Below are 224,833 nucleotides of genomic sequence, written 5' to 3'. Positions count from 1 at the left end.
TTTTTTTATGCATCGGAAAATCTTATTTCTTTTCGCGAATTATTTGCCCGAAATGTGAGGGTAGTCAACAAGCCAGGTCAATGAGAGACAATTTGAGTCTGTTCAGAATTATCCCCTGTCTGTACCATTGCGTATACTCACTCCAACGATAAACAACAGTACGCAAACTACCTGTCTGCCGGGACAGCGAGTCGAGTGAGAACGCGACGGCAGGTAGTCATACAAGAGGGAAATTACGATGGAAAAGAAACATATCTACCTGTTCTGCTCAGCGGGCATGTCAACCTCGCTTCTGGTGTCAAAGATGCGTGCGCAGGCTGAAAAGTATGAAGTCCCTGTGGTGATCGAAGCGTTCCCGGAAACGCTGGCGGGCGAAAAAGGTCAGACAGCCGATGTTGTTTTACTGGGACCGCAAATTGCCTATATGTTGCCCGAAATTCAACGACTGTTACCCAATAAACCGGTCGAAGTGATCGACTCGGGGCTGTACGGCAAGATTGATGGTTTAGGTGTTCTTAAAGCTGCTGTGGCAGCGATTAAAAAAGCTGCTAATTAATTTTTATTTTTCCCGTCAAAGAGTTATTTCACACACAATACGCCGTAACATGCGTTACGGCATTTAAGGGTATTTTCCTATGAGTAAAGTCATCGCTTCACTTGAAAAGGTACTCCTTCCTTTTGCTGTTAAAATAGGAAAGCAGCCTCACGTTAATGCCATCAAAAACGGCTTTATTAAATTAATGCCGTTGACGCTGGCCGGGGCCATGTTCGTTTTAATTAACAACGTTTTTCTGAGCTTTGGTGAAGGTTCCTTCTTTTATTCATTAGGAATTCGGTTAGACGCTTCCACAATTGAAACCCTTAATGGTTTTAAAGCCATCGGCGGCAACGTCTATAACGGTACGTTGGGGATTATGTCGCTGATGGCGCCTTTCTTTATTGGGATGGCGCTGGCAGAAGAGCGTAAGGTGGACCCACTGGCCGCCGGGTTATTATCCGTCGCCGCCTTTATGACAGTGACCCCGTACAGCGTCGGTGAAGCCTATGCTGTGGGCGCCAACTGGTTGGGTGGGGCTAACATCATCTCCGGTATTGTTATCGGCCTGGTGGTGGCAGAGATGTTCACCTTTATTATCCGTCGCAACTGGGTGATCCGCCTGCCGGATAGCGTACCGGCCTCCGTTTCCCGTTCATTTTCCGCGTTGATTCCAGGCTTCATTATTCTCTCTATTATGGGGATTATCGCCTGGGCGCTCTCTCACTGGGGCACGAACTTCCACCAGATCATCATGGACTCTATCTCTACGCCGCTGGCGTCTATGGGTGGCGTGGTCGGTTGGGCGTACGTGATTTTTACCTCTCTGCTGTGGTTCTTTGGCGTGCATGGTTCACTGGCACTGGCCGCGCTGGACAGCGGAATTATGACCCCGTGGGCACTGGAAAACGTTGCACTTTATCAGCAGTACGGCTCCGTTGATGCGGCGCTGGCAGCGGGTAAAACTTTCCATGTGTGGGCGAAGCCGATGCTTGACTCCTATATCTTCCTGGGCGGTACCGGGGCAACCTTGGGTCTGATCATCGCGGTCTTTATTGTCTCTCGTCGCGCAGACTACCGTCAGGTCGCGAAGCTGGCGCTGCCATCAGGCATCTTCCAGATTAACGAACCGATTCTGTTCGGTCTGCCAATCATCATGAACCCGGTCATGTTCATTCCGTTCATCCTGGTTCAGCCGCTGCTGGCCGCTATCACCCTGACGGCGTACTACATGGGCATCATTCCACCGGTCACCAACATTGCACCGTGGACCATGCCAGCGGGTCTGGGCGCCTTCTTCAACACCAACGGCAGCGTTGCAGCCTTCCTGCTGGCGATATTTAACCTCGGGATTGCCACCCTGCTGTACATGCCGTTCGTGGCGATTGCGAACAAAGCCGCCACCATCATTGATGAAGAAGAGAGCGAAGAGGATATCGCCCTCTCACTGAAATTCTAAGATTGACGGCGCGGGGAAACCCGCGCCAGCCATAAGGAGCTTAAAGATGTTAGATTTGGATAATATTGTCGCAGACGAAGCCGTCGAGAACGATCTCGAAGAAGTGGTGATGGGGCTTATCATCAACTCCGGGCAGGCCCGTAGCCTGGCCTACGCCGCGCTGAAGCAGGCCAAGCAGGGGGATTTCGCCGCGGCGAAAACCATGATGGAACAGTCCCGCACGGCGCTGAACGAAGCGCACCTGGTGCAGACAAAGCTGATTGAAAGCGATCAGGGCGAAGGGAAGATGAAGGTCAGCCTGGTGCTGGTCCACGCGCAGGATCACCTGATGACCTCGATGCTGGCACGCGAGCTGGTGGCGGAGCTCATTGAGCTTCACGAGAAGATGCAGTAAGTCAGACTGAGTAGCAGGAGGTCAGCACGATGGAAATTAAAACCGCACTTGAACAGCAGCTGTTTAATGGCAAAAATTTTCACGTGGTTATCTACAACAAAACGGAGAGCGCCAGCGGTCTGCATCAGCATGACTACTACGAGTTCACGATTGTTCTGACCGGCCGCTACTACCAGGAGATCAACGGTAAGCGCGTTCTGCTTGAACGAGGGGATTTTGTCTTCCTGCCGATGGGATCTTATCACCAGAGCTTTTACGAATTTGGTGCCACCCGCATTCTGAATGTGGGCGTCAGCAGACGTTTCTTCGAGAAGCACTATCTGCCGCTGGTGCCGTTCTGCTTTGTGGCCTCCCAGGTTTATCGCGTCAAAAACGAGTTCATGACCTGGATTGAAACGGTTATCGCCTCGCTTAACTTCCGCGACAATGAATTTGATGAGTTTATTGAAACGGTGACCTTCTACGTGATGAACAGGCTGCGCCATCATCGTGAAGAGCAGCAGGTGACGGATGATATTCCGCAATGGCTGCGCAGCACCGTTGAGCTGATGCACGATAAAAGCCAGTTCAGCGAAAATGCGCTGGAAAATATGGTCTCTCTGTCGGGCAAATCCCAGGAATATCTGACCCGCGCGACGCAGCGTTATTACCGTAAAACGCCCGTGCAAATTATTAATGAAATCCGCATTAATTTTGCTAAAAAACAGCTGGAAATTACCAACTATTCTGTCACCGATATTGCATACGAGTCAGGATACAGCAGCCCCAGCCTGTTTATTAAAACCTTTAAGAAATTGACGTCATTCACACCGAACAGTTACCGGAAAAATTTGACGGTAATTAATTAACTGTCGGCGGATTACCCGCCACGAATATTGCTTTAATGGCTTGCCCAAATAGCGGGAAGAGCACGCTATACCTTGCAGGCGATTAACCTGATACGCTAAGGGAGATATTATGCAGAAGAAATTAAAAGTCGTAACCATTGGTGGCGGCAGCAGCTATACCCCGGAATTACTCGAAGGTTTCCTGAAACGTTATCATGAATTACCGGTCAGCGAATTATGGCTGGTAGACGTTGAGGAAGGTCAGGAGAAGCTGAATATTATTTTCGACCTGTGCAAGCGCATGGTGGAAAAAGCGGGCGTGCCTCTGACCGTGCATAAAACCCTCGATCGTCGTCTGGCGCTGAAAGATGCGGATTTTGTCACCACCCAGCTGCGCGTCGGCCAGCTGAAAGCGCGTGAGCTGGACGAGCGTATTCCCCTGAGCCACGGGTATCTGGGGCAGGAGACCAACGGCGCGGGCGGTCTGTTTAAAGGCCTGCGCACCATCCCGGTGATTTTCGACATCGTCAAAGACGTGCAGGAGATCTGCCCGAACGCGTGGGTCATTAACTTCACCAACCCGGCCGGCATGGTCACTGAAGCGGTCTATCGTCATACGAACTTCAAACGCTTTATCGGCGTCTGTAATATTCCGATCGGCATGAAGATGTTCATCCGCGACGTGCTGGCGCTGACCGACAACGACGATCTCTCCATCGATCTGTTCGGCCTGAACCACATGGTGTTTATTAAAGATGTCATCGTGAACGGGGAATCGCGCTTTGCCGAGCTCCTCGACGGCGTGGCCTCCGGTCGTCTGACGGCGGCATCGGTGAAAAACATCTTTGACCTGCCGTTCAGCGAAGGGCTGATCCGCTCGTTGAATCTGCTGCCTTGCTCGTACCTGCTTTACTACTTCAAGCAGAAAGAGATGCTGGCCATTGAAATGGGCGAGTATTATAAGGGCGGCGCGCGTGCGCAGATCGTTCAGAAGGTCGAAAAGCAGCTGTTCGATTTGTATAAAGACCCGAACCTGAACGTCAAACCGAAAGAGCTGGAGCAGCGCGGCGGGGCCTACTACTCCGATGCGGCGTGTGAAGTGATCAACGCCATCTACAACGACAAGCAGGCTGAGCACTATGTCAACGTCCCGCATCACGGCCATGTCGACAATATTCCGGCTGACTGGGCCGTTGAAATGACCTGCATCCTGGGGCGCGAGGGGGCTAAACCGCATCCCCGTATCACCCACTTCGATGACAAGGTCATGGGGCTGATTCATACCATCAAAGGCTTTGAAGTGGCAGCAAGCAACGCGGCGCTGAGCGGGGAACTCAACGACGTGCTGCTGGCCCTGAACCTCAGCCCGCTGGTGCATTCTGACCGCGACGCGGAGCAGCTGGCCAGCGAGATGATCCTGGCGCATGAAAAGTGGTTGCCGAACTTTGCTGCCACGATCGAGAAGCTGAAGTTCAAACAGCAATAAGAGGACGCACAATGGAAAACCTGCTGATCGTTAATGCTGATGATTTTGGCCTCTCGAAAGGCCAGAACTACGGCATTATTGAAGCCTGTCGCCGGGGGGTTGTGACCTCTACAACAGCGCTGGTTAACGCTGAGGCGGTTGAACACGCGGCGCAGCTGAGCCGCGAGGTGCCGGAGCTGGGCGTCGGCATGCATTTTGTGCTGACGCTCGGGATGCCGCTTTCGCCAATGCCGGGCCTGACGCGCGACGGCCAGCTGGGTAAATGGATTTGGGAACGGGCGGAGCAGGGTGCTCTGCCGCTCGAAGAGATTGCCCGCGAGCTGGAGTGCCAGTTCAACCGCTTCGTTGATGTGTTTGGTAAAGCGCCGACGCACATCGACAGCCATCACCACGTGCATATGATCCCGGCAATTTTCCCTGTTGTCGCCGGGTTTGCGCAGCGCAAAGGCGTGGCGATGCGCGTGGATCGCGAGGTGCACGGATTGCCGGACTGCGCTGTTACATCCACTGAGGGGTTCAGCAGCGCGTTTTACGGAGAAGAGATCAGCGAAGCGCTGTTCCTGAAGGTGCTGGATGATTCCGCTGCCCGCGGTGAAACCTCGGTGGAAGTGATGGCGCATCCTGCCTTTGTCGATAACACCGTGCGTAAAAGTGCCTACTGCTGGCCGCGGCTGGCGGAGCTGGACGTGCTGACGTCGGCCTCGCTGAAATACGCGATTGCCGAACGCGGGTATCGGTTGGGGACGTTCAGGGAGCTGTAAGAGTTGCCGGGTGGCGGCTTCGCCTTACCCGGCCTACGAACGACCTGCTAACTCTTGTAGGCCCGGTAAGGCGAAGCCGCTACCGGGCTTTTTTTACGCCGGAATCTGATCGACCTTGCTGCTTCGCGACCAGACGCGGTGCGCGGCGAGCAAATCAAACAGCTTCGTCATGAAGGCATCGTCAACGCTATCGCCCTCGACAATGCCGTCCTCACCCTGATCGGCCACCTTCAGCTGCGCTTTAAACTGTCGCGCATCGCCGGACAGCGCGATCGGTTTCAGGTGCTTATAGGCTTCCAGCAGATAATAGACGGCGTCGCCGTTGGTCAGCAGACTGGCAAGATCTCCGCCCGGCACAATCACCGCATCGACGGTGAGCGATGGCGCACCGGCAAAGGTCGCCGCGACCGGCAGCACAGAACCATCGTCGGCCGTCACCTCACCCATGCGGGAATAGAGCAGTTTGGCATGCACGCCCTGGGTTTTTAGCGCCTGCATGATCCCCAGCACGTCGCTGGCGCGGGTTTTGTCGTTCAGCAGAATGGCAACCACGCGGCCTTTAATCGAGCCGCCCGGCACCGCATACAGGCTCAGCGACGGATCTTTCTTCACGCCGTTAACCTCTTTCGGCGGAGCGAGGTTACGCTGCTCGTCGGTCAGCGTAATGCCCAGGTTATCCGCAACGCTCTGGGCAAGCTGAACATCAATATGCGCCAGCTGATCGACCACGCGCTCGCGGATGTAGGTGCGCACCACTTTACTCAGCTCAAAGCTGAAGCCGCCGATGATGTGCTGTTGCTCAATCGGCGTCTGGCTGTTCCAGAACAGGCGAGGGTGGGCGTAATACTCGCCGAACGAGGGGCTGCGCTCGCGAATTTTATTGCCATCGATACGCTCCTGATAGGATTCGAATCCACCGCGTTTCGGTCCGGGAGGCGTTTCACGCGGCCAGTTATCGTTGATGGAGTTCGGCTCATAGTTCGCCGGGTTGGTATCAATATCCTGACGGTGCATCCCGTCGCGCTGGAAGTTGTGGTACGGGCAGGTTGGGCGGTTGATCGGAATTTCGTGGAAGTTCGGCCCGCCAAGACGGCTGATCTGCGTATCGGTATAGGAGAACAGGCGTCCCTGCAGGAGCGGATCGTTGGTGAAGTCCAGCCCCGGCACGATATGCCCCGGGTGGAACGCGGCCTGCTCGTTTTCGGCAAAGAAGTTATCCGGGTTGCGGTTGAGCACCATTTTACCCACCAGCTGCACCGGCACCAGCTCTTCCGGGATTAGCTTCGTCGGGTCCAGAAGGTCGAAATCGAACTTAAATTCGTCCTCTTCCGGGATGAGCTGCAGGCCCAGCTCGTATTCCGGGAAGTCGCCCGCTTCAATGGATTCCCAGAGCTCGCGGCGATGGAAGTCCGGATCGCGCCCGGTCAGCTTCTGCGCCTCGTCCCACACCAGCGAGGCTTTACCCGCCACCGGCTTCCAGTGGAAACGGACAAACATGGCTTTCCCCTCGGCGTTGATCATTCGGAAGGTATGGATGCCAAACCCCTCCATGGTGCGGTAGCTGCGGGGGATCCCGCGGTCTGACATCGCCCACATCACGTTGTGTAAGGTTTCAGGCTGCAGGGAGACATAGTCCCAGAAGGTGTCGTGCGCACTTTGTCCCTGCGGTATGGCCCAGTGGGGCTCCGGTTTTACCGCATGGACAAAGTCAGGAAATTTATGCGCGTCCTGAATGAAAAACACCGGCGTGTTATTGCCGACCAGATCGAAAATCCCCTCTTCGGTATAAAACTTGGTGGCAAAGCCGCGGATATCCCGGACGGTGTCTGCCGAACCTGCGCCGCCCTGTACGGTGGAGAAACGCACAAATACCGGGGTAATTTTATCCGGGTCGGAGAGGAAGTCCGCTTTGGTGATCGCCTTCAGGCTCTTGTAGGGCTGAAAATAGCCGTGCGCAGCGGAACCGCGTGCGTGGACGATGCGTTCCGGTATCCGCTCGTGGTCAAAATGGGTGATTTTTTCCCGCAGAATGAAGTCTTCCAGCAGGGTTGGCCCGCGCGAGCCTGCGCGAAGTGAGTTCTGATCGTCAGCGATGCGCACGCCCTGATTGGTGGTGAGCGCAAAACCTTCGCCGCCTTTACGGTGTGGCTCAAGCGATTTCAGCTTCTCGTTTCCCGTATCCGGGGATTTCATGCTTCCCGGTGCGGTAGGCTGTTCGCCTGGTGCGGAAGGGCCCGGGGAGGGGCGGTGAGAGCCGTCAGAAGGGGCGAGAGAGTCCATGCCCGGTTGAGATTCTTCAGTGCCATGAATGGGTGATTGATGTGTTTTATCTTTGTTCGACATTGCACGCTTCTCCTTTATTCATTGCTAAAAACCCTATTAAGGATAGAACAATGTCGTGAGATGGCTCGCGAACTAAGAGTTTTCACATGCCATCATTAACGAAAGGAGCCATCTCACCCACTCGGAGCGCGACGGAAGGCAGCAGGATCGGCTATGATAGAATTTTCCTGCTTCAAGAATTTGCTTTAGTGAATCCGTCGCTTATGAAACCTCTTCGTCAACAAAACCGCCAGGTTATTAGCTATGTGCCCCGCGTTGAGCCCGCGCCGCCAGACCATGCCCTGAAAGTGGAGGGTTTTCGCGATGTGTGGCAGTTACGGGGGAAATACGTGGCCTTTGTGCTGATCGGCGAGCATTTCCGTCGCTCTCCCACCTTTACGGTGCCGGAGTCCGCACAGCGGTGGGCGATACAGATCCGCCAGGATGAAGAGGTTGAAGAATAACAGCCATAAAAAAACCGCCTGTTGGCGGTTTTTTTATTTCTACAGCGATTAACGATGCGCCAGTTCGGCGTCGTCTTCACTTTCCAGAATCGCTTTGTCGGTCTGCTTCAGCCACTGGCTGGTCAGCGTACCGGCGGTCATGGAGCCGCTGACGTTCAGCGCGGTACGGCCCATGTCGATCAGCGGCTCAACGGAGATCAGCAGGGCAACCAGCGTCACGGGCAGACCCAGCGCAGGCAGCACAATCAGCGCGGCGAAGGTTGCGCCGCCGCCAACGCCCGCAACGCCTGCGGAGCTTACGGTAACAATCCCGACCAGCGTGGCGATCCAGACTGGATCCAGCGGGTTAATGCCGACTGTAGGAGCAACCATTACCGCCAGCATCGCCGGGTACAGACCCGCACAGCCGTTCTGACCAATGGTGGCACCAAAGGAGGCAGAGAAGCTGGCGATGGATTCAGGCACGCCCAGACGACGAGTCTGTGCTTCAACGTTCAGCGGAATAGACGCGGCGCTGGAACGGCTGGTGAAGGCAAAGGTCAGTACCGGCCAGACCTTACGGAAGTATTTCAGCGGGCTGACGCCGTTCACGCCCAGCAGGATGCCGTGTACCACGAACATAATGCCAAGGCCCAGGTAAGAGGCGACAACGAAGCTGCCCAGCTTAATGATGTCCTGCAGGTTAGAGCCGGCAACCACTTTGGTCATCAGCGCCAGCACGCCGTAAGGGGTGAGCTGCATGACCAGACGAACCAGCTTCATCACCCAGCTTTGCAGGGTATCAATCGCGGTCAGCACGCGTTCGCCTTTTGGCGCATCGTCTTTCAGCAGCTTCAGCGCCGCCACGCCCAGGAACGCGGCGAAAATCACCACGCTGATGATGGAGGTTGGGCTCGCACCGGTCAGGTCAGCAAACGGGTTCTTCGGAATGAAGGAGAGCACCATCTGCGGCACGGTCAGGTCAGCCACTTTACCGACGTAGTTGGTCTGAATCGCAGTCAGACGCGCCGTTTCAGCGGTACCCTGAACCAGACCTTCTGCAGTCAGGCCAAACAGGTTAGTGACCAGCACACCCACCAGCGCGGCAATCAGGGTGGTAAACAGCAGCGTGCCGATGGTCAGGAAACTGATTTTTCCCAACTGGGTCGCGTTATGCAGGCGGGCAACGGCGCTCAGAATAGAGGCGAACACCAGCGGCATAACGATCATCTGCAGCAGCTGAACATAGCCGTTACCGACAATGTTGAACCACTGAATGGAATCTTTCAGTACTGGATTATCGGAGCCATAAATAGCCTGTAATGCCAGACCAAATACGACACCCATGGCCAGACCAACCAGCACCTTTTTCGCCAGGCTCCACTGTTTATGGCGCGCCTGCGCGAGAAGCAATAGCAATACAACGAACACAACGACGTTCGCGATGAGTGGAAAATTCATCCCCGTTCTCCTGATTTATTATCGGGTCGGTTTTTACCGATCCTGTTGGCGGAAGGTTAGCAGAAGTGTGATGTCGCGCTTATATCCAAATGGAATGGGTTATGACAAATGGGATAGTTTTGTTGGTTTACTGTTCAATCTGGTGATGAATAAAGCGATTGAACTGAAATTGTAGCGAATTAATCATCTGGGAAGACCAGCGGACTGCACTGTTTTCGGGCAACGTTTGCGGCATCCAGACGGCGTAAGCAAACAGCGCCATGCACAAGACGCGCTCAAGCTGGTTCCCTTTCTGCGGTGCCAGGATAGGAAAACGGAAGCGCCAGCGGCAGGGCCACAGCAGCGGTACGCCCGCAGGCGTCAGCATATCGGCCAGAATATGGCTCAGATAGCCCAGCACCATCCCCTGAATGGCATCACCGGGGACGATCCAGCTTTCGGGCACTTTTAAATAGAAAAGCGTCAGCAGGCCAAACACGGCCAGCAGGCTGTGCGTAAACCCCCGGTGGCCGAACGCGCGGGCGATGGGTTTTGACACCCACTTCAGGCGCTGACCGAGGAAGGACTTGGGATGGTCAATATCGGGCAGCAGACAGGTCAAAACGGCGGAAGGGACGATATGCCACCAGTCCCCCTGTGCCAGCACGGGGGTGAGTTCAGCGTTTTTGGCAAATACTGCGCACGCGATAGAAAAAAGCAGGTGGCCTTCCGCCGTCATGATAAAACCCATAAAACTGTCAATTCATACAGTATAGGGTTTTTATACAGTAGGCGGAAGAGGTGACGGTGTAACTGTTTGTCACAAACTGCAGTAGGGTCTTAACCGCCCCGCAGGTGATGCGCCGTGAGTTCTGCCAGTGAAATCAGCTTCACATCGGCAAGGGCAAACCGGGGATCGTGGCGGCCTTCTTCCGCAGGCACCACAATGGAGCGCATCCGCGCGGCTTTAGACGCTATCATGCCGTTAACGGAATCTTCCAGCGCAACGCAGTTGAGGGGATCCACGCCGAGCTTAGCGGCACAGTCGAGATAGACCTGCGGGTGCGGCTTGCTGTAAGGCAATTTCTCAGCGGACGCCAGCGCGTCGAAACTGTCGCGCAGTTCAAACATGATGAGTACTTTTTCCAGCATATGCAGCGGTGACGCCGAGGCCAGGCCGACCTTGAGCCCCTGGGCTTTACACAGCGCGACGGCCTCACGTACGCCGGGCAGCAGCGGCTTGCTCTCTTCTACCAGCGAAATGGCGCGGCTGATAATGCGCGCGGTCACTTCATCACGACCCGGTCCAGCCCACGGCTGTTGGGCAAACCACAGGTCAACCACCATATCGATGCGCAGGCCCAGCGTATCGGGAAGTTCATTACGGCGGCTGATATCCACGCCCAGGCTGGCCATGACCTCCAGTTCGGCGCGATCCCACAACGGTTCGGAATCGATCAGTAATCCATCCATGTCAAAAATTGCGGCAAGAATTTGGCGCGGTGTCGACATCACAACGTCTCCTTATCCAGGGTGTTCGACAGACGATAAGTGCTAAGCACACTCTGCAATTTAGCATATTGCTTTTAAAGAGCGGGCGAAATTGACGACCAGCAGGTAGACTTAGGCACAAATAACGCGTCTTTATGAAGAGGAACTGATGACGTATCAACAAGCTGGACGCATTGCGGTCTTAAAACGTATTGCTGGCTGGGTGATTTTTATTCCTGCCGTCATTTCTACGCTGATTTCTGTACTCAAATTTATGTACGATCACAGCGAAAAACAGCCGGGTATCAATGCGGTTATGCTTGATTTTGCGCATGTGATGATTGAGATGATGCGTTTTAATACGCCATTCTTGAATGTCTTCTGGTTTAACTCACCGACCCCGGATTTTCAGCATCAGCTGAATATCGGCTTTTGGGTGATCTACGCCCTGATCTTTGTTGCGCTGGCGCTGCAGGCCTCTGGCGCGCGAATGAGCCGTCAGACGCGCTTCTTACGCGAGGGCGTCGAGGACCAGCTCATTCTGGAGCAGGCCAAAGGCCCGGAAGGCATGAGCCGGGAGCAGATTGAATCCCGCATTGTTGTGCCGCGTCACACCATTTTCCTGCAAATTTTCCCGCTCTATATCCTTCCCGTGATCATCATTGTGGCAGGATACTTCTTCTTCTCACTGCTCGGTTTTCTGTAACCGATACGGGTGGCGGCAAAGCCACCCGTTCGCGTCTCAGGCGGCAAGCATGCGCTCAAGCGCCCGCTGGGCGTTAACCAGGTGTTCCCCACCAAAAAGTATGGCGCGGTTCATCAGCGTATAAAGCTGATACACCGGTTGACGATCGAGGAAGCCGGGCGGCAGGGGAGAAACCGACTGATATCCGTCGTATATTTGCGGCGGTTGTTCAGGATGCAGCGGCAGCATGGCAAGATCGCACTCACGGTCGCCCCAGTAGCAGGCCGGGTCGAAGATATAGGGGCCGTTGGGGCCCAGCGCGCAGTTATCGGACCACAAATCACCGTGGAGCAGAGACGCCTGAGGCTGGTGGGAGGCCAGGCGCTGCTGCACGTGCTCGACGATGGCATCAATATTGCCAAACTCCAGCCCTTTCTCGGCGGCAAGCTCAAGCTGCCAGCCAATGCGCTGCTCGGCAAAAAACGTCGACCAGCGACGCTGCCAGGCATTGGGCTGTGGCGTGGTGGAGAGATCGTTGTCAAAATCAAGGCCAAACTGCGGCTGGTCGCTCCACTGATGGAGGCGCGCTAGCTGCTGGCCAAGAATGAAAGCGTTATGGGCATCCAGCGGACGGGCGGGGAGATATTCCATGACCAGAAAACTGTAATCGCGGTCGCTACCGACGGCCAGAACCTGCGGGACCGTCACCGTTTTACTGCGCGACAACAGCTCCAGCTGATCGGCTTCGGCGGTAAATATCGGAAGCAGCTCGCGTTCATCGCATTTTACGAAGAGATCGCGCCCTGCGTAGCGTAAATGCCACGCGGCGTGGATCTCTCCGCCTGGCAGTTCGTTACGCAGTTCAATTTCACCTTCACCCAGCTGCTCACTTAAAAGATGACTGATAGCCTGCCACATGTTGACTCTCCCATGTTGTCTGCCAGATCATAAAGTTAGCGCATTATTGCGGTAAAAAAATACGAACTAACGCACACCTGAGCGGTTTAATTTCATACAGGGCACTTATTGTTCTTTTTTCTGCCAGCTTTCCCAGGTGTCGACGTCAATTTCGGCTGGCTTGTCGGTCACACTTTCCACCAGGCTGGCGGCCAGCGCATGGACCTCTTCTTTATTAAGCGCGCCGATCAGGCCAAATGCCAGAGTGCCTAAATCATGAATATTGCCTTCGTCATCCGTCAGGGTGAGGAGAAAATTAGCCCGGGTAAACGCATTGTTGAGCTCATTCAGCTCGGTAAGCGATGCCTCATGAAGGTTGACGGTTACGACATAACGAGTGATGTCACCACTGCTCATAATTCACCTCATTGTTATCATGGAAGTTTTCTTAGCATAGTCGATAGTTTGCGTTTGGCGACTCGGGGATGACGTTCCCCTTCATGCAGATGAAGGGGAACAGACGTTAATTTCGGGACAGGTAATCGACGATTTTTTGCGTATCGGCCAGCGAACAGAGGCGCGTGCCCTGGTTGATGGTGGCGGCGCTACCCGCCGCCACGCCGTAGCGCGTCATCTCCAGCAGTGACGCACCCTGCGCCAGTTTAAGCGTCATCGCACCCACCATGCTGTCACCCGCGCCAACCGTGCTCTGGCTCTTCATCGGCGGTGGAACAACCTGAACGGACGACGTTTCATCGACGGCCAGTGCCCCCTGCGGACCGAGGGAAACCACCACGCGTCGCGCTTTGCCGCTGCGTACCAGCTCCTGCGCGGCGGTGCGCACATCGTCAGGCTGCGTCAGTTCGCGGTTGACCAGCGCGCTTAGCTCTTTCTGGTTGGGTTTGACCAGCTCAAGATTGCCCGGCACTAAGGCCGCCTGCAGAGCCTCGCCGCTGCTGTCAACGATGCATCGGATACCGCGTTGCTGCGCCGCCTGAATCAGCGCGGTTAATTTTTCCGTGCTGACGCCGGGCGGCAGGCTGCCGCTGACCACCAGCAGCGCGCCGCTTTCTATCGTCAGCACTTTCTCTTCAAGCTGACGAAACTCGTCATCGGTGAGTTTCGCGCCCGGCATGACAAACCGGTACTGCTCGCCGCTGGATTCCACGTGGACATGCAGGTTTTGCCGCGTCCAGTCTTTCGCCTCGACGGTCTCTACGGCCACCTGTTCATCTGCAAGCAGGGAAACCAGGTGTTCACCGGTAGCACCGCCTGCGGGGAAAATGGCCGTGGCTTTGCCGCCTAGGTGGGTAATGGCGCGCGCCACGTTGATACCGCCACCGCCGGGCTCAAAGACCGGGGCGCTACAGCGCAGTTTACCTTCCGGATAAATCTGCGGCGTCAGGGTGGCGGAATCAAGGGAAGGGGAGAGCGTCAGGGTGTAGATAGGAACCATCATTACCTCCTTTTAGCATGGGTTCCTTTTAGTCTGGCACCATTTGTCAGGAAGGCAATGTAAATAACAGTATGATTTTAAATATGAATAGTGAATAAAAGTGAGGCCGGAGACATATAAAATAAAACGCTTTTTGGGATCGTTCTTATTCAAAAAATGAAATAAGAAAACATTGCTATGTTATTTGCGGCTTTTTATAATTTGTTACCTTTCTCTGGACGCCTTGTCATTGATCCTCAAGAAAGATTCCGGGACCGTGTGGTCTCTTTTTTTGTTGTACGGACTCCTTAATAAAATGAAGCTTTTAAAGACAGTGCCCGCTGCACTGATGCTGGCGGGTGGCGTGTTTGCGGCTATGAACGCGACCGCCGATGATTCCGTTTTTACTGTCATGGACGATCCCTCCACCGCGAAAAAACCGTTTGAAGGTAACCTGAACGCGGGGTACCTGGCACAATCCGGTAACACCAAAAGCTCTTCTCTGACGGCGGACAGTACGCTCACCTGGTACGGTAATACCACCGCCTGGTCTCTGTGGGGTAATGCCAGCAATACGTCCGCTAATGACGAACGCTCTTCCGAGAAATATGCGGTAGGCGGACGTAGCCGTTACAACATGACCGACTATGACTACCTGTTTGGTCAGGCAAGCTGGTTAACCGACCGTTACAACGGTTATCGCCAGCGTGACGTGTTCACGGCGGGTTATGGTCGTCAGTTCCTGAACGGTCCGGTACACAGCCTCCGTTTTGAATTCGGTCCCGGTGTGCGTTACGACGAGTACACCAATGGCGATACCAAAACCCAACCGCTCGGTTACGCTTCTGGTACCTATGCCTGGCAGATGACTGATAACACCAAATTTACACAGGGTGTTTCTGTATTTGGTGCCGACGACACGACGCTGAACTCTGAGACGGCGCTCAACGTGGCCATCAACGAACACTTTGGTCTGAAAGTCGCCTACAACGTGACCTGGAACTCTTCACCACCAGAGTCTGCGCCGGATCATACCGACCGCAGAACCACGGTTTCACTGGGTTATAGAATGTAATAAAGACGGGCCGATGATAATGTCGGCCCGTTTATTCTCTCTGATCTTGTGACGTCCCTTCTGATGAGCTCTACTCGCCCCTAACCCCAAATCATCGCCGCCCAACGGAGTAACAGCATTGCGCCGCAGATGGCAATCAGCACCAGCACCATTTTCCAGTGTTTTACGGCAAATCGTTTTGTTGGCATAACCTAATCCTTGTTCGTTGATATCCACAGTCTACCAAACAGGGCCTGAATATGCCCCTTCGCAGGAACGATTGGGTTATGCCAGCGTAGGGGGCGGTTCAGAACCAGTGGAATCGTTCGGCGAGAATCAACAATAAACCTGTGGCGGAAAGGATGTTCAATATCACAACCGTTCTACTGGATACGTTCATGGTATGCACCTTTGGGTTTAAAGACCTGTTCAAGAGTAGCTCTGCATTTCTAAATTGCGAGCGCCGGGAATATGCAACCTGCAAATTCATGCGAAAGTGCCAGCACATCAATCTGCCAGCAGAGGGTGCAATCTCCCTTTTGTTAGTGTTAACATTGCAAGGCTTGCCGTATATCCGGCGTTGTCTGATTTTCCGGCAGGTGAATGATGACGAACCAATTTGACGATTGTTGGTCAGATGGTGTCGTAATCTATTGTCAAATCACGATTATTTTCTTTGTATATGCTCTTATGTGTGGGGCATCACTGCAAATAAGGATATAAAATGCCTGTAATTACTCTTCCTGATGGCAGCCAACGCCATTTCGACCGCGCTGTTAGCCCAATGGATGTTGCCCTGGACATCGGTCCTGGTCTCGCGAAAGCGACCATCGCCGGCCGTGTCAACGGTGAGCTGGTGGATGCCTCCGATCTGATCGAAAACGATGCGACGCTGGCCATCATCACCGCAAAAGATGAAGAAGGTCTGGAGATCATTCGTCACTCCTGCGCGCACCTGTTGGGCCATGCCATCAAACAGCTGTGGCCAAACACCAAAATGGCGATCGGTCCGGTTATCGATAATGGTTTCTACTACGACGTTGACCTTGACCATACCCTGACTCAGGAAGATATCGACGCGCTCGAAAAACGTATGCACGAGCTCGCCGAAACGAACTATGACGTCATCAAGAAGAAAGTCAGCTGGCACGAAGCGCGTGAAACCTTCGTGAAGCGCGGCGAGAGCTATAAAGTCTCGATTCTTGACGAAAACATTTCGCATGATGACAAGCCTGGCTTGTACCATCACGAAGAATACGTCGACATGTGCCGTGGACCGCACGTGCCGAACATGCGCTTCTGTCATCACTTTAAGCTGATGAAGATCGCAGGCGCCTACTGGCGCGGCGACAGCAACAACAAGATGTTGCAGCGTATCTATGGTACCGCATGGGCCGATAAAAAAGCCCTGAACGCTTACCTGCTGCGTCTGGAAGAGGCGGCGAAGCGTGACCACCGTAAAATCGGCAAGCAGCTTGACCTGTACCACATGCAGGAAGAAGCGCCGGGTATGGTGTTCTGGCATAACGACGGCTGGACCATCTTCCGTGAACTGGAAACCTTCGTACGCTCCAAGCTGAAAGAGTACCAGTATCAGGAAGTGAAAGGCCCGTTCATGATGGACCGTGTGCTGTGGGAAAAAACCGGTCACTGGGACAACTACAAGGATGCGATGTTCACCACCTCCTCTGAGAACCGTGAATACTGCATCAAGCCAATGAACTGCCCGGGCCACGTTCAGATCTTCAATCAGGGTCTGAAATCCTACCGTGACCTGCCGCTGCGTATGGCGGAGTTCGGTAGCTGCCACCGTAACGAGCCATCAGGTGCGCTGCACGGTCTGATGCGCGTGCGTGGCTTTACGCAGGATGATGCGCATATCTTCTGTACCGAAGATCAGGTCCGTGACGAAGTTAACGCCTGTATTCGTATGGTCTACGATATGTACAGCACCTTTGGCTTCGAGAAGATCGTGGTCAAACTCTCAACGCGTCCGGAAAAACGTATCGGTAGCGATGAGACCTGGGATCGCGCAGAAGCGGATCTCGCCGTGGCGCTGGAAGAGAACGGCATTCCGTTCGAATACCAACTGGGCGAGGGCGCATTCTACGGTCCGAAAATTGAATTTACCCTGTATGACTGCCTCGATCGCGCATGGCAGTGCGGTACTGTACAGCTGGACTTCTCCCTGCCGCAGCGTTTAAGCGCCTCTTATGTTGGCGAAGACAACGAGCGTCAGGTGCCGGTAATGATTCACCGCGCCATTCTCGGTTCTCTGGAGCGCTTCATCGGCATCCTGACCGAAGAGTTCGCCGGCTTCTTCCCAACTTGGCTTGCGCCGGTGCAGGTGGTGGTGATGAACATTACCGATTCTCAGGCTGATTACGTTAAAGAATTGACGCAGAAACTACAAAATGCGGGCATTCGCGTAAAAGCAGACTTGAGAAATGAGAAGATTGGCTTTAAAATCCGCGAGCACACTTTACGTCGTGTCCCGTATATGTTGGTCTGTGGTGATAAAGAGGTGGAAGCAGGCAAAGTTGCCGTTCGCACCCGCCGTGGTAAAGACCTGGGCAGCCTGGACGTAAGTGAAGTGATTGAGAAGCTGCAACAAGAGATTCGCAGCCGCAGTCTTCAACAACTGGAGGAATAAGGTATTAAAGGCGGAAAACGAGTTCAAACGGCACGTCCGAATCGTATCAATGGCGAGATTCGCGCCCAGGAAGTTCGCTTAACAGGTCTGGAAGGCGAGCAGCTGGGGATTGTGAGTCTGAGAGAAGCAATCGAAAAGGCTGAAGAAGCTGGAGTAGATTTAGTTGAAATCAGCCCTAACGCCGAACCGCCAGTTTGTCGTATCATGGACTACGGCAAGTTCCTTTATGAAAAGAGTAAGTCTTCTAAGGAACAGAAGAAGAAGCAAAAAGTTATCCAGGTTAAGGAAATCAAATTCCGTCCTGGTACCGACGATGGCGATTATCAGGTAAAACTCCGCAGCCTGATTCGCTTTCTGGAAGATGGCGATAAGGCCAAGATCACACTGCGTTTCCGCGGTCGTGAGATGGCCCACCAACAGATCGGTATGGAAGTGCTTAACCGCGTCCGTGACGATCTGAGTGAACTGGCAGTAGTCGAATCCTTCCCTACGAAGATCGAAGGCCGCCAGATGATCATGGTGCTCGCTCCTAAGAAGAAACAGTAAGGCCTTCAAGCAGCAAAATCTGTGGAGCCTTCGGGTTTCATAGGTTTTGTTCGCCTATGTTTCGTTTATTTAACAATGCGAAGTGGAAGTTATTAAAATGCCAAAAATTAAGACCGTACGCGGTGCTGCTAAGCGCTTCAAAAAAACCGGTAAAGGTGGTTTTAAGCACAAGCACGCTAACCTGCGTCACATTCTGACTAAGAAAGCTACCAAGCGTAAACGTCACCTGCGTCCAAAAGCCATGGTTTCTAAAGGCGATCTGGGCCTGGTCATCGCGTGCCTGCCGTACGCATAAGTCGTTTCGTTTAACTTTTTTAACTTAGAATAGATACAGGAGAGCACACATGGCTCGCGTAAAACGTGGTGTAATTGCACGTGCACGTCACAAGAAAATTTTGAAACAAGCTAAAGGCTACTACGGTGCGCGTTCACGCGTATACCGCGTTGCCTTCCAGGCTGTTATCAAAGCAGGTCAGTACGCTTACCGTGACCGTCGTCAGCGTAAGCGTCAGTTCCGTCAACTGTGGATTGCGCGTATCAACGCAGCAGCACGTCAGAACGGTATTTCTTACAGCAAATTCATCAACGGCCTGAAAAAAGCCTCTGTTGAAATCGACCGTAAGATCCTGGCTGACATCGCAGTATTCGACAAAGTAGCGTTCACCGCTCTGGTCGAAAAAGCGAAAGCAGCACTGGCATAAGCCAGTTGAGAGAGGGGGCCTGGCTCCCTCTTTTCATATAACCCTGTAAGAAGATTGACATTTACCCGTGCAGGCTTTTCAATAAGGTCTCAACGGTTTTTACCCAACAAGGTAACGCAAGCATGAATGCTGCTATTTTCCGCTTCTTCTTTTACTTTAGCACCTGACTTCAGGAGGCTAGCGCGTGAAAGATGAAACGAAAAACAGCGCCAGATAAGCCTCCCGATGGAGGCTTTTTTTGTGCCTGAATTTGAGAGAATAACTCCACCAAATCGGTGTCTGCACCGACATAATGAGGAAAATCATGTCACATCTCGCAGAGCTGGTTGCCAGTGCAACAGCCGCCATTAATCAGGCCTCAGATGTTGCCGCGTTAGACAATGTCCGCGTCGAATATCTTGGGAAGAAAGGGCACCTGACCCTTCAAATGACAACCCTGCGTGAGCTGCCGCCAGAAGAGCGCCCGGCAGCGGGGGCGGTGATTAACGAAGCCAAAGAGCAGGTACAGCAGGCGCTGAACGCACGCAAAGCCGAGCTGGAAAGCGCGGTGCTGAATGCGCGTCTGGCCGCAGAGACGATCGACGTTTCTCTGCCGGGTCGCCGCATCGAGAACGGCGGTCTGCACCCGGTTACCCGCACCATCGATCGCATTGAAAGTTTCTTCGGTGAGCTCGGCTTTACCGTGGCGACTGGCCCGGAAATCGAAGATGATTACCACAACTTCGATGCTCTGAACATTCCTGGCCATCATCCGGCACGCGCTGACCACGACACTTTCTGGTTCGACGCGACGCGTCTGCTGCGTACCCAGACCTCCGGCGTTCAGATCCGTACCATGAAGGATCAGGCGCCGCCAATCCGTATTATCGCGCCGGGCCGCGTTTATCGTAACGACTACGATCAGACCCACACCCCAATGTTCCACCAGATGGAAGGTCTGATTGTTGATAAAAACATCAGCTTCACCAACCTGAAAGGCACGCTGCACGATTTCCTGAACAACTTCTTTGAGGAAGATCTGCAGGTTCGTTTCCGTCCGTCCTACTTCCCGTTCACCGAACCGTCTGCGGAAGTTGACGTGATGGGCAAAAACGGCAAATGGCTGGAAGTGCTGGGCTGCGGCATGGTGCATCCAAACGTCCTGCGCAACGTGGGTATCGATCCGGAAGTTTACTCCGGCTTCGCCTTCGGTATGGGCATGGAGCGTCTGACCATGCTGCGCTATGGCGTCACCGACTTACGTGCATTCTTCGAAAACGATCTGCGTTTCCTCAAACAGTTTAAATAAGGGCAGGACAGAACAATGAAATTCAGTGAACTGTGGTTACGCGAGTGGGTGAACACCACGCTGGATAGCGACGCGCTTTCTAACCAGATCACCATGGCAGGTCTGGAAGTGGACGGCGTTGAGCCGGTTTCAGGGGCATTCAACGGCGTGGTCGTCGGCGAAGTGGTAGAGTGCGGTCAGCACCCTAACGCGGACAAACTGCGCGTAACAAAAGTAAACGTAGGCGGTGACCGTCTGCTGGATATCGTCTGCGGTGCGCCAAACTGCCGCCAGGGGCTGAAAGTGGCCGTGGCGACCGTCGGTGCGGTACTGCCGGGCGATTTCAAAATCAAAGCGGCTAAGCTGCGCGGCGAGCCGTCTGAAGGCATGCTGTGTTCCTTCTCGGAGCTGGGTATTTCCGACGATCACAACGGCATCATTGAGCTGCCGCTGGATGCGCCAATCGGCACCGACATCCGCGAATACCTGAAGCTTGATGACAACACCATCGAAATCAGCGTCACGCCAAACCGTGCTGACTGCTTAGGGATCATCGGCGTGGCGCGCGACGTTGCCGTGCTGAACCAGACCGAGCTGAACGCACCGGAGATCGTCCCGGTTGAAGCGACCATCAGTGACGTGCTGCCTATCCAGGTTGACGCTGCGGATGCCTGCCCGCGCTATCTCGGTCGCGTGGTGAAAGACATCAACGTGAAAGCGCCAACCCCGCTGTGGATGAAAGAGAAGCTGCGCCGCTGCGGTATCCGCTCTATCGACGCCGTGGTTGACGTGACTAACTACGTTCTGCTGGAACTGGGCCAGCCAATGCACGCCTTCGATAAAGATCGTATTGAAGGCGGTATTGTGGTGCGCATGGCGAAAGAGGGCGAAACCCTGGTTCTGCTGGACGGCACCGAAGCGAAACTGAACGCCGACACCCTGGTGATTGCTGACCACAGCAAAGCGCTGGCAATGGGCGGTATCTTCGGAGGCGAGCATTCGGGCGTCAACGACGAAACGCAAAACGTTCTGCTGGAGTGCGCGTTCTTCAGCCCGCTTTCCATCACCGGTCGCGCACGCCGTCACGGCCTGCACACCGATGCGTCCCACCGCTACGAGCGCGGCGTGGATCCTGCGCTGCAATACAAAGCGATGGAGCGTGCGACTCGCCTGCTGATCGACATCTGCGGCGGCGAAGCGGGCCCGGTTATCGACGTCACCAACGAAGCCACGCTGCCGAAGCGTGCGACCATCACCCTGCGTCGCAGTAAGCTGGATCGCCTGATTGGGCACCACGTTGCCGACGCGCAGGTGACCGATATTCTGAAGCGTCTGGGTTGCGACGTAACCGAAGGTCAGGACGAGTGGAAAGCCGTTGCGCCGTCATGGCGTTTCGACATGGAAATTGAAGAAGATCTGGTGGAAGAAGTGGCCCGTGTTTATGGCTACAACAACATCCCTGACGAGCCTGTACAGGCCGGTCTGGTGATGGGCACCCACCGTGAAGCCGACCTGTCCCTGAAGCGTGTAAAAACCATGCTGAACGACAAAGGCTATCAGGAAGTGATCACCTACAGCTTTGTTGATCCAAAGCTGCAGCAGCTGATCCACCCGGGTCAGGAAGCGCTGATCCTGCCAAGCCCAATTTCCAGCGAAATGTCCGCGATGCGTCTGTCCCTGTGGACGGGCCTGCTGGGCACTATCGTTTACAACCAGAATCGCCAGCAAAACCGCGTGCGAATTTTCGAAAGCGGTTTGCGCTTTGTACCGGATAATCAGGCAAATTTAGGCATCCGTCAGGATCTCATGCTGGCTGGCGCCATCAGCGGTAACCGTTATGAAGAGCACTGGGACCTGGCAAAAGGCACGGTTGATTTCTACGATATGAAGGGCGATCTGGAAGCGATTCTGGATCTGACCGGTAAATTATCTGAAATTGAATTCCGCGCAGAAGCCATTCCGGCCCTGCATCCAGGCCAGAGCGCCGCCCTCTATTTAGACGGCAAACGCATTGGTTTTATTGGGGTTGTTCACCCTGAGCTGGAGCGTAAACTGGACCTGAATGGCCGTACCATCGTGTTTGAGCTGGAATGGAACCTGGTGGCAGACCGCGTGATTCCTCAGGCTCAGGACGTCTCCCGCTTCCCGGCAAACCGCCGTGATATCGCGGTTGTGGTCGCGGAAAATGTGCCCGCAGCAGATATTTTGGCCGAATGTAAGAAAGTTGGCGTAAATCAGGTAGTTGGCGTAAACTTATTTGACGTGTACCGCGGCAAGGGCGTAGCAGAGGGCTTTAAAAGCCTGGCTATCAGCCTGATCCTTCAGGATACCAGCCGTACACTCGAAGAAGAGGAGATTGCCGCTACCGTCGCCAAATGTGTAGAGGCATTAAAAGAGCGATTCCAGGCATCATTGAGGGATTGAACCTATGGCGCTTACAAAAGCTGAAATGTCAGAATATCTGTTTGATAAGCTTGGGCTTAGCAAACGGGATGCCAAAGAGCTGGTAGAGCTGTTTTTCGAAGAGATCCGTCGTGCTCTGGAAAATGGTGAGCAGGTAAAACTCTCCGGCTTTGGCAATTTTGATTTGCGAGACAAAAACCAACGTCCGGGCCGCAACCCGAAGACGGGGGAAGATATTCCCATTACAGCCCGCCGCGTGGTGACCTTCAGACCCGGCCAGAAGTTAAAAAGCCGTGTCGAAAACGCAACGCCCAAAACAGAGTAATATGAACTAACTAAAAAGGCCGCCCACGCGGCCTTTTTTCTTTGCGCTCTCAGGCAAACCCGCCGTAAAATCAATTACATCTCTCGCTACGAAAACCATAAACATGCTTGATTATGTCCATCTCCAGCACCGTTCCGATCGGCGTCACCTGCTTTTTCTGGTGCTGCTGCTCATTGTCGCCGCAGGCGTTAGCCTCTGCGCCGGTGACCGGTGGATAGGGCCCGAAAGCTGGTGGGGACCTGACGGACAGCTCTTCGTCTGGCAAATTCGTCTGCCGCGTACCGTCGCGGTGATGCTGGTGGGGGCCGCGCTGGCGCTGTGCGGCACCATTATGCAGGCGTTGTTTGAGAATCCTCTGGCGGAGCCCGGGCTGCTCGGCGTGTCTAACGGTGCGGGCGTGGGGCTGATTGCAGCGGTGATGCTGGGCGGAGGAGAACTCTCCGGCTGGAGCATTAGCCTGAGCGCGATCCTTGGCGCATTACTGATAACGCTCATCCTTCTTCGTTTTGCCAGACGGCACTTATCGACCAGCCGTCTGCTGCTTGCCGGCGTGGCGCTGGGGATCATCTGTAGCGCGCTGATGACCTGGGCGGTCTACTTCTCGACCTCTTTTGACCTTCGGCAGCTCATGTACTGGATGATGGGTGGCTTTGGCGGCGTCGACTGGCAGCAGGGCTGGCTGATGGCGCTGCTGGTGCCGGTCATCGTGTGGGCTGCCCTGCAGGCGCAGCCGTTGAATATGCTCGCGCTGGGTGAAACCTCAGCCCGCCAGCTGGGCATGCCGATTGGGTTCTGGCGTAATGTGCTGGTCATCGCCATTGGCTGGCTGGTCGGCGTCAGCGTGGCTCTGGCGGGCGCGATTGGCTTTATCGGTCTGGTGATTCCGCATATGCTCCGACTGTGCGGAATCACGGACCATCGAACCTTGCTTCCGGCCTCGGCGGTTGCCGGGGCCGTCACGCTGCTGGTGGCCGACATCATCGCCAGGCTTGCCCTGACGGCCGCAGAGCTGCCCATTGGCGTGGTGACCGCCACGCTGGGCGCGCCGGTCTTTATCTGGCTACTATTAAAAGCTGGACGTTAAATCGACAACCTGAGGAAATGCTATGCAGTCAGATATCCTGAATACTGAAGTGACCACCATTGATGGCGATAAAACCACGCTGGAAGGCTACAAAGGCAATGTGTTGCTGATCGTCAACGTGGCATCCAAATGCGGCCTGACGCCGCAGTACGAGCAGCTGGAAAACATTCAGAAGGCCTGGGAGAAAGACGGTTTTACCGTGCTGGGCTTCCCCTGCAACCAGTTCCTGGGGCAGGAGCCGGGCAGCGAAGAGGAGATTAAAACCTTCTGCAGCACTACCTACGGCGTAACGTTCCCGCTGTTCAGCAAAATCGATGTCAACGGTGAAGACCGCCACCCGCTGTATGCGAAGCTGATCGCTGCCGCACCGAAAGCCGTCGCGCCGGAAGGCAGCGGTTTTTATGAACGCATGGCCAGCAAAGGCCGCGCGCCGCTTTATCCAGACGATATTCTGTGGAACTTTGAAAAATTCCTGATAGGTCGCGACGGCCAGGTCGTACAGCGTTTTTCACCGGATATGACCCCTGAAGATCCGATCGTCATGGAATCGATCAAGCTGGCGCTGGCGAAATAATGTCGCTGCTGATGCAGCTCACGGACGTTGCCGAGAAGGAACGTCTGGAGCCGATAACCGGCGCCGTCAATGCGGGAGAAATCCTGCATCTTGTCGGGCCAAACGGCGCAGGAAAGAGCACGCTGCTGGCACGGATGGCAGGCATGACTGCCGGAGAAGGGCAGATAATGTTGCTGGAGCATACGCTGGCCGAGTGGTCGCCGGTCTCGCTGGCGCATCGGCGCAGCTATCTCGTGCAGCAGCAGGTGCCCCCCTTTGCGATGCCGGTCTGGCACTATCTGATGCTGCATTTGCACAACAAACATTCTACGGCACTGCTGACGGACGTGGCCGCGGCGCTGGGGCTGGAGGATAAACTCTCCCGGCATGTCAGCCAGCTATCCGGCGGCGAATGGCAGCGGGTGCGTCTGGCGGCTGTCATTGTTCAGATCCACCCGTCCGGTAATCCTCATGGGCGGATGCTGCTTCTTGATGAACCGATGAGCGGTCTGGATGTGGCGCAGCAGGCGGCCCTGGATACCCTGCTAAGTGCGCTCAGCCGAAAAGGCATCGCCGTGGTGATGAGCAGTCATGACCTCAACCACACCTTGCGTCATGCCCACCGGGTGTGGCTGCTGTCGCAGGGGAAGATGATCGCCAGCGGTACGCGGGATCAGGTTCTTACGCCGCCCAATCTTGCCCGCGCGTACAACATGTCGTTCCGCAGGCTGGATATTGAGGGCCATAAGATGCTGATTTCGACCGGGCAGGAGTAAGCGTTTCTTGCCTGCGAGCACAATTGCACGCTAAATTACGAAAAGAACAAAAAAAGCAGAGGATTCGTCTGAAAATGCGATTCTGGTTTCTCCTGATGGCCGCACTTTTTCTTGCGGGATGCAGTAGCCATCGTGCACCGCCGCCTAACCCACGGCTTTCAGATTCGATCACCGTCATTGCCAGCCTCAACGATCAGCTGAGCAACTGGCGCGGCACGCCTTATCGCTACGGCGGCATGAGCCGTGGCGGTGTAGATTGCTCCGGCTTCGTTCTGATGACGTTTCGCGACAAGTTTGATTTACAGCTGCCGCGTGAAACGCGTAAACAGGCAGAAATCGGCACGGAAATTGATAAAGACGACCTCCTGCCCGGGGACCTGGTTTTCTTCAAAACCGGATCGGGGGAAAGCGGACTTCATGTGGGCATTTATGATACTGACAACCAGTTCATTCACGCCTCGACGAGCCGCGGCGTGATGCGCTCTTCTCTTGATAATGTTTACTGGCGTAAAAATTTCTGGCAGGCACGACGTATATAATCTTCGTCGTATACCTCTCTTATCACGGCATGGTAGCGAATAAACATGCCGTTTTTTCTCAAATAAGATGATTAAAGTTAAATTTACCTAAAATTAGCGAATCCCTCATGTATCTGTTTTATCTAAAACTGGCTATTATTTTGCAACCAGGATAAGATTATTTTAGATTCAGGGAAAAATCTGAAAATTAATACGGAACTAATGAAATTAATCTTATTAAAATCAAGACAGTGGAATTGTGTCGGCAATTGCTCCAGGATGTCCTCTCTCATCTTTAATGCGGGGCGAGTGCAATGATAATTACGCTAGATAATGCTTACCAGTCTGAACTGCTGCTTTTGCCTGCCCGTAATAGCGCAGGGGAGCTTAAAGGTTTAGAAATTCTGGTTAACTTTACTGGCGTCGACAGCGATGTGCGGATCCCCACTGAGCTTGTTATCCCACGACTTTCAGCGGCTGAAGAGTTAGCGCTGTTTAACGAAAAACTTCAATTGCTTGATACCTGCAAACTGTTTTTTATTCAGCATCAGTTAATTGCATGGATCAATATTACACCTGCAATAGTTGAATTTTTATTAAGTAATAGAAACGCTGTTTCAATTCTTGAGCGTTATCCGTTTCTTGAGTTTACTGTTAATGAGAATTATCCAGGTTTAAATAACGGAAAGGACGATCTTCAGCTGGCGAGAATGGCAATCCATTTCCCATTGGTGCTGGCAAACTTTGGTGCAGGCGCTGCATCGCTCAAGGCGGTCTACGATGGATTATTTAAACGGGTTGTTCTCGATAAAGGCTTCATTCAGCAGCGTGCTTCAGAGCTCTCTTTTGAGCCATTTATGCGCGCCATCCTCTGGCAAATCACGCCGCACTGCCAGTCTGTGATTGTCTCGGGCATTGACGACCACGGTCTGTTGCAGCGCGTGTTGTCCTTTAATTTTGGCGCCATGCAGGGAACACTCTGGCCTGCCGTCTCGGCGGAACACGTCACTACGCTGGTTCAGCAGCGATAACCCTTGCTTTCGCCCGTGTTTAAGTCCGGGTAAACCCTCTACACTAAAAGCAGGAGGACTTATGACCCTGTCTTTTACTGCTCACTGGCATGACGAGTTGCCGGGATTTTATACTGCACTCAAACCCACACCGTTACAAAATTCACGCCTTATCTGGCATAACGATCGGCTGGCAGAAGAGCTGGCCATTCCGCCTGAGCTGTTTCAGCGTTCAGGGAGCGCTGGCGTCTGGGGAGGCGAAACGCTGCTCGCCGGTATGCAACCCCTAGCTCAGGTCTATAGCGGGCATCAGTTTGGCGTCTGGGCTGGGCAACTGGGCGACGGCAGGGGGATCCTGCTCGGTGAACAACAGCTTCCCAACGGGGAGACGGTTGACTGGCACCTTAAAGGTGCGGGCCTGACGCCCTATTCGCGGATGGGCGACGGGCGTGCGGTTCTGCGTTCAACGATTCGCGAATGCCTGGGCTCCGAAGCGATGCATGCCCTCGGTATCCCCACCACCCGTGCGCTGTCGATCGTGACCAGCGACACGCCGGTTGCGCGCGAAACCGTGGAAAAGGGCGCAATGCTGATGCGCATTGCGCAAAGCCATTTGCGCTTCGGTCATTTTGAGCACTTTTACTATCGCCGCGAGCCGGACAAGGTGCGCCAGCTGGCTGACTTTGCCATTCGTCACCACTGGGCGCATTTGCAGGACGACGCGGATCAATACGTTCTCTGGTTCAGGGACGTGGTGGCCCGTACCGCAGCCCTGATTGCCCGCTGGCAAACGGTAGGTTTTGCCCATGGCGTCATGAATACGGACAACATGTCGCTTCTTGGGTTGACCTTTGACTACGGCCCGTTTGGTTTCCTGGATGATTATCAGCCAGGGTACATCTGTAACCACTCCGACTATCAGGGGCGCTACAGTTTTGACAATCAGCCCGCGGTGGGCCTGTGGAACCTGCAGCGGCTTGCGCAAACCCTGTCGCCGTTCATCGACGTTGATGCCCTGAATGATGCGCTCGACAGCTATCAGGCGATCTTACTGCGAGAGTATGGCTCGCTGATGCGCAACAAGCTGGGGCTAGTCACGCAGGAGAAGGGCGATAACGACATCCTCAATGGCCTGTTTGCCCTGATGGCGCGCGAGGGCAGCGATTACACGCGCACCTTCCGGATGCTGGGCCAGACGGAGCAGCACAGTTCCGCCTCGCCGCTGCGCGATGAGTTTATTGACAGACAGGCGTTTGACGACTGGTTTGCATCGTACCGCGCGCGGCTGCAGCAGGAGCAGGTGGATGATACGACCCGCCAGGCGCAGATGAACGCTACGAACCCTGCGATGGTGTTGCGCAACTGGCTGGCGCAGCGGGCGATTGAGCAGGCCGAGCAGGGCGAGTACGACGAGTTACACCGTCTGCACGTGGCGTTGCGCACGCCGTTTGCCGACCGGGATGATGATTACGTCAGCCGCCCGCCTGAGTGGGGCAAGCGGCTGGAGGTCAGTTGCTCAAGCTAGTGTCTGGCCGGAGTCGGCGTCATCAGAATCCGGACCGGTCAGGGGGCGAGAAACACCTGTGGCACGGCGTGAGCCGGATGCCTGCCGACGTGAACCTGTGCGCCGTACCAGCGCGCCAGCGCATCGGCCTGCAAAACGGTTTCCGGCTCTCCCTGGGACACGATCCTGCCGCTGTGCAGGAGCAGGATGCGATCCGCCCACAGCGCTGCCAGGTTGAGGTCGTGCAGCACCGCGCACACGTGCAGATGTCCCCGGCTGGTCAGGGATTTCAGCAGGCGCAGCAGATGCTGCTGGTGATAGAGATCCAGCGCGGACGTCGGTTCATCAAGAAACAGCCAGCCGCGCGGCGCACCGTCGCACCAGAGCTGAGCCAGCGCGCGGGCGAGCTGAACGCGCTGCTGCTCGCCGCCGGAGAGCGCGGCAAACTGCCTGCCCGCCAGCGGTAAACAGCCGGTGATGGCCATCACCTCCTCGATCACCGACGCTTCCGGCGTGCGTGTCCAGGGCGCACGCCCCATACCGACCACCGCCTCAACCGGCCAGTCAAATCCGAGCTGCGTGCTCTGGCGCATCACCGCCCGGTAGCGGGAGAGCCTTTCCGGCTGCCAGGCCGCAAGCGGTGTGCCCGCCAGGCTGCACCGTCCCCCAGCAGGTTTAAGATAGCCGGTAAGCAGTCGCAACAGCGTCGATTTCCCGGCGCCGTTGGGGCCAATCAACGCCACCAGCTCGCCCTGAGATAAGGTCAGCGACACGTCGTTAATCAGCGTGCGTTGCCCGGCGCGAAAAACAAGGTTTTCTGCACAATAGCGTTCAGCCATGCGCACCTCCACGACGAAAGATCAGCCACAGGAACCACGGCGCGCCGAGAAGGCTGGTCAATAAGCCAACCGGCATTTCCGCCGGAGCGACCACGCTGCGCGCCAGCGTGTCGGCCATCAGCAGGAGCAGCGCACCGGCCAGCACCGAGCCGGGGAGCGTGGCCCGATGGTCGGCTCCCAGCCACATGCGCACCAGGTGGGGCACCACCAGGCCAACAAAACCGATCACGCCGCTGATCGCAACGGCGGCAGCCACCAGCAGGGCGCTGCACAGCAGCAGGATCCGCTGCACGGCGGCCACCTCCACGCCGAGATAGTGCGCCTCTTCGTCGCCCAGCTGCAGCAGGTTGAGGGGCCCTGCCAGGCGCCAGATAACCAGCACGGTGGGGATCATCAGCGACGCGACGGCCAGCAGCGTCGACCACTGCGCCTGGCCAAGGCTGCCCATTCCCCAGAGTGAAAGCTGGCGAAGCTGGGCATCATTGCTGAGCCATGACAGCACGCCGACGGCCGCACCGCACAGGGCGTTGATGGCAATGCCCACCAGCAGCAGGCGCGACAGGGAAGCGTCACGCTGACGGCTGAGCAGGAAAATCACGAAGGTGGCGGCCAGCGCGCCGAGAAACGCCGCCAGCATCGGGGCATACAGCATCACCAGTGCAGGCAGCGAGAGCGGAAGCACCACCCACAGCGCGACGGCAAGTGCCGCGCCGCTGCTGATGCCGAGCAGGCCCGGGTCCGCCAGCGGGTTGCGGAACAGCCCCTGCATCACGCAGCCCGCGAGCGCCAGCGAACCGCCGATCGCCAGCGCCAGCAGCACGCGTGGCAGGCGGATCGTCAGCCAGATCTGACGCAGGGCCTCGTCGGTGCCGTTCCAAAGCAGGCTGATCGGCAGGCGCAGCGCGCCAATACCGCTGGCCGTCAGCGTCGTGACGACCAGCAGCGCGGCCAGCATCCACAATGACAGGGCGACTCGCCGGGACATCAGGGCAGTTGCTCCGCTTTTGTACGCAGCTGCCGGATGGCTTCCGGCGTTCGCACGCTAAAGCCCAGCAGCGCCATATCATCCATCGCCAGCACCTGCTTATTGCGTCCTGCCGGGGTTTGCGCCAGCCCGGGCAGCGTCCAGAGTTTCGCTTCGCCACCCAGAGCGTTGATGCCGTCCTGCGAAATCACCACCAGATCGGGCCGGCTGGCAATCACCCCTTCCTGAGACAGCGGCTGATAGCGGGTGAACCCCTGCATCGCATTCTGCAGCCCCGCCGCGCGAATGGCCGCGTCCGCGCCGGTCTGTTGTCCGGCAGCCATCGCGGTCATCCCGCCGTGGTTGAGAATAAACAGCACCCGTTTGTTGAGCGGCGATGTGGGCAGGGTTGACAGCGCCTGACGCAGCTTGCCGCGCAGGGCTTCCCCCTCGGCCTCCCGGTGCGTCGCTTCCGCCACGATCCGCACTTTTTCGTCGATGACGCTCAAATCGTTAGCGGCTGGAACCGCGATAACCCGGACGTGGCTTTGCTCAACCTGCTTTAGCGCCAGAGAGGGCTGCGCCTGGGCGCTGGCCAGCACCAGCGTGGGGCGCATGGACAAGATCCCTTCCGCGTTGAGCTGGCGCAGATAGCCCACGTCCGGCAGCATGTTCGCCGCCTGCGGCCACTGGCTGGTGCTGTCGCGGGCCACCAGGGAAGACGACGCGCCGAGGGCGTAGACAATCTCGGTGACGTCGCCGCCGAGCGTGACGATTTTCTCCTGCGGCGCAGCAAACGACATCAGGGGCAGGGCGCTGAGCAGGACAAGCCACCGTTTCATGCGGCCAGCCCTTTCGCCGTCAGGGCGTCTATCTGGCTGCGCCACTGGCTTTGCTCCGGCTCGCCTTCGGTGCGCTGGCCGTACAGCTGGGCGATTTGCGTCCCGTCGGCGGCAAACAGCTCCAGGCTGGTGACATGCCCGTCAGCGGTTGGTTTGCGCGTGACCCACGTCTCCGCAATGGCGTCTTCAAGCAGGTGCAGGGTAAAGGTTGAGTTGAAGATGTTCAGCCAGCCTTTCATCGGCGCCAGCTTTTCCACCACGCCGGTGAAAATCTGTACGCAGCCGCGGTTGCCGACGAAGACCATGATTTCATTGCCGTCCCGGCGCGCCGTCTCCAGCAGCTGCGCCAGCGCGCTGTTCTCTACCCGGCAGGCCAGATCGTCTCCGACCAGGCGAAACGCCTGCTGGCGGCTGAGGTTATGACGTTTCAGCAGGCTGAAGAACTGGTGCACGTCGGTCATGGCGCGCCACTCGTTGTCCACGAGGTCGGCTTGCGCATTTTCCGCGTGAGCAGGCATATCGGGCTTCTTCAACGCCAGCGGTGGATTATCGGCAAAGATAAAACGGGTCAGCACGTCGCCCCAGGCGGAAACGTCGGTGTTATCCGTGGCGTAGACCTTCAGCAGGGCATCGCCCTGGTGGTCGAAGAACTGAATGCTCTGCCGCTCGCCGCGGGCGGTGGCTTCACTGATGTGAAACGCGCTTGCCCACTGGTTGAGGAACAGGCGCAGATCCAGCGCGCGCGGGTTCAGCACCAGCCCGGCATGGCCGTTCAGGTGCTGGTTGGTGAAGCTTCCGACCTGCTCGTGAACGGCGTAGTTGTTGCGGCAGATGCATTTGGTTTCGCCCACCGCCTCCAGCGCGCCCAGGATCTCGCGGATCTCATCGCGCAGTCGCCAGGCGTCGTGACCCACGCGGGCAAAGGTCAACTCTGCTTCGCTGATATTCATTAACCCTGCGATGTCGCGCGCGTACTTACCCGGATTGTCTTCTTTCAGCTCAAGCCAGCGCGTGTAGTGATTCATTTTCTTATCCTTCTGAAGAGTTGCCCCGACGGGAATTACCACTGATAGCTTACGAAAATCTTGCCGTTACGGCCGTCCTGCGGAATGCCCTGAGGTGACCAGTATTCTTTGTCAAAGGCGTTGCCGAGCACCAGCGTCGTGGTCACGCCTTTGAGCTGCTCCTGGCCCTTATAGCTGACGTAGAAGTCATTGACCGCGTAGCCCGGCTGCTTGCTGTAGCTGCTGCTGATATGCGTTGAGCGATCGACAAAGGTGCCAATCCAGCCGACGGAAAAACCGCTCTGCGCCACCGGAATGTCCAGCTTGCTGGTGACGGTATCCGGGTTGATGCTGGAGATGTACTCGCCCGTATCGGTGTCTTTCCCGCGCGTGCGGTTATAGGCCAGGTCGAGGTTGAAGAGGTCGGCAGAGTATTTTGCCATCATGTCCCAGCCCCAGATTTTGGCGTTCGGAACGTTATAAGACATGGTTGTCGCGGCGGCAAAATTGACGGTGGTGGAGATATAGTCTTTGGCTTTGGTATCGAAATAGCTGGCTTTAAACTCCAGCGCATCGTTGGCAAGCAGCAGATCGTCAAAGCGCAGACCGAACCCAAACTCCTGCGTTTCGTTGGTTTCCGGGCGCAGGTTCGGGTTTGGCACCCAGTAGTTGGTATAGAAGCGGCCAATAGAGAAGTGTTTGGCGTCGTTGTACATCTCGCCCATGGTGGGCGCGCGGAACGCCTGCGCGTATGAGCCAAACAGCATCAGCCAGTCGGTCGGGCTGACGGTTAACCCGGCGCGGGAGGACCACTTGTCGGCATCCACGTCGTCGTAGCCATTGCTGCTGCCGCGGTAGTTGTCATACCGCGTGCCGCCCAGCAGGGTGACCGGCAGATCGCGCAGGGTGATCTCATCCTGCAGCCAGCCGGAGCTGAAGTCGATTTTCGCCTCCGGGAAGCCGGTGGTTGCCCCGCCCGGATGCTGCTCCTGACGATAATATTCCCCGCCGTAGGTCAGAAGGTGTGATGCTAAGGTGTCGCTGAACAGGCGGGTGCGGTTTTCCACCTTGCCGCCTTTGGTGGTCTGTTTGCGGAACTCACCGCTGTTGTCGATATTCTGGGCATTAATGCGCGCTTCGGACCAGTAGACCTTCGCGTCGGCGTTCAGCCAGTCGTTACCTTCCGGGGCGATGTGATAGCCCACCTGCGCGTCACGCTGAATGGTGGAGCGATCGGTCATCGGGTTGCTGCTGTCCGCCCCGGGGGTTTGCGGGTTTTTCGGTTCCTGAGCGTCGTTATTGTAGTAGCGCAGTGAGCCGCTCAGGGTCTGGGCCGGGTCGATTTTCCAGCTGCCTTTCGCCAGCATGTTATTGATGGATTCGTCGTTAGGGGCGGTTGCTCCGTCGCTCTGGCGAATATCACCGCGATCCCGGCTGGACCAGGCCACCAGACCGTCCAGGCTGTCGGTGCGGCCGTAGGCGCTGGCCCCCATGCCGAGACTGTGATCGCCCGTCGCGCCCGTCCCAAACACGCGGTAGCCGCTGTTCTTACCCGGCTCCAGCAGATCTTTCGCATCGGCGGTATCATAGGAAATCACGCCGCCCAGCGCGCCGCTGCCGTACAGCAGGGCCGACGGGCCGCGAACCACTTCGATACGTTTAATCAGCGCCGGATCGAGGAACGTGCTGTTCATGTGACCGGTGTCGGTGCCCTGACGCACGCCGTCAACCAGCACCAGCACGCCGCGACGATCGTAGCCGCGCAGGTTCACGTCCTGCCCGTTGGTGCGCCCGGTACCGTCCAGCGTCAGGCCGGGGACGTTACGCAACAGGTCGGCCGCCGAGCTGGCGGTTTGCTTCTCCGGCGCGCTGGCATCAATCACGCTCACCATCATGGGGGCTTCAAAGGCGCTGCGGGCGTTGCCCGTGGCGGTGACGGTAATGTCATCTGTGGCAGCAAACGCGACGCCCGGCAGGGTGCTGACAATCGCCAGCGCCAGAAGTGACGGGCGTAAAGACGCGGAAGGCAGGTGTGGCATAGCAACTCTCCATAAAGAATCGAAAGCGCTGGCTGCCTGGGGATCACCTGGGTGGCTGGCGAAGTTTTTGGTTTATTTTGTGAGGATCAGTTTTCCGGCATGGGTCTGGCGCAGCAGATAGCGCTGGCCGTCATGCTCGATAATGACCCGCCCCGCATCGCCGAGCAGGGTTTTGCTGTCAATCCGACGCTCGGTAGGGGCTGGTGCTGTGTCTGTTTTTGCTGGCGTTGCCGCGCTGTTATCCGTACGTGACATAATGTTTATAAATAACAATCAATGTAACAATGATAATCATTATCAATAAACTGCAAATTTACGGCAAGCGTTTTTGTGAAAAAAGGGTGAGAGGATCAATATTGTGCAATTAAAAGCCCGGTGGCGGCTTCGCCTTACCGGGCCTACAACGGCACGAATCGTAGGCCGGGTAAGGCGAAGCCGCCCCCCGGCAGGAAGTTAAAAGCGCGTGTCCACGGCTGCAGCCAGCTTCTCCAGCAGCAGCTCGCTGTCTTCCCAGCTCAGGCACGGGTCGGTGATCGACTGGCCGTACACCATCTGCTGGCCAGCAACGATTTTCTGCGTGCCTTCTTTGATAAAGCTCTCCGCCATAATCCCTGCAACGGCGGTTGAACCGCTGCGGATCTGCTGGCAGATCTCATCGCAGACGTCCAGCTGGCGGCGATGCTGCTTCTGGCAGTTGCCGTGGCTAAAGTCCACCACCAGATGTTCCGGCAGGTCGAATTCCGCCAGCGTTTCACAGGCCGCCGCAATATCTTGTGCATGATAATTGGGCTTCTTCCCGCCGCGCATGATGATGTGCCCGTACGGGTTACCGCTGGTCTGGTAGATGGTCATATGACCGCTCTTGTCCGGCGACAGGAACATGTGGCTGGCACGGGCCGCGCGGATGGCATCAACCGCAATACGCGTATTGCCATCGGTCCCGTTTTTAAAGCCGACCGGACAGGAGAGGGCGGAGGCCATCTCGCGGTGGATTTGGCTCTCGGTGGTGCGTGCGCCAATCGCGCCCCAGCTGATCAGATCGGCGATAAACTGCCCGGTCACCATATCGAGAAACTCGGTGGCGGTCGGCACGCCCAGCTCGTTGACCTGCAAAAGCAGCTTCCGCGCCAGCTCGATGCCGTGGTTCACGCGATAGCTGCCGTTGAGGTCAGGGTCGGAAATCAGTCCTTTCCAGCCCACCACGGTACGCGGTTTTTCAAAGTAGGTTCGCATCACAATCTCAAGGCGATGCTGGTACTTATCCCGCAGGCCCTGAAGCCGTTTTGCATAATCCATCGCGGCATCCAGATCGTGGATGGAGCAGGGACCAATCACCACCAGAAGACGCTTGTCTTCACCATTAAGTATTTTTTCAATGCGGCGGCGGGAGGCCGTCACGTGTTCCGCAACGGCAGCGGAAACAGGATGCCGCTGGGCCAGTTCAGCCGGCGTGACCAGGCTGTCAATGCGCGCAGTGCGGAGTTCATCGGTTTTATTCATGGAATGTCTCAGAAAATTTTTGCTTCATCGGCAGACTACCGGGAAGTGATGGGCATCACCTTAAACCAATCCCTGCTGATTTCAAGTTCGGGGCGACACCGCCCCGTGGTTGCCGATGATGATACCTGAATCTGAGCTAATGTACTAGCATATTAGTACATGCGGCGATTAAGCCCCATGATGTCGAGAATTTTGGTGGCAATTTCTTCCACAGAGTAGTTGGTGCTGTTCAGCCACGGGATCTGATTTTTGCGGTACAGGGCTTCCACTTCGGAGACCTCCATCCGGCACTGGCGCATGGAGGCGTAGCGGCTGTTCTCGCGGCGCTCTTCGCGGATGGCGGCAAGGCGCTCCGGATTGATGGTCAGTCCGAACAGCTTGTGCTGCAGCGGCTTCAGGGCGGCGGGCAGCACCAGGTTATCCATATCGTCAGCGATGAACGGGTAGTTGGCGGCGCGAATGCCGAACTGCATCGCCAGGTAAAGGCTGGTCGGCGTTTTGCCGCAGCGCGACACGCCAAGCAGGATGACCTGCGCCTGGTCGAGATTACGCAGCGAGATGCCGTCGTCGTGCGCGAGGGTATAGTCAATGGCGGCGATACGGGCATCGTACTTGGTCAGGTTGCCGGGGTTCAGCCCGTGGGTACGGTGGGCGATAGGCGTTGGGTCGAGCTTCAACTCGCTCTGCAGCGGAGCAACCAGCGCCTGCACGATATCCTGGCAGAAGCCTTCACTCTGCAGAATGATGGCGCGAATCTCGGGAATCACAATGGAGTAGAACACCAGCGGGCGGACGCCGGTCTGCTGGTAAATGGCGTCGATCTGGTCCTTCACCGCTTTGGCGCGGCTCTCATTTTCCACAAACGGCAGCGTAATGCTGTTGATCGATACGGGAAACTGCGACATCACCGCGTGGCCCAGCACCTCGGCGGTGATCGCCGTACCATCAGAAATATAAAAAACGTGACGATCGACAGCACTATCCATTTTACCCACCCTGAATATCAGACGTAATTGTCTGAAAGCATAAATTAAAAAAGTAATTTACACAGCAAAGAACTTATCCTAATTATGAATGAAACGCTGTTTTTGATTTTCCTGAAAAGTGGATTTCATTTTTCAAATAGCGACTTTATTTTTGGGGTTTCTGGCTGAATATAGAGGAATCATCGGGTTAATCGTTGATGGGAAAGTATCCGAAAAGTTGAAAATTTAAATTGCTTACACGATTCACCGTTTTTTTAGCGGAAATAATTATGCCAGTATAAATACGTAGTCAGGTGTTTCTTACTCCGATCAAATATCACAAAAGGATTGTTTCGATGTCCAACAATGGCTCGTCACCGCTGGTGCTTTGGTATAACCAACTCGGCATGAATGATGTAGACAGAGTTGGGGGCAAAAATGCCTCCCTGGGTGAAATGATTACAAACCTGTCGGGTATGGGTGTCTCCGTACCGAACGGGTTTGCCACCACCGCCGATGCCTTTAACCTGTTTTTAGACCAGAGCGGTGTTAACCAGCGCATTTACGACCTGCTGGATAAAACGGATATTGATGACGTGACCGAGCTTGCCAAAGCCGGGGCGCAGATCCGCCAGTGGATCATCGACACACCTTTCCAGCCGGAACTGGAAAAAGCCATTCACGACGCGTACAACCAGCTCTCCGCTGACGACGCGCAGGCCTCCTTTGCCGTGCGCTCCTCTGCCACCGCAGAAGACATGCCGGACGCCTCGTTTGCCGGGCAGCAGGAAACCTTCCTGAACGTCCAGGGTTACGATGCGGTGCTGGTGGCGGTGAAGCACGTGTTTGCTTCCCTGTTCAACGACCGCGCCATCTCCTATCGCGTGCACCAGGGCTACGACCATCGCGGCGTGGCGCTCTCCGCTGGCGTGCAGCGCATGGTGCGCTCGGACGTGGGCTCATCCGGCGTGATGTTCTCCATTGATACTGAATCCGGCTTCGACCAGGTGGTGTTTATCACCTCCGCGTGGGGTCTGGGTGAGATGGTTGTGCAGGGTGCGGTAAACCCTGACGAATTCTACGTCCACAAGCCTACGCTGGCCGCTGGCCGTCCGGCGGTGGTGCGCCGCACCATGGGCTCGAAAAAAATCCGCATGATCTATGCCCCGACCCAGGAGCATGGCAAGCAGGTCAAAATTGAAGACGTACCGCAGGAGCTGCGCGACCGCTTCTCCCTGACCGACGCCGAAGTGCAGGAGCTGGCGAAGCAGGCGGTGCAGATCGAAAAACACTACGGCCGTCCGATGGATATCGAATGGGCGAAAGACGGGAACACCGGCAAGCTGTTTATCGTGCAGGCGCGTCCGGAAACCGTTCGCTCACGCGGTCAGGTGATGGAGCGTTACACGCTGCACGCCCAGGGCAAAATCGTGGCGGAAGGCCGTGCTATCGGTCACCGCATCGGTGCCGGTCCGGTGAAGGTGATCCACGACATCAGCGAGATGAACCGCATTGAGCCAGGCGACGTGCTGGTGACCGACATGACCGACCCGGACTGGGAACCGATCATGAAGAAAGCGGCGGCTATCGTCACCAACCGCGGCGGGCGTACCTGTCATGCGGCGATCATTGCCCGCGAGCTGGGGATTCCTGCGGTCGTCGGCTGCGGTGACGCCACCGAGCGCATGAAGGACGGGCAGAACGTGACCGTCTCCTGTGCCGAAGGCGATACCGGCTACGTGTATGCCGATATTCTCGACTTCAGCGTGAAGAGCTCCAGCGTGGATACCATGCCGGATCTGCCGCTGAAGATCATGATGAACGTCGGTAACCCGGACCGCGCGTTCGACTTCGCCTGCCTGCCGAACGAAGGCGTAGGCCTGGCGCGTCTGGAATTTATCATCAACCGTATGATCGGCGTTCACCCGCGTGCGCTGCTGGAGTTTGACGACCAGGAGCCGAAGCTGCAGAACGAAATCCGCGAGATGATGAAAGGCTACGACTCGCCGAAAGAGTTCTACGTCGGCCGTCTGACCGAAGGGATCGCCACGCTGGGTGCCGCTTTCTATCCGAAACGCGTGATTGTGCGCCTGTCTGACTTCAAGTCAAACGAATACGCCAACCTGGTGGGCGGCGAGCGCTACGAGCCGGAAGAAGAGAACCCAATGCTGGGCTTCCGCGGGGCCGGACGCTACGTGTCCGACAGCTTCCGCGACTGCTTCGCGCTGGAGTGTGAGGCGGTGAAGCGCGTGCGCAACGACATGGGGCTGACCAACGTCGAAATCATGATCCCGTTCGTGCGTACCGTCGATCAGGCGAAAGCAGTTGTTGACGAGCTGGCGCGTCAGGGTCTGAAGCGCGGCGAGAACGGGCTGAAGATCATCATGATGTGCGAAATCCCGTCCAACGCCCTGCTGGCCGAGCAGTTCCTGGAGCACTTCGACGGCTTCTCTATCGGCTCGAATGACATGACGCAGCTGACGCTGGGTCTGGACCGCGACTCCGGCGTGGTCTCCGAGCTGTTCGACGAGCGCAACGAGGCGGTCAAAGCATTGCTCTCCCTGTCCATCCGCGCGGCGAAGAAGCAGGGCAAATACGTCGGGATTTGTGGTCAGGGGCCATCCGACCATGAAGACTTTGCCGCCTGGCTCATGGAGGAGGGGATCGATAGCCTGTCCCTGAACCCGGACACCGTGGTGCAAACCTGGCTGAGCCTGGCGGAACTGAACAAGTAACGCCACGCTGACCCGAAAAGGCGAGGATATTATTCCTCGCCTTTTTTATTTCCGCCCGAATATGCTCCCCATCACAAATAAAGTAAAAAACTAAATATCATAATTTGCCTGTCAATTTAGACAATTGTTAGCGCGCAAACCGTTGCTAATACTTGAGCCTTACATGCGCATTTCCTTTCTGATGATGCGCAACTGGTTGAAATACGTTTTAACCTGATAAAAAGGCAAATAACAATGACACTCTCCTCTGTATTGCGTACCAAAGATAAAATAGGTTATGGCTTAGGTGATATGGCCAGCGCGCTGGTCTGGCAAACGGCAACGTTATTTCTCGCCTATTTCTATACGGACGTTTTTGGACTGCCCGCCGCAATCATGGGCACCATGTTTTTAGTGGTGCGCGTGGTCGATGCGTTTGTCGACCCGTGCATTGGCGCGCTGGTGGATCGCACTCAAACGCGCCACGGCCGTTTCCGTCCCTGGCTGCTGTGGTTCGCCATTCCGTTTGGCGTAAGCTGCCTCATCACCTTCTATGTACCGGACGTGGGGCCGACGGCGAAAATCGTTTATGCCTGCCTGACCTACGCGATCTTAAGCCTGATTTACTCCGCGATTAACGTGCCTTACTGCGCTATGCCCGGTGCGCTGACGCTGGATCCGCGCGAGCGTCACTCCCTGCAGTCGTGGCGCTTTGGCCTGTCGTTTATCGGCGGGTTGATTGTGACGGTGATTGCCCTGCCGCTGGTCTCACTGTTAGGCCAGGGCAACGTGCAGAAAGGCTATTTCTACGCCATGAGCCTGATGGGGCTGCTGGGCATTGTGCTGTTTTTCTGTTGCTTCCTGATGACCCGCGAGCGTTATTCTCCGCGCAGTGATACTTCCGGCTCGATGCTCACCGATTTAAAACTGCTGGCCGGAAACAGCCAGTGGCGCATTGTTTTCCTGTTTAATATTTTGCTGTTAACGGCGGTGGTAACGCGCGGTTCCGCCACCATGTATTACGTGAACTATGTGCTGTTGCGCCCGGAACTGGTTTTTGCCTTTATTGTTTCCGGAATGGTCGCCTCCTTAAGCGGCGCACTATTATCTGAACGGCTGCTGGGGAAATTTGACCGCGTGCGCGCCTATCAGTGGACCATTATTTCCTTCGTCATTTTCGGGGCGCTGATTTTCTTCCTGCCGCCTTCGCAGGTGTGGCTGATTTTTGGCCTCAACATTGTCTTTAGCTTTGTGCAAAACCTCACCACGCCGCTGCAGTGGACCATGTTCTCCGATGTGGTCGATTACGAAGAGCATCGCAGCGGCCGCCGCCTGGACGGGCTGGTTTTCTCTACCGCGCTGTTTGCCATCAAATTTGGGCTGGCGCTGGGTGGGGCGGTCGTCGGCTGGGTGCTTGGCATGGTGGATTACGCCCCGGGACAGGCAGCCCAGGCGCCGCACGTGCTCTCTACGATCAACGCCCTGTTCACTCTTATCCCTTGCGCGCTGTTCCTCTGCATGGTCGCGCTGCTTTCAATCTACAAGCTTAACAGCCGGCTGGTGGATTCCATCGCCCGGGAGCTGGCCAGCAAGCGTGAGGTGAGACCCGAAGCAGGGCCGCTCAGCCCGGCAACCCCTTCCGCACTACAGGAGTAAAACATGACAGCTATCTATAAGGACGCGGGACGTCCCGTGCACGAGCGCGTCGCCGATTTACTGGCGCGTATGACCCCGGAAGAGAAGTTCGCCCAGATGCATGCGTACTGGCTGATCCTCGATGAAAACGGCAACCACCGCGAGCGCAGCGACCTCAGCGACGAATTCGCTGGCGTGAGCGAGCAGGCCGCGCTGAGCGAACGGCTGAAGCTGGGCGTCGGGCAGATCACCCGTCCGCTGGGTACCCATATCGTTGACGCGAAAACCGGCGTGCGCGCCGCTAACCGCCTGCAGCGCTTGATGATGGAAGAGACGCGACTCGGCATTCCGGCCCTGTTCCATGAAGAGTGCCTGGTGGGGCTGCTGTGCAAAGACGCCACGCTGTTCCCGTCGTCGCTGAACTACGGTTCGACCTGGGATCCGGAACTGGTGCAGCGCGCGGCAGAGCAGATTGGCAAAGAGGCGCGATCCGTCGGCTGCCAGCAGGGGCTGGCGCCGGTGCTGGACGTTTCCCGCGACGTGCGCTGGGGGCGAACCGAAGAGACCTTCGGGGAAGATCCCTGGCTGGTGGGCGTGATGGCGACCGCCTACGTGAAGGGCTTACAGGGCGATAAGCGCGATCTGCTGGCGACGCTCAAGCATTACGTGGGCCACTCGTTCAGCGAAGGGGCGCGCAACCACGCCCCGGTGCATCTGGGCTTTAGCGAGCTGAACGACACCTTCCTGCTGCCGTTTGAAATGGCGGTCAAGCTGGCAAACGCCGGTTCGGTCATGCCCGCCTACCACGATATCGACAATCAGCCGGGGCACAGCGACAGCTTCCTGCTGACCACCGTCCTGCGCGAACAGTGGGGCTTCGACGGCATTATTGTGGCGGACTACGGCGGCGTCAGCCTGCTGCACCAGCATCACGGCATTTCCCACGATGCGGCCGAATCCGCCGCGCTGGCCTTCAACGCCGGGCTGGACGTCGAGCTGCCGAAAGATGACTGCGCGCGGCATCTGGCAGACGCCGTTGAGCGCGGGCTGATCTCTATGGCGAAAGTGGATGAGATTGTGGGCCGTGTGCTGACCGAAAAATTCCGCCTCGGCCTGTTTGAGAACCCGTATGCCGATGAAAACGGCATCGATCTGCAAAATGAGATGACCCGCCAGGTGGCGCGGGAGGTGGCGACAAAATCGATCACGCTGCTGGAAAACAACGGCATTCTGCCGCTAAATGGTAAGCCCCGCGTGGCGCTTGTGGGACCGACGGCAGACGATCCGCTGGCGTTGCTCAGCGGCTACAGCTTCCCGGTGCATCTGATCATCAGCGATATGGTTGAGGAGACCTCGCAGGTGACGACCCCGCGCGCGGCGCTGGAACACTACCTCGGCGCGTCTCAGGTCCGTTACGCCAAAGGGTGTCACATCATCGAGAAACGGATGGCGGGTGCGCCGGTCTTCCCGGGCGACAGCGGCGGTAAGCCGATGCAGCAGTCTCCCGTGTCGCAAAGCACCGCGCTGATCCCCGAGGCGGTCAACGCCGCGCAGGAGAGTGACGTGGTGGTGGCCTGCGTGGGCGATCTCGCCGGGCTGTTCCAGAGCGGTACCGTGGGGGAAGGTTCCGACACCGATTCCCTGAACCTGCCGGGTGTTCAGCAGCAGCTGCTGGAGGCGCTGGTGGCGACGGGCAAACCGGTGATTGTCGTGATGACCGGCGGGCGTCCTTACACTCTTCAGGGCCTGGAGGACAAGGTGGCCGCGCTGATCGTGGCGTGGGCACCGGGGCAGGAAGGGGGCTGGGCGATTGCGGACGTGTTAACGGGACGGGCAGAGCCGCAGGGCCGTCTGGTGGTGAGCGTGCCGAAAAGCGCCGGGGCCATGCCGTATTACTACAATCACAAGCTCAAAAGCGGCGGCACGCCGTTTGCGTTCCACTTCGGTTCACGTTATCCGTTTGGCTTCGGCCTCGGCTGGACGACGTTTCGCTGGAATGCTGCCCGCGTCGCTGAAAGCAGCGTGCCGGTCGACGGCGAGGTGAGGCTGAGCGTGGATATTACCAATACCGGAGAGCGCAGCGGCAGCGAGGTGGTGCAGGTTTACGTCAGGGATAAGGTCGCCACCCAGGTGCGGCCGCTCCAGGAGCTGAAGGCCTTCCAGCGCGTCACGCTCTCGCCGGGCGAAACCGCCACGCTCAGCTTTACGCTGCCGGTGGAGATGTTCAACTTCACCCGTCGCGACGGGAAACGCATCGTTGAGCCGGGCGAGTTTGAACTGCAGGTTGGCGCATCGTCGGCGGATATCCGCCAGGTGGTGACGGTCAATGTGACCGGGGAAACGCGGGTGCTGCCTGCCGAGTGGCGGATGCTCAGTACCTGTGAGGTTACGCGCGCGTAGTCAGGATAAAAAAAAGCCCATCGTGGGAGATGGGCAAAGACTACACACAGCAATTCGTTGTTTCACTCAGGGGATTTCCATGCTTATAAATCAAGGTGTTGATTTATAACCGTGTGCTAATAGTAGGCATGTCCGCTTTTAGCGTCGATCGGATTCGTCTCAATAGTTAAAGAGATATAAAGATTTCTTGAGGTTATGAGCAGATTGAGTGCAGAAATTGCGGGTCTGACCAGTGTGCAACGAATAAATACTTTAGCAGCGTTAAAGTATTGGGTGGGGGAATGTAGGCCGGGTAAGCGTTAGCGCCACCCGGCAAAAACTTAATGCGTGTTCTTCTCTTCCAGCTCTTCCAGTTCGCTCAAAATCACGTCCGGGTCGGTTCCCGGCGGCGGAATTTCATGCACCCAGGCGGAGAACAGACGCCAGGTAACGGCGAGCAGCACCGGGCCGATAAACAGGCCAATCATGCCGAAGGCAATCAAGCCGCCAATCACCCCGGAGAGGATCAGGATCAGCGGCAGGTCGGCACCCATGCGGATGAGTATCGGACGAATGACGTTATCCATGGTGCCGACCACGCAGCTCCAGACCAGCAGCACCGTTCCCCATGTGGTATCTCCCGTCCAGTAGAGCCAGATAATGCAGGGCACCAGCACCAGCAGCGGCCCCAGTTGTGCAAGACAGGTCATCAGCATGACAACGGTGAATATCGTGGCATACGGTACGCCGGAAATCGCCAGACCAATACCGCCCAGCACCGCCTGCACCAGCGCGGTGACCACCACGCCCAGCGCCACCGCGCGTACGGCCTGCGCCGCCAGCAGTACCGCAGCGTCACCGCGTTTGCCCGCCAGGCGGGTGGCAAAGTGACGAACGCCCAAAGCCACCTGCTCACCGCGCCAGTAAAGCAGGGCGCTGAAGAGGAGCATCAGGGTACAGTGCATCATAAAGCGGCCAATATGCGCCGCCTGACCCACAAACCAGGTGGTGGTGGTGCCAATATATGGGCGCACTTTTGCCATCAGCGCGCTGCCGCCCATCTCCAGCAGGCTGTGCCAGCCGCTGTAGAGCTTGGCGCCCACGACCGGAATGCTGTTCAGCCAGGCGAGATCCGGCAGCGTGAGATCGCCGCTGGTCACGGCGCGGATCACCGGGCCGCTGGAGTCGACGAGACTGTTTACCAGCAGCGCAATGGGAATAATAAACAGCAGGAACAGCAGCAGCGTCATGACCAGCACCGCTAACCCGCGGCGGTCGAACAGCAGCTTCTGCAAGCGCAGCAGCAGAGGCCACGTGGCAACGACAACGGTCGCGGCCCAGGCGAAGCCAAGAATAAAGGGTTGAACAATCCACAGACACGCAATGATCATGAGGGCCAGGAACAGCACCGACAGCAAAATTTGCGCAACATCCCTGGGCTGGCGAAGATTGACCATAAATGAAACTTTCCTTAAAAGAACGCCAGCGCGGCTGGCGGGAACGGAAAACCGCATCTCTTTAATCATTAATGATCTCAGCGGTTTTTAACAGGCGGATTTTGCCCGTAATTCTACGAAGCACATAAGAAAAAAATGTGATAAAACTTTCCGGACACAACGCAAACGATTTCACATTACTCTAATTAGGGTCGACAGTCATGATCCCACAGATTTCCCAGGCACCCGGCGTCGTTCAGCTGGTGCTTAATTTTTTGCAGGCACTGGAGCAACAGGGTTTTACAGGTGATACCGCCACGAACTATGCCGACAGGCTGACGATGGCAACCGATAACAGTATTTACCAGCTTCTTCCCGATGCCGTCGTTTTCCCTCGTTCTACGGCCGACGTGGCGCTGATTGCCCGACTCGCCACGCAGGAGCGCTTTGCCTCGCTGGTCTTTACGCCGCGCGGCGGCGGCACCGGTACCAACGGTCAGGCGCTGAACCAGGGCATTATTGTTGATATGTCGCGCTATATGAACCGCATCATTGAGATCAACCCGGAAGAGGGGTGGGTGCGGGTCGAAGCGGGCGTTATCAAAGATCAGCTTAACCAGTACCTCAAGCCTTACGGCTACTTTTTTGCCCCGGAACTTTCCACCAGTAACCGCGCGACCCTCGGCGGGATGATCAACACGGATGCCTCCGGTCAGGGCTCGCTGGTCTACGGCAAAACCTCCGATCACGTGCTGGGCGTGCGGGCCGTTCTGCTGGGCGGCGATATTCTCGATACGCAGCCGATGCCGGTCGAACTGGCGGAAACGCTGGGTAAAGATAACACCGCCAGCGGACGCATCTACCGTACCGTGCTGGAGCGCTGCCGCGACAACCGCCAGCTTATTCTCGACAAATTCCCCAAACTGAACCGCTTCTTAACGGGCTACGACCTGCGCCACGTCTTTAACGACGACCTGACCCAGTTCGATTTAACCCGCGTGCTCACCGGTTCCGAAGGGACGCTGGCGTTTATCACCGAGGCGCGGCTGGATATCACCCGCCTGCCGAAGGTGCGTCGTCTGGTGAACGTCAAATATGACTCTTTCGACTCCGCGCTGCGCAATGCGCCGTTTATGGTGGAGGCGAAAGCGCTGTCGGTGGAAACGGTCGACTCCAAAGTGCTCAACCTGGCCCGGGAAGATATTGTCTGGCACTCCGTCAGCGATCTCATTACCGACGTGCCGGACAAAGAGATGCTCGGTCTTAACATCGTGGAATTTGCTGGCGATGACGCGGAGCTGATTGAGCGTCAGGTCACCACGCTCTGCCAGCGACTGGATGAGCTGATTTCGCAGGGCGAAGGCGGCGTGATCGGCTGGCAACTCTGTAACGATCTGGCCGGGATTGAGCGTATCTATGCGATGCGTAAAAAAGCCGTGGGTCTGCTCGGCAATGCGAAAGGGGCGGCGAAGCCGATTCCCTTCGCCGAAGATACCTGCGTGCCGCCTGAGCATCTGGCGGATTATATCGTCGAGTTTCGCGCCCTGCTGGACAGCCACGGCCTGAGCTACGGCATGTTTGGCCACGTCGATGCCGGGGTGCTGCACGTGCGTCCGGCGCTGGATATGTGCGACCCGCAGCAGGAGATCCTGATGAAGCAGATCTCCGACGATGTGGTGGCCTTAACCGCTAAATACGGCGGTCTGCTGTGGGGCGAGCACGGGAAAGGGTTCCGCGCAGAATACAGCCCGGCGTTCTTCGGCGAACAGCTCTATGCGGAGCTGCGCAAGGTGAAAGCGGCTTTCGACCCGCATAACCGCCTCAACCCGGGTAAAATCTGCCCGCCAGAAGGCGTGGACGCCCCCATGCTGCAGGTGGATTCCGTCAAGCGCGGCACCTACGACAGACAGATCCCGATTGCGGTGCGCTCCTCCTGGCGCGGCGCGATGGAGTGCAACGGCAACGGCCTGTGCTTTAACTTTGACGTGAAAAGCCCGATGTGCCCGTCGATGAAAATCACCAGCAACCGCATTCATTCGCCGAAAGGGCGGGCGACGCTGGTGCGCGAGTGGCTGCGTCTGCTGGCGGACCGTGGCGTCGATCCCCTGAAGCTGGAGCAGGAGCTGCCGGAAAAACGGGCCAGCCTGCGCTCGCTGATTGAGCGCACCCGCAACAGCTGGCATGCCAACAAGGGCGAGTATGATTTCTCCCATGAGGTGAAAGAGGCGATGTCCGGCTGTCTGGCCTGTAAAGCCTGCTCGACCCAGTGCCCGATAAAAATCGACGTCCCGGAATTCCGCTCGCGCTTCCTGCAGCTTTACCACACGCGCTACCTCCGCCCGGTGCGCGACCATCTGGTGGCAACGGTGGAAAGCTACGCGCCGCTGATGGCGCGCGCGCCGAAGACCTTCAACTTCTTTATCAACCAGCCGCTGGTGCGCAAGCTTTCCGAAAAGCATATCGGCATGGTCGATCTGCCGCTGCTGTCGGTGCCGTCTCTGCAGCGCCAGCTCGTCGGGCATCGTTCGGCGAACATGACCCTGGAGCAGCTGGAGGCGCTCACGCCTGAGCAAAAAGCGAAGGTGGTGCTGGTGGTGCAGGATCCGTTTACCAGCTACTACGATGCCCAGGTGGTTGCGGACTTTATCCGCCTGTCGGAAAAGCTGGGCTATCAGCCGGTTGTGCTGCCGTTCTCGCCCAACGGCAAGGCGCAGCACATTAAAGGCTTCCTGACGCGCTTTGCGAAGACCGCGCAGAAAACAGCTGACTTCTTAAACCGCGTGGCGCAACTCGGGATACCGATGGTCGGCGTCGACCCGGCGCTGGTGCTGTGCTACCGCGATGAATACAGGCAGACGCTGGGCGATAAGCGCGGTGATTTCCACGTCATGCTGGTGCACGAGTGGCTGCCGACGGCCCTGGAAGACAAAGCGGTTCAGGACGTCAGCGGTGAGCCGTGGTATCTGTTCGGACACTGCACGGAAGTCACCGCGCTGCCTGGTGCCCCCGCGCAGTGGGCGTCCGTCTTTGCCCGCTTCGGCGCGAAGCTGGAGAGCGTTAGTGTGGGCTGCTGCGGCATGGCCGGCACGTACGGACACGAAGTGAAAAACCACGCCAACTCGCTCGGCATTTATGAGCTGTCCTGGCATCAGGCGATGCAGCGCTTGCCGCGAAACCGCTGTCTGGCGACGGGATACTCCTGCCGCAGCCAGGTGAAACGGGTAGAGGGTAACGGCGTACGCCACCCATTGCAGGCTTTACTGGAGATAATTGGATGATCTGGAAACGTGCCGTGACGCTGCAGGCGCTGAACGCCATGGGCGAGGGGAATATGGTGGGGCTGCTGGATATCCTGTTCACCCGCATTGGCGACGATGACATTGAGGCCACCATGCCTGTCGATCATCGCACCCACCAGCCGTTTGGTTTATTGCACGGCGGTGCGTCCGTCGTGCTGGCCGAAACCCTGGGCTCGGTGGCGGGATATCTCTGTACCGAAGGGGAGCAGAAGGTGGTCGGACTCGAGGTGAATGCTAATCATATCCGCTCGGTACGCAGCGGGCGCGTGCGCGGCGTGTGCCGCGCGCTGCACGCCGGTAGTCGCCACCAGGTATGGCAGATTGACATTCTCGACGAGCAGGATCGCCTGTGCTGCTCTTCAAGGTTGACGACAGCGGTTGTGTAAAGTTTTCAGATGTTTTGCCTTTGGTCAAAAACTAGCCAGCGGGTTGTGATATACTGGTCAGGTTTTGTACATAAGCGAGGACATCATGGATACTGAAATAACCCCAACACAGCTGGCAATTGAATATTTACGTCGCGATAAGAGCAATCTGTCCCCGGCGCAGTACCTGAAAAAGCTGAAACAGCTTGAGCTGGAATTTACAGATTTGCTGGCGCTCTCTTCGAATGAGCTGAAAGAAGAGATCTACTTTGCCTGGCGGTTGGGCGTTCACGTCCATTGAGAGAGTAATGTTGAAAAGGCCGCAACTGCGGCCTTTTTTGTGTCTGAGATTCAGTATTTAGCGGGGAGCTTGTTGATTTTGATAAGCCTGCCTTCTTCCATTTCGATAAATCCGCCGGTTTTCAAATCCGCCAGAATGCGCATCACGCCGCTGCGGGAGAGGTGGGTTTTCTCCCTGATATACTTTTCCGCCGTCACGCTGAGCCGATAATCTTCCTCTTCCTCCGTCAGCTTTATTAACTGCTGGCGAATCATCTCATACGCCGTCGGCGCGCCCTGCGGCATCACGTTGTTATAGAGACGGCTATACACATACATGAGCTGTTGAGAGAGCAGTCCCCAAAGCGCCTTCTCTTTAATAATGGCATTCACCCTTTCTGTGGTGATCGTCCCGATCAGGCACGGGCTGACGGTCTTAAGATAATCACTAAAATAGATATCAGTGAGGTTAGCGAGGCCGAAAACAGCAGGGCTTCGGGCCGTAGACAGCATCATGTTATCGCTTCTTCTGTAGACGGCGATGGTTCCTTCAAGAATTAAATAGCACATACCCTGACCATTGACCTGCAGGTCCAGCCGCTCGCCGCGGGCGGTATGTCGCGTTGTGCAATCAGGTAACAGGTGTGAAATAAGCGCTTGCGCGTGGGGAGAACCCCGCTGAGACTTTTCTGGAAGGGACATGGTTGCCGACAGCCTTAAAAAAAACCTGGCTAATTATAGCGCTTCTCTTTGGGGCGGGTAAGCGAGTTGCTTGTTATTGCATGATACCGTACGCGATTGCCGGGTGGCGGTTACGGCACCCGGCATTTTCCTCAGACGTTCGCCGCACTTATCAGCCGCGACTTCATGGACTGATACGCCGATGCGGCATAGTCCTCTGCCCAGCGCTGGTCCTCAATCGCCTCCAGCTGCACCGCGCAGTACTTCGTTTCCGGGGTTTTGGAGATGGGATCGAGGTTATCCTGGGTTAGCTCGTTGCAGGCGCCAATCCACCACTGATAGGTCATATAAACGGCCCCGGCGTTGATGCGCTCGCTGATGCTGGCGCGGGAAATTACTTTCCCCCGGCGGGAGCGTACCCAGACCAGCTGTCCGTCAGTAATGCCCAGCTTGTCCGCATCGGCAGGGTTCATTTGCACCCGGCCCGGCTCGTCGGCCAGGCTTTGCAGCGCGGCACAGTTCCCGGTCATGGAGCGGCAGGAGTAGTGGCCCACCTCGCGGACCGTACAGAGCACCAGCGGGAAATCCGCATCCGGAGTTTCCGCCGGCGCGCGCCACGGTGCGGCAAAGAGCTGCCCTTTACCGCTCGGGGTATCGAACTGATTATCTTTGTACAGGTACGGCGTACCGGGATGATCCAGCGTCGGGCACGGCCATTGAACGTGACCCATCTCGCCCATTTTTTCATACGTCACGCCGTAGAAGAGCGGGCACAGCTCGCGCATCTCGTCCCAGATCTGCTGGTTGGAGTCATAATGCATCGGATAGCCCATCTCGGTGGCGAGCAGGCTGATGATCTCCCAGTCGCGCTTCACGTTGCCGCTGGCTTCAATGGCTTTGCCAAAACGCTGGAAGCCGCGATCGGCACAGGTAAAGACGCCGCCGTGTTCACCCCATGAGGTAGCCGGAAGCAGAACGTCCGCCACCTCTGCCGTTTTGGTCATAAAGATGTCCTGAACCACGACAAACTCGAGCGCTTCAAAACCGCTGCGCACCAGGCCGAGATCGGCTTCCGTCTGGAGCGGATCTTCTCCCATGATGTAATAGGCTTTGACCTTGCCTTCCAGCGCAAGATGCGGCACTTCGGTAATGCGCGTCCCGACGCGATCGTCCATTTTATTGACATCAATACCCCAGGCATCAGCGAACTTCTGCCGGACCGCCGGGTCGGTCACATCCTGATAGCCGGGGAACATATTCGGCAGTACGCCCATATCGCAGGCACCCTGGACGTTGTTCTGACCGCGCACCGGCCCGACGCCGACGGCAGGGCGACCGAGATTCCCGGTCAGCAGCGCCAGGCTGGACAGCCCTTTGACCACGTCAACGGCCTGACCAAACTGGGTCACGCCCATTCCCCACATCACGGTAGCGGAAGGAGCCGCCGCGAACGTGCGCATCGCCTGGCGGACATCACGGGCGGGGATGCCGGTAAGATGTTCGACCTTCTCAGGCGCATAGTCTTTTACCGTTTGCCGGTAGGCCTCAAGCCCTTCCGTAAAGCGCGCCACGTAGCTTTTGTCGTACAGCTCCTCTTCCAGCAGCACATAGCCAAAGGCGTTCACCAGCGCCATGTTGCTGCCGTTTTTCAGCTGAAGATGTTGGTCGGCAATACGCGCCGTTTCAATACGGCGCGGATCGCAGACGATAATTTTTGCGCCGTTTTCACGCGCTTTCAGCACGCGGCGGGCAACGATAGGGTGGGAGTCCGCGCAGTTATAGCCAAACACCAGCAGACATTTTGAGTTTTCAATATCGTTAATGGAGTTGCTCATCGCGCCGTTGCCGAGCGTTTCCTGTAAACCCGCCACGGACGGGCCATGACAGACGCGCGCGCAGCAGTCCACGTTGTTGGTGTTCAGCACCGCGCGGGCAAACTTTTGCATCACGTAGTTGGTTTCATTGCCGGTGCCGCGAGAGGAGCCGGTGGTCATGATCGACCGCGGCCCGTGCTGCGCTTTAATGCTGCTGAGCCTGTGGGCGGTGTAGCGGATCGCCTCTTCCCAGGTAACGGGGGTGAAGGCTTCGCCTTTGCGGTAGCGGATCATGGGCTGGGTAAGGCGGGGGGTGAGAAGACGGGTGTCGTTGAGGAAGTCCCAGCCGTAAAACCCTTTCAGACATAAGGTGCCCTGGTTTGTGACCCCCTCTGCCGCTTCGGCACGGATGATACGGTTATTTTCAACGACAAGGTTCAATTTACAGCCTGCACCGCAGTACGGGCAGACGCTGGCGATCTTTTTCATCAATAACAGACCTGTTAAGAAATGAAGCAAAGTTGACTGGAAACCCAGTCCCGTATACGGAGGTAAGCAGGAACCGTGCCAGGTTGGTTTTTCATGGATTACAGGGCGTTATGCGGGGAGGGCGCGTGTCATCGTCAGGCCGATCGTCAGTTTTGACGATGACACGTTAGGGGGCGTGGCGAGCAGGAACTCAGAGATCGTCCATCGTGTAACCCACCACGATTTCCAGCGTCTTGCGAATCACATCCGCCTGAACCACGTCATTGGTGGCTTCCAGCGTCTGAATGAGCCAGAGGATGATCGCCTTATTGGACAGATGCCCTTCGGAGGCCAGAACACAGCGTACTGCAGTAGAAAAAATAGCGGACTCTTCAGCAAAACGATCGCCTGCATGGCGGAAATACTCCGCCAGCGCACTGTCTAAAAAAGCAGAGTGATATTCGGGTTGAAGCTGAATATTTTGTCTCATTTGTTCTCACCGTAGCTGTTAAATTGCAGTCAATGTATTTTTTTGGGATCGGACGGTTTTCCACTTCCAAATAACGGCACTACATTGTCTCGGTTATCGTTGAGAGATCCCTCTCTTATTGTTCGTCCTTGCGCGGTTCTGCGACGTGTAAAGGCGATGCTGTTTGAGCCGATCTCGGCAATCACCATCGCAAGTGTCTCCCGCCGCTGGGGATCCTTTTCATGTTCTTTCATGACCCGCAGACGCTGTAGCAAGCCTTCTGTTGTCACCGGCCCCCGCTCTTTCAGAAGAGAGAGAACGGCTTCACCGATAAGCTGGTCTATCAATCGGTCTGCGTTACTGCGATTCATATCCTTACCGTTCGAAGAGCAGACCAAGCAGCATGTGGTAATGCTCTTCCTCTTCCGGCCCATCGGCCTTTTCGAGGCGGCTGAGCAATTTTGTACAAAGCGATTTGCGATTAAGGTTTCGCCCGTCGCTGAGAATTTCAACAACCACCTGGCCCAGCGTTTCCTGTTGGGTCGGAAGAGCGGCTTTTTCGAAGTACTGTGCGATTGCTGCTGCGGAATCTGCGACGTAACCTTTCTGCTGCATGTTTCGCTCCTGTAAAATTTTGTAATCAGTAACGTTACATTTAAGGTATACACAATTTCCAAATCTGTACATCTAAAATGTACAGATTTTTAGATTTTTTTCGATATATCTTATAAATCATTTATTTTTCATTGCGTTGGGTTGGCGTTGTGATGGGGGTAGAGTGCAGGATATATTGTACAAAAAGCGCAGGTGCTGGTAAGTTGTACAGCCGAGTCAAACGGTCTCATTAACTGCCGTAAATGGTTGAGATGTAAATTATTTGTCAGGCAATTAATGTGCTATAAATGAACATTCCCCACGTCTTTCGTGGCCAAAACCCTAACCCCCCAGGAATAGCATGCTCACAACCATCATTTACCGCAGTCATATCTGCGAGGACGTTCCAGTGAAAGCGCTGGAAGCAATGGTCGCTGCTGCAAATCGTAAAAATCGGCAATCCAATGTCACGGGGATCCTGCTGTTTAACGGCACACATTTTTTTCAACTGCTTGAAGGGCCGGTTGAGAACGTGTCGGCTATCTATGAGCAGATCTGCAACGACCCGCGCCACCATAACGTGGTCGAGTTAATGCGCGATCACGGCCCTGTCCGGCGTTTTGGCAACGTGGGTATGGAGCTTTTTGATTTGCGCCACTTCGACCGGGACGAGGTGCTGCAGCAGATACTTAATAAGGGGACGACACGCTACCAGCTGGCCTATAACGATCGCCCTCTGCAGTTTTTCCGCACCTTTGTCGAGGCCACGGAAAAAGCGAACTATTTTGAACTGCCGCCTGCGGATACATGGGATTTCGTACGCGAAGAGACGCGTTTGTCCGCACAGCCTGAGGTGGTCGCGAAAGGGGCGGATTGCAGCTTCGCGTTCCAGCCGATAGTCGATCCGTTTATGCAGCAGGTTGTCTCCTGGGAGGCGCTTCTCCGCACCCCGTCCGGCGACTCGCCGGGGGCCTATTTCGCCAGTCTTCCGCAGGAGGAAGTGTACACCTCTGATTTGCAGAGCAAGCAGGTGGCTCTGTCTATGGCCAGCGCGCTGGGGTTACAGGACCAGACGTTATCCCTGAACCTGCTGCCTATGACGCTGGTTAACATTCCCAACGCCGTGGATTTTCTGCTCACCGCGATTGAAGCAAACGGGTTTGTACCTGAGCAAATCGTGGTGGAGTTCACCGAGAGCGAAGCCATTTCCCGTTTTGATGAATTCACGGATTCGGTCAGGCAGTTAAAAAGCGCGGGTATCAGCGTGACGATCGATCACTTTGGTGCCGGTTTTGCCGGGCTGCAGCTGCTGGCCCACTTCCAGCCTGACAGAATTAAGATTAATCGCGATCTGGTCGCGAACGTGCATAAAAGTGGCCCCCGACAGGCCATCATTCAGGCGATCATCAAATGCTGTTCCTCGCTTGAAATCCAGTTCTGCGCGGTGGGGGTAGAGAAGGCAGAAGAGTGGATGTGGCTGGAATCTGCGGGAATTTCCCAGTTCCAGGGGCATCTTTTTGCCAGCCCCCGGCACGGCGGTATTCCAGCCATTGCCTGGCCGGAGAAAAAGTTCGAATTGTGATAAAGCTGTACACAATCGGACAGACGTAACTGTACGAACGGTAAATTTTATACAACAATGTATTAACAGGTGAATGGCGTCGTAAGCCATTCACCCGTTCAAAATGCGGTCTTAGTTATACAAATGGTGTGTACAATCTGATAAGGTTGGTGCAGTTAGGTATGGAAGTTCTGAGCGTGAGGGAGTTAATGGCCTATTACAGTATCGGCGAAGTGGCCGAACGATGCGGTATCAACCCCGTTACGCTGCGTGCCTGGCAGCGCCGTTATGGATTGTTGAAGCCGCAGCGCAGCGAAGGGGGCCATCGTCAGTTTGACGATGAAGATATCCTGCGTATAGAAGAGATCAAACGCCTGATGAAGAGCGGCGTTTCGGTCGGGAAAGTAAAAGCCTTGCTGGAAAACAAGGAAGTGTTGACTCAGGGTAACTGGGTCTCGTTCCAGGAAGAGATGATGACCGTTCTGCGCTACGCCAGCCCGGCAAAGCTGCGCGCCAAAATTGGTGAGTTCCGCCGAGATCACCCGATAGATTCCCTGATTGACAATATCATTTCTCCCGTCCGTCAGCGGATGAACCAGGACCAAAATACCGTGCGTCACATGGCGAGCCTGTTAGACGGAGTCCTGATTGAATTCGCGATTGCAAGCCTGGCGGAGTCCCGTAAGAAAGCCGGTAAAGACGCTCTCCTGATCGGCTGGGAGTGCGATGACCGCACCCATCTGTGGCTCGAAGCCGCGCGCTTAGCGCAGAAGGGCTGGCACATCGACGTCCTGGCAGAACCGATTGATTCGCCGCGTCCTGAACTGTTCCCGGGGCAAAAAATCTTCGTCTGGACGGGGAAATCGCCAACGCCTCGACAGCAGGAACAGCTCGACCACTGGCGTGAACAGGGGTTTGCTGTCTCATTTCATCATTAAGTGTAAGAGGCCTTGAGGGCCTTTTTTTATTTTTGTCACTTTCCACGCAAAAGCTATCTCAAAAATAGGCATTTCCAATGCATATTTTACGTTTCTCCTCTCCTGCCCAAATGCCACAACGAAATGCATTATTAATCAATGTATTGAACAATTGAATCCATCCTGCCTGCATCCTGCCACAGGGTCTATGCTTAATAAAAGTAGGCAAAAAGGGCGGTTTAGCCGAATGCCCCTGCTGACAGAGGGTTGAAGTGATAATCGTTATCACTAACATGGTGTTATGCCCTGATGGCTTATCAGATGAGGTGGACCTATGGAACTGCATTCAGAAACCTTTAATCCTGCCGATTTTGCCTGGCGCGGGTTAACGCTCACGCCAGCGGCGGCGGCACATATTCACGAGCTGGTGGCGAAAAAGCCCGAGATCCTCGGCGTGCGTTTAGGTGTCAAACAGACCGGCTGCGCAGGTTTCGGTTACGTGCTTGATACCGTCACCGAACCCGAGAAAGATGACCTGGTGTTTGAGACTGACGGCGCGAAACTGTACGTCGCGCTGCAGGCCATGCCCTTTATCGACGGCACCGAAGTGGACTACGTCCGCGAAGGCTTAAACCAGTTATTCAAATTTCATAACCCGAAAGCCCAGAACGAATGCGGCTGCGGCGAAAGCTTTGGGGTATAGGCGGAACTATGTCTCGTAATACTGAAGCAACGAGTGAAGTAAATACCTGGAGCGGCGGGCACCTCAACTATAAAGAGGGGTTCTTCACCCAGCTGCAGACCGATGAGCTGGCAAAAGGCATCAACGAGGATGTCGTGCGGGCGATCTCGGCGAAACGTAACGAGCCCGAGTGGATGCTGGAGTTTCGCCTGAGCGCCTACCGCGCCTGGCTGGAGATGGAAGAGCCGCACTGGCTGAAAGCGCATTATGACAAGCTGAACTACCAGGATTACAGCTACTACTCCGCGCCCTCCTGCGGCAGCTGCGATGACACCTGCGCCTCGCAGCCCGGCGCGGTGCAGCAAACCGGCGCAGAGAACAGTTTCCTCAGCAAAGAGGTGGAAGAAGCCTTTAACCAACTGGGCGTACCGGTGCGCGAAGGGAAAGAGGTGGCGGTGGACGCTATCTTTGACTCGGTCTCGGTGGCGACCACCTACCGCGAGAAGCTGGCAGAGCAGGGGATCATTTTCTGCTCCTTCGGCGAAGCGATTCACGATCATCCTGAACTGGTGAAAAAGTACATCGGAACCGTGGTGCCCTCTAACGACAACTTCTTTGCGGCGCTTAACGCTGCGGTGGCCTCGGACGGCACCTTTATTTACGTGCCGAAAGGCGTGCGCTGTCCGATGGAGCTTTCCACCTATTTCCGCATTAATGCCGAAAAAACCGGCCAGTTCGAACGTACCATTCTGGTCGCGGATGAAGGGAGCTACGTCAGCTACATCGAAGGGTGCTCCGCCCCGGTCCGCGACAGCTATCAGCTGCACGCGGCGGTGGTGGAGGTCATCATCCATAAAGACGCCGAGGTGAAATACTCGACGGTGCAAAACTGGTTCCCGGGCGACGGCAATACCGGCGGCATCCTGAACTTCGTGACCAAGCGTGCGCTGTGCGAAGGCGAAAACAGCAAGATGTCGTGGACCCAGTCCGAAACCGGTTCGGCCATCACCTGGAAATACCCGAGCTGCATCCTGCGCGGGGATAACTCCATCGGCGAGTTTTACTCGGTGGCGCTTACCAGCGGCCATCAGCAGGCGGACACCGGCACCAAGATGATCCACATTGGTAAAAACACCAAATCGACCATTATCTCGAAAGGGATTTCCGCCGGACACAGTCAGAACAGCTATCGCGGGCTGGTGAAAATCATGCCGACGGCGACCAATGCGCGAAACTTCACCCAGTGTGACTCGATGCTGATTGGCGCTGACTGCGGGGCGCATACCTTCCCATACGTCGAATGCCGTAATAACACGGCCCAGCTGGAGCACGAGGCGACCACGTCACGGATTGGGGAAGATCAGCTCTTCTACTGCCTGCAGCGCGGGATCAGCGAAGAGGATGCCATCTCGATGATCGTAAACGGCTTCTGTAAGGACGTGTTCTCTGAACTGCCGCTGGAATTTGCCGTTGAAGCCCAGAAACTCCTCGCCATCAGTCTTGAACACAGCGTCGGTTAAGGAAAGCACATGTTAAGCATTAAAGATTTACAGGTCAGCGTAGAAGATAAAGCCATCCTGCGTGGCCTCAATTTTGACGTCAAGCCGGGCGAAGTCCACGCCATCATGGGGCCGAACGGTTCCGGGAAAAGTACGCTTTCTGCGACGCTGGCGGGACGCGAAGATTATGAGGTGACCCACGGCTCGGTCGAATTTAACGGCAAAGATCTGCTGGAGATGTCGCCGGAAGACCGCGCGGGCGAGGGCATCTTTATGGCCTTCCAGTATCCGGTAGAAATCCCCGGCGTCAGCAACCAGTTCTTCCTGCAAACCGCGCTCAACGCGGTGCGGAAATACCGGGGGCTGGAGGCGCTCGACCGCTTCGACTTCCAGGATTTAATGGAAGAGAAAATCAAGCTGCTGAAAATGCCGGAAGATTTGCTCACCCGCTCGGTGAACGTCGGTTTTTCCGGCGGCGAGAAAAAGCGTAACGACATTTTGCAGATGGCGGTGCTGGAGCCCGAGCTGTGCATTCTGGATGAGACCGACTCCGGTCTGGATATCGACGCCCTGAAGATTGTCGCCGACGGGGTGAACGCCCTGCGCGACGGCAAGCGCTCGTTTATTATCGTCACCCACTACCAGCGCATTCTGGACTACATCAAGCCGGATTACGTCCACGTGCTTTACCAGGGGCGCATTGTGAAATCCGGTGATTTTACGCTGGTTAAACAACTGGAGGAGCAGGGTTATGGCTGGCTTACCGAACAGCAGTAATGCGCTCCAGCAGTGGCACCGGCTGTTTGAAGCCCAGGGCGGCACGCGCTCTGAGCAGGCGCAACAGCATCTGCAGCAGATGCTGCGTCTTGGCCTGCCGACGCGTAAGCATGAGAACTGGAAATACACCCCGCTTGATGGCTTGCTGAACGCTGAGTTTGTTACCCGTCTGGCGGATCTCACGCCTGCGCAGCGTGACGCGCTGGCAGTTGGCGTGGATGCCGTGCGCCTGGTGTTTGTCGACGGTCAGTTCCGCCCTGAGCTGAGCGACACGCTCCAGGAGAGCGGCTTTGAGATTGAGATAAACGACGATCGCCAGCGCCTGAGCGCCCCGGTTCAGCCTGAGGTCTTTCTGCACCTGACCGAAAGCCTGGCCCGCAGCGTGACGCATATCGGCGTGAAGCGTAACCAGCGTCCGGCCAAACCGCTGCTGCTGATGCACATCACTCAGGGTCTGGACGGCGCCGAAATCAATACCGCGCACTATCGCCACCATCTTGAGCTGGCGGAGGGGGCGGAGGCCACGGTCATCGAACACTACGTCAGCCTCAATGAGACACGTCACTTTACCGGGTCGCGACTGACGATGAACGTGGCGGCGAATGCCCAGCTACACCACATCAAGCTGGCGTTTGAGAATGCGCAGAGCCACCACTTTGCCCATAACGACATTGTCCTGGGACAGGATGCCGCCGCGTACAGCCACAGCTTCCTGCTCGGCGGGGCGGTGCTGCGCCACAACACCAGCACGCAGCTCAACGGTGAAAACACCACGCTGCGCATCAACAGCCTGGCGATGCCGGTTAAATCAGAGGTATGCGATACGCGCACCTGGCTTGAGCACAACAAAGGCTACTGCAACAGCCGCCAGCTGCACAAAACCATCGTGAGTGATAAAGGGCGCGCGGTGTTTAACGGCCTGATTAACGTGGCGCAGCACGCCATTAAAACCGACGGGCAGATGACCAACAACAATCTGCTGTTAGGTCGCCTTGCAGAGGTGGACACCAAGCCGCAGCTGGAGATCTACGCCGACGACGTGAAATGCAGCCACGGTGCGACGGTCGGGCGAATCGACGACGAGCAGATGTTCTACCTGCGCTCGCGCGGCATCGACCAGCAGGCGGCGCAGAAAATGATTATCTACGCGTTTGCCGCCGAACTGACGGAAGCGCTGCACGATGGTCAGTTAAAACTGCAGGTGCTGGATCGGATCGGTCAGCGCCTGCCTGGAGGCGAAGCATGAGTTTTCCCGTCGAAAAAGTACGGGCAGATTTCCCGGTTCTGACCCGTGAAGTAAACGGTCTGCCGCTGGCCTACCTGGACAGCGCGGCCAGCGCGCAGAAGCCGAATCAGGTGGTGGATGCCGAAGCCGAGTTTTATCGCCACGGCTATGCCGCCGTGCATCGCGGTATTCACACCCTGAGCGCCGAGGCGACCCAGCGTATGGAAAACGTGCGCACGCAGCTTGCTGCCTTCCTTAACGCCCGCTCGCCGGAAGAACTGGTCTTTGTTCGCGGGACCACCGAAGGGATCAACCTTGTCGCTAACAGCTGGGGCAACGCGCAGGTCCACGCGGGGGATAACATCATCATCACCCAGATGGAGCACCACGCCAATATCGTCCCGTGGCAGATGCTCTGCGAGCGCGTAGGGGCGCAGCTGCGGGTGATCCCACTAAACGCTGACGGGACGCTTCAGCTTGAGCAGCTTGACCTCTTGCTGGACGACCGCACGCGGCTGGTGGCGGTTACCCAGGTCTCCAACGTGCTGGGGACAGAAAACCCGGTGGCAGAGATCGTCGAGAAGGCCCATCAGGCGGGCGCAAAGGTCCTGATTGACGGCGCTCAGGCGGTGATGCACCACGCGGTTGACGTCCAGGCGCTGGACTGTGATTTCTACGTCTTTTCAGGCCACAAGCTCTACGGGCCGACCGGGATTGGCGTGCTGTATGTGAAAGAAGAGATCCTGCAGGCGATGCCGCCGTGGGAAGGGGGCGGGTCGATGATCGCCACCGTCAGCCTGACGGAAGGCACAACCTACGCGCGCGCCCCGTGGCGTTTTGAGGCGGGCACGCCCAACACCGGGGGCATTATCGGGCTGGGGGCGGCGGTCTCTTACGTCTCTGCCATCGGTCTTGATGCCATTCAGGAGTATGAACAGCTGCTGATGCACTACGCGCTTGCAGAGCTTGCCAGCGTGCCGGATTTGACCCTCTACGGGCCTGCCAACCGGCAAGGGGTAATCGCGTTTAATCTTGGGAAACACCACGCCTATGACGTGGGCAGTTTCCTCGATAACTACGGCGTGGCGGTCCGCACCGGGCACCACTGCGCCATGCCGCTGATGGCGTTTTACCAGGTACCGGCAATGTGCCGCGCATCGCTGGTGATGTACAACACGACGGAAGAGGTCGACAGGCTGGTGGCGGGGCTGAAGCGCATTCACCAGCTGCTGGGCTAACGGAGAGGCAAAAGATGGCAGAGCTGCCGGACAAAGATAAATTACTGCGCAACTTCTCGCGTTGCGCAAACTGGGAAGAGAAGTATCTCTATATCATCGAGCTGGGACAGCGTTTGCCGCCGCTCGGTGAAGAGGCGCGCAGCCCGGAGAACAGTATTCAGGGCTGCCAGAGCCAGGTGTGGATTGTGATGGCGCAGTCGGATGACGGCACGATTGAATTGCGCGGCGACAGCGATGCCGCCATTGTAAAAGGGCTTATTGCGGTCGTCTTTAGCCTTTACCAGCAGATGTCTGCGCAGGATATCGTCGCGTTCGATGTTCGTCCGTGGTTTGAAAAAATGGCCTTAACCCAACACCTCACCCCGTCCCGCTCTCAGGGACTGGAAGCGATGATTCGCGCCATTCGCGCCAAAGCTGCAATCCTTAGCTAGACTTACAGAACAGCATTCATTCTGTTTCGCGAGGTGGTTCCCGCCTCGCTGGTTTTTCAGCTTTCTGGCGTTCTGTCAGTGAATAAGGAATCTCAGCATGAAGCGCGCGTCTCTCATTACTCTATTACTCCTCAGTTCGCTCGGCGCCCTTCATTCGGCCCGCGCGATGGACTATCCGTTGCCGCCCGCAGGCAGTCGTCTGATTGGGCAAAATCAAACCTACACGATACAGGAAGGGGATAATAAGCTGCAGACCATCGCCCGCCGGTTTAATACGGCGGCGCAGGTGCTCCTGGAAACCAACAATACCATTGCGCCGGTAAACCCTGCGCCGGGCACCGTGATAACCATTCCGTCGCAAATGCTGTTGCCGGATACGCCCCGCGAGGGGATTGTGGTGAATCTTGCTGAGCTTCGGCTCTACTACTTCCCGCCGGGGCAAAATATTGTTCAGGTTTATCCTCTGGGCATTGGTCAGCTGGGGCTGGAAACGCCGGTGACGACCACGCGGGTGAGCCAGAAGATCCCGAATCCCACCTGGACACCCACGCCGGGCATACGAGCACGTTCTCTGGAGCAGGGCATTAAACTGCCTCCGGTGGTCCCTGCCGGGCCAAATAACCCGCTAGGACGCTTCGCACTGCGTTTAGGCGTGGGGAATGGGGAATATCTCATTCATGGCACCAGCGCGCCGGACAGCGTTGGCCTGCGTGTCAGCTCTGGCTGTATGCGGATGAACGCCCCGGACATTAAGGCGCTGTTCGAACAGGTGCGGGTGGGCACGCGGGTGCAGATTATCAATGAACCCGTGAAGTTCTCCGTGGAGCCGGATGGTAAACGCTATATTGAGGTCCACCGTCCGCTGGCGCAGGTAGAAGGGGAAAATCCGCAGGTCTCGCCAATTACCCATTCCGCCGACTTTGCGGCCTTTGTTTCTCAGGCAGGAAGCGATAAGGCGCTGATTGATAAAGCGCTGTCACGTCGTGCAGGGATCCCGGTTATTGTGTCGTCCGGTAGCGGCCCGTCAGCCAGCAATAGCGTGTTGTCGGTGCAGAACAGCCGGGTGTCTGCTGCGGTAGCGGAAGATGAAGGGGAGAGGGTGACGCAGTAGGCGTTTGACGCAGGCAAAAAAAATGGCGCACAATGTGCGCCATTTTATTAACAGGTACTATTACTTACGGTATTTAGTAGCCTGGTTGTCCAGACGCTGGTTAGCGCGAGCTGCGTCGTCTTTAGCAGCCTGAACGTCGGAACGCATTGCGTTCACGTCGTTGCTCAGCTGGTCAACTTTAGCGTTCAGAGTCTGAACGTCAGAAGACAGCTGATCGATTTTAGCGTTGCTGGAGCAACCAGCCAGCAGAGTAGAACCCAGGATTACCGCGCCCAGTACCAGTTTAGTACGATTCATTATTAATACCCTCTAGATTGAGTTAATCTCCATGTAGCGTTACAAGTATTACACAAAGTTTTTTGGGTTGAGAATATTTTTTTGATGGGAATACACCTATTTTTGATCGTTCGCTCAAAGAAGCACCGAATCAGCCGGTTTCGGGCAAAAATCTAAGGAAAAAAAGGCATTTATCATCGGATTCATCTTAGATAATTCGCAATTAAATAGAAAAACCCGATTTGCATTTTGAATGCGTTTGGCTAATGCCGGGAATAAAAAAAGCGCCCAATGGGCGCTTTTTATCCAAATTAATTCGTTCGGGAATTATTACAGCACGTGAACAGATGCGGTATTGGTGGTGCCGCTTGGTACCAGGGCGCCAGAAACCATGACCACAACGTCGCCTTTCTGTGCCAGACCGCTTTCCAGAGCCAGTGCTTTACCCTGAATGTAGAAATCGTCAGTAGAGGCGATCTCTTTAACCAGGTGCGCAACGACGCCTTTGCTCAGCACCAGCTGACGAGCGGTGGTTTCGTTGGTGGTCAGGGCCAGGATGGTCGCATCCGGGAAGTATTTACGCACGGCGCGCGCAGATTTACCGCCCTGAGTAGCAACCACAATCAGTGGTGCTTCCAGTTTCTCAGCAGTTTCTACCGCACCGCGGCATACTGCTTCGGTGATACGCAGCTTGCGGCTGTCGTTGTTGAAGTCCAGACGGCTGGTCATCACGCGGTCAGTACGTTCACAGATGGTCGCCATGATGCCGACCGCTTCCAGCGGGTATTTACCTTTCGCGGATTCACCGGACAGCATTACTGCGTCAGTACCGTCGAGAATGGCGTTTGCCACGTCGCCTGCTTCAGCGCGGGTTGGGCGTGGGTTTTTGATCATGGAGTCCAGCATCTGCGTGGCGGTGATAACCACTTTACGCGCGCGCACACACTTCTCGATCATCATCTTCTGCGCGAAGATCACTTCTTCAACCGGGATTTCAACGCCCAGGTCACCACGTGCAACCATGATGCCGTCAGACGCTTCGAGGATTTCGTCGAAGTTGTTCAGGCCTTCCTGGTTTTCGATTTTGGAGATGATCTGGATCTTCTCGCCGCCGTGTGCTTTCAGGTGCTCACGGATTTCAACCACGTCGGAACGCTTACGGATGAAGGAGGCCGCGACGAAGTCAACGCCTTGCTCGCAGCCGAAGATCAGGTCCTGTTTGTCTTTTTCAGCCAGGGCTGGCAGCGCGATGGAGACGCCCGGCAGGTTAACGCCTTTGTTTTCGCCCAGGTCGCCGTTGTTCAGCACTTTACAGATAACTTTGTTGCCTTCGATAGCGGTGACTTCCATACCGATCAGGCCATCGTCGACCAGCACGGTGTTACCGACGGACAGATCGCTGGTGAAGCCTTCGTAGGTCACTGCAACGATTTCGCTGTTGCCGACGACGGATTTGTCGGTGGTGAAGGTGAAGGTCTGGCCCGCTTTCAGAGAGACGTCGTTACCGCCTTCCAGCTTGATGGTACGGATTTCTGGACCTTTGGTATCCAGCAGGATGGCCGCTTTTTTACCGGTCTTGCTCATCACGTTACGCAAGTTCTGGATGCGCTGGCCGTGCTCTGCGTAGTCACCGTGGGAGAAGTTCAGACGCATCACGTTCATGCCGGCGTCCAGCATTTTGCTCAGCATCTCTTCAGATTCGGTTTTCGGGCCGATAGTACAAACAATTTTCGTCTTTTTCATGACAGTCTTAGTCTTTAAGTTGGGAAGGATATGGAAATCTCGCTCCGGGGGCGCACCGCCGCGGAGTCAAACCTGTGTTGCAAAAGAGTATATGACACGCACTAAGGATAGGAGACATCAAATGAGCGTGCAGAAGAAAGTGTGCCTGAGTGACAGCCCAACGAAGGAGAGGAGAAGTTGTACGTTGTTTTTTGTATTCCAAGCGCTGAAACCATTCACCAGGGATTAGGCGCGCATTATACGCTGATTTTAAGATAAAAGGAAAATGGAAACGGTGTTTCAGAAATAATCTGTGCTGTTTCACATAATATTGTTATCAAGGCGTTAAGCCATGATGACAACTTATCGCGGCAGGTGAGGGACCTGCCGCACTTTGCTTATTTTTGCAGCGCCTGGCTGAGGTCGGCAATCAGGTCTTTTGGATCTTCAATCCCCACCGACAGGCGGATCAGCTGCGGCACAATGCCGTTCGCCAGACGTTGCTCAAGCGGAATTGAGGCGTGGGTCATGCTATAAGGCTGGCTCACCAGACTTTCCACGCCGCCCAGGCTTTCCGCAAGGGTGAACAACTTCAGGTTGCGAATCACCTCGGTGGCGCGTTGCGCATCGCCTTTTACCACGACGGAAATCATGCCACCGGGCAGCGCCATCTGCGTGCGGGCAAGCTGGTACTGCGGATGCGATTCCAGTCCTGGATAGTACACGTTTTCGACCAGCGGATGCTGCTCCAGCCATTGCGCAATCGCCAGCGCGTTGGTGCTGTGCTTTTCGACCCTCAGCGCGAGCGTGCGAATACCGCGCAGCGTCAGGAAGCTGCTGAACGGATCCAGAACGCCGCCCACCGCGTTCTGCAGATAGCCGAGCTTGTCCGCCAGCGCCTTGTTATCGCCCACCACCGCCAGCCCGGCGACGACGTCAGAGTGGCCGTTAAGGTATTTAGTGGCCGAGTGCACCACGATATCGAACCCGGACTCCAGCGGACGGTGGATCACCGGCGACGCGAAGGTGTTATCCGCCACGCTGATGACGTTATGACGACGGGCGATCGCCGCGATGGCCGCCAGATCGGCCAGCTTCAGCAGCGGGTTGGTTGGCGTTTCGACCCAGACCATACGCGTTTCCGGGCGAATGGCGGCCTCGAGCCCGGCCAGGTCGTCCGGTTTGACCCAGCTGACCTGCAGCCCGGTGCTGCGCTTGCGCACGTTTTCAATCAGGCGGTACGTCCCGCCGTAAACGTCATCAATGGCGACAATATGGCTGTCTTTATCCAGCAGTTCGAGCACCGTGGAGATGGCCGCCAGACCGGAGGCAAAAGCGTAGCCGCGCGTGCCGCCTTCCAGTTCGGCAATCGCCGTTTCCAGCGCATGGCGGGTAGGGTTGCCGCTGCGGGAGTACTCGTAGCCGGTATGCTCCCCGGGCGCGGGTTGCGCAAACGTCGAGGTGGCGTAAATCGGCGGCATGACGGCGCCGTGCTGGTCGTTAAATTCGCCGCTGTGGACGCTGAGGGTGGCCAGATTTTTCATCATTGATTCCTTTATTGCTGTAGACGGTTGCGCCAGGCGGTCAGAACGTCGCTGCGCGTAATCAGACCGAGAAAATGGTCGTTGTCATTAATGACGGCCACAAGGCCGCGGTCGAAGATGGCGTGCAGGGCGCTTTCCGGCGCGTGCTTGTCAAGGAACTCGACCTGACGCGTCATGGCTGCCGTCACCGGCAGCGCGAAGCGATCGCCGTCGCCGCCGATATGCCGCAGGAGATCCCACTCGTCGATAATGCCCACCACCTTGCCGTCCTCCAGCACCGGCAGCTGGGAGATGTCATACAGACGCATGCGCGCCAGGACGGTGGAAAGCGTGTCGTCCGGGGCCGCGGTGACGGTGGCACCTTCGTCGTGGCGCAGGGCGATGTAGTCGGAGAGATCGCCGGCCTGAGGACGCGTGATCAGCCCCTGCTGTCGCATCCAGTCGTCGTTGAACATCTTCGAGAGATATTTATTGCCGCTGTCGCAGGCGAAGGTCACCACGCGCTTCGGTGTGCTCTGCGCCTGGCAATACTTCAGCGCGGCCGCCAGCAGCGTGCCGCTGGAGGAGCCCGCCAGAATGCCTTCCGTTTTCAGCAGCTCGCGCGCGGTGGTGAACGCTTCGCGGTCGGTGATGCGCCAGGCGCGATTCACCCCTTCAATGTGGGCCAGCGGAGGAATAAAGTCTTCGCCAATTCCCTCAACCAGCCAGGAGCCCGCGTCGTGGTAGCGTCCGGTTTCCACCTGGTCGGCGAGAACGGATCCGGCCGGGTCAGCCAGGACAAATTCCGTGTGCGGAGAGTGCTCGGCGAACCACGCCTGCAGGCCGCCCAGCGTGCCGCCTGAGCCGACACCCACGACGATGGCGTCGATCCTGCCGTCAAGCTGTTCATACAGTTCCGGCGCCGTGGTGGTGCGGTGCGCCAGCGGGTTGGCTTCGTTGTTGAACTGGTCGATGTAAAACGCGCCCGGCAGTTCGTTCGCCAGACGCTGGGCGTAATCCTGGTAATAGGCAGGATGGCCTTTGTTGACGTCGGAGCGGGTCAGCACCACCTGGGCACCCAGCGCGCGCAGGTGGAAAATCTTCTCGCGGCTCATTTTGTCCGGCACCACCAGGATTAGCGAGTAGCCTTTCTGGGCGGCAATAAGGGCCAGGCCGAGACCGGTATTGCCCGCCGTGGCTTCAATTATCGTGCCGCCAGGCTGCAGCTTACCGGTACGTTCCGCTTCGTTAATCATCGACAGCGCAACGCGATCCTTAATCGACCCGCCCGGATTTTGGTTTTCCAGCTTCAGAAAGAGCGAGCAGGGACCGGTATCAAGCTTATGCAGCTGGATCAGCGGGGTACGACCAATCAGTTCAGTGACGGAGTGATAAATCGTCATGATGTTTTCCTTTCTGGATGTCATGACGGGATGATAGGGCGGTGAAATTTTCTCAAGAAAGAACCATTCACTGCCTTTTAGAACAGAAAGGAATATAAATGATGTTTTTGGATGTCAGGACAGCAAGACGTAAAGTTGTCTGGATGTGAGGATGGCTATATCCGCATAAAATGCTGCAAAAATGAGCGTTTTTGCAGGGTGTCAGCCATCAAATATACATCAGGCAGATAATCATTGCTGAAATTCATCTAAATGCTTCCCACCCGGTAAATCCGCTATTTATTCCTCAAAGTTATAACACATTCTTTTTTGTTCATTTAAAAGCTGATAACGCCTGTTTACTATCGTTTGGACATCCATACTGCTAAACCGCCACGGGCGGCACGGATAACGAATAAGAATGATAGTTCTCAGCAATATTTCGAAGGTTTTTGACAACGGAAAGGTGGCGCTCACGGCCGTTGATAATGTCAATTTGACGATAGCACAGGGACAGATATACGGGATCATCGGTTACAGCGGCGCAGGTAAAAGTACGCTTATTCGCTTGCTGAATGGTCTGGAAAAACCGAGCAGCGGCAGCGTAACCATCAACGGGCAGAACATTTCTGCCGCAAAAGGTGAAGCCCTGCGCCAGGCGCGTCTGAAGATCAGCATGGTGTTTCAGCACTTCAACCTGCTGTGGTCGCGCACGGTCAGCGAGAATATTGCGTTCTCGATGCAAATTGCCGGCGTACCAAAAGCCGAAATAAAGGCCCGCGTGGCCGAGCTTATTGAACTCGTTGGCCTGAAAGGTCGCGAGCATGCCTATCCGTCACAGCTGAGCGGTGGGCAAAAGCAGCGCGTGGGTATTGCGCGTGCGCTGGCTAATCGCCCGGATGTGCTGCTCTGCGATGAAGCCACCTCCGCGCTTGACCCGCAGACCACCGATCAGATCCTCGATCTGCTGCTTGATATTAACCGTCGTTTCAGGCTGACCATCGTGCTGATCACGCACGAGATGCACGTGGTGCGCAAAATCTGCGACCGCGTGGCGGTGATGGAGAACGGTAAGGTGGTGGAAGAGGGAGACGTGCTGAGCGTCTTTACCCATCCGCAGCAGCCGATTACGCAGCAGTTTGTCCGTCAGGTGAGCCAGTACGCTGAAGAAGAAACCTTCAATACCGAACTGGCAAACGATCTGGAAGGCACGGTCATCAGGTTGACCTTTACCGGGCACAGCACGCATAAACCGATTGTGGGCGAACTGACGCTGCGCTACGGCCTGCCGTTTAACATTCTGCACGGAAAAATGACCCAAACCGCTCACGGCGTGTTTGGTCAGCTCTGGGTGCACGTCGTGGCATCTGATGAACAACTGAACAATATCCTCGCCGACCTGCAGCACAGCGATATTGAAGGCGAGGTGATTAAACATGGCTGAGAATCTCTTTCCGCATCTCAAGTGGGATCAGCTCTGGGCGGCGACGCTGGAGACGCTGTACATGACTGCGCTGTCCGGCGTGGCAACTTTCGTCCTGGGCATCGTGCTGGGTCTGGCGCTGTTTTTAACCGCGCGCGGCGGATTGTTCCACAACCGCACGGTGTATAGCGTCATTTCGATTGTGGTGAACGTGTTCCGCTCGATTCCGTTCATCATTTTGATTGTGCTGCTGATCCCGTTCACCAAGACCGTTGTCGGCACCATTCTTGGCGCCAACGCGGCGCTGCCGGCCCTGATTGTGGGTGCCGCACCGTTCTACGCACGCCTGGTGGAGATCGCCCTGCGTGAAGTGGATAAAGGCGTCATCGAAGCCACACGCTCGATGGGCGCACGACTGAGCACGCTCGTGTTTCGGGTTTTACTGCCGGAATCATCACCCGCACTGGTCTCGGGTATTACGGTGACGCTGATTGCGCTGGTGAGCTACAGCGCCATGGCGGGGGTGATTGGCGCCGGTGGTTTGGGAAATCTGGCTTATCTGGAAGGATTCCAGCGCAACCATGGTGACGTCACGCTGGTGGCAACGGTGACCATTCTGATCATCGTTTTCATTATCCAGTTCTGCGGCGATGTCATTACTTCACTGTTAGATAAACGCTAATAAATACACACAGGAACCACATCATGAAAAAGACACTGACACTGATCGCCGCTGCAACCCTGAGCGCCCTGAGCTTCGCCTCCTGGGCCGACACCCTGACCGTGGGCGCGTCCAACACGCCGCATGCGGAAATTCTGGAGCAGGCAAAGCCGATTCTGGCGAAGCAGGGTATCGACCTGGAGATTAAACCGTTCCAGGACTACATCCTGCCGAACACCGCGCTGGCGGGTCATGACATCGACGCGAACTATTTCCAGCACATTCCTTACCTGAACAGCGTGCTGAAAGATCATGCGGGCGATAAGGACTACGATTTTGTCAGTGCGGGCGCGATCCACATTGAACCAATCGGCATCTACTCCAAAAAATACAAGTCGCTGAAAGACCTGCCGGAAGGTGGCAAGATCATCATGCGTGACGCGGTTTCTGAAGAGGGCCGTATTCTTTCCATCTTCGAGAAAGAGGGCGTGATCAAGCTGAAGCCGGGCATCGATAAAGTGACCGCGCGCATCAGCGACATCGTCGAGAACCCGAAAAAGCTGAAGTTTACGCCTAACGTGGAAGCGTCTCTGCTGCCGCAGATGTACAACAATAACGAAGGCGACGCGGTGGTGATTAACGCCAACTACGCGATTGACGCGGGTCTGGATCCGGTTCATGACCCGATTGCGGTTGAGAGCGGTGAAAACAACCCGTATGCCAACATTATCACCGTGCATCGCGGTGACGAGAAGAAGAAGGACATCGTCGCGCTGGTGAACGTGCTGCACTCGAAAGAGATTCAGGACTGGATCCGCACCAAGTACAAAGGCGCGGTCATTCCAGTAAACAACTAATTGACTGATTTTACAGATGAAGCCCGGCGAGAGACTCGCCGGGCTTCTTTTTTGTATCCGGCAGGAGAATCATTTAAGCTCAACGTTTAACAGGCAATGGAGTGATGACGATGGGTAACGTGACCAAAGATGAAGCGCTGTACCAGGAGATGTGCCGGGTGGTCGGAAAAGTGGTGCTCGAGATGCGTGATTTAGGGCAGGAGCCAAAGCATATTGTCATTGCCGGTGTTCTGCGTACCGCGCTGGCGAACCAGCGCGTGAAACGCAGTGAATTGACAACCGAAGCGATGGAAACGGTGGTTAAAGCGCTGGCCGGGTAAGGCGCCAGCGCTTCGCAAGCTGCTCAAGCGAGCAGCAGAGCAGGTAATAGACCACGCCCGTAAAGATAAAAATGGCCGCCGGATAGATTTGCACCCGGTTGTTGACCTGTCCCGCCACCGTGGTCAGCTCCGGGACGTTCACGATAAACGCCAGCGACGTATCCTTCAGCAGGCTGATAAAAATCCCCACCAGAGACGGCAAAATATTCCCCAGCGCCTGCGGCAGCAGCACGCGCCTCAGGGTTTGCTGCGTGCTGAATCCCTGTGACAGCGCGGCTTCGTACTGCCCGGTCGGCAGCGCGCTCAGCCCGGCCAGGACCGAGTGCATCACGGTGGCCGCCGTAAACCAGGCCAGCGCCAGCGTGACGGTCAGCGCTCCCGGCAGATCGCCCCCGGTGATGAGCGGCAGGAGATACCACATCCAGAAAATCACGAAGATGAGCGGGATCCCGCGAATCAGCTCTGCCCATAAAAAGAGGGCTTTGCGCACGAGCCCGGTAAAGCGCCAGGCCAGGCACGCGAGCGCAATCCCAGCGGGCAGGGCGATAACGGCTGCTCCAGTCGCCATCATCAGCGAGAGCAACACGCCCCCCGGTTCACCGGCTGCCGCGCGTCCCCACAGCAGATAATCGAGGTTATCGGTGATGACATTAAGTCCGGCAATCATGTTTTTCACTCCCTGCGGTAGCGACGATCGGACGTTTACGTTTCGCCTGCGGCCCAAGGCGAACCAGCACCATTCCCATGACCAGACCGGTCAGGAGATAGAGTGCGGTACCGAGGGTAAATGCCTCCAGCGCGTGCGCGTTATAGCTTTCGATCTGCCTGACCTGGTAGGTGAGCTCGGCGAAGCCAATCCCGCTGGCGAGCGAGGAGAGCTTCATCAGGTTGAGATACTGGCCCACAACGGGCTGCCAGGCGTTAGCCAGCCCCTGCGGCAGCAGGATGTAGCGAAACACGCGCCACGTGGAGAAACCCTGGGCGAGCGCCGCCTCCCGTTGCCCGGCTGGCACAGACCGCAAGCCTGATTCCACTTCTTCGATTAAAAACGCCGAGGTAAATACGCCCAGCCCCCAGGCAGAACATAAAAATTCGGGCGTAAACCACCAGACGTCGCCGGGCAGAATGGACCAGCTGTGATCGGCGTTGACCGCGTCGCGAAACGCCTGCGGCAGGCCGTTCCAGGCGGCAAAATACCAGAACAGCAGCTGCACCAGCAGCGGGGTATTGCGAAACAGCGATACCCAGCCGCTGACGATCGCTTTCCCGACGCGTCCACCGGACAGGCGCAGGAGCATAAAGAGCAGTGCGAGCAGGCTGGCCAGCGCGATCCCCGCCAGCGTCACCCACAGGGTGGTGAGAAATCCGGAAAGTATCCACTGCAGAGGCTGTCCGGTCAGTACTCCCTGCCAGTCGAGCGCGGGCATTACAGATGCTCCTGATGCAGCGGGTCCAGCACCTTTTGCAGGAACCGCTGCGCGCGCGGATGCGCTGGCTGGCTGAAAAACTGTGCCGGCGGCGCGGTTTCCAGAATGTGCCCGCCGTCGATAAAGACAATCCGGTCGGCGATTTCCCGGGCAAACTGCATCTCGTGGGTCACCACGATCATCGTGATCCCGCTGTGGGCGAGGGCTTTCATCACAAACAGCACTTCACCAATCATCTCGGGATCGAGTGCCGACGTCGGCTCGTCAAAGAGAATGATTTGCGGTGACGAGGCCAGGGCGCGGGCAATCGCCACCCGCTGCTGCTGTCCACCGGAAAGCTCAGCCGGGTAATGGTGGGCTTTTTCCAGCATCCCGACTTTCTCCAGCAGGGCCAGCGCGCGCTCCTGAGCGGGGAGCGGCTTCCAGCCGTGGACGTGCTCAAGCGCCAGGGTGATGTTCTGGCTGGCGGTGAGGTGGGCATAAAGATTGAACTGCTGAAACACAAACCCCACGCGGCTTCGCAGCTGGCGCAGCCCGCTACCGGAGAGCTTTCCGGTAGGCTTGTTGTCGACCAGGATCTCCCCGCCGCTCAGGGGTTCAAGCTGGTTGATAAGACGAATCAGGGTGGATTTACCGGAACCCGACGGGCCGAGGATGGCCACCACTTCACCGGGCGTAATAGTGAGGTTAATGTCGTTCAAAACCTGATGGTCACCGTAGCGTTTGTCCACGTGGCGAAACTCGACGCTGGCCTGTTCCAGATGTGAAAAATCCGCGGCACCGGCCGCGGAGTGTGAAAATAAACCTGAGAGCATATTACTTAGCTTCTATTTTAAAGGCGCGAGGCTGTGGGGCTGGGGTGCCTGGACCAAACCAGACGTCGTAGATTTTTGCCGCCTGGCCGTTCTTCTCGAGATTGACCAGCTCATCGTTGACGGCTTTCAGCAGCGCCGTTTCACCTTTCTTCACCCCCACGCCAATCTCTTCTTTACTGAGCAGGTCGGGCAGGATTTTGAAGTTGGCTTTGTCCGGCGCCTGCGCCAGCAGACCGGCCAGAATGGTGCTGTCCTGAGTGATGGCCTGTACGTTGCCGTTGCGCAGCGCGGTCAGCGCCAGCGGAATATCGTCATAAGAGAGGACGCGGGACTGCGGGAAGCGCTGGTGCAGCGCCTGCTCGCCCGTCGTGCCTTTGACCGCGCCAATGCGCGCCCGGCTGTAGTCATCGAGCTTGTCCGGAGATTTCGCCGGAACGAGGAACTGCTGGCCGGTAACGAAGTAAGGCGTCGAGAAATCAATGACCTGTGCGCGTTCTGGGGTGATAGTAATATCCGCCACGATCAGGTCGGCTTTGCCGGACTGCAGCAGCGGAATGCGGTTGGCCGGATTGGTGGCAACCAGTTCAAGCTTCACGCCGAGCGATGTTGCCAGCGCTTTGGCGAAGTCCACGTCGTAACCCACGATCTCATGCGTTTTGGCATCAATCGAGCCAAACGGCGGGTTGGCATCAAACGTGGCGACTTTCACCACCCCTGCTGCCTTGATATCCGCCAGCTGATCGGCCTGCGCCTGCGCTGAAAACAGGCCCCAGGCTGCCACTACGCCCAGAACCAGCGTCCGTTTTTTAAACCCTTTCATTTTTGCTGCCATAGTCATACGCCATCCCGTTGTTTTTGTTTTACCCCGTTACGCTCCCATAAGGGAAAGCTATCGCCAAATAAGAAATCGTTCTTTGCTATGAGCAAAAAAGCATTAGTGAACAAGGTGTTAATGAAGCGTGAAAAGGACGGGGCGCTATTTGCAGATCCTGCACATCGACAGTGGATTTTGGTATTTCCCCTGCACGGGATTGGGGTGCTTAACTGAAGGCAGATACGGCGAGAGAGGGTAAGACGATGAAAAAATGGATCAGCACGTTACGGCGGTTTTTTGCGACCCGACCAGCGAATGCGGAGAACAGCGCGCAACGTGTTCTTGAGTCGATACTGCCTGTCGCCAGCCTGTATGGCGTAGACGTTGCCAACATTGACCCGGAGTGGTTCCATGATAAAACGCCACGCTGAACTGCGCCGCACGCGCGAAACGTACTGGAATGAGGTGTGCGTGACGTCTGTAAAGCCTCAAAAGACGGAAAAGTACGCTCTGAATCATTCGGTTAATTAGCCCGCTTTTGTTACCAATGTGTCCTTTCAGTCATGGAGAAAATGATGAAACGGACCACGTTAACACGCGCGCTTTCTGTCCCTGCGCTACTTTTCACAATTCATGCGGCACACGCCGCACCGCAGGCGCATGTTGTTTGCGGCTATTCCCATACCCTTGGCGATGACGCCATTATGATGTACGGCATGCCCAACGAGGCCATGCTGCACGACTTCTTCGGCAACGTGCAAACGGATGCTGACTCCAGCCGTGAATCCCTGCGCCGGGATGAAAAGACCACCTGCGATAACAAAGCCGACAGCTCTGCCTACTGGGCACCTTCGCTTCGCCTGCCTGACGGCACGGTCGTCAAACCGGCGTATCAAAAAACCTATTATCAGGCATCGAACGTGGACGCCTGGCCGCTACACCCTTTCCCGGCGGGGCTGTCGCTGCTGGCGGGCGACCATCACGGTAGTGCGCCGAATCCACATATCACCTTTTTATGTGCCAACGGCAAGGGTTACACCACCAAAGCCGGTGAGGTCTGCGGCTTGCGCAAGGCGAACGATGCCGTGCAGTTTAATATCGGCATTCAGTTTCCTAACTGCTGGGATGGAGTGAACCTGAAGCCTGCCCATGGTCTGATTAACGCCACCTACGACGTCAAGGGGCAGTGCCCGTCCACCTTCCCGGTGAAAATTCCCACCGTGAACATGAACATTGCTTACGTACTCCCGACGATTAGCTCGCTTGATACCAGCAAAGTGCAGCTCTCCATGGACCCCATCATACACGGCGATGAGCGAGAAGAGCGGTGGGGTAGCCTGTATACGGCGCATGCAGATTTTATGAACGGCTGGACGGAAGACGCCGCGCGCTTTATGACGGACCTGTGCATGAACCGCGGGTTAGATTGTGGCACCACCGTCCCGTATGGTTATTCCAGAGCGAAGGCCAACGTCTGGCTCAGCAGCCTGGAGCCAGACCTCTCCCAGCCCGAACCGCAGGTTTTACTGGTGCAGGATAACTGGCAGAACGGGGGACGCACGAAAAACAGCGAAACGCTGTCGCTGGTGAAGTTCCACATTCCCCCTCTGCCTGCCGGGCAGGATCCTTCGCAGTTTACATACCGCGTGCGGATTTATGGCGGCAAAGTGGAAACTAACGGTGCCGATCAGATCTTCTTCTATCCGGCCAGCAATGACTGGGATCCTGCTACCGTAAGATGGGCCTCGCGTCCGGCCTGTAACTATCGCTCCGACGCAGTGCTCTATCTGAACCATTCTCGTGAATACCGGATGGTGAACGTGGACAAAGCCGTGCGCAAGGCGCTGGCGGAAGGAAAAACCGAAATCTCGTGGTATATCGGCGGTGACCGCCAGGGGAATCATTACCAGTTCGAACCGGCGTCTTCATCAGAAAGCCTGGTTCTGATGCTAACGGGGTTTAAAAAGACGCCTGAGCTGTAATCTTCCCCGCAATGAAAAAAGCACCGGTTTTCCGGTGCTTTTTTATCAGATCTTGCAGGCGTCGCCGCAGTCGTCGTCGGCAATAATCGCCTGCGCTTTTTTATCCGCATCGTCCAGACGTTCTGCGTTACGCTCTTCCGCTTCATCCAGACCGTTAAAAACTAAGTTATCGAGATCAATTTCCATGTTGCACCTGCTCTGTTCGGTTTTTGATACTGGCACAGTATAGGGTAAAAAACGCCAGCAATGTACCTCGCAGCACATAAGGATAATCCCTGCCATACTCAGTGCTTTATCACTGAGGAGCGCTCATGATTACACTCTGTAGAACCTGCGGTACTTCCTATGAGGGAACGCCGGAGAGATGTGCCATTTGCGAGGATGAACGTCAGTATGTTCCGGCCAGCGGCCAGGCGTGGATCGATTACGCGACGGTAACGGCGACACACGCCAACAAATGGCAGCAGCTGGAGCCGCAGTTATTCAGTATCAAGACGGTACCCGCTTTTGCCATTAACCAGCGGGCACTCCTCCTGCGTACTCCCCACGGTAACATTCTCTGGGACTGCATCGCCAACCTTGATCCTGCAACCCAAACGCTCATCGCCGCACTCGGCGGCCTTCGCGCGATTGCGATTTCTCATCCGCACTATTACACCACGATGCAGGAGTGGGCCGCGGCTTTCGACGCGCCGGTCTATCTGCACGTGAGCGATAGCGAATGGGTGATGCGCGACAGCCCGGCGATTCATTTCTGGGATGGCGATGCGCTGGAGATAGTACCGACGGTTACGCTGCTGCGTCTCGGCGGGCATTTTGCGGGCGGAACGGTACTGCACTGGCAGGAGGGCGAGGGCGTTTTACTGGCGGGAGATATTTTGCAGGTGACCCCAGGGAAAGAGGCCGTGTCGTTCATGTGGAGCTACCCGAATATGCTTCCGCTGCCTGCCCGTACGGTTGAGGACGTTACCCGGCGCCTGGCGGGAAAATCGTTCGCCCGTCTTTACGGCGCGTTCGAAGGGCAGAACATTCCGGCAAACGCCGATGACATCGTGCAGCGGTCGGGCCAGAAATATATTGCTTGTCTCAAGTGAAGCACGGTGGGTAAACTTTGCGAGTGTGATCTCGATCATGCCTAAACGAAAACAGATAAAAGAGAAATTGCTATGCAACATATCATTGAAGGTTTTCTCAGCTTTCAAAAAGAGATTTTCCCGCAACGTAAAGAGCTCTTTCGCAGTTTAGCGTCCAGCCAGAATCCCAAAGCGCTGTTTATCTCCTGCTCCGACAGCCGTCTGGTCCCTGAACTGGTCACCCAGCAAGAGCCGGGACAACTCTTTGTTATTCGTAATGCTGGCAACATTGTTCCACCGTTCGGGCCGGAGCCAGGCGGCGTCTCTGCAACTATCGAGTACGCGGTAGTGGCGCTGGGCGTGACCGACATCGTGATCTGCGGTCACTCTAACTGCGGCGCGATGAAGGCGATTGCCGATAACGCGAACCTGGAGCCGATGCCTGCTGTATCGCACTGGCTGCGCTATTCCGACGCGGCAAAAGCCGTGGTAGAGAAAAAAAGCTGGGATAAGCCGATCGATAAAGTGAATGCGATGGTGCAGGAAAACGTCTTTGCGCAGCTCAGCAACATCAAGACCCACCCGTCCGTCGCGGTGGGCCTGCGTAATAACTCGCTTCGCCTGCACGGCTGGGTATACGACATTGAAAGCGGCAAAATTCTCGCCCTGGATAAAGCGACGAAAAGCTTCGTCTCGCTGTCTGAAAACCCGGAAGTGTTCTTCGAATAATCTCGCGTTGCAGGGCATGGAAGCCCTGTCAGTTCTCCACGTACGGTAACCGACGCCGTATACCTGAGGCCGGTTTTTCAGCCGCCTTCGCCATCGCTTCTGCAATCTCCGCACACTCTGCCAGCCCCTGAACGAAGGGACGATCGTGCATCAGCCACGGTATTGCGCCGAAGGCGATGCGCCCACGAACCGTTTCTGGCGCTTTTAACGTGTAATCCTCGCCGATGTCGGGGATCTCATCGCCCGTCTCCTCAAGCTGTCTGCGCAGCGATGGGAAAGGCAGATCGTTTGTTTTAAGCGGCTTTTGCCCGCGCGCATCAATAAAGACGTCGAAACGATAAACGGTCTCTTGTGTGGTGATGACTGTCCGATCGCTGCCGGCATCAAGCGTGTAATCATCGCCGAGCGCCGCCACGCTAATGATGCCGGCCTCGCGAAGCGCAAGCAGCCTGCGAATAGACTGCGGCGGGATGGCAGCATAATTGTCGATAAACACGCGAGCCAGGCCCTGCTTAAAGCGTTTTCTGTCCTGCTCGCTAAGATGGGGAACGATCTCCTGAACGACCTCATGCAGCCGAAGCACGGTGTAGCGCCACGCCACGGTACGGCGTTCGCGTTTATTGCGTTCAACCTCGTTGAGATTCTCTTCCGCCCAGGTAAAGGGCCCGTGGCGCTTACGATCCTCAAACCAGGCCTCACGAATGGTGTCCGCATTCAGCGTATGCAGAGACATTTTCTCGCACCACGCCGGGTCGGCGAGTTCAAGCTCTTTCGCCATCAGGGCAAAGACTCGGTCAAGCAGGCCATCCGGTCCTTTGGCTATCTCGCTTTCCACTACGAATTCGGTCAATACCGACAGCGGTTCATAAGGGATGGGGCAGTAAAAATCGGCTTCCGGGAGAATGCCCGTCCGTGACATCAGCGTAATGTTTAACCCTTCGCTGCCGCTGTCGAGGATGAATTTACCGTCACGAAACTCGCCGTGCTGCATCACCACCGCCATAGCCGCGTCCAGACCGCTCAACGAGGTGCCCATAATGCCCACGCGGCAAGGGGGAATGCGGGCGTCCATCAGGCCGGACCACGGGCTTGGGAAGAACGTGCGCGTGGCTTCATCCTCCTCTGGCCAGACGTGGCCGGTGGCAATAACCGCCAGGTCGAATTTATCCGCTAATGTGCGGTCATTGACCGAAATCGTCACGCCGTTTGTCGAAGGGTTGATGTCGGTGACCTTCGCAGATTCATGGACCTCAACCTGGAAGCCCAGCTTTTTCGCCTCTTTTACGATTGAACGAAAGCTGTCGCGAAAATACTCTCCCAACAGGATCCTGGGCAGGAACTGCCGATCGTGCAGGCTGGCTTTATCAACTTTAAAGTGCGCCAGATGGTCGTCGCTTTGCTCCTTAAGCCAGTCGAGGTAGGTCATAAAAATGGGCGGGATTTCAATGCTCGCAATGTTCGCCAGCATCAGCCGGGAATTATCGTCATCGTTATAGGGCATGCCCACGCCAGCTTCATCGGCCTGTTCAAAGACGGAAACGGAGAGTGGGGTATTGTTATTAAGCAGATGATAAAAGGTGTAAATTCCCGTGGGGCCGGAGCCGATAATCGCGATCTTCTTCATCAACACGTTTCCTGTGTTTCTTTCCATAGGAAAAGCGTAGCAGGAGAATAATGATGAAAATAAGGGATTAAGAAAATTCAGGATAACTGAAGAGAATTTGCACCATTTCAGGACTGAAATGGTGCGTCCGAGTGGACTCGAACCACCGACCCCCACCATGTCAAGGTGGTGCTCTAACCAACTGAGCTACGGACGCAGAATGGTGCGTTCAATTGGACTCGAACCAACGACCCCCACCATGTCAAGGTGGTGCTCTAACCAACTGAGCTATGAACGCAACGTGTTGTCGGTGACAACGGGGACGAATATTAGCGGCACAGCACCGAGGTGGCAAGAGGGAAAATGCAATTTTCTCTCTGATTTCACGCGATTGCTGTATTACCGCGCAAAGTGAAGAGAAAGTAGCCGCCGGGCGGCGGCTACTGCGTATTTAACGTGCAGCGCGTTGCAAAATGATCGTTGATGGCTGGCGCTGCAGGAAGCGCATGCGCAACATCATCATAATTGCCGCCGACGTCAGGCCGATGATAAAGCCCATCCAGAACCCCGCCGGTCCCATGCGGTCAACCACCAGGTCGGTCAGGGCCAGAATATACCCACACGGCAGACCCAGCACCCAGTAGGCGATGAAGGTGATAAAGAAAATGGAACGCGTGTCTTTATAGCCGCGCAGCACCCCGCTGCCAATCACCTGGATGGAGTCCGAAATCTGGTAAATCGCGGCCAGCAGCATCAGGTGCGAGGCCAGCGCGACGACTTCCGGATTGTCGTTGTAGAGCAGGGCAATCTGCTCGCGCAGCGCCACGGTAAAAAGCGCCGTGCAAATGGCCATGCAGACGCCGACGCCCAGTCCGGTGCGCGCGGCGGTTTGCGCATCGAGCGTCGAGCCTTGCCCCAGGCGGAAGCCCACGCGAATCGTCACTGCTGCGGCCAGCGACATCGGCAGGACAAACATCAGGGAGCTGAAGTTGAGCGCAATCTGATGCCCGGCGACGTTCACAATGCCCAGCGGGGAGACCAGCAGGGCGACCACGGCAAACAGGGTCACCTCAAAGAACAGCGCAAGGGCAATCGGCAACCCTAACTGCACCAGGCGCGTCATGATGTTCCAGTCCGGCGTGCTGAATCTGTTCTCGTTACGAATATCGCGCATGGAGCGAGCGCGCTTCACGAAGGTAAGCATCGAGAAGAACATGACCCAGTAAACGGCGGCCGTCGCCACGCCGCAGCCGACGCCGCCCAGCTCCGGCATCCCGAAATGACCGTAAATAAAAACATAGTTAACGGGAATGTTGACCAGCAACCCGATAAAGCCCATCACCATGCCGGGCTTGGTTTTCGCCAGACCTTCACACTGGTTACGCGCCACCTGGAAGAAGAGATATCCAGGCGCCCCCCAGAGCAGGGCGCGCAGATAGCCCACGGCTTTGTCCGCCAGGGCCGGGTCAATGTTATGCATAGCGCGAATGATATGGCCCGCGTTCCAGAGCACGACCATGATCAGCACAGAGACAAACCCGGCCAGCCAGAAACCCTGGCGGACCTGATGGGCAATGCGCTCGCGGCGCCCCGAGCCATTGAGCTGAGCGATAACAGGCGTGAGCGCGAGCAGCAGACCGTGGCCGAACAGGATGGCCGGAAGCCAGATTGACGTGCCGATAGCCACGGCCGCCATGTCGGTGGCGCTGTAGCCACCTGCCATTACCGTATCCACAAATCCCATTGCGGTCTGGGCCACCTGCGCGACGATCACGGGTATAGCCAGTGCCAATAACTGGCGCGCTTCATTCATGTACTTCTGCACGTGAACACCTTTATTTTGTAGTTATATGAGAGACTAAAAAAGCCGCCGAAACGGGCAGCAAGAAGAAAATGCAGGGGGGTGCCAGCTATTGTAGCGGGCTTTAGCTATTTATCTAGTGAAAAAATCGCCAGAAAATGCGCTCCGCTGGCAACCTGTTTTTCCAACTGTTATTGTGGAGGGATTAAACGGTGTCATCACCGTTCGGAAAAAACAGGAGTTGTAAGCATGTTTACTGGTATTGTGCAGGGCACTGCCAAAGTAGTGTCCATTGATGAAAAACCTAATTTCCGTACTCATGTTGTTGAGCTGCCGGAATATATGCTTGAGGGTATCGAAACCGGCGCCTCGATTGCCCATAACGGCTGCTGCCTGACCGTGACCGAAATTAACGGCAACCAGATTAGCTTTGATTTAATGAAAGAGACGCTGCGGATCACTAACCTGGGCGAGCTGGTGGTAGGCGATACCGTCAACGTTGAGCGCGCGGCGAAGTTCAGCGATGAGATTGGCGGCCATTTGATGTCCGGGCACATCATGACCACTGCCGAAGTGGCGAAAATCGTGACCTCGGAAAATAACCGTCAAATCTGGTTTAAAATGCAGGACCCGTCATTAATGAAATACATCCTCTATAAAGGATTTATTGGCATTGACGGGATTAGCCTGACGGTGGGAGAAGTGACGCCAACGCGTTTTTGCGTGCATTTAATTCCTGAAACGCTGCAGCGCACCACGCTGGGCGCGAAAAAATTGGGGCATCGCGTGAATATCGAAATCGATCCGCAAACCCAGGCCGTGGTTGATACGGTGGAGCGCGTGCTGGCAGCAAAAGAAGCCGCAATAATAAAGACCGCAGAAGAAGAATAAAAAATAACCCCGGCTATCCGGGGTTATTTTTTTAGCGTGCGACACGCAGTCCGTGTTCAATCCCCCGGCTGAATACCACCTGCCAGAGCTGAATATCCCGTGCGCGAAACGCCCCCGCGCAGGCATTCAGATAATAGCTAAACATCCGTTTAAATCGTTCTGAATAGTTGTCCGCAATCTCGGGCCAGGCTTTCTGGAAACGTTCATGCCATGCCATTAAGGTGGTGTCGTAGTCTGCGCCAAAGTTATGCCAGTCTTCCATTACGAAATGGGATTCACTGGCGTTGGCAATCTGGCGAACGGACGGTAAACAGCCATTCGGAAAGATATATTTATTGATCCACGGGTCAACGTTGTTGTCGGTCCGCTTAGAGCCGATGGTGTGCAGCAGGAAGAGGCCGTCCGGTTTCAAATTACGATCCACCACCTCAAAGTAGGTGTCGTAGTTTTTTGGCCCCACGTGCTCGAACATGCCGACGGAAACGATCCGGTCGAACTGCTCGTTCAGGTCACGGTAGTCCTGCAGCCGGATATCCACGTCAAGACCCTGACAGCGCTCCCGCGCCATTTTTTGCTGTTCCGCTGAGATCGTGACGCCGACCACGCTGACGCCGTAGTGCTTCGCCATAAAATACGCCAGCCCGCCCCAGCCGCAGCCGATATCCAGCACGCGCATGCCGGGCTGTAGCTGCAGCTTCTCGCTGATCAGGCGCAGCTTGGCCTGCTGTGCTTCCTCAAGCGTCGACGCGTCTTTCCAGTAGGCGCAGGAATATTGCATGAAAGGGTCCAGCATGCGGCTGAACAGGTCGTTGCCGAGATCGTAATGTTCTTTGCCGACGATCCATGCGCGTTTTTTACTTTGCAAGTTAAACAGTCGGGCAGAGGCGACACGCAGGGTGTCTTTCAGATTGCGGGGGAGTTGATTTTCCAGACCGGCGCGCAACACGCTGGCAAAAAAGATATCCAGACGTTCGCACTCCCACCAGCCGTCCATATAGCTTTCTCCCAGGCCTAACGATCCTTCCCGCAACACGCGTTTAAAAAAGTCGGGATGCTTAACCTGGGGATCGGATGGCGAAGATCCGTTGATAGTGATGCCTGCTCGACCTAACAGTTCACTGACGATCCGGGACCAGTTGTCGTCCGGAACGCTGACTTCTTCTATACACGATGAACTCATAGCTTCTCCATCACCCTGATGTGATCAGAACCTTCAAACAGCGTAGACGCTTTTTTTGGTTTGTGAGAAATCTCACGGTAAATACCGCGAGGCTAGTATCCGACGTAGAACAGAGGAAGGGAGATAACCCTTGCCGAAATGCCTTCCATGGTAAAACGGGAGCACTCCGGCTCCCGTTAACACTTAATATTTATCGTATTTAATCGAACCAAATTTAGTATAGGCCTCAAAATTTGGTGATTCAATAGAAAATTGTTAGCAACCTAATCACTGAAATGTAACATGATTTCTGGCGCAATCAGGCATGCGAAGTTTCCACCTGCGCGCCGTTATCCTGCTCGCGCTGCGCGGACGCCTGCATGCGGAAACCCAATACCGCCAGCGCTACGGTGAACAGCATCACGCTGGTGGTGGTCAACAGCGGCGTGGCAATCAGCGCCGAGACCACCAGACTTGCGAGGAAGCACAGACCCAGCTGAAGGGTATTTTGCAGCGCGGCGGCGCGGCCTGTCGCCTGCGGGAACGGACGTAACGCCTGAGCCACCACGATCGGATAAATCGCCCCGTTCGCCACGGCCATCACGCAGAAGGGGATCAAAATTTCAGCCAGGCCCGCGCCCGGAATAAACCCGACGGCCCAGGTCCCGATAACGCTCAGGGCATAGAGCACCAGCAGCCATGGCAGCATCTGCTGACCTTCCCATTTTTGCAGCGCCGCGCGGCAGCCGTACCCGCCCACCAGGAACGCGATGGTCTGCGGAACATAGCTCAGCCCGATGGCCGCCGGGCTGTAGCCCATATCGTGCAGAATAAACGGCGAGCCGGTGAGCCACGCGAAGAAGCTGGCCGAACAGGCGGCATAAATCAGGACATTCCCGCGATACGCTTTGGCGCTCAGCAGGGAAGTGAAGGTAATCGGCGTCGCGTCGGCGTGCGCCTCTTTTTTATGCGCGGGCTTAAGGACAAACGCCGGCAGCATCAGCACCAGCGTGATGGCAAACAGCGTGGCAAAAATGGCCTGCCAGTCAAAGTGCGCGAGGATCCAGCTGCCCAGCAGCGGAGCCAGGGCAGGGGAGAGGCCCACCAGCGGCATAATGGTGGCGAAAATACGGTTTGTGCGGTTAGCCGGGTAGTAGTCGGTCACCAGCGCCTGCCAGGTCACCGCCGCAGCACAGACGCCCACGGCCTGAACGAAGCGCAGCACCAGCAGCCAGGTAGCATCGCGCACCCACAGCATCCCCAGGCAGCCCACGGCAAAAATGGCCAGACCCAGCAGCAGCACTGGTTTACGGCCGAAGCGATCCGAGAGCGGTCCCCAGAGCAGCTGCGCGAAAGCAAAACCGGCAAGGAACAGGCTCAGGCTGGCGCTGATGGCCGCGGCAGGGGTTTGCAGGTCTTCCTGCATCGCGGCAAACGCGGGCAGGTACATGTCGGTGGCCAAAAAGCCCAGCACGCTTAAGCCGCCGAGCCAGACTAAAAATCCTTTCCTGGGTTGCATTCTTTTATTCTCCTGAGGAGGCAGGTGTACGTTGGCGCAGAGTGTAGGGAGTGCAAAGCGGCTTGTGAAACGCTAATATTTGGCGGGTGCATTCAAATTTTTTGCAGGCAGAAAATGTGGTCAGATTATTCTCTTGAAGTGGTCGATGCTGTTGCGCGTAACGGCAGCTTTAGCGGTGCAGCGCAGGAGCTGCACCGCGTCCCTTCGGCCATCAGCTACACGGTGCGTCAGCTTGAGGAGTGGCTGGCGGTTCCGCTGTTTGAACGGCGGCATCGCGACGTGGAATTAACGCCCGCAGGCGCGTGGTTTTTGAAGGAAGGGCGTTCTGTTATCAAAAAAATGCAGATCACCCGCGAACAGTGTCAGCAGATCGCCAACGGCTGGCGGGGGCATCTCGCCATCGCGGTAGATAACATCGTGAAGCCGGAACGCACCCGACAAATGATCGTGGATTTCTATCGTCATTTCTCTGACGTCGAGCTACGGGTCTCGCAGGAGGTGTTCAACGGCGTCTGGGATGCGCTGGCGGACGGCAGGGCGGAGATGGCGATTGGCGCGACGCAGGCGATCCCGGTCGGAGGACGTTACGCCTTTCGCGACATGGGGATGCTGAGCTGGAAATGCGTGGTGGCCAGCGATCATCCTCTGGCGGCGATGGAAGGTCCGCTGAGCGACGATACGCTGCGCAACTGGCCGTCGCTGGTGCTGGAGGATACGTCCCGTTCATTGCCCAAGCGTATCACCTGGCTTCTGGATAACCAGCGGCGGGTGGTGGCCCCTGACTGGGAATCATCGGCGACGTGCCTCAGCGCCGGGCTGTGCGTCGCGATGGTGCCCGCACATTTTGCGCGTCCGCGCATCGATACCGGAGAATGGGTTGAACTGACGCTGGAGAATCCGTTCCCGGACGCGGCCTGCTGCCTGACCTGGCAACAAAATGATGTCTCGCCCGCCATGGCCTGGCTGCTGGATTATCTGGGGGACAGCGAAACCCTAAACCGGGAATGGTTACGGGAGCCAGCGTAGCTGGCCCCGTCAAGGGATTAACGACGGTAGTCGCGGAACGGACCGTCCGCAACGGAACGGCGTTCAATCAGGCGCGGGTGAACTTCAATGGACTGCGACTCTTCGCGCTTGTTGACGATCCTGTCCAACAGCATATTGAAGGCCGTTTCGCCCAGCGAATCTTTTGGCTGGTGAATGGTTGTCAGCGCCGGGGTGAAGAAGCGCGCGTTACGCACGTTGTCATACCCGATCACGGAAATATCCTGCGGTACGCGCAGACCCAGCTCATCGGCGGCGCAGAGTGCGCCCATGGCCATGATGTCACCGCCGCAGAAAACGGCGGTCGGGCGGTGCTGCTGGGAAACGATCTGCTGCATCGCGCGGTAGCCTGATTCCGGCTCAAAGTCGCCCTGCACGATCCAGTTTTCCGGCACGGTGATGAGCGCTTCTTCCATCGCTTTCATAAAACCGGCCAGACGGCCCGCGCCGGTGTTACGCTCCAGCGGACCGGGGATCACGCCAATCTCGCGGTGACCGCGTTCGATCAGGTAACGACCCGCCATGTAACCGCCTTCGAAGGCGTTGTCGATGACGGAGTCGGTGAAGTCCGCGCGCGCTTCACCCCAGTCCATGACCACCATGGGGATATGGCGATACTCTTCCAGCATCGACAGCACGGATTCCGGGTACTCGGAACACATGACCAGCAGGCCATCGACGCGCTTTTGCGCCATCATCGACAGGTAGGCGCGCTGTTTTTCTATGCTGTTCCACGCGTTGCCCAGAATCAGGGTATAGCCTTTCTGGAAGCAGTTCTTCTCTACCGCTTCTATGATCTCGGCAAAATAGGCCGCTTCACTGCTGGTCGCCAGCAATCCAATGGATTTGGTGTGATTAACCTTGAGGCTGCGCGCAACCGCACTTGGCGAATAGTGCAGCTCTTTGATTGCTGCCCAGACGGCGTTGCGCGTCTCTTCCGCCACAAAGCGGGTTTTGTTAATTACATGTGATACGGTTGTAGTGGAAACGTTTGCGCGTTTTGCTACGTCTTTAATTGTTGCCATTAAATGTCACTCCAGACCATATCCTAAACTCCTGAAAAACTTGAAGGTAAACGTTTGCCTTCTCTCACCCTTATCACGCAATCTTGAATTGCGGCACGCCGGGAAAACGACACGGGACGTCAGGAGGGGGTCAATGGCCGGTACGCTAATAAATTTAGCGTGGAATTTTGTCCTATCTTGATGAAAAGGGGAAGAGGTAAAGTGTTTATCAGCCTAAATCCAGGAAGATTTTTGACGTAAATTATGCAAAAATGAGCAGGCTCACTTTTCGTGGGGGGATTAAAAGGAGAAAAATTGATGAGTTCCGATCTGAAGTTTTCGCTGTTCACCACCGTGGTTGTGCTGGCTCTGATTGTCGCGGCGGGTCTGACGGCCGCGCTGCACTGATTTACGCGGAGGGAGAGCCTTCTCCCTCCCGCTCACCTCGATTGTTACTCCTAAGGCAAAAATCTTTTGCCATTTTGTTAACTTCTCATTTTTTGTGATTGATGTCATGCTTTCCGCTTCTTTGTTCTGTGTCACCACATGACACGGCATCCGGAGTTGACGCATGAAAATCAATTTTCCCCTGCTGGCCCTGGCGATTGGCGCTTTTGGGATTGGCACCACTGAATTTTCCCCGATGGGGTTACTGCCCGTTATCGCCCGCGGCGTGGACGTCTCGATCCCTGCGGCCGGCATGTTAATCAGCGCCTACGCCATTGGCGTGATGGTGGGGGCGCCGCTGATGACGCTTCTTCTTTCACACCGCGCGCGCCGCAATGCGCTGATTTTCCTGATGGCGATTTTCACCCTCGGCAACGTGCTTTCGGCCATTTCGCCGGACTACACCACGTTGATGCTTTCGCGTATTCTGACCAGCCTTAACCACGGCGCGTTCTTTGGGCTGGGGTCGGTTGTGGCGGCAAGCGTGGTGCCGAAACACAAGCAGGCCAGCGCCGTAGCCACCATGTTTATGGGCCTGACCATCGCTAACATCGGCGGCGTTCCTGCGGCAACCTGGCTGGGCGAGGTCATCGGCTGGCGGATGTCCTTCCTGGCGACGGCCGGACTGGGCGTGGTCGCGATGGTGGCCTTGTTCTTCTCCCTGCCAAAGGGCAGCGCCGGAGAACGTCCGGAAGTGCGTAAGGAGCTGGCGGTGCTGATGCGCCCGCAGGTGCTCTCCGCGCTGCTGACCACCGTGCTGGGGGCAGGGGCGATGTTTACCCTCTACACCTATATTTCACCGGTGTTGCACGATATCACCCACGCAACGCCTCTCTTTGTGACCGCGATGCTGGTGCTGATTGGCGTGGGCTTCTCGATTGGCAACTATCTCGGCGGGAAATTTGCCGACCGTTCCGTGAGCGGAACGCTGAAGGGCTTCTTAACCCTGCTGATTGTTATCATGATCGCCATTCCGTGGCTGGCGCGTAACGAGTTTGGTGCCGCGATCGCAATGGTCGTCTGGGGGGCTGCAACGTTCGCGGTGGTGCCACCGCTGCAGATGCGCGTGATGCGCGTCGCGCATGAAGCGCCGGGCCTCTCATCCTCGGTCAATATTGGTGCTTTCAACCTGGGCAATGCGCTCGGTGCGGCGGCCGGTGGGGCCGTGATTTCCGGTGGGCTGGGGTACAGTTTTGTGCCGGTGATGGGTGCGATTATTGCCGCGCTCGGTCTGCTGCTGGTGATGATGTCGGGTCGTAAACAGCCAGAAGCAGCCTGCGCTGCGGAATAAACCAAAAACGCAGAAGGGCGAACCCTTCTGCGTGTCTCTTACGCGGCGAAGTTCTTCGCCACAAAGTCCCAGTTAACCAGTGCCCAGAAGTGCTCCAGGTAGTTAGGGCGCGCGTTGCGGTAATCGATGTAGTAAGCGTGTTCCCATACGTCCACGGTCATCAGCGGCTTCGCGCTGGTGGTCAGCGGGGTGCCTGCGTTAGAGGTAGACACGATAGCCAGTTTGCCATCCGCCTCTTTGACCAGCCACGTCCAGCCTGAACCGAAGTTCTTGATGGCGGCATCGGTGAACTTCGCTTTGAATTCCGCGAAGCTGCCAAAGGCGGCGTTAATGGCGGTAGCCAGTTCACCGACAGGTTCGCCACCGGCGTTTGGCGCCAGGCAGTGCCAGTAGAAGGTGTGGTTCCACACCTGAGCGGCGTTGTTGAATACGCCACCCTCAGCGCTGCGGACGATCTCTTCCAGCGTTTTGCCTTCAAAATCGGTGCCCTTGATCAGGTTATTCAGGTTGGTGACGTACGTCTGGTGATGCTTGCCGTAGTGATATTCCAGGGTTTCCGCAGAAATGTGCGGGGCCAGGGCGTCTTTTGCATACGGTAGTGCAGGTAATTCGAACGACATTGCTTCTCTCCTTATTGTATTTTGTGTTGCCAATAACCACACAGACAACAAGGACAGGATAGCAAATTGAAAGAGTATGCAAAAGAGGAACTTACCCTGCCACGGGTGTGGCAGGGCAGGGGTTAGCGAATGGTTTTCGGCGTCATCACGCGACGCGCGCCGACGTAATGGCGCACCCAGTAGTCTTCACTGAGCGAGGTGATCTGAATATCCTGGCCGCTACGCGGTGACTGGATGAATTTTCCGTTGCCGACATAGACGCCAACGTGGTCAGCCGTCCCGCGGCCCTGCGTGCGGAAGAAGACCAGATCGCCGTTCTCCAACTCTCCACGGTTGACCGGGGAAGCATCGCGCAGGTGGTACATCTCGTTGGCGGTACGCGGAATGCGGAACTTGACCAGATCTTTATAGGCGTAATAGACGAGGCCGCTGCAGTCAAAACCGGTACGTGGCGAAGTCCCGCCCCAGTGATACGGTTTGCCAATCTGCCCCATCAGCTTGTTCATTGCGGTTTTTTGCGCTTTCTGGACGCGCACTTTATGCACTTCCGCTATTTTGGTGACCTTGGTGCATTTCGCCTTATGGCCTTTACGCGCGATGCATTTTTCAGTCACGAGGTTAGCGGCGGTTTGCGAAGCTTTACTTTTGGCGGTGTGGGCTGTGCGGGAAGAGGTGGTTTTCGTCTTGCTGGAAGCGGTTTTTTTAGTCTGTGTGGTTGTCTTTTTCTTGTCGTTCTTAGCGGTGGTTTTTTTCTTACGTTCTGTGGCTTTCACCAGATGGTTTTTTTGTACAGCAGAATGCCGCGCCTGCTGAGAGGCGTTTGCCACTGGCGTGAAGGTGAGTGAAGTAAACAGTAAAGCACAGAGCGTGATCGAGATTTTAGTTATCCGCGCCACTGGGCAGTCCCCTGATAAATGCAGGTCATCAATAATACCCGCGTGTGATTTACAAAGCCCGTCGATTCTAATCCATAAAAAGCCAGAAAGTTAATAGCATTTTTCAATCTACGATCCTGTTTCGTTAGCAAGTGCAAAAAAATTCATCGTTCTGTCGTACATTTGCCCATTCCCTAAGCAAAACCCTGATTGACGCAGGGGTAAACACCATTTGCAATGCAACTTTTCATCACTCGGAGTAGAATGTCTATACGTGACAAAAATGTTATTTTCCGATGCCAGTCTGAACCGCTACAATGTCAGACGAATGCCGTAACAGAAGTTAAAGGAAGCAAGACATGAGCACCACTATTGAAAAAATCCAGCGCCAGATCGCTGAAAACCCGATTCTGCTGTATATGAAAGGTTCTCCAAAGCTGCCAAGCTGCGGCTTCTCCGCGCAAGCGGTTCAGGCGCTGTCTGCCTGTGGTGAGCGTTTTGCTTACGTTGATATCCTGCAGAACCCGGACATCCGCGCTGAGCTGCCTAAGTACGCGAACTGGCCGACCTTCCCACAGCTGTGGGTAGACGGTGAACTGGTTGGCGGCTGCGATATCCTGATTGAAATGTATCAGCGCGGCGAACTGCAGCAGCTGATCAAAGAAACCGCGGCGAAGTACAAAACGGAAGAGCCGGACGCAGAGTAACTTTCTGCGGAAATAAAAAAGCGACCTGCTATGGGGTCGCTTTTTTTTTGTCGGGTGGCGCTGCGCTTACCCGACCTACGATTGGCGCTCGGCCTCATCATCCATCGGCAGCGGCCAGCCGCCCAGACGCTTCCAGCGGTTGACGATCTCACAGAACAGCTCTGCGGTACGCTCCGTGTCATACAGCGCGGAGTGCGCCTGCGTGCCGTCGAACGGAATGCCAGCCGTAATACAGGCCTTTGATAACACCGTTTGTCCCAGCGCCAGGCCGCTCAGCGCGGCGGTATCGAAGGTCACAAACGGGTGGAAGGGGTTGCGCTTGAGCGCGGCCCGCTCGGCGGCGGCCATGGTAAAGCTGTGATCGAAGGTGGCGTTATGAGCCACCATAATGGCGCGGCTGCAGTTGCTCTCCTTCATGCCTTTGCGCACCATTTTAAAAATGGCGTGCAGCGCATCATATTCACTGACGGCACCGCGCAGCGGGTTATGCGGATCGATACCGTTAAACGCCAGCGCTTCCGGCTGTAAGTTTGCCCCTTCGAAAGGTTCAACGTGGAAATGCAGCGTGGTGTCCAGTGTAAGCCAGCCCTGTTCATCCATCTTCAGCGTGATGGCGGCAATTTCGAGCAGCGCATCGGTTTTAGCGTTAAATCCGGCTGTTTCTACATCAATGACAACGGGATAAAAACCACGAAAACGGTCGCACAGACCGCTAAATTGAGCGTTATCGGACATCAGGGTCTCTTACATGGGGAAAAAGCAGAGCGCATTATGGCAAATTTTGCGGGGTGATGCAGTAAAACTACGGGCGCACGTTGCGCCCTGAGGGATCAGTTGCCCAGACCGCGACCGGCGTCTTTGGCTTCAATCAGCTCGATTTTGTAACCGTCCGGATCTTCCACAAACGCAATCACGGTGGTGCCGCCTTTTACCGGGCCCGCTTCGCGCGTAACGTTACCGCCATTTTTGCGAATGCGTTCGCACGCGTCGGCTGCGTTGTCTACTTCCAGCGCGATATGGCCGTAGGCCGTGCCCAGCTCATAGCTGTCAACGCCCCAGTTGTAGGTCAGCTCGATCACCGCTTCATCCGTTTCCGGGCCGTAACCCACGAATGCCAGCGAGTATTTGTATTCCGGGTTTTCGCTGGTGCGCAGCAGCTTCATGCCCAGGACGTTAGTGTAGAAATCGATTGAACGTTGCAGGTCGCCAACGCGCAGCATGGTGTGAAGTAGGCGCATAATTTCCTCATTAACCAATGGAATAAAAAAGCTTTTTGAACAGAAACGATGTTTTAGTATAGCGGCGAAGTGTCGCCGCTATCAATGAACAATGGCGAGATTACAGAGAAGGGTAGTCGGTGTAGCCTTCCGCGCCGCCGCCGTAGAAGCTTTCCGGACGCTGCGGGTTCAGCGCCGCTTTCTGCTGCAGACGGGCAACCAGATCCGGGTTGGCGATGTAGTCGCGGCCAAACGCGACGGCATCGATCAGCCCTTTGCCGATCAGGTCTTCGGCTTTCTCTGGGGTATAGGCGCCTGCACCGATGATCACGCCGTGGAAGCGCTCGCGCACTTTCTGGCGGAAGGCTTCAGTGTAAGGCTTACCGCCAGCCCAGTCAGGCTCGGACATGTGCAGATAGGCAATACCGCGTTTGGCCAGCTCTTCAATCAGATAAAGCGCATCCGCTTCCTCATTCGGGCCGTTGTCGACGTTCTGGAAAGACCCGATTGGGGAGACGCGGATCCCGATACGGTCCGGGCTCCACTCCTTGCATACCGCATCCACCACTTCCAGCACCAGACGGGCACGGTTTTCGACGCTGCCGCCGTACTGATCGGTGCGATGGTTTGACGACGGTGACAGGAACTGGTGCAGCAGATAGCCATGCGCGGAGTGCAGCTCAATCAGGTCAAAACCGGCTTCACGGGCGTTGGCCACGGCCTGTCGGAAGTCGTTAACAATCCCCGGGATTTCGTCCAGCTCCAGCGCGCGCGGCATAGAGGTATCCACGCGGATCGCATTGCCGTTTTCATCGCGCAGGGACGTACGGGTATTGGCGCTCAGGGCCGACGCGGAGACCGGTGCCTGACCGCCAGGCTGGATGCTGCTGTGTGAGATACGACCGGTATGCCACAACTGGACCGCAATACGACCCTCTTCAGCGTGAACGCCCGCGGTGATTTTCTGCCATGCCGCGATCTGTTCCGGGCTATGGAGGCCCGGCGCACCGGCGTAACCCTTCGCCTGAGCAGAGATCTGCGTGGCTTCCGTGATGATCAGGCCAGAGCTTGCGCGTTGACGGTAGTATTCGCCCATCAATGGAGTGGGGATGTCACCCGGCTCAATACTGCGCAGACGGGTCAGCGGAGCCATGAACACGCGGTTTGGCGCCGTGACGGCACCCACTTTCAATGGGGTAAACAGTTTTTCAGCTGACATAAAGACTCCTGAGTAGACCAGTCGACTAGTAATAAAGTAAATAAAAAGCGCCCGTTATACGCCAGGCGCAGTAATGCTGTTTTTCACATGTGCCAGCGCGCTTTCCAGCGGCAAGGCACTGCGCGAAATTTTTGCCTGCAGATTGGCCCCTAACCACAGGGAATAGAGCACCTGAGACTGCATTAAGGGGTCGCCGGTAAAGGCCAGCGTTTTTTCGTCGCGGCCTTTTTCCAGCGCCTGGGCCAGCAGGGCGATCACGCCGCGGGCACCCTTATCCATCGCCGAGCGCATATCTTCGGAAAGATCGCACACCTCGGCAGACAGCTTGACCGTCAGGCATCCGCTGATAATGCCCTGCTGACAGAACTGGTTCAGCGTTTCCTGATAGTAGTTCAGAACACGATCCCGATAGTTTCCTTCACCCGACGCAAAATGGGTCGCCAGACGCTGGTGGTAGCCCGCGTAATGACGCTCCAGCATTGCCACGCCAAAGGCTTCTTTGGACCGGAAGTAGTGATAAAACGACCCCTTCGGTACCTCAGCGGTTTTTAATAACTCGCTCAACCCCATACCGGTAAACCCGCGATGCATGCAAAGACGCTCGCCGGTTGCCAGGAGATGATCGCGGGTATCGTGTTCAGTATTTCTGCTCATGGCCGCACTCTAATAGACCGTTCGGTCTAATGCAAGCGAGTTTATTGCCGACATGCGCTCAGAATATCCAGCTGCTGTTGATAAACGTTTGATTTCACGTCCATCATACCCAGTACGGTCGAGAACAAATTGTCCTGGGAAACCGCATTTTTTGCAGCGTGGTCGCGTAAACACTGTTCATTGATGCCAAAGTTTTTCGCGTAGTCCGGTGACAGCCAGAACATAAACGGAATGTGCGTTTGCTGCTCCGGCGCCAGCATGTACGGCGTACCGTGCAGATAAATGCCGCTTTCACCCAGTGACTCACCGTGATCCGAGAGATAAATCAGGGCGGTGTTCATGCTTGCCTGGCGCGCTTTCAGCGCATCAATGGTTTTGCTGACCATGCTGTCGGTATACAGGATGGTGTTGTCATAGGTATTCATCAGCGCCTGATGGTCGCAATCCTGAATTTCATTGGTGTCGCAGGTTGGGGTAAATTTACGGAAATTGTCCGGGTAACGGCGATAGTATGCCGGACCGTGGCTCCCCATCAGGTGGATAACCAGCACCGTGTCCTGCTTCAGACCATCCAGCACGTTGTCCAGACGGTAGAAATTCACATCATCAATACAGGATTTGTCTTTGCAGAACTGATCCAGATTCCACTGCGTCATATCGGTATGCGGCACGCGATCGCAGGCGCCTTTACAGCCGCCGTCGTTGTCGCGCCAGAGCAGGTTGATCCCCGCATGCTTCAGCACATCGAGCAGACCTTCCTGATGGTGAGCCAGGTCGGCATCGTATTTGCTGCGCGTCATGCCCGAGAACATGCACGGAACGGAAACGGCGGTTTCGGTGCCGCAAGAGGAGGCCTGCGGGAAGTTAATCACATCCTGCTTTTTCAGCTCCGGGTTCGTTTCACGATTGTAACCATTCAGGGAGTAGTTCGCCGCGCGAGAGGCTTCCCCAACGACCAGCACCAGAACGGTTTTCTTTTGCTGGCCGGTAATCAACGGTCCTTTATGGGCATCTTCGCCAATCCGCACCAGCGTTTGATCGCCTGCAAACCAGCGCATTTTGCTGTACTTCACCACGGCGCTGACATAGTTGGCCGGGGTCACCATTTTGACGATGCTTTTGTTGTTGCGAAACAGCGACGCGTAATCTTTATAAAACAGCGCCGCAATCAGGATAATCACCAGCAGGGCACCGAGCATCGCGGCGACGCGCGTCAGCAGGGCATACCACCATTTCCCGGTACGAATGCGGGTCAACGCCAGCACCACGGAGGGAACGAGGCCTGCGATAACAATCCACAGAATCATCTGCGGGGTCACCAGGGCTGTCGCTTCCTGAGAGTTGGTTTCGAACACGTTCACAATCATATTCTGATCGATCACCGCGCCGTAGGTGTACATAAAGTAGGTGGCCGCGGCGCATCCGACCGTTAAGACGATCAGCAGCGGCTTACGGATATAGGGGATATTCAGCAGGCTAAAGACAATCACCCAGCCGCAAAACAGCACCAGCGGTACGGACGCGGCAAAGAGGATGTCGTGCAGGTGCGCAGGGGCAATAATGGCCCAGCTGCGCTGGATAAACAGCCCATTAATCAACGTAAAAAAGAGTGCACAGCCCAGAGTAAATTTAATGTCGTTACATTGTAACTTTTTGATTAACCACATCGATCGGTAAACCTGTCATTGTCATGATGGGCCGAGTATAAAGCGGGAAGATTAGTGAAACCTTAATGCCACAAATCTGTGGTATGGGCCTTGCACGTGGCGCGTTTAGCGTCTTCACTGTAGGTGAGAGTGGTTATCCGGAGGTGAGTGTGGCAGAGCAGCTGGAGTTTTTCCCCATCCAGAGCCCGTGCCGGGGGATTTGTCAGGTGGATGAACGCGGATATTGCCGCGGGTGCATGCGTACCCGCGATGAGCGTTTTAACTGGCAAAACTTTAGCGACACGCAAAAGCAGGAGGTGTTACGCCTCTGCCGTCAGCGTCTTCTGCGCAAAATACGCGCAAACAAAGCCGGTGAGACCGAAGAACCCCAGCAACCTTCACTTTTTTAACACGGTAATTGCGTATACTCATGACATCACGTCCTTGAGGAAAATGTTATGGTTCAGCGAATTACCCTTGCCCCCCAGGGGCCAGAATTCTCCCGTTTTGTGATGGGCTACTGGCGCCTGATGGACTGGAATATGTCCCCCCTCCAGCTGGCGAGCTTTATTGAAGAGCATATCGATCTGGGCGTTACCACGGTCGACCATGCGGATATTTACGGTGGCTATCAGTGTGAAGCCGCATTCGGCGAGGCGCTCAAGCTGGTTCCGGCACTCCGCGACCGCATGGAGATCGTCACGAAGTGCGGGATTGCCACCACGGCAAAACCGGAACACGCCCTTGGGCATTACATCACCGACAGCGCGCATATCATCAAGAGCGCTGAGCAGTCTCTGGTCAACCTGGCGACCGACCGTATCGACCTGCTGTTAATCCATCGTCCGGACCCGCTTATGGATGCCGATGAGGTGGCAGAAGCCTTCCTGAACCTGCATCAGAGCGGCAAAGTGCGTCACTTTGGCGTTTCCAACTTTACCCCGGCGCAGTTTGCACTGCTTCAGTCTCGTCTGCCGTTTACCCTGGCCACCAACCAGGTGGAGATCTCCCCGGTACACCAGCCGCTGCTGCTGGACGGTACGCTTGACCAGCTGCAGCAGCTGCGCATTCGCCCGATGGCCTGGTCATGCCTGGGAGGCGGACGCCTGTTCAATGATGATGAATTCCAGCCGCTGCGTAACGAGCTGGACACCATCGCCCGCGAGCTGAACGCGGAGAGCATCGAACAGGTGGTTTACGCCTGGATCCTGCGCCTGCCGTCAAAACCGCTGCCGATTATTGGTTCTGGCAAAATTGAACGCGTGCGTTCTGCACTGGCCGCTGAAGAGCTGCAGATGACCCGCCAGCAGTGGTTCCGCATCCGCAAGGCTGCGCTGGGTTACGACGTGCCATAAACCGCCAGAAGATGACTTTCCGGTGAAATCTTTGCCCCTGGTATACACTTAAGGGGCAAAAAATAACCAGCGGAGGTCATATGAAGCGTTTTGCTCTGGCAATGGTCGCGCTGGTTGTTTGCGCAGGGGCGCAGGCAGCCAGCGACGAAGTGGAAATGAATCTCGTCACCTCTCAGGGGGTAGGTCAGTCCATCGGAACAGTGAAAATCACGGAAACCGATAAAGGACTGGAGTTCGCTCCCAACCTCAAAGCACTCCCTCCCGGTGAGCATGGTTTTCATGTTCACGCTAAAGGAAGCTGTCAGCCCGCGTTAAAAGAGGGGAAACCGTCGGCTGCGGAAGCGGCAGGCGGTCACCTTGACCCGCAACACTCCGGCAAGCATGAGGGCCCGGAAGGCATGGGACATCTGGGCGATCTGCCCGTGCTGGTGGTCAATAACGACGGTAAAGCCACCGATCCCGTTGTCGCGCCGCGTCTGAAAAAGCTGGATGAGGTGAAAGGCAAAGCGCTGATGATCCACGTCGGCGGCGACAATATGTCCGATCAGCCTAAACCGCTTGGCGGCGGCGGGGCGCGTTATGCCTGCGGCGTGATCTGATCCCCAATCGTACCCGGCGGTGGTGCCTGTTCCAGCTGCGACAGCGAGCAGTGCAGCCGCCAGATTATCGAGGCCAAATCGCGGGCGGCGGGGAGATGATGTCGTGCAAGCGTATCGCAGATCCGCTGCAGTTCATTCAGCGTGGCTTCCAGCGGCCGCTGCTGGACCCCGCGTTCGCTCATGACATCGCGCAGCAGGGAGATGCAAACGTCACGCACCTGCGACAGCGGGTCGGAACGCGTTTCCCACCCGCGAAGCTGCCAGACCACGTGCGAGCAGTTCAGCAGCACCACGCCCCAGCGCAGCAGCCAGCGCCGGGAAAGCGCGTCCTGGCTGTTATTGAGCTGGCTGACGTGATGATAAACCAGCGATTCATACTCACTCTCACGAAGATGCGGCTTGCGGCTGAGCTGGTCGACAAACCCCCGGCGTAACTCCCGGATATGCCTGCGGCTTTTGCGGGCATCGGAGCCGGGACGCAGCACCGCGAAGGCCAGCCACGCCAGCCCCACGCCGAGGATCTTTGCGAGGTTGTCATTGAGAAAATCGGCGTAATCGTACACCGGTGGATTCGTCACGGAGATAAACGAGCCCATAAAGACAATCAGCTGTCCCCAAAGGCCCGCCAGCTTCGGCATCTGCAGCTTGAGTAGCTGCATGGTGGTCAACAGCGGAAAGAGGAACAGCAGGAACTGCCAGAGATCGCTTATCTGCACCATCAGGCCAAACTTCACCACGAAACTGAACAGCGACAGCAGCACCAGGGTGCGCAGCAGGAGCGTCAGCGAGTTAAACGGCGAGGCCGCGACGGAGTAAAGCACGCAGCTGATGGCGGCGAGCGTCAGGGCCGCCGTACCGGACTCCCACTGCGTGGTGATACTCCACGCGCCCACCAGCATCAGCGCGCAAAAGGTACGAAAACCGCTCCACAGCGCTTCCAGGTAGTCAGTATGGCGGGCGAGAGCCGGGCTCCCGGGAACGTTGAACTCCGTGACCGGCGTGGCATTCTCAACCGCGTTAATCCAGCGGCTGCTGCGCAGGTAGAGTCGGCAAAAGTAATTCAGACGCTGCCAGAAGGCGCGATGGCGATAATCATATTCATCCACCGGGGCGAGCGGGGCGATTATTCGCGCGACCGTGTAGATGTCTGCATCCGGGCGCGCAAGGGTTGCGAGCAGCGTTTCAATCACCGCGCGCGTGTTTTCCGGCGGCGTTGGCCAGTTGAGCAGCATCCGGCGCAGGCTGGAGATGGCGCTGGTCATGCGCAGCTGCTGGTGCAGCAAATAGTTAAGCAGGGTGTTCTGACGGCGAAAGCGGTAGTGGCTCCAGAACGCCTGAATACGCAGCAGATTCATTGTCAGGATCTGTCCTATCACCTTTTCATGGGCGAGACGGATCTCATCGCTGGTATCCGGTTGCCACAGCAGGCTCGCGTGTTCAAGCAGCCGGGTGTGCATGGTTTTAAGGGCGGTGATGAGTGCGCTGCCGTCGGAAGTGCTGGGGAGGATCATCATCATAAATCCGCCGCAGAGGATCCCGACAATCACTTCGCAGACGCGCGCCTGTGCAATATCCCACAGCTCGGTGGTATCGAGCACATTCACCACCGGGAAGGCAATAATGGCGGCGGTATAGCCCGCCAGCTGGAAAGCGTAGGCGACGTTGTTGGTGAAATGGGCGCAGGCCCAGGTACAGCATCCCAGCCATGCCGCCATGCTCAGGAGGAACAGCCATGGGTCGTTCAGCGTGTGGCCGGCGATAATTAACGCCGCCGTGGCACCCAGCAGGCTGCCGGCGATACGCCCAAGGCTCTTACTGATCACCCCGCCGACCGTAGGAAAACTCACCACCGCGGCAGAGGTCATCGCCCAATAGGGCTCATCCAGGTTCAGGTAATAGGCGACGGTCAGCGCCAGACACATGGCAATGCCGTTACGCAGCGCGTAGCGCCACTGAGGACGCGTCGCTTTCATCCACGGCGAGTTTTGCCAGGAGAGCGCCTGCAGCTTCATTAAGGGGTTCCGATGGAGACAGTGCAGGTGGTGCCGGATACCAGCGTGATGCCCTGCGGTAAATGGTCAAACTCCACGCGAACAGGCACGCGTTGAGCGAGACGCACCCAGGGGACGTTCGGCTTGATATCCGGCACCAGGCCGGAATCTGTTTCAACGCTTTGATCGTAAATGGCGCGACCAATGCTGGAGACGTGACCCTGTAACCTTTGCGAGCCGCTGTACAGCGTAATCGCTGCTGGCGATCCCTCGCGAATATGCCGAAGCTTGGTCTCTTCGAAGTAGCCCACTACGTAGAAGGAGTGGCTGTCGACCAGGGCGAAAACGGGCTGTCCCGTGGTGGCATAGTTACCCACGCGGGCGGAAAGGTTGGTCACCCATCCATCGACAGGGGCGGTAATCACGGTTTGGGTCAGTTCCCACTGCGCCTGCTTCAGCGTCGCCTCAGCCACGTTGACGCTCGCCTGCATCGCCTTAACGTTGAGGTTGGCGGTGTCTAAATCTTCCGCGGAGATGTAGTTTTGCGACAGGTGACGGCGGCGGTTGGCCTCGTTGTTGGCCTTTGCCAGATCAGACTGGGCTTTTGCCAGCTGCGCCTGGGCATTCAGAATCGCGATATGGTACGGCGTGTCGTCGATTCGGAATAAAACCTCTCCCTTTTTAACGTACTGGTTATCCTTAACCAGCAGCGACGTAATGCTTCCCGATACCTGCGGGGTAATGCTGACCTGCTCAGCGCGAATCTTACCGTCACGCGTCCAGGGAGACTGCATGTAATAATTCCAGAGCCACCATCCGGCGACCAGCGCAAGGACCAGAACAAACAGGGTGGAAAAGTACTTCAGCGTTTTCAGGGGCATAGTCACCACACGATCAGAACAGCAAGGCCCAGGCATACACAGAGGGCAAACAGGGAAAGATCCATCAGCATGGGATGCCAGATTTCGCCGGAATACATCCAGTCGCGAAGCAGGCGATGCGCGATGAGCCAGAGAATAAAGCCCACCAGCACGGCCTTAAACAGAGGGGGAAAGTAGACTGACGCACCGAAGATCAGGTCCTGGAGGGGTAAACCCTCTGAGCGATGAAAAAAGGTCACGAGCAGAGATCCTTTGCAGTGAACAGAATGCCGTGTTGGCTTGTCTGAGTATGAAGAAGCATCACAATTCAGTGTAAGTCATACTTTTGAGTTAGATGAATGCAGTATTGCATTTGTTTTGCCATTACAAATGCTGCACACTATTCTAAAATCAGCATAATAACTTAGCAAGCTAATTATAAGGAGATGAAATTGGAATCGCCATTAGGTTCTGATCTGGCAAGGTTGGTACGCGTCTGGCGTGCTCTGATTGACCATCGCCTGAAACCTCTGGAATTGACGCAGACGCATTGGGTCACGCTGCACAATATTCATCAGCTGCCGCCCGATCAGTCGCAAATTCAACTGGCAAAAGCGATAGGCATTGAGCAACCGTCACTGGTGCGCACGCTTGACCAGCTGGAAGAGAAGGGGCTGATCTCCCGACAAACCTGCGCCAGCGATCGTCGCGCCAAGCGGATAAAACTCACTGAGAAAGCGGCGCCTATCATTACTGAAATGGAAGCTGTGATTACCAAAACGCGCGGTGAAATCCTTTCAGGCGTTTCACCGGCGGAGCTGGAAATGCTCATTAGCCTCATTGCTCGCCTTGAGCAAAACATCCATGAGCTACAGTCTCGCGACTGATAAACACTAAGGCCTTGCAGCAGCAAGGCCTTTTTTTACTTAAAGACCACCACTCGATTACGGCCTGTCTCCTTCGCTTCATACATCGCCTTGTCGGCACTCTCCACGCACGCTTCTGCGGTCACGGACGATGACGTCGCCGTAAATACTCCCATGCTGATGGTAATCGGCTCAGGTAGCTGCCCTCCGCTGCTGGTTTTATCAAAGCTGCTTAGCTTCAACCGAATACGTTCCGCCACCTGGTGGGCTGCATCTGAAGAGGTGTTGGCCAGCATCAGCACAAACTCCTCACCGCCGATTCGAGCCGCGATGTCCTGCGGGCGTACGGAATCCATCAGCAGATTGGCGACAAACTGTAAGACTTTGTCTCCCTGAAGGTGGCCATAGTTATCGTTGATACGCTTGAAGCGGTCGAGATCGCTGACGATAACCGAAACTGGGCGGCTGGGTTTCGCCATGTCCAGCGCCTGGTTTAACGATTCATAAAAATAGCTACGGTTATAAAGGCGCGTAAGCGGATCGCGAATCGAATTTTGATATGACTGCTGATATTTTAAATGGGAATCACGGTACAGCATGAAGACGTCGTAGAGCAGTACAAAAATAATCATCAGCGTAGCGACGGTTTCAAATAGCCGGGCGCGATACCACGATATATCTTCAGCATGTCCGCCTACTAACAGCATGGCGAGCGTGACGATATAGCAAACGCACAGGAAATTTCCGCCTACCCAGAATAAATTGCGCACGCGCGTGACAAACATCAGCGTTACTAATGAAACCACCCAGAAGACAATTAAAGAAATATTTATGCATTGGCTCCAGAGCACCATAAACTGACGGGTTTCGTTATCAACCAGGTCAATGGATAACAAGGGCGAGTGACTAGAATATATCCAGGCCAGTCCCACAACGCAGGCGGTAAAGAGAAACGCCCCGCTCACAATTGAGATATGCGCCAACCGTGAAAAGGGGTAATCGCGCGTAGGATAGAGTATTGCCGCAACGCTGAACAACACCGCCATTAAAAAGTGGCGGAACATAAAGTAGATCATCGCATCGTTGTAGTTAACGACGTTGAACTGATAGAGGTTCAGCCACGCTGGAAAGCTGGACAGCGTTCCGACCATCAACAGTGCCGAACCGGCAAAGGCAAAGGCGATCGCAATCAGATAGAGCCGCCGCTTATCACACCAGTATTTCATTGCCATAAAGCAGGCAATAAACAGGTGAAACACGAGTAAAAAAATGGTGAGCGTAGGGAACAAAAGAGGCGAGAAGGAGGGAACCCATTCAACCACTTTTGAAAAGAGAGCTTGTAATATTCCGATGACGACAAGGCAACCGAAACAGAACGAGATATAACGACCTTTTAGACAACGACTATTCGCAAGCATATAAGTTTTTACAAAATGAGAAATAAATTATGAAGAGGTAATTGCGAAGAGTCTAAGCAAGTAATGCAATAAATACTTTGCGCGGAGACAATATACGATGAGATTAAATATTTGTGGGGTGAATATATTTTGTAAAAATATTCGTATAAGTGATGTATATTGTAAATGGATGTGGCCCAATGGCCACATCCATTTTTAATTAACGTGGAGAAACGGTCACCTGGCTTCCGTTGCTTGCCAGCACAACGCGCTGACCTGCGGAGAAGCGTGTGCTGCCTTGTTTCTGAACAACCATAATGGTGCTGCCGTCGTCTTTACGAATTTCCAGCTCGACGCCCTGAGTTTTGTTCATCGCACCCTGAACACCCTGGCCTGCTACACCACCGGCCACTGCGCCTGCGGCTGTTGCCAGAGAACGGCCCGTACCGCCGCCGACGGTATTACCCAGGAAACCACCCAGAACGGCACCGCCGATGGCGCCCATCACGTTGTTTTCATCACCACCCTGAATCTGTACAGGGCGTGCGTTAACAACGGTACCGTAAGTCACGTTCTGAACCTGTTTCGCTTCAGAAGCGCTATAAACGTCGCCAGAAAGTGAACTGTCATTCACACAGCCAGCCAGAGTTAAACCAATCAGCGAAACGCCCAGTACACGTAAAATCATTTGAATCTCCTGTTCACCAAAAACGCCCGATGGGGGGCATCCGTTATGGCTAAATTATATGGCATAAGGGGCCATCGTTCATATCTTTGCACTAACAATAGGAAAATTGTACTTGAATTTGACTTAACGAGACATAAACAGGATCCGCCCACGCTACTCGTCTGACATTGTTAAAAAATATTATTGCCGGATGGCAAAGCGACGCCGTTTATGGTTGAGTGGATATCCTTAGCCCACGCAACGTAAGGAAAGCGCATGAAATCGGGTCGCTACATTGGTGTGATGTCAGGCACCAGTCTGGATGGGGTAGATGTCGTTCTGGCTGCCATTGATGAGAACATGGTGGCGCAGCAGGCGAGCCTGACCTGGCCAATCCCCATTTCACTGAAAGAGGATATTCTCAGTATCTGTCAGGGGCAGCAGCTGACCCTTTCGCAGCTTGGACAGCTGGATGTCCGCCTGGGGGCGCTGTTTGCGGATGCGGTGCAGGCTTTGATGCAAAAAGAACATCTTCGTCCGCAGGATGTGGTGGCCATCGGGTGTCACGGACAAACGGTCTGGCATGAACCCATCGGCGATGCCCCGCACACCCTGCAAATCGGCGATAACAACCAGATTGTGGCGAAGACGGGCGTCACGGTGGTCGGCGATTTCCGTCGTCGCGATATTGCTCTTGGCGGACAGGGCGCACCGCTGGTGCCCGCGTTTCATCAGGCACTACTGGCGCACCCTTCAGAGCGGCGTATGGTGCTCAACATTGGTGGGATCGCCAATCTGTCGATGCTTATTCCGGGGCAGCCGGTCCGCGGCTACGATACCGGCCCGGGCAATATGTTAATGGATGCCTGGATCTGGCGTCAGTGCGGTCAACCGTATGATAAAAACGCGGAGTGGGCGAGTGAGGGTAAGGTGATTCTCCCGCTGCTGCAGTCCATGCTGAGCGATCCTTATTTTGCCTTACCGGCACCGAAAAGCACGGGGCGTGAATACTTCAACTTTGGCTGGCTTGAGCGCCAGCTGGCGTCATTCCCGGCGCTCGCGCCGCAGGATGTTCAGGCGACGCTTGCCGAGCTTACGGCCGTGTCGATTTCTGAACAGGTGCTGCTTAGCGGCGGATGTGAACGCCTGCTGGTGTGCGGCGGGGGAAGCCGTAACCCGCTGGTGATGGCGCGTCTTGCCGGGCTGCTGCCGGGTACCGAAGTGTCGACAACCGATGAGGCCGGCATCAGCGGGGATGATATGGAGGCGCTGGCCTTTGCCTGGCTTGCCTGGCGCACCGTTGCCGGGCTGCCGGGCAACTTGCCGTCGGTCACCGGCGCGCGCGAGGCGAGCGTTCTTGGGGCGATTTTCCCGGCAAATCCGCGTCATAATCAGAGTTAACTGAAATTCAGCGCGGCGCGTCGTCGTTAGAATGGAACGAAACAGGGGGGCAGCCATGCCCTCCAGGACCAGGATAGTCTTCGGAATATGCCCATGAAAAAACTTCTTCTTATTGCCGCCCCTTTGCTGCTGTCAGGATGCAGCGTCTACAACCAGCTCGTTGAGCGCATGCAGACCGATACCCTGGAGTATCGCTGCGACGAAAAACCGCTGACCGTGAAGCTGAACAATCCGCGCCAGGAAGCCAGTTTTGTTTACGACAATAAATTGCTGACGCTGAAGCAGGGCATTTCGGCCTCGGGCGCACGCTACACCGACGGTATCTATGTCTTCTGGTCGAAAGGCGACAGCGCCACGGTCTACAAACGCGACCGTATTGTGCTGAACAATTGCCAGCTCGAAAATCCGAAGCGTTGAGATTTTTACAGGGGCGGCGCACAATAGCGCCACCCACTCTCAATGTCAGCTAACGCCATGTCAGATAACGACGAACTGCAGCAAATTGCGCATCTGCGCCGTGAATACACCAAAGGCGGCCTGCGTCGCCAGGATCTTCCCGCTGAACCCCTCGTGCTTTTTGAACGCTGGCTGAAACAGGCCTGCGAAGCGAAACTTGCCGACCCAACGGCGATGGTTGTCGCAACGGTAGATGAAAACGGTCAACCGTATCAGCGTATCGTATTGCTCAAGCATTATGACGAGAAAGGGCTGGTGTTCTATACCAACCTTGGCAGCCGCAAAGCGCACCATCTGGAAAACAATCCGCGTATCAGCCTGCTGTTCCCGTGGCACATGCTGGAACGTCAGGTCATGGTGACCGGCAAAGCGGAACGTCTCTCGACGCTGGAAGTGGTGAAGTATTTCCACAGTCGTCCGCGTGACAGCCAGATTGGCGCCTGGGTATCAAAACAGTCCAGCCGCATTTCCGCCCGCGGCGTGCTGGAAAGTAAATTCCTCGAGCTGAAGCAGAAGTTCCAGCAGGGTGAAATCCCGCTGCCGAGCTTCTGGGGTGGTTTCCGCATCCCGATTGAGCAAATCGAGTTCTGGCAGGGGGGCGAACATCGCCTGCACGACCGCTTTTTATACCAGCGCGAGAATGGCGGCTGGAAAATCGACAGACTGGCGCCGTAATCCCCGAAATTTGTTGATTTAAGCGCTAGCGCACACCGCGCTTGCGCTTTATTCTATGGTCCTTTCGCATCAGGCGAAAAGTCGTGTACCGGCAAAGGTGCAGTCGTTTATACATGGAGAATTTGATGGCAAGCAGTAACTTGATTAAACAATTGCAAGAGCGGGGCCTCGTGGCCCAGGTGACGGACGAGGAAGCGTTAGCAGAGCGACTGGCGCAAGGCCCGATCGCGCTCTATTGCGGCTTCGATCCCACCGCTGACAGCTTGCATTTGGGGCATCTTGTTCCATTGTTATGCCTGAAACGCTTCCAGATGGCGGGCCATAAGCCTGTTGCCCTGGTGGGCGGCGCGACCGGTCTGATTGGTGACCCAAGCTTCAAAGCCGCTGAGCGTAAACTGAACACCGAAGATACCGTGCAGGAGTGGGTCGATAAGATCCGCAAACAGGTTGCACCGTTCCTCGACTTCAACTGTGGCGATAACGCCGCGATTGCCGCGAACAACTACGACTGGTTTGGCAGCATGAACGTGCTGACCTTCCTGCGCGACATCGGCAAGCACTTCTCTGTTAACCAGATGATTAACAAAGAGGCCGTGAAGCAGCGTCTGAACCGTGACGAACAGGGTATCTCCTTTACCGAGTTCTCCTACAACCTGCTGCAGGGGTATGACTTTGCCTGCCTGAACAAACTGCACGGTGTTTCCCTGCAGATTGGCGGTTCTGACCAGTGGGGTAATATCACCTCCGGTATCGACCTGACCCGTCGCCTGCACCAGAATCAGGTCTTTGGTCTGACCGTTCCGCTGATTACCAAAGCAGACGGTACCAAATTTGGTAAAACCGAAGGCGGTGCGGTATGGCTCGATCCGAAGAAAACCAGCCCGTACAAATTCTACCAGTTCTGGATCAACACGGCGGATGCCGATGTTTATCGCTTCCTGAAGTTCTTCACCTTTATGGATATTGAAGACATCAATGCGCTGGAAGAAGAAGACAAGAACAGCGGTAAAGCGCCACGCGCGCAGTACGTGCTGGCAGATGAAGTGACCAAACTGGTTCACGGTGAAGAAGGTCTGGCCGCGGCAAAACGCATTACTGCAAGCCTGTTCAACGGTACCCTGAGCGATCTGAGCGAAGCGGACTTCGAACAGCTGGCGCAGGACGGCGTGCCAATGGTTGAGATGGAGAAAGGGGCTGACCTGATGCAGGCGCTGGTGGACTCTGAACTCCAGCCTTCACGCGGTCAGGCGCGTAAAACCATCGCGTCCAACGCCATCACCATCAACGGTGAAAAGCAGGCCGACCCGGAATACACCTTTGTTGACGGCGACCGTCTGTATGGCCGCTACACCCTGCTGCGTCGCGGTAAGAAAAACTACTGCCTTGTCTGCTGGAAATAATTAACAGTCTCGAGGGGCGTGGGAAACCACGCCCCTTTTGTTTTTTCAGGGTTTGGTAAGCATAAAATGAAGAACATCCTCGCCATTCAGTCCCACGTTGTTTTTGGACATGCTGGCAACAGCGCTGCGGAATTCCCAATGCGCCGCCTCGGCGTCAACGTCTGGCCCCTCAATACCGTTCAGTTCTCTAACCACACGCAGTATGGCAAATGGACCGGCTGCGTGATGCCGCCTTCGCACCTCACCGAGGTTGTGCAGGGCATTGCCGATATCGACCAGCTCAAGCGCTGTGACGCCGTATTGAGCGGTTATCTTGGTTCCGCGGAGCAGGGGGAACATATCCTCGGCATCGTGCGTCAGGTAAAGGCTGCCAACCCGTCGGCAAAATACTTCTGCGACCCCGTTATGGGCCATCCGGAAAAAGGCTGTATCGTGGCGCCAGGCGTGGCAGAATTCCACGTTCGCCATGCGCTGCCCGCCAGCGATATCATTGCGCCAAACCTGGTCGAACTGGAAATTCTCTGCGAGCATCCGGTTAACAGCGTAGAAGAGGCCGTAAGCGCGTCACGCGAGCTGATCGCGCAGGGGCCTGAGGTTGTGCTGGTAAAACACCTCGCGCGCGCAGGGCTAAGCCAGGATCGCTTTGAGATGCTGCTGGTGACGAAAGAGGATGCCTGGCATATCAGCCGCCCGCTGGTGGATTTTGGCACGCGTCAGCCGGTGGGCGTGGGCGATGTGACCAGCGGGCTGCTGCTGGTGAAACTGCTTCAGGGTGCAACGGTGAGGGACGCGCTGGAGCACGTTACGGCAGCGGTGTACGAAATTATGATTGCGACGAAAGAGATGCAGGAATATGAACTGCAGGTGGTCGCGGCACAGGATCGTATCGCGAAGCCGGAGCACTATTTCAGCGCAACCCAGCTTTAAACGATGCCGGGTGGCGCTGCGCTGGCACGGGTCTACGGAATTCGTAGGCCGGGTAAGCGTCAGCGCCACCCGGCAACACAGTCTGCTCGGTTAATTCAACCCTTCCGCTTTCAGCGCTGCAGCCACCGCAGGACGTTCAGCCACGCGTTTCATATACGATGCAATGTGGTCTAACCCTTCCAGATTCAGCTTAACCGCACGTGCCCAGCGCAGCACGGTGAACAGGTACGCATCAGCGATCGTGAAGCGCGAGCCGCCAATCCACTGTTCGTCTTTCAGCGATTCGTTAACGTACTGCAGCTTTTTCTCCAGCAGGGCGCGCAGGGTCGGCTTAAACTCTTCCGGCGTATCCGGGCGGAACAGCGGCGTAAAGCCTTTGTGCAGCTCGGTGGCAATGTAGTTCAGCCATTCCAGCGTTTTATAGCGAGAAATGGTACTGACCGGGGCCAGCAGCTGGCGATCGGGCACGCTATCGGCCAGGAACTGCATAATCGCCACGCCTTCGGTCAGCAGGGTACCGTCATCCAGCAGGAGCGCCGGAACCTGTCCTTTCGGGTTAATGGCAAGAAAGTCATCGCCGTTTTCCAGACGTTTTTTCATCAGATCAACGCCATCCAGCGTGAAATCTTTGCCGCTCTCGCGCAGGGTGATATGGGAAGCAAGAGAGCACGCGCCCGGTTTGTAGAACAGTTTCATCGGTAACTCCTTTTCGCTGAGGTTTCAGCTATGTTAGTGCGCAAACGGATAAAAAAAAAGCCGCTAATCAATTAGCGGCTTCTGGTCAGTCGTTTCTCACGGATTTCACGCAGTAGCGGTTTTGGTCGCCTTAGCGGTCTTGTCGTCGTCCTGAGTCATGCGATTCAGTTTCGGTGCGGTCAGCAGCATCAGAGCGGCAATAACGGCAGTCGCGATACCAATCTGCATGAACACGGTACCGTAGACGTTCAGGGAAACCAGTGGGTCAGTGACGTTTTCCGGCACGGCCATCAGGTTCGCAATCTTACCGGCGATAATTGCTGCACCGGCAGTGGTCAGGAACCAGCTACCCATAATGAAGCCCATCAGACGCTGCGGAACCAGCTGTGCAACCATTGCCAGACCCAGACCAGAGATCATCAGTTCGCCGATAGACTGCAGCGCGTAGCTCAGGATCAGCCAGTTAACGGATACGATACCGGCGTCGGTAGCAAATTTGGTACCCAGCGGCAGCACCAGGAACGCGCCGGAGCACAGCACCATACCGATAGCAAACTTGTGCGGCATTGGCAGACGGTCGCCCATCTTGTTATAGATCGCGGCCAGAATCGGGCTACCAATCATGATCCAGAACGGGTTCAGTGCCTGATACTGCTCCGGTTCGAACGCGATGCCCAGAATAGAGTGCTCAACGTTACGAATGGCGAAGAAGTTCAGAGAGGTTGGCATCTGGCTGTACAGCACGAAGAAGATAATCGCTTCCAGCATCAGAATGAAGGCCACGATCATCTTACGACGGGCGGCACCCTGCATAGCGAATGCTTCTTTCGCGAAGATAACCACGATACCCAGCGCCACAACGCCCAGAACGGCACGTGCGATACCCTGGTTGTGCAGCAGCCAGGTTGCGATGGCCGCCAGGACCACAACGCCTACGATGGTCGCCAGCAGTTTGCCCATATGCACAGGCTCGAAGTCTGGTTTTGAACCGTAGTTTTTAACCCAGCTGCGGCAGAACAGGAAGTTCACCACGGTGATCAGCATACCGACGAAGCTCAGTGCAAACGCCACGCTCCAGCCGAATTTCGCTGCGAGCCATGGAGTTGCCAGCATCGAGAAGAACGAACCGATGTTGATGGACATGTAGTACATGGTAAATGCACCGTCCAGACGCGGGTCATCTTTGCTGTAGCAGGTAGAGAGCAGGGAAGACGGGTTCGCTTTGAACAGACCGTTACCCACGGCGATCGTGGCCATGCCCATATACACGACAGCGGCATCATGCCCTGACCATGCTACCAGTCCATAGCCAATCGCCAGAACAATGGCGCCCAGCATGATGACACGTTTAGTTCCGAGGACTTTATCGCCCAGCCAGCCGCCGATAGCGACCAGACCGTACACCAGAGCACTGAAGGAGGAGAACAGCGTGATGGAATCGGCTTCGGACATACCCAGCTGTTTCACCAGGTAAACCGCCATGATCCCTTGCAGGCCGTAGTAACCAAAACGCTCCCATAACTCGATAGAGAAGATGAGATAGAACGCTTTAGGTTGTTTAAAAGCGTTCAGACTCACGCTTTCATCTGTTGGTTTATTGTTTGCAGTCGACACATATACCTCTTTTTTTACATCCCATATTAACGGGGGTGTTCATAGCGTGATGGCCGTAGTCCATACGCCTTATAGTTATATTGGGAGGAGAAACGGCGGGTAATGTTCACTATCCTGCCCCATCTGGCAATACGTTTGTAATAATCTGTTACATATATCCTGGGTGGTATAATCGTCGGTTCATACAAATGTTATTCAGCGTTAAATTTCATACGCTGAGTAAAGGTAGCTTTTTCGACTGGTAATCACCGGTCAGTACGGGCTGTTGGCGATATGTTCTGCTATTTGCCGCTTGTGGTAGTGATATAGCCCATATTCTGAAAAATAGCTGGTCTTATCGTCGGCAAAGAAAGAGGAGTGTCTTGTCAGATAAAGGGTTTAGGTCGATTTTGACAACAAAAATACAACATGAAGTTATCAGGGTGATCGCGATCACAGATGTATAGAAATTTTCGGCTATGAAAAAAGTATTAACCTGTTTCAGCGTTAAAGAGCCGAATAAGTGACAGGTGAGGCGAAACGAAAGGCGGACAAATAACGGTCAAAAGAAGAGCGTTTGAAAGCCCTTCTTTAGCCAGGGGTTTGAGATGCCTCAGGGGTACACTTTTTCTTTATATTCGCAGAGATCTTCAATAATGCAGGAGCCGCAGCGAGGCTTACGGGCAATACACGTGTAACGACCGTGCAGAATCAGCCAATGATGGCAATCAACCTTAAATTCTGCCGGAACCACTTTCAGCAGCTTCTCTTCGACCTGCTCGACATTTTTTCCCTGCGCGAAGTTGGTCCGGTTAGACACGCGAAAGATATGCGTATCGACGGCGATAGTGGGCCAGCCAAACGCGGTATTGAGTACTACGTTCGCGGTTTTACGACCCACGCCCGGCAAGGCTTCCAGCGCAGCGCGGTCTTCCGGCACTTCGCCTCCGTGCTGCTCCAGCAGAATTCGGCAGGTCTTGATGACGTTCTCGGCTTTGCTGTTAAACAGGCCGATGGTTTTGATATAGGACTTCACGCCTTCCACGCCCAGCTCCAGCATGGCCTTCGGCGTATTGGCGACCGGATAGAGCAGGGCGGTGGCTTTATTGACGCTCACGTCGGTCGCCTGTGCAGAGAGCAACACGGCGATCAGCAGCTCAAACGGGGAGGTAAAATTCAGCTCCGTCGTCGGGTGCGGGTTCTCGTCCCGCAGACGGGTCAGGATCGCAATGCGCTTTTCTTTATTCATGAGGCCTTCTCGGGTGTCCCTTCCAGAACGCTGCGCTCAGCCGCGCGGCGCTTACGTTTCTCGTCAATCAGGTATTTTATCGCCAGCATCATGCCAAGACCAATAAACGCGCCAGGCGGCAGCATCGCCAGCAGGAATGGCGTATCGGTGTGGAACACTTCAATACGCAGCGCTTTGGCCCAGCCGCCCAGCAGCGCATCAGCGCCGTCGAACAGCGTACCGTTGCCGAGGATCTCGCGCAGGGATCCCAGCACGAACATGGCGCAGGTGGCACCCATGCCAATAGAAAAACCGTCCAGCGCCGACATGGCCGGACTGTTTTTCACCGCAAAGGCTTCCGCACGCCCGACCACGATACAGTTGGTGACGATAAGGGGAATGAAGATCCCGAGCGACTGGTACAGACCGAACGCGTAGGCGTTAATCAGCATCTGAACAATACTGACCACCGACGCAATGATCATGACGTAAATAGGAATACGAATTTCCGACGGCGTCCAGCGGCGCAGGGCAGAGATGGAGAGGTTGGTCAGGGTCAATACCAGCGTGGTTGCCAGACCCAGACCGAGCGCGTTGGTGGCGGTGGATGTCACCGCCAGCAGTGGGCACATGCCCAGAAGCTGAACCAGCGCGGAGTTGTTTTTCCACAACCCCTGGACAATAACCTCTTTAACCTGGCTCATGATTACTCCTCACAGGCCGGAAGATTGTTGATTTGCGCGGGCAGCGTTTCAGCGTACAGCCCGGCTCGTTTTACGGCATTCACCACCGCACGTGGGGTGATGGTCGCCCCGGTGAACTGGTCGAACTCGCCGCCATCTTTCTTCACCGCAAACGCGGTGTCATCTTCACCATGGATCACTTTACCGGCAAAGTGCAAAATCCAGTCGCTCAGACGGGTTTCAATTTTATCGCCAAGACCCGGCGTTTCATGGTGTTCCGTCACGCGAGTGCCCAGTATGGTGCCGGAGAAATCACTGCCCACAAGCAGCTGAATGGCACCGGAATAGCCGTCAGGCGCCGTCGCTTCCATCACCGCGCCAACCGGTTTATCCCCTTTACGGGCAATAAAGAGGCGGTGCGGGCCTTTCCCAAGCTGCGGCGCGTCTACCACAAAGCAGCTTTTTTGCAGGTCGTTATCGTAGAATTCCGCCGGGATCACCTGATCGAACAGCGCCTTTTGCTGCTTCGAGGCCTGCTCTTCGATGGTCGTTTTGGTCAGCGCATTTACCAGCGCCGTCAGCCCTGTCAGGACCGCGGCGAAGACAGCCAGCGTGACGCCGTGTTTTTGCATCGTTTTGAACATGGCGAGACCCTTAGCGATGACCGTACACGCGCGGACGCGTGTAATAGTCGATGAGCGGAACGGTAATGTTGGCAAGCAGGACGGCAAAAGCCACGCCGTCCGGGTACCCGCCAAAGCTGCGGATGAGCCAGACCAGCAGGCCTGCCAGCGCGCCGAAGATCAGGCGCCCGCGGTTAGTCGTTGAGGCCGTCACCGGATCCGTCAGGATAAAGAAGGCACCCAGCATGGTCGCCCCGGAGAGCAGGTGCAGCTGCGGGCTGGCCAGTGATTCAGGAGAGAATACCCAGCCCAGCGTGGCGCAGACCGCCAGCGTCACGAGGAAGCTGACCGGAATATGCCAGCGGATGGCTTTCTGCTGCAGCAGGAACAGGCCGCCCAGCAGATACGCCAGGTTGACCCACTGCCAGCCGGCACCCGCCAGTACGCCGCTGTAGATGGCGGATTTCATGATCTGCTCAACGCTGTGTCCGGCATGCAGGGACGTTTTAAAGGTATCAAGCGGCGTCGCCTGGCTGATCCCGTCCACGCCCATACGCAGCGCGTTCATATCCGCACCGAGCGCCGTATGGCCGGTAAAGATCACGTGCAGAGCATCCATGAAGCCCGGAACCGTGGCCGCAATCTCGTGCGGTGGCAGCCAGCTGGTCATCTGTACCGGGAAGGAGATCAGCAGCACCACGTAGCCAATCATCGCCGGGTTAAACGGGTTATGGCCCAGTCCACCATACAGCTGTTTGGCAATGATCACGGCAAACACGGTGCCGAGGACCACCATCCACCATGGGGCAAACGGCGGGATACTGATCGCCAGCAGCAGCCCGGTCAGCAGCGCGGAGTTATCGGCCAGAATGCGGGAGACCGCCGCCTTGCGCAGCTTAAGGACAAGAGCTTCCGCCGCTAAGGCGCTGGCACAGCCCAGGATTATCTGGAACAGGGTTCCCCAGCCGAAAAACCAGCACTGAACGGCAATGCCCGGCAGCGCCGCCAGGCAGACCAGCATCATAATGCGCGATGTCTGGCGCTGATTGTGGGTGTAAGGGGAGCTTGCGATTCTGAAAACCATTTAATCCTCGTTAACTGCTTGCTGTGCGGCTTTCTTTGCCTGAACGCGCGCAATGGCGGCGGCGACGGCGGCTTTGCGCGGGTCATCGTTGGCGGCCTGCGGTTGCTCATCCTGCTGCGCCGCTTTGCGTGCTTTAGCGCGGGCAATCGCCGCTTCGACGGCGGCTTTACGCGGATCGACCGGCGCGTCGGGTTCTGCGGTTGGCGTCTGCTGCGCCGCTTTGCGGGCTTTAGCACGGGCAATTGCTGCCTCAACGGCCGCTTTGCGAGGGTCGACCGCTTCCTGCTCAACCACCACGTTCTGTTCGCCGGCTTTGCGCGCTTTAGCGCGGGCTATCGCCGCCTCAACGGCGGCTTTACGCGGGTCGATCTCCGTCTCTGCCTGGACCGTTTGCGCTTTTTCAGCCTGACGGGCGCGAGCCTGAGCTTTACGCGCTTCACGCGCCGCAATGGCTTCGCTGTTGTCCGGCTTCTCGCCGGCCGGGATCACCACAGGCTGCGCCGCGGTCGCTTTTTTCTCGCGAACGCGGGCCAGTGCGGCATTAATCGCATCCTGATCTTTCTCGCCGGGCTGAACGGCGGCCTGCTTATGGCGCTCCTGACGGGCGATTTTTTCACGCTCCAGTCGCGCCTGGCGCGCTTCAAAGCGTGCCTTGGCTTCCGCCGCGCGTTTTTCTTCCATGGAGATGGCATAAATTTCCGCCTTCTCCTGGCGGAAATACTGCACCAGAGGAATGTTGCTAGGGCAGACCCAGGCGCAGGCGCCGCATTCGATGCAGTCGGCCAGGTTATGGGCTGTCGCCTTGTCGTGCAGCTGGCCTTTGCTGTACCAGTAGAGCTGCTGCGGGAGCAGATCCGCCGGGCAGGCGTCGGCACAGGCGCTGCAGCGGATGCAGCCTTTTTCTTCCTGCTCTTCACCCATCTCGGTCGGGGAAGGGGCGAGCAGGCAGTTGGTGATTTTCACTACCGGCACATCGAGCCACGGCAGGGTAAAGCCCATCAGCGGGCCGCCCATGATCACCATCTGGTCGCTGGACGGGCAAAACTCAGCCTGCTCCAGCAGGTGACGCACCGGCGTACCCAGTCGCGCCCAGACGTTGCCCGGACGAGAGACCGCTTCCCCGGTCAGCGTTACCACGCGTTCGGTCAGCGGCTCGCCGTCGATCACCGCGCGCTTCACGGCGTACGCGGTCCCGACGTTCTGCATCAGCACGCCGATATCCGAAGAGCGTCCGCCGTGCGGAACCTGCTTACCGGTGAGAATTTGCGTCAGCTGTTTAGCACCGCCAGAGGGGTATTTGGTCGGGATAACGCGCAGGCTAATATCGTGACTGCCTGCCAGCACGGCGCGCAGCATAGAGATAGCCTGCGGTTTATTGTCTTCGATACCGATCAGCACTTCTCGCGGCTGCAGAATGTGCGCGAGGATGCGGATGCCTTCCACCACCTGGGCGGCGCAGTCCTGCATCAGACGATCGTCGGCGGTGATGTACGGTTCGCATTCGGCGGCGTTGATAATCAGCGTCTGAATGTTATCGCCACCGCCGCGCAGCTTGACGCCGGTCGGGAAGCCTGCGCCACCCAGTCCAGCAACGCCGAACTGATGAATGCGCTCGATAAGCGCCTCGCGGCTGCGGGAGCGGTAGTCGCTCCAGCCATCGCGGTCGATCCAGCGGTCTTCGCCGTCGGCTTCAATAATCACGCTCAGCTCTGAGAGCGCTGACGGATGCGGCACCGTATGAGGCGCGATGGCGACCACCTTACCGGAGGTGGGGGCGTGCACCGGTAGCATACGTCCGCGACCAAAGGTCAGCGGCTGGCCGCGAAGAACCGTATCGCCTTCTTTCACGCACAGCTCACCCTCAGCGCCAATGTGCTGCTTGAGCGGCATGACGAAACGGGTCGCCAGCGGAATTTGACGCAGCGGCGTGCCGTTAGACTGGGTTTTCATCTCCGGTGGGTGAATACCGCCGTCAAAGTCCCAAATCTTCTCTTTTCTGAAAGCAGAAAATAACTTAAGCATGTTGTTCCACAGGAATATTGCGAACCGGAATGGTTTGAAGATCCCATTTCCAGCTTTCGGTAGTCGTTTCAACCGGGCGCAGCTCGATACATTGCGTCGGGCAGGGGGCTACGCAGAGGTTACAGCCGGTGCACAGGTCCGCCACCACGGTGTGCATGGCGCGCGTGGCGCCAACAATGGCGTCGACCGGGCAGGCCTGAATACATTTGGTACAGCCGATGCAGTTCGCTTCGTCGATCACGGCCAGCGCGCGGACCGGCTCCTGCACGTCCGCGTCGCCATCAACCGGCTGCGGATCAACGTTAAGCAGGGCGGCAATTTTCAGCATGACTGCTTCGCCGCCGGGGGCGCAGCGGTTAATTTTTTCGCCCTGGATGCCTACCGCTTCAGCGTAAGGGCGGCAGCCCGGGTAGCCACACTGCCCGCACTGGCTTTGCGGCAGAAGCTCATCAATTTTCTCAACAACGGGATCGTCCTCTACCGCGAAACGGCGGGAGGCGTAACCCAGGATAAGGCCAAACACCAACCCCAGGACGCTGATAGAGGCGATGGCAATCCAGATAGCATTCATTACAACTTCACCAGACCACTAAAGCCCATAAAGGCCAGAGACATTAAACCGGCGGTGACCAGCGCAATCGCGTTACCGCGGAAGGGCGCAGGAATATCCGCTGCTGCCAGGCGCTCGCGAATAGAGGCAAACAGCACCATGACCAGAGAGAAACCGACAGCCGCAGAAAAACCATAAAGCGCCGATTGCATAAAGTTATGACCCAGGTTGATGTTCAGCAGCGCCACGCCGAGAACGGCGCAGTTAGTGGTGATCAGCGGCAGGAAGATGCCCAGCAGGCGATAGAGCGCCGGGCTGGTTTTGCGCACCACCATTTCGGTAAACTGCACCACCACCGCGATAACCAGAATAAAGGCCAGCGTACGGAGATAGGTTAACCCCAGCGGGATGAGGATCCAGGTATCAATCCACCACGCGCAGATGGACGCCAGCGTCATGACGAAGGTCGTCGCCAGCCCCATACCCATTGCCGTTTCCAGCTTTTTGGAAACGCCCATAAACGGGCACAGGCCAAGGAACTTCACCAGAACGAAGTTGTTAACCAGCACGGTGCCGACAAAGAGCAGTAAGTAATCGGTCATTATTTAGCCTGAAATAAAAAAGCCGCCTATTATCGGACAAACCCAGGCAGGCGACAACAGGTTATCTGTAGGGTTATTACGGGTTCACGAAGGTGTTTTTCACCCGCGTCGAACGCTTGAAGTAGGGCACCAGCAGCGCCGCGGCCAGCAACGGGAAAAGCAGCTGACGAACGGCCAGCGCGTCTGAAACGGGCGAAAAAGCAAACGCCTTCACCGCCAGCAGGACCGAAACCAGCAGCCAGATAATGTAGTGCTTAGGCACATTCTTACGGCGCTTAAAGAAGGCGATGGTCAGCCACAGCGTGTAGTACCACATCCCGATCGCGAAAACGAACGACACAAACCACAAAGCAATATTAGGCACGCTTTGCGACAACAGGGTCTGAATGGCGTGAGGGGTAATCAGTGCGGTGGTATAAAGCAGTAGCGCAAGTGATGCGCTTAATAAGGCAACCAGCAGCCATGCCAGTGGGGCGATTAACCAGCCTCCAATGCGTTCTCCAGGCGTTGCGGTCATGAACTCTCCCATAATCTGCGCGAAATGTTGTACAGCCAGTTGGCAGGGCGGAGAGTATATAACATTTCGCGCGGATGGCTACTTTCTTATAAAACGTAACGCCACACGGACTTTGGCACTTCGCCGACGTTGAACAAACGGCCACCGGAGACCAGCTCCGCACGGCGATGGTCAGCGGCGCGATACATATTAATGATTTCCTGATTATCCGACAGGGTGTAGTTCAGATGGTCAAACAGTTTTTCCAGGCTCTCAAGCGAATTGATCTTGCGAAATTTTAATAAATAGTCCTGAACTGTCATATTAATAAGTTTCCATATAAAAGTGAGTAATACCAGTTAAGGTAATTCGTTCGAATAATAAACGGATTAATAAAGACGTAAACAGCCCACTCAGGTAACGCGACGAAATTAGGAGTTTTCTTTGCTGAAATTCAGGCATCAGACGATGCCTGGAAGAGAAGGTTAACCGTGTTCACCAGGGCTGGCAATAAGTAACTGACATATTATGTCACTCTTTATTGCAGTAACCGGTTACTTAGGTTGAGCGACGGTGACAGGCTCCGGCGGCTGGTAGTTATCGATATGGCTGGCAACGCCCAGCAAAATGACCGACACCCCAAGGACAATCCATCCCGCTAATTCAATGATTCGATTAATAATTGACGTCATGATGTGTAATTGTACTTTATCCATAAAGACAGGGCGCAAATGTTACAGCGACGTTTCCCTGACGGCAAGGGCTTTGGGAACGGTTCCCTTAAACAAAATCAGTAGGTTAATACTATGTAACAAAAACAATCCGTATAACCTGCTATTTTACGTCATACGGCACATTATTAATCCGTGATAATGCCAGACTAGCCAGTGTGAAATAAGAACGACTTAAAAGAGGATGACACTATGAGTGATAATATCCGCGTTGGGCTTATTGGTTACGGGTACGCGAGCAAAACGTTTCATGCGCCTCTGATAGCCGGGACGCCGGGAATGGCGCTGGCGGCGGTATCCAGCAGCGACGCTGCTAAAGTCCATGCAGACTGGCCTTCTGTGCCGGTTGTCTCCGAGCCAAAACATCTTTTCAACGATCCAAACATTGATTTAATCGTCATTCCCACGCCGAACGATACCCACTTTCCGCTGGCAAAGGCCGCGCTGGAAGCCGGGAAGCATGTGGTTGTCGATAAGCCCTTTACCGTGACACTGTCACAGGCTCGCGAGCTGGATGCGCTGGCAAAGAGTCTGGGCAGGCTGCTGTCGGTGTTCCATAACCGCCGCTGGGACAGTGATTTTCTGACGGTAAAACGGCTTCTCAGTGAAGGTACGTTAGGGGAGATCCTCTTTTTTGAGTCGCACTTTGACCGCTTTCGCCCGCAGGTACGAAACCGCTGGCGCGAGCAGGCCGGTCCTGGCAGCGGTATCTGGTATGATTTAGCCCCGCATCTGCTGGATCAGGCCGTCAATCTCTTTGGCCTGCCGGTGAGCATGACGGTCGATCTGGCCCAGCTCAGGCCCGGTGCGCAGACGACCGATTACTTCCACGCGGTGCTCAGTTACCCGCAGCGGCGAATTGTGCTGCACGGGACGATGGTCGCGGCGGCAGAATCTGCCCGTTACATTATTCACGGCACGCGCGGCAGCTACGTGAAGTTTGGTCTCGATCCGCAGGAAGACAGACTGAAAAACGGTGAGCGTCTGCCCCAGGAAGACTGGGGCTATGATATGCGCGACGGCGTCGTCACGCGGGTGGAAGGCGACGAGCTGGTCGAAGAGACCTTGCTGACGATACCGGGTAACTATCCGGCGTATTATGCCGCTATCCGCGATGCGCTGAACGGCACGGGAGAGAATCCGGTTCCGGCCAGCCAGGCAATACAGATTATGGAGCTGATTGAGCTGGGGATCGAATCTGCCAAACATCGCGCGACGCTCTGTCTGGCATAAGTTTTTGACGTTGTTGTTGGCCGGGTAAGGCTTAGCCGCCACCCGGCAAAGGGGGTTACGCGGTTGCCACCTTATCCCGCAGCGCCTGCTTCTCTGCAGGCGTCAGGAAGGCGATCTCCAGCCCGTTGATTTGCGCCTGACGGATCTGCTCGCGGCTCAGACCCGCCTGCGGTGCGGCGATGTTGTACTCGTGAATGATATCCACGCCCTGAACCGCCGGATCGTCCGTATTCAGCGAGGCCAGCACGCCGTGCTCGAGGAAGGTTTTCAGCGGGTGCTGCGACAGCGATGCCACGGTGCTGGTCTGAATGTTAGACGTCAGGCACGACTCAATCCCGATACGCTGCTCCGCCAGGAAATCCATCAGCGCGCGGTCTTCTACCGCCTTCACGCCGTGACCGATACGTTCGGCGCCCAGCTCGCGGATGGCCTGCCAGATGCTTTCCGGGCCAGCCGCTTCACCCGCGTGCACGGTAATGTGCCAGCCGGCATCGCGCGCGCGGTTGAAGTGGGAGAGGAACAGGCTGCCCGGGAAGCCCAGCTCGTCACCGGCGAGATCGACGGCGGTGATGGCATCACGATGGGCCAGCAGCGCTTCCAGCTCCTGCAGGCAGGCGGCTTCACCGAAGGTACGGCTCATGATGCCGATCAGGCGAGCCTGAACGTCGAAGGTTTTACACCCTTCGCGGACGCCTTCAATGACGGCTTCCACGACGCCTGCAACGGGCAGGTTGTGGGTCATCGCCATGTAGCCCGGCGAGAAGCGCAGCTCGACGTAGTGCAGGCCGTTGCGGGCGGCATCTTCGATGTTCTCAAACGCCACGCGGCGGCAGGCATCCAGCGACGCCAGCATTTTCACGCCCCAGTCGAGTTTGCTCAGGAAGCTGACCAGGTCCGGTTCATTAGAGGTCACCTGTACGTGAGGGATCAGGGACTCAAGGGTCTGAGCAGGAAGCGTTAAATTGAACTGGCGGCCAAGATCGAGGATGGTTTGGGCACGAATGTTACCGTCAAGGTGACGATGAATATCAGTTAAAGGCAGGCGTGTATCAATCATGGTCGCACTCTTTTCTGGTTAAAGTGCGCCATATTATAAAAACAAAACGGGGTAAAAAGCTATTTGCGCAAGGGAATATTCCGTTGCGCAAATTGATTACAGAAGCGTATTAATGCCGGCAATCAGGCGTTGAACCCCTTGCTCGAGCTTGCTGCGCGGGCAGCCTGCATTCAGGCGTACGAAGCCATTTCCCTCTTTTCCATAGGTATATCCCGGCATGATGGCGACCTTTTGCTGCTCAATCAGCACTTTTTGCAGCGCCCGATCGTCAATATTCAGCGGACGCAGATCGATCCAGGCCAGATAGGTCGCTTCCGGCGGCTGCCAGTTGAGTTTCGGAAAAGCGCGGTTTACTTCCTGAGCGATATACAACAGATTATCTTCCAGATAACCCCGCAGGGCATCCAGCCACGGCCCCCCTTGCTGATAGGCGGCGATATGCGCCGTTAGCGCCAGCACGGAAGGGGAAGAGAGCCCGTCCCGACCTTTTAACGCGCTGAGATAGCCGTTACGGCTCTCTTCATCGCCGATCAGGCCATATGCCCCCGTCAGCGCCGGAATGTTAAAGCTTTTCGAGCCGGAGGTCAGGAGCGCCCATTTGCTCCGCGCCACGGCGGTCCACGGCGTGTGACGATGTTCTCCCCACACCATGTCCATATGGATTTCATCGCTGATAACCGCCACGTCATAGCGCTCGCAGAGTTCCGCCATCTGCGTCAGCTCATCCCGCGTCCAGACCTTGCCGGTCGGATTCTGCGGGCTGCACAGCAGCAAAATTTTGTTTTCCGGTTTCGCCAGCGCCGCTTCGAGGGCTGCCATATTGCCCTGCCAGCCAGCGGCCTGTTTTTCCATTTCAACCGCCACAACACGACGCCCGTTACCCTCTATGGCTTTGTAAAAGGCATCGTATGCCGGGGTGTGAACCACCACGCCGTCGCCGGGTTTTGACCAGAGGCGAATCAGTTCCGAGACCATGTAGATGACGGAGGGGCCATAAACCACGCTTTCGGTATCAATTCGGGTGTTAAAGCGCTGCTGGAACCAGTGTGCGACGGCGGCGAGAAACTCGTCGTTTTTCCAGCGGCTATAGCCAAACACGCCGTGATGAATGCGCTGTTGCAGCGCGTCGGTTATGCAGGGGGCGGTGGCGAAATCCATATCCGAGATGGTGAAGGGCAGCAGATCCGCCGCGCCAAAGCGGTCGGCGACATAGTCCCACTGCGTACACCAGGTGCCGTGTCGATCCACGACGGTTGAGAAATCAAACATGCTTTAATCCTTAACGTAAAACCCCCTCACGGTGAGGGGGCTGAGGCATCAGGCTTCTACTGTTCGCATCAGGGTCGCCAGCTCATCTTTCACTGACTGTACCTGCGGGCCGATAACCACCTGCAAATTGTGCTGGTTTAACTGTACCACGCCGATGGCCCGGTTGGCCTTGAGGGCGTTGGTATCCACTTTTGACATATCCGCCACCGACAAACGCAGGCGGGTAATGCAGTTATCCAGCGAGGTGATGTTATCCGCACCGCCCAGCGCCGCCAGAATGGCAGGGGTGTTATAGCCGGATTTGCCCACGGAACCGGCAACCGCCTGTTCAACGCTGGTGGCTGTATCAATATCGCGTCCTGGCGTTTTCAGGTTAAAACGGGTGATGGCGAAGCGGAAGATCCCGTAGTACACCGCAAACCAGATTGCCGCCACGACAGGGACCAGATACCACTTAGTCGACAGGCCGTGCAGGATCCCGAACACCACGAAGTCGATCACGTTGCCGTCAGTGTTGCCGATGGTGACGCCCAGCACCGCCATCACGGTGAAGCCCAGACCGGTCAGCACCGCGTGAATCAGATACAGCACCGGCGCGACGAACAGGAACAGGAACTCGATAGGCTCGGTGGTACCGCCCACGACGCAGGCGATCACGCCGGAAATCAGCAGGCCTTTAATTTTATGACGGTTTTCCGGGCGCGCGCAGTGGTACATTGCCAGCGCAGCACCCGGCAGGCCGCCGAGGAAGGCAGGCATTTTACCCTGAGACAGGAAGCGGGTTGCGCTTTCGGAGAAGCCGTGTGTCGTCGGGCAGCTCAGCTGCGCCTGGAAGATAGTCAGCGCGCCGCTCACGTCGTGACCGCACACCTCCATGGTGCCGCCCGCTTCGGTGAAGCGAATCAGGGCCACAAGGATATGCTGCAGGCCAAACGGCAGCAGCAGACGCTCGCCGGTGCCGAAAATCATCGGACCAAAATCTCCCGCACCGTTAATGATGCGGCCAATGCCGTTGATGCCCAGCGCAAAGACCGGCCAAATCAGCGGAATAATCAGACCAAACAGTCCCATTACCACCAGGGTCACAATTGGGACAAAGCGAGTGCCGCCGAAGAAGGCCAGGGCATCCGGCAGGCGGATATTGTGGAAGCGCTCGTGCAGCATCCAGATAATTACCCCGGCGATCACCGCCCCGAGGATCCCGGTGTCGATGGACTGAATACCAATCACGCTCTGAATGTTGTTGGCCTTCAGAACGGCGGCGTCGGTGGTCGGCAGTATGCCTTTCGCGGTCAGCCAGAAGTTAACCGCCAGGTTCATCACCGCGTAGCCCACAAAACCGGCAAACGCCGCGACGCCTTTGTTCTCGCGGGCCAGGCCCAGCGGGATTGCAATACAGAACATCACGGGCAGGAAACTGAAGGCAAAGGAGCCGACTTTACTCATCCAGATAAAGATCGCCTGCAGCACGGGCGCGCCGAGGAAGGGGATCAGCGTGATGACGTCTTTACTGCTGAGCGAGCTGCCGATCCCGAGCATGATCCCGCAGAACGAGAGAAGCGCAACGGGCAGCATAAAGGTTTTACCCAGTTGCTGGAAAAATTCCCACAGCGATATTTTTTGTGCTGCTTTCGCCGTCATAAAACGACTCCTTTATGGTTAAAATCAGTTTGTCTGCTTCAATGCTGCGAGAAGATAAAACGTTTTATCAAAGTTTAGTGCGCGCTAAATCACATTCTCAGGCTTTGACTGGTAGTATAAATATAACGTATTGATAAAACGTTTTACCGATCTCATTTTTCAGGGAGTCACGCCAACACATGGCTGTAGCGAAAAAAGTCACCATCAACGATGTCGCGCTGGCGGCGGGGGTTTCCGTCAGCACCGTTTCTCTGGTACTGAGCGGAAAAGGGCGCATCTCTCCCGCGACCGGTCAGCGGGTGAACGAGGCGGTTGAGCAGTTGGGCTTTGTGCGAAACCGTCAGGCGTCGGCGCTGCGCGGCGGGCAAAGCGGGGTGATTGGCCTGATTGTCCGTGACCTGACGTCACCGTTCTATGCGGAGCTGACCGCCGGCTTAACCGAAGCGCTTGAAGCGCAGGGGCGGATGGTCTTTCTGCTTCACGGCGGTCGCGAGGCCGATCAGCTGCTTTCCCGGCTCGATATGCTGCTGAATCAGGGTGTGGACGGGGTGATCGTCGCCGGGGCGTCGGGCGTGGGCAGCGAGCTGTGCGAGCGCGCCGCTGAAAAAGGCGTGCCGCTGGTGTTTGCTTCACGCGCCAGCTACCTCGATGAAGCCGATACGCTGCGCCCGGATAACATGCAGGCTGCGCAAATGCTGACCGAGCATCTTATTCGTCGCGGCCATCAGCGCATTGCCTGGCTGGGCGGCAAAAGCTCATCCCTGACCCGCGCCGAACGGGTCGGCGGCTACTGCGCGACGCTGATTAAATACGGCCTGCCGTTCCACAGCGAGTGGGTTGTTGAGTGTGAGTCCAGCCAGAAGATGGCGGCGGAAGCGATAGGCGCGCTGCTGCGCAGCAGTCCGACCATCAGCGCCGTCATTTGCTATAACGATGTGATCGCCATGGGCGCCTGGTTTGGCCTGATCCGCGCCGGGCGTCAGAGCGGTGAAGGGGGCGTTGAAACCTTCTTCGGCCACCAGGTGGCGCTGGGGGCGTTCGCCGACGTCGGTGAAAACGCGCTCGACGATGTGCCGATCGTCTGGGCCACGACCCCTGCGCGGGAGATGGGCTACACCTTGGCGGACAGGATCATGCAGCGCATCGACAATACGGACGTTCAGGCCGGGCACCAGATTGTGGCGGCGCGGCTGGTGACGGTGAAATAATCTCCGCTGCACATCGCCCGGCGGCGCTGCGCTTGCGCGGGCCTACAACGGCTCGGGATCGTAGGCCGGGTAAGCGTCAGCGCCACCCGGCAATAAAAAACCCCTCATGCGAGGGGTTTTGACGTTTACTGCTGCGGTGCCGCCGGTTCGGCTGGCGCTGACGGTTCAGCCGGTTCCGGCATCCCCAAAGCAGGCATGCCAAACATGCCGACGAAGTCTTCCAGCGGCATTTTGTCGCCGTTGAGCGTGACCTGGCCGTTGGCGTACTGCAGGCTGGTGGAAATCGTGTTGTTGTCCACCTTCGTGATACGGAACATCTGGCCCATGGCCGCCAGGCCTTTCACCTGCTGGTTCGCCAGCTTGCCGGCATCTTCATCGCCGTAGCCTTCCAGCTTCGCAATCTGGGTCATAAACTCGGTCGCCATATCCATCGGGATGGTCAGCTTGCTGTCGAGCGACTTCACGCTGCGATCCACTTCCTGCGCCAGCGTCTGCGGTTCACCCGTGGCGGTGGCCGGATCCTTCAGGAACAGCGACAGGTTAAAGCTGGTTTCGCCTTTGCTGTTTTTCCAGCTCAGCGGCGCAACGGTGACCACCGGCTCGCCTTTCAGCAGGATCGGCAGGTTGTTGAACAGCACCGCCATCGCCTGCTGCTGGTAGACTTCCGGGTTCTGCTGCAGCGCGGCATCGGTCAGCAGCGCCTGGCTCTCTTTGCTGTATTTCTGGCTAAATTCGTGCCACGCCTGGCCGTCGATATTGCCGATCTTCAGCGACAGTTTGCCGGTGCCCAGATCCTGATTCTGCACTTTCAGGCTCTTCAGCGTGTAATCCAGCTGGGTATTGATGCTCTTACCGTCTTTGGACACGTCGGATTTGCCGTTAACGTCCATGCCTTCCAGCACGGCCATCTCTTTGCCTTCAACCGCAATGGCAACTTTATCGAGAGACAGTTTCTGATCGCCGATACGCTCTTTAAAATCGGTCATGCGGCTGTTGCCGTCGGCCTTCAGGTTGTTGAAGGTGAGCTGAACTTTTTGATTGTATTCGTTCACGGCGTTGACCAGGCCACTTTCCGCTTCACCCGTCAGGGAGAACACGTTCCCGTCGCGGTCCGCGTCAAGTTTGAAGTGACCACCGCTAAAGGCGACTTTCTCATTCTCTTTCTCGTAGTTCAGCGCTTTCAGGGCAATATCAGAACTCGTGTCACCGGCATAGCTGATGCGGGTGTCGATCTCGAAAGGTGAGGTATTTTTTGCCAGGTCGAACAGCGGTTTGGTGACGTCGTTATTCACCAGGACCGTGTGAACGGACGCCATTGACGGGATCAGGTTAAACGACTTTAGCTGCGCCAGCGGGAATGGACCGTGGCTGACCACTTCATCCAGCACCACGCTCTGACCCGGTTTCAGCCAGCCGTTTTCCGTACCGGCAACCGGCTTCACCACAACCTGCATACGGCTGGTAAACACGCCGCGCTCATAATTCTGGTAGCTCAGCTCAAGGCCCGCTTCCGGCGCGCTGCGCTTAATCTCTCCGTTAGCCTGCGCCACCATCTCAGCCAGGCGTCCTTCCAGCTGTTTCCCGGTAAACCAGGAGGCACCCGTCCAGACCACGCCTAACGCTACAATCACTCCTACCGCTACGACCGATTTTTTCATTGCGACTATCCCTAAAATGAAACCAGGCGGTAAAAACCGCCTGGAGATATTAAGCCTGCAACTAGCTTAGCAAGAGTTGTTAAAAAATTCAGTAAGTGCTTAAAGCTTATTGAAAACGCGCGCCAGTCGACCGGTGCCGCTTACGCTAACCGGAGACTCATTGGCTGCAACGAATGCTGATTCACCGGGCTTAAGCACCAGACGCTGTTCGCCTTTGTGCAGCGTCGCTTCGCCTTCCACGCAGAACAGGATCGCCGCACTTTCCTGTGCGATGGTCGTTTCTGTCTGGCTCAGGTCGTGCAGGGAGAAAGCAAAATCCTCAACCGGAATCGGGAAGTCCAGCTCTGCGCCGTTTTTCACCGGCTGAGTCAGCAGCTCCGCGGCAGGTTTCGCCACGAACTTGACGTTGGCAACCAGCTCGGGGATGTCGATGTATTTCGGCGTCAGGCCCGCGCGCAGCACGTTGTCAGAGTTGGCCATCACCTCCAGCGCCACGCCCTGCAGATAGGCGTGCGGGGTTTCCGCGAACAGGAACATTGCTTCACCCGGATTCAGCTTCACCACGTTCAGCAGCAGAGGGGAGAACAGGCCGCTGTCGTCAGGATAGAACTGCGCAATAAGGCGGATGGTCTCCCACGGTTCACCTTGCTGGCTCTCCAGGGCGGCTTTCAGCACCGCCAGGGCGTGGGATTTCTCTTCACCCTGCATGTTCAGCAGGCTGGCAAACAGCTGGCTTAGCGCCTCGGCATTCGGGTTTTCAAGGAAATGCGCGATAGCGTTATTGGCACCCGCGACCGGCTGCAGCAGGGAGATAATCTCTGAAAATTCGCGGAACGCGTTCATCGCCAGGAACGGCGTCAGCGCGAACACCAGCTCCGGCTTGTGGTTAGGATCTTTGTAGTTACGCTCGGCGGCGTCTAACGGAATACCCGCCGCGTTCTCTTTCGCAAAGCCGATTTCAGACGCTTGCTTGTTCGGATGAACCTGGATGGAGAGCGGCTGGTCAGCGCACAGCACTTTAAACAGGAACGGCAGTTCGCCAAAGCGCTGAGCCACCTTGTCGCCCAGCAGCGCGGCTTTATCGGCGTCAATTACGTCACGCAGGCTGCGTGCCTGGCCGCTGGCGTCTTCAATTTTTGAGCTGCTCTTCGGGTGCGCCCCCATCCACAGTTCTGCCATCGGCAGGTTGTTTGGGTTCGCGATACCGTAGAGATCCGTTAACGCAGTTTTACTTCCCCAGGCGTAGTTTTGCACTGAGTTGATGAGTTTTTGCATTATCAAGCCCTGATTCAAATGTGGAATAAACTCCGGGTATTAAAGCAATAAACCACATGGAAGTAACCTGTGGATGTAAAAAGTCGTACTAGTCTCAGTTTTTGTTAAAAAATTGTGTAGGATAAGCTGACTCGCTTTTAAGCCGGGCAGCGGAACATCTGCCCTGAATAAACAGACCGAAGCAGTAAGTGAGAGACCAATGTCGAATAAACCCTTCCATTATCAGGATCCTTTCCCCCTCAGTCAGGATCAGACCGAGTATTACCTGTTAACCCGCGATCACGTCTCCGTCTCTGAGTTTGAAGGACAAGAGATCCTCAAGGTGGATCCGCAGGCGCTGACGCTGCTGGCGCAGCATGCTTTCCACGACGCCTCGTTTATGCTCCGCCCAGCGCATCAGCAGCAGGTTGCAGATATCCTGAGCGACCCGGAGGCCAGCGAAAACGACAAGTACGTTGCCCTGCAGTTCCTGCGTAACTCTGATATCGCGGCGAAAGGCATTCTGCCTACCTGCCAGGATACCGGCACGGCGATCATCGTCGGTAAAAAAGGCCAGCGCGTCTGGACCGGCGGCGGCGATGAAGCGGCGCTGGCGCACGGCGTTTATAACACCTACACCGAAGACAACCTGCGCTACTCGCAAAACGCGGCGCTGGACATGTACAAAGAGGTCAACACCGGCACTAACCTGCCTGCACAGATCGATCTCTATAGCGTCGACGGTGACGAGTACAAATTCCTCTGCATCGCCAAAGGCGGCGGTTCGGCCAACAAAACCTATCTCTATCAGGAGACCAAAGCGCTGCTCACCCCGGGCAAGCTGAAGAACTACCTGGTTGAGAAGATGCGCACCCTCGGCACCGCGGCGTGCCCGCCGTACCATATCGCGTTTGTGATTGGCGGTACCTCGGCGGAAAGCACGCTGAAGACCGTGAAGCTGGCCTCAACCAAATACTACGACGGCCTGCCAACCGAAGGTAACGAGCACGGGCAGGCGTTCCGCGACGTGCAGCTTGAGCAGGAGCTGCTGGAAGAAGCGCGCAATCTGGGCCTCGGCGCGCAGTTTGGCGGCAAATACTTTGCCCACGACGTGCGCGTGATCCGTCTGCCGCGTCACGGTGCATCCTGTCCGGTCGGGATGGGCGTCTCCTGCTCTGCGGATCGCAACATCAAGGCCAAGATCAACCGCGAAGGCGTGTGGATCGAAAAACTGGAAAACAACCCGGGCAAATACATCCCGGAAGAACTGCGTAAAGCGGGCGAGGGGGAAGCGGTTCGCGTTGACCTGAACCGTCCGATGAAAGAGATCCTGGCGCAGCTGTCTCAGTATCCGGTTTCGACCCGTCTCTCCCTCAACGGCACGATTATCGTGGGTCGCGACATCGCGCACGCGAAGCTGAAAGAGCGCCTGGACAACGGCGAAGGGCTGCCGCAGTACATTAAAGATCACCCGATCTACTACGCGGGCCCGGCGAAAACGCCTGAAGGTTATGCCTCTGGCTCATTAGGCCCAACCACGGCGGGCCGTATGGACTCGTACGTCGACCAGCTGCAGGCTAACGGCGGCAGCATGATCATGCTGGCGAAAGGCAACCGCAGCCAGCAGGTAACGGACGCCTGCCACAAGCACGGCGGCTTCTACCTCGGCAGCATCGGCGGCCCGGCTGCGGTGCTGGCGCAGGGCAGCATCAAGAGCCTGGAGTGCGTGGAATACCCGGAACTGGGCATGGAAGCGATCTGGAAAATTGAGGTGGAAGACTTCCCGGCGTTTATCCTCGTGGATGACAAAGGCAACGACTTCTTCAAGCAGATCCAGTCTTCTCAGTGTTCGGCATGTGTGAAGTAGTCTGAAGAAAATGCCGGGTGGCGCTGACGCTTACCCGGCTACATTCTCGTCGGTCGGGTAAGGCGAAGCCGCCACCCGACACCAAAAAGAGCGCACAAAGCGCCATACCGTTTCTCAGAAGTCATCAATACTTATCCCTTAAGCATGTGAGCAATCCCGACAGTGTTATCAAGGAGAAAGTAATGACCACGGTACGCCATGAGAAAGACTCGATGGGCGCCATCGACGTCCCGGCCGACAAGCTATGGGGCGCGCAAACCCAGCGTTCGCTGGAGCATTTCCGTATCTCGACTGAAAAAATGCCCGTTTCGCTGATTCAGGCGCTGGCGCTCACCAAACGCGCAGCCGCGAAAGTGAACCAGGATTTAGGCCTGCTGGCGGCAGACAAGGCCACCGCCATCATAAATGCCGCCGACGAAGTGCTGGCGGGCAAGCATCCCGACGAATTTCCGCTCGCCATCTGGCAGACCGGTTCCGGCACCCAGAGCAACATGAACATGAACGAAGTGCTGGCGAACCGGGCCAGCGAACTGCTGGGCGGCGTGCGCGGCATGGAGCGCAAGGTACACCCGAACGATGACGTCAACAAGAGCCAGAGTTCTAACGACGTCTTCCCCACGGCCATGCACGTGGCGGCGGTGATTGCTATCCGCGAGCAGCTTATCCCCCAGCTCAACGTCCTCAAATCCACGCTCAACGAGAAAGCGCAGGCCTTCCGCGACATCGTCAAAATTGGCCGTACGCACCTGCAGGACGCCACGCCGCTGACGCTCGGCCAGGAGATTTCCGGCTGGGTGGCGATGCTGGAACATAACCTGAAGCATATTGAAAACAGCCTGCCGCACCTGGCGGAACTGGCGCTCGGCGGCACGGCGGTCGGCACCGGGTTAAACACCCATCCGGAGTATGCGGTGCGCGTGGCGGAGGAGCTTGCGGCCATAACCGGACAGCCGTTCGTCACGGCGCCCAACAAGTTCGAAGCGCTGGCGACCTGCGATGCGCTGGTCCACACCCACGGCGCGCTGAAAGGGCTGGCGGCGTCGCTAATGAAAATCGCCAACGACGTGCGCTGGCTGGCCTCGGGCCCGCGCTGCGGCATCGGTGAAATCAGCATTCCGGAAAACGAGCCGGGCAGCTCCATCATGCCGGGTAAAGTCAACCCGACCCAGTGCGAAGCCATGACTATGCTCTGCTGTCAGGTACTGGGCAACGACGTGGCCGTCAACCTGGGCGGTGCATCCGGCAACTTCGAACTCAACGTCTATCGCCCGATGGTGATCCACAATGTTCTGCAATCAATTCGTCTGCTGGCGGATGGGATGGAGAGCTTTAACGAGCACTGCGCGGTGGGGATCGAGCCAAACCGCGAGCGCATCAGCCAGCTGTTAAATGAGTCGCTGATGTTGGTGACCGCGCTCAATACCCATATCGGCTACGACAAAGCCGCCGAAATCGCCAAAAAAGCGCATAAGGAGGGGCTGACGCTGAAAGCCTCCGCCCTGGCGCTGGGCTATCTGACGGAGGCGGAGTTTGATGCCTGGGTGCGCCCTGAGGCGATGGTTGGCAGTCTGAAATAATCAACTCGCCACGTACAGGTGCAGCCGCGGAATAATGAGCTGAAGCGGCTGCGCCTGAGGTCGGTAGCGGTGCTGGACATTTTCAGCATCGTAATTCAGCAACTCACCAATATCCGGCACGATAGCCCCCTGGTCGGCATCATAAAGCGCAATCAGCGGCGTCGGACAGGCGTACTGCACCTGTTTTTGCTGACCGGAATACCAGACGCGAGCGATAGGCTGCACCTTCACCGGGCGCTTAATTTTGAGGCGGGTATCCGCAGGCAGCGAGGCGATACTGTGGTACTCCTGCTCCAGGCGCTCGATCCACTGCTCACGCGACCACGGCGCGACGGTGCGCGGCGTCTTCAGGCTCTTTTCCAGCTGCGCCAGAATTTCATCCCGGGTGAAGTTTTTAATGATGTGCTTATTCGCCCAGCCGAAGCGCAGCGTGGCGGGATGGCGCAGAACCGTCAGCGTGCGATAGGCATTCAGGGTAATTAACCCCGGAAGCTGACGGTGCACCCACTCAAACCGGGCGGCGGGGGCCAGGCCCGACTCTTCGGTAACGATTTTCTCAAATGCCGCTTTCAGACTGTTGATATGGGCAATCTGGCTTTCCAGTGCCTCGCGCGCTACTGCATCGGTTTGCAGACAGATCACGCCCGGCAGCCGCACGGCCGCCTTGCTGCTGCGCTGTTCAGACTGCTGCTGGATAAAAAGATGGCGATAGTGTTTCATCGCCAGCTCCAGTGCGGCCTTGCCGATGTGCTGCTTCACGTCGATGGTGTCCAGCGGATCGTGCTCGGCCCCTTTGGCCACCTCGGGCAGGGTAAAGACGCGCGCGGCCAGCAGGCGGCAGGTCTGCAAACGTTCTGTCAGGGTCAGCAGCTCGTGTTCTATTTCCCGAAACGTGCTGTTCAGCCGTTCAATAAGATCGTAGGTCGCCATAAGCACTCTCATTAGTTACAACATACTTATCATATAGCACAGCACACCGGGTCAGGCCAGCGTGCGGTTGAAGTCAGGCAGGGACGGGAAGGGCGATGTTATGGTACACCGGCCAGCTAAAGCAGAAGCGCGCGCCGCCGAGCTCGCTCTCTTCGCAATGCACCGTGCCGCCCATGGCCTGCGCTATAGAGTGGACGATTGCCAGCCCCAGACCGCATCCGCCGGTGGCGCGATCGCGGCTGGGATCGAGGCGGACAAACGGTTCAAACACGGTTTCGCGTGCCTCCGGCGCAATCCCCGGCCCGTCATCCTCTACCGTCAGGCGGGCCTGATTGCCCTGCAGATCCAGCCCAATCTGCAGCGTACTTTCGCTGTAGCGCATGGCGTTGTTCATCTGATTGTCCAGCACGCGCTCCATCAGGCGCATATCGAGCGCGCCGTAGTCACCCGGCGTGACGCGCGTTAACAGCGTGCGCTGCGGGTTCACGCTCTGAACGTCGTCAATGTGGGTTTGTAGCCAGGCGGGCAGATCGGGCGTGCTGAGGTTTAGCTCGTTTTGCGGGCGATCGAGGCGCGCGTAGGTCAGCAGCTCCTCAATCAGCGCTTCAAGCTGGCCAATGTCGCGGTTAAGCGCCTGAGACTCTGCTTCCGTCAGGTTCTCGCTCATTTCCAGACGATAGCGCAGGCGCACCAGCGGCGTGCGCAGCTCGTGCGCAATTCCGTCGATCAGCTGTTTCTTGCTGGCGATAAGGGCATTGATGTTATCGGCCATCTGGTTAAAGGCCACGCCCAGACGTTCAAAGCTGGAACCGCTGTCGAAGTGAATACGCTCTGTAAAATGCCCCTCGCCAAAACGCTGCGCGGCGGATTCGAGTTTCAGCATGTCCTGCCAGTGCGGGCGCATCCAGATAAAAACCGGAAACGCGAGTGAAATGGCGATAAAGGCCATCAGCGCCATGTCCAGCAGGCGCATCTGATGCAGATAATAGAGATAGGGCACCGGCCCGACGGCCAGCACGTAATGGCTGCGCGGAATACGCTGGATAAAGGTGTATTTCTCATCCAGCGCGACGATATCCCCGTCGCGCAGACGCTGCATGGCGGGCGGGTCCAGATCGAAATCTTTCAACGGCTCGATGCGTAAATCGAATGACAGATTGAGATCCAGCTCTTTCAGGGTTTTCGCCCAGTCGTGTGGCGGGATCTCTCTCAGCTCGCTGCGCATCAGATAGAGCGAGCTTTTCATCAGGTCGTCCAGAGACTGCCTGCCCGCGCGTTCGGCGGTAAATTTATAGACCAGGCCGACCAGCATGGTCATCACCAGGAAGCAGACAAACAGTAAAAGATAAAACTGCACAAACAGCTTTTTCATTGGATCTCACCGCAAAAACGCTATGTGCAGAATATACATGAAAACCCTTCGAGTTTTTCACGTCTGTCGAGCGTGTTAGACGGCTTTCGCGCTGTTTTTTACCTTGGCGATGAATTTTTCCGTCACGGCCAGGCCTTCTGCAATGTGCGTATCAATCACATCCGTTCCGTATTCGCTGATGAGATCCAGCAGTATTTCGTAAGACTGGATGAGTTCCAGCAGGTCAAAGAGCGCTTTTTGATCGGTGCGTGAGGGGGAGGCGTGGTTCAGGGTTGCCTGATTAACAATCCACTCAAGATTGGTTTTTATCGCTTCTACCTGACCGTAGCTATACATAATTCATGAGCTTAAATCCTCATTTCAAGATTTATTGGAGAGATGTCGTGAAAGCTTCACGGCGAAAATGAGTAAAACAATCGCAAGAGCGGGGCGAGCTGAAGAAAGGAGAGTCGAGAAGGTAATTATGGAATAGTTTGCGTGCTTAGCAAGTTAATTGTTGCGCAAACGTAAAAATAAACGCGCGAAAGAAGGGCATTCTCGCGTAATGCCTTTATTTCGCGCAGGTTATCCTGTCCGGCGATCAGGTTTCCCACGCATGTGGGGCAAACAGATAGCCCTTGTTACGCACGGTTTTAATGCGGTAGGGCTCGGTGGCGTTATCCTGCAGTTTCTTGCGCAGACGCGAAATCGCCACGTCCACGCTGCGGTCCATTCCGTCATAGCTTACGCCACGCAGGTTTTTCAGCAGCGCGTCACGATCCATGATCTGCCCGGCATGCGTTGCCAGCTCCCACAGCAGGTCAAAATCTGCGGTGGAAAGGGCGATAAGCTCGCCAGAGAGCAGCACCTGACGGTTAATCGGATCAATAGACAGCGTACCGAAGCGCATCGCTTTGTGCGGCGTCAGAGACGGCGCCGGTGCTTCGCGTTCGATGCTGGCGTGCTGGCGTAAATGGAGGCGCAGGCGAGCGAGCAGGACGGCAGGCGGTGTGGTTTTCAGAATGTAATCATTGGCACCCATCTCCAGCGACAAAATATGGTTCATATCGCTGTCCAGTGAGGTGAGCAGGACGATAGGGCCCTCCCACCGGGCGCGCAGGTCGCGGCAGAGCGTCATGCCGTCTTTGCCCGGCAACATGATATCCAGCAGCACCAGATCCGGGTTTTCACGGACGACCACCTCTTCGGCACGATCGCCACGAGGTTCAACAATGACGTCCATATCATGTTTACCCAGATAGGCGGCGATCAGCTGCCCGACTTCGGGTTCGTCTTCAACATAAACAATCTTATTCATACAGCGTCTGTTTTCGTGAAAAAAGCCAACATACACCGCGAAACCTTAACCTTCCATTAATCTTTCAAAATTAACGCCGGTTCCGTTATTCTGGCCCATAGGGTGAGTTGATTATTATAAGGAAAACGATGGCTCTGGTGATCAAAGCCGCGCTGGGTGCGCTGGTGGTGTTGCTGATTGGCATTCTGGCAAAAACGAAAAACTACTATATTGCCGGGCTGATCCCTCTCTTCCCGACCTTTGCACTCATTGCCCACTATATTGTGGCGTCTGAACGCGGCACGGAAGCGTTACGCACGACCATCGTGTTTGGCATGTGGTCAATCATCCCGTATTTTCTCTACCTGCTTTCGCTGTGGTATTTCACCGGTTTTCTGCGTCTTCCCCTGGCGCTGAGCGGGGCGGTGGTCTGCTGGGGGCTCAGCGCCTGGGTGTTAATTTTCTTCTGGAGCCGCTTTCACTAGCGCAGCGGTCGGCCGCCGTCCACGGCAAAGGTTCTGCCGGTGACGTAGCAACTGGTGAGCAGGTAATCCACGAGGTCGATGACCTCTTTCTCGCCCGGGGCAATTTTCATCAGCGATTTATTCAGCGCCTGCTGGCGATACTCCGCATCATCGTTTTCGTTGAATAAGATCATTGCCGGGGCGATGGCGTTCACCTTCACCTCGGGGGCGAGCTTGCGGGCAAACGAGCGGGTCATATTATCCAGCGCGGCTTTACTGGCCGCATAGGCGATGTGCTTGTCGCTGCCGCGCTCCACCACATAATCCGTGAAGTGAATGATGTCGCCCGCAGCATGCCCGTGGCCGCGGAGCAGATCCTGCAGAGCGTGGTTAAGCAGATAAGGGGCATTGACGTGGATCTGCAGCATGGCGGAGAGCGTTTCGCTGAGTGACGTACCCGGCTTTTCGGCCTGCCATGCGCTGGCGTTATGGAGCACGGCGCGCAGACCCGTTGTGGTGGATTTCACCTTTTCCGCAAAGGCCAGAATGCCTTCATCGGTTGAAAAATCAGCCTGAATGCAGACCGCCCCGGCTTTGCGCAGCCCTTCAATCGACGGGTATTCCGTGCGGTAGCTGACAATGACCGGATGGCGAAGGTTGAGAAAATGATGGGCGAGGGCGAGGCCGATACGGCGGCCTCCGCCGGTGATCAGTATGGGGCGAAGCGGTGCATTTCCCATCGTATTCTCCTTTACAGTTCAACAATGGGAAAGGCGATGCTATCCCACTAACATCCAGGTTGCCGGCACGGCAGCAACCAGTAACAGTCCAATTAAGGCCATCTCACGGCGTTTCAGCGCGTTCTCCAGCTGATGCGTGCGGCGGGCGTAGATGAACACCAGCAGACCCGGTGCGTACAGCACCACCGACAGCAGCAGATGCATAGGTCCGGAAGCATACAACAACCACAGGCCGTAAATACAGGCTCCGACACCCACGACATAATGCGCCGGGCGTGTGGCAATTTTTAACAGATACGCACCTACTAAGAAATAGGGTACCAGAATCATCTCCGAGGCGATGGTCAGTAGCGTGTTATAGTCTGAACCTGTGAGCCAGATCAGCACCAGACAGATCTGAACGCTGATGTTGGTCAGCCAGAGTGAGGCAGACGGCGCGCTGTTTTGGTTTTGACGCGCAAACAGGCGTGGAAACGCCTTGTGCGCCGCGGCCAGGAAAGGCACTTCAGCCGCCATGATGGTCCAGCTCAGGTAGGCTCCGCAGACGGAGATGATAAGGCCAGCGGCAATCACCACGTCGCCCCAGGGGCCGAGCATTTTCACCATCAGGCCCGCCATTGACGGGTTACGCATTTCAGCCAGCTCAGGACGCGCCACCACGCCCAGCGACAGCAGCGTCACCAGCAGATAGACCCCGAGCGCGGCCAGTACCGCCAGCAGCGTGGCGCGGCCCACATCGCGTTTATTTCGGGCCCGGGCGGAAACCACAACCGCGCCTTCAACACCGATGAACACCCACAGGGTAATCAGCATCGTGTTTTTCACCTGCTCCCAGACGGGGACGCCCAGCGCAACGCCGCTGAAATCGAGCGTGAACACGTCCATACGGAACGCAATGAAGGCCAGAACGATAAACAGGCCGAGCGGAACCAGTTTCGCGAGCGTCGCCACCAGGTTAATGCTGGCGGCCGTTTGTACACCACGCAGCACCAGCCAGTGGACGAACCACAGTAACACCGAGGCGCCCACAATAGACTGCCAGGTATTCCCGTCGCCAAAGAGTCGCAGCTCAGGCGTATCGGTAAAGAAACTGAGGGCCGAGAAAACGATCACCAGATAGGAGACGTTGGCGATCACCGCACACAGCCAGTATCCCCAGGCGGAGCAGAAGCCAATCAGCTCGCCGAAACCTTCCCGGGCATAGGTGAAAATGCCGCCGTCCAGATCCGGGCGAATGTGCGTCAGCAGCAGCATGGCGAAGGCCAGCAGCAATATTCCGACACCCGTAATGCCCCAGCCAATGATGAGGGCAGACGGGCTGGCGACGGCCGCCATATTTTGCGGCAAACTGAATACGCCCGCACCCAGCATTGAGCTTAAAACGAGTGCAGTCAGAGCACTCAGGCCAAGTTTCTTTTCCATTGGCTTCCTGTTATGAAAGGTCAAAATCCAGAATAATTATTTCGCTCAGGCGCATAAAAATGGTGGATCACACTAAGGCGCGGGATTTTACGGAGTGTAACGAAAGCATGCAATGACGTGTGGCAGAAATTCAAAAAAAGTAACAAAAAAGGCGGCATTGCGCCGCCTTTTTTAAACGATTTTGTTACTTGTACAGATCGGCGCTGATGGTCACGTTGTTACCACGTTCCTGCCACTGGCGGGTGATGTGATAGAACTTCGCCCCTTTCTTCGCCGCACGCTTCGCGACCTGGTAAGAGACTTCCGTCATGTTGCCGTAGTTGCCGGTAAATTTGATGCTGTCGAACGGCACCATCTGCGCGGCAGTGGCGTTGTTCAGCTCTTCAACTTTGGTACCGTCTGGCAGCGTAACCGAATAACGACCACCTTTCGTGGACTGCGTTTCAAAGAAACGGCCCACTTCAGCGCTTGGCGTAGCCGTCGTTGCGACGCCTGGGATTTCCACTTTCTTCGCTTCTTCGCCGCCTTTCGCTATCGCCGCGCGACCGGCTTCGGAGTTTGCCGGAATCGCATCCGGGCTCTGCAGAACACGTTTCTTCGCATCTTCTTTATAGATGAACGCGGTAATACGCTGGTTGCCGCCCTGGTTAGCATCGACCTGACGCACGATGTAGAAAGCGTAGGCCCCTTTCTCTTTCGCGGCTTTGGTGATGGCATCGTTCACTTCAGGCTGGCTGCGGTAAAAGCCCTGAACGGTGACGGTGTCGTACGGTTCCAGCGCAATTGCCTGATCTTTCGGCAGTTCAACAACACCGTTAATCACGCGGTTTTTCGGTGCGTCAGCTTTTGGCGCGTTGTCCTTATACAGCGCAATGGTCACGCGCTGGTTACCGCTGTTGCCGTTATCAGACTGGTCAACAACATAAAACGAGGCTGCCCCGTTTTTATCAGCGGCCTTTGATGCAGCGGCGACGGCGTCGCCAATAGAATTATAACGACCCACAATGACCTTATGGTCAAAAGGTTTTAACGCTGCCGCTTGCTCCGGCGTTAACTCTGTTGCGGCATTCGCAGACAGGGCGGTCGCGGAGAGAAGTGCGGACGCCAGGAGTGTGTTCTTAAGCTTCATAAAAATGATCCTTCGCCTTGCGCAAACCATGTACTGGTATTGTTGTTAATTTGAGACGGTCCCGATTATGGCATTTAAAACCCGTCGCTGTCTGCGCCATTTTTCACTGCCTGTGCTCACTGAATCACCTTATTCGATAACATTTAGTGATATGTTGAAAAAACACGCGTTTGACAAGTAAAACTGATAAAGCTTATGACTTTTACAAGTTAATTTAATGTTAATAAGTTGTTCTCTTATGGCGCTATATCATGTTTTTACCGCTTCGCTTGCGCGAATTATCGGTTCTGGCGATGAATTTAAGGTAAATATCACTGTCAGTGACGCCGATCGCTTATTTTTCACAGATAAAGTAAGAAATAGTGTTTTCTGGCGGTAGATCACGGCCGCTATTTTCAGTAGGTTATAGACAGTTTGTTACTGTTTTATTTTCCGGGGTGAATTGTGTCTCATTGCTTGCGTGATGGCGAAAAATGATACAAACCGCGGGCACTTATCGTTAAACCATCATCAAAAACCGATGGAAGGGAAAACTATGCGTATTGGGGTACCAAAAGAACGGTTAGCCAATGAAACCCGCGTAGCGGCAACACCGAAAACGGTGGAGCAACTGCTTAAGCTGGGTTTTACTGTCGCAGTTGAAAGCGGCGCGGGCAAACTGGCGAGTTTCGATGACGAGGCCTTTATTCAGGCTGGCGCGGAAGTGGTGGACAGTGCCGACGTGTGGCAGTCGCCGGTTATTCTGAAGGTCAACGCACCGGAAGAGAGTGAGATTGCGCTGCTGAATCCGGGCACCACGCTGGTGAGCTTTATCTGGCCTGCGCAAAATCCTGAGCTGATGGAAAAACTGGCCGCGCGCGGCGTCACCGTGATGGCGATGGACTCCGTGCCGCGTATTTCGCGCGCCCAGTCGCTGGACGCCTTAAGTTCGATGGCAAACATTGCGGGCTACCGCGCCATTGTTGAAGCGGCCCACGAATTTGGTCGCTTCTTTACCGGTCAAATCACCGCGGCGGGTAAAGTCCCTCCGGCGAAGGTGATGGTGATTGGCGCGGGCGTGGCGGGACTTGCAGCCATCGGTGCGGCAAACAGCCTGGGCGCTATCGTTCGCGCGTTTGATACCCGTCCTGAAGTGAAGGAACAGGTCCAGAGTATGGGGGCCGAATTCCTTGAGCTGGACTTCAAGGAAGAAGCGGGCAGCGGTGATGGTTATGCGAAGGTGATGTCCGAAGCCTTTATCAAAGCCGAAATGGAACTCTTCGCCGCGCAGGCGAAAGATGTCGACATCATTGTGACCACCGCGCTTATCCCGGGTAAACCGGCGCCGAAGCTGATTACCCGTGAGATGGTGGACTCCATGAAGCCGGGCAGCGTGATTGTCGACCTGGCCGCGCAAAACGGCGGCAACTGCGAATATACCGTAGCGAATCAGGTGACCACGACCGCAAACGGCGTGAAGGTGATCGGCTATACCGATCTGCCGGGTCGCCTGCCGACACAATCGTCTCAGCTGTACGGCACCAACCTCGTTAACCTGCTGAAGCTGCTTTGCAAAGAAAAAGACGGCAACATCACCGTCGATTTTGACGACGTGGTGGTGCGCGGTGTGACCGTGGTGCGTGAAGGTGAAATTACCTGGCCTGCGCCACCGATTCAGGTTTCGGCCCAGCCTCAGGCAGCGCCTAAAGCGGCACCAGAGCCAAAAGAGCCCGCCAAACCCGCTTCCCCGTGGCGCAAATACGCGATCATGGCGCTGGTGATTATTCTGTTCGGCTGGCTGGCTGACGTCGCGCCGAAAGAGTTCCTCGGCCACTTTACCGTCTTCGCGCTCTCCTGCGTCGTGGGCTACTACGTGGTGTGGAACGTCTCCCATGCGCTGCATACGCCGCTGATGTCGGTAACCAACGCCATCTCCGGGATCATCGTGGTAGGGGCGCTACTGCAGATTGGCCACGGCGGCTGGATCAGCTTCCTGAGCTTTATCGCGGTGCTGATCGCCAGTATCAATATTTTCGGTGGTTTCACCGTGACTCAGCGCATGCTGAAAATGTTTCGTAAAGGCTAAGGGGTAGCATATGTCTGGAGGATTAGTGACAGCCGCATACATTGTTGCTGCAATCCTGTTTATTTTCAGTCTGGCGGGGCTTTCCAAACACGAAACGTCTCAGCAGGGGAATAACTTTGGTATCGCCGGGATGGCGATTGCGCTGATTGCCACCATCTTCGGGCCGGACACCGGCAACGTGGCGTGGATCCTGGTGGCGATGATCATCGGCGGTGCGATTGGTATTCGCCTGGCGAAACGCGTTGAAATGACCGAGATGCCGGAGCTGGTGGCGATTCTGCACAGCTTTGTGGGTCTGGCCGCAGTGCTGGTGGGCTTCAACAGCTACCTGTACCACACGCCTGGTCTGGAACCGATTCTGGTGAATATTCACCTGACGGAAGTGTTCCTCGGTATCTTCATCGGTGCGGTCACCTTCACCGGTTCCATTGTCGCGTTCGGCAAGCTGCGCGGGAAGATCTCCTCTAAGCCGCTGATGCTGCCAAACCGTCATAAGCTGAACCTGGCGGCGCTGGTGGTATCGTTTGTGCTGCTGGTGGTCTTCGTGCGTACCGAAAGCGTCGGTCTGCAGGTGCTGGCGTTGCTGGTGATGACTATCATCGCGCTGGCCTTCGGCTGGCATCTGGTGGCGTCCATCGGTGGTGCGGATATGCCAGTGGTGGTCTCCATGCTGAACTCCTACTCCGGTTGGGCGGCGGCGGCGGCGGGCTTTATGCTGAGCAACGACCTGCTGATCGTCACCGGTGCGCTGGTGGGTTCTTCGGGTGCGATCCTGTCTTACATCATGTGTAAGGCGATGAACCGCTCGTTCATCAGCGTCATCGCCGGTGGCTTTGGTTCTGACGGCTCGTCTACCGGCTCCGATGAGGAAGTGGGTGAGCACCGTGAGATCAGCGCGGAAGACACCGCCGAGATGCTCAAAAACTCGCACTCGGTCATTATCACCCCGGGCTACGGCATGGCGGTGGCACAGGCGCAGTATCCGGTCGCGGAAATCACCGAGAAGCTGCGCGCGCGCGGCATCAAGGTGCGTTTTGGTATTCATCCGGTGGCGGGGCGTCTGCCAGGCCACATGAACGTGCTGCTGGCGGAAGCGAAAGTGCCTTACGACATCGTGCTGGAGATGGACGAGATCAACGATGATTTCGCCGACACCGATACCGTGCTGGTCATTGGGGCTAACGACACCGTTAACCCGGCGGCGCAGGACGATCCGCGTAGCCCAATCGCCGGGATGCCGGTTCTGGAAGTGTGGAAGGCGCAGAACGTGATCGTGTTTAAGCGCTCAATGAATACCGGCTATGCCGGGGTGCAGAACCCGCTGTTCTTCAAAGAGAACACCCACATGCTGTTTGGCGATGCCAAAGCCAGCGTGGATGCGATTCTGAAAGCGCTCTGACAGGGTAAAGCCCGGTGGCGCAAGCTTACCGGGCCTACCAAACCCGTAGGCCGGGTAAGGCGTAGCCGCCACCCGGCAAAAAAAAACCGCCGGTTCGCCGACGGTTTTTTTTCATCTTGCGGGTCAATCGTCTTCCGGATCGTCCAGCTCAACCGGCGTCTGGTACTCATCCGGCTTGATAACCAGCAGGTCGCAGCGCAGATGGTCGATCACCTGCTCGGCGGTGTTGCCGAGGAAGGCGGCAGAAATACCGGTACGGCCAATGGTACCCAGCACGACAATCCCCGCCTGCAGGTGTTCAGCCAGGTCCGGGATCACCTCTTCAGGCAGCCCTTTTTCCACGTGGGTCATTTTCTCATCGATGCTGAATTTCTGGCGCAGCGCTTTCATGGCCAGCAGGTGCTGACCGCGGATGGCGTCGTTATACACGCTCGGGTCAAATTCCGGCAGCTCAATGGCGATGTTAATCGGGGTAACCGGATAGGCACCTACCAGATGCACTTCGGTGTGGTTGACCTGGTCGGCAAGCTGGAGGGTCTCCTTCACCAGCTTCTCGTTCAGCGAGTTATGGTAATCCTCTTCACTGGCGAGGTTTACCGCCACAACGGCTTTCCCGCCTTCAGGCCACGGCTGGTCTTTCACCATCCAGACCGGGCAAGGGCATTTACGCAGCAAGTGCCAGTCGGTCGGGGTGAAGATCACGGATTCCAGCTTGTCGTGCTGGTGCGCCATCTTCAGCAGCAGATCGTGCCCACCGGCAACGACTTCCTGAATGATGGCTTCGAAAGGTCGGTTGTGCCAGACCACTTTAATATCAATGGGCACGCCCGCTTCCAGGTAATACTTCGCCTGTTCGCGGATCCACGCGGTACGCTGGCTGATGACGCCCTGACGCATAGCGGTGCGCTCGTCAGGCGACAGAAGGGTGGTCATCTCATACGAGAAGTCATAGATCGGCAAAAACGCTTTGATTTTGCCACCAATCCGTTGATGTAAATACACAGCACGTCGTAATGCCGGCTGATCGTCCTGATTCGGATCGATTGCTACCAGCATGTTTTGATACTTGGCCATACAGGTCTCCTTACTACTGTCACCACAGTCTGTAATTAAAAGAGTAACCTATATATCCTGAATGAAACAGAGGAGAGCTTTTGCCAGATCAATAATTCATGAAAATTTATCAGAGGAAAAGCACCGTGGTCGTTACCGCGATAAACGCAATAAACAGCAGCACCATCACCGCTATCGCAAAGGTCGTGGAGTCCTGAACGTAGGTTTTTTCCTCCCCCTTCATTGGGCCGACAAGCATGATCCAGATGAAGATAAAGGTCACTGAGGCAATCACGACTGAAACGAAAAACAAACTTTCTCTCAATTCATAACCTCAACGAGACCCTTTTGGGTGCTGTGTGGGGACGTGCTACGGTGAAAAGGGCAGATAAAAGACGGGGTGACAGGCCAGACCCATAAATCAGGAAAATTTATCGGTCTGGCAGTATACGTATGGCGTTTACGCCACGTTGCGGGCGTGCCCGGCAAGAACGGCCAGCGCTTCACCGTTTTCGATAGTGATGTATTTACCCTTAACGGCCAGCATCCCGCTTTTCTGGAAACGACCCAGCAGACGGCTGATGGTTTCCACGGTCAGACCCAGGTAGTTACCGATATCGCCACGCGTCATCGTCAGACGGAATTCACGCGGCGAGAAGCCACGCTCGGCGAAGCGGCGGGAGAGGTTGTAGATAAACGCGGCCAGGCGCTCTTCTGCGTTCTTTTTAGAAAGCAGCAGAATCATGTCCTGATCGCCTTTGATCTCACCGCTCATCAGACGCATCATCTGCTGACGCAGGTTAGGCATCTTGCCGGACAGATCGTCCAGGGTTTCAAACGGAATTTCGCAAACCATCGAGGTTTCGAGTGCCTGAGCAAAGCTCGGGTGATGGCCCGTACCGATGGCATCAAAGCCTACCAGGTCACCTGCCAGATGGAATCCGGTAATCTGCTCATCACCTTGCTCGGTGATGGTGTAGCTCTTGATGGTGCCAGAACGGATAGCATAGAGCGATTTCAGTTCGTCTCCCGCTTTAAACAGCGTCTGCCCTTTCTGAATAGGCTTTTTACGCTCGATGATATTATCAAGCTGATCGAGTTCATGCTCATTCAGGGTAAACGGGATACAGAGCTGGCTGATGCTGCAATCCTGGCAATGGATAGCACAACCGCCAGACTGAATGCGTCGTATAATTCGCTTTTCCGGGATCATAGGTTTGCTCAAGCCTTAATTGATATTGGTCAATTTTAACATCTTTTTGGTAAGTACGTAAGCCTGACAAACCCTCAATAAGGACAAGAGACGGCAATGTGTCGCCATCTTCTTGAAATTCCACAGCTTGATTATGGATTTTTAGCCTAACCGGAAGAAAATTAAGCACAAAAAGCCTGGGAACTAGAGTAAGAGATACCCTTCGTGACGCAGCAACCACTCTTTTCGCTGCACGCCACCGGCATAGCCGGTGAGGGTGCCGTTGCGGCCAATAACGCGATGGCAGGGCACCACGATGCTGACCGGATTAGAGCCGTTCGCGGCACCTACGGCGCGTGCGGCCCCAGCGCGACCTAACTGCTCCGCGAGCTGGCCGTAATGCATCACCTGTCCGCAGGGAATGGCCCGCAGCGCCTGCCACACTTCGCGCTGAAAAGGGGTGCCCGCCGTGGCGGTGGGCAGCGTGTCGATGATGCTGAGATCGCCTTCGAAGTACGCTGCAAGCTTATCGCTCAGTCCACCCGGATTGGTGGCGCGGATACGTTCATACCCCTGGGCGCGGTAGTGAATCGCAAGCAGTTCTTCCATGCGGTCGCTGTGCTCTTCCCACTCAACGGCGCGCAGGCAAAACTGCTCGTCCGCGATCACCCACAGCGGCCCAAGCGGCGTCGCAATCTTGTCTTCGAGTAATCTCAGCATCCTCATTCCCTTAGTTCAGCCTCGGGTAGATCCCCGGCCCAATCGGCAGGCCGACAAGATACCACGCCACCAGCATCACCAGCCATACCCCTAAAAAGATAAGCGGGTAGGGTAAAACCAGCGAATAGTAGGTACCCAGTTTGGCCTCGGGTTTATAGCGCTGCAGGAAGCCTAAAAACAGCGGAACAAACGGCGAAACTGGCGCCAGCGGGATAACCGAAGAGTCCGCGATGCGGAACAGGATCTGCGCGAAAGCCGGGTGGAACCCCAGCATCATAAACATCGGCACGAAGATCGGGGCCAGAATCGACCAGATGGCGGAGCCGCTGGCGATAAACATGCACAGCAGGGATGACAGCAGCGCCAGACCGACAAACGCCGGTACGCCGCTTAGCCCGGCAGCCTCCAGCGCGTCGGTGAGGCCCACGGCCATAAACTTGCCCATGTTGCTCCAGTTAAACATCGCCACAAACTGGGCCAGCGGGAACACCATCACGATAAAGCCCGCCATCTCCTTCATCGGCTCGATCATCAGCTGCGGCAGGTCACCCTGGCGGCGGATTTTGCCGGTGGCGATACCGTAGGCGAGCGAAACAACAAAGAAGAAGAGGATAATCAGCGGCACGATGCCCTGGATAAACGGCGAGGGCAGGACCGTATGTTTAACCGGATCGCGCAATATGCCGTTTTCCGGCACCACCATCAGCGCCACCGCGGCGATAAACGCCAGCGAGACAATCCCCGCCACGCGCAGGCCGAAGCGCTGCGCTTCGCTCAGCGTCTCCAGCTTTTCATCACTGCGGCCTTCCCATTTGCCCAGGCGCGGCTCGACGATCTTATCGGTAATCAGCCCGCCGACAATCGTCAGGAGAATGACCGAGCTTGCCATAAAGTACCAGTTGTCGATCACGCTGACGTGCATGGCCGCATCAATGGTTTTCGCCGCCTCCGTACTGATGCCCGAGAGCAGCACGTCGGTGGTGACGATCAGCAGGTTAGCGGTAAAACCGCAGCCCACCCCCGCAATCGCGGACAGCAGGCCCGCCACGGGGTGGCGCCCGACGGCGAGGAAGATCAGCGCCCCCATCGGCGGCATGATCACCAGCGCGGCGTCGGAGGAGATATGGCTGAAGAAGGCGATAAACAGCACCATGTAGCTCGCGTAGCGCGCGCTGACGTGAGAAGCCATCTTCACCATCAATGCGGGCAACAGGCCCACGCGTTCGGCCAGCCCGGCGCCCAGCACCAGCGCCAGAATGGCGCCGAGCGGGGCGAATCCGCTGAAGTTTTTAATCACGTTGGGTAAAAACCAGTGCAGCCCTTCAATGCTCAGCAGGTTTTTCACCGCCACCAGGCTGCCGTCGGCCGGGCTGCGCACGCTGACGTCAAAGGCGGAGAGCACGGCGGTGGCGACCATCAAAATCACAATCAAATAGATAAAAAGCAGGAAAGGGTGCGGCACTTTATTGCCGATCCTTTCAACCCAGCCATAGAGCTTACCGGATGGGGAATGCGAAGGTATGGATGACATACTCATGGGCGTTCCTCGGAGTGTTGTGTTGTTGTGTTGTGTTGTGTTTTTTTATTTTAAAGGTGACGGTGTCACGCCCGGTGGGATCGGACACGCGTACGGTTTTTCTTCTAGTTGTTGTTCGAACTCTTCACGGCATTTTTTCAGCAGCGCCGCGTCCTGCAGCAGATTGAGCGCGGTCGCGCCCATCACTTTCCCGGCCAGCAGCATGCCCTTGTGGGCAATAGAGGTTCGCCCCTGAGATACCAGCTGCCAGGTGTGCAGCGGCGTGCCGACGGTAAAGCAGGGGCTGAAGCACTGGGCGACCGGCATTTTCCAGCTGACGTCACCCACGTCGGTTGAACCTGCCAGCACGTTGTCGGTGACGGCATAGGGCGCGACTTCATCCACCAGCAGCGTCGCCTGATGACGACGGGCAAAGGTTTTACCCGCTTCACCACCCGTGGCGGCAATATTTTTCAGGCTATTTTGCAGATCGTTGGGCGTCAGCGTGGCGCGGATCTCGCGGGCAAACTCTCGCTCTTCGTCGGTCCACTCCGGCGTGCCGTAGTGCTGCAGGGCGCGATACATCGCCGCCTCAAGCGTGCGGTTCGGCAGGTAGCTGGAGCAGGCTTTATCAAAGCGACACTCGACGGTGGTCTCGGTCATCATCGCCGCGCCCTGGGCGATTTTCTCGATGCGCTCGTAGATCTGCTGCGCATCCGCCATCTCCGGGGCGCGGATCAGGTACAGCACCTCGGCCTGCGCCTGCACCACGTTGGGCGAAATCCCGCCGGTGTCGGTAATGGCGTAATGGACGCGCGCTTTCTCGATGACGTGTTCGTTAAGGAAGTTGGTGCCGGTGGTCATCAGCGTCACGGCGTCCAGGGCGCTGCGTCCCAGGTGAGGAGAGTTGGCCGCGTGCGCCGCCACGCCGTGAAAACGCCAGGCGGCCTGAATATTCGCCAGCGTGCTGACGTTAAACATCCCGGCAAAGGCTTCCGGGTGCCAGGTGACGGCGGCATCGACGTCATCAAACAGCCCTTCGCGCACCATAAAGGTTTTCCCGGAGCCGCCTTCTTCACCGGGACAGCCGTAAAAACGCACCGTTCCGCTGCCGCCGTGCTGCTCCAGCCAGCTTTTCACCGCCACCGCGCCCGCAAGCGCCGCGGTGCCTAAGAGGTTATGTCCGCAGCCGTGGCCGTTAGCCCCCGGCGTGGCGGTTTGCGCGGTCGCGCAGTGTGCCTGCTGGCTTAACCCGGCCAGCGCGTCGTACTCGCCCAGCAGGGCGATAACCGGTTTTCCGCTGCCGAAGCTGGCGATAAAGGCATTGGGAATACCGCCTGCCTCGCGGGTCAGCGTGAAGCCTTCTGCTTCCAGCTCGCTGGCCAGCCGTTCGGCGGACCAGAACTCTTCAAAGCGGGTTTCGGGACGATCCCAGATCGCGTCGGCAATATCGGTTAACGTCCGACATCGCGTGTCGATCGCATCGGCAATAAAAGCGTAGTTCTCCTGCATCACACACCTCGCGTCCACGGGAAATTGAGCGCTGTTCGCGCCAGCGTTTCGATGGCGATAGTCATGACCTGCTCATCGAAGTCGAATTTTTCGTTGTGATGTCCGGCGCTCAAATCCGTGCCAAACACCATATAGGACGCCATGCCGCCGTTCTGCTGCACGCGGGCCATCATCAGCGTGGCGTCTTCGGAACCCGCTGGCGCTTTTACCTTATCGATGGCATGAACAACCCCGGAAACCTGGCTCGCCTGTTCGCGCAGATAATCCACCCACGCCGGTGTCGGCGCGCTGGAGGTGGCAGCCCCCATCAGGCGCATCTCCGCGCTCACGCCATAGAGCGCCGCCGCGCCGGTAATGACGGCCTGCGCGCGTTCAAAGACATACTGATTAATCGCTTCGCTTTCGCCGCGGGTTTCAACTTTGATCAGGGCATTCGCGGGCACCACGTTGCGCCCGCTGCCCGCCTGCATCACGCCGACGTTCACCCGGGATGCGCCGTCGCTGTGCGGAGCGATGCTGTGCAGGGCGAGGGCGGCCTGCGCGGCGGCGAGCAGGGCGTTACGCCCGTCCTCCGGCTTACCGCCCGCGTGTGCGGCCACGCCGGTGAAGCTCACGTCGAACTTGGTGGTGGCCATAAAGTTATCGCTGCCGCAGATCACCGTACCGGCAGGGACGCCGGTACCAATATGAATGGCCGTGAAATAGTCCGCGTCATCCAGCGCCCCGGCGGCAACCATGGCGCGCGCGCCGCGCGTGCCTTCTTCAGCAGGTTGGAAGATCAGCTTAATGGTGCCGTTGAGCCGGGCTGCATTCTGCTTAAGCACCTGTGCCAGTCCCAGACCAATGGTGGTGTGGCCGTCGTGCGCGCAGGCGTGCATCATGCCCGGATTGCAGGAGGCAAACCCGTCGCGGAACGGGCGATGGCTGTCGTCGAGCGCTTCGCTTAAATCAAGGGCGTCCATGTCCACGCGAAACGCCAGGGTTGGGCCCGGGCGGCCGGTATTCAGGGTGGCGACAATGCCGGTAAAGCCGCCTTCAAACGGCGCCAGCCATTTCTCAGGCGCGCCTTGCGCCCGCGCGCGGGCAAACTCTCGCGCCAGGGTTGCCTCATCGGGCAGCCCCATCCGGCTTTCGGCATCGACCACGTCACGGCCCATCGCCAGTTCGTAACCCAGCGAGTTCAGGGTCTCCGCAACTTTCGCGGCGGTACGAAACTCTACCCAGCCGGATTCCGCAAAATGGTGAAAATCGCGACGCCACGCGCTCAGCTGCAGGGTTAACGTCTGGATGTACTGCGCCAGTGTGTCCATATCTGTTCCTGTCATCATGAAAATATGTGAACTGCTTCACGCTGTGATAGTTTTTACTTATCACTAACCGATTTTTCACAGTTTTAACCGTTCAGGAATTACCCTCGCACATCCCTTTCCAGTAAAGTAGATGACAGTTTCTTTACTCTGATAAACAACGGTTATCGGTCGGGCTATGTCATTTCAGGTTAAATTCCATCATCTCCGGGCGTTTGTTGAAGTCGCACGTCAGGGCAGCATTCGCGGTGCCAGCAGGACGCTGAATCTTTCGCAGCCGGCGCTGACCAAATCCATCAAAGAGCTGGAGGAGGGCATGGCGGCGCAGCTTTTCGTGCGCAGGAGTAAGGGCGTGGCGTTGACCGAATGTGGTGAGGGCTTTTACCAGCGCGCCCGGTTAATTCTGGAAGAGCTGCGCGCGGCGCAGGATGACATTCGTCAGCGGCAGGGGGAACAGGCCGGGCAGATCAACATCGGGATGGGGGCCAGCGTTTCGCGCAGCCTGATGCCCGCCGTTATTACCCGCTTTCATGCCCAACATCCGCAGGTCAAAGTGCGGATAATGGAAGGGCAGCTGGTGTCGATGATCAACGAATTACGGCAGGGAGAGCTGGATTTCACCATCAATACTTATTATCAGGGACCTTACGACCAGGAATTTACGTTTGAAAAACTCTTTGAGAAGCCATTTGCGGTATTTTGTCGCGAAGGTCATCCGGCAACGGGGGCAACGTCGATTAACGAACTCCTGCATTATAACTGGACAATGCCGACGCCGCGGGGAAGTTATTATAAGCAGCTAGAAGAGGTATTTAGCAATCGCTCGCAAATACCGCGAATTGGTGTGGTCTGCGAAACCTTTTCCTCCTGTATTAGCCTGGTCGCGCAAAGTGATTTTCTAAGCATATTGCCGCAGGAGCTAGGGTGTGACCCGCTGCTGGCGCACCGTCTGGTCATGCTGCCGGTTGTCGAATCGCTTCCAAAAGCAGCATATTATTTAATTCAGCGCCGTGATTCACGTCAGACGCCCCTGGCTGAATCATTAATTACGCAGTTCAGACGGGAAGCGAGAAAAATAATCGCGGCGTGAAAGTGAGATAATAAAAAAACAGGATCTGCCCGACATCAGACAGATCCTCCAGTACACACAGCAGTGCGTCCTTTCGCCAATCCTGAATATTATATCCATGAAGCAGGTATATTTAGGTATAACACCTTTTCCGCAAAAAGAAAGGATGTCGAGTGTTTGATTTTACGAAAATTTAACACAAATCACTTATTTCATCTTTGCTGAAATTTTAGTTAAGTCGTATTTAAATCCATTTTATAAATACTATATATATTCATCAGGTTAATATTTGCGGCGCATGAGGGCCTGTAATGGTGATTGAGGCCAGTCTCAGGCGCAGGTATAGTACCGTCCTCAGTTGTAGCCGGAGGATATCCATGAACCCTGACGACAAATCCTTTTTTCTTGACGCCATGGAAGATGTCCAGCCGCTGAAGCGTGGCCCGGATATTCACTGGCAGCCCAGCCGCAATACGCGGGCGCGCCAGGAGGTGGATTGTGAACAGCTGGATAACTTCCTGACGCTGGATTTTCTTGACCTTCTGCCCCTTGAAGAGCCGCTGGCGTTCCGGCGCGAAGGGGTGCAGCAGGGCGTTATCGAGAAGCTGCGATCGGGTAAATATGCCCGCCAGGCCAGCTTAAACCTCCTGCGTCAGCCCGCCGAACGCTGCCGTCAGATGCTCTATTCTTTTATTCGCCAGGCCGGACGTGACGGGTTACGCAATCTGATTATCATTCACGGAAAAGGGCGCGAGCAGAACTCGCATCCTAATGTGGTGCGCAGCTATCTGGCGCGCTGGTTAACCGAGTTCGAGGAAGTGCAGGCCTTCTGCGTGGCGCTGCCGCATCACGGCGGCAGCGGGGCATGCTACGTTTCACTGCGTAAATCCGATGAAGCAAAACAGGAGAACTGGGAGCGGCACGCCAAGCGCAGCCGCTAGCGGGCGATTTCCTCGCCCGCCGGTGATTCAGAAGGTTTCCCAGTTGCTGTCGGTGGCGGCGTTTGCGGTTGCCGGGCGCAACATCTGAGGCGTTTTCACGCTGGCCGGACGTGGAGCTACCGCTTTTTCTTTGCCGTTCAGACGAAACGCGGCCACCGCCTGGCGCAGCTGTTCGGATTGATCTTCCAGCGCCGCTGCCGCCGTGGCGGACTCCTGCACCAGCGCGGCGTTTTGCTGCGTCACGCTGTCCATCTGCGAAACGGCCAGGCTCACCTGCTCAATGCCGCGGCTCTGCTCGTCAGAGGCAGAGGAAATCTCGCCCATGATATCGGTCACGCGGGTCACGGCGGCGACGATTTCCTTCATGGTGGTGCCTGCCTCGCTAACCTGCTCAGAACCGGTATTCACCCGGCTGACGGAGTTCTCGATAAGCCCTTTGATCTCTTTCGCCGCCTGTGCGCTGCGGCTCGCCAGGGTCCGGACCTCGCCTGCGACAACCGCAAAACCACGTCCCTGTTCCCCGGCGCGTGCCGCTTCCACCGCGGCGTTAAGCGCCAGAATGTTCGTCTGGAACGCGATGCTGTCAATCACGCCGGTAATATGCGCAATTTGCTGCGAACTGTCGGCGATCTCGTTCATGGTGCGAACCACGTTATCCACGACGTGACCGCCGCGCGCGGCCGTTTCAGAGGCGTTTTTCGCCAGCAGCGTGGCCTGACGGGCGTTATCGGAGTTCTGTTTAACCGTCGCGGTCAGCTCTTCCATGCTGGCGGCGGTCTCTTCGAGCGAGGCGGCCTGCTGCTCGGTGCGGGCGGAAAGATCGTTGCTTCCTGCGGCAATTTCGCCTGCGCCGGTGTAGATGGAATCGGTACTTCCGCGTACGGCGCTGACGGTGGTCACCAGCGACTGCTGCATCTCATGCAGGCCCGCGGCCAGCTGACCCATCTCATTGCGGCCCGAGATAGCGATCTCCTGCGTCAGGTCGCCCCCTGCAATGGCGCGAATATGGTTCATAATGGAGTGGAGTGGTTTTAACAGCAGGTGCTGTAAACCCTGCCAGATGACCACCAGAACCGCGATAACGGCCAGCAGAATTGCCGCCAGCGTCCACTGCATCTGCGTGAAGCTGCTCTGGTTCTCTTCGGTTGCGGCCTTCAGCAGGGTGTTGTTTTCGGCGCGCCAGCGGTTATAGACCGCTTCCATATCGTCCTGCGCCTGCTGCGCATCCAGATCGCCATAGGCCTGATAGTTGTCGGCGCGCAGATACTCAATCGATAAACGCATGACTTCGTGCATCTGGTTCCAGGATTTCTGCATCTCGTCGGTCAATGCCGCCTCCTGGCCCTTAACCTGCGGCAGTTTCTGCCACTCTTTGTTATAGGCTTCGGCTTTTGCCAGCGAGTCGCCTGCGGTGCCCAGCAGTTTATTGATCGCCGCCAGGGAAGCCGGGTCACGCTGGTTTTTCAGGTAGCGGATCGCCACGCGGGTGACGGTGACGCGCGTTTTCACCAGCGTGTTCACGCTGTCGCTCAGGCTTTCCTGCTGGGCATTGAGCACGCCGGAGTTCTGGAAGTTATGGCGATCGTTACTGACGGCAGAGTAGAACAACCCTCCCGTGACAACTTGCAGCAGGCAGAATATGGTGAGGGCAAAGATAATACCGGTAATCACGTGCAGATTTTTCAGCATAGCGGTCGTCCGTTAGAGAAGATGCAGGGTTACTTCATTACTATCGTCGTAGAGAATGTAAACTTTAATTAACTCGCGCTTAACTAAGGGGCCCTTTTGGGAACCTGTTGTAAATCCGGATCATTTTTATGAGGAAGGTCAACATGAGCAGCATTGATAAAAGCGGGACATACGCGCTCGGGACGCGGACGGTGAAACGGCTGGGCTACGGCGCGATGCAGCTGGCCGGGCCGGGCGTCTTTGGGCCGCCGAAGGATAAGCAGGCCGCGCTGGACGTGTTACGCGAGGCCGTGGCGGCGGGGGTGAACCACATTGATACCAGTGATTTTTATGGCCCTCATGTCACCAACCAGCTGATCCGCGAGGCGCTTCATCCTTACCGGGACGATCTGACGATCGTCACCAAGATTGGCGCCCGTCGCAACGACAAAGGCGCCTGGCTGCCGGCCTTTTCCGCGCAGGAGCTGACGCAGGCGGTGCATGACAACCTGCGTAATCTGCAGCTGGACGTGCTGGACGTGGTGAATCTGCGAATTATGTTTAGCGCGCACGGGCCAGCGGAAGGGTCGATTGCTGAACCGCTCTCCACCCTGGCAGAATTACAGCAGCAGGGGCTGGTGCGGCATATTGGTTTGAGCAACGTCACGGCCACCCAGGTCGCGGAAGCGCAGAAGATGGTGCCGGTGGTGTGCGTGCAGAACATGTACAACATTGTGAACCGGGGTGACGATGCGCTGGTGGATCTGCTTGCGCAGCAGGGGATCGCGTATGTGCCGTTCTTCCCACTGGGCGGCTTTACGCCGCTGCAATCGTCCGGGCTGAAGGCTGTCGCGGATTCACTGGGCGTCACGGCAATGCAGGTTGCGCTGGCATGGCTGCTGCAGCGTTCTCCGAATATCCTGCTGATCCCGGGCACCTCTTCCGTGGCGCATCTGCGGCAAAACCTCGCGGCGGGAGAACTGCAGCTGCCGCCTGACGCGCTGGAAACATTGAATACGCTGATGGACTGATCGTCACAGGCGCAAAGCCCGACATGTGCTTCCGGGCTTTGCGCGTTTTAAATCTTCTGACACTTCAACGCGTTTGGGTTCGCTTCCGGAAATGACCTTGATCCCTGACCATAATCCGTAATACTGTATTTATATACAGTATATGGCGAGAAAGGCATCATGGACACTCTCTTTTCTTATCAACCAAAACAAATCATTGAACTACCTTTGTTTTTAGAACGTGTTGCCTGTGGGTTTCCCAGCCCGGCGCAGGATTATGTGGAGGATCGTCTCGATCTTAACCGGCTGGCAGTGAGGCACCCCAGTGCGACCTATTTTATCAAGGTGAGTGGAGACTCCATGATTGGCGCGGGGATTGGCGACGGCGATCTGCTGGTGGTTGACCGCTCGTTAAATGCCGAACATGGGGATATCGTCGTGGCGTCGGTCGCCGGTGAGTTTACGGTGAAAGAGCTACAGACGCGCCCGGTGCTGAGGCTGTTGCCACATAACGCCCGCTATCAGCCGATTACCTTTCAGTCCGAAGAGGAGCTGCAGATCTTCGGCGTCGTCACCCACACGCTTAAAACGCATAAACATGTTCGCGCTGGTTGATGTGAACAGCTTCTATGCCTCCTGCGAGAAGGTATTCCGCCCCGATCTGGAGGGGAAGCCCATCGTGGTGGTGTCCAACAACGACGGCTGCATCATTTCACTCTCGCGGGAGGCAAAGCAGTTCGGCATAAAAATGGGTGAGCCCTATTTTAAATTCAAAGAGAAGCTTTTTCCGGCGAGGGTTTACGTCTTCAGTTCGAACTATGCGCTGTATGCCGACCTCAGCAGTCGGGTGATGCAGACGCTGACGGATCTGGCTCCGGCCATAGAAATTTACTCGATTGACGAGGCGTTCGTGAACGTTTCAGGGATCGGTAACTGCATGTCGCTGGACGCGTTCGGACACCAGATGCGCACGCAGGTCTTTAAAAACACGGGTTTAACCGTTGGCGTCGGCATTGCCCCGACAAAAACGCTGGCAAAGCTGGCCAACTATGCGGCGAAACGGTGGGCCAGTACCGGCGGCGTGGTCGATCTGTCGGGCCGCGAGCGGCAGCGTAAACTGCTGGCAAAGGTTCCGGTAGAGGAGGTATGGGGCGTAGGGCGGCGCATCACGAAAAAACTGAACGCGATGGGGATTACCACGGCGCTGGAGCTGGCGGAGGCCTCCTCGTGGGTCATTCGCAAACATTTTAACGTGGTGCTGGAGCGTACGGCGCGCGAGCTTCGCGGCGAGCCCTGTCTTGACCTGGAAGAGTACACCCCCACGAAGCAGCAAATCATCTGTAGCCGTTCGTTTGGTCATCGCATTACGCAATATGAAGAGATGCACCAGGCGATTTGCGCCTACGCGGAACGCGCCGCAGAGAAACTGCGCGGCGAGCATCAATACTGTCGTTTTATCAGCGTGTTTGTGCGCACCAGCCCGCATGCGGACAACGAAATTTATTACGGTAATCAGGCTTCGGTCACCCTGATGACGCCCACCAATGACTCGCGGGATATCATCCGTGCCGCCACGGAGGCGCTGGGGCGGATATGGCTCGACGGGTATCGCTATATGAAGGCTGGGGTCATGCTGGCGGACTTTTTCAGCAGCGGTGTCGCTCAGCTTAACCTGTTTGACGACAATCGCCTGCGCGCCAACAGCGCGGCGCTGATGGAGATGATCGACAGCGTCAATCACTCCGGCAAAGGGAAGATATGGTTCGCCGGGCAGGGGATTGAGAAACCGTGGGCCATGAAGCGGGAAATGTTGTCACCGGCCTATACGACGCGGTACGCGGATTTACCGGTGGCGAGGTAAAAGGCGGTTATTTTGTGGCGTTGTGGGTCGCGATCTCAGGCAGTAATTGCTCAATCACGCTGACGACCTTTCTGACGCGCTGCGGAATAAAGCGGGCATCAGGATAAACGGCATAGAGGAAGCGATCGGGTAACCGCCAGTCGGGCAGCACCGGTACCAGCGTGCCCGCCTGCAGAGCCCTGGCCACGAGCGGTCGCTGCATGCCGCCGATACCCATGCCGGATTCCAGCGCCTGCAGCAGCGCGTCGCTGGTGTTGGCACGGAAAACGGTATTCACGTTGACCTCGACCGTCTCCGCGTCAGACATCAGGCGCAGGGGAGCATCCAGCGGAATGCCGCTGAACCGCACGTGTGGGAGCGTCGCCAGTTCGCTGACCGCGTGTACCGCCTGAAAGCCGGGAGCGGCAAACAGTGCAGCTTCAATACGCCCCAGCACGCGAGCCGCGTGCGCCTGCGGAGGCTCGCTGCTCAGCCGTATCGCGACATCCACGCCCTCCGCCACCAGATCGGCAAGGCGGTCATCCAGGGAAAGCATCAGCTGCAGTTCGGGATGCAGGCGCTGTAGCGCCAGCAGATGCGGCAAAATGATCTGCCCCAGGCCGCTCGGCAACTGGACATGGACGCGTCCCTGAACGCTATGATCGACAGGATGTAAACGCCTCTCCGCTTCCCCCATGGCGTCCAGCACGAGCTGCATATCACGCCGGTAGCGTTCCCCTTGTTCGGTCAGCTTCATCGTACGCGTCGTACGGTGCAGCAGTACCACGCCAAGCTCTTCCTCAAGCGCCGCGATCTGTTGACTGACGGCGGACTGCTTAATACCGGTCTGACGGGCAGCCGCTGAAAACGAGCCCGCTTCAGCGACGCGCAGAAAGGTAGAAATGGCATTGAGCTTATTATTCATTTAATGATTTTGCTTATAAGTGCCATCGGTTTCATGGGATATCTCCAGAAAAAATAATATATCACACTGCGTCTGTCACCCTTTCCGGAGAAATACCATGAATAATAGGCAGCAACACAACGTCGCTCTGGTCGCGGGCGCCAGCGGCATTGTCGGCAGACAGATGGTCAACACGCTCCTGCACCATCAGTGGCAGGTGATCGGCCTTAGCCGCCATGCCGGGTCGCATCCTGACGGCATTCCGATGGTCAAGATCGATTTACTGGATGAAAAGGACAGCGCCCGGGCGCTGCGCTCCCTGGACGGTGCCACCCATCTCTTTTACAGCGCCTGGGCGAACGCGGCGAACTGGGAAGACATGGTTGAGCCGAACGTCACCATGCTGCGTAATCTAGTCAGCATCCTCGAAAAAACGGCACCTTTGCAGACGGTAAGCCTGATGCAGGGGTACAAGGTCTACGGCGCGCATCTGGGGCCGTTTAAAACCCCGGCGCGCGAAAGCGATCCCGTCGTACCGGGTGCCGAATTTAACGCCGCGCAGCTTGCGTGGCTCAGCCAGTTTCAGCGGGGAAAGCGCTGGCACTGGAATGCCATCAGGCCGGGCGTGGTAGGGAGTGCGGTACCGGGCAATGCCATGAACCTTGCGCTGAGCATTGCCCTGTACGCCTCCCTGTGCAAGGCGCTGGGTTTACCGTTGCGTTTTCCCGGTTCGGAACAGACCTGGCACAGTATCGTTGACCATACCGACGCCGGGCTGCTGGCCGAGGCAACGCTGTGGGCCGCCGCGTCACCTGCGGCACAGAATCAGGCGTTCAACGTGAATAATGGCGATATCTGGCGCTGGAGCGAGCTCTGGCCGCGCATCGCACGCTGGTTTGACCTGGACTCTGCACCGCCGGTGAGGCTGTCATTTCATCAGCTGTTTACGGACTATCGCGGCGTATGGCGCGAGCTTGCCGGAGAGCGGCTGGTGGAAGCGGATATTCTGCAGCTGAGCGACGGGCGGTTTGCCGATTTTGTCTTTAGCTGGAATTACGACATGTTTGGTGACGGGAGCAAGCTGCGCAGGGCGGGCTTTACGCAAATGCAGGCGACGGATGAGATGTTTTTCCACCTGTTTGCGCAGTTGAGAGCCGCGCGGATTATTCCCTGACCGTAAGGGTTGTTGTCATCAACGATCGGCGCGTTATACTCACGCGTTAAAATGAATGTATTGTGGGGCAGGGATATGCACGAAAGTCTAAAAATGATATCAGTCGCTCTGCCCCTCATTGCGCTTCTCATTCTGTTAAGCTTTTTGGTCAGACGCATTCGCCAGGCAAAACGTATCATTTCAGACCGTAACGGGATGAAAAAGATCTCTGCCAGTCCCTCAATATTTGGCGGGAATGGAGGTAAAACCTGGTTTTATGATGACCAGTTTTTATATGAAGTTAAAAACAACGTCACCCGTAAAATTGCGCTGGCTAACATCATTAAAATCAGACCGGGGAATACAGAGATAAACAGCAGACGGGTCTGGATTGTTATTTACCGCGACGGTGTTAATGAAAAGCAGGTGCAGTTTTATAACAATCTTACCCTCTGGAATCATAACTTCACGGCTTTTCTGGCAGCGGTAAAACGTGCCAATCCTGACGCTGTGGTTAAAGAACGCGCAATCCTCAATCTATGAAAAAGGACCGCAGACGGTTTGCGGACGCTGCTCCTGTGCAGCGTCCATAGCATCAGGGTTAAGGGCTTACTCAACCGTTAACGCATTGACAACCTCGGCCACGCTTTTCACGCTGCGGATATTCCCGATCCCCGTGCCGAGCGCGATATACCCTTCATCGGTATTATTTTCCAGCATGCCCAGGCGCAGGCCCCGTAATCCGCCCATCGCCTTGCCCAGCGCTTCGTTGCTTGCGCCAGCTTTATCCATCGCCGCCAGTTTTTCCGCCAGCTTGCCGGGGAGAGAACGATAGTAGTGGGGGACGGTGCGGAAAAGCAGCAGGTCCAGGCCGTTGGCGGCAACAATTTTCTCTTTGACCCCCTGCGGCACGCGGCTTTCTTCGGTACTGATAAACACCGAGCCGGCAAACACGCCTTCCGCCCCTAGCGCATGCGCCGCTCTGGCGGTGCGATTGTCGGTTATACCGCCCGCCGCCATCACCGGGACGTGCTTCACGGCGTCGGCAATCAGCGGCACGATGGAAAAGGTACCCAGCGCCGTCGCGGGTAGCGTCCCACCCTCGTCAAAACCGGTGGCGACGATGATGTCTGCCCCCATCTCTTCAGCCAGAAGGGTGTTTTCCGGCGTGGGATTGATGTCGCGGTAGATAATGGCGATACCTGCCTCTTTTAACTCACTAAACAGCGCGGGAATAATGCTGCCTTCCCCGTAGCCCGTATACACCACGGCCCTGACGCCTTCCTCTTTTACCACCTTAAGAATTGGCCCGGTCCAGACGTCATTAACGGCGGTGGGGATCAGGTTCACGCCGAAGGGTTTTTCGGTCAGCTGTTTGGTTTTCCGAATTTCTTCCCGCATTTTTTCGGCGGTCTCTTCCGGCGTGGAGACCGCGGTATCGGCGGTTAAACCGGCGTTGGGGCCCAGCACGCCGAGTCCTCCGGCATTGCTGACCGCGGCCACTAAACGGGCATCAGTAAGCCAGGATAACGGTCCCTGAATAACGGGCTTTTCGATACCCAGGATCTGACAGATACGGTTATTTTTCATAGCAGACTCTCCCTTACGTTTGAATGAGGGAGAGTGTAGAGAGGAAGATTGTTAGGAAAAATAGCCAAAAACATTCATCACTGTTATAAAATTAATAACAATCATTTTCTCCCGCTCGCGGCAAGACATCCCTTATGCAAATAAACCTCTTTGAATCTATTCGGATTTTTATTGAAATTGTCGACTCGGGGAGCCTTACCCAGGCGGCAGAGAATCTGCAGGTCCATCGCCCGGCAGTGACCAAAGCGCTGCAGCTTCTGGAACAACACAGCGGCACGCGGCTCCTGCAGCGCACCACGCGTCGGATTAGCCTGACGCCGGATGGGGAAGCCTTTTATCGCCGCAGTAAACCTCTGCTGGCGCAGGCGGACGAATTACTGGAGTCGTTTGGCGCCGATCGACCGATACACGGCCAGCTGCGTGTGGATATGCCCATCTCTTTTGCGGCGCTGCGGGTGATACCCAACCTGCCTGATTTTTATCGTCAGCATCCTGATATCGACATCATCCTGAGCAGCTCTGACCGCCGTCGGGATATGCTGCGGGACGGCCTGGACTGCGTGCTGCGGGTGGGCGAGCTGGACGACGGCGACTATATCGCGCGTAAAATCGGGAACATTAAAATCACGACCTGCGCCAGCCCGGCCTGGCTGGCTGAACACGGTACGCCAGAAACGCTGGAGGATTTACGCAAGCATCAGGCGATTAACTGGATTAACAACAGCAGCAGGCACGTTCAGCCGTGGACGTTTACCACGCCAGAGGGCGTTGCGGAGATCGCGCTACCCGGTAAGCTCGTGGTGGATAACTCCGAGGCCTACATCGCGGCAGGTCTGGCCGGGCTGGGGGTAATGCAGGGAATGAATCTCTTTCTCCAGCCTTACATTGACCGCGGCCTGCTGGTTGAGGTCCTGCCTGAATATCGCTCGCCGGACCGCAAACTGTCACTGCTCTACCCACACCGTCATCTCTCCCGCAAAGTGCGGGTATTTACCGAATGGCTGGAGAGTCTGGTGTGAAAGCGGCCAGCTCATGGCATAGCGCACCAATCTGCTCCACGGCATTGAGCAGGCGGGGCGTCGGTTCGTTTGCACAGTTTAGCCGCAGAAAGTGCGTGAGTTCTGCGCCAGGGGAAAACAGGGGGCCGGGGCTGACGCCAATACCCCACGCCAGCGCGCGGCGATGCACCTCCAGCGCGTTGACCTGCGGAGGAAGTTCGACCCACAGCAGAAAGCCAGCTTCGGGGACGTTTACGCGGGTACCGGGGGGAAAACTGGCCTTGATCCGCGCCACGACGGCGGCGATTCCCTCTGCGATCCGCCGCTTTAGCCGCCGCAGGTGACGGTCGTAGTCGCCGTTTGCCAGCATCTCGCTCGTCGCGGCTTCCAGCAGCGGCGCGCCGGCCCAGTCTCCGGCCATGCGGGCCTGCAAGACCTGCGGGTAATAGCGTCCGGCGGCAATCCAGCCGATTCGCCACCCCGGTGCAAGCGTTTTTGACAGGGAGCTGCAGTAAATCACATTCCCGCTCTGGTCGAAGGCTTTGCAGGCCGGAGGACGTTGCCCGTCACCGACCAGGTCACCGTAAACGTCGTCCTCAATCAGAGGAATACCGGCTTCTTCAAGCAGAGCAACCAGTTCCTGCTTGCGCGCGACGGGCATGCTGGCACCCAATGGGTTTTGCACGGTGGGCGAGGCCAGAACGGCCGCGGGACGGTGGCAGCGGATGGCGTCAGCCAGCGGTTCCAGTAACAGACCTTCAGCAGGATCGGTGGGGATTTCTAACGCCTTCAGGCCTAAATCCTCCAGCAGCAGGAGCGTGCCAAAGTAGGCGGGCTGCTCCACCGCCACCACATCACCTGGCTGACACACGGCCCGCAGGGCCAGGCGCAGCGCCTGCGTCGCGCCCGCGGTGATAATGAGATCGTCCGCGCCGAAACGGGCTCCCCACTGCGCAGCACGCGCCGCAATCTTGCTTCGTAAATCACGCCTTCCCGGCGGCAGGCTGTAGCTCTGCCCATGCGCGTCCAGACGACGGCCGACGGAGTGTAACGCTCGCTGTAGCGCCTCCCCGGGCAGCCACGCGGGATCGGGCAGGGCGGCGCCCAGCGGGATCAGGCGGGCTTCTGCACTGCTGAACAGCGACCGGGCCACGGCGGACATAGTCACGGGCACCGGGCCCGGCGTGGAACGCGCGGGCTCCGCGCGCGGAGGGAGGCTGATCTGGCGGATGTAATAACCTGAACGCGGTCGCGCAACGATCAGCCCTTCAGCCTCAAGGCAGCGAAGGGCCTCCAGCGCCGTCGGAAGGCTCACGTGCTCGCGTTCGGCCAGTTTACGCGCGGAGATCATCCGGTCACCGACTCGCAATGCGCCTGAAGAGAGCGTGAGGCGCAGACGCTCAGCAATCCGGCGATAGTGTGGGGTGGGGGCAGACATGGGTATCTGTTCAGGCTAATTTTCGATAAAACTGACTATACAGCCAATGATGTGCGCCATCTATAGTGTCCGGCATGTTCAGGACAAGGAGGCATTATGCACAGCGATAATTTCGACATTTCCACGTATTTCAAACGCATAAACTACACCGGACCGGCGGCGGCCGATACGTCCACCCTTCATGCGCTGATGCGTCATCAGCTCTTTTCCGTTCCCTTTGAAAATCTGGACGTGCAGGCGGGGAAAATTGTCTCGCTGGCACCAGACGACATTGCCGAGAAGGTGTTAAAGAAAGGGCGCGGCGGGTACTGCTATGAGGTTAACGGGCTTTTTGCCATGGCGCTGGAAGCACTTGGCATTCCTTACCGTTTCGTGGCGGCGCGCCCGATGTTCTACCCCGCGCGGCGTCCGAAAACCCATATGGCGCTCATCGCCGAGGTGGAGAGCCGCCAGTGGCTTTGCGATCTCGGGTTCGGCAGCTACGGCATCCGCGCGCCAATGGCGCTGGACACGCTTGACGTGGATATCACGCAGGATTTCGACACGTTTCGCCTGAGCCGCAGCGCGGAGGGCGAGTATTTGCTTGAGGCGAAGGTTGAAGGCGAATGGGCCCGACAATACGGCTTCGATCTCACGCCCCAGGAGTGGATTGATTTCGTTCCGGCCAACTACCTTAACTCCACGCATCCTGATGCTATTTTTGTGCAGAAGCGGGTGGTGGTGCAGCACAGCCCGGAAGGACGCCAGATTTTGCTGGGCGATATGCTGAAAACCATCACGGCGAACGGCACTGAAACGCGGCAGCTGGCGGAGGAGGACATCCGCCATGTACTGAAAGACCGTTTTGCGCTGACCGCCGCGTAATCGGAGAAAGATGGGGACTCAGCCCGGCCCGTCGGCTGCGGCTTTGCGCTGAGCCCCCCACTGTAACAGCAGGCTAAACGACGCGGGTAACACGGTCAGCGTCACCAGCGTCGCAGCCAGCAGCCCGCCGATAATGGCATAGGCCATTGGACCCCAGAAAACCTGGTGAGAGATGGGGATCATCCCCAGAATGGCGGCGCAGGCGGTCAGACAGATGGGTCTGACCCTGTGCTCCGCGGCCGCCATAATCGCGGCATCATTTGCCATCCCCTGAGCAAGATTGCTGTCAACCTCGCTAATCAATATTACCGCGTTACGCACGATCATCCCCGCCAGGGCGATGACGCCCAGCAGCGCAACAAACCCCATCGGCGTGCCGCCAGGCAGCATAGCCAGCACGATCCCCGGTAAACCAAACGGGGCCATCAGGAGCGCCAGCAGCATCCGGGAATATCGCCGCAGCTGAAGCATCAGCAGCAACAGCATGATGACCAGCGTCACCGGAAGAACGGTAAAGACGGAGCTGTTCCCCTTATCCGATTCGGCAACCGCGCCGCCTTCTTCAATGCTGTAACCTGCGGGCAGGCTCGCGCGCAGTTTATCCACCGCCGGACGCAGCGCGGCGGATACCGCTTCAGCCCTCAGCCCCGGGGCGAGGTCGGTTTGCACCGTGATAAAGGGCACGCGCTGGCGGCGCCAGATGACCGGATCGTCCACGCCCCAGACCGGCGTTGCGACGGCGCTGAGCGGAATTTTTTTACCGTCATTCCCCTGAATCGTGAGCGAGGAGAGGGTGGCGGTGCTGTGACGTGCATCGTCCGTGGCCCGCAGCACCACGTCGACAAGGCGGTCATTATCTCTGATGGACGTGACAACGCTGCCGGACCAGACGGTGTTCAGCGTGCGGGCGAGGCTTTCTGACGATATTCCCGCCGCTCTGGCCGCCGTCTGATTCACCTTAAGGGTGATGACCCTCTCCGGCTCTCCGGCCGTCTGGTTAACGTCGCGTGAGAACGGGGAGCGGCCAATCGCGTCCGTGAGACGGTTCGCAAGCGCCCGGACCTGCAGATAATCCGGCCCGCTCACCCGGTATTTGATGGGCCAGCCGACGGGAGGCCCCAGCTCAAGGGGCGACACGCGGGTGATGATGTCGCTAAATTGCGTCGCCAGGATCGTGTTGAGCTGTGCGTGCAGACGATCCCGCGCCGCAAGATCCTTCGCGACCACAACCATCTGGGCGATATTTTCATTTTCCAGCAGCACGTCCATCGGCAGGTAAAAACGGACGGCGCCTGAGCCAACGTACGTCGAAAAGCGATCGATATTGCTGTTGTCGGCCAGCGCTTTTTCCAGCTTTTCCACCTCTCTGAGCGTTTCCGGCTGCGACGCGTTGGCCGGAAGCGTCAGGCTGACCAGCAACTCGGGCCGGTCCGAGGCGGGGAAAAACTCGCCCTGCATAAACGTCGTGCCGTACGCTGACAGCCCCAGCGCGGCAAGCGCAATCAGTACGGTAGCGAGCCGGTGGCGGAGCGCCAGGCGTAAAAGCCGTCCATACCCGCGCGCGATCCGTCCCGGTCCTGCCGCGTGATGTCTGACTTTTTCCGGCAGCAGCCACGTGCCCGTTAGCGGCGAAAACAGGATCGCGACGGCCCAGGAGCAGAGCAGGGCGATGAGCACCACCGCAAACAGGGAGAAGCAGTATTCACCGGCGCTGGAGGCCGCAAAACCAACGGGAATAAAACCGGCAATCATGACCAGAGTACCGGTGAGCATCGGGAAGGCCGTCGTTTTGAATGCATAGGTGGCCGCGTGTCGGCGGGAATCCCCCGCTTCCAGTCGGGAGACCATCGTTTCGACGGCGATCATGGCGTCATCCACCAGCAGGCCCAGGGCAATGATCAGCGCCCCGAGCGAGATACGCTGAAGGCCAATACCGGCGAGCATCATGCCGACAAACGTCATGGCGAGCACCAGCGGAATGGCCGTCGCCACCACCAGTCCGGCCCGCAAACCCAGCGAGACAAATGAAACCGCCAGCACGATAACAACGGCTTCGATAAGTACCCGGATAAACCCGCTTACCGCTTCACTCACCACCGCTGACTGATCGGCGACTTTCACCATCTCGATACCGTGCGGCAGCCCGGCGCTGAGGGCCGCCATTTTTGCGTTAAGCGCAGCACCGAAACGCAGCATGTTGCCTGTCGGCGCCATCGACACCGCCAGCCCGATAGCCGGTTTGCCGTTCACCCGGTAGGCCGGGGCCGGTGGCTCGGCGATTTCCCGGGTGACGGTGGCAATGTCGGTCAGCGGAATATAGCGATTGTTAACGTGCAGCGTGACGGCGCGCAAACTCTCTTCGGTGGTGAGCGCCCCGCTGACCTTTATCGCCATGTTCTCCTGCCCGGTACGCATCGTTCCTGCCGGGACAACGGCGTTTTGCGCCCGGAGGGCGTCGGCAACGTCCTGAATATCCAGCCCCATACCGGCCAGGCGCGCCGGAGAAAAGGCGAGAACCCACTGCTCCTGCTGTTCGCCCAGCAGGGTGGTTTTGCCCATATCCGGCAGGGACATGAGCTCGCGCCGTATTGTCTCTGCGCGATCCCGCACCTCCCGCAACGTGAAGCCTTCGGGAATAAAGGCGTAAATTGTGCCGAACGTGTCGTCAAACTCGTCATCCACGGCAGGACCCTGCACCCCTTCGGGCAGGGACGGCGCGATGTCCTGCATTTTTTTGCGAACCTGATACCAGATATCGGGCACGCGTTGCGGGGGCGTATCGTCACGGAGGTTAACGTGGATAACGGTGCGTCCGGCACGGGTTTCACTTTCGAGATAGTCCAGCCAGGGCGTTTCCTGCAGCTTTTTTTCAAGCGTATCGGTCAGCAGGCGGGTGGTATCCGTCACGGAGGCTCCCGGCCACTGTGCGGAGACGACGGCCGTTTTAATGGTGAATGCCGGATCTTCGTTACGCGGCAGCTTCTCATAGCAGAACACGCCCATCGCAATCACCAGCAGCATGAAAAAGCTGACCATCTGCTGGTTCTTAAGCGCCCAGGCGGAGAGGTTAAATTGGGCTTCCGATCCTGTATTCATGGCTGAACCTCTCCGGCCATCACCGGCTCGCCGGGTCGTAATGTGCTCACGCCTGCCGTAATCACCCGCTCGCCTGGCTCAAGGCCGGAGGCAATCATGACGGAGGAGGCCGTATAGCCGACGGGTATCACCACGCGCAGCTGTGTCCGCGACTGCGGGGTAATCACAAAAACCGCCGGTTTGTCGCTGGCTCGGGTCAGCGCCGACGCGGGAAGCGCGTACCCGTGCGGGGCGGCGGAGGGCAACGTCACGGTGACGCTGGCGCCCAGCGCCATGGCCTCCGGCGGGTTTTGCAGGGTGGCTCTGACGAGCCACGTGCGGGTCTGAGGATCGGCCTGCGGGGTGATATCCCGCAGTGCGGCAGACGCCTGCACCGACGGGTCGCTGAGCAGGGAAACCTGCAAAACCGCCTTATCCAGAGGCGGGATCGCATCGGGCGCGGCAATATCAAACGCCACGTCGCGGGCTTCCCCGGTCGCCAGCGTCAGCACGGACTGGCCGTCGCTGACAACCTGTCCCGCAGAGGCGCTCACGGCCGTGATGACGCCCGCTTGTGGGGCGATCAGGCGCGTCCAGCCGAGACTTTCGCGGGCATTTCGCCATGCGGCCTCGCTGCTTTTTAAGCGCGCGCGGGCGACAAGCCAGTCAGCCCGGGCGCTGTCGAGCTGCGTGCGGGCTATCGCGCCCGTTGGCATAAGCTTTTGCATGCGACTGACGTTAAGCGCGGCGACCTGGGCAGAGGCTTTGGCGCCTTCATAGTCGGCCGCTGCGCTGTCGAGCTGGTTTTGCCCGGTCGTATTATCAAGCGTGGCCAGCAGCTGTCCGGCAGTGACCCGGTCGCCAATATCAACGCTACGCGTCAGTATCCGGCCTCCGGTGCGAAAGCTCAGGGTCGTTTCATCGTGGGCATGGATCTCACCGGTTCTTTCCAGCGCGGGAAGGGATTGGGCGGAGCCAACGACGACGTAGCGTACCTTACGCACTGGATCAGGTTTGTTTTCGTGTTTATCACCGCAGCCGGTCAGCGGAAAAATCGCCAGCGCAAGCAGGGCCAGGGGAAGAAAATGCAGCCAGGAAAGGGTGCGCGCCACGCCGTACAAATGATGCAGGCAGTGGCGGAGGGAGAGAAAAAATTCGTCTGACATAACGCCGCTCCATAAAGGGAATGGCGTTATTAAATGCGCGCTACGTCGAGAAAGATTCGATGTTCTGTCAAGGCTTTATCAAGAGGGGAGATTTTCATTATCAGACGGATGCCAGGGCAACAAAATGCGCACCGCAAGGCCGCCGGTTTCCGGTAATGACGCGCTAATCTCACCCCCATGCGCCTCGCAAATCGCGCGGGCGATGGACAAACCGAGGCCGCTGCCGCCGGAATGCCGCGCGCGGGACTGTTCCTCGCGGCTAAAGCGTTTAAACATTTCCGGTAAGAACTGGGGCGACACGCCTGGCCCGTCATCGGTGAATTCGAGGATGTAATGCCCGCTGGCGTAATGCAGCGCCACCTCAAGGTGGCCGCCTTCGCGTCCGTAACGTAGCGCATTTTCCATGAGGATAGTAACGACCTGCCCCATACGGAACGCATCGCCCCGGAAGGGGCTGGTGTGCGGGTTACGCAGCGTTATCCTGAAATGATGCGCATCCGCCTGGGGCATGATCCAGGCAGCCCGCTCGTGAATCAGCTCATCCAGACAGAACGGCTGGTCCTCCAGCACAAGGTTACCCGCGTCTGCCAAAGAGAGAAGGTGGAGCTCATCGGTGAGGCGGTTGAGGTGCTGGAGCTGTTTCATCACCATGCCCAGCTGCGCCGGGCTGGCATCAAACACGCCGTCTAACATGCCCTGCAGACGCCCGATGGCGGCCGTCAGGGGCGAGCGCAGCTCGTGCGCCATCGCGACGTGCGAGGCGCGGAGCGCTTTCTCATAGCGGGCCAGTTGCCCCGTCATGGAGTTAAAGTCCGCCGCAAAGCTGACCATTTCTGCCGGTGCATCCTTGATGAGCTCTGCCTGACGGCCAAACTGCCCTTCGGCGACATCCTTTGCCGCATCGCGAAGGCGGCTGAACTGCAGCGCCAGCGGGCGGGCGTGTTTGAGCCCCATCACCACAATAAACGGGATCATCACCAGCACCAGCAGGGCCACCGTGACCCAGTCCGCTGAGGCGATGGACGGCGTGGAATAGCTCAGGCCCCACCAGGTATCCACAATCGTGTGGAAGCGGGCCGGATTGGCCTGCGGGTTCTGGCTGAGCGTAAGAAACTCCTGCCGGACTGCCGGCGGCATCCTGCCCATGATCCAGTAGTTCTGTACCGCATAGCGCAGCCACATGCAGGTGGCAATGACGATTACGCTGCCGATAGCCAGCGCCAGGATGCGCGCGCAAATCCAGCGCCACAGAGAGGCGTGCCGGTTTTTTATCATGGCTGTCTGAACCTGTAACCCACGCCGCGCACGTTGATCAGCACGCCGGAAATACCCACGGCCTCGAGTTTTTTACGCAGGTTATAAATATGGGTGTCCACCACGCGCTCCAGCGCCTCGCTTTCCGGCAAACAGTGTTCCAGTAAATACTGGCGGGAGAACGGGTGCGCAGGCGAGCGCAGCAGCGTTGCCAGAAGCGAGAATTCCGTTGGCGTAAGATCGAGCATCACAGGCGCGTCGTCGCCGTTGTCCACGCACGCCACAATGGCGGCGACATCCACCGCCAGCGTTTGCCAGCGAAGGATCTTTTCCTCTGTCTCTTTTTTACTGCTGCGCCGCAGCACCGCCTGCACCCGCGCTACCACTTCGCCCGGATGATAAGGCTTCACAACGTAATCATCGGCACCGTAACGCAGGGCGCCAATGCGATCGGGAGTATCCCCCATGGCCGTGACCATGATCACCGGCACATCGCTTTTACGACGCAGGCCCGCCAGCACCTCGGTGCCGTTAAGTCCCGGCAGCATTACATCCAGCAGGATGAGGTCGGGCTTCCACCGCTGCGCCATATCCAGGCCGGAAAGACCGTCCCCGGTAATGGTCACGTCGTAATTTTCACGCCGTAAATAGGCTTCGAGCACGCCAGCCGCGTCGGCGTCATCTTCAATAATCAGCACTCTTCTGGATAACATCCGTTCACCTTGACCATTTCTTAACACTATCCCGACGATTCATTGATTCAGCCAAATCATACTGCGCCAACATTGTGTGGCTGTTCGTGTCTCAGGAGACGCCAGCGTCTGTAAGGAGAGCAGTATGATAGCGATAAATAAAGTCCTGTATATGTCCGTCCCGCTTCTGATGGTCGTGGCATCCGCCGCGCAGGCGGATGATGACACCGCGTCTGATTCCTTAACCGTCGGGCTGGGAGGGCAATATGCCCCGCGTTACTCAGGCTCAGACAAGCAGGTGTGGCAGGTGGTTCCTGTGCTGCAGGGACGCAAAGGCGCTTTCTTTGTTGATGCACAAAAAGGGGTGGGATATGACCTGCAAAACGACAGCGGCTGGTATTTCGAACACACGCTGGGCTACGACCCCGGAAGGGCTGATAAAAATTCTGGCTGGCGCGAGGGGGCAAACAACCTGAAAGGGATGGGGGATATTGATGCCACCCTGAATACCGGCCTTGCCGTCGGCTGGCAGGCTGCGCCATGGCTGAGCATGGAAGGCAAAGCGACGCTGCCGTTAACCGACAGTCAGGGGGCAAGCTATCAGGCCTCCGTTACGCTGATCCCGGTACAAAATAACCAGGACACGATAGCCTTTCAGTCTGCGGCCCTGTTTGGCGACAGCCGTTACCTGAATACCTGGTATGGGGTCAGCGAGCAGCAGAGCCGCCGCACCGGCTATCGCCGCTATGCTGCGCCGGGTGGATTTTACGGCGTCGACACCAGCCTGACCTGGAGCCATCAGTTCGATGCTCACTGGGGAACTGTCCTCAGCGCGGACTATACCTGGCTTGGCGACCATGCCAATGATAGCCCGATTGTGATGCGGCGCAATGAGGGGTCTGCAACCGCCGCAATCACCTGGACATTCTAAATTCGCGGATCATGATGTGAGCGAGGGGGCGAGAGGATTACTTCTTCTTATCCATCATCGCCTTTAAATCGGCAAACGGGTTAAACGTGGCGACGCCCACGTCTTTTTGCGCGTCTTCCCCGGCCACCACGGTGGTGCCGTACTGATCTGCTTCGGTGTATTTCGAATGCTCGTGATCGTGGCAAAACAGGCACAACAGCTCCCAGTTGCTGCCATCTTCCGGGTTGTTGGTATGGTCGTGATCGATATGGTGAACCGTGAGTTCACGCAGATTGGAATAGACAAACTCGCGCGAGCAGCGTCCACACACCCATGGATAAATTTTTAATGCTTTTTCGCGATAGCCGCTTTCCAGCCGCGCGTAGTTTTTGGGGATCAAAGCCATTGCCGGTTTTACCTGCCATGAAAAGAGTGGGGAAGAGTATATCCCATAACGTTGCGTCGTGACGAACCCGTCAGTTATGTCAATTTATTTGAACCATTCCGTTAAATAAACGGCATTTATTCTTACCGGGTAATGCGTAAAGTGGACAGAACGCAACGCATTATCAGGACACAGGGTTATGAAAAAGATCGGATTTTTATCCTTTGGTCACTGGACGCCTTCACCGCAGTCCGGCACGCGCTCGGCGGCCGATACGCTGCTGCAGTCCATCGATTTAGCCGTGGCGGCTGAAGAGCTGGGGGCAGACGGCGCCTATTTCCGCGTGCACCACTTCGCCCGACAGCTTAGCTCGCCGTTCCCTCTGCTGGCCGCTATAGGGGCAAAAACAAAAACCATCGAAATTGGCACCGGCGTAATCGACATGCGCTATGAAAATCCGATGTACATGGCCGAAGATGCGGGCGCGGCGGATCTGATTTCCGGCGGTCGCCTGCAGCTGGGCATCAGCCGGGGCTCACCGGAGCAGGTTATTGATGGCTGGCGGCATTTCGGCTATGTCCCGCAGGAAGGGGAAAACGAGTCGGATATGGCGCGTCGTCATACCGAGGTGCTGCTTGAGGTGCTGCGTGGGGAAGGGTTTGCCAAACCGAACCCGCAGCCAATGTTCCCCAATCCACCGGGGCTGCTGCGTCTGGAGCCTTATTCAGAAGGGCTGCGCGAGCGTATCTGGTGGGGCGCGGGTTCTAATGCGACGGCGGTATGGGCGGCAAAACTGGGCATGAACCTGCAAAGCTCAACGCTGAAGGACGATGAAACCGGCGAGCCGTTCCATATTCAGCAGGCAAAACAGATCCGCGCGTACCGTCAGGCCTGGAAAGACGCAGGGCATACGCGCGAGCCGCGCGTGTCGGTTAGCCGGAGTATTTTTGCGCTGATGGACGACCGTGACCGGATGTATTTCGGTGCCAGCCGCAACGACAGCGATAGCGTGGGTTATCTTGATGAGAAAACGCGCGCCATCTTCGGGCGCAGCTATGCCGCGGAGCCGGACAAGCTGGTTGAACAGCTGAAAAAAGACGAGGCGATTGCCGAGGCGGATACGCTCTTACTGACCGTACCGAACCAGCTGGGGGTGGATTATAATGCGCACGTGATTGAGTCTATTCTCAAACATGTCGCACCGGCAATGGGCTGGCGCGAGTAGTTCCGCTATCAGCCTTGAGATCGTAATGGAAAACCTGGCCCTCTGGTATCGCCGGTTTGGCGAGCCAGAATCTGTTCTGCAACCTGAAAACGCGCCGCTGGGCGCGCTTGCGCCCGGACAGCTCCGCGTGCGGATGCTGTTTTCTCCGGTCAACGCGTCCGATCTTATCCCCATCACCGGTGCCTATCGCCACAGAACCCCGTTACCCGCCGTCGCGGGGTATGAAGGTGTCGGGGTTGTCACCGGGGCGCCCGCCTCGTTTAAGCATCTGGTGGGTAAGCGCGTCCTGCCGCTGCGCGGTCAGGGCACCTGGCAGCGCTATGTGGACTGCCCGGCAGAGTATGCGATACCCGTTCCGGACGCTGTCGACTCGCGCCTGGCCGCGCGGGCCTACATCAACCCGCTGGCGGCGCAGATGATGCTGACCCGCTACCCGCCGCGCGGAAAGCGGGTCTTGCTCACGGCTGCAGGATCCGATTGCGCCATCCTGCTGGGGCAGTGGGCGCGTCAGGCGGGGGCGGAAGCGGTGTTCGGCATTCACCGTTCCGCCGTGCATGCTGAACGGCTGGAGGCGATGGGGATCGCGCCTGTCGCGCAGCATGACGCGCACAGAATCGGCGCCGTCGCCGCACGCAGCGATATCGTCTACGATGCCACCGGCGGGCCGCTTGCGGAAGCGATCCTCAGCGTCATGCCCGAGCCGGGCATGTTTGTTTGCTACGGGCTGCTGTCCGGGCAAGCCTTCACACAGCGGCGGCCTGCGCCGCGCGTGGCGTGGTTCCATATCCGAAACGGTCTGGATGCGCTCAGCGTTGAGGCGTGGCGCGCGGAGTTCGATCGCATCTGGCTGAGGTTGCCCGACAGTGAGTACAGCGACGTTACGGTGTACCCGCTGGCGGAGTGGCGAAGGGCGCTCAGCGCTTATCGTGAAGGTGGAAGGACCCGCAAGCCCCTCCTGTCGATGGCAGAATGACGGCTATTTATGACTCATATCGCTCAGCAGCACGGCGATACTTTGCCCGCCCGCCGTCTGCTCCAGACCAATCTTGACGATGATGGTGAGCGGAACGGAGAGCAGCATCCCAACGGGCCCGAGCAGCCAGCCCCAGAATATCAGGGACAAAAAGACCACCAGCGTGGACAGCCCCAGGCCCCGGCCCATCATGCGCGGTTCCAGTATGTTACCGAACACCAGATTGATGACCAGGTATCCGGCCAGCAGGATCAGCGCGTCATAAAGCCCGCTGAAAACCAGCACCTGAAGAATAGGGGGGATCGCCGCCAGCACGGAGCCGATGTTGGGAATGTAGTTAAGCGCAAACGCCAGTAACCCCCAGACGAACGCAAAGCGGACGTCCAGCGCCAGAAGCATCACCCAGACGACAACGCCCGTCACCAGGCTAATGGCCGTTTTCAGCACCAGATAGCGGGAGACGCTGTCCAGCGCGCGTTGGATCGCCCCCATTCCTTCAACCGTACGGACCATGATCTGCTGCAGCTTTGCCGGCAGCTGGGGCACCTCCAGCAGCATGAACACCACCGTTAAGAACAGCAGGAAAATAGAGGTCATGGCGTTGGAAAGCTGCGTCAGCAGGCTGGTGACGATCGTCATCGCCGCATTGGGGTCGATATATTTCAGGAGTTCCTCAACCGAGACTTCGATCCCCGCGCGCTGCAGCCAGGGCTCCAGCTGCAGGAGGGGGATCGCCAGCGAAGAGCGATATTTCGGCAGCGTTCGCGCCAGTTCATTGAGCGAGGTGCCCAGATAAGCGACCAGCAGCACCATCGCCACAATAATGATGCTGATAAGCAGCGTGATGGCCAGCACGCGTGGGATGCGAAGCCGCGTCATGCGCTGCACCAGCGGGTTGAGGATCACCGCAATAAACAGAGCCAGAATAAAGGGCACAATAATGTCGGCGGCAAAGCGCACGCCTGTCAATATAATCACCAGCATGCCCAGCATGATGACAATTTTTAACCCGTTCAGGGTAATGATGGGTTTAGCCATGGTGACTCCGCAATTTTCGTTATTTTTATAATAAAGGTGAAAGGCGTTGCAATAAACTAACCAAAATCAAACGGGGTGGGTAAAGAATTGCAAAGACTTTGAGTAAAATCCTGGCTTATGGTACAAATTCGGTGTGTTTAACTACCGAGGACAATTTTCATCCGCAAAGACGAGAAGCAACAACGCGGATAATTGTAATTTTATGGACAATATGTTCAGGACGTACTCTTCAAACAATACTGCTGTATACTTCACCTCTTTCTGCCTGCTTTCTGGTGAGCAACACTGGCGCACCGCACTCTAGTCATTTCTTCTGCCTGAGCTGGCGCTAAGCGCTTAGCTGACTGATTTCAATTCGTATTTTTGGGTTTGCTGCACGCAGCGGGCCACGATGGATTATATTCTCAAGCAGGAGAAAAACATGTTTTACTGGATTTTATTAGCACTGGCTATTATTGCTGAAATTACCGGCACGCTGTCGATGAAGTGGGCAAGCGTCAGCGATGGCAATACTGGTTTTATTTTGATGCTGGTGATGATTTCGCTTTCTTATATTTTCCTCTCATTTGCGGTGAAAAAAATTGCGCTGGGCGTCGCGTATGCCCTGTGGGAAGGGATTGGTATTTTGTTGATTACGCTGTTCAGCGTTCTGATATTTGACGAAACATTAACAACAATGAAGGTCGCCGGATTAACGACGCTGGTCGCGGGTATTGTGCTGATTAAATCAGGTACCCGTAAGCCGTCTAAAGTGCAGAAGGAGCAGAACCATGCAACAGTTTGAGTGGGTTCATGCGGCCTGGCTGGGGTTCGCCATCGTGCTGGAAATTCTGGCGAACGTTCTGCTGAAATTCTCCGATGGTTTTCGCCGTAAGCTCTACGGCCTGATGTCGATTGCCGCGGTTCTGGGCGCGTTCAGCGCGCTGTCCCAGGCGGTAAAAGGGATTGACCTGTCGGTGGCCTATGCGCTGTGGGGCGGTTTTGGTATCGCCGCCACGCTGGCCGCAGGCTGGGTGCTCTTCGGTCAGCGTTTAAATAACAAGGGCTGGATGGGACTCATCTTGCTGCTTGCCGGTATGATTATGATAAAACTCGCCTGACGCTCATAAAGCCATCCTTTACAGGCAGCGAAATTCGCTGCCTGTATTACGCTTAGAAAAGCAAAACCCTGAAGAGGATGGCGGATGTATCGCACATTAAGCTGGCGCAATATTCCCACCGCGAGAACGTTGTTTGCCATGGTCTTTATGGCGGGCATCGGCTTAATCATCTCCGTCGTCGCACTCCTCTATCTTTCCCTGCATCTTATCAGCACCAAAACCAATGAAATTGATGAACACCGCGCGGCGCTTTCCGTACAGGGGGCCATTCAGACATCGGTCAACCGCGTCTCCTCGCTGGTGCTGGATAACGCCGTCTGGGACGATGCGGTGCGTGAGGCCTACCGTCCCACGCTCGATACCAACTGGTTGTATAACACTTGGGGCGCCGGCTTTAAAATCAACAACCTCTATGATGGCACCTTCGTGCTTGATGAGCATTTCAACGTCATCTGGGGATCGTTTCAAAGTCAGCCATTTCAGGAGACGAATCTCGATTTTTTCGGTAAGGGGCTGAAGGCGCTTATTGCTCAGCACGCGCGCGCCTTATCAGGCGATAAAAATATCTATGCCGGGATCAGCAAAACGCGAAGCGGCGTCGCCTTTGTGGGCATTGGGCTGATTCGCCCGATGGTCGGAAGATTACAGGTTACCGACGGAACGCGCCGCTATCTGGTAATCACCCGTCATCTGAACGCCAGAATTTTATCCGACCTGGGGTCGACCTTTCAGATCGATAACCTGCACTTTACGCCGGATAAAATTAACGAGCTGAGTATGCCGCTGCGCAGCTCGGCAGGGGAGCTGCTGGGCTATCTTAACTGGCAGGCACGGCTTCCGGGAGCGCAGGCCGCCCGGGCGGCATCCTCTGATATCACCCAGATTGTCGTGCTGGCATCGGCCCTGATCCTGCTCTTTATTCTGGTGAGCAGCGTGGGGCTGTACAAGCTTGCGCGCGGAGAAAGCCAGGCACGTCTGGTGGCCAGAACGGACTGGCTAAGCCATCTGCCGAACCGGCGAGCGCTCATCGAGGCGCTGGATCGGGTGAGCTTACGCGGAGATATCGACGTCAAAAGCGTGGTATTTATCGATCTGGATGGCTTTAAAGACGTGAATGACATCTACGGCCACAGCGTGGGTGACGATCTCATCGTGGCGATTGCGAAAACGCTGAGTGAACGCGTGCCGCCGGGGGGAATGCTGGCGCGTATGGGCGGGGATGAGTTTGCCATGACAATCGGCGGTGATAAGGCAGAGACACAGGCCACCGCTTTTGCCGTGTCGGTGCTGGATTCTCTCTCCGCCCCGATTCAGCTGGGGGAACGCACCATCCATATCGGGGCCAGTATCGGGATCGCCAGCGGAACCCTGATTGAATGCACCAGCTCCGAGCTGTTTCGTCGCGCCGATATTGCCATGTACCATGCCAAAATGAGCGGGAAAGGGCGTATCACCCACTACGACGCCGAGCTGAACAGCGCCCGTGAGCGCAAGCTGGCGATTGAAAATCAGATCCGTAACGGTCTGGAGCGCGATGAGTTTGAGGTCTGGTATCAGCCGATTATTGACGCCCGCAGCCAGAAAATGAGCAGCGTCGAAGCGTTAGTCCGCTGGCCGCGTCGCCCGGAAGGGCCGCTGGGCCCGGATACCTTCATCGCCATCGCGGAGACGAGCGGTCTGATTTACAAACTGGGCCAGTTTGTGTTGCAGCGCGCCTGTCAGGATCTCCAGCCATACGGTGACTTAACGCTTTCCGTTAATATTTCTCCCGCACAATTCCGCGATCCCGCCTTCGAAGATAAAGTGGCCAGCGTGCTGGAGACCACCCATTTCCCTGCCAACCGACTGCAGCTGGAGGTCACGGAGTCTTATGTGCTCGAAAACCCGGAGCGTGCCCGCATGGCGATAGCCAATCTTAAAGCGCTGGGCACCGCGGTGGCGCTGGATGACTTTGGCACCGGCTATTCCAGCATTGGCTATTTGCGGCGTTTTAACTTCGACACCATCAAGATTGATAAATCGCTGGCCGGGCTGGTGGACCACGATGAACAGGCGGCCGCGCTGGTGAGCGGCACGGTGCGGATCGCCAACGCGCTGGGGATGGCGGTGGTCGCCGAAGGGGTCGAAACCGAAAGACAAATGAAACTGCTGCGGCTGGCTGGCTGCGATCAACTGCAGGGTTTCTGGTTCAGCCAGCCGATGCCGATTGAGTCAATCAGGGCATTACATCAGGTCAGACGATGCTGATTTACTGCTGCGCCAGCGCTTCCAGCTTGTCGCGAAAACCGGTCACGGACAAGGCCCGGTTATCGGCCCGCCAGCGATCTTTCGCCGCCGGTGCAGAGCTCTGCACGCCAATCAACTGCCAGCCGTTATCTGTTTTCAGCATCAGCGGTGAACCACTGTCACCCGGCAACGTATCACACTGGTGTGAGAGTACGCTGGTTTGCGCCCAGCCCGTCACAATACAGTCGGTGTGGGTGTAAAGGGTATCCAGATGGTCGACAGGATAGCCGGACTGCGTCACCTTCCGGTCGGCGGCTTTCAGCGCGGCGGTGAGTGCGTCTTTATCGCCGTCAAATAACGGCAGCGGCGTAATGCCGGAAGGGGGGTAGCGTAAAACGATCAGGCCAAAGTCCCATGAGGCGGCCGCCGGTGGCACGATCCAGCCGTCACCATCCGGTTTCAGCCGTTTGCCGAGAGACGGATCGACCCGGCCTTCAATGCCGTGGATTTCATAGCGCCAGGTCCCTTTTTGCGACACAAACCGCAAGGCCACCGCTTTATCCGGCTTGCCGTTTGGCGGCGTTAACAGACAGTGGCCTGCCGTCAGGGCAAGCTGAGGGGTGATCAGCGTCGCAGTACATAAGTTACCGCTGGCGGTTTCCAGTTGACCTATAGCATCCCAGGGCGCCTGGGTGGGATCGGCGACGCGCGTACGGTCGTCATGATTGAAAAAAAGCGTCTTTAGCTCTTTCGCGCTAATGGTGTCATCACCGCCATCATCCGCATGTGAGAATCCAGAAAAAAGACCAAACGTTCCCAGTAACAACACAACAGATTTACGCATATCTCACTCTGGTGGGGGTAATTATGATTATTAAAAGTGAACCCTATGAAAATACTATAGACGGGACAGCGCTAAAGTGGGAGTAAAATCAGCGTGCTACATTCAGGAAAGATAAAAATGGCTGGCGATGAGCGCGCATAAAATAAGCAGGATCAGAATCAGCTCAAACCGATAGCGCCGCAGCATACGCCCTCCGGATAAAAAAAAACGGCGCGGAACCTGTTCCGGTTCAGCGCCGGTTTACCAACGTGCCCCGAAGGGCACGGTTTAGCTTGTACTCTTACGCAGCTGGCTGTGCAGCTGGTTTAGCAGCTTCGTGTTTTACTGCTTTTTTGTGATGTTTTTTAGCAGCCTGGGCTTTCTGCTCTACAGCCGGTTTGGTCGCTTTTTTGTGGTGCTTTTTAGCAGCCTGGGCTTTCTGCTCTGCAGCTGGTTTGGTCGCTTTTTTGTGGTGCTTTTTAGCGGCCTGGGCTTTTTGCTCTGCAGCCGGTTTAGCGGCTTTATGATGTTTCTTGTGATGGACAGTTTTTGCTGGCGCCGCGGTGGTCGTTGCAGCAGGTGCCGCAGCAGCCGGTGCAGCAGTGGTTTCAGCAGCGAACGCAGCAGAAGACAGACCCATAGCAGCGGCAACAACCAGAGCTAATACTTTTTTCATGTTCATACCCTCGAATTTGGTTTTTCATTTAACCCCACTGCGGGGCCGTTGAAATAACTATATCCCTGTAAATTCGGGGTTTCCGTGAGTGATTGGTATCGGCGTGTAACGGAATGTACAGAGGGGAGAAAAGTGTACGAACAGACCAAACGCCGCTGCTCGTACAGGTCTCTGTTATCTTTTCAGTGTGGCCAGAATAGCCGCCGGAGACTGACTGCCTATAATCGACCGTGATTCAGGCTCAATAACCACCATTACCGGGGTGACGCTAATGCCCAAACGTTCTGCCAGTGCAGATTGCCGCGCGATCAGATCGGAGCACGCTGTCGTGGTGTCGTTATTCGGTAAAAATCCCGCCATCGCTTGTTGCAGGCTTTTGACCTTATCGGCTGAACACCAGACGCGCCCCATATCTTCAATTACCGAGTCGCGAATGGCGCTGGGCGCAACGGTCAGAAACGACATCGTCAAACCGGCATCCGTATATTGCTTAACGTTTTTCACTACATTGCTGCAGTAAATGCACTGATTATCAATAAACACCAGCAGCTTATATTTTTCAGCGGGAGCCTGAAACGTGATGGGCTGGAGGTCTGCAAGAGAGCGGGTAATATCGTTGAACGCGTCTTGCGGGGTATTATCCGTGGCTGCGAAAGTACTTAAACTGGTCGCACACAGAATCGCTAACACCGTTTTCATTATGCCTTTCATCATTGATCCCTTTATTTTTTTAATTCTGGCCTGATAGCAGTCTAATTGTGTCGGAAGGACACGCATTCATACACCCGGCGCAATCATGGCAATATGTGCTAAATCATATTCTTATTGAAAAGGGTGAGAAGAGTGCCGGAGCAGGCTCCGGCAGAGGGATTAAAGATAACGGGAGGCCAGATGCTCGCGGAAGTAACGGATATTCAGATCTTCACCCGTCGCCTGGGTGATTAACTGCGACGTGCTGAAGCGACTGCCGTGCTGCCAGATGTTCTGACGCAGCCACTCAAAGAGTGCGGAAAAATCGCCCTCAGCGATGGAGGCCTGCAGACCCGGAAGCGCCGTTTTCGCGGCGTGGAACAGCTGTGCGGCATACATGGCCCCCAGCGTATAGGATGGGAAGTAGCCAAAACCGCCGTCGGTCCAGTGGATATCCTGCATACAGCCGTTGCGGTAGTTGTCTTTGGTGGATAACCCGAGCCAGGCCTGCATTTTCTCGTCCCACAGGACAGGGATATCGTCCACTTCGATCTCGCCGTTGATCAGCGCGCGCTCAATCTCATAGCGCAGCACCACGTGTGCCGGGTAGCTCACTTCGTCCGCATCGACGCGGATATAGCCCGGCTTCACGCGCTGGTTCCAGGCAATAAAATTCTCTTCGCTGAACGCCGCCTGGCTGCCAAAGCGGGCGTGCACCGCAGGGAGAAGATGCTTGAGGAAGGCTTCACTGCGTCCCAGCTGCATCTCAAAGAACAGGCTCTGGGATTCGTGGATCGCGGTTGAGCGGGCCAGGGCAATCGGCTGTCCTGCCCATGCGCGCGGCAGGTTTTGTTCGTAGCGCGCGTGTCCGGTTTCGTGGATCACGCCAAACAGCGCGCTGAGCAGTTCATCCTCGTCGTAGCGCGTGGTGATGCGCACGTCTTCCGGCACGCCGCCGCAGAACGGGTGCGCACTCACGTCGAGGCGACCGCCGTTAAAATCGAAGCCGAGCATTTTCATGGCTTCCAGGCCCAGTTCGCGCTGTGTTGCGGTCGGGAATGGGCCCTGAGGAGGAACAAACGAACGTTGCGCCTGCTTTTCCACGACGTTTGCCAGCAGGCCCGGCAGCCAGGATTTCATATCGCCGAACAGAACGTCCAGACGGGCGCTGGTCATGTCGGGCTCAAAAATATCCAGCAGCGCGTCGTACGGCGTACAGCCTTTGGCTTCCGCCCGCAGGCGCGCCTCTTCACGGCTGAGTTTGACCACCTCTTTCAGGTTCGCGGAAAAGCCCTGCCAGTCGTTGGCGGGACGCTGCGTGCGCCAGGCGTGCTCGCACCTGCTGCCCGCCAGGGATTTGGCTTCCACCAGCGATTCCGGCAGCAGGGTTGCCTGCTGGTAGTGGCGCGTCATTTCGCGCAGGTTGGCCTGTTCGACGTCATTCAGATCTTCACCTGCCGCCGCCGCTAACAGGTCGCCGACTTTTTTATCGGTCAGGATCTGATGCTGCAGGACGCTCATCTCCGCCAGCGCCTCGCCGCGCGCGGCGCTGCCGCCGGGCGGCATCATGGTGAACATGTCCCAGCTGGCGATGGAGGTAAGGTGCGAGAAGCGGGAGAGACGCTGGAAGGTTTTAGTAAGCGATAGATAGGAATAATTATTTTTCATTCTACGTTCTCGTTGTGTTTGAGGCTCTTAACGAGCATACAGAGGTTCAGATCTGATTAAAACAGATGTTTCTTACTCAAATGTTGTTGATGCTTCTTAATGTTTTAAATTGGTAATGTGAATAATCATGATTATTTGCATTGACCGTATGAATTATTTGAAAGTTGAAGATAGCTCTTAGAGTCAAATATGGAAATGCGCATAAGAATATTCTTATGCCGACGCGATTTTCATAGCGTCAAAGTCAACTAATAGGCAATTTTTATAATGGTTAAATTTATTTTATGCTCGATTTCAGTGGCTTTACTAGCTGGCTGCGCGATGCAACCCGTTCCTTCTCAGTATAGAAATGCTACAGTTACGCTTGTTGGGCACAGTAAGGCAGAAGCAATGACTGATTTAGGGATACCAACACGAACAATGCCCGTCAATGGGAGCCAGACAATGTATCAGTGGGACAGCAATCAAGGTACAACATCTGCTGGTTTGTTTAGCACTGATACCAATGCTGTGGTGGTCGGTAGTTCCACTTATCAGGGATATGGTAACGGTTTCTCCGGAGGGGCGGTTGGAACATCTAACACCACTGGTAATTATGATAGTGCTACAGCTACTCATATCTGTGCATTGTCATTACTAATTGATAATAAAACTGATAAAGTACTTTCAGGTACATTCAATGGAACTGTTGATGATGCTTGCATGAGCCATTTCAGCAATGTTATTACATTAGATCCTAATGCGGTTAATGCGAATAAAGCAGCGATAATGCATAACCAACATGTGAAAGAGGCTAAAGCAGTAGTTGGTGTTTTGGCTATTGTTGGCGCAGGTGTTGCCGCTTACAATAATCGCTGATTTAATCCACATAAAACGAAAGGCCGTTTATTTCGGCCTTTCGTTTTATGCAATATCGGCTTTTCAATACAATGTTAATGCAGACGTTTATGCAGGCTTCCCCCCACCAGCAACGCCGCGCACAGCATCAACGCAATAAACCCGCCCACGCCGTTCCAGCCGTAGCTATGCCAGAACACGCCGCCGAGCGTCCCGGCGATGCTGGACCCCAGGTAATAGCTAAACAGATAAAGAGACGATGCCTGGCCCTTGGCGCGACGCGCGTGCGGGCCAATCCAGCTGCTGGCGACCGAGTGGGCGGCGAAAAAACCCGCGGAGAAGAGCAGCATGCCGGCAAAAATCAGCCACAGGGAGGAGAAGAGGGTCAGCAGCAGGCCGACCAGCATCACCGTCGTGAAGAACAGCATGACCGGGCCGCGGCCATAGCGGGCGGTCATTGCTCCGGCCTTCGGTGAACTCCACGTTCCGGTCAAATACGCAACCGAGAGTAAACCGACAAGAGCCTGGCTCAGATGCCACGGCGAGAGCATCAGGCGATAGCCAATATAGTTAAACAGCGTGACGAACGAGCCCATCAGCAGGAAGCCGGTCAGGAACAGGCGCGGCAGCCCCTTGTCGCGCCAGTGCAGGCGGAAGTTGATAAACAGCGTTTTCGGGCGCAGCGATGTCGGGCGGAAATGACGCGATTCCGGCAGAATTTTCCAGAACATCAGGGCAGAAGCCAGTGCGAAACAGCCGATGACCGCCAGCGCAATACGCCAGCTAAAGAAGTCCGTGAATACCCCGCTCAGCAGACGTCCGCTCATCCCGCCAATCGAGTTCCCGCTGATGTATAGCCCCATAGAGAAGGCAACAAAGCTCGGGTGGATCTCCTCGCTGAGGTAGGTCATCCCGACCGCCGCCACGCCGCTGAGCGAGAGCCCAATCAGCGCGCGCATCACCAGGATGCCGTGCCAGCTGGTCATCATGGTCGAGAGTAGCGTACAGACCGAGGCCAGCATCAGCGCGGTTACCATCACCTGTTTACGGCCGATGGCGTCGGACAGCGGCCCGGTAAAGAGCAGGCCAACCGCCAGCATGCCGGTTGAAATAGAGAGGGATACGCTGCTGCTGGCGGGTGAAACGCCAAACTCATGGGAGAGCACGGGCAGGATCGGCTGAACGCAATAGAGCAGGGCGAAGGTCGCCAGACCGGCGGAGAAGAGCGCCAGCGTGACGCGCATAAATTGGGGGGTACCACGTTTAATGAACTGAACCGGCTGCGATGTTGCAGGTAAATCATCGATATCGCTCGCCGGATCGATATCAATGGCAGTTGTACGACTCACACAGTTTCCTTGCTTAAACATCCCCGTGATTTCTGGTGACGGGTATGACCACCTGATAAGGGTAGGAAAATGTAAATATTCTGTCTAATATATTAATAATCTCAAATGATACTTTAGAAATATGAATATCGAGCTGCGTCATCTCCGCTATTTTGTCGCCGTCGCCGAAGAGCTGCATTTTGGCCGCGCGGCGGCGCGGCTGAACATCTCTCAGCCGCCCTTAAGCCAGCAGATTCAGATCCTGGAGCAGCAGGTCGGGGCGCGCCTTCTGGCCCGCACCAACCGCAGCGTGAGCCTGACGGCGGCGGGTAAGCAGTTTCTCATCGACAGCCGACAAATTCTGAGCATGGTCGAGGACGCCGCCGCCCGGGCAGAACGGCTCTATCTCGGGGAGGCCGGAGAGTTGCGCATCGGGTTTACCTCGTCGGCACCGTTTATCAGCGCCGTCTCGGAAACCCTGTCGTCATTCCGTCGCCATTTCCCGGATGTTCATATCCAGACGCGCGAAATCAACACCCGCGAGCAGATCGCGCCGCTCAATGAAGGTTCGCTGGATCTGGGGCTGATGCGTAATACCCAGCTGCCGGACTCGCTGGCGTGGGAGGTGATCCTGCGCGAGCCGCTGATGGCCATGATCCCGCACGATCACCCGCTGGCGTCGCGTCCGGCGGTTTCGCTGGCAGAGCTGGCAAACGAGCCGTTTGTCTTTTTTGACCCGCAGGTCGGAACGGGTCTGTATGACGATATCCTGGGGCTGATGCGCCGCTACGATCTTGCCCCGGTCATCACCCAGGAAGTCGGGGAAGCGATGACCATTATCGGCCTGGTCGCCGCAGGACTGGGGGTGTCTATTCTTCCGGCCTCCTTTAAACGGGTACAACTGCGCGAAATGCGTTGGGTGACCATCGCCGAAGAGGATGCCGTTTCAGAGATGTGGCTGGTCTGGGCAAAACATCGCGAACAGAGCCATGCCGCGCAGCGCTTCAAACAGCAGTTGATGAACGCCTCCGCCGGGCGGCATTTTCAGGGAAAAGTGGGCAAAAATGTGCAGTAAATCACATGGCTAAGTAAATATTTGACGGCAGCCCTGCAAGTGCTTCACCATAGCCAACAGTTTATTTCGAAGCTCGAAAATAAGGGAGTACGAGGTGGTCGCTGATAGTCAGCCAGGGCATATTGATCAGATTAAGCAGACCAACGCTGGCGCGGTGTATCGCCTGATTGATCAGCTTGGTCCGGTTTCGCGTATCGATCTCTCGCGCCTGGCACAGCTGGCACCCGCCAGTATTACCAAGATTGTCCGCGAGATGCTGGAAGCGCACCTGGTTCAGGAGACGGAAATTCAGGAGCCGGGCAGCCGTGGCCGTCCGGCAGTCGGGCTGGTGGTGGAGACGGAAGCCTGGCACTACCTGTCGCTGCGCATCAGCCGGGGGGAGATCTTCCTTGCGCTGCGCGATCTCAGCAGCAAGCTGGTGGTGGAAGACCGTCTTGATCTGCCGCTCAACGCTGAGGAACCGCTCCTCGACGCGATTGTTTCGCATATCGATCGCTTCTTTATTCGTCACCAGCAGAAGCTTGAACGCTTAACGGCGATTGCCATCACCATGCCGGGGATTATTGATACCGAAAATGGCATTGTTCACCGCATGCCGTTTTACGACGATGTTAAAGAGATGCCGCTGGGCGAAGTGCTGAAAAACCATACCGGCGTGCCGGTCTATATTCAGCATGACATCAGCGCCTGGACCATGGCGGAGGCGCTGTTCGGCGCGTCACGCGGGGCGAGGGATGTGATTCAGGTAGTTATCGATCATAACGTCGGGGCAGGCGTCATTACCGACGGACGTCTTCTCCACGCCGGAAGCAGCAGTCTGGTGGAAATTGGCCATACCCAGGTCGACCCATACGGTAAGCGCTGCTACTGCGGGAACCACGGCTGTCTGGAGACCATTGCCAGCGTGGAAAGCGTGCTGGAGCTGGCGCAGGTCAGGCTCAGTCAGTCCATGAGCTCCTCGCTGCACGGACAACCCCTCACGGTGGATTCTCTCTGCGTCGCGGCGCGTCAGGGCGATCTGCTGGCGAAGGACATCATTACCGGGGTGGGGAATAACGTTGGCCGCATTCTGGCGATTATGGTGAACCTCTTCAACCCGCAAAAAATCCTTATTGGCTCACCGCTGAGCCAGGCGGCGGAGATCCTCTTCCCGGCGATTACGGCCTGCATTCAGCAGCAGTCGCTTCCCGCCTACAGCCGGAACATTGCGGTAGAAAGTACCCAGTTTTCCAATCAGGGCACGATGGCCGGCGCGGCGCTGGTCAAAGATGCCATGTATAACGGCTCGCTGTTGATCCGCCTGTTACAGGGTTAACTCTTTTTTGCAGATGTAAGAAAAATTGCGCTATCTCAAGCCGGGTAGCGCACGCATCCCGTAGACTTCCTCCACTGAATTATTTACCTGGTTTATATTTTCGAAGCATACCCAAGAGGTGGAGTGAGTCATGCTTAAGCGTTTCTTTGTTACTGGTACAGATACCTCTGTCGGCAAGACCGTTGTATCCCGCGCATTGCTGCAGGCGCTGGCAGCAAGCGGTAAACGCGTGGCAGGGTACAAACCGGTCGCAAAAGGGAGTAAAGAGACGCCAGAGGGATTGCGTAATAAAGACGCCCTGGTACTGCAAAGCGTCTCGTCACTGGAACTGCCTTATCACGCGATCAATCCTATTGCGTTAAGCGAAGAGGAGAGCAGCGTGGCGCACAGCGGCCTGATTAATTACCCTCTGCTGTCCAACGGTCTGGCGAGCCTGTGCGAGAAGGTCGATCATGTGGTGGTGGAAGGCACGGGCGGCTGGCGCAGCCTGATGAACGATCTGCGCCCGCTGTCGGAATGGGTGGTGCAGGAACAGCTTCCGGTGGTGATGGTGGTGGGGATCCAGGAAGGGTGCATCAACCATGCGCTGCTGACGGCGCAGGCGATTGCCAATGACGGCCTGCCGCTGGTTGGCTGGGTGGCCAACCGCATCAACCCTGGTCTGGCGCACTATGCGGAGATCATCGACGTGCTGAGCACCAAACTACCCGGACCGCTGGTGGGTGAACTGCCTTATCTGCCTCGCGCCGAGCAGCGCGAGCTAGCGCAGTACATCGATCTCTCTGCCCTCAGTGGCGTGTTGACCGTAGATCGAGTCGTGGCGTAACGTCCGCGACAGCACGGACGCCAGCACGCAGGCGACCAGCAAACCGGGCAGTAAAAAATATTGCCCGGTCATTTCACAGACCATCAGCGCCGACATAATGGGCGCATGCGTGGTCGCGGCGAGTAGCGTCGCCATCCCCGCCAGCCCAAGCAGAATCGCCGTCTCAGCGCCCGGCAGCCACAGCGCGAAAAGCTGTGCAAACAGCATCCCTGTCGCCATGCCGACAAACAGCGTGGGCGTGAACACCCCGCCCGGCGCGCCCGATCCGCTGCTCGCCAGCACCGCCAGCAGTTTACAGATAAAGACGCCTGCAACGATCGACAGCAGCGGTGGGGCGAGCAGAAAAGCCTGCACCACGCTATAGCCGTTCCCCCACACCTTCGGCGTCAGAAGAGACAGCAGCCCGACGATCGCACCGCCGAGCGCCAGCTGCCACGGCGGCGAAAGCTTAAGGCGCAGGAACAGCCCGTGGCTGAACGCCATCAGCCACATCAGCAGCGGTCCGCAAAGACCCGCCAGCAGCCCCATGGCGACCAGCAGGGCATAATCAGTTGCGGTGAGTGTGCCGCTCAAATGGACCGCGTAGAGCGTGCCGGTTCCCGGCGCCAGGAGCTGCGTGGTGAGAAGCGCCACTACCGCCGCGATAACCACGGGCCCGAGCGAGGCCAGCATCAGGGTGCCAAACAGAATCTCCGCAATGAACAGGCTTCCGGCTAACGGAGCATGGTAGGCGCTGGCCATCCCGGCCGCGGCGCCGCAGGCGATCCATAACTTCCATTCAGATTTGGGCGTAAAGCGCCGGGCAAAAAAGGAGGCGGCGAGGGCGGCAAGCAGGATCATCGCCCCTTCACGCCCGATGGCGCTTCCGCTGGCCACGACCAGCAGCGAGGCAAGGGATTTCACCAGGCTGGCGCCGTAATCAAACTGACCGTCGCCGGTCTCCAGCGCTTCCATATAATCGGTGGGGGCATGAGGCCGCTGGGCGGTCAGCCGTTGCCATCCCCATAGTAACAGTCCCGCAGCCAGCCCGCCCAGCGCGGGCGTCAGCGCGCGCCGCCAGGGTGAGAGCGACGCGGCGGCATTCACCAGGCTGCCGCTGTCGTTGCTGAGAAGCAACCACTCCAGCAGATACATGCTGTGGCGGAACACCGCAACGGCCAGCGCGGCCAGCACGCCGGTGACGGTAGCAATCAGCAGTCGACGAAACATCGCGCGGATGTCGGGGTACGTATGAAGACGTTGCATGGGTCGCGAGTAAACGGGAAAGATACAATATTGTGGCGGGAAATCGCGGGGTTAGCAAAAGGTATGCGTGCGGAAAAGCCGGGCGATGCCCGGCCGGAAAGATTAGCTCTCGCTATGTATATTCAACGCCCGACGCGTACGACCTGAACTGAGATACTCGGCTATATAGTCCTGAGAAATCTCGCCGTTGTAGCGCCCGTCCTCATCCACGATCGGCATCCAGCTGGTGTTGCTCTCATACAGGCGTGACAGCACCACGCGCAGGTTGTCTTCGGCTTTGCCGGTCATGCGGAACGGATGCAGGATGTCGGCGCAGGTGCCGCTGGCGTTACGCGCTTCGCGACGCTTCACAAAGCCCAGCGGTTTACCGTGCTCGTCCACTACGGTGATGGCGCGGATATCGTTATCATCCATGGTGGCAAAGGCCTCTGGAAGCGGGGTAGAGCCACGTACCGTGATAGTGGGCTGCTGGTCGGTGACGTCTCCGGCGGAGACCAGCAGCAGGCGCTTCAGCGTGCGGTCCTGACCGACAAACGAGCCGACAAACTCGTTCGCCGGTTTCGCCAACAGCTCATCAGGGCTGGCGCACTGGACGATTTTCCCCTGACGGAACACCGCAATACGGTCGCCAAGCTTCAGGGCTTCATCGATGTCGTGGCTGACCAGCATAACGGTTTTTTTCAGCTTGCGCTGCATCTCGAGGAACTGGTTCTGGATCACCTCGCGGTTGATCGGGTCCACCGCGCCGAAGGGCTCATCCATCAGCAGCACCGGAGGATCCGCCGCCAGGGCGCGGATCACGCCGATGCGCTGCTGCTGGCCGCCGGACATCTCGCGCGGGTAGCGATTCAGGAACTTATGCGGATCCAGCGCCACCATATCCATTAGCTCTTCGGCGCGGGTTTTACAGCGTGCTTTATCCCAGCCCAGCATGCGCGGTACGACGGTGATGTTCTCTTCGATGGTCATGTTCGGGAACAGGCCAATCTGCTGGATCACGTAGCCAATGTTGCGGCGCAGGGTGACGGTGTCCATCCCGCTGGTGTCTTCGCCGTTGATCAGGATCGTCCCGCTGCTCGGCGTAATGAGGCGGTTAATCATCTTCAGGGTGGTGGTCTTCCCGCAGCCGGACGGGCCGAGCAGGACGCACATTTCCCCTTCGGGCACGTTCAGGTTGACGTTGTCGACGGCCTTGAAGGTCTGGCCGTGCTTCTGTGAAAAGTGTTTGGTGAGGTTTTCCAGTTTTATCATTATCGAATCCCCTTTGGAGTCAGAACCACCTGCAGACGGTGCAGCAACCAGTCGAGCACAATCGCTAAAAGACAAATCATCAGCGCGCCCGCAATCAACATGCGGATATCGCTTCCGCCGATGCCGTTAAGCAGCAGCAGGCCCAGACCGCCCGCGCCGATCACCGCGGCAATCGCCATCACGCCGATGTTCATCACCACGGCGGTGCGGATCCCGCCGAAAATCACCGGCAGCGCCATCGGAATTTCGACCCAGCGCAGGCGCTGCCAGAAGGTCATGCCGATGCCGCGCCCGGCTTCGCGCAGGCCCGGAGGCAGGCTGTCGAGCGCGGTGTGGGTGTTGCGCACAATCGGCAGCAGCGAGTAGAGAAACACCGCCGTGATCGCGGGCAGGGCGCCAATCCCCTGACCGATCAGCGAAAACAGCGGGATCATCAGGCCAAACAGCGCAATGGACGGAATGGTCAGCACGATGGTGGCAATCCCCAGCACCGGCGTCGCCAGCCACTTGTGGCGAACAATCAGAATGCCGAGCGGGACGCCGATGAGAATGGCTAAACCTACGGCCAGCGCCACCAGCCACAGATGCTGCAGCGTCAGGGTTAACAGGTAGTCCCAGTTGTCCAGAATGTAGTGAATCGTCTCCATAGCGCCTCCTACAGCAGCTGTTTGCTACGCAGGAAATCACGGGCGACCTGCTGCGGTGACTGATGGTCGATATCCACCTTCTTGTTCAGTTCGGTGATAACGTCGTTGTTGAGCTGGGCCGAGAGGGTGTTCAGCGCCTCTTCCAGGCCGGGGTTGGCCTCCAGCGTGTCCTTACGGACTACCGGGGTGACAGCATAGCTCGGGAAGAAGCCTTTATCATCCTCCAGCACCTTGAGGTCGAAGCCCTTCACGCGCCCGTCGGTGGTATAAATCAGCCCGGCGTCGACGAAACCGTCGCGCACCGCGTTATAGACCAGACCGGGGTCCATCTGACGGATCTGCGGGCGGTCCAGGTCCATCTTATAGGCGGCCTGAAGCGGCTTCATGCCGTCGCTGCGCCCGGCAAATTCCAGGTCTAAGCCCAGCAGACAGTTTTTGTCCGGGGTGGTTTTTCGGATCTGCTCAATCTTCGCCACCATGTCCGACATGGTGTTGATATGCTCTGCCTCGGCGCGCTTGCGCTGCATGGCGAACGCATAGGTGTTGTTCATGTCGGCGGGCTTGAGCCAGACCAGACCGTGCTTCGCGTCCAGACGTTTCACCGTCTCGTAAGACTCCTCTGGCGACATGCGCTTGTTGATGTGGTTAAAGATGATTAATGACGTGCCGGTGTACTCCCAGGTCATGTCAATCTGCTTGTTGATCATCGCGTTGCGGGAGATCACCGTGGCGATATTGGTTTGCGGCTGCACCTGAAAGCCTTTCTTTTGCAGGTACTGCACGGTCATCGCCGAGAGAATGTGCTGCTCGGTAAAGCTCTTGGTCGCCAGAATCAGCGGGGCCGCAATGGTCTGGCCGGTGAACAGCGCCGCGGCACACAGCGCCGCCAGGCTGGATATCAGTCTCATAAAAGCTCCTTGTTATTGTTATCGAGCGAGATGGGGACTCATCACGCGACCCAGCGCCGCCAGCAGGGTATCGAGGATCAGGGCGAACAGGGCGGTGGCCGCCGCGCCGAGGATCAGGGTCGGGAAATCGTTCAGGTAAATGCCCGGGAAAATCAGCTCGCCGTAGCTGCTGGCACCGATCAGGAACGCCAGCGGTGCGGTACCGACGTTAATGGCGGTGGCGATGCGGATCCCCGAGAGCATGACCGGCCAGGCGGCAGGCAGCTCAACCTGGCGCAGACGCTGCCATTTGGTCATCCCGATGCCGTTTGCCGCTTCCAGCAGCGACGGCGGGACCGAGCACAGCCCGGCATAGGTGTTGCGCACGATCGGCAGCAGCGAGGCGAGGAACAGGGCGATGATGGCCGGCGTATCGCCAATACCAATCACCACCATCGCCAGCGCCAGCACGGCCAGCGGCGGCAGCGTGTTGCCGACGTTGAAGATTTGCATCACATATTCGGCGATACCCCGCGCGGCCGGGCGGCTCAGCAGAATACCGGCCGGAATACCCACCAGCAGGGCAAAGAACATTGATGAGAAAACCAGAATCATATGCTGTTGCCCGAGATAGATCAGGTCAACCTGACGCGCTCTGAGGGTCTCCAGCCCGATCCCCCAGACGAGGAGGGCGAGAACCACGATAATGGCGCCGACAAACAGCAGCGAACGTTTGAGTAATGGGTGCATTGCGGTGTGTCTCCCTGTGCGCATGCGTTATAGCAACCACCGGTTGCCTGTTGTTATGCCATGTTTCGGCAGGGGTAATTGACCTATAGCAAGCGTTTGGGAAGGGTTCCAGCGAAGGGGGAAAATCAGTAACCCTATGAAACTAGTGGCAACCTGAGGTCAGGCCTTATGGCATAAGGCCTGATTGTGGGGCGGGCAGAATAGTCCTAAAGCGAATCTTTAGATGTGACAGTGTCACATCTAAAGGGCTTTTATGCCGATTACAGGTCATTACCTTCATAGAGGGGCGCGAACCCGTCGAACCCGCGACGAGACGGTGATAATTGAGACGGTGGCGACAACCGCGAGCATCACGCCCAGCGCCAGCATAGCGTTGAAGCCAATCCATCTGAACAGCAGCAGCCCCGCAATACCGCCCGTAATGAACGAAAACAGGGTGGTTAAGTGGGTTTTTAGCTGGCTTTTTTGCGCCGCCGTATCTTTGGAGTAATCCCTGCGCAGCATCGCCACCATGACGGAGGCCAGGGAAATCCCCGCGTCCGTTAGCGTGCCGGTAATGTGCGTCGATCTTACCCGTCCGCCGGAAAGCTGCGTGGAGGTGGAATTATGAATGCCCATCAGAAAGCAGAGAAAAAGAATAATCTCGCGATTGCTGGTGAGCGCATGGAAATACATTTCGTAGAAGGAAACGCCGGTCAGTAATATCCCCTCGACAAAAAGGATCTGGCAAAAAACCAGCCTGACGTTATGGATAATTCCCCATATGACGATCGTGCGCGCAATAATGGCGCCAGCCACAAAAGAGAGAATTATCGAGCCGAAGAAAATCATATCGCTCAGATCGGTAGAAGAAACTTCGCTGGATAACTGTGAGGTGTTGCCGGTCATTTGTGAGGGGAAAAAACCAAATGCCCCGAGGGCGATGGCGTTCAGCAAACCTGCTGAGGTCGCCAGCCAGAGAGCAAGCTGGCGATCCTCCTGGTGCGTTCGTTCTTTCTTGAGTTTAATCAGCAAGAATACCTCCGGGTTGAGCTTTGCCTGACTATTCAGGCTAGCAAAGCGGTGCAACGGGCTGTCCAGGATATGGCTTAATTATTATTCCCTCTGACGACAATCAGGGTTTCGTAATTAAATAAAACAGCCTCGTTGCGGTATTCATTCAGGCATTAAGTTTTATATCATGCCGTTATTGCCGTGACGCAAAAATGCCGGACGCTGGTTGAGTCGCTCGAACCAGGCCTCAATGGCGGGGACGTCTGGCTTATCAAACGGCGTCATTTTCCAGCGATTCACCGACAGCCCAAGCACCACGTCCGCGAGGGTAAACGTTTCGCCCGCCGCAAAGGACCCGGTGCGCTGCAGCTGGTTTTCCAGAATGGTGACGCAGTGGTTCCACTCTTTGATTCCCGCCGCAATGCGCTCAGGGTCGTTAAAGTCCGGGTTTTTACGCCCCAGCGCCGGGAAGACATAGCGCCAGGCGTTGTTAAATTCAGTGGCCTGCCAGTCCATCCAGCGCTCAACGTTGGCGCAGGCCTGCGGTTCTGCGGGCAGCAGATCGTGACGTTCGGTCTTGCGCGCCAGATAACGGCAGATGGAATTGGACTCCCACAGCACGAAATCACCGTCAATCAGCACCGGCACCATGGCGTTGGGGTTCAGGGCGCGAAAGGCATTCGTTTCCGTCGAGGCAAAACCGCTGCCGTAATCTTCCTGCTGATAGGCTATGCCCGCTTCTTCGCAGGTCCAGAGCACTTTACGAACGTTGATGGAGGTGGTTTTGCCGAGGATGGTGATCATTGCGCAGGTGTCCTTTAGAGGATGTTATTGTTTAAAAACAATACACCAGTTGCACGGGTGAGGTTGGGGCAAAATTTGGTGGGTCGTGCTCTGACTGGCCCCGGTGAACGTTTCTGGAAGGCGCCTCGCAAACCGCAAAGTAACCTTATGAAATTCAGCGTTATGTCTTTTCCTCTACGGGGCGCGGTCGTAAAGTGCCTGCGTTGCGGCACATCCGCAATCGGGCGTAGGAACCCGCATCTACAGAGCGATATTTATATGTCGCGACAGCGCCGATCTCGTTAAAATTGTGGTGGCGCTGACGGAGCAGCCGCAAGGCTGGCCGTTTTCTCTGTGGGCGGTATTCCTACCTCTGTCAGCGCTACCCCCTCGAGCGTAGGAACTCATCGGGTGGTTCACCCAATTTATACACTGAGGATGCCTTACGATGGCTACTATCCCAACCCTGACTTATCTTCCATCTGACGAAAACGTCATTCTGCAACTTATCTCCCGACCGCTTCCGGCCGATGCCGATCTCTTTGACGTCGCCGACAACTGCGCCGCGCTGGTGAGCGTACTGGTCGAAACCGATGATGTCGAGAGCCGTACTGCGCTGTGCGAGCGTCTCCTTGAGGCTCTGCGCAGGCTGCGCGCACTCTGCGATGCCGATCTTCCGCCATACCTGATTGAACAGTTGATCATGGGTGAGAAAACCAACTCCTGCGTGCCCGACTGCTGGCAGGACACCTTAACGCAGGTGGACTATGTTCTGGCGCTGACGCAAGCCGTTATGGGGGGAACGCTGCCCGCTCACGTAGTGAAGGAGCTGACAGGCCTGCTGCACGATATGGTGTGGCTGCTGGCTGAGTTTGTGAAGGAGCCGCGCATTACTGCGCATTAAGGGGCTGGCGTGGAGGGGCGGCAGCGCCCCTTTGAAAGTGTGATTAACGCGATCGGTTCCCGGTATCCAGAAGCGACGTGCCGTAGGAGTTGTCGATAGTACAAAGCCAGCGACCGTCGCTTTCCTGCCGAAAAACATAGGTCGCGCGGCGCGACATTTCCGTTTTTCCACCCTGACCATCAGGAAAACGCAGAACGGTTTCCATGATAACGAGGGCATTGTCACCGCCTTGGATCACCTGCATCTCTCCTTGTTCCACAATCAATTGGTCCTGGAAATAATCCGAGATGGCAACAAACGCGCTGCGGATGTTGTCTTTGCCTTTAACAACCATTCCGGGCTTGACCACCAGAGCTGCATCTTCGGCGTAGTGTTTCATCAGCGCGTCATAGTTTTTGGTGGTGATGGCGCGATCGCAGGATTCGATTATCTGGCGTAGCGGGTGTGGGGTCATGCGTATTTTCTCAGAGAGGGGGAAAGCGTATTAACTTAACAGTCTGGCGTGTTTGTATAGCTACCAGGTTTTGTGGTTGGTGGCGTTGTGTGGGAGGTAATGTTAGGTCTGCTAAGAGCGAGGAGCGCAAGCTGGCTGCCGAAGCCGTGGCGATTCATGATGTGCAATAAGATGAGTAGAATCACTTTTTAGTATCTGAATCTGGTTGGACCGTATATATTTATCCCGCAACTCTATTGCTCGTGATTTAACTGTAAAAGCCAAGACTGGGAAACTCACCTTTCTATTTTTTTGAATTCACAATCACTGGCTGTTCACTAAACACACTTCTATTTAAAGTAAACCTATAGCATTCATTGTTGTTTCTTCTTAGATACATCACTCCCCATTGCTTTACTCCACAATCAGATATAAATGACGCATCCGACAAGATAGCTATCTTTGCGATATAACCTGAAGATATAGCGGCAAGTAAGAACGGTATTGCTACAACAATCACCAGAGATTGAAGTATGGTAACAAACCTGACAAAGATTGATTGCTCATAATAAACTTTTGCCCGTTCGGGGAGGAAGCCAACAACGTTACCAGTAATCATGCCTACTGCACTGGATATGCCGGCGACAAGCACCAAGAAGAAGTACAGAATACAAACAGAAATAGGGATAGCAACAACGGCAGGGGAATATTTCAAATACTCCTCATCGACACCATAAATCACACTAAGCATTTTTAGCGTCAATATATATGAAATAAACCATATCACAACATTATAAAACTTAATAGAAACTGTGCTTTTTATTATTTTTTTCAGCATATATCTTTCTGGATATAGCTTATATAAGTTGTAGATGAACAAAACTGAAAATGCGATAAAAACATGCTTGAACTCCAGAAGCAGCAGCCCAGTCGCGACAACTCCTAACGATAGCAAAAAAACCTTTGTTTTCTCTCTCATGACCTCATCCTTATCATTCATAGTAAATTTCCATCAGGGCTTTATGAACAGCAGACATGTAAAATTAAAAAATACGCCTCCAATTGTATATCTTCCCATTTTATTGTTTGGTTTTAAATTATTACGTGGCTAAGAGTTTGGTTTGAAGTGTTCACCTGACAGTTCTCCCTTTGTATAGGAATGTTAACAACTTCCGCTCCTGGCACAAAGCGGACCTCACCAGTAACAAAATTACCCTACTAGCGGCAACGTAACGTCAGAGACACGGGGGAGGCAGCACAACGCGCGGTAAGAAGCGGGCACACGGGCGCAGGATCAGATGCTCTCATCCAGTGCTCTGTCGGAGAGCGTCCTGTTATTCAGGATGGGTATCCCATTTCTGGTTTTACTGATGAGAGCAGGACGTTAAACGTCGCCTCTATGCACCCAGGCGTTACGCACGCAGCGACGATTGGCAAAGTGGTCTCATAGCAGTTATGCGACGGGCAGAGCAATCCAATCCCGCAATGTTACCGGCATCTCGCTTTACAGCGTTACATCGCAGAAACGAGCTTTCTGATCTTTTCAGCCTTTTCAAAATGGTCCAGCTTCATCTCCATAATCCACCAGTGCGCCACTTCCATAAGCAGTTCCGGATCGTCATTTTTATTAGCAAAAAAAGCATAAAACGAAAGCCCAACATCGCTTCCCTTAGCTGCGATTTTTGCATCACAGATCCTGATGATCTTTTCCTTCATTCCTTGCCGCACGCCATTTCCTTTACTCTTTTCATGTTCAGGATAAAAAAAGCCGCAAGCAGAAGTCTGTTTACGGCTACAGGATCGTTAATAACGTTTTCTGACAATCAGGCCGCTTTCACAGCCCTGATTTTTTTCGTGTCAGCCGCATCGGATTCTGTTTTATCAGCAGCAGCAGTGAGATCGGGAAGCTTGCTGGTACGCAGAATATGCTGCACGGTCTCTTTCTGCTCGGCGAGATACAGGCCAAGATTTTCAGCCTGCGTTTCATCCATCTGCATTCCGCTTTGCAACAGCCAGTCGGTGAACGCGTCGGCCATATCGAGCAGCTTGTCGTGAGCGTCAGCCTCTTTCTTACTGGCAAATGTCATTTTCTCTTCACCTTTTCTTACGACAACAAATTTTGTTTCGACAGCCATCGTGCACCTCGTTATACTGTATTTATATACAGTATAACAGCAACAAATCGACGTTGCAGCAAAATATGCATTACTGGCGAAGCTGCTGTGTTTCCGGGCCACCCATACTGCGTCGCCATGCCCCAGGCGCCTGACCATACTGACGCTTAAAGCTGCGGTTGAAGGACTGCTGGGAGTCAAAGCCCAGCGCGATCGCCACGTTCAGAATCGGTTCATCGCTGTGGGATAACCGCTCAACCGATTTTTGCAGCTTTTGCGCGCGAATATACCCGGCGAGGGGATAGCCCGTATGCTCTTTGAACAGGCGCTGGAGGTGCCATTTTGAGTAGCCGGAACGCCTGGCGACGGTCTCAATGTCCAGGCGGCTGTCCAGGTTGTTGTCGATCCAGTCGAGTAAATCATGCATAAATGCGCCAGTGTTCATCTGGTTACCCCCACGCAGCGGATGAAAAAGTATCTTTGTCTGTTGCATTTAAAGGTGGCGCGTTTTTGCAGTAATTGCAAGTTTTATTGTTGCATTTAAATCCCTGACCGAAACGGGTCTTTTCACATCCACTCAAATAGCACATAAAGTGCAACAATTATTCTTGCACTTAGTTAAGCGCCTTCCTACAATCGCCGCGAATAGTGTATTCGCAACTGTTACAGTTTTGTGGCGATGAACGACACAAATGGCCTTAAGACAGCCCCCGGACAAAGGAAGTGGCGCGGTGCCTCCTGCTGCGTCTTGCCCGGTGGCGACAATTATCGGAATAAAAATAATGAGCCTGCAAAAAACCTGGGGTAATTCTCATCTGAGCGCGCTGGGGGCCATGTTGCTCTCCGTGCTGCTCGTCGGATGCGATAACAGCGTCGCGCAAAATGCCGCGCCACCTGCGCCTGCCGTGAGTGCCGCTGACGTGGTGGTGAAATCGATTAGCCAGTGGGATAGCTTTAACGGCCGGATTGAAGCGGTGGAGAGCGTTCAGCTGCGCCCGCGCGTGTCTGGCTACATTGATAAGGTGAATTACACCGACGGCCAGGAAGTGAAAAAGGGCGAGGTGCTGTTCACCATTGATGACCGTACCTATCGCGCCGCGCTGGAACAGGCGCAGGCGAACCTGGCGAGAGCTAAAACGCAGGCCAGCCTGGCGCAAAGTGAGGCTAACCGTACCGATAAGCTGATCAATACCCATCTGGTCTCACGGGAAGAGTGGGAGCAGCGCCGCTCGGCTGCCGTTCAGGCGCAGGCCGACATTCGCGCCGCGCAGGCGGCGGTTGACGCAGCCCAGCTCAACCTGGACTTCACCAAAGTGACCGCGCCTATCGATGGTCGCGCCAGCCGGGCGCTGATCACCAGCGGGAACCTGGTGACTGCGGGCGATACCGCCAGCGTCCTCACCACGCTGGTCTCGCAGAAGACGGTGTACGTCTACTTTGACGTGGACGAGTCAACCTACCTTCACTATCAAAACCTGGCCCGCAGCGGGCAGGGGGCGTCCAGCAATCACACGGCGTTGCCGGTTGAGATTGGCCTGACGGGCGAGGAGGGCTATCCCCATCAGGGCAAAGTGGATTTCCTGGATAACCAGCTCACGCCGAGTACCGGGACCATCCGCATGCGCGCGCTGCTGGATAACTCACAGCGTCAGTTTACGCCGGGACTGTTTGCCCGCGTACGCCTGCCGGGCAGCGCGGAGTTCAAAGCCACGCTTATCGACGACAAGGCGGTGCTGACCGATCAGGATCGTAAATACGTCTATATCGTCGATAAAGAGGGGAAAGCGCAGCGTCGCGACATTACGCCGGGTCGTCTGGCAGACGGTTTACGCATTGTGCGGCAGGGGCTGAACCCTGGCGACAAAGTCATCGTCGAGGGTTTACAGAAAGTGTTTATGCCGGGTATGCCGGTTAACGCCAAAACCGTTGCCATGACCGCCAGCGCCGCCCTCAACTGATCCCTTGACCTGAGAATCCAACCCATGGACTTTTCCCGCTTTTTCATCGACAGGCCGATCTTTGCTGCCGTCCTGTCGATTCTGATTTTTATCACAGGGTTAATCGCCATCCCGCTGCTGCCGGTGAGCGAATACCCTGACGTCGTGCCGCCAAGCGTGCAGGTGCGCGCCGAGTACCCGGGCGCCAACCCGAAAGTGATTGCCGAGACCGTGGCGACGCCGCTGGAAGAGGCGATCAACGGCGTTGAGAACATGATGTACATGAAATCCGTCGCGGGCTCGGACGGCGTGCTGGTGACCACCGTGACCTTCCGTCCGGGGACTGACCCGGATCAGGCGCAGGTTCAGGTGCAGAACCGCGTCGCGCAGGCCGAAGCGCGTCTGCCGGAGGACGTGCGGCGTCTGGGCATTACCACCCAGAAGCAGTCGCCCACGCTGACGCTGGTGGTGCATCTGTTTTCGCCAAACGGTAAGTACGATTCGCTGTATATGCGCAACTACGCCACGCTGAAGGTGAAGGATGAGCTGGCGCGCCTGCCCGGCGTCGGCCAGATCCAGATTTTCGGCTCCGGCGAGTACGCGATGCGCGTCTGGCTGGACCCTAATAAAGTGGCGGCGCGCGGGCTGACCGCCTCGGACGTGGTCACGGCGATGCAGGAGCAAAACGTACAGGTCTCCGCCGGTCAGCTTGGCGCCGAGCCGCTGCCTAAAGAGAGCGACTTCCTGATCTCCATTAACGCCCAGGGCCGCCTGCATACCGAAGAAGAGTTTGGCAATATTGTCCTGAAAACAACGCAGGACGGTACGGTCGTCCGCCTGCGCGACGTGGCGCGGATTGAAATGGGCTCCGGGAGCTATGCGCTGCGTTCCCAGCTGAACAATAAAGACGCGGTCGGGATTGGTATCTTCCAGTCGCCGGGGGCGAACGCCATCGATCTGTCTAACGCGGTGCGCGCGAAAATGGACGAACTGTCCACGCGCTTCCCGGCAGACATGAAGTGGGCGGCACCTTACGATCCGACGGTCTTTGTGCGTGATTCGATCCGTGCGGTGGTGCAGACGCTGCTGGAAGCCGTGGTGCTGGTCGTGCTGGTGGTCATTCTGTTCCTGCAAACCTGGCGCGCGTCGATCATTCCGCTGATCGCGGTGCCGGTGTCGGTGGTGGGTACTTTCAGCATTCTCTACCTGCTGGGCTTCTCGCTGAATACCCTCAGCCTGTTCGGCTTGGTGCTCGCCATCGGTATCGTGGTGGACGACGCCATCGTGGTGGTGGAAAACGTCGAGCGAAATATCGAAGAGGGGCTTGCGCCGCTTGCGGCCGCGCACCAGGCGATGCGTGAAGTGTCCGGGCCGATTATCGCGATTGCGCTGGTGCTGTGCGCGGTGTTTGTGCCGATGGCGTTTCTGTCGGGCGTTACCGGTCAGTTCTACAAGCAGTTTGCGGTGACGATCGCGATATCGACGGTGATTTCAGCGATTAACTCGCTGACGCTCTCTCCGGCGCTGGCGGCACTGCTGTTAAAGCCCCACGGCGCGCCGAAAGATTTCCCGACCCGGCTTATCGACCGTCTGTTCGGCTGGATTTTCCGTCCGTTTAACCGCTTTTTCCTCCGCAGCTCAAACGGCTATCAGGGGCTGGTGGGCAAAACGCTGGGACGGCGCGGCGCGGTATTCGTGGTTTACCTGCTGCTGCTTTGTGCCGCAGGCGTCATGTTTAAAGCGGTACCCGGCGGGTTTATTCCCACGCAGGACAAGCTGTACCTGATTGGCGGCGTGAAAATGCCGGAAGGCTCCTCGCTGGCCCGCACCGATGCGGTGATCCGCAAAATGAGCGAAATCGGGATGAATACCGAAGGCGTGGATTATGCGGTCGCGTTTCCGGGGCTGAACGCGCTGCAGTTCACCAATACGCCGAATACCGGAACGGTCTTCTTTGGCCTGAAGCCGTTCGACCAGCGTAAACATTCCGCTGCGGAAATTAACGCGGAAATTAACGCGAAAATCGCGCAAATCCAGCAGGGCTTTGGCTTCTCCATTCTGCCGCCGCCGATTTTAGGGCTGGGTCAGGGGTCGGGCTATTCCCTGTACATTCAGGATCGCGGTGGTCTGGGCTATGGCGCGCTGCAAAACGCGGTGAACACCATGTCCGGTGCAATCATGCAGACGCCGGGGATGCATTTCCCGATCTCAACCTACCAGGCTAACGTGCCGCAGCTGGACGTCCAGGTTGACCGCGACAAGGCGAAAGCGCAGGGCGTGTCGCTGACCGATCTTTTCGGGACGCTGCAAACCTATCTGGGCTCGTCGTACGTCAATGATTTCAACCAGTTCGGGCGTACCTGGCGCGTGATGGCGCAGGCCGACGGGCAGTTCCGCGACAGCGTGGAAGATATTGCGAATCTGCGCACCCGTAACAGCCAGGGCGAAATGGTGCCGATTGGCAGTATGGTGAACATCACGACCACCTACGGGCCGGATCCGGTGATCCGTTACAACGGCTACCCGGCGGCGGACCTGATTGGCGATGCCGACCCGCGCGTGCTCTCATCAGCGCAGGCGATGACGCAGCTGGACGCGATGTCTAAGCAGATCCTGCCGAACGGGATGAACATTGAATGGACGGATCTGAGCTTCCAACAGGCCACCCAGGGCAACACGGCGCTGATCGTCTTCCCGGTCGCGGTCCTGCTGGCGTTCCTGGTCCTGGCGGCGCTGTATGAAAGCTGGACGCTGCCGCTGGCGGTGATCCTCATCGTGCCGATGACGATGCTCTCCGCGCTGTTTGGCGTCTGGCTGACCGGGGGCGATAACAACGTCTTCGTGCAGGTGGGGCTGGTGGTGCTGATGGGGCTGGCCTGTAAAAACGCCATTCTTATCGTGGAGTTTGCCCGCGAGCTGGAAATTCAGGGTAAAGGCATCATGGAGGCCGCGCTGGAGGCGTGCCGCCTGCGTTTACGCCCGATTGTGATGACCTCCATCGCCTTTATTGCCGGGACCATTCCGCTGATCCTCGGCCACGGCGCGGGTGCGGAAGTACGCGGCGTCACCGGGATCACGGTATTCTCCGGTATGCTGGGGGTGACGCTGTTTGGTCTGTTCCTGACGCCGGTGTTCTACGTGACGCTGCGTAAGTTCGTCACGCGCGGCAAAAAAGAGGAAAGGGACGTGCTGCCCGCGTAGGGACGTTGCTGATAATAAAAAACCGCCTTCACAGAGAAGGCGGTTTTGTTGCATCAGGAAAACGTTATGACGTTTTTTGATACTGGGCAATGAGGTCGGGGAGCGGATCCCATCCGCTGCTGTCGGCGTTTTTCACCGCTTCCAGGGCGCTAGCCACGGTATGGCGCTCCAGCACCGCTAACGACGCCTGCTCGGCCTCTTCGGAAATCGATTTAAAGTACCAGCAGGCGTTAGCGCTGACCACGCAGCGGGCCGGTACGTCAGGGCGCGACGCCCACAGTTTTTTATCTTCGATGACCGAAAGGTAGATGTCGCGCAGGGTGATCTCTTCCGGCGGGCGACCAAGATGAATGGAGCCGTTACGGCCAAGCGTTGAGACGATAATGCCGTCTCGCGTCAGCGGAACCATCAATTTGCGGATGAAGCTCGGGTTCGCTTCCAGGCCGTAGGCCAGAATCGCGCTCGTCGAACGTTCACCCAATTGCTCCGCCATCGCTACGCTGAGAACCATCTGCAAAGCTGTCGGGAAGCGGTAATCTAACATTTCTCTGTCCTGGGTTGCGGTGAATCTTGTTCTTTTTGGCACCGCAGAGGTGAATAAGCAATAAACAACAATATAACAAATACGGTAATTATTTTGAAGCAATCTGCGGCATTTGCGATCAAACCCCCTGTTCTGCTTTAGCTAAACGTGCGGTTCGGGAAGTCAACCGTCACCAGGAGGCCGCCTTCCGAGGACGTACTCAGGTTTACGCTGCTGTTGTGCTGCTGCGCCACCGCTTTGACGATGGCAAGCCCCAGCCCGCTGCCGCTCTGCACCTGATTGGGATCGCGGAAAAAGCGGTCGAACACGCGCTCGCGCAGTTCAGGCGGAATACCCGGGCCCGCATCGGAGACGCGCAGCTGAACGACGCGATCGCAGGCGCTCACGTCGACCTGAATCCTCCCGCCCTCGGGGCTGTACTTCACGGCGTTCTCAATGAGATTATCAATCAGCGACACCAGGCGTTCCCTGACGCCGTGGATCCAGACGTCATCATCGGCAAAGAATTCCAGCTCAATTTTGCGCGCAGACGCTAGCGGTTCCAGCTCGGCCATTCGTTCCTGAATAAGCGTTGTCAGCGGCACGGGTTCCATAGCCGTATCAATGCGCGATTCACTGTGCATCATCAGCAGCAGCTGATTGACGAGGCGCGCGGCGCGGCTGTTGCTGCGAATCACGCCCGCAAGCAGCTCCTTCTGGCTCTCGCTAATGACCCAGGACTGCAGCGCCTCCACGTTGATGCGCATCGCCGCGAGGGGGGTACGCAGCTCGTGCGCGGCATCCGCGATGAAAATCCGCTCCCTTTCCGCGCTTTCACGCACCCTGGCAAGGAAGTCGTTGATCGCGTCCACCATCTGGCGAAGCTCCCGGTGCTTCGGTACGGCTCTTAAAGGGGAGAGGTCGTCCGGCGTGCGTAACGTAATTTCATTGACCACCTTATTCCATGGACGCATCGCAATGCGGATTGAGAGCCACGCGGGAAACAGCAGAAACGGGAAGCAGACCAGCAGCGGCAGGATGTAGTACCCGCGTGAGTTCAGATAGATAAAGAAGTTCCAGCCGCTGGCTGGCGTGAAGAGGGTGACCTCCACGTCGGAGTGCGGGGATTTGAGGGTGCGGCTGGTCCAGGTACGATCTCCACTCTGAACATGCTCCAGTTCGCCGAACCGGGTGTTTGTTATCCCCGCGGGCGCACCGTCGGAGGCAAAAATAACGGTATTATTTTTGCGAACGATGAGGTTAATCGACAGCACGGGATCTTCCCCTCCGCCGTAACCTTCCCGCAGGGCCTGGCTAAAGGCTTCCAGCACGGCGGTACGATCCTGCGGACGTCCGTCCATACGCTCAACCAGGGTAAAAACGGTTTCGTACGTTTTACTGCCCGTAAGGATGGGAGGGCTGCGCAGGTCCTCCCACAGAATGAAGGTTAGAAAAAGACACCACAGCAGGGTAAGCAGCAGCATCTGGGCGATGATAATTCGCCGTACCAGCGTCGGGCGCCTCAGGTGATACCAGACGTTTTGCATTAACCGCTCACCTTTTGAATGGAGACGGTATCAATGACGTACCCGACGCCCCGGACCGTTCGCACATAGCCGTCGCCGATTTTCCGCCGCAAATTTCCCATATGCACGTCGAGCGCGTTGCTGAGGTTCTCTTTGTTGCCGAATATCCTTTCCTCCAGAAACCGCCGTGTCAGCACGCGGTCCGCGCGCAGCATCAACGTTTCCAGCAGCGCGTATTCACTGGCCGTCAAATCGATATGGCGGGCACTCACCGTCACGCGACGCGTCGGGACATGAAGAGAGAGCCCGCGAATTTCTATCGCCTCATTTTCAAAACCGTAGCTGCGCCGTGCAAGGGCTCGCACTCTCGCCAGCAGCTCGGCGAGAATAAAGGGTTTGACGAGATAGTCGTCCGCGCCGGCATCCAGCCCGCACAGGCGATCCTGCAATGTCCCTCGCGCCGTCAGGATGATGACGGGGATCCCCTTGAGCTGCTGGCGCAAACGCGTCATCAGGCTCATGCCATCGCCGTCGGGTAGCCCCAGGTCGAGCAAAATAAGTTCCGGCACGCAGACGTCAAGCTGATGCAGCGCATCCTCTTTACGGCGAACCCATATGACGTCAAACCCTTGATCTGAGAGGGCGATACGTACGCCATTGCCGAGATCCAGGTCGTCTTCGATAAGTAGAATTTTCACATTGGTAACGGTATCAACCGTGAATGAAGAATAACTTAAGAAAAAAACGGTAGCAGGAAATCTGTCCGGATGACAGCACCTGCCCGCGCTTCAGTGTTTCTTCATTTTCGGCTCATAAGAACCTTAGGGTCACGCTTCAAAATGGGCGTTCCGGCGTTTAACCGCCTGCATCGTCATCATTTGCATCCATAAGGACTTCCTTAATGAGAAATATTGAACTGCGTCATACGTTCCCTCATTTACTTTCGGGCCGTTGCCTGAAAACCCTCGTGCCGGGCGTCGTTCTGGCGTTACTGGCTACGCCTGTACTGGCGGAAGAACAGCGCCAGGGTAACGTCTTAACCCTGGGAGGCGGCGTGGATGTGGGGCCGCGCTACTCGGGTTCAGAGAAAACCCGCGTCTCAGCGGCTCAGGTAGTGGATTATTCCATGGCAAATGGCTTCTTTATCGGCACCACGCGAGGGATCGGTTATGGTAACAATGTTGGCAACCTGGATTACAGCGCAGCGCTGAGCTATCGAACGGGCCGTAAAGATAAAGACGTGAGCAGCGATTCCATCAGCTCCGGCAGCGACGAGCTGCGGGGGATGGGTGAGATTAAAGGCTCGGCTATCGTGGTACCCGGGCTGGGGTACAAGGTGACCGACTGGCTGAATCTGCAGCTGCAGGCTGAGGTTCCGGTGTCTGAGAGAGACAACGGAGAGGCAGTGCATTTCGGCTTGAGCAGCCCGCTCTATACCTCACCAACAAATGCGGTGACGCTGGCGCTGACCGGCAGTTGGGGATCCGACAAGTATATGCAGACGTATTACGGGGTCAACGCCGCCCAGTCGGCCGCATCGGGCTTTGCCCGACATGACGCCGGGGCCGGGATTTATGCCTGGTCGATGAACCTTGACTGGACCCACAAGCTCACCTCGCGCTGGAGCGTGCTTGCCTCAGCGGGCGTGACGCAGCTGACGGGGGATGCGGGCGATAGCCCGATTGTGCATCGAAAAACGTCGCCGACGGGGAGTTTGAAGGTGACATACAGTTTTTGAGCATGTGATAACGACGTATATAAGCCGCTCCGGTTAAGATGGCGGAGCGGTACTACTGGGTGACGGGAAGAGTGATGGACTGTCTCAATCTCAGGGTGTGTAACAACCTGCTATCTATGCCAAAATGATTCAACATTAGCGATTAACGAGACTTACTGATAATGACCATTGTATTTATTCCATCACTTGCTTTCATCACGGCATCCGGCACGGCCAACCCCGGTTAAGCCGCAGTATCTGAACTACGTTTAGCATCAGTCAGAATAATAAAAGAGTTAACGTTTTATTAGATTCGCAACAGTGTCGGCCTCCGTCCGGAGCATTTGAAAACCAGAACCTCACTAAGAAATGTGCCAACATGACGCGAGTAATATCCCTGTCCGGAGAATAATGTGTTCGGAAAACTGTTGTTAAACTACATGCCAGGTTTACAAAATTTGTTAGCCTACGATAAAAGCTGGCTAAAACATGATGTTAAAGCGGGGTTATCCGTTGCGGCTGTCGCGCTACCTGTTGCGATTGCTTACGCTGAGCTGGCGGGGGTGGGGGCAATTGTAGGGCTCTATTCCTGCGTTTTACCGATGATAGCTTACGCACTGTTTGGCTCTTCACGCCAGCTTATTGTGGGCCCTGATGCCACAACCTGCGCGGTGATTGCGGCCGTCGTATTTCCGCTTTCTGCAGGAAACCCCGAACTGCACTGGCAGCTGACGATCATCATGACATTGATGATGGGCGGGTGGTGTTTGCTTGCCAGTAAATTTCGGCTGGGCGCGCTCGCCGATCTGCTTTCTCATCCCATTCTTACCGGTTTACTTAATGGCGTAGCCGTGACGATTATCGTCGGGCAATTAGGCAAGGTGTTGGGGATTAAGCTTGATGAAGCGCAGGTTATTGAAAAAATAATCGCCTTGCCAGGTCGACTTTCAGATAGCCATTTATTAACCGTAGGAATATCCCTTTTTACGTTAATTATTTTAATGGTGATCAAAACGTATCGCAGCCAGTGGCCAGCACCTTTAATCGCCATTGTGATAACAACGGCACTGGTATGGGTGACCTCTGCGCAACAGTACGGCATTGCCACGATTGGGGGAGAAGGCTTCCAGCCTGGTTTACCCATCGTTCACTGGGGGGCGTTCCAGCCGGGGCCGATGCGTGATTTGGTGATCCCGGCGCTGAACCTGGCGTTGGTCAGTTTTGTCAGTCTGATGCTGACCGCCCGCAGTTTCGCCGCAAAAAATGGCTACGAAATTAATGCGGATGCAGAGTTCCGGGCTTTGGGTATTGCGAACATTATGTCGGGGTTATCTCAGGGGTTTGCTATCAGCGGAGCCGATTCCCGGACCGCGGTGAATGATTCGGTTGGGGGGAAAAGTCAGCTGGTTTCCGTGGTCGCCGCCTTGATCATCGGTATCGTCGTAGTATTTTTCACTCATCCATTACAATTCATTCCGGTATCTGCGTTAGGGATTGTTCTAATGTATGCATCGTGGTCATTAATCGATTTGCGTGGGCTATGGAACCTGAGGCGCAGAAATAAACAGGCCTTTCGCCTGGCCTTCTTCACGTTTGGCTGTGTGTTAATTATCGGCGTTATCCAGGGGATCGGCCTTGCAGTGTTGCTTGGCCTGTTGCAGTTCCTTCGTACGGTATTTCGCCCCTCTGAGCACCTGCTGGGCACTGACGAAGAGGGAATGATTCACTCGTTAGGGAATACAACCGATATTAAAATGGTCCCGGGCGTGCTGATGTATCGATTTAACTCACCGTTGACCTATTCTAATGTGGCTTATTTTAAACGTCGGGTATTGAACCTGGTTGATGGGGCAGCCATAAAACCTAAATGGGTGGTCATTGATGCCGTTGCCTGCTTCACCTATTCAGACATCAGTGTCCTGGCAACCATTAATGAGTTAAAGCGTGACCTGAAAGGTCGACAGATTAAATTAATTCTTGCGGGCAGGAAAACGGAGTTAACACGCTGGTTTAAAGACAGTCGGCCAACAATGAATGATGATGACATGATTCTGGCGCCAGACCTCTACCTGGCACTTCGGTTCATTCAAAGCAAAGAGAGTGCGAGTGAGGGGGAATCAGTCAGTGATACATAACCAAATAGTGGTGAAAGGCTTGTAGCAAATGCTACTGGCAGGCAGGGAACACTCACAATTACCCACAGGATGAGAATAAAGATAATGATGGTTTTCTGAAGTATGGGATTATCCACTAAAAATGACTCCGACTTGCTCGCTGAAAAAGCAGAATAGAGGAACAGTCGTCACGTATCCACCACTAAATGTGGGGGTATGAATGAAATTTACCCTGATTCGATTTTGAGATGACCCTGCCCGTAGCCGGTTTCTCCGCTGTGAATGCGCAATCTCTGGTGCGACGTATCAGGCTGACGGCTATAAGCAAGGAGCGGACCTTGAGTACCATTCATTTTCACCGGAACAAAAATAGATAGGGTCGTGCCTACAAATAAATAAACTCATAACTCACAATGTAACTTCCAATATTATTCACACGGGCCGTTACCCACACCCCAGTCATTCCCTGCTTACGGTGGCTGTGCAGATATTCTTTGTTTGTACAAAGCTGAATCCATCTGTTGGTGTTCTGATCTTTTAACCAGAGACCCGCTTCACAATGGCCATGCTTACCTCTCGAAGGCCCCGGAAAGACAACCTCATATTCAGATTCATAGCCAATTATTTTGTCCGGGAAGAGATAGACATAAATATCATAACCATTTAAGCTCAATACAAACCCAAGGCAAAAGCCGCTAAAAAAAGCACTGGCAATATATTCTAATGTTTTGTTAAAAGTGCGCAGGTAAAAAGCGCGCATAACAAAAATTGTTCCAATCAAAACGCCAAGTGAAATATATGTCATCCATTCAGGGACGGATTTTTTTAATATAGTATTATGGGAGATGCCAGATGCCCATGACATATACCAGAGCCATCCACCTAAAACGCTGAATATCACGGCTGTAACAAGTAATTTCTTGCGTTTATCTTCGAAAGAATAATTTTTAGTCATGGTTTTGTTTTGTATGTATCAAACGAAAGTGTTGACCTTACTAGGAAAAGCTATTTTATATTATTAAATTCAATATGCCTCCTGTTTCGAGTTAAATTTTTTAAGCTTCCTCTTTTGACCGTAGCTTGCTCGCTACCCGCGAGCAAGCCACACCCCTTAGCGATACAGCGTCTTTTCCGCAACCGGAATAAGGAGCCCGGATCGCCAGTCCGCGAGCGTCAGCTGCGCAAGCTTACCCAGCGCGGTATAAAACGGATGGTTGGCGTTCTCGACAAACACCGTCAGGAAGCGGGTGCTCCACGGCAGCAGGTGCCACGCCAGAAGCTGAGCGCACTCCGCCTCGCGGCCGTTCTCGGCCAGCCATGCCGCCAGCAGCAGCAAAGTCCCGAAGTGGTCTTCCGGTTCATTCTGCTGCATCTCAAACGCGATAGCGTTCTCCCGCATCCACTGGCGCAGCGCGAGGGTCGAGTCGCCAAACAGCACGGATTCGCGGTCAAGCCAGACGGAGCCCCACGGTGGCGCGGGCAGGGCGTAAGGGCCAATAAACAGCCGTTGCCAGGCGTCCCTCAGCGGCTCATCGGCAGACGCGGCAAAGGTGTCGGCTACGGGTCGCAGCGTTTCCGAAGGCAGAGGCCAGTCCTGAACCCATTCGCCCGCAGTGAGGGCCTGCACCAGCGGCGCGGCCTGCTCGCTGTCTGGCGCGAAATAAAACAGCGCACCCAGCACCCGGGCGCTGAACGCGAACGATTCACGATGTGAGACATCTTTCATTACATCTTCCTTGCTCGCGCGGAGTGTGTCCGCGCGACTGAGTTAACCGATAATACAAACCGTAGAATAAACCACGGTCACGCCATTCACCCGTTACACCTTCTCGATCTCTACCAGATTGGTGTGCTGCGGGTTGCCTTTGGCCAGCGGTGACGGGCGGTGCGTGGTCAGGGTGTTGATGCATGAGCCGTGGTCGACACGATCGCCACTCATATTGGCGTCGTGCCAGGCCCCCTGGCCCATGGCGCTGACGCCGGGCATGATGCGCGGCGTCACTTTCGCTTCAATTCGTACCTCGCCGCGGTCGTTAAAGACGCGCACCGTATCGCCGTTCTTAATGCCGCGTTTTTCGGCATCGACGGGATTAAGGCAGACCTCCTGGCGGCAGGCGGCTTTCAGGACATCTACATTACCGTAGCTCGAGTGGGTACGGGCCTTAAAGTGGAAGCCAAACAGCTGCAGCGGGAACCGCGCGCGCTCGGGCGCGTCCCAGCCGTCGAAGGTTGACGCGTAGACGGGCAGCGGGCTGATGGTCTCATCTTTTTCCAGTTCCCAGGTGGCCGCAATCTCCGCCAGCTTGCTGGAGTAAATTTCAATCTTCCCCGATGGCGTTTTCAGCGGATTGGCTTCCGGGTTTTCACGGAATTTTTTATAGGCCACAAAATGGCCGTTCGGATCTTTGCGCTTGTAAATGCCCCTTTTTTTCAGCTCGTCATAGGACGGCAGTTTGGGATCTTTTTCGAGCATTTTGGCATACAGATACTGCAGCCACTGTTCCTGCGTCCGTCCTTCGGTGAATTTCTGGTGGATATCCGGCCCGAGGCGTTTCGCCACTTCGCTCATGATCCAGTAGATGGGCTTGCGTTCAAACTTCGGCGCGGTCACGGGCTGAAGGAATATCAGGTAGCCCATGTTGCCCGCATAATCGTTTGGAATGATGTCTTCCTGCTCGACGGTCATCAGGTCCGGCAACACGATATCGGCATACTTCGCTGACGACGTCATGAAGTTATCGATGACCACAATCATCTCGCACTTGCTTTCATCCTGCAGGATATCGTGGGTTTTATTGATATCGGAGTGCTGGTTGATGAGGGTGTTGCCCGCGTAGTTCCAGATGGACTCCATTGTCAGACGGATGGATGGACTTGAAGTAGTTGACTCAATGCTACTTAAGGTCCTGATATGACTGACATTAACCATGATAATACTGTATGTCCATCCAGTTCTTTCTCTGGGTCTCCCTATCTGTATCAGCAAGTCTGCACCTCAAGTCCTGACACAAGGCTGACACAAATCAAGGACCTTGCAGTCCCTCAGTTAGTCCGTAGAGCCAATGGTCGATATACTATCCGCTTCAGACTCAAGGGACAGACCATCCCGTTTCTTTCAGTATCGACCCGAAGCACAGACAGGAGAGTAGCCACAATGCGTCAGAGAGAGCTTGCAGCCACAGCTAAGTCCTTCATGTTGGATAGGCCTGATGTCTCGCTACAGGAGCTTACGGACCACCTCCGGTCTATGGCTGAGCAGTTCCTGACAGACGCCAGTGATGACTACTGGAATGGACTTGAGGTCGCTACTCTGGTGGACGAGAAGTCCAACCTGAAGGAGCTAGCCGCTACGCAAGCCTTGAGTCTGGACCAGCAGAAGGGCATAAGGTTAGCGCTTGAAGTCCTGACCGCAGCACAGCAGAGGGTAGACACTGGTGATGCCTCTGGTCTGATTAAGCTGATTGATGATAATAACCATACTGATTACTCAACTATAGGCGACTCTACGTCAATTCTGAAGAATGAGCAGGGGGATAGACCAGCAGTTTTCACACAGGAGCGTCAGCCATCTGTGGTTTTTTCAAGCCTAGTGTCCTCGCTGCTGGCTGAGAAGGTCCAGACCCTGAAGTCCTCCAGCTACAAGGACCTGTCGTCCTCACTGAATACCGTCTCTCGGTTCTTACCTGAAGACATGGACCTGATGTCCCGCTCTGAGTGGCTGGCTGTCAGGGACTCCATGCTGGCTGCTGAGGTGAGACCATCGACAATCAACAAGCTGCTGACTAAGGCGAAGATGTGTCTTGATTATGGCCTGATGAATGGGCAACTTGAGGGCCGCAACCCTATTGAACGGATGAAGCTGACCAAGGATATCGACTCCAAGCGCAGAGCGTTCACAGACGAGGAGCTGGAGAGACTTCTGGTCCGTGTTGAGTCTGAGTATCAGTTCACACGACACACGGCTCACACGACCTCTGAGGCCCGTAGATGGGCGTCTCTGGTGTCTGTGGTCACTGGCGCGAGGTCTGCTGAAGTCTGCCACCTGACTAAACGTGACATTGTCACCTTAGACAACGGTTTAACCTGCATCGACATCAATGAAGATGGGGACGGTAAGTCTGTGAAGAACAAGCATTCAGTCCGACTTGTACCGCTGACCGATGGGGCCTGTGGGTTCGACCTGAAGTCCTTCCTTGAATGGGTAGACACGCAGCCTGACGACGGCGGTCCTCTCTTCGGGATGACTCCGAGCGCCTACTCTAGCTGGTTTAACTCTAGGGTCCTGACTGAGGCACTGGGAGACGCTGAGAACGTTTCTCTCCATAGTCTGAGGCATTGGCTGGCGACCCGAATGAAAGAGCGTGGAGTCAATCTGGTGGACGCTCAGGGCATCTTAGGCCATAGCAGTCAGTCAATTACGTATGACCTGTACGGGAAAGGACACGCTGTTGGTAGGCTGGCTGAGGTGCTGAAGACAGCTTTACTTTAAGTAGGAAGACCCAAGGTGGAGACCATATACGGCTTGATGGTTGAGACCTTGGGTCACTGAAGTCTGACTGAAGTTAGGGAGGGTGATAATAATCATAATCCCTCCTGACTATAGGCCCACTGGTTCGCCTTCGGCTGTCCGACTCTAAGTCTGTCTGTGGTCTTATTTAAACTGCGTCCTAAACTCCGGTCCCTCCAAATTCCTATGTCTCCTCTTGACATTCCTGTTTAACTGTGAGTCGCCTCTGGTCTCTCTTTATATATACTTCCTTAATTCCTGAGGCGTCTTTAGTCCTTGACATTCGGTCCAACCTGTGAGTCACATCCGGTCCTCCCTCTTTATATTTACTTCCTTAATTCCTAGGGTCGACTTAATCCTTGACATCCAGTCCAGCCTGTGAGTCACATCCTGTCGCGCTACTGTATGCATCACCAGTGGTGGACTTGATTATCACTATAGGGGAACCAACTAATTCAACTACAGGAGATACTCTATGGCACGACCCATCGCAACTCACGACAACACGTTCACCAAAGCCTACTTGCAGCAGCACTGCGGGGACCTGCTGCCATTCGATGGTCAGGGTGACTTGAGTGGCTGGCTGGATGATGTCCTTACTGGTGCTGGTCGCCTGAGCGAATCAATGGCAAGCAATACCAAGCCTGTCAGCCCATACTTGATTCTGACCCAACTACTAACGCACGACACATTAACTGTAAGCGCTGTGCAGGAGTCCCTGAGCCGTAAGCGTGTTGCCTTGGGTGAACCTATGGTTTCAACTCGCTACGCTCGCTACGTCTATGCTGCCGTCGTCAGCGCCAGTAAATCCGTCCAGTACCACGCCAGTAAAGCTGGTTCATGATTACGGACCCTAAACTATCACTATAGGAGACCTGCTTCCGCCTCTGAGTCTGATGCGTCAGAACATGCGAGCATCTGGTCAACCGACATTAAGTATCTCTCCTAAGTAATCAAGGCCCGTGACCGCCTCTGTCAGACCTCCTGTATGACCTCCAGCTCGTTAGCGTTCTTCAGTCATCTCATTGGCTTAAGTCTATCACCGCTCACCATCTGGAGTCCTTACAGCTCGTCCTGACATGCGGTCTCACCTTATATGCACATGGAGAACATGGTCACTCCAGACCAACACTAATCAACATTAACCCTATTCACTTTCGTTAAGCATTTTTTGGTGGGTCCGTTTGGATGCATTGAATAGGTGCGGACTCCACGTGGAGACAGAAAGTGCTTTACCAAAGGAGCATCCTTTATATGACTATTAAATCCATCGTTATCAACGGTAAGACCATCCTGTCTACACCTAACGCCATCAATGAGGGTGTCTGGTTCGACATGCTTGAGGTCCATCAAGCTGCTGGCTTGCCTGCTAACAAGACGTTCTCACAGTGGCGCAGCCGACAGTCTCGTGCATTAGAAGAGGCTGGAGAGGTGTCGTTTGACAGTGTACAGAAGACCCTGTGTGGCAGCTTTGTGGCAGTGCTGGCCTACCTTATGTGGGCGGACCTTACTCTCTGGCTGGCGGTGGTTCGTTACGTTGCGTCTGAGACTATCGGCGTCCTGCCTGACCGCTTCAAGTCTATCGACGGTGATAACCCCGAGGTAGAAATGTCAGAGGATAACAGCGAGTGGGAGGACTTCTAAGATGACCATGAGCCAGCTTGAAGCATTACCTATCGTCATCGAGGGTCATTCATTCATCTGCAACGACCAGCGCATGTGGAACCTGAACGAGATTCACCGAGTGTTAGGTCTTCCAGCAAGCAAGATGCCGTCTGAGTGGAATAACAAGATTCGCACACAACTTGACCGCTCCGGAAATTTCCGGACCGTGAATGGTGACGGCGGTGGTACATGGGCGACCGAGGCTGGGACCGTGGCTTATGCTATGTGGGTCTCTACAGATTTCTACCTGATGGTCATCAATGCTTTCATCTTTATGCGTAACGACGCAATCGTCCGAGAGCGTGTAGCGGTCAAACAGGCTGACGAGGCTAACGCTAACCTCTCCATCGCAGCACCTAAGGCAGACATCTTTGACGGTCGTCTGACCAATGGTGGCTCTGTTCCGTGGAACTGGGCGTGTAAATCTTTGGGTCTTGCCCCGATGAAACTGAAAGAGGGCTTGAAGCGCTCCGGTAAGTTCGTCCAGAAGTGGAACCCTGACAGTTACGCCGACGAGCTTCGACCTCAGGAGAAGGCGTTCAGTATTGGACTATTCGTCACTAAGTCAGTCATGGGTAAAGACACATGGCAGGTGACAGCTAAAGGCTACGCATGGATGCAGGGGAACGCCCAGAAGTGGAGAGAGCTAATAGCTGATGGTGACCGCTTAAAGGCTGCTGAGCGTCGAGCACAGAAGCGTCTTAACCGTGGAGGTAAGTAGTCATGGCTATGATTGACCCTCGTACACCTATCGGCAAAGCAACCCTTCGTTACCGTGGTCTACCTACACGTCATCTGCTGTCTCTGCTGAGACTTGGAGTCGAAGACCCCGAGCGCCCGTACTACAGTCGAGACGAGCTGATAGCTATGTTGGTGGACCGTGATTTAGACAATCAGTTACGCCGAGCCTTTGCGAAGTCTAGCGCAGCTAGTGAACTGGAGTCTTGAACCTTATGGGGCAGAAAAACCGCCGCATAAACCTATCGTCTGCTGACCGAAGTTTCGACGCATTGAGCCAGACGGAAAAGTTTTCCTGCTGGTAAACCACCTTAATTTAAACACCTTTTGAGAATGACCGATGCGGGGAGACCCGTAGGCATAACTGTGTCTGCGATACCGATAGTTCTCACCTTCTCAATAGGAGTACTACCTTATGTTATTCAACAACAACGACTGGAAACTATCAGTCACCGACATCAATCCCTATGAAAATACTGTGAGTCTGGACGGTCAGTCCTATCCGCTGTCTCTGGCGATTAAGACCCTGATTCCGGGCTACCTGTCAGGCTTACCGTCCACCAGCCGCGAGGCGATGGAGTTACTGGAAGCTCTGGCTGAAGCTGGCGTGACCATTGGCAACTTCTTCAGTAATGACCTGATGACCGCCTATGGTCGCCGCCAGCAGAACAAGCGAGCCGAAGCTGAGCGTATTGCTAAAGAGCAGCGCATTCAGGCTGAGCGTATGCGTGAAGAGAACATGACTGATGCAGAGTGGCAGAAAGAGCTACAGCGCCGTGAACAGGTCAAAGCTGAACGCCGGACCTATGGTGAGCACCTCCGCAGTGCTACCCATTCCGCTGGGCGCTCCCGTGCTTCTATGGTCGCTGACATTGAGTCCACGGACAACTGGATGGACAGCCTCTAAGACACAGACACACAAGTGGTCCTGACCTGATGTCGGGACCCACAGTATCCAAACTAATTCAGGAGATTGATTATTATGACGATTAAAGACGCTTTCCAGTTCGGCATTGAGCCAGTACGTATCACCGACACCGACAACATTCAGATTAACGAAGGTTTGCCAACTAACGCAGACCCTCAGGTCTACGCCTTTGAGCTGGCTAAACTGGTTAAGACAATGCTGAATGGTGTGCTGAAATCCGCTCAGGAGAACATCCCGTTCCCTGTAGAAGTCCTGCCTACCCGCAATAGCCTGCCTACTCCAATCATTGCTCACACTCTGGCTGACCGCTCTGTGGTCGTTCCTGTCCGTGGTGGTAAGCGACCTGAAGTCGTGACCGTTCCGTCTGGACAAGAAATCGTGGTCGAACCAATCGAGCAGGCTATTCTCATCTCTGAGCAGACCAAGCTCTGGGACGCCAAGTCATCCACCGGATTCACTCAGGGCACACTTCAGCAGGACGCTATGAACATCTGTGAGAATGTGGTCCGTACCATCAACGCTCGCATGGTCGACGTTCTGGAGTCCTCCAAACTGTTGAAGACCGTAGAGCTTCCGGTCCTGACTGGCAGCCTGACCGCTAAGGCAGACACTATCATGGACGCTCTGTATGACAACACCGAATCTTCTTTCGGTTCTGAGGTTACTGATTACGGTATCATCGCCCATGAGTCACACCTCAAGGCTCTCTCCCGTCTGGCTGCTAAGCAGGGCTTCGGTGGTGAAGACGCTATCGTCGATATGCTGGGGACTGATATTGCGTATTACAACGGTGAAGACCGTGGCGTGTTCATGATGGCTAAGCGTTTTACGGCTCTGAGCTTCGGTTGCTTCCGCCACGATGGCGAAAACATTACGGCGGTCCTGTCCCGTGATGGTGACTCTCAGTCTCACTCTCTGGAAATCCTCGGTAAAGTGTTCGTTGTCGCTGAAGCTGCTACGACCGTCAAGATGGGCACTGGCTCAGCTACTGCCGTCCTGCCTGTAGTCAAACGCCTGAAGTTCACCAAGACCGAAGCGTAAGACCAATGGGTAAGAGGTAAGTCTGGACTGAATATCAGCAGGACTTCAGGTGGTGGGTTATCACTATGATTAACTAACTATGGTCTGGACCAATGGTCTGGACCTGTTTTTAATGTAATAATATAACATAACAGATAAGGGGCTTTATGTCTATGACTTCCGCAGACCTAAGGTCCCTCCTGACTCTGGTCTATAAACTCGTGTTCCTCTCTGTGGGCCTCTATATGGACCTCTCCGGTCGACTCGGTGTGAATGTATTCGACACTCTGTCTAAGGCTGTGGGTGGGCTTCTGGGGGGCTTAGGTTTGTACTCACAGTGGGACCGATGGTTTCTGACAGAAAAATGTGAATGACCATCTAATACATTAAGCCAGCAGACTTCCCCCATAGCCCGCCTCAAGTCCAGACCGAGGCCACCGGGGGGGCTGACCAGCCGTCTAGACATCCCGTCTAATGACACAAGGCTGACACAAAGCCTGACACAAAGTCCTTGACTCAATGCAGGACCTCAGGCCTACTAAGGGTCCGCTTCAAGTCCTTGAAGTTCCAGATGAACTTAATCGGCACGTCCAGCTTATCCTTGCCGCGCACGCCGTCGCGCAGGGCGGTCATCTCCGGCCCACGGGCGATGGCGTCCGTCCAGCTGAAGCAGGAAATTTGCGTTTTGACCGGGTTATCCGGCAGCGGCATACGTTCGATGGTGATGGTGTAGGTGGACTCACGCGCGCCGCTGTTCCCGCCGTTGATCCCGACGTTTCCGGTGAGGATCGGTAGCATCGCGATAGCGCGGGAGGTCAGCTCGCCGTTCGCCTGACGCTGAGGTCCCCAGCCCTGGCAGATATAAGCCGGTTTAGCGGAGCCGATTTCCCGGGCAAGCTTAACGATGCGATCGGCGGGAATACCGGTGATGCGGGAGGCCCACTCCGGCGTTTTCGCCGTGTGGTCATCGCCTTGGCCGAGAATATACGCTTTGTAGTGACCGTTAGCGGGCGCGCCTTCCGGCAGCGTTTTTTCGTCGTAGCCAATGCAGTATTTGTCGAGGAATGGCTGGTCGACCAGGTTTTCGTCGATTAATACCCAGGCAATACCCGCCACCAGCGCGGCATCGGTTCCCGGACGGATCGGGATCCATTCATCTTCGCGTCCGGCTGCCGTGTCGGTGTAGCGCGGGTCGATAACAATCATGCGCGCGTTGGACCGCTCGCGAGCCTGTTCCAGATAGTACGTAATCCCGCCGCCGCTCATGCGCGTTTCCGCCGGGTTATTGCCGAACATCACTACCAGTTTGGTGTTTTCGATGTCCGAGGTACTGTTGCCGTCGTTGCTGCCGTAGGTGTAGGGCATCGCGCAGGCAATTTGCGCCGTGCTGTAGGTGCCGTAGTGGCTCAGGAAGCCGCCGTAGCAGTTCATCAGGCGCGCCACCAGCGAAGCGTAAGGGGAGGAGCGGGTGATATTGCCGCCGACAATCCCGGAAGAGTAGTTGATATACACCGCTTCGTTGCCGTAGTTGGCCACCACGTCTTTCAGGCTGGCGGCGATCGTGTCGAGCGCTTCATCCCACGTGATGCGCTCGAACTTGCCTTCGCCGCGTTTGCCCACGCGCTTCATCGGGTAGTTCAGACGGTCAGGGTGATTGATGCGGCGACGAATAGAACGTCCGCGCAGGCAGGCGCGCACCTGGTGATCGCCATACACATCCTCGCCGGTGTTATCCGTTTCGACCCAATACACTTCGTTGTCGCGGACATGCAGACGCAGCGCACAGCGGCTGCCGCAGTTGACCGAGCAGGCGCCCCACACCACGGTATCTTCAGGAGGCTGGACGGCGTGCTTCACCGCAGCGGCAGCGCTTTTAAGGCCAAAGGGAAGCGAGAGCCCACCAGCGGCAAGCGCCAGAGAACCTATCGCCGTAGATTTCACGAGAGTTCGACGGCTAATTCCGCCGTCGTAATGTTCAGCATCGGACATGGCTCACCCCATCATTATTATTGCGTATTATTTCTCCCGAAATGATATCCGGGCTAATGATGGGGTGAGTGTTACTTATTTGGGGGTATTAGATCTTAATCCTTGTCAAATCAAAGGGAATTGACGCTCAATTACTGAGGTTCAGCTGCCGCACCGCTGCCTGTGCGGGTGTACAGAATTTTAAAGGTGTCGTTAGCGCAGTGGCCTACAACCTGCGTGCCCGGCTGATCGGCCTGGTCGTTCGGCACAATGTTCAGCGTAAAACCTGACTCAGGCACGCCGTTGTTGACGATCTTCTGCTGAATGTCGCTTTTCACGCGCTCGCAGGAATCCGGTGCCGCCAGCGCGGCCGTTGAGGCACTCATTAACAGCAGGGCGGTAATCCAGGGTAACCGTTTCATCTGTAGCTCCTTTTCTCTGTGTAGAGATTAATTTTAGCAGGCTTCGTGTAAACATCTGTATTTGCTAATATGATTGGGAATAATCTCCCTGTACGGAAATGAATGTGAAGAAATATGCAGCGATAACGCTCCTGGCAGCAACACTGGTGGGGTGCGACAACAGCTCCGCGCCGCTGTCGTTTACGCCCGAGATGGCGAGTTTTTCAAACGAATTTGATTTTGATCCGCTGCGCGGCCCGGTCAAAGACTTTACCCAGACGCTGTTCAACGAGAAGGGCGAAGTGTCTAAACGGGTCACCGGCACCGTCTCGACGGAAGGGTGCTTCGATACGCTGGAGCTACACGACCTGGAGGCCAACACCAGCGTGGCGCTGGTGCTGGATGCCAATTACTATCTTGATGCGGAAACCCAGCAGCGCAAAGTGAAGCTGCAGGGCAAATGCCAGCTGGCCGAACTGCCGTCAGCCGGGGTAACGTGGGATACCGACGACAACGGATTTGTGGTGGCGGCGCACGGCAAAGAGATGGAAGTGAAGTATCGCTACGACGCGGATGGTTACCCGCTGGGCAAAACCACCGTATCAGGGGATCAGCATCTGTCCGTCCAGTCGACGCCGTCGAAAGACCTGCGCAAAAGAATGGATTACTCGGCAGTCAGCATGTTGAATGACAAGCCGCTGGGCAACGTGACGCAGAGCTGCGACTACGATCGCCACAATAACCCGGTGAGCTGCGATCTGACCATCACGGACGATAGCGTCAAACCCGCCGTTGAGCACAAGTACACCATCAAGAACACGATTGAATATTACTGAGCGTAAAGTGCATTTTGTGCGTTTCGCCCGGCGGCGCTACGCTTGCACGGGCCTACAATGAAGCACCCTGTAGGCCGGGTAAGCACAGCGCCACCCGGCAAGAAAGACAGCTCAACGGTTTATGACACGGTTTGTCATCGATCTCACTGCGCGGTAGGTTTCAGCAGGCTGGCGCCTGACGGTTTATGTCCGGCCAGGTGCTGATGCTGGAAAATGCACATGCGGATGGTGTTGCGGTATTCACCGTTGATAAAGAACTCGTGAATCAGCTCGCCTTCCACCATAAAGCCCAGCTTGCGATAGATATGGATCGCTTTTTCGTTCTCTTTGTCCACAATCAGGTAAAGCTTGTAGAGATTCAGAACGTTGAATCCGTAATCCATTGCCAGCCTGGCCGCGCGTGACGCAAGGCCTTTTCCCTGATGCTCAGGGGAGATGATGATCTGGAACTCCGCCCGACGGTGAACGTGGTTGATTTCAACCAGCTCCACCAGCCCGGCTTTTTCACCTTCACACTCCACCACAAAACGACGTTCACTCTGATCGTGAATGTGCTTATCGTAGAGATCGGACAGCTCGACAAAGGCCTCATAAGGCTCTTCGAACCAGTAGCGCATCACGCTGGCATTGTTGTCGAGCTGGTGGACAAAGCGCAGGTCTTCACGCTCCAGCGGACGGAGTTTAACGTCGCAGGGCGCCGACATTATGGGGCTACCGTGCGGCCAGTGCGGCGATCCAGGCAGCGCAGGGTGTTAGGCTCCCAGTAGGCATTGACGTTTGCACTTTGCTGACACTTATCGCGCGCGTCAAAAGCGACATCTTCTTTGTCCCACTCTTTTTCGGCACGTTTGTTGACCTTCTGGCGAAGGCTACGGGTGTCATTCCATTGTTCTTTGTCCATCGCGGCGTTCTGGCGGCTTTGCGCGCTGTCACCAGACTCAATAATGAGCTTGCTGGTTTCCGCTGTCGCAGAGGCGGCAAAGGTGAACGATGACAGCGCCAGCAGGGCTGTCAGACAAAGGCGTTTGCTTAATGTGGTCATAGCGTTTCCTTTTAAATGGGTGCAGATAATCAAGTTACCCCGTACAGATTCTACACTAAAGCGAAATGACGGCATACCCGCGGAGCAAGTATGGAAAAGTAAAGGGCATCATCAGGTATGATGGTTAAATAAATCCTCACCTGACGTGAAATATGCTTAAAACGACGCTGCTTTTTTTTGCGACTGCGCTGTGTGAAATCATCGGTTGCTTCCTGCCCTGGCTCTGGCTCAAAAAGGGTGGATCCGTATTGCTGCTCATTCCGGCAAGCGTCGCACTTGCTCTTTTTGTCTGGCTGTTAACGCTGCATCCGGCGGCCAGCGGGCGCGTTTATGCGGCTTACGGCGGCGTCTATGTCTGCACGGCGCTGCTGTGGCTACGCGTGGTGGACGGCGTCAAGCTCAGCGTCTATGACTGGGCCGGCGCGCTGATTGCCCTGTGCGGTATGCTGATTATTGTGGCGGGATGGGGCCGCGCATGAGCCCCCGGTTTTGTGATCGTTAGCTTATTTTACGATCATTATACTTGTATGGTAGTAGTGTAGTTGCGTAAATTTCCGGCATCACAACGAACGATGTAAGGAAAGGAATTATGAAGATTGTCGCGGCTGACGTGTTTGTTACCTGCCCGGGGCGGAACTTTGTCACCCTTAAAATCACCACCGATGAGGGGATTGTCGGCCTCGGTGACGCTACGCTAAACGGACGCGAGCTCTCCGTGGCCTCATACCTGAAGGATCACCTTTGCCCCCAGCTCATTGGCCGCGATGCGCACCGCATCGAAGACATCTGGCAGTTCTTCTACAAAGGTGCTTACTGGCGTCGCGGTCCGGTCACCATGTCGGCCATCTCCGCCGTGGATATGGCGCTGTGGGATATCAAAGCCAAAGCGGCCAACATGCCGCTCTACCAGCTGCTGGGTGGCGCCTCACGCGAAGGGGTAATGGTCTACTGTCACACCACCGGCCACACCATTGACGACGTACTGGAAGATTACGCCCGTCACAAAGAGATGGGCTTTAAGGCGATCCGCGTGCAGTGCGGCGTGCCGGGCATGAAAACCACCTACGGCATGGCCAAAGGGAAGGGGCTGGCCTACGAGCCTGCGACCAAAGGCGACTGGCCGGAAGAGCAGCTCTGGTCTACCGAAAAATACCTCGACTTCACGCCGAAGCTGTTCGACGCGGTGCGTAATAAATTCGGCTTCAATGAGCATCTTCTGCACGACATGCACCACCGCCTGACGCCCATCGAAGCGGCGCGCTTCGGCAAGAGCATTGAAGCATACCGCATGTTCTGGATGGAGGATCCCACCCCTGCGGAAAACCAGGCCTGCTTCCGCCTGATCCGCCAGCACACCGTTACGCCCATTGCGGTAGGCGAAGTGTTTAACAGCATCTGGGACTGCAAGCAGCTCATCGAAGAGCAGCTGATCGACTATATCCGCACCACCATTACCCACGCAGGCGGCATCACCGGGATGCGCCGCATCGCGGACTTCGCGTCGCTCTATCAGGTGCGTACCGGCTCGCACGGTCCGTCGGATCTGTCGCCCGTGTGCCATGCCGCGGCGCTGCATTTCGACCTGTGGGTGCCGAACTTCGGCGTGCAGGAATATATGGGCTACTCCGAACAGATGCTGGAGGTCTTCCCGCACAGCTGGCGCTTTGATAACGGCTATATGCATCCGGGCGACAAGCCGGGGCTGGGCATCGAGTTTGATGAGAAGCTGGCGGCGAAATACCCGTACGATCCGGCCTATCTGCCGGTGGCCCGTCTTGAAGACGGCACGCTGTGGAACTGGTAAGCGAGGAGCAAACGATGAAAAGCGTAGTGATTCAACAGCCGAACGAACTGGTAATTGAAGAGCGTCAACTCCCGGTACCTGGCGCAGGTGACGTCCGCGTCAGTATCAAGCTTGCCGGGATCTGCGGGTCGGATAGCCACATCTACCGCGGCCATAACCCGTTTGCGAAGTATCCGCGCGTCATCGGCCATGAGTTTTTTGGCGTGATTGACGCCGTGGGCGAGGGCGTTGACAGCGCGCGTCTGGGCCAGCGCGTTTCGGTCGATCCGGTAATCAGCTGCGGGCACTGCTACCCGTGCTCAGTGGGAAAACCGAACGTCTGTACCTCGCTGGTGGTGCTGGGCGTTCACCGTGACGGCGGCTTTAGCGAATATGCGGTCGTGCCCGCACAAAACGCCTGGCCCATTCCGGATGACATTCCTGATAAGCACGCCGTCATGGTTGAGCCCTTCACCATCGCCGCCAACGTAACGGGGCAGGCGAAACCGACTGAACAGGACGTCGCGCTGATATATGGCGCCGGGCCGATGGGGCTGGTTACGGTTCAGGCCCTGAAAGGCGTCTATCAGGTGAAGCAGGTTATCGTGGTTGATCGCATAGACGAGCGTCTGGCGATGGCCCGGCGCAGCGGCGCGGATTGGGTCTTTAATAACGGCGAGCAGTCGCTGCAGGCCGCGCTGGAGGAAAAAGGCATCAAACCGACGTTAATCATTGATGCCGCCTGCCATCCCTCCATTTTGCAGGAAGCGATAACTCTGGCCTCACCGGCGGCGCGCATCGTGCTGATGGGGTTCTCCAGCGAGCCGAGCCAGATTGTTCAGCAGGGCATCACCGGCAAAGAGCTGGCGATCTTCTCCTCGCGCCTGAACGCCAACAAATTCCCGGTCGTTATCGACTGGCTGAAGAGGGGGCTGATCGACCCGGAAAAACTGATCACCCATACCTTTGACTATCACCACGTTAAAGACGCTATTGAACTGTTTGAGAAAGACCAGCGGCAGTGCTGCAAAGTTTTGCTCACGTTCGGCCAATAATCATTTACGCGGTTAAGCGCCTGCGCAGACAGGCGCTATGTGGTACGCATCTTACCTTTCAGAGATAGCCATTATGACGCAAGTACAACCTCAAAGAACCACATCCGATCTGGTGAAAGCCGCCGTTTCCGGCTGGCTGGGCACCGCCCTGGAATTTATGGATTTCAAGTTTTATAGGTTTTAACGTTATGAAACAGAAGGGAATTATACAGCTCTTAATGTTGCATGGGGCACTGATGGGGCAAACTCACTCAATTTTGAGTTCAGAAGCGCTACCTGCGCATCGTTATTTTCTGACATCCATTTCCCGTAAACCTGGAAAACCATCTGCGCATCAGCATGACCCATTTGCGAAGCAATGAATGCAGGGTTGGCTCCAGCAGTCAATGACCAACAAGCATATGTGTGACGTGACTGGTATGATTTCCTGTGACGAATGCCTGCGCGCTTGACTGCCGTATCCCATGTCTGCCTTACCGAATCGACCGTGAAGTGATCGCCACATAAACCCGTTCTTGAAGTTACGGATGGGAGAAAAACAAACGTGCATTTGTGCTTCTCTTTTTTACCGTACTCTCGAAGGTGAACATCAATCATGTGCTCCTTGCCAAGCCTGGTGATTTCAAGTTGGCTCTTCAGAGCTTCAATTGCAGGTTCGATAAGGTGTATCACCCTGTTCGTTCCCGCCTGAGTCTTGGGAACGGTAAATTTATCCTGCGCCAGATTCCTCCTTATCATCATCGTGCCAGCCTTAAGGTCGATATCCTCCCAACCCAAAGCGCACAGTTCACCCGGGCGGATTCCTGTGTATACAGAAAGAGACCACATGTTTTTTGCTTGCTGACTGCGACACGCCTCTATGAGCCTGATAAACTCTTCCCTTGATAGCGGGTCAGGAACGACTCGTGACTCTCTTAGTGGAGATATTCCCTTGAATGGTGTGTCATCGAGATACCCGTTTTCAACGCCAAACTGAAAGATGGCGAAAAGGTTAGTCATGTAGTTATTGACCGTCACAGCAGAACGCCCTGGCTCAGTAATTACATACTGGGTTTTCGGAAGCTGATAACCGGTCAACAATTCCTTCCTTACCTCAAGAATCCTTTCTTTACTTATCGACGATGCGATCGTCCTCTCACCGAGAATGAGAAGAACGTTTTTGATTATCGTCCGGTATGTCTTAATAGACGTCGATGCAACATCAGTCTCTTTAAGCGATAAATACTTCTCTGCAAGTTCTCCTATGGTTAGCGCCTTACTCACCTCACCAAATCGCTGAAGGTTAGGGGAGTTTGGAAACTGTGATGCATAGTTGAAAGTTCCCGTCTTTACTGCGTAGACAATGCTTGTACGCAGCTCCCCGGCAATCTTCCTGTTCTTCGCTGTATCAGGTACACCAAGACTTTCCCTTACCCTGACACCGTTATAGATAAACCACAGGCGCAGCGTGCCCCCGTGGTTTTCAATCCCGGTTGGATACTTCATGCATCTTCCTCTTTGGTTAATCGAAGGGGTATTTAAGCAGATTTCTTGCGGGGAATCGCGGGTTGCTGACGCTCAACCCATTTGTCGACTTCGTGGCGGTTGTAAAGGATAGGGGAGTTATCCTTAGGCTGGCAGTCGCATGAGTAATGGCGGTACTCTTTACCCTCCATCCATGACGTTTCCCTGGCTAATCTGATCGCGTTTTTTGTCAGGCCGGTAATCGCCATCAAAACCTTCTCTGATACCCACTTATTGGGCACAAGCTGAATCATATCGCTCATTGATTTCTCCATTGCGGAAAAGTTGATGAGCCCCATCGAGTGTGAGGCTGTGTGACTCCATGGTTACTGCGATTGATGGCTATTCTGTTAATAGCTCAAGCTTGCTTCTAATCCAGGTTGATATTTGCTCATCAATTTGTCCGTGCCATTCCGCTTCGTCTAGTGCGCTTACGATCTCATCCATCTGCTCTTGCGTGAAGAAATTATCACGATAATCACTCCATGAAGCAGCCTTCAACCTACCACCAAGGATTTCGGTTCCAGCTCCTACCGGAGGCTCCTTTCCTTCTTCAAACTCAACAACAAAAGTCATCTTGCTCATTATCTATCTCCAATAAAAAACCGCCATTGCGGCGGTCTAGTAGCCTGAATATTCCTGAAGCGCATCCACAATGCTGATCGCTTCATCTAATGCATCCTGCTTCATCTCTTCGAATCCATCTTTCAAGGTGCTTTGAATCGCCACGGGTTTAACAGACACCTCAGAGTCATTTAAGATGACTTAAAGAGAGGTGCCCATGAGCGGTAAGCGTTATCCTGAAGAGTTTAAAATTGAAGCAGTCAAACAGGTTGTTGATCGTG

Annotated in this window: 220 protein-coding genes, 2 tRNA genes, 1 other RNA gene, 2 pseudogenes and 1 other annotated feature; of the genes and pseudogenes, 101 read left to right on the top strand and 124 right to left on the bottom strand. The window is 56.2% G+C overall.

The features are described 5' to 3' along the window. Window positions 1-238: 238 nt before the first annotated feature. The 6 genes from chbB (at window position 239) to chbG (ending at window position 5,462) form a co-directional block, all read left to right on the top strand. Window positions 239-556: a PTS N,N'-diacetylchitobiose transporter subunit IIB gene (gene chbB, locus ACHH0Z_RS15830; protein ID WP_008500676.1), complete on the top strand. Its 318-nt coding sequence runs from the start codon at window positions 239-241 to the stop codon at window positions 554-556. 79 nt (window positions 557-635) lie between these two features. Continuing rightward, window positions 636-1,994 carry a PTS N,N'-diacetylchitobiose transporter subunit IIC gene (gene chbC, locus ACHH0Z_RS15825; protein ID WP_008500675.1) on the top strand — a complete coding sequence of 453 codons (1,359 nt, stop codon included), beginning with the start codon at window positions 636-638 and terminating at the stop codon, window positions 1,992-1,994. Window positions 1,995-2,040: 46 nt separating this feature from the next. Then, window positions 2,041-2,388: a PTS N,N'-diacetylchitobiose transporter subunit IIA gene (chbA, locus tag ACHH0Z_RS15820; protein WP_021241072.1), complete on the top strand. Its 348-nt coding sequence runs from the start codon at window positions 2,041-2,043 to the stop codon at window positions 2,386-2,388. Between the two features lie 29 nt (window positions 2,389-2,417). Beyond that, complete coding sequence (gene chbR / locus ACHH0Z_RS15815; RefSeq protein ID WP_008500673.1) at window positions 2,418-3,236, top strand: transcriptional regulator ChbR; 819 nt, start codon at window positions 2,418-2,420, stop codon at window positions 3,234-3,236. Between the two features lie 109 nt (window positions 3,237-3,345). Beyond that, window positions 3,346-4,701: a 6-phospho-beta-glucosidase gene (locus ACHH0Z_RS15810; RefSeq protein ID WP_023292678.1), complete on the top strand. Its 1,356-nt coding sequence runs from the start codon at window positions 3,346-3,348 to the stop codon at window positions 4,699-4,701. Between the two features lie 11 nt (window positions 4,702-4,712). Further along, window positions 4,713-5,462, top strand: a complete 750-nt coding sequence (chbG, locus tag ACHH0Z_RS15805; protein WP_045406302.1) for a chitin disaccharide deacetylase — start codon at window positions 4,713-4,715, stop codon at window positions 5,460-5,462. A gap of 93 nt (window positions 5,463-5,555) precedes the next feature. Here chbG and katE read toward each other — a convergent pair whose 3' ends face one another. Then, entirely contained in the window at window positions 5,556-7,805 is a 2,250-nt protein-coding gene (gene katE / locus ACHH0Z_RS15800) for a catalase HPII (RefSeq protein WP_045406299.1), read from the bottom strand. Window positions 7,806-7,972: 167 nt separating this feature from the next. On the opposite strand from katE, the gene cedA reads away from it, so the two are divergent. Next, on the top strand, window positions 7,973-8,248 hold the full coding sequence (gene cedA / locus ACHH0Z_RS15795) for a cell division activator CedA (RefSeq protein ID WP_256663159.1): 276 nt from the start codon (window positions 7,973-7,975) through the stop codon (window positions 8,246-8,248). A gap of 48 nt (window positions 8,249-8,296) precedes the next feature. On the opposite strand, the gene tcyP is transcribed toward cedA, so the two are convergent. The 3 genes from tcyP to hxpB form a co-directional block, all read right to left on the bottom strand. Beyond that, the gene (gene tcyP, locus ACHH0Z_RS15790) at window positions 8,297-9,688 is read right to left on the bottom strand and encodes a cystine/sulfocysteine:cation symporter (protein ID WP_008500667.1); all 1,392 of its coding nucleotides are present in this window, start codon (window positions 9,686-9,688) and stop codon (window positions 8,297-8,299) included. A gap of 127 nt (window positions 9,689-9,815) precedes the next feature. Beyond that, window positions 9,816-10,406, bottom strand: coding sequence for a metal-dependent hydrolase (locus ACHH0Z_RS15785; protein ID WP_032644865.1), 591 nt, complete (start codon window positions 10,404-10,406; stop codon window positions 9,816-9,818). Window positions 10,407-10,507: 101 nt separating this feature from the next. Further along, a complete protein-coding gene (hxpB, locus tag ACHH0Z_RS15780; protein WP_021241077.1) occupies window positions 10,508-11,179 on the bottom strand; it encodes a hexitol phosphatase HxpB in 672 nt (223 codons plus the stop codon). 148 nt (window positions 11,180-11,327) lie between these two features. On the opposite strand from hxpB, the gene ACHH0Z_RS15775 reads away from it, so the two are divergent. Further along, window positions 11,328-11,864 (top strand): YniB family protein, encoded by a 537-nt coding sequence (locus ACHH0Z_RS15775; RefSeq protein WP_008500663.1) that lies wholly within the window; start codon window positions 11,328-11,330, stop codon window positions 11,862-11,864. Window positions 11,865-11,900: 36 nt separating this feature from the next. On the opposite strand, the gene ACHH0Z_RS15770 is transcribed toward ACHH0Z_RS15775, so the two are convergent. The 3 genes from ACHH0Z_RS15770 to pfkB form a co-directional block, all read right to left on the bottom strand. Beyond that, window positions 11,901-12,761, bottom strand: a complete 861-nt coding sequence (locus tag ACHH0Z_RS15770; protein ID WP_008500662.1) for a fructosamine kinase family protein — start codon at window positions 12,759-12,761, stop codon at window positions 11,901-11,903. A gap of 105 nt (window positions 12,762-12,866) precedes the next feature. Continuing rightward, a complete protein-coding gene (gene ghoS, locus ACHH0Z_RS15765) occupies window positions 12,867-13,157 on the bottom strand; it encodes a type V toxin-antitoxin system endoribonuclease antitoxin GhoS (protein WP_008500661.1) in 291 nt (96 codons plus the stop codon). A 106-nt stretch (window positions 13,158-13,263) separates the two neighbouring features. Next, window positions 13,264-14,196 (bottom strand): 6-phosphofructokinase II, encoded by a 933-nt coding sequence (gene pfkB / locus ACHH0Z_RS15760; RefSeq protein ID WP_021241080.1) that lies wholly within the window; start codon window positions 14,194-14,196, stop codon window positions 13,264-13,266. A 295-nt stretch (window positions 14,197-14,491) separates the two neighbouring features. Between pfkB and ACHH0Z_RS15755 the strand changes: the two genes are divergently transcribed. Then, window positions 14,492-15,250: a YdiY family protein gene (locus ACHH0Z_RS15755; RefSeq protein WP_021241081.1), complete on the top strand. Its 759-nt coding sequence runs from the start codon at window positions 14,492-14,494 to the stop codon at window positions 15,248-15,250. A gap of 80 nt (window positions 15,251-15,330) precedes the next feature. Here ACHH0Z_RS15755 and yniD read toward each other — a convergent pair whose 3' ends face one another. Continuing rightward, window positions 15,331-15,438 carry a small membrane protein YniD gene (yniD, locus tag ACHH0Z_RS15750; protein WP_008500658.1) on the bottom strand — a complete coding sequence of 36 codons (108 nt, stop codon included), beginning with the start codon at window positions 15,436-15,438 and terminating at the stop codon, window positions 15,331-15,333. Window positions 15,439-15,536: 98 nt separating this feature from the next. After that, entirely contained in the window at window positions 15,537-15,629 is a 93-nt protein-coding gene (gene yncL, locus ACHH0Z_RS15745) for a stress response membrane protein YncL (RefSeq protein ID WP_021241082.1), read from the bottom strand. A gap of 324 nt (window positions 15,630-15,953) precedes the next feature. Here yncL and thrS point away from each other — a divergent pair, with 324 nt between their 5' ends. The 14 genes from thrS (at window position 15,954) to selO (ending at window position 28,590) form a co-directional block, all read left to right on the top strand. Continuing rightward, window positions 15,954-17,882 (top strand): threonine--tRNA ligase, encoded by a 1,929-nt coding sequence (thrS, locus tag ACHH0Z_RS15740; protein WP_008500657.1) that lies wholly within the window; start codon window positions 15,954-15,956, stop codon window positions 17,880-17,882. 3 nt (window positions 17,883-17,885) lie between these two features. Beyond that, window positions 17,886-18,428: a translation initiation factor IF-3 gene (gene infC / locus ACHH0Z_RS15735; RefSeq protein WP_023616141.1), complete on the top strand. Its 543-nt coding sequence runs from the start codon at window positions 17,886-17,888 to the stop codon at window positions 18,426-18,428. A gap of 97 nt (window positions 18,429-18,525) precedes the next feature. After that, window positions 18,526-18,723: a 50S ribosomal protein L35 gene (rpmI, locus tag ACHH0Z_RS15730; protein WP_001124225.1), complete on the top strand. Its 198-nt coding sequence runs from the start codon at window positions 18,526-18,528 to the stop codon at window positions 18,721-18,723. 49 nt (window positions 18,724-18,772) lie between these two features. Further along, window positions 18,773-19,129: a 50S ribosomal protein L20 gene (gene rplT / locus ACHH0Z_RS15725; protein ID WP_000124850.1), complete on the top strand. Its 357-nt coding sequence runs from the start codon at window positions 18,773-18,775 to the stop codon at window positions 19,127-19,129. Window positions 19,130-19,246: 117 nt separating this feature from the next. After that, window positions 19,247-19,371, top strand: a sequence feature (Phe leader region). Continuing rightward, window positions 19,252-19,296, top strand: a complete 45-nt coding sequence (gene pheM, locus ACHH0Z_RS15720) for a pheST operon leader peptide PheM (protein WP_001386830.1) — start codon at window positions 19,252-19,254, stop codon at window positions 19,294-19,296. (Overlaps the previous feature by 45 nt.) Window positions 19,372-19,433: 62 nt before the next feature. After that, window positions 19,434-20,417, top strand: coding sequence for a phenylalanine--tRNA ligase subunit alpha (pheS, locus tag ACHH0Z_RS15715; RefSeq protein ID WP_021241084.1), 984 nt, complete (start codon window positions 19,434-19,436; stop codon window positions 20,415-20,417). Window positions 20,418-20,432: 15 nt separating this feature from the next. Beyond that, the gene (gene pheT, locus ACHH0Z_RS15710; RefSeq protein ID WP_045406297.1) at window positions 20,433-22,820 is read left to right on the top strand and encodes a phenylalanine--tRNA ligase subunit beta; all 2,388 of its coding nucleotides are present in this window, start codon (window positions 20,433-20,435) and stop codon (window positions 22,818-22,820) included. Between the two features lie 4 nt (window positions 22,821-22,824). Then, a complete protein-coding gene (ihfA, locus tag ACHH0Z_RS15705) occupies window positions 22,825-23,124 on the top strand; it encodes an integration host factor subunit alpha (RefSeq protein WP_013097001.1) in 300 nt (99 codons plus the stop codon). 103 nt (window positions 23,125-23,227) lie between these two features. Next, window positions 23,228-24,208, top strand: coding sequence for a vitamin B12 ABC transporter permease BtuC (gene btuC, locus ACHH0Z_RS15700; protein ID WP_021241086.1), 981 nt, complete (start codon window positions 23,228-23,230; stop codon window positions 24,206-24,208). Between the two features lie 22 nt (window positions 24,209-24,230). Continuing rightward, window positions 24,231-24,782 carry a glutathione peroxidase gene (locus ACHH0Z_RS15695; RefSeq protein WP_021241087.1) on the top strand — a complete coding sequence of 184 codons (552 nt, stop codon included), beginning with the start codon at window positions 24,231-24,233 and terminating at the stop codon, window positions 24,780-24,782. Then, on the top strand, window positions 24,782-25,537 hold the full coding sequence (btuD, locus tag ACHH0Z_RS15690; RefSeq protein WP_045406294.1) for a vitamin B12 ABC transporter ATP-binding protein BtuD: 756 nt from the start codon (window positions 24,782-24,784) through the stop codon (window positions 25,535-25,537). Before ACHH0Z_RS15695 ends, btuD begins: the two co-directional genes overlap by 1 nt. Before the next feature lie 74 nt (window positions 25,538-25,611). After that, window positions 25,612-26,076 (top strand): NlpC/P60 family protein, encoded by a 465-nt coding sequence (locus tag ACHH0Z_RS15685; protein ID WP_008500650.1) that lies wholly within the window; start codon window positions 25,612-25,614, stop codon window positions 26,074-26,076. A gap of 293 nt (window positions 26,077-26,369) precedes the next feature. After that, entirely contained in the window at window positions 26,370-27,086 is a 717-nt protein-coding gene (locus ACHH0Z_RS15680; RefSeq protein WP_045406292.1) for an EAL domain-containing protein, read from the top strand. A gap of 61 nt (window positions 27,087-27,147) precedes the next feature. After that, a complete protein-coding gene (selO, locus tag ACHH0Z_RS15675) occupies window positions 27,148-28,590 on the top strand; it encodes a protein adenylyltransferase SelO (RefSeq protein WP_045406289.1) in 1,443 nt (480 codons plus the stop codon). A gap of 38 nt (window positions 28,591-28,628) precedes the next feature. Here the strand turns inward: selO and ACHH0Z_RS15670 are convergent, their stop codons facing one another. The 8 genes from ACHH0Z_RS15670 to ppsR form a co-directional block, all read right to left on the bottom strand. After that, complete coding sequence (locus tag ACHH0Z_RS15670) at window positions 28,629-29,408, bottom strand: heme ABC transporter ATP-binding protein (RefSeq protein WP_023343942.1); 780 nt, start codon at window positions 29,406-29,408, stop codon at window positions 28,629-28,631. Next, window positions 29,401-30,393 carry an iron ABC transporter permease gene (locus ACHH0Z_RS15665; RefSeq protein WP_045406286.1) on the bottom strand — a complete coding sequence of 331 codons (993 nt, stop codon included), beginning with the start codon at window positions 30,391-30,393 and terminating at the stop codon, window positions 29,401-29,403. Before ACHH0Z_RS15665 ends, ACHH0Z_RS15670 begins: the two co-directional genes overlap by 8 nt. Beyond that, window positions 30,393-31,214 (bottom strand): hemin ABC transporter substrate-binding protein, encoded by an 822-nt coding sequence (locus tag ACHH0Z_RS15660; RefSeq protein WP_045406284.1) that lies wholly within the window; start codon window positions 31,212-31,214, stop codon window positions 30,393-30,395. Before ACHH0Z_RS15660 ends, ACHH0Z_RS15665 begins: the two co-directional genes overlap by 1 nt. Continuing rightward, window positions 31,211-32,239, bottom strand: a complete 1,029-nt coding sequence (chuS, locus tag ACHH0Z_RS15655; RefSeq protein ID WP_045406281.1) for a hematinate-forming heme oxygenase ChuS — start codon at window positions 32,237-32,239, stop codon at window positions 31,211-31,213. Before chuS ends, ACHH0Z_RS15660 begins: the two co-directional genes overlap by 4 nt. 35 nt (window positions 32,240-32,274) lie before the next feature. Further along, window positions 32,275-34,257 carry a TonB-dependent hemoglobin/transferrin/lactoferrin family receptor gene (locus ACHH0Z_RS15650; RefSeq protein ID WP_045406279.1) on the bottom strand — a complete coding sequence of 661 codons (1,983 nt, stop codon included), beginning with the start codon at window positions 34,255-34,257 and terminating at the stop codon, window positions 32,275-32,277. A gap of 72 nt (window positions 34,258-34,329) precedes the next feature. Then, the gene (hemP, locus tag ACHH0Z_RS15645; RefSeq protein ID WP_021241095.1) at window positions 34,330-34,512 is read right to left on the bottom strand and encodes a hemin uptake protein HemP; all 183 of its coding nucleotides are present in this window, start codon (window positions 34,510-34,512) and stop codon (window positions 34,330-34,332) included. A 198-nt stretch (window positions 34,513-34,710) separates the two neighbouring features. Continuing rightward, a complete protein-coding gene (aroH, locus tag ACHH0Z_RS15640) occupies window positions 34,711-35,757 on the bottom strand; it encodes a 3-deoxy-7-phosphoheptulonate synthase AroH (protein WP_008500645.1) in 1,047 nt (348 codons plus the stop codon). A gap of 152 nt (window positions 35,758-35,909) precedes the next feature. After that, window positions 35,910-36,743, bottom strand: a complete 834-nt coding sequence (ppsR, locus tag ACHH0Z_RS15635; protein ID WP_008500644.1) for a posphoenolpyruvate synthetase regulatory kinase/phosphorylase PpsR — start codon at window positions 36,741-36,743, stop codon at window positions 35,910-35,912. 335 nt (window positions 36,744-37,078) lie between these two features. On the opposite strand from ppsR, the gene ppsA reads away from it, so the two are divergent. The 3 genes from ppsA to ACHH0Z_RS15620 all read left to right on the top strand — a co-directional run bounded on the left by ppsA (window position 37,079) and on the right by ACHH0Z_RS15620 (window position 43,471). Continuing rightward, window positions 37,079-39,457 (top strand): phosphoenolpyruvate synthase, encoded by a 2,379-nt coding sequence (gene ppsA / locus ACHH0Z_RS15630; protein ID WP_021241097.1) that lies wholly within the window; start codon window positions 37,079-37,081, stop codon window positions 39,455-39,457. A gap of 234 nt (window positions 39,458-39,691) precedes the next feature. Further along, a complete protein-coding gene (locus tag ACHH0Z_RS15625) occupies window positions 39,692-41,092 on the top strand; it encodes an MFS transporter (RefSeq protein WP_023292663.1) in 1,401 nt (466 codons plus the stop codon). 3 nt (window positions 41,093-41,095) lie between these two features. After that, window positions 41,096-43,471, top strand: coding sequence for a glycoside hydrolase family 3 N-terminal domain-containing protein (locus ACHH0Z_RS15620; RefSeq protein WP_045406275.1), 2,376 nt, complete (start codon window positions 41,096-41,098; stop codon window positions 43,469-43,471). Between the two features lie 5 nt (window positions 43,472-43,476). Here the strand turns inward: ACHH0Z_RS15620 and rprA are convergent. Together rprA and ydiK are read right to left on the bottom strand one after the other, a co-directional pair. Next, window positions 43,477-43,584: antisense sRNA RprA (gene rprA / locus ACHH0Z_RS15615), an RNA gene on the bottom strand. A 207-nt stretch (window positions 43,585-43,791) separates the two neighbouring features. Then, window positions 43,792-44,907, bottom strand: a complete 1,116-nt coding sequence (gene ydiK / locus ACHH0Z_RS15610; RefSeq protein ID WP_045406273.1) for an AI-2E family transporter YdiK — start codon at window positions 44,905-44,907, stop codon at window positions 43,792-43,794. A 200-nt stretch (window positions 44,908-45,107) separates the two neighbouring features. Between ydiK and ACHH0Z_RS15605 the strand changes: the two genes are divergently transcribed. The 3 genes from ACHH0Z_RS15605 (at window position 45,108) to ACHH0Z_RS15595 (ending at window position 48,851) form a co-directional block, all read left to right on the top strand. Then, window positions 45,108-48,164: an FAD-binding and (Fe-S)-binding domain-containing protein gene (locus ACHH0Z_RS15605; protein WP_045406270.1), complete on the top strand. Its 3,057-nt coding sequence runs from the start codon at window positions 45,108-45,110 to the stop codon at window positions 48,162-48,164. Further along, window positions 48,161-48,571, top strand: a complete 411-nt coding sequence (gene menI / locus ACHH0Z_RS15600) for a 1,4-dihydroxy-2-naphthoyl-CoA hydrolase (RefSeq protein ID WP_045406266.1) — start codon at window positions 48,161-48,163, stop codon at window positions 48,569-48,571. Before ACHH0Z_RS15605 ends, menI begins: the two co-directional genes overlap by 4 nt. A gap of 85 nt (window positions 48,572-48,656) precedes the next feature. Continuing rightward, on the top strand, window positions 48,657-48,851 hold the full coding sequence (locus ACHH0Z_RS15595; RefSeq protein ID WP_003857766.1) for a YdiH family protein: 195 nt from the start codon (window positions 48,657-48,659) through the stop codon (window positions 48,849-48,851). Between the two features lie 50 nt (window positions 48,852-48,901). On the opposite strand, the gene ACHH0Z_RS15590 is transcribed toward ACHH0Z_RS15595, so the two are convergent. The 5 genes from ACHH0Z_RS15590 to ycgZ form a co-directional block, all read right to left on the bottom strand. Further along, window positions 48,902-49,531 carry a helix-turn-helix domain-containing protein gene (locus tag ACHH0Z_RS15590; RefSeq protein ID WP_021241103.1) on the bottom strand — a complete coding sequence of 210 codons (630 nt, stop codon included), beginning with the start codon at window positions 49,529-49,531 and terminating at the stop codon, window positions 48,902-48,904. 131 nt (window positions 49,532-49,662) lie between these two features. Continuing rightward, on the bottom strand, window positions 49,663-51,813 hold the full coding sequence (gene fdhF, locus ACHH0Z_RS15585; protein WP_023327184.1) for a formate dehydrogenase subunit alpha: 2,151 nt from the start codon (window positions 51,811-51,813) through the stop codon (window positions 49,663-49,665). A 190-nt stretch (window positions 51,814-52,003) separates the two neighbouring features. Further along, window positions 52,004-52,282 (bottom strand): biofilm development regulator YmgB/AriR family protein, encoded by a 279-nt coding sequence (locus ACHH0Z_RS15580; protein ID WP_023327185.1) that lies wholly within the window; start codon window positions 52,280-52,282, stop codon window positions 52,004-52,006. A 29-nt stretch (window positions 52,283-52,311) separates the two neighbouring features. Then, a complete protein-coding gene (locus ACHH0Z_RS15575) occupies window positions 52,312-52,632 on the bottom strand; it encodes a hypothetical protein (protein WP_045406264.1) in 321 nt (106 codons plus the stop codon). 4 nt (window positions 52,633-52,636) lie between these two features. After that, window positions 52,637-52,876 carry a regulatory protein YcgZ gene (gene ycgZ / locus ACHH0Z_RS15570; RefSeq protein ID WP_008500634.1) on the bottom strand — a complete coding sequence of 80 codons (240 nt, stop codon included), beginning with the start codon at window positions 52,874-52,876 and terminating at the stop codon, window positions 52,637-52,639. Between the two features lie 340 nt (window positions 52,877-53,216). Between ycgZ and ACHH0Z_RS15565 the strand changes: the two genes are divergently transcribed. The 9 genes from ACHH0Z_RS15565 (at window position 53,217) to ACHH0Z_RS15525 (ending at window position 62,296) form a co-directional block, all read left to right on the top strand. Then, window positions 53,217-54,437: a diguanylate phosphodiesterase gene (locus tag ACHH0Z_RS15565; RefSeq protein ID WP_045406262.1), complete on the top strand. Its 1,221-nt coding sequence runs from the start codon at window positions 53,217-53,219 to the stop codon at window positions 54,435-54,437. Window positions 54,438-54,625: 188 nt separating this feature from the next. After that, complete coding sequence (locus ACHH0Z_RS15560; RefSeq protein WP_008500632.1) at window positions 54,626-55,354, top strand: MerR family transcriptional regulator; 729 nt, start codon at window positions 54,626-54,628, stop codon at window positions 55,352-55,354. A gap of 313 nt (window positions 55,355-55,667) precedes the next feature. After that, window positions 55,668-56,036: a Fe-S cluster assembly scaffold SufA gene (sufA, locus tag ACHH0Z_RS15555; protein ID WP_008500631.1), complete on the top strand. Its 369-nt coding sequence runs from the start codon at window positions 55,668-55,670 to the stop codon at window positions 56,034-56,036. A gap of 8 nt (window positions 56,037-56,044) precedes the next feature. Then, window positions 56,045-57,535, top strand: a complete 1,491-nt coding sequence (gene sufB / locus ACHH0Z_RS15550) for a Fe-S cluster assembly protein SufB (RefSeq protein ID WP_021241107.1) — start codon at window positions 56,045-56,047, stop codon at window positions 57,533-57,535. A 9-nt stretch (window positions 57,536-57,544) separates the two neighbouring features. Continuing rightward, window positions 57,545-58,291: a Fe-S cluster assembly ATPase SufC gene (gene sufC / locus ACHH0Z_RS15545; protein WP_008500629.1), complete on the top strand. Its 747-nt coding sequence runs from the start codon at window positions 57,545-57,547 to the stop codon at window positions 58,289-58,291. After that, on the top strand, window positions 58,266-59,537 hold the full coding sequence (gene sufD / locus ACHH0Z_RS15540; protein ID WP_045353747.1) for a Fe-S cluster assembly protein SufD: 1,272 nt from the start codon (window positions 58,266-58,268) through the stop codon (window positions 59,535-59,537). Before sufC ends, sufD begins: the two co-directional genes overlap by 26 nt. After that, window positions 59,534-60,754, top strand: a complete 1,221-nt coding sequence (gene sufS, locus ACHH0Z_RS15535; RefSeq protein ID WP_045406260.1) for a cysteine desulfurase SufS — start codon at window positions 59,534-59,536, stop codon at window positions 60,752-60,754. Before sufD ends, sufS begins: the two co-directional genes overlap by 4 nt. 14 nt (window positions 60,755-60,768) lie before the next feature. Then, window positions 60,769-61,185 carry a cysteine desulfuration protein SufE gene (sufE, locus tag ACHH0Z_RS15530; protein WP_045406258.1) on the top strand — a complete coding sequence of 139 codons (417 nt, stop codon included), beginning with the start codon at window positions 60,769-60,771 and terminating at the stop codon, window positions 61,183-61,185. Window positions 61,186-61,282: 97 nt separating this feature from the next. After that, on the top strand, window positions 61,283-62,296 hold the full coding sequence (locus ACHH0Z_RS15525) for a L,D-transpeptidase family protein (protein ID WP_045336088.1): 1,014 nt from the start codon (window positions 61,283-61,285) through the stop codon (window positions 62,294-62,296). Window positions 62,297-62,356: 60 nt separating this feature from the next. On the opposite strand, the gene lpp is transcribed toward ACHH0Z_RS15525, so the two are convergent. The 4 genes from lpp to ACHH0Z_RS15505 all read right to left on the bottom strand — a co-directional run bounded on the left by lpp (window position 62,357) and on the right by ACHH0Z_RS15505 (window position 67,220). After that, complete coding sequence (gene lpp / locus ACHH0Z_RS15520; RefSeq protein WP_001082307.1) at window positions 62,357-62,593, bottom strand: murein lipoprotein Lpp; 237 nt, start codon at window positions 62,591-62,593, stop codon at window positions 62,357-62,359. A gap of 309 nt (window positions 62,594-62,902) precedes the next feature. After that, window positions 62,903-64,315: a pyruvate kinase PykF gene (pykF, locus tag ACHH0Z_RS15515; protein WP_045284943.1), complete on the bottom strand. Its 1,413-nt coding sequence runs from the start codon at window positions 64,313-64,315 to the stop codon at window positions 62,903-62,905. A 377-nt stretch (window positions 64,316-64,692) separates the two neighbouring features. Continuing rightward, window positions 64,693-65,838 carry a PLP-dependent aspartate aminotransferase family protein gene (locus ACHH0Z_RS15510; protein ID WP_021241113.1) on the bottom strand — a complete coding sequence of 382 codons (1,146 nt, stop codon included), beginning with the start codon at window positions 65,836-65,838 and terminating at the stop codon, window positions 64,693-64,695. An 11-nt stretch (window positions 65,839-65,849) separates the two neighbouring features. After that, entirely contained in the window at window positions 65,850-67,220 is a 1,371-nt protein-coding gene (locus ACHH0Z_RS15505; protein ID WP_045406252.1) for a cystathionine beta-synthase, read from the bottom strand. 400 nt (window positions 67,221-67,620) lie between these two features. Between ACHH0Z_RS15505 and ACHH0Z_RS15500 the strand changes: the two genes are divergently transcribed. From ACHH0Z_RS15500 to fumD, 4 genes are all read left to right on the top strand, one after another. Beyond that, window positions 67,621-68,643 (top strand): methionine ABC transporter ATP-binding protein, encoded by a 1,023-nt coding sequence (locus ACHH0Z_RS15500; protein ID WP_023618908.1) that lies wholly within the window; start codon window positions 67,621-67,623, stop codon window positions 68,641-68,643. Next, window positions 68,636-69,304, top strand: coding sequence for a methionine ABC transporter permease (locus ACHH0Z_RS15495; RefSeq protein ID WP_008500617.1), 669 nt, complete (start codon window positions 68,636-68,638; stop codon window positions 69,302-69,304). Before ACHH0Z_RS15500 ends, ACHH0Z_RS15495 begins: the two co-directional genes overlap by 8 nt. Window positions 69,305-69,327: 23 nt before the next feature. Continuing rightward, window positions 69,328-70,140, top strand: a complete 813-nt coding sequence (locus tag ACHH0Z_RS15490; RefSeq protein WP_008500616.1) for a MetQ/NlpA family ABC transporter substrate-binding protein — start codon at window positions 69,328-69,330, stop codon at window positions 70,138-70,140. Between the two features lie 110 nt (window positions 70,141-70,250). Continuing rightward, window positions 70,251-70,460: a fumarate hydratase FumD gene (gene fumD / locus ACHH0Z_RS15485; RefSeq protein ID WP_008500615.1), complete on the top strand. Its 210-nt coding sequence runs from the start codon at window positions 70,251-70,253 to the stop codon at window positions 70,458-70,460. Here fumD and ACHH0Z_RS15480 read toward each other — a convergent pair. The 4 genes from ACHH0Z_RS15480 to ACHH0Z_RS15465 are packed head-to-tail and all read right to left on the bottom strand — an operon-like array spanning window position 70,441 to window position 73,534. After that, entirely contained in the window at window positions 70,441-71,127 is a 687-nt protein-coding gene (locus tag ACHH0Z_RS15480; protein WP_032674617.1) for an amino acid ABC transporter permease, read from the bottom strand. The two genes, fumD and ACHH0Z_RS15480, sit on opposite strands and share 20 nt — an antisense overlap. Further along, window positions 71,111-71,887: an amino acid ABC transporter permease gene (locus ACHH0Z_RS15475; RefSeq protein WP_008500613.1), complete on the bottom strand. Its 777-nt coding sequence runs from the start codon at window positions 71,885-71,887 to the stop codon at window positions 71,111-71,113. The genes ACHH0Z_RS15480 and ACHH0Z_RS15475 overlap by 17 nt, the downstream gene beginning before the upstream one ends. Then, the gene (locus ACHH0Z_RS15470) at window positions 71,887-72,702 is read right to left on the bottom strand and encodes an amino acid ABC transporter ATP-binding protein (protein WP_045406249.1); all 816 of its coding nucleotides are present in this window, start codon (window positions 72,700-72,702) and stop codon (window positions 71,887-71,889) included. The genes ACHH0Z_RS15475 and ACHH0Z_RS15470 overlap by 1 nt, the downstream gene beginning before the upstream one ends. 1 nt (window position 72,703) lies before the next feature. Beyond that, a complete protein-coding gene (locus ACHH0Z_RS15465; protein WP_021241119.1) occupies window positions 72,704-73,534 on the bottom strand; it encodes an ABC transporter substrate-binding protein in 831 nt (276 codons plus the stop codon). A gap of 245 nt (window positions 73,535-73,779) precedes the next feature. Here ACHH0Z_RS15465 and ACHH0Z_RS15460 point away from each other — a divergent pair, with 245 nt between their 5' ends. Beyond that, the gene (locus tag ACHH0Z_RS15460) at window positions 73,780-73,947 is read left to right on the top strand and encodes a hypothetical protein (RefSeq protein WP_008500610.1); all 168 of its coding nucleotides are present in this window, start codon (window positions 73,780-73,782) and stop codon (window positions 73,945-73,947) included. 144 nt (window positions 73,948-74,091) lie between these two features. Continuing rightward, the gene (locus tag ACHH0Z_RS15455) at window positions 74,092-75,498 is read left to right on the top strand and encodes a DUF1996 domain-containing protein (RefSeq protein ID WP_045406247.1); all 1,407 of its coding nucleotides are present in this window, start codon (window positions 74,092-74,094) and stop codon (window positions 75,496-75,498) included. A gap of 45 nt (window positions 75,499-75,543) precedes the next feature. On the opposite strand, the gene ACHH0Z_RS15450 is transcribed toward ACHH0Z_RS15455, so the two are convergent. Further along, a complete protein-coding gene (locus ACHH0Z_RS15450) occupies window positions 75,544-75,684 on the bottom strand; it encodes a hypothetical protein (RefSeq protein WP_008500607.1) in 141 nt (46 codons plus the stop codon). A 125-nt stretch (window positions 75,685-75,809) separates the two neighbouring features. On the opposite strand from ACHH0Z_RS15450, the gene ACHH0Z_RS15445 reads away from it, so the two are divergent. Continuing rightward, window positions 75,810-76,592 carry an MBL fold metallo-hydrolase gene (locus ACHH0Z_RS15445; protein WP_045406245.1) on the top strand — a complete coding sequence of 261 codons (783 nt, stop codon included), beginning with the start codon at window positions 75,810-75,812 and terminating at the stop codon, window positions 76,590-76,592. A gap of 72 nt (window positions 76,593-76,664) precedes the next feature. Further along, on the top strand, window positions 76,665-77,300 hold the full coding sequence (locus ACHH0Z_RS15440) for a carbonic anhydrase (protein ID WP_008500605.1): 636 nt from the start codon (window positions 76,665-76,667) through the stop codon (window positions 77,298-77,300). A gap of 28 nt (window positions 77,301-77,328) precedes the next feature. Here ACHH0Z_RS15440 and ACHH0Z_RS15435 read toward each other — a convergent pair whose 3' ends face one another. The 4 genes from ACHH0Z_RS15435 to mdtK form a co-directional block, all read right to left on the bottom strand. Further along, on the bottom strand, window positions 77,329-78,924 hold the full coding sequence (locus ACHH0Z_RS15435; RefSeq protein WP_045406242.1) for an FAD-NAD(P)-binding protein: 1,596 nt from the start codon (window positions 78,922-78,924) through the stop codon (window positions 77,329-77,331). A gap of 119 nt (window positions 78,925-79,043) precedes the next feature. After that, a tRNA-Val gene (locus ACHH0Z_RS15430) sits at window positions 79,044-79,120 on the bottom strand. Between the two features lie 4 nt (window positions 79,121-79,124). Beyond that, a tRNA-Val gene (locus ACHH0Z_RS15425) sits at window positions 79,125-79,201 on the bottom strand. 153 nt (window positions 79,202-79,354) lie between these two features. Then, window positions 79,355-80,728 (bottom strand): MdtK family multidrug efflux MATE transporter, encoded by a 1,374-nt coding sequence (mdtK, locus tag ACHH0Z_RS15420; protein ID WP_021241123.1) that lies wholly within the window; start codon window positions 80,726-80,728, stop codon window positions 79,355-79,357. A gap of 225 nt (window positions 80,729-80,953) precedes the next feature. Here mdtK and ACHH0Z_RS15415 point away from each other — a divergent pair, with 225 nt between their 5' ends. Continuing rightward, complete coding sequence (locus ACHH0Z_RS15415) at window positions 80,954-81,595, top strand: riboflavin synthase (protein ID WP_008500602.1); 642 nt, start codon at window positions 80,954-80,956, stop codon at window positions 81,593-81,595. A gap of 31 nt (window positions 81,596-81,626) precedes the next feature. Here ACHH0Z_RS15415 and cfa read toward each other — a convergent pair whose 3' ends face one another. Both cfa and punC read right to left on the bottom strand, forming a co-directional pair. After that, complete coding sequence (cfa, locus tag ACHH0Z_RS15410; RefSeq protein ID WP_008500601.1) at window positions 81,627-82,775, bottom strand: cyclopropane fatty acyl phospholipid synthase; 1,149 nt, start codon at window positions 82,773-82,775, stop codon at window positions 81,627-81,629. Between the two features lie 298 nt (window positions 82,776-83,073). After that, window positions 83,074-84,273 (bottom strand): purine nucleoside transporter PunC, encoded by a 1,200-nt coding sequence (gene punC, locus ACHH0Z_RS15405; protein ID WP_045406240.1) that lies wholly within the window; start codon window positions 84,271-84,273, stop codon window positions 83,074-83,076. A gap of 114 nt (window positions 84,274-84,387) precedes the next feature. Here punC and punR point away from each other — a divergent pair, with 114 nt between their 5' ends. Then, window positions 84,388-85,299 carry a DNA-binding transcriptional activator PunR gene (punR, locus tag ACHH0Z_RS15400; RefSeq protein WP_008500598.1) on the top strand — a complete coding sequence of 304 codons (912 nt, stop codon included), beginning with the start codon at window positions 84,388-84,390 and terminating at the stop codon, window positions 85,297-85,299. A 17-nt stretch (window positions 85,300-85,316) separates the two neighbouring features. Here punR and purR read toward each other — a convergent pair whose 3' ends face one another. Then, window positions 85,317-86,342, bottom strand: coding sequence for an HTH-type transcriptional repressor PurR (purR, locus tag ACHH0Z_RS15395; RefSeq protein ID WP_014883552.1), 1,026 nt, complete (start codon window positions 86,340-86,342; stop codon window positions 85,317-85,319). 297 nt (window positions 86,343-86,639) lie between these two features. Here purR and ACHH0Z_RS15390 point away from each other — a divergent pair, with 297 nt between their 5' ends. Together ACHH0Z_RS15390 and ACHH0Z_RS15385 are read left to right on the top strand one after the other, a co-directional pair. After that, window positions 86,640-86,729, top strand: a complete 90-nt coding sequence (locus ACHH0Z_RS15390) for a YnhF family membrane protein (RefSeq protein WP_008500596.1) — start codon at window positions 86,640-86,642, stop codon at window positions 86,727-86,729. Window positions 86,730-86,892: 163 nt separating this feature from the next. Then, a complete protein-coding gene (locus ACHH0Z_RS15385; protein WP_021241126.1) occupies window positions 86,893-88,059 on the top strand; it encodes an MFS transporter in 1,167 nt (388 codons plus the stop codon). A gap of 38 nt (window positions 88,060-88,097) precedes the next feature. On the opposite strand, the gene sodB is transcribed toward ACHH0Z_RS15385, so the two are convergent. Beyond that, entirely contained in the window at window positions 88,098-88,679 is a 582-nt protein-coding gene (gene sodB, locus ACHH0Z_RS15380) for a superoxide dismutase [Fe] (protein ID WP_021241127.1), read from the bottom strand. Window positions 88,680-88,801: 122 nt separating this feature from the next. Continuing rightward, window positions 88,802-89,575 (bottom strand): C40 family peptidase, encoded by a 774-nt coding sequence (locus tag ACHH0Z_RS15375; RefSeq protein WP_023343969.1) that lies wholly within the window; start codon window positions 89,573-89,575, stop codon window positions 88,802-88,804. A gap of 338 nt (window positions 89,576-89,913) precedes the next feature. On the opposite strand from ACHH0Z_RS15375, the gene grxD reads away from it, so the two are divergent. Then, window positions 89,914-90,261: a monothiol glutaredoxin 4 gene (gene grxD / locus ACHH0Z_RS15370; protein WP_003832760.1), complete on the top strand. Its 348-nt coding sequence runs from the start codon at window positions 89,914-89,916 to the stop codon at window positions 90,259-90,261. 75 nt (window positions 90,262-90,336) lie between these two features. On the opposite strand, the gene rnt is transcribed toward grxD, so the two are convergent. The 5 genes from rnt to eptA all read right to left on the bottom strand — a co-directional run bounded on the left by rnt (window position 90,337) and on the right by eptA (window position 95,018). Continuing rightward, window positions 90,337-90,996, bottom strand: a complete 660-nt coding sequence (rnt, locus tag ACHH0Z_RS15365; RefSeq protein WP_045406238.1) for a ribonuclease T — start codon at window positions 90,994-90,996, stop codon at window positions 90,337-90,339. A gap of 95 nt (window positions 90,997-91,091) precedes the next feature. Then, window positions 91,092-91,499, bottom strand: coding sequence for a lactoylglutathione lyase (gloA, locus tag ACHH0Z_RS15360; RefSeq protein WP_008500591.1), 408 nt, complete (start codon window positions 91,497-91,499; stop codon window positions 91,092-91,094). Between the two features lie 100 nt (window positions 91,500-91,599). Then, the gene (locus tag ACHH0Z_RS15355) at window positions 91,600-92,697 is read right to left on the bottom strand and encodes an alkene reductase (RefSeq protein ID WP_023327206.1); all 1,098 of its coding nucleotides are present in this window, start codon (window positions 92,695-92,697) and stop codon (window positions 91,600-91,602) included. 54 nt (window positions 92,698-92,751) lie between these two features. Then, entirely contained in the window at window positions 92,752-93,351 is a 600-nt protein-coding gene (locus ACHH0Z_RS15350) for a TetR/AcrR family transcriptional regulator (protein ID WP_032651603.1), read from the bottom strand. Window positions 93,352-93,392: 41 nt separating this feature from the next. Next, a complete protein-coding gene (gene eptA, locus ACHH0Z_RS15345) occupies window positions 93,393-95,018 on the bottom strand; it encodes a phosphoethanolamine transferase EptA (RefSeq protein ID WP_032674626.1) in 1,626 nt (541 codons plus the stop codon). Window positions 95,019-95,167: 149 nt separating this feature from the next. On the opposite strand from eptA, the gene ACHH0Z_RS15340 reads away from it, so the two are divergent. From ACHH0Z_RS15340 to sodC, 3 genes are all read left to right on the top strand, one after another. Continuing rightward, window positions 95,168-95,407, top strand: coding sequence for a DUF1289 domain-containing protein (locus ACHH0Z_RS15340; RefSeq protein WP_008500587.1), 240 nt, complete (start codon window positions 95,168-95,170; stop codon window positions 95,405-95,407). A 48-nt stretch (window positions 95,408-95,455) separates the two neighbouring features. Continuing rightward, window positions 95,456-96,352, top strand: a complete 897-nt coding sequence (locus tag ACHH0Z_RS15335) for an aldo/keto reductase family oxidoreductase (protein ID WP_021241132.1) — start codon at window positions 95,456-95,458, stop codon at window positions 96,350-96,352. Between the two features lie 80 nt (window positions 96,353-96,432). Continuing rightward, the gene (sodC, locus tag ACHH0Z_RS15330) at window positions 96,433-96,951 is read left to right on the top strand and encodes a superoxide dismutase [Cu-Zn] SodC (RefSeq protein ID WP_008500584.1); all 519 of its coding nucleotides are present in this window, start codon (window positions 96,433-96,435) and stop codon (window positions 96,949-96,951) included. Here sodC and ACHH0Z_RS15325 read toward each other — a convergent pair. The 3 genes from ACHH0Z_RS15325 to ACHH0Z_RS15315 are packed head-to-tail and all read right to left on the bottom strand — an operon-like array spanning window position 96,930 to window position 100,062. Beyond that, window positions 96,930-98,963: an FUSC family protein gene (locus ACHH0Z_RS15325; RefSeq protein ID WP_023343973.1), complete on the bottom strand. Its 2,034-nt coding sequence runs from the start codon at window positions 98,961-98,963 to the stop codon at window positions 96,930-96,932. The genes sodC and ACHH0Z_RS15325 overlap by 22 nt on opposite strands. Continuing rightward, a complete protein-coding gene (locus tag ACHH0Z_RS15320) occupies window positions 98,963-99,823 on the bottom strand; it encodes an HlyD family secretion protein (protein WP_023292627.1) in 861 nt (286 codons plus the stop codon). The genes ACHH0Z_RS15325 and ACHH0Z_RS15320 overlap by 1 nt, the downstream gene beginning before the upstream one ends. A 2-nt stretch (window positions 99,824-99,825) precedes the next feature. Continuing rightward, entirely contained in the window at window positions 99,826-100,062 is a 237-nt protein-coding gene (locus ACHH0Z_RS15315; RefSeq protein ID WP_008500581.1) for a DUF1656 domain-containing protein, read from the bottom strand. 186 nt (window positions 100,063-100,248) lie between these two features. Here ACHH0Z_RS15315 and slyA point away from each other — a divergent pair, with 186 nt between their 5' ends. Continuing rightward, a complete protein-coding gene (slyA, locus tag ACHH0Z_RS15310; RefSeq protein WP_021241135.1) occupies window positions 100,249-100,689 on the top strand; it encodes a transcriptional regulator SlyA in 441 nt (146 codons plus the stop codon). A 35-nt stretch (window positions 100,690-100,724) separates the two neighbouring features. Here slyA and ACHH0Z_RS15305 read toward each other — a convergent pair whose 3' ends face one another. After that, a complete protein-coding gene (locus tag ACHH0Z_RS15305; protein ID WP_045406236.1) occupies window positions 100,725-102,086 on the bottom strand; it encodes a GGDEF domain-containing protein in 1,362 nt (453 codons plus the stop codon). Between the two features lie 199 nt (window positions 102,087-102,285). Continuing rightward, a complete protein-coding gene (slyB, locus tag ACHH0Z_RS15300) occupies window positions 102,286-102,753 on the bottom strand; it encodes an outer membrane lipoprotein SlyB (protein ID WP_008500578.1) in 468 nt (155 codons plus the stop codon). A 255-nt stretch (window positions 102,754-103,008) separates the two neighbouring features. Between slyB and anmK the strand changes: the two genes are divergently transcribed. The 5 genes from anmK (at window position 103,009) to pdxY (ending at window position 107,591) form a co-directional block, all read left to right on the top strand. After that, window positions 103,009-104,133, top strand: coding sequence for an anhydro-N-acetylmuramic acid kinase (anmK, locus tag ACHH0Z_RS15295; RefSeq protein WP_023343975.1), 1,125 nt, complete (start codon window positions 103,009-103,011; stop codon window positions 104,131-104,133). Between the two features lie 87 nt (window positions 104,134-104,220). Further along, window positions 104,221-104,550 (top strand): C-type lysozyme inhibitor, encoded by a 330-nt coding sequence (gene mliC / locus ACHH0Z_RS15290; protein WP_085930290.1) that lies wholly within the window; start codon window positions 104,221-104,223, stop codon window positions 104,548-104,550. A gap of 57 nt (window positions 104,551-104,607) precedes the next feature. Beyond that, window positions 104,608-105,264: a pyridoxamine 5'-phosphate oxidase gene (gene pdxH, locus ACHH0Z_RS15285; protein WP_008500575.1), complete on the top strand. Its 657-nt coding sequence runs from the start codon at window positions 104,608-104,610 to the stop codon at window positions 105,262-105,264. A gap of 125 nt (window positions 105,265-105,389) precedes the next feature. Next, entirely contained in the window at window positions 105,390-106,664 is a 1,275-nt protein-coding gene (gene tyrS / locus ACHH0Z_RS15280) for a tyrosine--tRNA ligase (protein WP_045406235.1), read from the top strand. Window positions 106,665-106,730: 66 nt separating this feature from the next. Beyond that, window positions 106,731-107,591, top strand: a complete 861-nt coding sequence (gene pdxY / locus ACHH0Z_RS15275) for a pyridoxal kinase PdxY (protein WP_045406233.1) — start codon at window positions 106,731-106,733, stop codon at window positions 107,589-107,591. A 90-nt stretch (window positions 107,592-107,681) separates the two neighbouring features. On the opposite strand, the gene gstA is transcribed toward pdxY, so the two are convergent. The 12 genes from gstA to blr all read right to left on the bottom strand — a co-directional run bounded on the left by gstA (window position 107,682) and on the right by blr (window position 117,848). Next, window positions 107,682-108,287 carry a glutathione transferase GstA gene (gene gstA / locus ACHH0Z_RS15270; RefSeq protein ID WP_008500572.1) on the bottom strand — a complete coding sequence of 202 codons (606 nt, stop codon included), beginning with the start codon at window positions 108,285-108,287 and terminating at the stop codon, window positions 107,682-107,684. A 105-nt stretch (window positions 108,288-108,392) separates the two neighbouring features. Then, window positions 108,393-109,901 carry a dipeptide/tripeptide permease DtpA gene (gene dtpA / locus ACHH0Z_RS15265; protein WP_008500571.1) on the bottom strand — a complete coding sequence of 503 codons (1,509 nt, stop codon included), beginning with the start codon at window positions 109,899-109,901 and terminating at the stop codon, window positions 108,393-108,395. A 592-nt stretch (window positions 109,902-110,493) separates the two neighbouring features. Next, window positions 110,494-111,129 (bottom strand): endonuclease III, encoded by a 636-nt coding sequence (gene nth, locus ACHH0Z_RS15260; protein ID WP_395149545.1) that lies wholly within the window; start codon window positions 111,127-111,129, stop codon window positions 110,494-110,496. Next, window positions 111,126-111,812, bottom strand: a complete 687-nt coding sequence (locus tag ACHH0Z_RS15255; protein ID WP_008500569.1) for an electron transport complex subunit E — start codon at window positions 111,810-111,812, stop codon at window positions 111,126-111,128. The genes nth and ACHH0Z_RS15255 overlap by 4 nt, the downstream gene beginning before the upstream one ends. A 2-nt stretch (window positions 111,813-111,814) precedes the next feature. Beyond that, window positions 111,815-112,435: an electron transport complex subunit RsxG gene (gene rsxG / locus ACHH0Z_RS15250; RefSeq protein WP_008500568.1), complete on the bottom strand. Its 621-nt coding sequence runs from the start codon at window positions 112,433-112,435 to the stop codon at window positions 111,815-111,817. A gap of 10 nt (window positions 112,436-112,445) precedes the next feature. Further along, window positions 112,446-113,498, bottom strand: coding sequence for an electron transport complex subunit RsxD (gene rsxD / locus ACHH0Z_RS15245; RefSeq protein WP_008500567.1), 1,053 nt, complete (start codon window positions 113,496-113,498; stop codon window positions 112,446-112,448). Then, window positions 113,499-115,520: an electron transport complex subunit RsxC gene (rsxC, locus tag ACHH0Z_RS15240; protein ID WP_045406231.1), complete on the bottom strand. Its 2,022-nt coding sequence runs from the start codon at window positions 115,518-115,520 to the stop codon at window positions 113,499-113,501. Next, the gene (gene rsxB, locus ACHH0Z_RS15235; protein ID WP_008500565.1) at window positions 115,513-116,091 is read right to left on the bottom strand and encodes an electron transport complex subunit RsxB; all 579 of its coding nucleotides are present in this window, start codon (window positions 116,089-116,091) and stop codon (window positions 115,513-115,515) included. The genes rsxC and rsxB overlap by 8 nt, the downstream gene beginning before the upstream one ends. Then, a complete protein-coding gene (rsxA, locus tag ACHH0Z_RS15230) occupies window positions 116,091-116,672 on the bottom strand; it encodes an electron transport complex subunit RsxA (RefSeq protein ID WP_008500564.1) in 582 nt (193 codons plus the stop codon). The genes rsxB and rsxA overlap by 1 nt, the downstream gene beginning before the upstream one ends. 76 nt (window positions 116,673-116,748) lie before the next feature. After that, window positions 116,749-117,189, bottom strand: a complete 441-nt coding sequence (locus ACHH0Z_RS15225) for a DUF2569 domain-containing protein (RefSeq protein WP_008500563.1) — start codon at window positions 117,187-117,189, stop codon at window positions 116,749-116,751. A gap of 86 nt (window positions 117,190-117,275) precedes the next feature. Beyond that, window positions 117,276-117,491 carry a transcription modulator YdgT gene (ydgT, locus tag ACHH0Z_RS15220; RefSeq protein WP_006174966.1) on the bottom strand — a complete coding sequence of 72 codons (216 nt, stop codon included), beginning with the start codon at window positions 117,489-117,491 and terminating at the stop codon, window positions 117,276-117,278. 231 nt (window positions 117,492-117,722) lie between these two features. After that, a complete protein-coding gene (gene blr / locus ACHH0Z_RS15215) occupies window positions 117,723-117,848 on the bottom strand; it encodes a division septum protein Blr (RefSeq protein ID WP_168112406.1) in 126 nt (41 codons plus the stop codon). Between the two features lie 243 nt (window positions 117,849-118,091). Here blr and ACHH0Z_RS15210 point away from each other — a divergent pair, with 243 nt between their 5' ends. Further along, window positions 118,092-119,132, top strand: coding sequence for an oxidoreductase (locus tag ACHH0Z_RS15210; RefSeq protein ID WP_025911557.1), 1,041 nt, complete (start codon window positions 118,092-118,094; stop codon window positions 119,130-119,132). Between the two features lie 55 nt (window positions 119,133-119,187). On the opposite strand, the gene add is transcribed toward ACHH0Z_RS15210, so the two are convergent. The 3 genes from add to malX form a co-directional block, all read right to left on the bottom strand. Next, the gene (gene add, locus ACHH0Z_RS15205; protein ID WP_023343982.1) at window positions 119,188-120,189 is read right to left on the bottom strand and encodes an adenosine deaminase; all 1,002 of its coding nucleotides are present in this window, start codon (window positions 120,187-120,189) and stop codon (window positions 119,188-119,190) included. Window positions 120,190-120,285: 96 nt separating this feature from the next. Beyond that, the gene (locus ACHH0Z_RS15200; protein WP_045406229.1) at window positions 120,286-121,458 is read right to left on the bottom strand and encodes a MalY/PatB family protein; all 1,173 of its coding nucleotides are present in this window, start codon (window positions 121,456-121,458) and stop codon (window positions 120,286-120,288) included. Window positions 121,459-121,506: 48 nt separating this feature from the next. After that, window positions 121,507-123,099: a maltose/glucose-specific PTS transporter subunit IIBC gene (gene malX / locus ACHH0Z_RS15195; protein ID WP_045406226.1), complete on the bottom strand. Its 1,593-nt coding sequence runs from the start codon at window positions 123,097-123,099 to the stop codon at window positions 121,507-121,509. 179 nt (window positions 123,100-123,278) lie between these two features. On the opposite strand from malX, the gene ACHH0Z_RS15190 reads away from it, so the two are divergent. Continuing rightward, complete coding sequence (locus tag ACHH0Z_RS15190) at window positions 123,279-124,307, top strand: Mal regulon transcriptional regulator MalI (protein WP_045406225.1); 1,029 nt, start codon at window positions 123,279-123,281, stop codon at window positions 124,305-124,307. A gap of 125 nt (window positions 124,308-124,432) precedes the next feature. Here the strand turns inward: ACHH0Z_RS15190 and ACHH0Z_RS15185 are convergent, their stop codons facing one another. Next, complete coding sequence (locus ACHH0Z_RS15185; RefSeq protein WP_045406222.1) at window positions 124,433-125,965, bottom strand: YdgA family protein; 1,533 nt, start codon at window positions 125,963-125,965, stop codon at window positions 124,433-124,435. 99 nt (window positions 125,966-126,064) lie between these two features. Further along, a complete protein-coding gene (gene manA, locus ACHH0Z_RS15180; protein WP_023618540.1) occupies window positions 126,065-127,240 on the bottom strand; it encodes a mannose-6-phosphate isomerase in 1,176 nt (391 codons plus the stop codon). A 199-nt stretch (window positions 127,241-127,439) separates the two neighbouring features. Here manA and fumA point away from each other — a divergent pair, with 199 nt between their 5' ends. Then, the gene (fumA, locus tag ACHH0Z_RS15175) at window positions 127,440-129,086 is read left to right on the top strand and encodes a class I fumarate hydratase FumA (protein ID WP_021241151.1); all 1,647 of its coding nucleotides are present in this window, start codon (window positions 127,440-127,442) and stop codon (window positions 129,084-129,086) included. Between the two features lie 182 nt (window positions 129,087-129,268). Then, on the top strand, window positions 129,269-130,663 hold the full coding sequence (gene fumC, locus ACHH0Z_RS15170; RefSeq protein ID WP_025911542.1) for a class II fumarate hydratase: 1,395 nt from the start codon (window positions 129,269-129,271) through the stop codon (window positions 130,661-130,663). Here the strand turns inward: fumC and tus are convergent, their stop codons facing one another. From tus to rstA, 4 genes are all read right to left on the bottom strand, one after another. Next, entirely contained in the window at window positions 130,664-131,593 is a 930-nt protein-coding gene (gene tus / locus ACHH0Z_RS15165; protein ID WP_023292613.1) for a DNA replication terminus site-binding protein, read from the bottom strand. It abuts the gene before it with no gap. Between the two features lie 73 nt (window positions 131,594-131,666). Then, window positions 131,667-132,965: a two-component system sensor histidine kinase RstB gene (gene rstB, locus ACHH0Z_RS15160; RefSeq protein WP_395149544.1), complete on the bottom strand. Its 1,299-nt coding sequence runs from the start codon at window positions 132,963-132,965 to the stop codon at window positions 131,667-131,669. 75 nt (window positions 132,966-133,040) lie between these two features. Beyond that, entirely contained in the window at window positions 133,041-133,301 is a 261-nt protein-coding gene (locus tag ACHH0Z_RS15155; protein WP_008500551.1) for a hypothetical protein, read from the bottom strand. Window positions 133,302-133,545: 244 nt separating this feature from the next. Further along, window positions 133,546-134,262 carry a two-component system response regulator RstA gene (gene rstA / locus ACHH0Z_RS15150; protein WP_021241154.1) on the bottom strand — a complete coding sequence of 239 codons (717 nt, stop codon included), beginning with the start codon at window positions 134,260-134,262 and terminating at the stop codon, window positions 133,546-133,548. A 128-nt stretch (window positions 134,263-134,390) separates the two neighbouring features. Between rstA and ACHH0Z_RS15145 the strand changes: the two genes are divergently transcribed. Further along, the gene (locus tag ACHH0Z_RS15145) at window positions 134,391-134,726 is read left to right on the top strand and encodes a GlpM family protein (RefSeq protein ID WP_023617531.1); all 336 of its coding nucleotides are present in this window, start codon (window positions 134,391-134,393) and stop codon (window positions 134,724-134,726) included. Here ACHH0Z_RS15145 and folM read toward each other — a convergent pair. The 3 genes from folM to ydgH form a co-directional block, all read right to left on the bottom strand. Then, on the bottom strand, window positions 134,723-135,445 hold the full coding sequence (folM, locus tag ACHH0Z_RS15140) for a dihydromonapterin reductase (protein ID WP_008500548.1): 723 nt from the start codon (window positions 135,443-135,445) through the stop codon (window positions 134,723-134,725). The two genes, ACHH0Z_RS15145 and folM, sit on opposite strands and share 4 nt — an antisense overlap. 39 nt (window positions 135,446-135,484) lie before the next feature. Then, entirely contained in the window at window positions 135,485-136,867 is a 1,383-nt protein-coding gene (locus ACHH0Z_RS15135; protein WP_045406220.1) for an amino acid permease, read from the bottom strand. Between the two features lie 184 nt (window positions 136,868-137,051). Further along, entirely contained in the window at window positions 137,052-137,996 is a 945-nt protein-coding gene (ydgH, locus tag ACHH0Z_RS15130; protein WP_023327293.1) for a DUF1471 family protein YdgH, read from the bottom strand. 535 nt (window positions 137,997-138,531) lie between these two features. Between ydgH and pntA the strand changes: the two genes are divergently transcribed. After that, window positions 138,532-140,061 carry a Re/Si-specific NAD(P)(+) transhydrogenase subunit alpha gene (gene pntA / locus ACHH0Z_RS15125; RefSeq protein ID WP_021241157.1) on the top strand — a complete coding sequence of 510 codons (1,530 nt, stop codon included), beginning with the start codon at window positions 138,532-138,534 and terminating at the stop codon, window positions 140,059-140,061. Between the two features lie 10 nt (window positions 140,062-140,071). Further along, a complete protein-coding gene (gene pntB, locus ACHH0Z_RS15120) occupies window positions 140,072-141,460 on the top strand; it encodes a Re/Si-specific NAD(P)(+) transhydrogenase subunit beta (RefSeq protein ID WP_021241158.1) in 1,389 nt (462 codons plus the stop codon). A gap of 123 nt (window positions 141,461-141,583) precedes the next feature. On the opposite strand, the gene uspE is transcribed toward pntB, so the two are convergent. The 7 genes from uspE to ACHH0Z_RS15085 form a co-directional block, all read right to left on the bottom strand. Further along, a complete protein-coding gene (gene uspE, locus ACHH0Z_RS15115) occupies window positions 141,584-142,534 on the bottom strand; it encodes a universal stress protein UspE (RefSeq protein WP_008500542.1) in 951 nt (316 codons plus the stop codon). A gap of 109 nt (window positions 142,535-142,643) precedes the next feature. Next, window positions 142,644-142,826 (bottom strand): hypothetical protein, encoded by a 183-nt coding sequence (locus tag ACHH0Z_RS15110; RefSeq protein WP_014883604.1) that lies wholly within the window; start codon window positions 142,824-142,826, stop codon window positions 142,644-142,646. 147 nt (window positions 142,827-142,973) lie between these two features. Further along, a complete protein-coding gene (gene fnr, locus ACHH0Z_RS15105; RefSeq protein ID WP_006174991.1) occupies window positions 142,974-143,726 on the bottom strand; it encodes a fumarate/nitrate reduction transcriptional regulator Fnr in 753 nt (250 codons plus the stop codon). 183 nt (window positions 143,727-143,909) lie between these two features. Continuing rightward, on the bottom strand, window positions 143,910-144,425 hold the full coding sequence (gene ogt / locus ACHH0Z_RS15100; RefSeq protein ID WP_021241159.1) for a methylated-DNA--[protein]-cysteine S-methyltransferase: 516 nt from the start codon (window positions 144,423-144,425) through the stop codon (window positions 143,910-143,912). A gap of 10 nt (window positions 144,426-144,435) precedes the next feature. Then, window positions 144,436-145,962, bottom strand: a complete 1,527-nt coding sequence (gene abgT / locus ACHH0Z_RS15095) for a p-aminobenzoyl-glutamate transporter (protein WP_008500539.1) — start codon at window positions 145,960-145,962, stop codon at window positions 144,436-144,438. 45 nt (window positions 145,963-146,007) lie between these two features. Continuing rightward, on the bottom strand, window positions 146,008-147,453 hold the full coding sequence (locus ACHH0Z_RS15090; protein ID WP_045408247.1) for a M20 family metallopeptidase: 1,446 nt from the start codon (window positions 147,451-147,453) through the stop codon (window positions 146,008-146,010). Beyond that, window positions 147,453-148,763, bottom strand: coding sequence for a M20 family metallo-hydrolase (locus tag ACHH0Z_RS15085; protein ID WP_045408249.1), 1,311 nt, complete (start codon window positions 148,761-148,763; stop codon window positions 147,453-147,455). The genes ACHH0Z_RS15090 and ACHH0Z_RS15085 overlap by 1 nt, the downstream gene beginning before the upstream one ends. 175 nt (window positions 148,764-148,938) lie before the next feature. Here ACHH0Z_RS15085 and ACHH0Z_RS15080 point away from each other — a divergent pair, with 175 nt between their 5' ends. Together ACHH0Z_RS15080 and smrA are read left to right on the top strand one after the other, a co-directional pair. Then, entirely contained in the window at window positions 148,939-149,850 is a 912-nt protein-coding gene (locus tag ACHH0Z_RS15080; RefSeq protein WP_045408251.1) for a LysR family transcriptional regulator, read from the top strand. 356 nt (window positions 149,851-150,206) lie between these two features. After that, window positions 150,207-150,770, top strand: coding sequence for a DNA endonuclease SmrA (gene smrA, locus ACHH0Z_RS15075; RefSeq protein ID WP_008500535.1), 564 nt, complete (start codon window positions 150,207-150,209; stop codon window positions 150,768-150,770). Between the two features lie 27 nt (window positions 150,771-150,797). Here smrA and ACHH0Z_RS15070 read toward each other — a convergent pair whose 3' ends face one another. Then, window positions 150,798-152,459 carry a methyl-accepting chemotaxis protein gene (locus ACHH0Z_RS15070; protein WP_045408254.1) on the bottom strand — a complete coding sequence of 554 codons (1,662 nt, stop codon included), beginning with the start codon at window positions 152,457-152,459 and terminating at the stop codon, window positions 150,798-150,800. A 143-nt stretch (window positions 152,460-152,602) separates the two neighbouring features. Here ACHH0Z_RS15070 and ACHH0Z_RS15065 point away from each other — a divergent pair, with 143 nt between their 5' ends. The 3 genes from ACHH0Z_RS15065 (at window position 152,603) to umuC (ending at window position 155,309) form a co-directional block, all read left to right on the top strand. Continuing rightward, on the top strand, window positions 152,603-153,469 hold the full coding sequence (locus tag ACHH0Z_RS15065; protein WP_039025407.1) for an aldo/keto reductase family oxidoreductase: 867 nt from the start codon (window positions 152,603-152,605) through the stop codon (window positions 153,467-153,469). A gap of 159 nt (window positions 153,470-153,628) precedes the next feature. After that, a complete protein-coding gene (umuD, locus tag ACHH0Z_RS15060) occupies window positions 153,629-154,063 on the top strand; it encodes a translesion error-prone DNA polymerase V autoproteolytic subunit (RefSeq protein WP_008500532.1) in 435 nt (144 codons plus the stop codon). Continuing rightward, window positions 154,047-155,309, top strand: coding sequence for a translesion error-prone DNA polymerase V subunit UmuC (gene umuC / locus ACHH0Z_RS15055; RefSeq protein ID WP_008500531.1), 1,263 nt, complete (start codon window positions 154,047-154,049; stop codon window positions 155,307-155,309). The genes umuD and umuC overlap by 17 nt, the downstream gene beginning before the upstream one ends. A 7-nt stretch (window positions 155,310-155,316) precedes the next feature. Here umuC and ACHH0Z_RS15050 read toward each other — a convergent pair whose 3' ends face one another. Next, a complete protein-coding gene (locus ACHH0Z_RS15050; protein WP_045408257.1) occupies window positions 155,317-156,213 on the bottom strand; it encodes a LysR family transcriptional regulator in 897 nt (298 codons plus the stop codon). Window positions 156,214-156,310: 97 nt separating this feature from the next. On the opposite strand from ACHH0Z_RS15050, the gene ACHH0Z_RS15045 reads away from it, so the two are divergent. Further along, window positions 156,311-157,366, top strand: coding sequence for an SDR family oxidoreductase (locus tag ACHH0Z_RS15045; RefSeq protein WP_021241166.1), 1,056 nt, complete (start codon window positions 156,311-156,313; stop codon window positions 157,364-157,366). 75 nt (window positions 157,367-157,441) lie between these two features. Next, entirely contained in the window at window positions 157,442-157,888 is a 447-nt protein-coding gene (locus ACHH0Z_RS15040) for a hypothetical protein (protein WP_045408259.1), read from the top strand. Window positions 157,889-157,954: 66 nt separating this feature from the next. On the opposite strand, the gene ACHH0Z_RS15035 is transcribed toward ACHH0Z_RS15040, so the two are convergent. Further along, complete coding sequence (locus tag ACHH0Z_RS15035) at window positions 157,955-158,935, bottom strand: nitronate monooxygenase family protein (protein ID WP_045408262.1); 981 nt, start codon at window positions 158,933-158,935, stop codon at window positions 157,955-157,957. A gap of 134 nt (window positions 158,936-159,069) precedes the next feature. Here ACHH0Z_RS15035 and ACHH0Z_RS15030 point away from each other — a divergent pair, with 134 nt between their 5' ends. Beyond that, on the top strand, window positions 159,070-159,954 hold the full coding sequence (locus ACHH0Z_RS15030) for a LysR family transcriptional regulator (protein ID WP_023292599.1): 885 nt from the start codon (window positions 159,070-159,072) through the stop codon (window positions 159,952-159,954). Here the strand turns inward: ACHH0Z_RS15030 and ACHH0Z_RS15025 are convergent. Next, the gene (locus tag ACHH0Z_RS15025) at window positions 159,926-161,371 is read right to left on the bottom strand and encodes a PLP-dependent aminotransferase family protein (RefSeq protein WP_045408265.1); all 1,446 of its coding nucleotides are present in this window, start codon (window positions 161,369-161,371) and stop codon (window positions 159,926-159,928) included. The two genes, ACHH0Z_RS15030 and ACHH0Z_RS15025, sit on opposite strands and share 29 nt — an antisense overlap. 96 nt (window positions 161,372-161,467) lie before the next feature. Here ACHH0Z_RS15025 and ACHH0Z_RS15020 point away from each other — a divergent pair, with 96 nt between their 5' ends. Then, the gene (locus ACHH0Z_RS15020; protein ID WP_045408268.1) at window positions 161,468-162,235 is read left to right on the top strand and encodes an arylamine N-acetyltransferase; all 768 of its coding nucleotides are present in this window, start codon (window positions 161,468-161,470) and stop codon (window positions 162,233-162,235) included. 18 nt (window positions 162,236-162,253) lie between these two features. On the opposite strand, the gene ACHH0Z_RS15015 is transcribed toward ACHH0Z_RS15020, so the two are convergent. The 4 genes from ACHH0Z_RS15015 to ACHH0Z_RS15000 form a co-directional block, all read right to left on the bottom strand. After that, window positions 162,254-165,331 (bottom strand): efflux RND transporter permease subunit, encoded by a 3,078-nt coding sequence (locus ACHH0Z_RS15015; RefSeq protein WP_045408270.1) that lies wholly within the window; start codon window positions 165,329-165,331, stop codon window positions 162,254-162,256. Beyond that, window positions 165,328-166,476: an efflux RND transporter periplasmic adaptor subunit gene (locus ACHH0Z_RS15010; RefSeq protein ID WP_045408272.1), complete on the bottom strand. Its 1,149-nt coding sequence runs from the start codon at window positions 166,474-166,476 to the stop codon at window positions 165,328-165,330. Before ACHH0Z_RS15010 ends, ACHH0Z_RS15015 begins: the two co-directional genes overlap by 4 nt. 78 nt (window positions 166,477-166,554) lie before the next feature. Next, entirely contained in the window at window positions 166,555-167,751 is a 1,197-nt protein-coding gene (locus ACHH0Z_RS15005) for a cell wall metabolism sensor histidine kinase WalK (RefSeq protein WP_045408274.1), read from the bottom strand. Continuing rightward, entirely contained in the window at window positions 167,748-168,443 is a 696-nt protein-coding gene (locus tag ACHH0Z_RS15000) for a response regulator (RefSeq protein WP_008500520.1), read from the bottom strand. Before ACHH0Z_RS15000 ends, ACHH0Z_RS15005 begins: the two co-directional genes overlap by 4 nt. A 124-nt stretch (window positions 168,444-168,567) precedes the next feature. Between ACHH0Z_RS15000 and ACHH0Z_RS14995 the strand changes: the two genes are divergently transcribed. Beyond that, on the top strand, window positions 168,568-169,353 hold the full coding sequence (locus ACHH0Z_RS14995) for a MipA/OmpV family protein (RefSeq protein WP_021241176.1): 786 nt from the start codon (window positions 168,568-168,570) through the stop codon (window positions 169,351-169,353). A 37-nt stretch (window positions 169,354-169,390) separates the two neighbouring features. Here the strand turns inward: ACHH0Z_RS14995 and yajD are convergent, their stop codons facing one another. Beyond that, window positions 169,391-169,738, bottom strand: coding sequence for an HNH nuclease YajD (gene yajD / locus ACHH0Z_RS14990; RefSeq protein WP_003857471.1), 348 nt, complete (start codon window positions 169,736-169,738; stop codon window positions 169,391-169,393). A 178-nt stretch (window positions 169,739-169,916) separates the two neighbouring features. Here yajD and ACHH0Z_RS14985 point away from each other — a divergent pair, with 178 nt between their 5' ends. Both ACHH0Z_RS14985 and ACHH0Z_RS14980 read left to right on the top strand, forming a co-directional pair. After that, a complete protein-coding gene (locus ACHH0Z_RS14985) occupies window positions 169,917-170,942 on the top strand; it encodes an LLM class flavin-dependent oxidoreductase (protein WP_008500518.1) in 1,026 nt (341 codons plus the stop codon). Between the two features lie 25 nt (window positions 170,943-170,967). Further along, window positions 170,968-171,915: a zinc-dependent alcohol dehydrogenase family protein gene (locus ACHH0Z_RS14980; protein WP_045408276.1), complete on the top strand. Its 948-nt coding sequence runs from the start codon at window positions 170,968-170,970 to the stop codon at window positions 171,913-171,915. Window positions 171,916-171,918: 3 nt separating this feature from the next. On the opposite strand, the gene ACHH0Z_RS14975 is transcribed toward ACHH0Z_RS14980, so the two are convergent. Beyond that, window positions 171,919-172,953 (bottom strand): AI-2E family transporter, encoded by a 1,035-nt coding sequence (locus ACHH0Z_RS14975; RefSeq protein ID WP_395149543.1) that lies wholly within the window; start codon window positions 172,951-172,953, stop codon window positions 171,919-171,921. 421 nt (window positions 172,954-173,374) lie between these two features. On the opposite strand from ACHH0Z_RS14975, the gene mdtJ reads away from it, so the two are divergent. The 3 genes from mdtJ (at window position 173,375) to ACHH0Z_RS14960 (ending at window position 176,300) form a co-directional block, all read left to right on the top strand. Next, entirely contained in the window at window positions 173,375-173,737 is a 363-nt protein-coding gene (mdtJ, locus tag ACHH0Z_RS14970) for a multidrug/spermidine efflux SMR transporter subunit MdtJ (protein WP_008502463.1), read from the top strand. Beyond that, window positions 173,724-174,053 carry a multidrug/spermidine efflux SMR transporter subunit MdtI gene (mdtI, locus tag ACHH0Z_RS14965; RefSeq protein WP_008502462.1) on the top strand — a complete coding sequence of 110 codons (330 nt, stop codon included), beginning with the start codon at window positions 173,724-173,726 and terminating at the stop codon, window positions 174,051-174,053. Before mdtJ ends, mdtI begins: the two co-directional genes overlap by 14 nt. 84 nt (window positions 174,054-174,137) lie before the next feature. Continuing rightward, a complete protein-coding gene (locus tag ACHH0Z_RS14960) occupies window positions 174,138-176,300 on the top strand; it encodes a bifunctional diguanylate cyclase/phosphodiesterase (RefSeq protein ID WP_023292589.1) in 2,163 nt (720 codons plus the stop codon). 1 nt (window position 176,301) lies between these two features. Here the strand turns inward: ACHH0Z_RS14960 and ACHH0Z_RS14955 are convergent, their stop codons facing one another. From ACHH0Z_RS14955 to ACHH0Z_RS14940, 4 genes are all read right to left on the bottom strand, one after another. Next, window positions 176,302-177,123, bottom strand: coding sequence for a serine protease (locus ACHH0Z_RS14955; protein WP_008502460.1), 822 nt, complete (start codon window positions 177,121-177,123; stop codon window positions 176,302-176,304). 280 nt (window positions 177,124-177,403) lie between these two features. Continuing rightward, complete coding sequence (gene asr / locus ACHH0Z_RS14950; RefSeq protein WP_021241183.1) at window positions 177,404-177,778, bottom strand: acid resistance repetitive basic protein Asr; 375 nt, start codon at window positions 177,776-177,778, stop codon at window positions 177,404-177,406. A gap of 174 nt (window positions 177,779-177,952) precedes the next feature. Beyond that, window positions 177,953-178,492 (bottom strand): thioredoxin fold domain-containing protein, encoded by a 540-nt coding sequence (locus ACHH0Z_RS14945; protein ID WP_008502459.1) that lies wholly within the window; start codon window positions 178,490-178,492, stop codon window positions 177,953-177,955. Window positions 178,493-178,648: 156 nt separating this feature from the next. Then, window positions 178,649-180,136, bottom strand: coding sequence for a carboxypeptidase M32 (locus ACHH0Z_RS14940; protein WP_045408279.1), 1,488 nt, complete (start codon window positions 180,134-180,136; stop codon window positions 178,649-178,651). Between the two features lie 267 nt (window positions 180,137-180,403). On the opposite strand from ACHH0Z_RS14940, the gene ACHH0Z_RS14935 reads away from it, so the two are divergent. Then, window positions 180,404-180,994 (top strand): hypothetical protein, encoded by a 591-nt coding sequence (locus tag ACHH0Z_RS14935; RefSeq protein ID WP_127913781.1) that lies wholly within the window; start codon window positions 180,404-180,406, stop codon window positions 180,992-180,994. 74 nt (window positions 180,995-181,068) lie between these two features. Here the strand turns inward: ACHH0Z_RS14935 and ACHH0Z_RS14930 are convergent, their stop codons facing one another. Further along, a complete protein-coding gene (locus tag ACHH0Z_RS14930) occupies window positions 181,069-182,322 on the bottom strand; it encodes an MFS transporter (protein ID WP_045408282.1) in 1,254 nt (417 codons plus the stop codon). A 121-nt stretch (window positions 182,323-182,443) separates the two neighbouring features. Between ACHH0Z_RS14930 and ACHH0Z_RS14925 the strand changes: the two genes are divergently transcribed. The 3 genes from ACHH0Z_RS14925 to bioD all read left to right on the top strand — a co-directional run bounded on the left by ACHH0Z_RS14925 (window position 182,444) and on the right by bioD (window position 185,517). Then, a complete protein-coding gene (locus tag ACHH0Z_RS14925; protein ID WP_023292581.1) occupies window positions 182,444-183,376 on the top strand; it encodes a LysR family transcriptional regulator in 933 nt (310 codons plus the stop codon). 94 nt (window positions 183,377-183,470) lie between these two features. Next, window positions 183,471-184,691, top strand: coding sequence for a sugar metabolism global transcriptional regulator Mlc (mlc, locus tag ACHH0Z_RS14920; RefSeq protein WP_045408285.1), 1,221 nt, complete (start codon window positions 183,471-183,473; stop codon window positions 184,689-184,691). 130 nt (window positions 184,692-184,821) lie between these two features. Next, a complete protein-coding gene (bioD, locus tag ACHH0Z_RS14915) occupies window positions 184,822-185,517 on the top strand; it encodes a dethiobiotin synthase (protein WP_008502446.1) in 696 nt (231 codons plus the stop codon). Here bioD and clcB read toward each other — a convergent pair. From clcB to ACHH0Z_RS14880, 7 genes are all read right to left on the bottom strand, one after another. Next, on the bottom strand, window positions 185,452-186,762 hold the full coding sequence (clcB, locus tag ACHH0Z_RS14910) for a voltage-gated ClC-type chloride channel ClcB (protein ID WP_063453369.1): 1,311 nt from the start codon (window positions 186,760-186,762) through the stop codon (window positions 185,452-185,454). The genes bioD and clcB overlap by 66 nt on opposite strands. A gap of 102 nt (window positions 186,763-186,864) precedes the next feature. Continuing rightward, window positions 186,865-188,013, bottom strand: coding sequence for an osmoprotectant ABC transporter ATP-binding protein OsmV (gene osmV / locus ACHH0Z_RS14905; protein WP_008502444.1), 1,149 nt, complete (start codon window positions 188,011-188,013; stop codon window positions 186,865-186,867). Further along, window positions 188,013-188,660: an osmoprotectant ABC transporter permease OsmW gene (gene osmW, locus ACHH0Z_RS14900; protein ID WP_014169860.1), complete on the bottom strand. Its 648-nt coding sequence runs from the start codon at window positions 188,658-188,660 to the stop codon at window positions 188,013-188,015. The genes osmV and osmW overlap by 1 nt, the downstream gene beginning before the upstream one ends. A gap of 8 nt (window positions 188,661-188,668) precedes the next feature. Beyond that, on the bottom strand, window positions 188,669-189,568 hold the full coding sequence (osmX, locus tag ACHH0Z_RS14895; RefSeq protein WP_045408287.1) for an osmoprotectant ABC transporter substrate-binding protein OsmX: 900 nt from the start codon (window positions 189,566-189,568) through the stop codon (window positions 188,669-188,671). A gap of 18 nt (window positions 189,569-189,586) precedes the next feature. Next, the gene (gene osmY, locus ACHH0Z_RS14890) at window positions 189,587-190,297 is read right to left on the bottom strand and encodes an osmoprotectant ABC transporter permease OsmY (protein ID WP_025911451.1); all 711 of its coding nucleotides are present in this window, start codon (window positions 190,295-190,297) and stop codon (window positions 189,587-189,589) included. 276 nt (window positions 190,298-190,573) lie between these two features. Continuing rightward, window positions 190,574-191,311, bottom strand: coding sequence for a YoaK family protein (locus ACHH0Z_RS14885; RefSeq protein ID WP_045408290.1), 738 nt, complete (start codon window positions 191,309-191,311; stop codon window positions 190,574-190,576). Between the two features lie 159 nt (window positions 191,312-191,470). After that, window positions 191,471-192,094 (bottom strand): glutathione S-transferase family protein, encoded by a 624-nt coding sequence (locus ACHH0Z_RS14880; protein ID WP_045408293.1) that lies wholly within the window; start codon window positions 192,092-192,094, stop codon window positions 191,471-191,473. Between the two features lie 427 nt (window positions 192,095-192,521). On the opposite strand from ACHH0Z_RS14880, the gene ACHH0Z_RS14875 reads away from it, so the two are divergent. Then, window positions 192,522-192,977: a hypothetical protein gene (locus ACHH0Z_RS14875; RefSeq protein ID WP_045408296.1), complete on the top strand. Its 456-nt coding sequence runs from the start codon at window positions 192,522-192,524 to the stop codon at window positions 192,975-192,977. 43 nt (window positions 192,978-193,020) lie between these two features. Here ACHH0Z_RS14875 and ACHH0Z_RS14870 read toward each other — a convergent pair whose 3' ends face one another. The 5 genes from ACHH0Z_RS14870 to ACHH0Z_RS14850 form a co-directional block, all read right to left on the bottom strand. Beyond that, window positions 193,021-193,431: an SgcJ/EcaC family oxidoreductase gene (locus tag ACHH0Z_RS14870; protein WP_045408298.1), complete on the bottom strand. Its 411-nt coding sequence runs from the start codon at window positions 193,429-193,431 to the stop codon at window positions 193,021-193,023. A gap of 283 nt (window positions 193,432-193,714) precedes the next feature. After that, window positions 193,715-194,410 (bottom strand): hypothetical protein, encoded by a 696-nt coding sequence (locus ACHH0Z_RS14865; RefSeq protein WP_045408301.1) that lies wholly within the window; start codon window positions 194,408-194,410, stop codon window positions 193,715-193,717. Between the two features lie 512 nt (window positions 194,411-194,922). Further along, on the bottom strand, window positions 194,923-195,138 hold the full coding sequence (locus tag ACHH0Z_RS14860) for a DUF6500 family protein (RefSeq protein ID WP_045408304.1): 216 nt from the start codon (window positions 195,136-195,138) through the stop codon (window positions 194,923-194,925). A 95-nt stretch (window positions 195,139-195,233) separates the two neighbouring features. Continuing rightward, window positions 195,234-195,545, bottom strand: coding sequence for a YebG family protein (locus ACHH0Z_RS14855; RefSeq protein WP_023292565.1), 312 nt, complete (start codon window positions 195,543-195,545; stop codon window positions 195,234-195,236). Window positions 195,546-195,615: 70 nt separating this feature from the next. Beyond that, window positions 195,616-195,969 carry a helix-turn-helix domain-containing protein gene (locus ACHH0Z_RS14850; protein WP_025911432.1) on the bottom strand — a complete coding sequence of 118 codons (354 nt, stop codon included), beginning with the start codon at window positions 195,967-195,969 and terminating at the stop codon, window positions 195,616-195,618. A 337-nt stretch (window positions 195,970-196,306) separates the two neighbouring features. Between ACHH0Z_RS14850 and ACHH0Z_RS14845 the strand changes: the two genes are divergently transcribed. Both ACHH0Z_RS14845 and oqxB read left to right on the top strand, forming a co-directional pair. Beyond that, the gene (locus ACHH0Z_RS14845) at window positions 196,307-197,482 is read left to right on the top strand and encodes an efflux RND transporter periplasmic adaptor subunit (protein ID WP_021241209.1); all 1,176 of its coding nucleotides are present in this window, start codon (window positions 196,307-196,309) and stop codon (window positions 197,480-197,482) included. A 24-nt stretch (window positions 197,483-197,506) separates the two neighbouring features. Next, on the top strand, window positions 197,507-200,662 hold the full coding sequence (gene oqxB / locus ACHH0Z_RS14840; protein ID WP_021241210.1) for a multidrug efflux RND transporter permease subunit OqxB: 3,156 nt from the start codon (window positions 197,507-197,509) through the stop codon (window positions 200,660-200,662). Window positions 200,663-200,726: 64 nt separating this feature from the next. On the opposite strand, the gene ACHH0Z_RS14835 is transcribed toward oqxB, so the two are convergent. From ACHH0Z_RS14835 to ACHH0Z_RS14825, 3 genes are all read right to left on the bottom strand, one after another. Further along, entirely contained in the window at window positions 200,727-201,206 is a 480-nt protein-coding gene (locus ACHH0Z_RS14835) for an Rrf2 family transcriptional regulator (protein ID WP_008502426.1), read from the bottom strand. Window positions 201,207-201,343: 137 nt separating this feature from the next. Further along, a complete protein-coding gene (locus ACHH0Z_RS14830) occupies window positions 201,344-202,732 on the bottom strand; it encodes a HAMP domain-containing sensor histidine kinase (protein ID WP_045408310.1) in 1,389 nt (462 codons plus the stop codon). Next, entirely contained in the window at window positions 202,732-203,409 is a 678-nt protein-coding gene (locus ACHH0Z_RS14825; RefSeq protein ID WP_021241213.1) for a response regulator transcription factor, read from the bottom strand. The genes ACHH0Z_RS14830 and ACHH0Z_RS14825 overlap by 1 nt, the downstream gene beginning before the upstream one ends. A gap of 203 nt (window positions 203,410-203,612) precedes the next feature. Between ACHH0Z_RS14825 and ACHH0Z_RS14820 the strand changes: the two genes are divergently transcribed. Together ACHH0Z_RS14820 and ACHH0Z_RS14815 are read left to right on the top strand one after the other, a co-directional pair. Next, window positions 203,613-204,449, top strand: coding sequence for a MipA/OmpV family protein (locus tag ACHH0Z_RS14820; protein ID WP_045408313.1), 837 nt, complete (start codon window positions 203,613-203,615; stop codon window positions 204,447-204,449). 392 nt (window positions 204,450-204,841) lie between these two features. After that, window positions 204,842-206,563, top strand: a complete 1,722-nt coding sequence (locus tag ACHH0Z_RS14815; protein ID WP_395149542.1) for a SulP family inorganic anion transporter — start codon at window positions 204,842-204,844, stop codon at window positions 206,561-206,563. Between the two features lie 364 nt (window positions 206,564-206,927). On the opposite strand, the gene ACHH0Z_RS14810 is transcribed toward ACHH0Z_RS14815, so the two are convergent. The 3 genes and pseudogenes from ACHH0Z_RS14810 to ACHH0Z_RS14800 all read right to left on the bottom strand — a co-directional run. Continuing rightward, window positions 206,928-207,497, bottom strand: coding sequence for a hypothetical protein (locus tag ACHH0Z_RS14810; RefSeq protein WP_045408318.1), 570 nt, complete (start codon window positions 207,495-207,497; stop codon window positions 206,928-206,930). Window positions 207,498-207,653: 156 nt separating this feature from the next. Then, window positions 207,654-208,268, bottom strand: coding sequence for a Tat proofreading chaperone DmsD (dmsD, locus tag ACHH0Z_RS14805; RefSeq protein ID WP_045408320.1), 615 nt, complete (start codon window positions 208,266-208,268; stop codon window positions 207,654-207,656). A 93-nt stretch (window positions 208,269-208,361) separates the two neighbouring features. Beyond that, a pseudogene (locus ACHH0Z_RS14800) lies at window positions 208,362-209,387 on the bottom strand (molybdopterin dinucleotide binding domain-containing protein); the annotation flags it as partial. Between the two features lie 66 nt (window positions 209,388-209,453). Here ACHH0Z_RS14800 and ACHH0Z_RS14795 point away from each other — a divergent pair. The 6 genes from ACHH0Z_RS14795 to ACHH0Z_RS14770 all read left to right on the top strand — a co-directional run bounded on the left by ACHH0Z_RS14795 (window position 209,454) and on the right by ACHH0Z_RS14770 (window position 215,421). Next, window positions 209,454-211,031: a site-specific integrase gene (locus ACHH0Z_RS14795; protein ID WP_001397936.1), complete on the top strand. Its 1,578-nt coding sequence runs from the start codon at window positions 209,454-209,456 to the stop codon at window positions 211,029-211,031. Window positions 211,032-211,524: 493 nt separating this feature from the next. Further along, window positions 211,525-211,893 carry a hypothetical protein gene (locus tag ACHH0Z_RS14790; protein ID WP_032671097.1) on the top strand — a complete coding sequence of 123 codons (369 nt, stop codon included), beginning with the start codon at window positions 211,525-211,527 and terminating at the stop codon, window positions 211,891-211,893. Between the two features lie 410 nt (window positions 211,894-212,303). After that, the gene (locus ACHH0Z_RS14785) at window positions 212,304-212,693 is read left to right on the top strand and encodes a hypothetical protein (RefSeq protein WP_000153249.1); all 390 of its coding nucleotides are present in this window, start codon (window positions 212,304-212,306) and stop codon (window positions 212,691-212,693) included. Between the two features lies 1 nt (window position 212,694). Continuing rightward, on the top strand, window positions 212,695-213,435 hold the full coding sequence (locus ACHH0Z_RS14780) for a KilA-N domain-containing protein (RefSeq protein WP_000178825.1): 741 nt from the start codon (window positions 212,695-212,697) through the stop codon (window positions 213,433-213,435). 432 nt (window positions 213,436-213,867) lie between these two features. Beyond that, the gene (locus ACHH0Z_RS14775) at window positions 213,868-214,359 is read left to right on the top strand and encodes a hypothetical protein (RefSeq protein ID WP_032236555.1); all 492 of its coding nucleotides are present in this window, start codon (window positions 213,868-213,870) and stop codon (window positions 214,357-214,359) included. Window positions 214,360-214,431: 72 nt separating this feature from the next. Then, window positions 214,432-215,421 carry a hypothetical protein gene (locus tag ACHH0Z_RS14770; RefSeq protein ID WP_024262807.1) on the top strand — a complete coding sequence of 330 codons (990 nt, stop codon included), beginning with the start codon at window positions 214,432-214,434 and terminating at the stop codon, window positions 215,419-215,421. Window positions 215,422-215,961: 540 nt separating this feature from the next. Here ACHH0Z_RS14770 and ACHH0Z_RS14765 read toward each other — a convergent pair. Together ACHH0Z_RS14765 and ACHH0Z_RS14760 are read right to left on the bottom strand one after the other, a co-directional pair. Next, window positions 215,962-217,389: pseudogene (locus ACHH0Z_RS14765) on the bottom strand (molybdopterin-dependent oxidoreductase); the annotation flags it as partial. A gap of 131 nt (window positions 217,390-217,520) precedes the next feature. Beyond that, entirely contained in the window at window positions 217,521-217,790 is a 270-nt protein-coding gene (locus ACHH0Z_RS14760) for a DUF1161 domain-containing protein (RefSeq protein WP_021241220.1), read from the bottom strand. A 98-nt stretch (window positions 217,791-217,888) separates the two neighbouring features. Here ACHH0Z_RS14760 and ACHH0Z_RS14755 point away from each other — a divergent pair, with 98 nt between their 5' ends. Further along, entirely contained in the window at window positions 217,889-218,605 is a 717-nt protein-coding gene (locus tag ACHH0Z_RS14755) for a YnfC family lipoprotein (protein WP_008502416.1), read from the top strand. Window positions 218,606-218,748: 143 nt separating this feature from the next. Here the strand turns inward: ACHH0Z_RS14755 and speG are convergent, their stop codons facing one another. Next, the gene (gene speG, locus ACHH0Z_RS14750) at window positions 218,749-219,309 is read right to left on the bottom strand and encodes a spermidine N1-acetyltransferase (protein WP_008502415.1); all 561 of its coding nucleotides are present in this window, start codon (window positions 219,307-219,309) and stop codon (window positions 218,749-218,751) included. Beyond that, on the bottom strand, window positions 219,309-219,647 hold the full coding sequence (locus ACHH0Z_RS14745; protein WP_032636712.1) for a DUF1283 family protein: 339 nt from the start codon (window positions 219,645-219,647) through the stop codon (window positions 219,309-219,311). Before ACHH0Z_RS14745 ends, speG begins: the two co-directional genes overlap by 1 nt. Before the next feature lie 152 nt (window positions 219,648-219,799). Here ACHH0Z_RS14745 and ACHH0Z_RS14740 point away from each other — a divergent pair, with 152 nt between their 5' ends. The 3 genes from ACHH0Z_RS14740 to ACHH0Z_RS14730 all read left to right on the top strand — a co-directional run bounded on the left by ACHH0Z_RS14740 (window position 219,800) and on the right by ACHH0Z_RS14730 (window position 222,485). After that, complete coding sequence (locus ACHH0Z_RS14740; RefSeq protein WP_008502413.1) at window positions 219,800-220,126, top strand: YnfA family protein; 327 nt, start codon at window positions 219,800-219,802, stop codon at window positions 220,124-220,126. A 110-nt stretch (window positions 220,127-220,236) separates the two neighbouring features. Next, window positions 220,237-221,451: a starvation-sensing protein RspA gene (rspA, locus tag ACHH0Z_RS14735; RefSeq protein WP_025911411.1), complete on the top strand. Its 1,215-nt coding sequence runs from the start codon at window positions 220,237-220,239 to the stop codon at window positions 221,449-221,451. Between the two features lie 14 nt (window positions 221,452-221,465). Next, a complete protein-coding gene (locus tag ACHH0Z_RS14730) occupies window positions 221,466-222,485 on the top strand; it encodes a Zn-dependent oxidoreductase (protein WP_025911408.1) in 1,020 nt (339 codons plus the stop codon). A gap of 204 nt (window positions 222,486-222,689) precedes the next feature. Here the strand turns inward: ACHH0Z_RS14730 and ACHH0Z_RS14725 are convergent, their stop codons facing one another. From ACHH0Z_RS14725 to ACHH0Z_RS14710, 4 genes are all read right to left on the bottom strand, one after another. After that, on the bottom strand, window positions 222,690-223,970 hold the full coding sequence (locus tag ACHH0Z_RS14725; RefSeq protein ID WP_045408322.1) for a site-specific integrase: 1,281 nt from the start codon (window positions 223,968-223,970) through the stop codon (window positions 222,690-222,692). 32 nt (window positions 223,971-224,002) lie between these two features. Continuing rightward, window positions 224,003-224,251 (bottom strand): excisionase family protein, encoded by a 249-nt coding sequence (gene xisR, locus ACHH0Z_RS14720; protein ID WP_031274995.1) that lies wholly within the window; start codon window positions 224,249-224,251, stop codon window positions 224,003-224,005. Window positions 224,252-224,330: 79 nt separating this feature from the next. Continuing rightward, window positions 224,331-224,573, bottom strand: a complete 243-nt coding sequence (locus tag ACHH0Z_RS14715; protein WP_045408323.1) for a hypothetical protein — start codon at window positions 224,571-224,573, stop codon at window positions 224,331-224,333. 36 nt (window positions 224,574-224,609) lie between these two features. Continuing rightward, on the bottom strand, window positions 224,610-224,732 hold the full coding sequence (locus tag ACHH0Z_RS14710; RefSeq protein WP_395149541.1) for a hypothetical protein: 123 nt from the start codon (window positions 224,730-224,732) through the stop codon (window positions 224,610-224,612). Between the last annotated feature and the right edge of the window lie 101 nt (window positions 224,733-224,833).

Origin of the sequence: Enterobacter cloacae complex sp. 2024EL-00227 (genome assembly GCF_043945315.1) — a bacterium.
GTDB lineage: Bacteria > Pseudomonadota > Gammaproteobacteria > Enterobacterales > Enterobacteriaceae > Enterobacter > Enterobacter roggenkampii.
Note: the sequence above shows the minus strand (reverse complement) of the source record. Positions and strands in the feature narration are given on the sequence as shown.

Excerpts from the sequence above, each read along its gene's own strand:
- chbB (WP_008500676.1), top strand. The coding sequence starts at position 239 with ATGGAAAAGAAACATATCTACCTGTTCTGCTCAGCGGGCATGTCAACC.
- chbC (WP_008500675.1), top strand. The coding sequence starts at position 636 with ATGAGTAAAGTCATCGCTTCACTTGAAAAGGTACTCCTTCCTTTTGCT.
- chbA (WP_021241072.1), top strand. The coding sequence starts at position 2,041 with ATGTTAGATTTGGATAATATTGTCGCAGACGAAGCCGTCGAGAACGAT.
- chbR (WP_008500673.1), top strand. The coding sequence starts at position 2,418 with ATGGAAATTAAAACCGCACTTGAACAGCAGCTGTTTAATGGCAAAAAT.
- ACHH0Z_RS15810 (WP_023292678.1), top strand. The coding sequence starts at position 3,346 with ATGCAGAAGAAATTAAAAGTCGTAACCATTGGTGGCGGCAGCAGCTAT.
- chbG (WP_045406302.1), top strand. The coding sequence starts at position 4,713 with ATGGAAAACCTGCTGATCGTTAATGCTGATGATTTTGGCCTCTCGAAA.
- katE (WP_045406299.1), bottom strand. The coding sequence starts at position 7,805 with ATGTCGAACAAAGATAAAACACATCAATCACCCATTCATGGCACTGAA.
- tcyP (WP_008500667.1), bottom strand. The coding sequence starts at position 9,688 with ATGAATTTTCCACTCATCGCGAACGTCGTTGTGTTCGTTGTATTGCTA.
- ACHH0Z_RS15785 (WP_032644865.1), bottom strand. The coding sequence starts at position 10,406 with ATGACGGCGGAAGGCCACCTGCTTTTTTCTATCGCGTGCGCAGTATTT.
- hxpB (WP_021241077.1), bottom strand. The coding sequence starts at position 11,179 with ATGTCGACACCGCGCCAAATTCTTGCCGCAATTTTTGACATGGATGGA.
- ACHH0Z_RS15775 (WP_008500663.1), top strand. The coding sequence starts at position 11,328 with ATGACGTATCAACAAGCTGGACGCATTGCGGTCTTAAAACGTATTGCT.
- ACHH0Z_RS15770 (WP_008500662.1), bottom strand. The coding sequence starts at position 12,761 with ATGTGGCAGGCTATCAGTCATCTTTTAAGTGAGCAGCTGGGTGAAGGT.
- ghoS (WP_008500661.1), bottom strand. The coding sequence starts at position 13,157 with ATGAGCAGTGGTGACATCACTCGTTATGTCGTAACCGTCAACCTTCAT.
- pfkB (WP_021241080.1), bottom strand. The coding sequence starts at position 14,196 with ATGGTTCCTATCTACACCCTGACGCTCTCCCCTTCCCTTGATTCCGCC.
- ACHH0Z_RS15755 (WP_021241081.1), top strand. The coding sequence starts at position 14,492 with ATGAAGCTTTTAAAGACAGTGCCCGCTGCACTGATGCTGGCGGGTGGC.
- yniD (WP_008500658.1), bottom strand. The coding sequence starts at position 15,438 with ATGCCAACAAAACGATTTGCCGTAAAACACTGGAAAATGGTGCTGGTG.
- yncL (WP_021241082.1), bottom strand. The coding sequence starts at position 15,629 with ATGAACGTATCCAGTAGAACGGTTGTGATATTGAACATCCTTTCCGCC.
- thrS (WP_008500657.1), top strand. The coding sequence starts at position 15,954 with ATGCCTGTAATTACTCTTCCTGATGGCAGCCAACGCCATTTCGACCGC.
- rpmI (WP_001124225.1), top strand. The coding sequence starts at position 18,526 with ATGCCAAAAATTAAGACCGTACGCGGTGCTGCTAAGCGCTTCAAAAAA.
- rplT (WP_000124850.1), top strand. The coding sequence starts at position 18,773 with ATGGCTCGCGTAAAACGTGGTGTAATTGCACGTGCACGTCACAAGAAA.
- pheS (WP_021241084.1), top strand. The coding sequence starts at position 19,434 with ATGTCACATCTCGCAGAGCTGGTTGCCAGTGCAACAGCCGCCATTAAT.
- pheT (WP_045406297.1), top strand. The coding sequence starts at position 20,433 with ATGAAATTCAGTGAACTGTGGTTACGCGAGTGGGTGAACACCACGCTG.
- ihfA (WP_013097001.1), top strand. The coding sequence starts at position 22,825 with ATGGCGCTTACAAAAGCTGAAATGTCAGAATATCTGTTTGATAAGCTT.
- btuC (WP_021241086.1), top strand. The coding sequence starts at position 23,228 with ATGCTTGATTATGTCCATCTCCAGCACCGTTCCGATCGGCGTCACCTG.
- ACHH0Z_RS15695 (WP_021241087.1), top strand. The coding sequence starts at position 24,231 with ATGCAGTCAGATATCCTGAATACTGAAGTGACCACCATTGATGGCGAT.
- btuD (WP_045406294.1), top strand. The coding sequence starts at position 24,782 with ATGTCGCTGCTGATGCAGCTCACGGACGTTGCCGAGAAGGAACGTCTG.
- ACHH0Z_RS15685 (WP_008500650.1), top strand. The coding sequence starts at position 25,612 with ATGCGATTCTGGTTTCTCCTGATGGCCGCACTTTTTCTTGCGGGATGC.
- ACHH0Z_RS15680 (WP_045406292.1), top strand. The coding sequence starts at position 26,370 with ATGATAATTACGCTAGATAATGCTTACCAGTCTGAACTGCTGCTTTTG.
- selO (WP_045406289.1), top strand. The coding sequence starts at position 27,148 with ATGACCCTGTCTTTTACTGCTCACTGGCATGACGAGTTGCCGGGATTT.
- ACHH0Z_RS15670 (WP_023343942.1), bottom strand. The coding sequence starts at position 29,408 with ATGGCTGAACGCTATTGTGCAGAAAACCTTGTTTTTCGCGCCGGGCAA.
- ACHH0Z_RS15665 (WP_045406286.1), bottom strand. The coding sequence starts at position 30,393 with ATGTCCCGGCGAGTCGCCCTGTCATTGTGGATGCTGGCCGCGCTGCTG.
- ACHH0Z_RS15660 (WP_045406284.1), bottom strand. The coding sequence starts at position 31,214 with ATGAAACGGTGGCTTGTCCTGCTCAGCGCCCTGCCCCTGATGTCGTTT.
- chuS (WP_045406281.1), bottom strand. The coding sequence starts at position 32,239 with ATGAATCACTACACGCGCTGGCTTGAGCTGAAAGAAGACAATCCGGGT.
- ACHH0Z_RS15650 (WP_045406279.1), bottom strand. The coding sequence starts at position 34,257 with ATGCCACACCTGCCTTCCGCGTCTTTACGCCCGTCACTTCTGGCGCTG.
- hemP (WP_021241095.1), bottom strand. The coding sequence starts at position 34,512 with ATGTCACGTACGGATAACAGCGCGGCAACGCCAGCAAAAACAGACACA.
- aroH (WP_008500645.1), bottom strand. The coding sequence starts at position 35,757 with ATGAATAAAACCGATGAACTCCGCACTGCGCGCATTGACAGCCTGGTC.
- ppsR (WP_008500644.1), bottom strand. The coding sequence starts at position 36,743 with ATGGATAGTGCTGTCGATCGTCACGTTTTTTATATTTCTGATGGTACG.
- ppsA (WP_021241097.1), top strand. The coding sequence starts at position 37,079 with ATGTCCAACAATGGCTCGTCACCGCTGGTGCTTTGGTATAACCAACTC.
- ACHH0Z_RS15625 (WP_023292663.1), top strand. The coding sequence starts at position 39,692 with ATGACACTCTCCTCTGTATTGCGTACCAAAGATAAAATAGGTTATGGC.
- ACHH0Z_RS15620 (WP_045406275.1), top strand. The coding sequence starts at position 41,096 with ATGACAGCTATCTATAAGGACGCGGGACGTCCCGTGCACGAGCGCGTC.
- ydiK (WP_045406273.1), bottom strand. The coding sequence starts at position 44,907 with ATGGTCAATCTTCGCCAGCCCAGGGATGTTGCGCAAATTTTGCTGTCG.
- ACHH0Z_RS15605 (WP_045406270.1), top strand. The coding sequence starts at position 45,108 with ATGATCCCACAGATTTCCCAGGCACCCGGCGTCGTTCAGCTGGTGCTT.
- menI (WP_045406266.1), top strand. The coding sequence starts at position 48,161 with ATGATCTGGAAACGTGCCGTGACGCTGCAGGCGCTGAACGCCATGGGC.
- ACHH0Z_RS15595 (WP_003857766.1), top strand. The coding sequence starts at position 48,657 with ATGGATACTGAAATAACCCCAACACAGCTGGCAATTGAATATTTACGT.
- ACHH0Z_RS15590 (WP_021241103.1), bottom strand. The coding sequence starts at position 49,531 with ATGTCCCTTCCAGAAAAGTCTCAGCGGGGTTCTCCCCACGCGCAAGCG.
- fdhF (WP_023327184.1), bottom strand. The coding sequence starts at position 51,813 with ATGAAAAAGATCGCCAGCGTCTGCCCGTACTGCGGTGCAGGCTGTAAA.
- ACHH0Z_RS15580 (WP_023327185.1), bottom strand. The coding sequence starts at position 52,282 with ATGAGACAAAATATTCAGCTTCAACCCGAATATCACTCTGCTTTTTTA.
- ACHH0Z_RS15575 (WP_045406264.1), bottom strand. The coding sequence starts at position 52,632 with ATGAATCGCAGTAACGCAGACCGATTGATAGACCAGCTTATCGGTGAA.
- ycgZ (WP_008500634.1), bottom strand. The coding sequence starts at position 52,876 with ATGCAGCAGAAAGGTTACGTCGCAGATTCCGCAGCAGCAATCGCACAG.
- ACHH0Z_RS15565 (WP_045406262.1), top strand. The coding sequence starts at position 53,217 with ATGCTCACAACCATCATTTACCGCAGTCATATCTGCGAGGACGTTCCA.
- ACHH0Z_RS15560 (WP_008500632.1), top strand. The coding sequence starts at position 54,626 with ATGGCCTATTACAGTATCGGCGAAGTGGCCGAACGATGCGGTATCAAC.
- sufA (WP_008500631.1), top strand. The coding sequence starts at position 55,668 with ATGGAACTGCATTCAGAAACCTTTAATCCTGCCGATTTTGCCTGGCGC.
- sufB (WP_021241107.1), top strand. The coding sequence starts at position 56,045 with ATGTCTCGTAATACTGAAGCAACGAGTGAAGTAAATACCTGGAGCGGC.
- sufC (WP_008500629.1), top strand. The coding sequence starts at position 57,545 with ATGTTAAGCATTAAAGATTTACAGGTCAGCGTAGAAGATAAAGCCATC.
- sufD (WP_045353747.1), top strand. The coding sequence starts at position 58,266 with ATGGCTGGCTTACCGAACAGCAGTAATGCGCTCCAGCAGTGGCACCGG.
- sufS (WP_045406260.1), top strand. The coding sequence starts at position 59,534 with ATGAGTTTTCCCGTCGAAAAAGTACGGGCAGATTTCCCGGTTCTGACC.
- sufE (WP_045406258.1), top strand. The coding sequence starts at position 60,769 with ATGGCAGAGCTGCCGGACAAAGATAAATTACTGCGCAACTTCTCGCGT.
- ACHH0Z_RS15525 (WP_045336088.1), top strand. The coding sequence starts at position 61,283 with ATGAAGCGCGCGTCTCTCATTACTCTATTACTCCTCAGTTCGCTCGGC.
- lpp (WP_001082307.1), bottom strand. The coding sequence starts at position 62,593 with ATGAATCGTACTAAACTGGTACTGGGCGCGGTAATCCTGGGTTCTACT.
- pykF (WP_045284943.1), bottom strand. The coding sequence starts at position 64,315 with ATGAAAAAGACGAAAATTGTTTGTACTATCGGCCCGAAAACCGAATCT.
- ACHH0Z_RS15510 (WP_021241113.1), bottom strand. The coding sequence starts at position 65,838 with ATGAAAAATCTGGCCACCCTCAGCGTCCACAGCGGCGAATTTAACGAC.
- ACHH0Z_RS15505 (WP_045406252.1), bottom strand. The coding sequence starts at position 67,220 with ATGACGATTTATCACTCCGTCACTGAACTGATTGGTCGTACCCCGCTG.
- ACHH0Z_RS15500 (WP_023618908.1), top strand. The coding sequence starts at position 67,621 with ATGATAGTTCTCAGCAATATTTCGAAGGTTTTTGACAACGGAAAGGTG.
- ACHH0Z_RS15495 (WP_008500617.1), top strand. The coding sequence starts at position 68,636 with ATGGCTGAGAATCTCTTTCCGCATCTCAAGTGGGATCAGCTCTGGGCG.
- ACHH0Z_RS15490 (WP_008500616.1), top strand. The coding sequence starts at position 69,328 with ATGAAAAAGACACTGACACTGATCGCCGCTGCAACCCTGAGCGCCCTG.
- fumD (WP_008500615.1), top strand. The coding sequence starts at position 70,251 with ATGGGTAACGTGACCAAAGATGAAGCGCTGTACCAGGAGATGTGCCGG.
- ACHH0Z_RS15480 (WP_032674617.1), bottom strand. The coding sequence starts at position 71,127 with ATGATTGCCGGACTTAATGTCATCACCGATAACCTCGATTATCTGCTG.
- ACHH0Z_RS15475 (WP_008500613.1), bottom strand. The coding sequence starts at position 71,887 with ATGCCCGCGCTCGACTGGCAGGGAGTACTGACCGGACAGCCTCTGCAG.
- ACHH0Z_RS15470 (WP_045406249.1), bottom strand. The coding sequence starts at position 72,702 with ATGCTCTCAGGTTTATTTTCACACTCCGCGGCCGGTGCCGCGGATTTT.
- ACHH0Z_RS15465 (WP_021241119.1), bottom strand. The coding sequence starts at position 73,534 with ATGGCAGCAAAAATGAAAGGGTTTAAAAAACGGACGCTGGTTCTGGGC.
- ACHH0Z_RS15460 (WP_008500610.1), top strand. The coding sequence starts at position 73,780 with ATGAAAAAATGGATCAGCACGTTACGGCGGTTTTTTGCGACCCGACCA.
- ACHH0Z_RS15455 (WP_045406247.1), top strand. The coding sequence starts at position 74,092 with ATGAAACGGACCACGTTAACACGCGCGCTTTCTGTCCCTGCGCTACTT.
- ACHH0Z_RS15450 (WP_008500607.1), bottom strand. The coding sequence starts at position 75,684 with ATGGAAATTGATCTCGATAACTTAGTTTTTAACGGTCTGGATGAAGCG.
- ACHH0Z_RS15445 (WP_045406245.1), top strand. The coding sequence starts at position 75,810 with ATGATTACACTCTGTAGAACCTGCGGTACTTCCTATGAGGGAACGCCG.
- ACHH0Z_RS15440 (WP_008500605.1), top strand. The coding sequence starts at position 76,665 with ATGCAACATATCATTGAAGGTTTTCTCAGCTTTCAAAAAGAGATTTTC.
- ACHH0Z_RS15435 (WP_045406242.1), bottom strand. The coding sequence starts at position 78,924 with ATGAAGAAGATCGCGATTATCGGCTCCGGCCCCACGGGAATTTACACC.
- ACHH0Z_RS15415 (WP_008500602.1), top strand. The coding sequence starts at position 80,954 with ATGTTTACTGGTATTGTGCAGGGCACTGCCAAAGTAGTGTCCATTGAT.
- cfa (WP_008500601.1), bottom strand. The coding sequence starts at position 82,775 with ATGAGTTCATCGTGTATAGAAGAAGTCAGCGTTCCGGACGACAACTGG.
- punC (WP_045406240.1), bottom strand. The coding sequence starts at position 84,273 with ATGCAACCCAGGAAAGGATTTTTAGTCTGGCTCGGCGGCTTAAGCGTG.
- punR (WP_008500598.1), top strand. The coding sequence starts at position 84,388 with ATGTGGTCAGATTATTCTCTTGAAGTGGTCGATGCTGTTGCGCGTAAC.
- purR (WP_014883552.1), bottom strand. The coding sequence starts at position 86,342 with ATGGCAACAATTAAAGACGTAGCAAAACGCGCAAACGTTTCCACTACA.
- ACHH0Z_RS15390 (WP_008500596.1), top strand. The coding sequence starts at position 86,640 with ATGAGTTCCGATCTGAAGTTTTCGCTGTTCACCACCGTGGTTGTGCTG.
- ACHH0Z_RS15385 (WP_021241126.1), top strand. The coding sequence starts at position 86,893 with ATGAAAATCAATTTTCCCCTGCTGGCCCTGGCGATTGGCGCTTTTGGG.
- sodB (WP_021241127.1), bottom strand. The coding sequence starts at position 88,679 with ATGTCGTTCGAATTACCTGCACTACCGTATGCAAAAGACGCCCTGGCC.
- grxD (WP_003832760.1), top strand. The coding sequence starts at position 89,914 with ATGAGCACCACTATTGAAAAAATCCAGCGCCAGATCGCTGAAAACCCG.
- rnt (WP_045406238.1), bottom strand. The coding sequence starts at position 90,996 with ATGTCCGATAACGCTCAATTTAGCGGTCTGTGCGACCGTTTTCGTGGT.
- gloA (WP_008500591.1), bottom strand. The coding sequence starts at position 91,499 with ATGCGCCTACTTCACACCATGCTGCGCGTTGGCGACCTGCAACGTTCA.
- ACHH0Z_RS15355 (WP_023327206.1), bottom strand. The coding sequence starts at position 92,697 with ATGTCAGCTGAAAAACTGTTTACCCCATTGAAAGTGGGTGCCGTCACG.
- ACHH0Z_RS15350 (WP_032651603.1), bottom strand. The coding sequence starts at position 93,351 with ATGAGCAGAAATACTGAACACGATACCCGCGATCATCTCCTGGCAACC.
- eptA (WP_032674626.1), bottom strand. The coding sequence starts at position 95,018 with ATGTGGTTAATCAAAAAGTTACAATGTAACGACATTAAATTTACTCTG.
- ACHH0Z_RS15335 (WP_021241132.1), top strand. The coding sequence starts at position 95,456 with ATGGTTCAGCGAATTACCCTTGCCCCCCAGGGGCCAGAATTCTCCCGT.
- sodC (WP_008500584.1), top strand. The coding sequence starts at position 96,433 with ATGAAGCGTTTTGCTCTGGCAATGGTCGCGCTGGTTGTTTGCGCAGGG.
- ACHH0Z_RS15325 (WP_023343973.1), bottom strand. The coding sequence starts at position 98,963 with ATGAAGCTGCAGGCGCTCTCCTGGCAAAACTCGCCGTGGATGAAAGCG.
- ACHH0Z_RS15320 (WP_023292627.1), bottom strand. The coding sequence starts at position 99,823 with ATGCCCCTGAAAACGCTGAAGTACTTTTCCACCCTGTTTGTTCTGGTC.
- slyA (WP_021241135.1), top strand. The coding sequence starts at position 100,249 with ATGAAATTGGAATCGCCATTAGGTTCTGATCTGGCAAGGTTGGTACGC.
- ACHH0Z_RS15305 (WP_045406236.1), bottom strand. The coding sequence starts at position 102,086 with ATGCTTGCGAATAGTCGTTGTCTAAAAGGTCGTTATATCTCGTTCTGT.
- slyB (WP_008500578.1), bottom strand. The coding sequence starts at position 102,753 with ATGATTTTACGTGTACTGGGCGTTTCGCTGATTGGTTTAACTCTGGCT.
- anmK (WP_023343975.1), top strand. The coding sequence starts at position 103,009 with ATGAAATCGGGTCGCTACATTGGTGTGATGTCAGGCACCAGTCTGGAT.
- mliC (WP_085930290.1), top strand. The coding sequence starts at position 104,221 with ATGCCCATGAAAAAACTTCTTCTTATTGCCGCCCCTTTGCTGCTGTCA.
- pdxH (WP_008500575.1), top strand. The coding sequence starts at position 104,608 with ATGTCAGATAACGACGAACTGCAGCAAATTGCGCATCTGCGCCGTGAA.
- tyrS (WP_045406235.1), top strand. The coding sequence starts at position 105,390 with ATGGCAAGCAGTAACTTGATTAAACAATTGCAAGAGCGGGGCCTCGTG.
- pdxY (WP_045406233.1), top strand. The coding sequence starts at position 106,731 with ATGAAGAACATCCTCGCCATTCAGTCCCACGTTGTTTTTGGACATGCT.
- gstA (WP_008500572.1), bottom strand. The coding sequence starts at position 108,287 with ATGAAACTGTTCTACAAACCGGGCGCGTGCTCTCTTGCTTCCCATATC.
- nth (WP_395149545.1), bottom strand. The coding sequence starts at position 111,129 with ATGAATAAAGAAAAGCGCATTGCGATCCTGACCCGTCTGCGGGACGAG.
- ACHH0Z_RS15255 (WP_008500569.1), bottom strand. The coding sequence starts at position 111,812 with ATGAGCCAGGTTAAAGAGGTTATTGTCCAGGGGTTGTGGAAAAACAAC.
- rsxG (WP_008500568.1), bottom strand. The coding sequence starts at position 112,435 with ATGTTCAAAACGATGCAAAAACACGGCGTCACGCTGGCTGTCTTCGCC.
- rsxD (WP_008500567.1), bottom strand. The coding sequence starts at position 113,498 with ATGGTTTTCAGAATCGCAAGCTCCCCTTACACCCACAATCAGCGCCAG.
- rsxC (WP_045406231.1), bottom strand. The coding sequence starts at position 115,520 with ATGCTTAAGTTATTTTCTGCTTTCAGAAAAGAGAAGATTTGGGACTTT.
- rsxB (WP_008500565.1), bottom strand. The coding sequence starts at position 116,091 with ATGAATGCTATCTGGATTGCCATCGCCTCTATCAGCGTCCTGGGGTTG.
- rsxA (WP_008500564.1), bottom strand. The coding sequence starts at position 116,672 with ATGACCGATTACTTACTGCTCTTTGTCGGCACCGTGCTGGTTAACAAC.
- ACHH0Z_RS15225 (WP_008500563.1), bottom strand. The coding sequence starts at position 117,189 with ATGACCGCAACGCCTGGAGAACGCATTGGAGGCTGGTTAATCGCCCCA.
- ydgT (WP_006174966.1), bottom strand. The coding sequence starts at position 117,491 with ATGACAGTTCAGGACTATTTATTAAAATTTCGCAAGATCAATTCGCTT.
- ACHH0Z_RS15210 (WP_025911557.1), top strand. The coding sequence starts at position 118,092 with ATGAGTGATAATATCCGCGTTGGGCTTATTGGTTACGGGTACGCGAGC.
- add (WP_023343982.1), bottom strand. The coding sequence starts at position 120,189 with ATGATTGATACACGCCTGCCTTTAACTGATATTCATCGTCACCTTGAC.
- ACHH0Z_RS15200 (WP_045406229.1), bottom strand. The coding sequence starts at position 121,458 with ATGTTTGATTTCTCAACCGTCGTGGATCGACACGGCACCTGGTGTACG.
- malX (WP_045406226.1), bottom strand. The coding sequence starts at position 123,099 with ATGACGGCGAAAGCAGCACAAAAAATATCGCTGTGGGAATTTTTCCAG.
- ACHH0Z_RS15190 (WP_045406225.1), top strand. The coding sequence starts at position 123,279 with ATGGCTGTAGCGAAAAAAGTCACCATCAACGATGTCGCGCTGGCGGCG.
- ACHH0Z_RS15185 (WP_045406222.1), bottom strand. The coding sequence starts at position 125,965 with ATGAAAAAATCGGTCGTAGCGGTAGGAGTGATTGTAGCGTTAGGCGTG.
- manA (WP_023618540.1), bottom strand. The coding sequence starts at position 127,240 with ATGCAAAAACTCATCAACTCAGTGCAAAACTACGCCTGGGGAAGTAAA.
- fumA (WP_021241151.1), top strand. The coding sequence starts at position 127,440 with ATGTCGAATAAACCCTTCCATTATCAGGATCCTTTCCCCCTCAGTCAG.
- fumC (WP_025911542.1), top strand. The coding sequence starts at position 129,269 with ATGACCACGGTACGCCATGAGAAAGACTCGATGGGCGCCATCGACGTC.
- tus (WP_023292613.1), bottom strand. The coding sequence starts at position 131,593 with ATGGCGACCTACGATCTTATTGAACGGCTGAACAGCACGTTTCGGGAA.
- rstB (WP_395149544.1), bottom strand. The coding sequence starts at position 132,965 with ATGAAAAAGCTGTTTGTGCAGTTTTATCTTTTACTGTTTGTCTGCTTC.
- ACHH0Z_RS15155 (WP_008500551.1), bottom strand. The coding sequence starts at position 133,301 with ATGTATAGCTACGGTCAGGTAGAAGCGATAAAAACCAATCTTGAGTGG.
- rstA (WP_021241154.1), bottom strand. The coding sequence starts at position 134,262 with ATGAATAAGATTGTTTATGTTGAAGACGAACCCGAAGTCGGGCAGCTG.
- ACHH0Z_RS15145 (WP_023617531.1), top strand. The coding sequence starts at position 134,391 with ATGGCTCTGGTGATCAAAGCCGCGCTGGGTGCGCTGGTGGTGTTGCTG.
- folM (WP_008500548.1), bottom strand. The coding sequence starts at position 135,445 with ATGGGAAATGCACCGCTTCGCCCCATACTGATCACCGGCGGAGGCCGC.
- ACHH0Z_RS15135 (WP_045406220.1), bottom strand. The coding sequence starts at position 136,867 with ATGGAAAAGAAACTTGGCCTGAGTGCTCTGACTGCACTCGTTTTAAGC.
- ydgH (WP_023327293.1), bottom strand. The coding sequence starts at position 137,996 with ATGAAGCTTAAGAACACACTCCTGGCGTCCGCACTTCTCTCCGCGACC.
- pntA (WP_021241157.1), top strand. The coding sequence starts at position 138,532 with ATGCGTATTGGGGTACCAAAAGAACGGTTAGCCAATGAAACCCGCGTA.
- pntB (WP_021241158.1), top strand. The coding sequence starts at position 140,072 with ATGTCTGGAGGATTAGTGACAGCCGCATACATTGTTGCTGCAATCCTG.
- uspE (WP_008500542.1), bottom strand. The coding sequence starts at position 142,534 with ATGGCCAAGTATCAAAACATGCTGGTAGCAATCGATCCGAATCAGGAC.
- fnr (WP_006174991.1), bottom strand. The coding sequence starts at position 143,726 with ATGATCCCGGAAAAGCGAATTATACGACGCATTCAGTCTGGCGGTTGT.
- ogt (WP_021241159.1), bottom strand. The coding sequence starts at position 144,425 with ATGCTGAGATTACTCGAAGACAAGATTGCGACGCCGCTTGGGCCGCTG.
- abgT (WP_008500539.1), bottom strand. The coding sequence starts at position 145,962 with ATGAGTATGTCATCCATACCTTCGCATTCCCCATCCGGTAAGCTCTAT.
- ACHH0Z_RS15090 (WP_045408247.1), bottom strand. The coding sequence starts at position 147,453 with ATGCAGGAGAACTACGCTTTTATTGCCGATGCGATCGACACGCGATGT.
- ACHH0Z_RS15085 (WP_045408249.1), bottom strand. The coding sequence starts at position 148,763 with ATGGACACACTGGCGCAGTACATCCAGACGTTAACCCTGCAGCTGAGC.
- ACHH0Z_RS15080 (WP_045408251.1), top strand. The coding sequence starts at position 148,939 with ATGTCATTTCAGGTTAAATTCCATCATCTCCGGGCGTTTGTTGAAGTC.
- smrA (WP_008500535.1), top strand. The coding sequence starts at position 150,207 with ATGAACCCTGACGACAAATCCTTTTTTCTTGACGCCATGGAAGATGTC.
- ACHH0Z_RS15070 (WP_045408254.1), bottom strand. The coding sequence starts at position 152,459 with ATGCTGAAAAATCTGCACGTGATTACCGGTATTATCTTTGCCCTCACC.
- ACHH0Z_RS15065 (WP_039025407.1), top strand. The coding sequence starts at position 152,603 with ATGAGCAGCATTGATAAAAGCGGGACATACGCGCTCGGGACGCGGACG.
- umuD (WP_008500532.1), top strand. The coding sequence starts at position 153,629 with ATGGACACTCTCTTTTCTTATCAACCAAAACAAATCATTGAACTACCT.
- umuC (WP_008500531.1), top strand. The coding sequence starts at position 154,047 with ATGTTCGCGCTGGTTGATGTGAACAGCTTCTATGCCTCCTGCGAGAAG.
- ACHH0Z_RS15050 (WP_045408257.1), bottom strand. The coding sequence starts at position 156,213 with ATGAATAATAAGCTCAATGCCATTTCTACCTTTCTGCGCGTCGCTGAA.
- ACHH0Z_RS15045 (WP_021241166.1), top strand. The coding sequence starts at position 156,311 with ATGAATAATAGGCAGCAACACAACGTCGCTCTGGTCGCGGGCGCCAGC.
- ACHH0Z_RS15040 (WP_045408259.1), top strand. The coding sequence starts at position 157,442 with ATGCACGAAAGTCTAAAAATGATATCAGTCGCTCTGCCCCTCATTGCG.
- ACHH0Z_RS15035 (WP_045408262.1), bottom strand. The coding sequence starts at position 158,935 with ATGAAAAATAACCGTATCTGTCAGATCCTGGGTATCGAAAAGCCCGTT.
- ACHH0Z_RS15030 (WP_023292599.1), top strand. The coding sequence starts at position 159,070 with ATGCAAATAAACCTCTTTGAATCTATTCGGATTTTTATTGAAATTGTC.
- ACHH0Z_RS15025 (WP_045408265.1), bottom strand. The coding sequence starts at position 161,371 with ATGTCTGCCCCCACCCCACACTATCGCCGGATTGCTGAGCGTCTGCGC.
- ACHH0Z_RS15020 (WP_045408268.1), top strand. The coding sequence starts at position 161,468 with ATGCACAGCGATAATTTCGACATTTCCACGTATTTCAAACGCATAAAC.
- ACHH0Z_RS15015 (WP_045408270.1), bottom strand. The coding sequence starts at position 165,331 with ATGAATACAGGATCGGAAGCCCAATTTAACCTCTCCGCCTGGGCGCTT.
- ACHH0Z_RS15010 (WP_045408272.1), bottom strand. The coding sequence starts at position 166,476 with ATGTCAGACGAATTTTTTCTCTCCCTCCGCCACTGCCTGCATCATTTG.
- ACHH0Z_RS15005 (WP_045408274.1), bottom strand. The coding sequence starts at position 167,751 with ATGATAAAAAACCGGCACGCCTCTCTGTGGCGCTGGATTTGCGCGCGC.
- ACHH0Z_RS15000 (WP_008500520.1), bottom strand. The coding sequence starts at position 168,443 with ATGTTATCCAGAAGAGTGCTGATTATTGAAGATGACGCCGACGCGGCT.
- ACHH0Z_RS14995 (WP_021241176.1), top strand. The coding sequence starts at position 168,568 with ATGATAGCGATAAATAAAGTCCTGTATATGTCCGTCCCGCTTCTGATG.
- yajD (WP_003857471.1), bottom strand. The coding sequence starts at position 169,738 with ATGGCTTTGATCCCCAAAAACTACGCGCGGCTGGAAAGCGGCTATCGC.
- ACHH0Z_RS14985 (WP_008500518.1), top strand. The coding sequence starts at position 169,917 with ATGAAAAAGATCGGATTTTTATCCTTTGGTCACTGGACGCCTTCACCG.
- ACHH0Z_RS14980 (WP_045408276.1), top strand. The coding sequence starts at position 170,968 with ATGGAAAACCTGGCCCTCTGGTATCGCCGGTTTGGCGAGCCAGAATCT.
- ACHH0Z_RS14975 (WP_395149543.1), bottom strand. The coding sequence starts at position 172,953 with ATGGCTAAACCCATCATTACCCTGAACGGGTTAAAAATTGTCATCATG.
- mdtJ (WP_008502463.1), top strand. The coding sequence starts at position 173,375 with ATGTTTTACTGGATTTTATTAGCACTGGCTATTATTGCTGAAATTACC.
- mdtI (WP_008502462.1), top strand. The coding sequence starts at position 173,724 with ATGCAACAGTTTGAGTGGGTTCATGCGGCCTGGCTGGGGTTCGCCATC.
- ACHH0Z_RS14960 (WP_023292589.1), top strand. The coding sequence starts at position 174,138 with ATGTATCGCACATTAAGCTGGCGCAATATTCCCACCGCGAGAACGTTG.
- ACHH0Z_RS14955 (WP_008502460.1), bottom strand. The coding sequence starts at position 177,123 with ATGCGTAAATCTGTTGTGTTGTTACTGGGAACGTTTGGTCTTTTTTCT.
- asr (WP_021241183.1), bottom strand. The coding sequence starts at position 177,778 with ATGAAAAAAGTATTAGCTCTGGTTGTTGCCGCTGCTATGGGTCTGTCT.
- ACHH0Z_RS14945 (WP_008502459.1), bottom strand. The coding sequence starts at position 178,492 with ATGATGAAAGGCATAATGAAAACGGTGTTAGCGATTCTGTGTGCGACC.
- ACHH0Z_RS14940 (WP_045408279.1), bottom strand. The coding sequence starts at position 180,136 with ATGAAAAATAATTATTCCTATCTATCGCTTACTAAAACCTTCCAGCGT.
- ACHH0Z_RS14935 (WP_127913781.1), top strand. The coding sequence starts at position 180,404 with ATGGTTAAATTTATTTTATGCTCGATTTCAGTGGCTTTACTAGCTGGC.
- ACHH0Z_RS14925 (WP_023292581.1), top strand. The coding sequence starts at position 182,444 with ATGAATATCGAGCTGCGTCATCTCCGCTATTTTGTCGCCGTCGCCGAA.
- bioD (WP_008502446.1), top strand. The coding sequence starts at position 184,822 with ATGCTTAAGCGTTTCTTTGTTACTGGTACAGATACCTCTGTCGGCAAG.
- clcB (WP_063453369.1), bottom strand. The coding sequence starts at position 186,762 with ATGCAACGTCTTCATACGTACCCCGACATCCGCGCGATGTTTCGTCGA.
- osmV (WP_008502444.1), bottom strand. The coding sequence starts at position 188,013 with ATGATAAAACTGGAAAACCTCACCAAACACTTTTCACAGAAGCACGGC.
- osmW (WP_014169860.1), bottom strand. The coding sequence starts at position 188,660 with ATGGAGACGATTCACTACATTCTGGACAACTGGGACTACCTGTTAACC.
- osmX (WP_045408287.1), bottom strand. The coding sequence starts at position 189,568 with ATGAGACTGATATCCAGCCTGGCGGCGCTGTGTGCCGCGGCGCTGTTC.
- osmY (WP_025911451.1), bottom strand. The coding sequence starts at position 190,297 with ATGCACCCATTACTCAAACGTTCGCTGCTGTTTGTCGGCGCCATTATC.
- ACHH0Z_RS14880 (WP_045408293.1), bottom strand. The coding sequence starts at position 192,094 with ATGATCACCATCCTCGGCAAAACCACCTCCATCAACGTTCGTAAAGTG.
- ACHH0Z_RS14875 (WP_045408296.1), top strand. The coding sequence starts at position 192,522 with ATGGCTACTATCCCAACCCTGACTTATCTTCCATCTGACGAAAACGTC.
- ACHH0Z_RS14870 (WP_045408298.1), bottom strand. The coding sequence starts at position 193,431 with ATGACCCCACACCCGCTACGCCAGATAATCGAATCCTGCGATCGCGCC.
- ACHH0Z_RS14865 (WP_045408301.1), bottom strand. The coding sequence starts at position 194,410 with ATGAATGATAAGGATGAGGTCATGAGAGAGAAAACAAAGGTTTTTTTG.
- ACHH0Z_RS14855 (WP_023292565.1), bottom strand. The coding sequence starts at position 195,545 with ATGGCTGTCGAAACAAAATTTGTTGTCGTAAGAAAAGGTGAAGAGAAA.
- ACHH0Z_RS14850 (WP_025911432.1), bottom strand. The coding sequence starts at position 195,969 with ATGAACACTGGCGCATTTATGCATGATTTACTCGACTGGATCGACAAC.
- ACHH0Z_RS14845 (WP_021241209.1), top strand. The coding sequence starts at position 196,307 with ATGAGCCTGCAAAAAACCTGGGGTAATTCTCATCTGAGCGCGCTGGGG.
- oqxB (WP_021241210.1), top strand. The coding sequence starts at position 197,507 with ATGGACTTTTCCCGCTTTTTCATCGACAGGCCGATCTTTGCTGCCGTC.
- ACHH0Z_RS14835 (WP_008502426.1), bottom strand. The coding sequence starts at position 201,206 with ATGTTAGATTACCGCTTCCCGACAGCTTTGCAGATGGTTCTCAGCGTA.
- ACHH0Z_RS14830 (WP_045408310.1), bottom strand. The coding sequence starts at position 202,732 with ATGCAAAACGTCTGGTATCACCTGAGGCGCCCGACGCTGGTACGGCGA.
- ACHH0Z_RS14820 (WP_045408313.1), top strand. The coding sequence starts at position 203,613 with ATGAGAAATATTGAACTGCGTCATACGTTCCCTCATTTACTTTCGGGC.
- ACHH0Z_RS14810 (WP_045408318.1), bottom strand. The coding sequence starts at position 207,497 with ATGACTAAAAATTATTCTTTCGAAGATAAACGCAAGAAATTACTTGTT.
- dmsD (WP_045408320.1), bottom strand. The coding sequence starts at position 208,268 with ATGAAAGATGTCTCACATCGTGAATCGTTCGCGTTCAGCGCCCGGGTG.
- ACHH0Z_RS14795 (WP_001397936.1), top strand. The coding sequence starts at position 209,454 with ATGACTGACATTAACCATGATAATACTGTATGTCCATCCAGTTCTTTC.
- ACHH0Z_RS14790 (WP_032671097.1), top strand. The coding sequence starts at position 211,525 with ATGGCACGACCCATCGCAACTCACGACAACACGTTCACCAAAGCCTAC.
- ACHH0Z_RS14785 (WP_000153249.1), top strand. The coding sequence starts at position 212,304 with ATGACTATTAAATCCATCGTTATCAACGGTAAGACCATCCTGTCTACA.
- ACHH0Z_RS14780 (WP_000178825.1), top strand. The coding sequence starts at position 212,695 with ATGACCATGAGCCAGCTTGAAGCATTACCTATCGTCATCGAGGGTCAT.
- ACHH0Z_RS14775 (WP_032236555.1), top strand. The coding sequence starts at position 213,868 with ATGTTATTCAACAACAACGACTGGAAACTATCAGTCACCGACATCAAT.
- ACHH0Z_RS14760 (WP_021241220.1), bottom strand. The coding sequence starts at position 217,790 with ATGAAACGGTTACCCTGGATTACCGCCCTGCTGTTAATGAGTGCCTCA.
- ACHH0Z_RS14755 (WP_008502416.1), top strand. The coding sequence starts at position 217,889 with ATGAATGTGAAGAAATATGCAGCGATAACGCTCCTGGCAGCAACACTG.
- speG (WP_008502415.1), bottom strand. The coding sequence starts at position 219,309 with ATGTCGGCGCCCTGCGACGTTAAACTCCGTCCGCTGGAGCGTGAAGAC.
- ACHH0Z_RS14745 (WP_032636712.1), bottom strand. The coding sequence starts at position 219,647 with ATGACCACATTAAGCAAACGCCTTTGTCTGACAGCCCTGCTGGCGCTG.
- ACHH0Z_RS14740 (WP_008502413.1), top strand. The coding sequence starts at position 219,800 with ATGCTTAAAACGACGCTGCTTTTTTTTGCGACTGCGCTGTGTGAAATC.
- rspA (WP_025911411.1), top strand. The coding sequence starts at position 220,237 with ATGAAGATTGTCGCGGCTGACGTGTTTGTTACCTGCCCGGGGCGGAAC.
- ACHH0Z_RS14730 (WP_025911408.1), top strand. The coding sequence starts at position 221,466 with ATGAAAAGCGTAGTGATTCAACAGCCGAACGAACTGGTAATTGAAGAG.
- ACHH0Z_RS14725 (WP_045408322.1), bottom strand. The coding sequence starts at position 223,970 with ATGAAGTATCCAACCGGGATTGAAAACCACGGGGGCACGCTGCGCCTG.
- xisR (WP_031274995.1), bottom strand. The coding sequence starts at position 224,251 with ATGAGCGATATGATTCAGCTTGTGCCCAATAAGTGGGTATCAGAGAAG.
- ACHH0Z_RS14715 (WP_045408323.1), bottom strand. The coding sequence starts at position 224,573 with ATGAGCAAGATGACTTTTGTTGTTGAGTTTGAAGAAGGAAAGGAGCCT.